The organism is Pseudoalteromonas sp. FUC4, from assembly GCF_008370255.1.
Lineage (GTDB): Bacteria > Pseudomonadota > Gammaproteobacteria > Enterobacterales > Alteromonadaceae > Pseudoalteromonas.
The window spans coordinates 57,672-288,357 of record NZ_SEUI01000003.1 but is presented as its reverse complement, the minus strand read 5'-3'; the positions used below and the strand labels follow the sequence as shown (position 1 = coordinate 288,357).

General features: G+C 38.8%; 221 protein-coding genes, 4 tRNA genes, 1 other RNA gene, 1 pseudogene and 1 riboswitch (2 of these 228 only partly in view). Of the genes and pseudogenes, 72 read left to right on the top strand and 155 right to left on the bottom strand.

Translation table 11 applies throughout. From position 1 onward, the window contains the following. From EU510_RS10840 to EU510_RS10830, 3 genes are all read left to right on the top strand, one after another. Positions 1–884, top strand: partial view of a putative porin gene (locus EU510_RS10840; RefSeq protein ID WP_149593504.1) — the 3' portion only. Its footprint begins 178 nt before the window's first position; 884 of the gene's 1,062 nt are visible here — the last part of the coding sequence; the start codon falls outside the window, past its left edge; it ends in the stop codon at positions 882–884. A gap of 274 nt (positions 885–1,158) precedes the next feature. Further along, entirely contained in the window at positions 1,159–2,880 is a 1,722-nt protein-coding gene (locus EU510_RS10835; protein ID WP_149593503.1) for a transporter substrate-binding domain-containing protein, read from the top strand. Continuing rightward, entirely contained in the window at positions 2,877–4,280 is a 1,404-nt protein-coding gene (locus EU510_RS10830; protein ID WP_149593502.1) for a sigma-54-dependent transcriptional regulator, read from the top strand. Before EU510_RS10835 ends, EU510_RS10830 begins: the two co-directional genes overlap by 4 nt. A gap of 63 nt (positions 4,281–4,343) precedes the next feature. Here EU510_RS10830 and rnpB read toward each other — a convergent pair. After that, positions 4,344–4,707, bottom strand: an RNA gene (rnpB, locus tag EU510_RS10825) — RNase P RNA component class A. Between the two features lie 41 nt (positions 4,708–4,748). Then, positions 4,749–5,606 (bottom strand): 16S rRNA (cytidine(1402)-2'-O)-methyltransferase, encoded by an 858-nt coding sequence (rsmI, locus tag EU510_RS10820; protein ID WP_149593501.1) that lies wholly within the window; start codon positions 5,604–5,606, stop codon positions 4,749–4,751. A gap of 61 nt (positions 5,607–5,667) precedes the next feature. On the opposite strand from rsmI, the gene EU510_RS10815 reads away from it, so the two are divergent. Genes EU510_RS10815 through dolP form a run of 4 tightly spaced genes read left to right on the top strand, consistent with a single transcriptional unit; the run spans position 5,668 to position 9,126 of the window. After that, the gene (locus EU510_RS10815; protein ID WP_149593500.1) at positions 5,668–7,545 is read left to right on the top strand and encodes a penicillin-binding protein activator; all 1,878 of its coding nucleotides are present in this window, start codon (positions 5,668–5,670) and stop codon (positions 7,543–7,545) included. A gap of 24 nt (positions 7,546–7,569) precedes the next feature. Beyond that, positions 7,570–7,941, top strand: a complete 372-nt coding sequence (locus EU510_RS10810; RefSeq protein WP_149593499.1) for a YraN family protein — start codon at positions 7,570–7,572, stop codon at positions 7,939–7,941. A 32-nt stretch (positions 7,942–7,973) separates the two neighbouring features. Further along, positions 7,974–8,567, top strand: coding sequence for an SIS domain-containing protein (locus EU510_RS10805; RefSeq protein WP_002957968.1), 594 nt, complete (start codon positions 7,974–7,976; stop codon positions 8,565–8,567). After that, a complete protein-coding gene (gene dolP / locus EU510_RS10800) occupies positions 8,560–9,126 on the top strand; it encodes a division/outer membrane stress-associated lipid-binding lipoprotein (RefSeq protein WP_149593498.1) in 567 nt (188 codons plus the stop codon). Before EU510_RS10805 ends, dolP begins: the two co-directional genes overlap by 8 nt. A 59-nt stretch (positions 9,127–9,185) precedes the next feature. On the opposite strand, the gene EU510_RS10795 is transcribed toward dolP, so the two are convergent. The 8 genes from EU510_RS10795 to zapE (EU510_RS10760) form a co-directional block, all read right to left on the bottom strand. Further along, a complete protein-coding gene (locus EU510_RS10795) occupies positions 9,186–9,623 on the bottom strand; it encodes a ClpXP protease specificity-enhancing factor (protein ID WP_149593497.1) in 438 nt (145 codons plus the stop codon). Next, positions 9,623–10,249 (bottom strand): stringent starvation protein SspA, encoded by a 627-nt coding sequence (sspA, locus tag EU510_RS10790; protein WP_149593496.1) that lies wholly within the window; start codon positions 10,247–10,249, stop codon positions 9,623–9,625. Before sspA ends, EU510_RS10795 begins: the two co-directional genes overlap by 1 nt. Positions 10,250–10,329: 80 nt before the next feature. Then, positions 10,330–11,079, bottom strand: a complete 750-nt coding sequence (locus EU510_RS10785; RefSeq protein WP_002957964.1) for a cytochrome c1 — start codon at positions 11,077–11,079, stop codon at positions 10,330–10,332. Next, positions 11,076–12,341: a cytochrome b gene (locus tag EU510_RS10780; RefSeq protein WP_149593495.1), complete on the bottom strand. Its 1,266-nt coding sequence runs from the start codon at positions 12,339–12,341 to the stop codon at positions 11,076–11,078. Before EU510_RS10780 ends, EU510_RS10785 begins: the two co-directional genes overlap by 4 nt. Next, on the bottom strand, positions 12,341–12,931 hold the full coding sequence (gene petA, locus EU510_RS10775; RefSeq protein ID WP_149593494.1) for a ubiquinol-cytochrome c reductase iron-sulfur subunit: 591 nt from the start codon (positions 12,929–12,931) through the stop codon (positions 12,341–12,343). Before petA ends, EU510_RS10780 begins: the two co-directional genes overlap by 1 nt. Positions 12,932–13,512: 581 nt before the next feature. Next, the gene (rpsI, locus tag EU510_RS10770; protein WP_024595789.1) at positions 13,513–13,905 is read right to left on the bottom strand and encodes a 30S ribosomal protein S9; all 393 of its coding nucleotides are present in this window, start codon (positions 13,903–13,905) and stop codon (positions 13,513–13,515) included. Between the two features lie 8 nt (positions 13,906–13,913). Beyond that, positions 13,914–14,342, bottom strand: a complete 429-nt coding sequence (gene rplM, locus EU510_RS10765; RefSeq protein WP_002957960.1) for a 50S ribosomal protein L13 — start codon at positions 14,340–14,342, stop codon at positions 13,914–13,916. Positions 14,343–14,627: 285 nt separating this feature from the next. Beyond that, complete coding sequence (gene zapE, locus EU510_RS10760) at positions 14,628–15,716, bottom strand: cell division protein ZapE (protein WP_149593493.1); 1,089 nt, start codon at positions 15,714–15,716, stop codon at positions 14,628–14,630. Between the two features lie 135 nt (positions 15,717–15,851). On the opposite strand from zapE (EU510_RS10760), the gene EU510_RS10755 reads away from it, so the two are divergent. The 3 genes from EU510_RS10755 (at position 15,852) to EU510_RS10745 (ending at position 18,962) form a co-directional block, all read left to right on the top strand. After that, a complete protein-coding gene (locus tag EU510_RS10755; RefSeq protein ID WP_024595790.1) occupies positions 15,852–16,295 on the top strand; it encodes a YhcB family protein in 444 nt (147 codons plus the stop codon). A gap of 129 nt (positions 16,296–16,424) precedes the next feature. Next, positions 16,425–17,777 (top strand): Do family serine endopeptidase, encoded by a 1,353-nt coding sequence (locus EU510_RS10750; protein ID WP_149593492.1) that lies wholly within the window; start codon positions 16,425–16,427, stop codon positions 17,775–17,777. Positions 17,778–17,879: 102 nt separating this feature from the next. Next, positions 17,880–18,962, top strand: a complete 1,083-nt coding sequence (locus EU510_RS10745; RefSeq protein WP_149593491.1) for a trypsin-like peptidase domain-containing protein — start codon at positions 17,880–17,882, stop codon at positions 18,960–18,962. 86 nt (positions 18,963–19,048) lie between these two features. Here EU510_RS10745 and murA read toward each other — a convergent pair whose 3' ends face one another. The 7 genes from murA to EU510_RS10710 are packed head-to-tail and all read right to left on the bottom strand — an operon-like array spanning position 19,049 to position 23,713. Further along, a complete protein-coding gene (murA, locus tag EU510_RS10740; RefSeq protein ID WP_149593490.1) occupies positions 19,049–20,308 on the bottom strand; it encodes a UDP-N-acetylglucosamine 1-carboxyvinyltransferase in 1,260 nt (419 codons plus the stop codon). Between the two features lie 13 nt (positions 20,309–20,321). Further along, on the bottom strand, positions 20,322–20,579 hold the full coding sequence (locus tag EU510_RS10735) for a BolA family protein (RefSeq protein ID WP_002957953.1): 258 nt from the start codon (positions 20,577–20,579) through the stop codon (positions 20,322–20,324). A gap of 5 nt (positions 20,580–20,584) precedes the next feature. Next, complete coding sequence (locus tag EU510_RS10730; protein WP_149593489.1) at positions 20,585–20,878, bottom strand: lipid asymmetry maintenance protein MlaB; 294 nt, start codon at positions 20,876–20,878, stop codon at positions 20,585–20,587. Next, positions 20,871–21,551, bottom strand: a complete 681-nt coding sequence (locus EU510_RS10725; protein WP_149593488.1) for a phospholipid-binding protein MlaC — start codon at positions 21,549–21,551, stop codon at positions 20,871–20,873. Before EU510_RS10725 ends, EU510_RS10730 begins: the two co-directional genes overlap by 8 nt. 5 nt (positions 21,552–21,556) lie before the next feature. Then, positions 21,557–22,105 (bottom strand): outer membrane lipid asymmetry maintenance protein MlaD, encoded by a 549-nt coding sequence (gene mlaD / locus EU510_RS10720; protein ID WP_002957950.1) that lies wholly within the window; start codon positions 22,103–22,105, stop codon positions 21,557–21,559. Between the two features lie 13 nt (positions 22,106–22,118). Beyond that, a complete protein-coding gene (mlaE, locus tag EU510_RS10715; protein WP_002957949.1) occupies positions 22,119–22,898 on the bottom strand; it encodes a lipid asymmetry maintenance ABC transporter permease subunit MlaE in 780 nt (259 codons plus the stop codon). Next, positions 22,898–23,713 (bottom strand): ATP-binding cassette domain-containing protein, encoded by an 816-nt coding sequence (locus tag EU510_RS10710; protein WP_149593727.1) that lies wholly within the window; start codon positions 23,711–23,713, stop codon positions 22,898–22,900. The genes mlaE and EU510_RS10710 overlap by 1 nt, the downstream gene beginning before the upstream one ends. A gap of 255 nt (positions 23,714–23,968) precedes the next feature. Here EU510_RS10710 and EU510_RS10705 point away from each other — a divergent pair, with 255 nt between their 5' ends. The 13 genes from EU510_RS10705 to EU510_RS10645 all read left to right on the top strand — a co-directional run bounded on the left by EU510_RS10705 (position 23,969) and on the right by EU510_RS10645 (position 33,892). Then, a complete protein-coding gene (locus tag EU510_RS10705) occupies positions 23,969–24,937 on the top strand; it encodes a calcium/sodium antiporter (protein ID WP_149593487.1) in 969 nt (322 codons plus the stop codon). Positions 24,938–24,940: 3 nt separating this feature from the next. Next, the gene (locus EU510_RS10700) at positions 24,941–25,912 is read left to right on the top strand and encodes a KpsF/GutQ family sugar-phosphate isomerase (RefSeq protein WP_149593726.1); all 972 of its coding nucleotides are present in this window, start codon (positions 24,941–24,943) and stop codon (positions 25,910–25,912) included. Continuing rightward, entirely contained in the window at positions 25,913–26,464 is a 552-nt protein-coding gene (kdsC, locus tag EU510_RS10695) for a 3-deoxy-manno-octulosonate-8-phosphatase KdsC (protein WP_149593486.1), read from the top strand. Next, on the top strand, positions 26,461–27,015 hold the full coding sequence (gene lptC / locus EU510_RS10690; RefSeq protein ID WP_149593485.1) for an LPS export ABC transporter periplasmic protein LptC: 555 nt from the start codon (positions 26,461–26,463) through the stop codon (positions 27,013–27,015). The genes kdsC and lptC overlap by 4 nt, the downstream gene beginning before the upstream one ends. After that, positions 27,005–27,550 carry a lipopolysaccharide transport periplasmic protein LptA gene (gene lptA, locus EU510_RS10685; RefSeq protein ID WP_002957943.1) on the top strand — a complete coding sequence of 182 codons (546 nt, stop codon included), beginning with the start codon at positions 27,005–27,007 and terminating at the stop codon, positions 27,548–27,550. Before lptC ends, lptA begins: the two co-directional genes overlap by 11 nt. After that, entirely contained in the window at positions 27,547–28,272 is a 726-nt protein-coding gene (gene lptB / locus EU510_RS10680; protein ID WP_002957942.1) for an LPS export ABC transporter ATP-binding protein, read from the top strand. The genes lptA and lptB overlap by 4 nt, the downstream gene beginning before the upstream one ends. 69 nt (positions 28,273–28,341) lie before the next feature. After that, entirely contained in the window at positions 28,342–29,841 is a 1,500-nt protein-coding gene (locus tag EU510_RS10675; RefSeq protein ID WP_149593484.1) for an RNA polymerase factor sigma-54, read from the top strand. Positions 29,842–29,867: 26 nt separating this feature from the next. After that, the gene (hpf, locus tag EU510_RS10670; RefSeq protein WP_007580301.1) at positions 29,868–30,155 is read left to right on the top strand and encodes a ribosome hibernation promoting factor; all 288 of its coding nucleotides are present in this window, start codon (positions 29,868–29,870) and stop codon (positions 30,153–30,155) included. 4 nt (positions 30,156–30,159) lie between these two features. Beyond that, positions 30,160–30,612: a PTS IIA-like nitrogen regulatory protein PtsN gene (gene ptsN, locus EU510_RS10665; RefSeq protein ID WP_024595797.1), complete on the top strand. Its 453-nt coding sequence runs from the start codon at positions 30,160–30,162 to the stop codon at positions 30,610–30,612. Positions 30,613–30,630: 18 nt separating this feature from the next. Continuing rightward, entirely contained in the window at positions 30,631–31,476 is an 846-nt protein-coding gene (gene rapZ, locus EU510_RS10660; RefSeq protein WP_002957938.1) for an RNase adapter RapZ, read from the top strand. A 42-nt stretch (positions 31,477–31,518) separates the two neighbouring features. After that, positions 31,519–31,791, top strand: coding sequence for an HPr family phosphocarrier protein (locus tag EU510_RS10655; protein ID WP_002957937.1), 273 nt, complete (start codon positions 31,519–31,521; stop codon positions 31,789–31,791). 131 nt (positions 31,792–31,922) lie between these two features. Beyond that, entirely contained in the window at positions 31,923–33,281 is a 1,359-nt protein-coding gene (gene mgtE, locus EU510_RS10650) for a magnesium transporter (protein WP_149593483.1), read from the top strand. A gap of 59 nt (positions 33,282–33,340) precedes the next feature. Continuing rightward, positions 33,341–33,892: a protein disulfide oxidoreductase gene (locus EU510_RS10645; RefSeq protein ID WP_149593482.1), complete on the top strand. Its 552-nt coding sequence runs from the start codon at positions 33,341–33,343 to the stop codon at positions 33,890–33,892. 68 nt (positions 33,893–33,960) lie between these two features. On the opposite strand, the gene EU510_RS10640 is transcribed toward EU510_RS10645, so the two are convergent. After that, positions 33,961–36,138, bottom strand: a complete 2,178-nt coding sequence (locus EU510_RS10640) for a YgiQ family radical SAM protein (protein WP_149593481.1) — start codon at positions 36,136–36,138, stop codon at positions 33,961–33,963. 448 nt (positions 36,139–36,586) lie between these two features. Here EU510_RS10640 and EU510_RS10635 point away from each other — a divergent pair, with 448 nt between their 5' ends. Both EU510_RS10635 and EU510_RS10630 read left to right on the top strand, forming a co-directional pair. Next, the gene (locus tag EU510_RS10635) at positions 36,587–37,168 is read left to right on the top strand and encodes an SRPBCC family protein (RefSeq protein ID WP_149593480.1); all 582 of its coding nucleotides are present in this window, start codon (positions 36,587–36,589) and stop codon (positions 37,166–37,168) included. Further along, the gene (locus EU510_RS10630; protein WP_149593479.1) at positions 37,137–38,024 is read left to right on the top strand and encodes a TIGR03899 family protein; all 888 of its coding nucleotides are present in this window, start codon (positions 37,137–37,139) and stop codon (positions 38,022–38,024) included. The genes EU510_RS10635 and EU510_RS10630 overlap by 32 nt, the downstream gene beginning before the upstream one ends. A 33-nt stretch (positions 38,025–38,057) precedes the next feature. Here the strand turns inward: EU510_RS10630 and EU510_RS10625 are convergent, their stop codons facing one another. The 8 genes from EU510_RS10625 to EU510_RS10590 all read right to left on the bottom strand — a co-directional run bounded on the left by EU510_RS10625 (position 38,058) and on the right by EU510_RS10590 (position 43,735). Continuing rightward, on the bottom strand, positions 38,058–38,828 hold the full coding sequence (locus EU510_RS10625) for a TIGR04219 family outer membrane beta-barrel protein (protein ID WP_149593478.1): 771 nt from the start codon (positions 38,826–38,828) through the stop codon (positions 38,058–38,060). Positions 38,829–38,832: 4 nt separating this feature from the next. Then, on the bottom strand, positions 38,833–39,819 hold the full coding sequence (locus EU510_RS10620; protein ID WP_149593477.1) for a DUF2333 family protein: 987 nt from the start codon (positions 39,817–39,819) through the stop codon (positions 38,833–38,835). 8 nt (positions 39,820–39,827) lie between these two features. After that, complete coding sequence (locus EU510_RS10615) at positions 39,828–40,337, bottom strand: copper chaperone PCu(A)C (protein WP_410477419.1); 510 nt, start codon at positions 40,335–40,337, stop codon at positions 39,828–39,830. A 79-nt stretch (positions 40,338–40,416) separates the two neighbouring features. Then, positions 40,417–40,743, bottom strand: a complete 327-nt coding sequence (locus EU510_RS10610) for a hypothetical protein (RefSeq protein ID WP_149593475.1) — start codon at positions 40,741–40,743, stop codon at positions 40,417–40,419. Between the two features lie 173 nt (positions 40,744–40,916). Beyond that, entirely contained in the window at positions 40,917–41,123 is a 207-nt protein-coding gene (locus EU510_RS10605) for a PspC domain-containing protein (RefSeq protein ID WP_008172691.1), read from the bottom strand. A gap of 10 nt (positions 41,124–41,133) precedes the next feature. Further along, complete coding sequence (locus EU510_RS10600; protein WP_149593474.1) at positions 41,134–41,814, bottom strand: PspA/IM30 family protein; 681 nt, start codon at positions 41,812–41,814, stop codon at positions 41,134–41,136. A gap of 244 nt (positions 41,815–42,058) precedes the next feature. Further along, the gene (dusA, locus tag EU510_RS10595; protein ID WP_262501224.1) at positions 42,059–42,991 is read right to left on the bottom strand and encodes a tRNA dihydrouridine(20/20a) synthase DusA; all 933 of its coding nucleotides are present in this window, start codon (positions 42,989–42,991) and stop codon (positions 42,059–42,061) included. Positions 42,992–43,114: 123 nt separating this feature from the next. Beyond that, complete coding sequence (locus EU510_RS10590) at positions 43,115–43,735, bottom strand: MarC family protein (protein ID WP_007580269.1); 621 nt, start codon at positions 43,733–43,735, stop codon at positions 43,115–43,117. A 95-nt stretch (positions 43,736–43,830) separates the two neighbouring features. Between EU510_RS10590 and EU510_RS10585 the strand changes: the two genes are divergently transcribed. From EU510_RS10585 to EU510_RS10575, 3 genes are all read left to right on the top strand, one after another. Further along, positions 43,831–44,268 carry a transcriptional repressor gene (locus EU510_RS10585; RefSeq protein ID WP_149593725.1) on the top strand — a complete coding sequence of 146 codons (438 nt, stop codon included), beginning with the start codon at positions 43,831–43,833 and terminating at the stop codon, positions 44,266–44,268. Positions 44,269–44,343: 75 nt separating this feature from the next. Further along, on the top strand, positions 44,344–44,811 hold the full coding sequence (locus EU510_RS10580) for a chemotaxis protein CheX (protein ID WP_024595807.1): 468 nt from the start codon (positions 44,344–44,346) through the stop codon (positions 44,809–44,811). After that, positions 44,808–45,236, top strand: coding sequence for a secondary thiamine-phosphate synthase enzyme YjbQ (locus EU510_RS10575; RefSeq protein ID WP_149593472.1), 429 nt, complete (start codon positions 44,808–44,810; stop codon positions 45,234–45,236). The genes EU510_RS10580 and EU510_RS10575 overlap by 4 nt, the downstream gene beginning before the upstream one ends. Positions 45,237–45,468: 232 nt before the next feature. Here EU510_RS10575 and EU510_RS10570 read toward each other — a convergent pair. The 4 genes from EU510_RS10570 to orn form a co-directional block, all read right to left on the bottom strand. Further along, a tRNA-Gly gene (locus EU510_RS10570) sits at positions 45,469–45,544 on the bottom strand. A gap of 120 nt (positions 45,545–45,664) precedes the next feature. Further along, positions 45,665–45,740, bottom strand: a tRNA-Gly gene (locus EU510_RS10565). A 44-nt stretch (positions 45,741–45,784) separates the two neighbouring features. Next, positions 45,785–45,860: transfer RNA gene (locus EU510_RS10560), tRNA-Gly, on the bottom strand. A 105-nt stretch (positions 45,861–45,965) separates the two neighbouring features. Then, a complete protein-coding gene (orn, locus tag EU510_RS10555; RefSeq protein ID WP_004336052.1) occupies positions 45,966–46,511 on the bottom strand; it encodes an oligoribonuclease in 546 nt (181 codons plus the stop codon). 121 nt (positions 46,512–46,632) lie between these two features. On the opposite strand from orn, the gene rsgA reads away from it, so the two are divergent. Then, positions 46,633–47,691 (top strand): small ribosomal subunit biogenesis GTPase RsgA, encoded by a 1,059-nt coding sequence (gene rsgA / locus EU510_RS10550; RefSeq protein WP_096793728.1) that lies wholly within the window; start codon positions 46,633–46,635, stop codon positions 47,689–47,691. A gap of 15 nt (positions 47,692–47,706) precedes the next feature. Continuing rightward, positions 47,707–48,573, top strand: a complete 867-nt coding sequence (gene asd, locus EU510_RS10545; RefSeq protein WP_182736730.1) for an archaetidylserine decarboxylase — start codon at positions 47,707–47,709, stop codon at positions 48,571–48,573. A gap of 400 nt (positions 48,574–48,973) precedes the next feature. Here asd and EU510_RS10540 read toward each other — a convergent pair whose 3' ends face one another. From EU510_RS10540 to EU510_RS10505, 8 genes are all read right to left on the bottom strand, one after another. Beyond that, entirely contained in the window at positions 48,974–49,732 is a 759-nt protein-coding gene (locus tag EU510_RS10540; RefSeq protein ID WP_149593471.1) for a HesA/MoeB/ThiF family protein, read from the bottom strand. Between the two features lie 35 nt (positions 49,733–49,767). Then, a complete protein-coding gene (gene thiE / locus EU510_RS10535; RefSeq protein WP_149593470.1) occupies positions 49,768–51,303 on the bottom strand; it encodes a thiamine phosphate synthase in 1,536 nt (511 codons plus the stop codon). Between the two features lie 10 nt (positions 51,304–51,313). Continuing rightward, positions 51,314–52,105, bottom strand: a complete 792-nt coding sequence (locus tag EU510_RS10530; RefSeq protein WP_149593469.1) for a thiazole synthase — start codon at positions 52,103–52,105, stop codon at positions 51,314–51,316. Between the two features lie 5 nt (positions 52,106–52,110). Then, positions 52,111–52,305 (bottom strand): sulfur carrier protein ThiS, encoded by a 195-nt coding sequence (gene thiS / locus EU510_RS10525; RefSeq protein ID WP_149593468.1) that lies wholly within the window; start codon positions 52,303–52,305, stop codon positions 52,111–52,113. An 18-nt stretch (positions 52,306–52,323) separates the two neighbouring features. Further along, positions 52,324–53,334, bottom strand: coding sequence for an FAD-dependent oxidoreductase (locus tag EU510_RS10520; protein ID WP_149593467.1), 1,011 nt, complete (start codon positions 53,332–53,334; stop codon positions 52,324–52,326). A gap of 106 nt (positions 53,335–53,440) precedes the next feature. Next, the gene (gene thiC, locus EU510_RS10515; protein WP_149593466.1) at positions 53,441–55,393 is read right to left on the bottom strand and encodes a phosphomethylpyrimidine synthase ThiC; all 1,953 of its coding nucleotides are present in this window, start codon (positions 55,391–55,393) and stop codon (positions 53,441–53,443) included. 142 nt (positions 55,394–55,535) lie between these two features. Then, positions 55,536–55,650: riboswitch (TPP riboswitch) on the bottom strand. A gap of 107 nt (positions 55,651–55,757) precedes the next feature. Continuing rightward, positions 55,758–56,156 (bottom strand): META domain-containing protein, encoded by a 399-nt coding sequence (locus EU510_RS10510; RefSeq protein ID WP_032826923.1) that lies wholly within the window; start codon positions 56,154–56,156, stop codon positions 55,758–55,760. A gap of 126 nt (positions 56,157–56,282) precedes the next feature. Next, positions 56,283–56,681, bottom strand: coding sequence for an acyl-CoA thioesterase (locus EU510_RS10505; protein WP_010555268.1), 399 nt, complete (start codon positions 56,679–56,681; stop codon positions 56,283–56,285). Between the two features lie 84 nt (positions 56,682–56,765). On the opposite strand from EU510_RS10505, the gene EU510_RS10500 reads away from it, so the two are divergent. Next, on the top strand, positions 56,766–58,883 hold the full coding sequence (locus EU510_RS10500; protein WP_188085418.1) for a TonB-dependent receptor: 2,118 nt from the start codon (positions 56,766–56,768) through the stop codon (positions 58,881–58,883). A gap of 182 nt (positions 58,884–59,065) precedes the next feature. Here the strand turns inward: EU510_RS10500 and epmA are convergent, their stop codons facing one another. Beyond that, positions 59,066–60,040: an elongation factor P--(R)-beta-lysine ligase gene (gene epmA / locus EU510_RS10495; RefSeq protein WP_149593465.1), complete on the bottom strand. Its 975-nt coding sequence runs from the start codon at positions 60,038–60,040 to the stop codon at positions 59,066–59,068. 56 nt (positions 60,041–60,096) lie between these two features. Further along, a complete protein-coding gene (gene efp / locus EU510_RS10490; protein WP_099297804.1) occupies positions 60,097–60,663 on the bottom strand; it encodes an elongation factor P in 567 nt (188 codons plus the stop codon). Between the two features lie 41 nt (positions 60,664–60,704). Here efp and epmB point away from each other — a divergent pair, with 41 nt between their 5' ends. Beyond that, entirely contained in the window at positions 60,705–61,718 is a 1,014-nt protein-coding gene (gene epmB / locus EU510_RS10485) for an EF-P beta-lysylation protein EpmB (RefSeq protein ID WP_149593722.1), read from the top strand. On the opposite strand, the gene EU510_RS10480 is transcribed toward epmB, so the two are convergent. Beyond that, a complete protein-coding gene (locus EU510_RS10480; RefSeq protein ID WP_149593464.1) occupies positions 61,715–61,924 on the bottom strand; it encodes a hypothetical protein in 210 nt (69 codons plus the stop codon). The two genes, epmB and EU510_RS10480, sit on opposite strands and share 4 nt — an antisense overlap. A gap of 82 nt (positions 61,925–62,006) precedes the next feature. On the opposite strand from EU510_RS10480, the gene EU510_RS10475 reads away from it, so the two are divergent. Further along, positions 62,007–62,297, top strand: coding sequence for a hypothetical protein (locus tag EU510_RS10475; protein ID WP_002960798.1), 291 nt, complete (start codon positions 62,007–62,009; stop codon positions 62,295–62,297). A gap of 48 nt (positions 62,298–62,345) precedes the next feature. Here EU510_RS10475 and EU510_RS10470 read toward each other — a convergent pair whose 3' ends face one another. Continuing rightward, positions 62,346–62,837, bottom strand: a complete 492-nt coding sequence (locus tag EU510_RS10470; RefSeq protein WP_149593463.1) for a DUF3016 domain-containing protein — start codon at positions 62,835–62,837, stop codon at positions 62,346–62,348. Positions 62,838–63,114: 277 nt separating this feature from the next. Between EU510_RS10470 and galE the strand changes: the two genes are divergently transcribed. After that, a complete protein-coding gene (galE, locus tag EU510_RS10465) occupies positions 63,115–64,131 on the top strand; it encodes a UDP-glucose 4-epimerase GalE (RefSeq protein ID WP_149593462.1) in 1,017 nt (338 codons plus the stop codon). Positions 64,132–64,311: 180 nt separating this feature from the next. On the opposite strand, the gene EU510_RS10460 is transcribed toward galE, so the two are convergent. Together EU510_RS10460 and EU510_RS10455 are read right to left on the bottom strand one after the other, a co-directional pair. Next, entirely contained in the window at positions 64,312–64,992 is a 681-nt protein-coding gene (locus EU510_RS10460; protein ID WP_007585050.1) for a Fe2+-dependent dioxygenase, read from the bottom strand. A 77-nt stretch (positions 64,993–65,069) separates the two neighbouring features. After that, the gene (locus tag EU510_RS10455) at positions 65,070–67,250 is read right to left on the bottom strand and encodes a TonB-dependent receptor (protein WP_149593461.1); all 2,181 of its coding nucleotides are present in this window, start codon (positions 67,248–67,250) and stop codon (positions 65,070–65,072) included. Between the two features lie 217 nt (positions 67,251–67,467). Here EU510_RS10455 and EU510_RS10450 point away from each other — a divergent pair, with 217 nt between their 5' ends. Genes EU510_RS10450 through EU510_RS10425 form a run of 6 tightly spaced genes read left to right on the top strand, consistent with a single transcriptional unit; the run spans position 67,468 to position 72,447 of the window. After that, positions 67,468–68,241 (top strand): DUF3450 family protein, encoded by a 774-nt coding sequence (locus EU510_RS10450; RefSeq protein WP_149593460.1) that lies wholly within the window; start codon positions 67,468–67,470, stop codon positions 68,239–68,241. Beyond that, positions 68,241–69,566: a MotA/TolQ/ExbB proton channel family protein gene (locus tag EU510_RS10445; RefSeq protein WP_149593459.1), complete on the top strand. Its 1,326-nt coding sequence runs from the start codon at positions 68,241–68,243 to the stop codon at positions 69,564–69,566. The genes EU510_RS10450 and EU510_RS10445 overlap by 1 nt, the downstream gene beginning before the upstream one ends. Beyond that, positions 69,559–69,939: a MotA/TolQ/ExbB proton channel family protein gene (locus EU510_RS10440; RefSeq protein ID WP_149593458.1), complete on the top strand. Its 381-nt coding sequence runs from the start codon at positions 69,559–69,561 to the stop codon at positions 69,937–69,939. Before EU510_RS10445 ends, EU510_RS10440 begins: the two co-directional genes overlap by 8 nt. 4 nt (positions 69,940–69,943) lie before the next feature. After that, positions 69,944–70,348, top strand: a complete 405-nt coding sequence (locus tag EU510_RS10435; RefSeq protein WP_036981164.1) for an ExbD/TolR family protein — start codon at positions 69,944–69,946, stop codon at positions 70,346–70,348. 1 nt (position 70,349) lies between these two features. Then, complete coding sequence (locus EU510_RS10430; protein ID WP_149593457.1) at positions 70,350–71,006, top strand: energy transducer TonB; 657 nt, start codon at positions 70,350–70,352, stop codon at positions 71,004–71,006. A gap of 19 nt (positions 71,007–71,025) precedes the next feature. Next, positions 71,026–72,447 (top strand): tetratricopeptide repeat protein, encoded by a 1,422-nt coding sequence (locus EU510_RS10425; RefSeq protein ID WP_149593456.1) that lies wholly within the window; start codon positions 71,026–71,028, stop codon positions 72,445–72,447. A 465-nt stretch (positions 72,448–72,912) separates the two neighbouring features. Here EU510_RS10425 and zapE (EU510_RS10420) read toward each other — a convergent pair whose 3' ends face one another. After that, complete coding sequence (gene zapE / locus EU510_RS10420; protein ID WP_149593455.1) at positions 72,913–74,022, bottom strand: cell division protein ZapE; 1,110 nt, start codon at positions 74,020–74,022, stop codon at positions 72,913–72,915. A 59-nt stretch (positions 74,023–74,081) separates the two neighbouring features. On the opposite strand from zapE (EU510_RS10420), the gene rsuA reads away from it, so the two are divergent. The 3 genes from rsuA to EU510_RS10405 all read left to right on the top strand — a co-directional run bounded on the left by rsuA (position 74,082) and on the right by EU510_RS10405 (position 76,585). Continuing rightward, positions 74,082–74,780, top strand: a complete 699-nt coding sequence (gene rsuA / locus EU510_RS10415; protein WP_149593454.1) for a 16S rRNA pseudouridine(516) synthase RsuA — start codon at positions 74,082–74,084, stop codon at positions 74,778–74,780. A gap of 119 nt (positions 74,781–74,899) precedes the next feature. Further along, positions 74,900–75,553 (top strand): bifunctional tRNA pseudouridine(32) synthase/23S rRNA pseudouridine(746) synthase RluA, encoded by a 654-nt coding sequence (gene rluA / locus EU510_RS10410; RefSeq protein WP_149593453.1) that lies wholly within the window; start codon positions 74,900–74,902, stop codon positions 75,551–75,553. Between the two features lie 81 nt (positions 75,554–75,634). Next, positions 75,635–76,585, top strand: a complete 951-nt coding sequence (locus tag EU510_RS10405; RefSeq protein WP_149593452.1) for a DUF3530 family protein — start codon at positions 75,635–75,637, stop codon at positions 76,583–76,585. Here the strand turns inward: EU510_RS10405 and djlA are convergent. Genes djlA through EU510_RS10390 form a run of 3 tightly spaced genes read right to left on the bottom strand, consistent with a single transcriptional unit; the run spans position 76,568 to position 79,120 of the window. Next, complete coding sequence (gene djlA, locus EU510_RS10400; RefSeq protein ID WP_149593451.1) at positions 76,568–77,434, bottom strand: co-chaperone DjlA; 867 nt, start codon at positions 77,432–77,434, stop codon at positions 76,568–76,570. The two genes, EU510_RS10405 and djlA, sit on opposite strands and share 18 nt — an antisense overlap. 31 nt (positions 77,435–77,465) lie before the next feature. After that, positions 77,466–78,122 carry an N-acetylmuramate alpha-1-phosphate uridylyltransferase MurU gene (gene murU / locus EU510_RS10395; protein WP_149593450.1) on the bottom strand — a complete coding sequence of 219 codons (657 nt, stop codon included), beginning with the start codon at positions 78,120–78,122 and terminating at the stop codon, positions 77,466–77,468. Continuing rightward, positions 78,119–79,120 (bottom strand): aminoglycoside phosphotransferase family protein, encoded by a 1,002-nt coding sequence (locus EU510_RS10390; RefSeq protein ID WP_149593449.1) that lies wholly within the window; start codon positions 79,118–79,120, stop codon positions 78,119–78,121. The genes murU and EU510_RS10390 overlap by 4 nt, the downstream gene beginning before the upstream one ends. A 100-nt stretch (positions 79,121–79,220) precedes the next feature. On the opposite strand from EU510_RS10390, the gene lptD reads away from it, so the two are divergent. The 7 genes from lptD to EU510_RS10355 all read left to right on the top strand — a co-directional run bounded on the left by lptD (position 79,221) and on the right by EU510_RS10355 (position 87,949). After that, on the top strand, positions 79,221–81,473 hold the full coding sequence (gene lptD / locus EU510_RS10385) for an LPS assembly protein LptD (RefSeq protein WP_149593448.1): 2,253 nt from the start codon (positions 79,221–79,223) through the stop codon (positions 81,471–81,473). 30 nt (positions 81,474–81,503) lie between these two features. Beyond that, positions 81,504–82,799 (top strand): peptidylprolyl isomerase SurA, encoded by a 1,296-nt coding sequence (surA, locus tag EU510_RS10380; protein ID WP_149593447.1) that lies wholly within the window; start codon positions 81,504–81,506, stop codon positions 82,797–82,799. 2 nt (positions 82,800–82,801) lie between these two features. Continuing rightward, entirely contained in the window at positions 82,802–83,794 is a 993-nt protein-coding gene (gene pdxA / locus EU510_RS10375) for a 4-hydroxythreonine-4-phosphate dehydrogenase PdxA (protein ID WP_149593446.1), read from the top strand. Further along, positions 83,791–84,597, top strand: a complete 807-nt coding sequence (gene rsmA, locus EU510_RS10370; RefSeq protein ID WP_002960838.1) for a 16S rRNA (adenine(1518)-N(6)/adenine(1519)-N(6))-dimethyltransferase RsmA — start codon at positions 83,791–83,793, stop codon at positions 84,595–84,597. The genes pdxA and rsmA overlap by 4 nt, the downstream gene beginning before the upstream one ends. After that, positions 84,581–84,970, top strand: coding sequence for a Co2+/Mg2+ efflux protein ApaG (gene apaG, locus EU510_RS10365; RefSeq protein ID WP_149593445.1), 390 nt, complete (start codon positions 84,581–84,583; stop codon positions 84,968–84,970). Before rsmA ends, apaG begins: the two co-directional genes overlap by 17 nt. Before the next feature lie 8 nt (positions 84,971–84,978). Next, a complete protein-coding gene (locus EU510_RS10360) occupies positions 84,979–85,797 on the top strand; it encodes a symmetrical bis(5'-nucleosyl)-tetraphosphatase (protein ID WP_149593444.1) in 819 nt (272 codons plus the stop codon). A gap of 136 nt (positions 85,798–85,933) precedes the next feature. After that, a complete protein-coding gene (locus tag EU510_RS10355) occupies positions 85,934–87,949 on the top strand; it encodes a methyl-accepting chemotaxis protein (RefSeq protein WP_149593443.1) in 2,016 nt (671 codons plus the stop codon). A gap of 410 nt (positions 87,950–88,359) precedes the next feature. Here the strand turns inward: EU510_RS10355 and rfbC are convergent, their stop codons facing one another. The 6 genes from rfbC to EU510_RS10325 form a co-directional block, all read right to left on the bottom strand. Next, entirely contained in the window at positions 88,360–88,905 is a 546-nt protein-coding gene (gene rfbC, locus EU510_RS10350) for a dTDP-4-dehydrorhamnose 3,5-epimerase (RefSeq protein WP_149593442.1), read from the bottom strand. Positions 88,906–88,918: 13 nt separating this feature from the next. Further along, positions 88,919–89,794 carry a dTDP-4-dehydrorhamnose reductase gene (rfbD, locus tag EU510_RS10345; RefSeq protein ID WP_149593441.1) on the bottom strand — a complete coding sequence of 292 codons (876 nt, stop codon included), beginning with the start codon at positions 89,792–89,794 and terminating at the stop codon, positions 88,919–88,921. 2 nt (positions 89,795–89,796) lie between these two features. Next, positions 89,797–90,666 carry a glucose-1-phosphate thymidylyltransferase RfbA gene (gene rfbA, locus EU510_RS10340; protein WP_149593440.1) on the bottom strand — a complete coding sequence of 290 codons (870 nt, stop codon included), beginning with the start codon at positions 90,664–90,666 and terminating at the stop codon, positions 89,797–89,799. 5 nt (positions 90,667–90,671) lie between these two features. Beyond that, complete coding sequence (gene rfbB / locus EU510_RS10335) at positions 90,672–91,757, bottom strand: dTDP-glucose 4,6-dehydratase (RefSeq protein ID WP_149593439.1); 1,086 nt, start codon at positions 91,755–91,757, stop codon at positions 90,672–90,674. 114 nt (positions 91,758–91,871) lie between these two features. Further along, positions 91,872–92,876 (bottom strand): NAD-dependent epimerase, encoded by a 1,005-nt coding sequence (locus EU510_RS10330; protein ID WP_149593438.1) that lies wholly within the window; start codon positions 92,874–92,876, stop codon positions 91,872–91,874. Between the two features lie 284 nt (positions 92,877–93,160). Next, the gene (locus EU510_RS10325) at positions 93,161–94,327 is read right to left on the bottom strand and encodes a nucleotide sugar dehydrogenase (protein WP_149593437.1); all 1,167 of its coding nucleotides are present in this window, start codon (positions 94,325–94,327) and stop codon (positions 93,161–93,163) included. Positions 94,328–95,151: 824 nt separating this feature from the next. Between EU510_RS10325 and EU510_RS10320 the strand changes: the two genes are divergently transcribed. Next, entirely contained in the window at positions 95,152–95,898 is a 747-nt protein-coding gene (locus EU510_RS10320; protein ID WP_149593436.1) for a hypothetical protein, read from the top strand. A gap of 636 nt (positions 95,899–96,534) precedes the next feature. Continuing rightward, entirely contained in the window at positions 96,535–96,744 is a 210-nt protein-coding gene (locus tag EU510_RS10315) for a hypothetical protein (RefSeq protein ID WP_149593435.1), read from the top strand. Positions 96,745–96,841: 97 nt separating this feature from the next. On the opposite strand, the gene glmM is transcribed toward EU510_RS10315, so the two are convergent. The 21 genes from glmM to rfaH form a co-directional block, all read right to left on the bottom strand. Beyond that, a complete protein-coding gene (gene glmM / locus EU510_RS10310) occupies positions 96,842–98,197 on the bottom strand; it encodes a phosphoglucosamine mutase (RefSeq protein WP_149593434.1) in 1,356 nt (451 codons plus the stop codon). 147 nt (positions 98,198–98,344) lie between these two features. Then, a complete protein-coding gene (wecA, locus tag EU510_RS10305; protein ID WP_149593433.1) occupies positions 98,345–99,427 on the bottom strand; it encodes a UDP-N-acetylglucosamine--undecaprenyl-phosphate N-acetylglucosaminephosphotransferase in 1,083 nt (360 codons plus the stop codon). Positions 99,428–99,520: 93 nt separating this feature from the next. Further along, positions 99,521–100,651 (bottom strand): glycosyltransferase family 4 protein, encoded by a 1,131-nt coding sequence (locus EU510_RS10300; RefSeq protein ID WP_149593432.1) that lies wholly within the window; start codon positions 100,649–100,651, stop codon positions 99,521–99,523. 42 nt (positions 100,652–100,693) lie between these two features. Further along, complete coding sequence (locus EU510_RS19900) at positions 100,694–101,275, bottom strand: glycosyltransferase (protein ID WP_188085417.1); 582 nt, start codon at positions 101,273–101,275, stop codon at positions 100,694–100,696. 464 nt (positions 101,276–101,739) lie between these two features. Next, positions 101,740–102,774 (bottom strand): EpsG family protein, encoded by a 1,035-nt coding sequence (locus EU510_RS10290; protein WP_149593430.1) that lies wholly within the window; start codon positions 102,772–102,774, stop codon positions 101,740–101,742. Positions 102,775–102,787: 13 nt separating this feature from the next. Further along, positions 102,788–103,885 (bottom strand): acyltransferase family protein, encoded by a 1,098-nt coding sequence (locus EU510_RS10285; RefSeq protein ID WP_149593429.1) that lies wholly within the window; start codon positions 103,883–103,885, stop codon positions 102,788–102,790. After that, positions 103,863–105,002, bottom strand: coding sequence for a glycosyltransferase family 4 protein (locus EU510_RS10280; RefSeq protein ID WP_149593428.1), 1,140 nt, complete (start codon positions 105,000–105,002; stop codon positions 103,863–103,865). The genes EU510_RS10285 and EU510_RS10280 overlap by 23 nt, the downstream gene beginning before the upstream one ends. Before the next feature lie 25 nt (positions 105,003–105,027). Continuing rightward, on the bottom strand, positions 105,028–105,981 hold the full coding sequence (locus tag EU510_RS10275) for a glycosyltransferase family 52 (RefSeq protein WP_149593427.1): 954 nt from the start codon (positions 105,979–105,981) through the stop codon (positions 105,028–105,030). Between the two features lie 70 nt (positions 105,982–106,051). Continuing rightward, positions 106,052–107,305 (bottom strand): lipopolysaccharide biosynthesis protein, encoded by a 1,254-nt coding sequence (locus EU510_RS10270; RefSeq protein WP_149593426.1) that lies wholly within the window; start codon positions 107,303–107,305, stop codon positions 106,052–106,054. Continuing rightward, entirely contained in the window at positions 107,289–108,362 is a 1,074-nt protein-coding gene (gene pseI, locus EU510_RS10265) for a pseudaminic acid synthase (RefSeq protein WP_149593425.1), read from the bottom strand. Before pseI ends, EU510_RS10270 begins: the two co-directional genes overlap by 17 nt. Positions 108,363–108,368: 6 nt before the next feature. Next, positions 108,369–109,319, bottom strand: coding sequence for an ATP-grasp domain-containing protein (locus EU510_RS10260; protein WP_149593424.1), 951 nt, complete (start codon positions 109,317–109,319; stop codon positions 108,369–108,371). Further along, positions 109,312–110,025, bottom strand: a complete 714-nt coding sequence (locus EU510_RS10255) for a metallophosphoesterase family protein (protein WP_149593423.1) — start codon at positions 110,023–110,025, stop codon at positions 109,312–109,314. The genes EU510_RS10260 and EU510_RS10255 overlap by 8 nt, the downstream gene beginning before the upstream one ends. A gap of 2 nt (positions 110,026–110,027) precedes the next feature. Next, complete coding sequence (locus tag EU510_RS10250; RefSeq protein WP_188085416.1) at positions 110,028–110,705, bottom strand: SDR family NAD(P)-dependent oxidoreductase; 678 nt, start codon at positions 110,703–110,705, stop codon at positions 110,028–110,030. Then, entirely contained in the window at positions 110,698–111,792 is a 1,095-nt protein-coding gene (pseG, locus tag EU510_RS10245; protein ID WP_149593421.1) for a UDP-2,4-diacetamido-2,4,6-trideoxy-beta-L-altropyranose hydrolase, read from the bottom strand. The genes EU510_RS10250 and pseG overlap by 8 nt, the downstream gene beginning before the upstream one ends. Further along, on the bottom strand, positions 111,789–112,484 hold the full coding sequence (gene pseF / locus EU510_RS10240; protein ID WP_149593420.1) for a pseudaminic acid cytidylyltransferase: 696 nt from the start codon (positions 112,482–112,484) through the stop codon (positions 111,789–111,791). The genes pseG and pseF overlap by 4 nt, the downstream gene beginning before the upstream one ends. Before the next feature lie 2 nt (positions 112,485–112,486). Next, a complete protein-coding gene (pseC, locus tag EU510_RS10235; protein ID WP_149593419.1) occupies positions 112,487–113,647 on the bottom strand; it encodes a UDP-4-amino-4,6-dideoxy-N-acetyl-beta-L-altrosamine transaminase in 1,161 nt (386 codons plus the stop codon). A gap of 10 nt (positions 113,648–113,657) precedes the next feature. Further along, on the bottom strand, positions 113,658–114,671 hold the full coding sequence (gene pseB / locus EU510_RS10230; protein ID WP_024596592.1) for a UDP-N-acetylglucosamine 4,6-dehydratase (inverting): 1,014 nt from the start codon (positions 114,669–114,671) through the stop codon (positions 113,658–113,660). Between the two features lie 42 nt (positions 114,672–114,713). Next, entirely contained in the window at positions 114,714–116,942 is a 2,229-nt protein-coding gene (locus tag EU510_RS10225) for a polysaccharide biosynthesis tyrosine autokinase (RefSeq protein WP_149593418.1), read from the bottom strand. 15 nt (positions 116,943–116,957) lie between these two features. Continuing rightward, positions 116,958–117,392, bottom strand: coding sequence for a low molecular weight protein-tyrosine-phosphatase (locus tag EU510_RS10220; RefSeq protein WP_149593417.1), 435 nt, complete (start codon positions 117,390–117,392; stop codon positions 116,958–116,960). An 11-nt stretch (positions 117,393–117,403) separates the two neighbouring features. Continuing rightward, entirely contained in the window at positions 117,404–118,519 is a 1,116-nt protein-coding gene (locus EU510_RS10215) for a polysaccharide export protein (RefSeq protein ID WP_149593416.1), read from the bottom strand. A 458-nt stretch (positions 118,520–118,977) separates the two neighbouring features. Beyond that, positions 118,978–119,460 carry a transcription/translation regulatory transformer protein RfaH gene (rfaH, locus tag EU510_RS10210; RefSeq protein ID WP_149593415.1) on the bottom strand — a complete coding sequence of 161 codons (483 nt, stop codon included), beginning with the start codon at positions 119,458–119,460 and terminating at the stop codon, positions 118,978–118,980. Between the two features lie 408 nt (positions 119,461–119,868). On the opposite strand from rfaH, the gene EU510_RS10205 reads away from it, so the two are divergent. Both EU510_RS10205 and EU510_RS10200 read left to right on the top strand, forming a co-directional pair. Continuing rightward, complete coding sequence (locus EU510_RS10205) at positions 119,869–121,239, top strand: MBL fold metallo-hydrolase RNA specificity domain-containing protein (RefSeq protein WP_149593414.1); 1,371 nt, start codon at positions 119,869–119,871, stop codon at positions 121,237–121,239. Positions 121,240–121,432: 193 nt separating this feature from the next. After that, positions 121,433–122,569 (top strand): acyltransferase family protein, encoded by a 1,137-nt coding sequence (locus EU510_RS10200; protein ID WP_149593413.1) that lies wholly within the window; start codon positions 121,433–121,435, stop codon positions 122,567–122,569. A 205-nt stretch (positions 122,570–122,774) separates the two neighbouring features. Here the strand turns inward: EU510_RS10200 and EU510_RS10195 are convergent, their stop codons facing one another. From EU510_RS10195 to EU510_RS10125, 15 genes are all read right to left on the bottom strand, one after another. Continuing rightward, positions 122,775–123,704, bottom strand: coding sequence for an SIS domain-containing protein (locus EU510_RS10195; protein WP_149593412.1), 930 nt, complete (start codon positions 123,702–123,704; stop codon positions 122,775–122,777). Next, positions 123,701–124,459, bottom strand: a complete 759-nt coding sequence (gene kdsB / locus EU510_RS10190; protein ID WP_262501219.1) for a 3-deoxy-manno-octulosonate cytidylyltransferase — start codon at positions 124,457–124,459, stop codon at positions 123,701–123,703. Before kdsB ends, EU510_RS10195 begins: the two co-directional genes overlap by 4 nt. 38 nt (positions 124,460–124,497) lie before the next feature. Next, positions 124,498–125,358: a hypothetical protein gene (locus EU510_RS10185; protein ID WP_149593411.1), complete on the bottom strand. Its 861-nt coding sequence runs from the start codon at positions 125,356–125,358 to the stop codon at positions 124,498–124,500. Positions 125,359–125,366: 8 nt separating this feature from the next. Beyond that, a complete protein-coding gene (locus EU510_RS10180; protein ID WP_149593410.1) occupies positions 125,367–126,680 on the bottom strand; it encodes a lipopolysaccharide biosynthesis protein in 1,314 nt (437 codons plus the stop codon). A gap of 78 nt (positions 126,681–126,758) precedes the next feature. Beyond that, entirely contained in the window at positions 126,759–128,693 is a 1,935-nt protein-coding gene (locus tag EU510_RS10175) for a polysaccharide biosynthesis protein (protein WP_149593409.1), read from the bottom strand. Between the two features lie 163 nt (positions 128,694–128,856). Next, complete coding sequence (locus tag EU510_RS10170; protein WP_149593408.1) at positions 128,857–129,405, bottom strand: sugar transferase; 549 nt, start codon at positions 129,403–129,405, stop codon at positions 128,857–128,859. Continuing rightward, entirely contained in the window at positions 129,398–130,309 is a 912-nt protein-coding gene (locus EU510_RS10165; RefSeq protein ID WP_149593407.1) for an NAD-dependent epimerase/dehydratase family protein, read from the bottom strand. The genes EU510_RS10170 and EU510_RS10165 overlap by 8 nt, the downstream gene beginning before the upstream one ends. A 31-nt stretch (positions 130,310–130,340) precedes the next feature. Continuing rightward, on the bottom strand, positions 130,341–131,156 hold the full coding sequence (locus EU510_RS10160) for a glycosyltransferase (protein ID WP_149593406.1): 816 nt from the start codon (positions 131,154–131,156) through the stop codon (positions 130,341–130,343). Between the two features lie 58 nt (positions 131,157–131,214). Continuing rightward, positions 131,215–132,426: a hypothetical protein gene (locus tag EU510_RS10155; protein WP_149593405.1), complete on the bottom strand. Its 1,212-nt coding sequence runs from the start codon at positions 132,424–132,426 to the stop codon at positions 131,215–131,217. An 11-nt stretch (positions 132,427–132,437) separates the two neighbouring features. Then, positions 132,438–133,520, bottom strand: coding sequence for an EpsG family protein (locus tag EU510_RS10150; RefSeq protein ID WP_149593404.1), 1,083 nt, complete (start codon positions 133,518–133,520; stop codon positions 132,438–132,440). Positions 133,521–133,680: 160 nt separating this feature from the next. Further along, positions 133,681–134,532, bottom strand: a complete 852-nt coding sequence (locus tag EU510_RS10145) for a glycosyltransferase family 2 protein (RefSeq protein ID WP_149593403.1) — start codon at positions 134,530–134,532, stop codon at positions 133,681–133,683. 84 nt (positions 134,533–134,616) lie between these two features. Then, positions 134,617–135,570: a Wzz/FepE/Etk N-terminal domain-containing protein gene (locus EU510_RS10140; RefSeq protein WP_149593402.1), complete on the bottom strand. Its 954-nt coding sequence runs from the start codon at positions 135,568–135,570 to the stop codon at positions 134,617–134,619. Between the two features lie 61 nt (positions 135,571–135,631). After that, complete coding sequence (locus EU510_RS10135; protein ID WP_149593401.1) at positions 135,632–138,310, bottom strand: SLBB domain-containing protein; 2,679 nt, start codon at positions 138,308–138,310, stop codon at positions 135,632–135,634. Between the two features lie 122 nt (positions 138,311–138,432). Next, positions 138,433–139,221, bottom strand: coding sequence for a YdiY family protein (locus EU510_RS10130; RefSeq protein ID WP_149593400.1), 789 nt, complete (start codon positions 139,219–139,221; stop codon positions 138,433–138,435). Positions 139,222–139,407: 186 nt separating this feature from the next. After that, entirely contained in the window at positions 139,408–140,226 is an 819-nt protein-coding gene (locus EU510_RS10125) for a mechanosensitive ion channel family protein (RefSeq protein WP_149593399.1), read from the bottom strand. Between the two features lie 285 nt (positions 140,227–140,511). Here EU510_RS10125 and EU510_RS10120 point away from each other — a divergent pair. Next, a tRNA-His gene (locus tag EU510_RS10120) sits at positions 140,512–140,587 on the top strand. Positions 140,588–141,357: 770 nt separating this feature from the next. On the opposite strand, the gene EU510_RS10115 is transcribed toward EU510_RS10120, so the two are convergent. The 13 genes from EU510_RS10115 to EU510_RS10055 form a co-directional block, all read right to left on the bottom strand. Then, the gene (locus tag EU510_RS10115) at positions 141,358–142,785 is read right to left on the bottom strand and encodes an NAD-dependent succinate-semialdehyde dehydrogenase (protein ID WP_149593398.1); all 1,428 of its coding nucleotides are present in this window, start codon (positions 142,783–142,785) and stop codon (positions 141,358–141,360) included. A gap of 253 nt (positions 142,786–143,038) precedes the next feature. Beyond that, positions 143,039–143,377, bottom strand: a complete 339-nt coding sequence (gene fdx, locus EU510_RS10110; RefSeq protein WP_002958430.1) for an ISC system 2Fe-2S type ferredoxin — start codon at positions 143,375–143,377, stop codon at positions 143,039–143,041. Positions 143,378–143,388: 11 nt separating this feature from the next. After that, positions 143,389–145,251 (bottom strand): Fe-S protein assembly chaperone HscA, encoded by a 1,863-nt coding sequence (hscA, locus tag EU510_RS10105; protein ID WP_149593397.1) that lies wholly within the window; start codon positions 145,249–145,251, stop codon positions 143,389–143,391. A 41-nt stretch (positions 145,252–145,292) separates the two neighbouring features. After that, on the bottom strand, positions 145,293–145,820 hold the full coding sequence (gene hscB / locus EU510_RS10100) for a co-chaperone HscB (protein ID WP_149593396.1): 528 nt from the start codon (positions 145,818–145,820) through the stop codon (positions 145,293–145,295). 82 nt (positions 145,821–145,902) lie between these two features. After that, the gene (gene iscA / locus EU510_RS10095; RefSeq protein ID WP_002958427.1) at positions 145,903–146,226 is read right to left on the bottom strand and encodes an iron-sulfur cluster assembly protein IscA; all 324 of its coding nucleotides are present in this window, start codon (positions 146,224–146,226) and stop codon (positions 145,903–145,905) included. Positions 146,227–146,238: 12 nt separating this feature from the next. Beyond that, positions 146,239–146,622 carry a Fe-S cluster assembly scaffold IscU gene (gene iscU, locus EU510_RS10090; RefSeq protein ID WP_055016627.1) on the bottom strand — a complete coding sequence of 128 codons (384 nt, stop codon included), beginning with the start codon at positions 146,620–146,622 and terminating at the stop codon, positions 146,239–146,241. Between the two features lie 41 nt (positions 146,623–146,663). Beyond that, the gene (locus tag EU510_RS10085) at positions 146,664–147,881 is read right to left on the bottom strand and encodes an IscS subfamily cysteine desulfurase (protein WP_002958425.1); all 1,218 of its coding nucleotides are present in this window, start codon (positions 147,879–147,881) and stop codon (positions 146,664–146,666) included. 24 nt (positions 147,882–147,905) lie between these two features. Beyond that, positions 147,906–148,397: a Fe-S cluster assembly transcriptional regulator IscR gene (iscR, locus tag EU510_RS10080; protein ID WP_002958424.1), complete on the bottom strand. Its 492-nt coding sequence runs from the start codon at positions 148,395–148,397 to the stop codon at positions 147,906–147,908. 237 nt (positions 148,398–148,634) lie between these two features. After that, the gene (trmJ, locus tag EU510_RS10075) at positions 148,635–149,360 is read right to left on the bottom strand and encodes a tRNA (cytosine(32)/uridine(32)-2'-O)-methyltransferase TrmJ (RefSeq protein WP_149593395.1); all 726 of its coding nucleotides are present in this window, start codon (positions 149,358–149,360) and stop codon (positions 148,635–148,637) included. Between the two features lie 157 nt (positions 149,361–149,517). Beyond that, positions 149,518–150,273, bottom strand: a complete 756-nt coding sequence (locus tag EU510_RS10070; RefSeq protein ID WP_149593394.1) for a class I SAM-dependent methyltransferase — start codon at positions 150,271–150,273, stop codon at positions 149,518–149,520. A gap of 57 nt (positions 150,274–150,330) precedes the next feature. Continuing rightward, complete coding sequence (locus tag EU510_RS10065; protein ID WP_149593393.1) at positions 150,331–151,509, bottom strand: response regulator transcription factor; 1,179 nt, start codon at positions 151,507–151,509, stop codon at positions 150,331–150,333. A gap of 140 nt (positions 151,510–151,649) precedes the next feature. Then, positions 151,650–153,689: an oligopeptidase A gene (gene prlC / locus EU510_RS10060; RefSeq protein ID WP_149593392.1), complete on the bottom strand. Its 2,040-nt coding sequence runs from the start codon at positions 153,687–153,689 to the stop codon at positions 151,650–151,652. A gap of 63 nt (positions 153,690–153,752) precedes the next feature. Then, entirely contained in the window at positions 153,753–153,908 is a 156-nt protein-coding gene (locus tag EU510_RS10055) for a DUF2461 family protein (RefSeq protein ID WP_262501218.1), read from the bottom strand. Between the two features lie 78 nt (positions 153,909–153,986). On the opposite strand from EU510_RS10055, the gene gorA reads away from it, so the two are divergent. From gorA to EU510_RS10040, 3 genes are all read left to right on the top strand, one after another. Continuing rightward, positions 153,987–155,348: a glutathione-disulfide reductase gene (gene gorA / locus EU510_RS10050; RefSeq protein WP_149593391.1), complete on the top strand. Its 1,362-nt coding sequence runs from the start codon at positions 153,987–153,989 to the stop codon at positions 155,346–155,348. A gap of 254 nt (positions 155,349–155,602) precedes the next feature. Next, positions 155,603–156,235, top strand: coding sequence for a hypothetical protein (locus EU510_RS10045; protein ID WP_149593390.1), 633 nt, complete (start codon positions 155,603–155,605; stop codon positions 156,233–156,235). Between the two features lie 103 nt (positions 156,236–156,338). Continuing rightward, on the top strand, positions 156,339–157,175 hold the full coding sequence (locus EU510_RS10040; protein ID WP_149593389.1) for a mechanosensitive ion channel family protein: 837 nt from the start codon (positions 156,339–156,341) through the stop codon (positions 157,173–157,175). A 54-nt stretch (positions 157,176–157,229) separates the two neighbouring features. On the opposite strand, the gene tldD is transcribed toward EU510_RS10040, so the two are convergent. From tldD to EU510_RS09915, 25 genes are all read right to left on the bottom strand, one after another. Beyond that, positions 157,230–158,669 (bottom strand): metalloprotease TldD, encoded by a 1,440-nt coding sequence (gene tldD / locus EU510_RS10035; protein ID WP_149593388.1) that lies wholly within the window; start codon positions 158,667–158,669, stop codon positions 157,230–157,232. Then, a complete protein-coding gene (locus EU510_RS10030; protein WP_149593387.1) occupies positions 158,666–159,505 on the bottom strand; it encodes a carbon-nitrogen hydrolase family protein in 840 nt (279 codons plus the stop codon). The genes tldD and EU510_RS10030 overlap by 4 nt, the downstream gene beginning before the upstream one ends. Continuing rightward, positions 159,502–163,359 (bottom strand): YhdP family protein, encoded by a 3,858-nt coding sequence (locus tag EU510_RS10025; RefSeq protein ID WP_149593386.1) that lies wholly within the window; start codon positions 163,357–163,359, stop codon positions 159,502–159,504. The genes EU510_RS10030 and EU510_RS10025 overlap by 4 nt, the downstream gene beginning before the upstream one ends. Beyond that, on the bottom strand, positions 163,359–164,831 hold the full coding sequence (gene rng / locus EU510_RS10020; protein WP_002958405.1) for a ribonuclease G: 1,473 nt from the start codon (positions 164,829–164,831) through the stop codon (positions 163,359–163,361). Before rng ends, EU510_RS10025 begins: the two co-directional genes overlap by 1 nt. A 1-nt stretch (position 164,832) precedes the next feature. Continuing rightward, on the bottom strand, positions 164,833–165,402 hold the full coding sequence (locus tag EU510_RS10015) for a Maf family protein (RefSeq protein ID WP_002958404.1): 570 nt from the start codon (positions 165,400–165,402) through the stop codon (positions 164,833–164,835). Continuing rightward, the gene (mreD, locus tag EU510_RS10010; RefSeq protein ID WP_002958403.1) at positions 165,402–165,881 is read right to left on the bottom strand and encodes a rod shape-determining protein MreD; all 480 of its coding nucleotides are present in this window, start codon (positions 165,879–165,881) and stop codon (positions 165,402–165,404) included. The genes EU510_RS10015 and mreD overlap by 1 nt, the downstream gene beginning before the upstream one ends. Beyond that, on the bottom strand, positions 165,874–166,716 hold the full coding sequence (gene mreC / locus EU510_RS10005; protein WP_173400216.1) for a rod shape-determining protein MreC: 843 nt from the start codon (positions 166,714–166,716) through the stop codon (positions 165,874–165,876). Before mreC ends, mreD begins: the two co-directional genes overlap by 8 nt. Continuing rightward, positions 166,716–167,759, bottom strand: a complete 1,044-nt coding sequence (locus EU510_RS10000; RefSeq protein WP_002958401.1) for a rod shape-determining protein — start codon at positions 167,757–167,759, stop codon at positions 166,716–166,718. Before EU510_RS10000 ends, mreC begins: the two co-directional genes overlap by 1 nt. Positions 167,760–167,892: 133 nt before the next feature. Next, positions 167,893–169,941 carry an SUMF1/EgtB/PvdO family nonheme iron enzyme gene (locus EU510_RS09995; RefSeq protein WP_149593385.1) on the bottom strand — a complete coding sequence of 683 codons (2,049 nt, stop codon included), beginning with the start codon at positions 169,939–169,941 and terminating at the stop codon, positions 167,893–167,895. Positions 169,942–170,062: 121 nt separating this feature from the next. Continuing rightward, positions 170,063–173,803: an H-type lectin domain-containing protein gene (locus EU510_RS09990; RefSeq protein ID WP_149593384.1), complete on the bottom strand. Its 3,741-nt coding sequence runs from the start codon at positions 173,801–173,803 to the stop codon at positions 170,063–170,065. Next, on the bottom strand, positions 173,800–174,291 hold the full coding sequence (locus EU510_RS09985; protein ID WP_149593383.1) for an agglutinin biogenesis protein MshP: 492 nt from the start codon (positions 174,289–174,291) through the stop codon (positions 173,800–173,802). Before EU510_RS09985 ends, EU510_RS09990 begins: the two co-directional genes overlap by 4 nt. Next, positions 174,281–175,123, bottom strand: coding sequence for a type II secretion system protein (locus EU510_RS09980; RefSeq protein ID WP_149593382.1), 843 nt, complete (start codon positions 175,121–175,123; stop codon positions 174,281–174,283). Before EU510_RS09980 ends, EU510_RS09985 begins: the two co-directional genes overlap by 11 nt. Continuing rightward, on the bottom strand, positions 175,123–175,662 hold the full coding sequence (locus tag EU510_RS09975; protein ID WP_149593381.1) for a prepilin-type N-terminal cleavage/methylation domain-containing protein: 540 nt from the start codon (positions 175,660–175,662) through the stop codon (positions 175,123–175,125). Before EU510_RS09975 ends, EU510_RS09980 begins: the two co-directional genes overlap by 1 nt. Then, positions 175,649–176,140: a type II secretion system protein gene (locus EU510_RS09970; protein WP_149593380.1), complete on the bottom strand. Its 492-nt coding sequence runs from the start codon at positions 176,138–176,140 to the stop codon at positions 175,649–175,651. Before EU510_RS09970 ends, EU510_RS09975 begins: the two co-directional genes overlap by 14 nt. A gap of 8 nt (positions 176,141–176,148) precedes the next feature. Beyond that, positions 176,149–176,721 (bottom strand): prepilin-type N-terminal cleavage/methylation domain-containing protein, encoded by a 573-nt coding sequence (locus EU510_RS09965; protein WP_149593379.1) that lies wholly within the window; start codon positions 176,719–176,721, stop codon positions 176,149–176,151. 21 nt (positions 176,722–176,742) lie between these two features. Beyond that, positions 176,743–177,327, bottom strand: coding sequence for a Tfp pilus assembly protein FimT/FimU (locus EU510_RS09960; RefSeq protein ID WP_149593378.1), 585 nt, complete (start codon positions 177,325–177,327; stop codon positions 176,743–176,745). 4 nt (positions 177,328–177,331) lie between these two features. Then, positions 177,332–178,552 (bottom strand): type II secretion system F family protein, encoded by a 1,221-nt coding sequence (locus EU510_RS09955; RefSeq protein WP_149593377.1) that lies wholly within the window; start codon positions 178,550–178,552, stop codon positions 177,332–177,334. Next, the gene (locus EU510_RS09950; protein ID WP_149593376.1) at positions 178,539–180,266 is read right to left on the bottom strand and encodes a GspE/PulE family protein; all 1,728 of its coding nucleotides are present in this window, start codon (positions 180,264–180,266) and stop codon (positions 178,539–178,541) included. Before EU510_RS09950 ends, EU510_RS09955 begins: the two co-directional genes overlap by 14 nt. Next, positions 180,263–181,438 (bottom strand): tetratricopeptide repeat protein, encoded by a 1,176-nt coding sequence (locus EU510_RS09945; protein WP_149593375.1) that lies wholly within the window; start codon positions 181,436–181,438, stop codon positions 180,263–180,265. Before EU510_RS09945 ends, EU510_RS09950 begins: the two co-directional genes overlap by 4 nt. Then, positions 181,435–182,337 (bottom strand): ExeA family protein, encoded by a 903-nt coding sequence (locus tag EU510_RS09940; RefSeq protein ID WP_149593374.1) that lies wholly within the window; start codon positions 182,335–182,337, stop codon positions 181,435–181,437. The genes EU510_RS09945 and EU510_RS09940 overlap by 4 nt, the downstream gene beginning before the upstream one ends. 2 nt (positions 182,338–182,339) lie before the next feature. Continuing rightward, positions 182,340–183,998, bottom strand: a complete 1,659-nt coding sequence (gene mshL / locus EU510_RS09935; protein WP_149593373.1) for a pilus (MSHA type) biogenesis protein MshL — start codon at positions 183,996–183,998, stop codon at positions 182,340–182,342. After that, the gene (locus EU510_RS09930; protein ID WP_149593372.1) at positions 183,982–184,308 is read right to left on the bottom strand and encodes a DUF2867 domain-containing protein; all 327 of its coding nucleotides are present in this window, start codon (positions 184,306–184,308) and stop codon (positions 183,982–183,984) included. The genes mshL and EU510_RS09930 overlap by 17 nt, the downstream gene beginning before the upstream one ends. After that, positions 184,286–184,960: an agglutinin biogenesis protein MshJ gene (locus tag EU510_RS09925; protein WP_149593371.1), complete on the bottom strand. Its 675-nt coding sequence runs from the start codon at positions 184,958–184,960 to the stop codon at positions 184,286–184,288. Before EU510_RS09925 ends, EU510_RS09930 begins: the two co-directional genes overlap by 23 nt. Continuing rightward, entirely contained in the window at positions 184,957–185,556 is a 600-nt protein-coding gene (locus tag EU510_RS09920) for a PilN domain-containing protein (protein ID WP_262501217.1), read from the bottom strand. The genes EU510_RS09925 and EU510_RS09920 overlap by 4 nt, the downstream gene beginning before the upstream one ends. After that, on the bottom strand, positions 185,553–186,476 hold the full coding sequence (locus EU510_RS09915; RefSeq protein WP_149593370.1) for an MSHA biogenesis protein MshI: 924 nt from the start codon (positions 186,474–186,476) through the stop codon (positions 185,553–185,555). The genes EU510_RS09920 and EU510_RS09915 overlap by 4 nt, the downstream gene beginning before the upstream one ends. 77 nt (positions 186,477–186,553) lie before the next feature. Here EU510_RS09915 and EU510_RS09910 point away from each other — a divergent pair, with 77 nt between their 5' ends. Next, positions 186,554–187,462, top strand: coding sequence for a 1-aminocyclopropane-1-carboxylate deaminase/D-cysteine desulfhydrase (locus EU510_RS09910; RefSeq protein WP_149593369.1), 909 nt, complete (start codon positions 186,554–186,556; stop codon positions 187,460–187,462). Here the strand turns inward: EU510_RS09910 and EU510_RS09905 are convergent. From EU510_RS09905 to EU510_RS09880, 6 genes and pseudogenes are all read right to left on the bottom strand, one after another. Then, positions 187,459–189,135, bottom strand: a complete 1,677-nt coding sequence (locus EU510_RS09905; RefSeq protein ID WP_149593368.1) for an EAL domain-containing protein — start codon at positions 189,133–189,135, stop codon at positions 187,459–187,461. The genes EU510_RS09910 and EU510_RS09905 overlap by 4 nt on opposite strands. Positions 189,136–189,298: 163 nt before the next feature. Beyond that, complete coding sequence (locus EU510_RS09900) at positions 189,299–189,703, bottom strand: arsenate reductase family protein (RefSeq protein WP_149593367.1); 405 nt, start codon at positions 189,701–189,703, stop codon at positions 189,299–189,301. Positions 189,704–189,718: 15 nt separating this feature from the next. Then, positions 189,719–190,734 (bottom strand): annotated as a pseudogene (gene arsB, locus EU510_RS09895) (ACR3 family arsenite efflux transporter). 9 nt (positions 190,735–190,743) lie between these two features. Next, entirely contained in the window at positions 190,744–191,460 is a 717-nt protein-coding gene (arsH, locus tag EU510_RS09890) for an arsenical resistance protein ArsH (protein WP_149593366.1), read from the bottom strand. Between the two features lie 408 nt (positions 191,461–191,868). Further along, positions 191,869–192,594, bottom strand: a complete 726-nt coding sequence (gene ssb, locus EU510_RS09885; RefSeq protein ID WP_149593365.1) for a single-stranded DNA-binding protein — start codon at positions 192,592–192,594, stop codon at positions 191,869–191,871. Between the two features lie 20 nt (positions 192,595–192,614). Next, positions 192,615–193,982 carry an MFS transporter gene (locus tag EU510_RS09880; RefSeq protein ID WP_149593364.1) on the bottom strand — a complete coding sequence of 456 codons (1,368 nt, stop codon included), beginning with the start codon at positions 193,980–193,982 and terminating at the stop codon, positions 192,615–192,617. A 162-nt stretch (positions 193,983–194,144) separates the two neighbouring features. On the opposite strand from EU510_RS09880, the gene uvrA reads away from it, so the two are divergent. After that, complete coding sequence (gene uvrA, locus EU510_RS09875) at positions 194,145–196,970, top strand: excinuclease ABC subunit UvrA (RefSeq protein WP_149593363.1); 2,826 nt, start codon at positions 194,145–194,147, stop codon at positions 196,968–196,970. A 90-nt stretch (positions 196,971–197,060) separates the two neighbouring features. On the opposite strand, the gene EU510_RS09870 is transcribed toward uvrA, so the two are convergent. From EU510_RS09870 to rpe, 4 genes are all read right to left on the bottom strand, one after another. Further along, positions 197,061–197,303 carry a hypothetical protein gene (locus EU510_RS09870; protein ID WP_033038496.1) on the bottom strand — a complete coding sequence of 81 codons (243 nt, stop codon included), beginning with the start codon at positions 197,301–197,303 and terminating at the stop codon, positions 197,061–197,063. A 100-nt stretch (positions 197,304–197,403) separates the two neighbouring features. Further along, positions 197,404–198,408, bottom strand: coding sequence for a tryptophan--tRNA ligase (gene trpS / locus EU510_RS09865; protein WP_149593362.1), 1,005 nt, complete (start codon positions 198,406–198,408; stop codon positions 197,404–197,406). 32 nt (positions 198,409–198,440) lie between these two features. Next, positions 198,441–199,106, bottom strand: a complete 666-nt coding sequence (locus EU510_RS09860) for a phosphoglycolate phosphatase (RefSeq protein ID WP_149593361.1) — start codon at positions 199,104–199,106, stop codon at positions 198,441–198,443. Next, positions 199,106–199,789, bottom strand: a complete 684-nt coding sequence (gene rpe, locus EU510_RS09855) for a ribulose-phosphate 3-epimerase (RefSeq protein WP_149593360.1) — start codon at positions 199,787–199,789, stop codon at positions 199,106–199,108. The genes EU510_RS09860 and rpe overlap by 1 nt, the downstream gene beginning before the upstream one ends. Before the next feature lie 161 nt (positions 199,790–199,950). Here rpe and EU510_RS09850 point away from each other — a divergent pair, with 161 nt between their 5' ends. Then, positions 199,951–200,247 (top strand): hypothetical protein, encoded by a 297-nt coding sequence (locus EU510_RS09850; protein ID WP_149593359.1) that lies wholly within the window; start codon positions 199,951–199,953, stop codon positions 200,245–200,247. Between the two features lie 3 nt (positions 200,248–200,250). After that, positions 200,251–200,436 (top strand): DUF2970 domain-containing protein, encoded by a 186-nt coding sequence (locus EU510_RS09845; protein WP_149593358.1) that lies wholly within the window; start codon positions 200,251–200,253, stop codon positions 200,434–200,436. Here EU510_RS09845 and EU510_RS09840 read toward each other — a convergent pair. From EU510_RS09840 to EU510_RS09800, 9 genes are all read right to left on the bottom strand, one after another. After that, a complete protein-coding gene (locus EU510_RS09840) occupies positions 200,393–201,250 on the bottom strand; it encodes a Dam family site-specific DNA-(adenine-N6)-methyltransferase (protein WP_149593357.1) in 858 nt (285 codons plus the stop codon). The two genes, EU510_RS09845 and EU510_RS09840, sit on opposite strands and share 44 nt — an antisense overlap. A gap of 53 nt (positions 201,251–201,303) precedes the next feature. After that, entirely contained in the window at positions 201,304–202,656 is a 1,353-nt protein-coding gene (locus tag EU510_RS09835) for an SPOR domain-containing protein (RefSeq protein ID WP_149593356.1), read from the bottom strand. Then, positions 202,657–203,727 carry a 3-dehydroquinate synthase gene (aroB, locus tag EU510_RS09830; RefSeq protein ID WP_149593355.1) on the bottom strand — a complete coding sequence of 357 codons (1,071 nt, stop codon included), beginning with the start codon at positions 203,725–203,727 and terminating at the stop codon, positions 202,657–202,659. Positions 203,728–203,754: 27 nt separating this feature from the next. Further along, positions 203,755–204,273, bottom strand: a complete 519-nt coding sequence (gene aroK / locus EU510_RS09825) for a shikimate kinase AroK (RefSeq protein WP_004589350.1) — start codon at positions 204,271–204,273, stop codon at positions 203,755–203,757. 184 nt (positions 204,274–204,457) lie between these two features. Further along, on the bottom strand, positions 204,458–206,563 hold the full coding sequence (locus EU510_RS09820) for a type IV pilus secretin PilQ (protein WP_149593354.1): 2,106 nt from the start codon (positions 206,561–206,563) through the stop codon (positions 204,458–204,460). After that, positions 206,550–207,089 (bottom strand): pilus assembly protein PilP, encoded by a 540-nt coding sequence (locus EU510_RS09815; protein ID WP_149593353.1) that lies wholly within the window; start codon positions 207,087–207,089, stop codon positions 206,550–206,552. The genes EU510_RS09820 and EU510_RS09815 overlap by 14 nt, the downstream gene beginning before the upstream one ends. Beyond that, positions 207,086–207,691 (bottom strand): type 4a pilus biogenesis protein PilO, encoded by a 606-nt coding sequence (locus EU510_RS09810; RefSeq protein ID WP_149593352.1) that lies wholly within the window; start codon positions 207,689–207,691, stop codon positions 207,086–207,088. Before EU510_RS09810 ends, EU510_RS09815 begins: the two co-directional genes overlap by 4 nt. Then, positions 207,681–208,253, bottom strand: a complete 573-nt coding sequence (locus EU510_RS09805; protein ID WP_149593351.1) for a PilN domain-containing protein — start codon at positions 208,251–208,253, stop codon at positions 207,681–207,683. Before EU510_RS09805 ends, EU510_RS09810 begins: the two co-directional genes overlap by 11 nt. Beyond that, positions 208,241–209,320, bottom strand: a complete 1,080-nt coding sequence (locus EU510_RS09800) for a pilus assembly protein PilM (RefSeq protein ID WP_149593350.1) — start codon at positions 209,318–209,320, stop codon at positions 208,241–208,243. The genes EU510_RS09805 and EU510_RS09800 overlap by 13 nt, the downstream gene beginning before the upstream one ends. 130 nt (positions 209,321–209,450) lie before the next feature. Here EU510_RS09800 and EU510_RS09795 point away from each other — a divergent pair, with 130 nt between their 5' ends. Continuing rightward, complete coding sequence (locus EU510_RS09795) at positions 209,451–211,943, top strand: penicillin-binding protein 1A (protein ID WP_149593349.1); 2,493 nt, start codon at positions 209,451–209,453, stop codon at positions 211,941–211,943. Positions 211,944–212,011: 68 nt separating this feature from the next. Here EU510_RS09795 and metL read toward each other — a convergent pair whose 3' ends face one another. Together metL and metB are read right to left on the bottom strand one after the other, a co-directional pair. Then, positions 212,012–214,357 (bottom strand): bifunctional aspartate kinase/homoserine dehydrogenase II, encoded by a 2,346-nt coding sequence (gene metL / locus EU510_RS09790; protein WP_149593348.1) that lies wholly within the window; start codon positions 214,355–214,357, stop codon positions 212,012–212,014. A 216-nt stretch (positions 214,358–214,573) separates the two neighbouring features. Beyond that, positions 214,574–215,821 carry a cystathionine gamma-synthase gene (metB, locus tag EU510_RS09785; protein WP_149593347.1) on the bottom strand — a complete coding sequence of 416 codons (1,248 nt, stop codon included), beginning with the start codon at positions 215,819–215,821 and terminating at the stop codon, positions 214,574–214,576. Between the two features lie 289 nt (positions 215,822–216,110). Between metB and metJ the strand changes: the two genes are divergently transcribed. After that, the gene (gene metJ / locus EU510_RS09780; RefSeq protein WP_002958371.1) at positions 216,111–216,431 is read left to right on the top strand and encodes a met regulon transcriptional regulator MetJ; all 321 of its coding nucleotides are present in this window, start codon (positions 216,111–216,113) and stop codon (positions 216,429–216,431) included. Between the two features lie 64 nt (positions 216,432–216,495). Here the strand turns inward: metJ and EU510_RS09775 are convergent, their stop codons facing one another. Next, complete coding sequence (locus EU510_RS09775) at positions 216,496–217,737, bottom strand: malic enzyme-like NAD(P)-binding protein (protein WP_149593346.1); 1,242 nt, start codon at positions 217,735–217,737, stop codon at positions 216,496–216,498. A 525-nt stretch (positions 217,738–218,262) separates the two neighbouring features. Beyond that, positions 218,263–218,478 carry a 50S ribosomal protein L31 gene (rpmE, locus tag EU510_RS09770; RefSeq protein ID WP_002958369.1) on the bottom strand — a complete coding sequence of 72 codons (216 nt, stop codon included), beginning with the start codon at positions 218,476–218,478 and terminating at the stop codon, positions 218,263–218,265. Between the two features lie 230 nt (positions 218,479–218,708). Between rpmE and priA the strand changes: the two genes are divergently transcribed. The 5 genes from priA to EU510_RS09745 all read left to right on the top strand — a co-directional run bounded on the left by priA (position 218,709) and on the right by EU510_RS09745 (position 223,814). Then, positions 218,709–220,895 carry a primosomal protein N' gene (priA, locus tag EU510_RS09765; RefSeq protein WP_149593345.1) on the top strand — a complete coding sequence of 729 codons (2,187 nt, stop codon included), beginning with the start codon at positions 218,709–218,711 and terminating at the stop codon, positions 220,893–220,895. Between the two features lie 20 nt (positions 220,896–220,915). Next, positions 220,916–221,443 (top strand): SPOR domain-containing protein, encoded by a 528-nt coding sequence (locus tag EU510_RS09760; RefSeq protein WP_149593344.1) that lies wholly within the window; start codon positions 220,916–220,918, stop codon positions 221,441–221,443. A gap of 79 nt (positions 221,444–221,522) precedes the next feature. Then, entirely contained in the window at positions 221,523–222,041 is a 519-nt protein-coding gene (gene hslV / locus EU510_RS09755) for an ATP-dependent protease subunit HslV (RefSeq protein WP_002958366.1), read from the top strand. An 11-nt stretch (positions 222,042–222,052) separates the two neighbouring features. Continuing rightward, complete coding sequence (hslU, locus tag EU510_RS09750) at positions 222,053–223,381, top strand: HslU--HslV peptidase ATPase subunit (RefSeq protein ID WP_149593343.1); 1,329 nt, start codon at positions 222,053–222,055, stop codon at positions 223,379–223,381. Positions 223,382–223,439: 58 nt separating this feature from the next. After that, positions 223,440–223,814 (top strand): gamma-butyrobetaine hydroxylase-like domain-containing protein, encoded by a 375-nt coding sequence (locus EU510_RS09745; protein ID WP_149593342.1) that lies wholly within the window; start codon positions 223,440–223,442, stop codon positions 223,812–223,814. 60 nt (positions 223,815–223,874) lie between these two features. Here the strand turns inward: EU510_RS09745 and EU510_RS09740 are convergent, their stop codons facing one another. Beyond that, entirely contained in the window at positions 223,875–224,906 is a 1,032-nt protein-coding gene (locus EU510_RS09740; RefSeq protein ID WP_149593341.1) for an MJ1255/VC2487 family glycosyltransferase, read from the bottom strand. After that, positions 224,903–225,442, bottom strand: coding sequence for a phosphatase PAP2 family protein (locus tag EU510_RS09735; protein ID WP_149593340.1), 540 nt, complete (start codon positions 225,440–225,442; stop codon positions 224,903–224,905). The genes EU510_RS09740 and EU510_RS09735 overlap by 4 nt, the downstream gene beginning before the upstream one ends. 201 nt (positions 225,443–225,643) lie before the next feature. Here EU510_RS09735 and rraA point away from each other — a divergent pair, with 201 nt between their 5' ends. Beyond that, positions 225,644–226,141: a ribonuclease E activity regulator RraA gene (gene rraA, locus EU510_RS09730; RefSeq protein WP_002959955.1), complete on the top strand. Its 498-nt coding sequence runs from the start codon at positions 225,644–225,646 to the stop codon at positions 226,139–226,141. Between the two features lies 1 nt (position 226,142). Next, entirely contained in the window at positions 226,143–227,192 is a 1,050-nt protein-coding gene (locus EU510_RS09725; protein ID WP_149593339.1) for a formimidoylglutamase, read from the top strand. Here EU510_RS09725 and EU510_RS09720 read toward each other — a convergent pair. Together EU510_RS09720 and hutI are read right to left on the bottom strand one after the other, a co-directional pair. Next, positions 227,189–228,853, bottom strand: coding sequence for an EAL domain-containing protein (locus EU510_RS09720; RefSeq protein WP_149593719.1), 1,665 nt, complete (start codon positions 228,851–228,853; stop codon positions 227,189–227,191). The genes EU510_RS09725 and EU510_RS09720 overlap by 4 nt on opposite strands. 120 nt (positions 228,854–228,973) lie before the next feature. Next, positions 228,974–230,221, bottom strand: a complete 1,248-nt coding sequence (hutI, locus tag EU510_RS09715) for an imidazolonepropionase (RefSeq protein ID WP_149593338.1) — start codon at positions 230,219–230,221, stop codon at positions 228,974–228,976. Positions 230,222–230,340: 119 nt separating this feature from the next. Between hutI and hutC the strand changes: the two genes are divergently transcribed. Next, positions 230,341–230,686 carry the 5' end (the start) of a histidine utilization repressor gene (gene hutC, locus EU510_RS09710; RefSeq protein ID WP_149593337.1) on the top strand. Its footprint extends 362 nt past the window's final position, so only the first 346 of its 708 coding nucleotides appear in the window; it begins with the start codon at positions 230,341–230,343; its stop codon lies beyond the right edge, outside the window.

The following is a 230,686-nucleotide window of genomic DNA, read 5'->3' as shown; positions in this document are numbered from 1 at the left end:
CCAGATTACGTGCTCGTTTTGGTATTAAATATGCGGCAACGGAGAACTGGTCTGCGCAAATGCGCTTTAGAACCACCTCTAGCCAGCACGATTCAACGCATCAAACATTTGGCATAACAAATACAACCGATAACGACGACTTTGGCTTAGACAGAGCCTTTATGAAGTATACTGGCATTAATAATACTCGTGTATATATTGGTAAAGCCGCCGCTGTTTATATGCATTCATCTGAATTACTATTTCGTGACGATATTGCCCTTGAAGGTGTGCAAGCTAATTGGACAAACAATACATTTAGCGTAAACGCAGGGCATATAATTCTTGAAGAAAACGTAGATAATGGCGAAGGTAAACGCGATGCAAGCTGGCAGCAACTGCAAGGTGTTTATGCAGCGCAGTTTAACGATATAAAGTTTAAAGCGGGTATTGGTAGTATTTTTGTAAGTGCCTCAGATACCGCTTACGCAAGTGCTGAATCGGGGCTTGATGACGACCAAGCTGGTAATGTGATGACTTACAATGCCGATTTAAGAATGGGACCATTTCGCTTAGCTGCCGACTACTATACAAGTGAGGCACAAAGTGACAATATCGCTTACACTGTACACGCCCGCTATCAAATAAATAAAGAGCTTGGTGTGCGCTTTTATATATTACACACAGAAGCTTATGCACTACCTATGAATGGTGCGTTTACACAAACTAATACACCGGGGTCGTATACTAATATAAAAGGTACGCGTGTTCAGCTCGATTATAAAATAGCTGATAACTTAAATGCCGATTTAAGATGGTACAGCGTAGATAACCTCAATAAAGATATTGCGACCAACAACGAAGGCCGCGACAGACTACAAGTAAACTTAAACATGAAGTTTTAATTAATTTTAACTAAGCGATTTAAATTTATTATTTAAATCGCTTTTGTTTCAATAAAAATTAATCCATGCGTTTTTAATGTTTACTTGAAATACACTATGAACATGCAAAAATACGCAGTTAACCAGCTATTTTATCTACTAGTAAATACTCATATCATAAATTTATTTAATACGATTCAAAAATATCTATAAGTTCCCAATTTCTATAAAATGAGAATTGGGATTATAGTTCACCTGCATATAAATTTAGTCTATTTAAACTAGGGTTCACTCATTGCTTTCACTTTTTAAAACACATTATTTTGTATTGACCATACTACTTATCATTTTTGTAAGCTGTAGCGTATCAGAGTGTCTTGCAGAGGGTTACCAGCAATCCGCTGCAGAATCGCAAACCAAGCAAATTATTATTGGTGGCGACTACAACTACCCGCCCTATGAGTTTATTGATAGTAAGGGAAACTACACTGGCTACAACGTTGAGTTAAGCCGAGAAATTGCTGCTGTAATGGGCTTAAATATCAAAATAAAATTAGATACGTGGGAGAGTACACGCGCTTTATTTGATCAAGGCAAAATAGATATTTTACAAGGGATGGCTGCCACACCGGAGCGTACCGATCTTTATAACTTCAGCCCACACACGTACGTAAACCACTCTATATTTGCACGAGACGATAGCCCTAAAATAACTAATTATACAGAGCTTGAAGGCTATCGCGTAATTGTACAGGCCAATGGCTCAGCGTTTGATATGCTAAACGAAGCTAAATTAAATATTGTATTAATTCCAGTTGAAACCCATGCCGATGCACTACGTTTGCTCGCATCAGGTAGATATGACTTTGCGGTGGTATCTAATTTACCGGGTTTATATTTAAGCCAAAAGTTAGGACTCTCTAATATTAAAGCGATATCTAACCTAGAACGAAATCGCTTATATGGCTATGCAACTAAAACAGACGATAAAGCCCTACTCTCGCAATTTACTCAAGGTTTAGCTATTTTAAAAAATACCGGCCGACAGCAAGAAATATACGATAAGTGGTTTGGCCCGTTAAAGGCCTCTATTTGGTCAAAAGCTGGCATAGCTGCGGGTTTATTTGTAATCGTGCTGTTATTGATAAGCACCGTTGTGCTTATTTGGAATAAAGCACTGCGTAAAAAAGTAGAAAGCCGTACAAAAGAGCTTCAAGCACAACAACTACAACTGCTTCATGCAGATAAAATGGCATCTTTAGGGGTACTTGTTTCTGGCGTTGCACATGAAATAAATAACCCGTGTAGTATATTGACGCTCAACTTTCCGTTTGTTAAAGAAGCCTTTGAACAAGCCACAGAGATCCTCGATGAGCATCAAATAGAACACGGCGACTTTTTAATTGCAGGTGTTAGCTATAACCGCCTAAAGCATATGCTCCCAGAAACACTCGACGACATGCACGTTGCAAGTAACAAAGTTAAAGGCATTGTTGAAGATTTAAAAAGCTTTGCAGTAAAGGGCGAAACCGCCCATCAAAAAAATGAACGTCTTGATTTAAACGAATTAACAAAGCGCTCTTTACGTCTTGTTAATAATCAACTTAAAAACTCAACCAGCAATGTAGAAGTTAACCTTGCTAATAAGCTACCTACATTTTATGGCTCGGGTAGTAGAATAGAGCAAGTGATAGTTAACCTAATTTTAAATGCCTGCCAAGCACTTGAAAATAAAAGCCAAAAAATCACCATTACCACTTATTTTTATTCAAAATACGACAGTGTAGTGCTTACAGTAGAAGATCAGGGTATTGGTATTAACGCCAAAGACTTAAGAAAGTTAACCGACCCATTTTATACAACTAAACGCCAATCAGGTGGAACAGGCTTAGGGCTATCTGTATCAGCGGGGATCGTACGTGATCATCAAGGGCAAATAACTTTTAAATCAACCCTTGGCGAAGGCACAAAAGCAAAACTCTCACTGCCACTAATACAAAAAGAGAATGAGTTATGAACACAAATTTATACCCCGGGTTTCAAGTTTTGATTTGTGACGATGACACAAGCTTTTTACGCAGTATTTCTTTTGCTATTGAGCGTTATTGTGGCATTAATAATGTTGTTCAATGTAGCGACAGTAGAGATGTACTGAGCCATTTAGCATCGGGCAATATACGTGTTGTATTGCTTGATTTAAACATGCCGCATATAAGTGGCGATGAACTACTTCCAAAAATAATAGAGCTATATCCGTATATTTCTGTAGTAATTATTAGTGGTATTAACCAGGTTGAGTCGGCAGTGCAATGCATTAAGCTTGGCGCATACGACTACCACGTTAAAACCGAAGAACCAGAAAGACTAAGCAACAGCATAATGCAGGTTATTCGTTACCAAGAGCTAAACTTAGAAAACCAAGCGATGCGCGGCTATATGCTTGATAACCAAAGCGCCTTGCACCCTGCTTTTGCTAAAATTATTAGTGTTAATCATCAGATGCATTCGGCATTTAATTACATAGAATCTATCTCAAATAGCCAACAGCCTATTTTAATTACAGGCGAAAGCGGAGTCGGCAAAGAGCTCATAGCCAGAGCCATACATGAAACGAGCAGTTGTAGTGGCGAACTCGTGTGTGTAAATGTGGCAGGCCTCGATGACAACTTATTCTCCGATACATTATTTGGCCACAAAAAAGGCGCTTTTACAGGCGCCGACCAAGCCCGTAAAGGCATGATAGAGAAAGCCTCTGGCGGTATCTTGTTTTTAGATGAAATTGGCGATTTAAGCCTTGCCTCACAAGTAAAACTTTTACGTTTATTACAAGAAGGTGAGTACTACCCGGTTGGCAGCGATACACCAAAAAGAATAAACGCCCGTATTATTGCTGCAACTCATCAAAACTTACACAGCAAAAAAGAAGATGGCCAATTTAGAAACGACTTGTACTATCGTTTAAAAATCCACCATGTAAATATTCCACCACTTAGAGAACGAAAAGAAGACATAGCACTGTTACTTGAGCACTTTTTAACACTTGCAGCTGATGAGTTTGATAAAGAGCTTGCATCAATTCCTACAGGGTTACTTGTTTTGCTAGAAAACTACAGCTTCCCCGGAAATATTAGGGAACTGCGCGCAATGGCGTTTGATGCAATGAGCACGCATCAATCAGGGGAGCTTTCAATGAAGGCATTTAAAGGCATTATTGACTCTATGCCTGGTGTAAACATACATGCCCAACCAGAAAAGCCTTTATTTGAAGGCTCAACCACCTTACCCACTCTAAAAAAAGCGGCAGACCTACTCGTTAAAGAAGCCATGAAGCGAGCAAATTCAAACCAATCGTTAGCAGCGCAATTACTAGGAATATCTCAGCCAGCGCTAAGTAAACGTTTAAAGAATATGCAGTAACTTTAATGCAAAAATTCAAAACACAAAAAAGCCCGCAGCGTTAACTGCGGGCTTTTAATTGAATGAGTGAGTCAGCCTATAAGCCGGGTTTTGTCCTTTCCGAAGAAAGTGATAATCATTCGTCTAGGCCATAAATCGCTCTATGGCTCAAGCAACCTACCCGGTTCCAACGTGGGCCACGCCATAAGGAACCCTATTTGGTCTTGCTCCGAGTGGAGTTTACCTTGCAACCGACTATTACTAGCGGCCCGGTGCGCTCTTACCGCACCCTTTCACCCTTACCAACCGAGGTTGGCGGTCTCCTCTCTGCTGCACTTGTCGTGGGCTCACGCCCCCCAGCCGTTAGCTGGCACTCTGCCCTATGGAGCCCGGACTTTCCTCCCCCTGATCATTTTCGTCACAGGCAGCGATCATCTTGGCTGACTCGGCGCGCAGTATACATGAGGCTAATACCAAGCGCAGTAAAATTTACTCTTTTTCTTCAATAATTGTTTTGTATAGTGCATTTTTTTTCATTCCAAAGTATTCAGCCACTACACCACAAGCTTTTTTCATTGGCATTTCACTCTCAAGAAGTGCCAACATTTTGCGTGCTTCAGGCGGTATATCGTCTACTAGTTTTGGTTTGCCCGGCAACATTAATACAATTTCGCCGCGTTGCTTAGTGGGATCATCTGTTAAAAACTGCTTTAACTCGCTTACGCTACCATTAAAAAAGGTTTCAAAGGTTTTGGTTAGCTCTTTAGCAAACACAACTTGCTGCTCATCACCAAGAGCTAGTGCTAAATCATCAAGGCTTGCCATAATACGGTGCGTACTTTCGTACATTATGCTGGTAATGCCTGAGTTAACAGCTTCGGTAAAAAAGTCTTGGCGAGCTTTGCTTTTAGCTGGCGTAAAACCAATAAACTGAAAACGATCGGTTGGTAAGCCTGAACAACATACGGCTGTAATTGCAGCACATGCACCTGGAACAGGTGTAACATGAGCGCCTTGTTCACGACATAGATTTACAACCGCGTAGCCTGGGTCACTAATTAGTGGCGTACCAGCGTCAGATACTAAAGCAATATTTAAACCTTGATTAAGTTGATCAATGATTTGTTGTGCTTTTTGCTTTTCATTGTGGTCGTGCAATGCAAACGTTTTTGCCTTAATTCCAAAGTGGCTAAGTAGCTTGCCTGTATGGCGAGTGTCTTCAGCAGCTATTAAGTCAACTTGCGATAATGTTGCAATGGCACGGTGACTTAAGTCGTCATAATTGCCAATTGGGGTGGCAACAATGTAAAGAGTGCCAATTTTCTGTGAATTCTCCTCATTTAACATTGAGGTCTCCTGCGTCAGTCAGTAATATAAGCAAATCGCGTTAACGTATTGGGAAATCATTGTGCGACTTAAACTAGTTAGTCTATTAATTATATTGTCAGGGTTATCGGCGTGTAGCACAACCGAAAAACCAACTAAAAACAGCGATAACGTAAGTAACCGCACTAATGCACTGCAAAATCAGGCAACCAGTGCGCAATCTATCTACCAATTGGCGCAAAACCGCCAAGGTGCCGATAAAATACAGTTATTGTATAGCGCCCGTGATGCTGCAATTAGTGAGCAAAACTGGCCTTTGTTAGAGAAAATCGGTAATGAGCTTGAATTAACCGCAAGTGTTGATCAAATCCAAAACCGTCTCTATATTGCATTTGCACAAAAACAACAGAATAAGAATGATCAAGCTTTGGTGATTTTGCAATCGCTAGACGGACAACTTACTCAACCCGAGCATTTTGCATGGCATCAGTTTTTAACAGCCAGTATTTATGCATCGCAAAATTTTCCAAAAAAAGCTGCCCCCTATTTCTTTAGAGCCTCTGAAACAGCCACAAAAAACAATATAGAAATCCCTCAGCTCAATCAAAATTTGTGGGATAACTTAAAACAGCTCTCTTCATACGCACTTGAACGTTTCAACCGTGGTTCGGTTATCCAGCAAGGCTGGGTAAACCTTGGTCTATATTATCAAGTATATGCAAGTAGCGGCGTGGAACTAGACCAAGCAATTAACAATTGGCGCAGACGCTATATTGGGCATCCGGCTTTTTCTGTATTACCAGAACAAGACGAAATGCTTACTGAACTTGCTCCTATCAATATAGAGCGTTTAGTTGTGTTGTTTCCACAATCAGGCCCTAACGAACGTTTAGGTGATGCCCTTAAAGCTGGCGTATTAGCTGCACTTGATACGCAAACTATCAACGACACTATTTTTATTGATGAAAACCTAAGTACAGAAGAAATCGCAGCACAACTTGAAGAAATAAAGCCTGACTTTGTAATTGGTCCTCTACTTAAAGCAAATATTGATAAACTAGCCAATGCACAAACTCTTATTGATACGCCAGTACTACATTTAAACACCTTTGATGGTGAGCGAATTTCGCTTCAGCACTATTACTTTGCACTAAACCCTGAGCACGAAGTACAACAAGCTCTGGAACACTTTTTAACTAAGGGCTATCAAAAGCCTATGCTGCTTGCGCCAAATAATTCCAATGGCCAACGTTTAGTTGATTATTTTAACCTACAGTGGCAACGCTACAGCGAAACCAAGCCGCAAATAGGTTTTTATAACGATAAAAAAGATATGCCGAACACAATTACCAACTTATTAGAAGTTGATAAGTCAAAAGATCGCATACAAACAGTTAAAGCATTATTTAGGCAAGAAGTAGAAAACGAAACGCGTTCACGCAGTGATATAGACGTTATTTATATTTTGGGTGATGCAATAGAAACTCGCTTAATTAAACCTTACCTTGATGTAAACGTCAGTACATTTGCTGATCGTATCCCACTTTATGCAAGCTCTAAAAGTCATAGTAAGCAAATTGACAGTACAGACAAAGGCGACTTAGACGGCCTATACTTCACTGAATTACCGTGGATGCTCGATTCGCAAATTAAACAACATAATTTACGCCAGCAGTACAACTCTCTATGGCCTGAGCAAATTGATATTAGCCAACGCTTATTTGCAATGGCGTACGATGCAGTATCAATACTACATGACATTAGACAGTTAAGCGTAATGCCAAGCAATCAATATAGTGGTTTAAGTGGTAAGTTATCTGTTAATACCAGCGGCCATATAGAACGTATGCTTGACTGGGCTCAATATACAAACCGTCGCATTAAGCCTGTGCAATTAGAAACACAACGCCCGGTACCATTGTTTATGCAATCAGCGGGTGATATACAAACTATAAATTAAACTTTATTAAGTTAAGGGGGCGGCATGTCGTGGTTTAAAGAGCTGTGGCACAATAGTCGCGAAAAAGGCCAGTATTATGAGCTTGAAGCGCAAAAATACTTAGTTACTCAAGGCTTAACACCCATTGAACGTAATTATTACTGCCCCTTTGGCGAGCTTGATGTCATTATGAAAGAAGGCGACATCCTTGTATTCATTGAGGTCAAGTTTCGCAAAAATAATGCCCGTGGCGGTGCCAACTATGCACTTAGCCCACAAAAACAAGCTCGATTGAAACGTAGTATTTATCATTACTTAGCAGCTAAAAATTTAACTAACCAAGCACTAAGAATTGATTATGTAGCCATTACAGGAGAAGCATCTCCTAATATTAATTGGCTTAAAAATGTATTTTAAACACAAATACAAAGATAAATTATTGGTAGGCTATGCAAGACACAATTAAAGAAATTTTTACAGAAAGCATTCAAGTTCAAATCGCTGCTGGTGAAGTGCTACCTAGTGCGCTTGAGTCGGCTGCATTTACTATTGCACAAAGTCTGATCAACGGAAATAAACTCATTTGCTGCGGTACTGCAAATTGCCACATGCTCGCCCAGCACATGGCGGGTGTATTGGTTAATCACTATGAAACCGAGCGTCCTTGTTTACCGGCAATTGCTCTATCGCAAGAAAACGTTAACCTTGGACAAAGTACTCAAGTAGACGATCACGATACATTTGCTCGTCAGGTCCGCGCTTTTGCTCAGCAAGGCGATTTATTGCTCGTACTGGCTATTAACGGTAACGAAAAACATGTTATTTCTGCCGTTGAAGCTGCACTAACTAAAGATATGAAGGTCATAGTTATGGTTGGTGATGATGGTGGCGAGTTGGTTGGCCTACTTGGCCCTAACGATGTTGAAATTAGATCTCCATCTAAACGCCCTAGCCGCATTATCGAATCCCATTTAGTTAACTTACATTGTTTAAGCGAACTGGTTGATTTAACGCTTTTCCCTCAGGATGAAAATTATGTTTAAACGCTCTCTTATTGTTTTAGGTACTGTTGTATTACTACAAGGCTGCGCAGCTGCTGTTGTAGCAGGTACAGCCAGTGCAGTAACTGCAGCGAACGATCGCCGTACCATTGGCTCTCAGATTGACGATAACAATATTGAAATAAAAGCCAGTATTGCACTTAGCGAAGTAGAACGCCTTGAAAAATTTGCCAATATAAGCGCTGTAAGCGTTAACGGTATTGTTTTACTTGTTGGCCAAGTTGCTAATGAAGAAATGAGAAACGAAGCGCAGCGCACCATTGAGGGCGTTTCAGGTATTCGTAAAATACATAACCAAATTCGTATTGGTTCAAATATTGGCATTACAACACAAACTCACGACTCTTGGCTTACTTCTAAAGTAAAAGGCCAGCTACTAACCGCAAAAGACATTAGCAGTAATAATATTAAAGTTGTTACAGAAAACGCTGAAGTATTTTTAATGGGTTTAGTGTCTGATGCAGAATCTACGCAAGCTGTAAATATTGCTCGAAATGTATCTGGCGTAGAGCGTGTAATTAAAGTATTTGAATATATGTAAACACAAAACACAGACATAAAAAAACCGCTTATTAAGCGGTTTTTTTTGGCATTTACTTATTATTTAATAACGCGTAAATGAGAGCCTTTTTTCTTCTCTGGCTTTTCTGGTGGTGTTTCATCAATAAACTCAGCTGATGAATCAACACTTTCAAGCTCAGGTACAAAATCGTCTTCGTCCTCTAAAAACTCATCTGCAGTAAAGACTGTTCCTTCGCCATTTTCACGCGCGTATATTGCAAGCACAGCACCTAGAGGCACATACACTTGCATTGGCTGACCACCAAAGCGCGCATTGAAGCTAAGTTGGGTTAAGTCTAACGAAAACTGTGTGACTGCTGATGGACTTATGTTTAAAACAATTTGTCCGTCTTGAACAAATTGTGTTGGCACTTGTACATTTGCAAACCCAGCGTCCACCACTAAATGCGGCGTACACTCGTTATCGACTATCCAATCAAAAAAAGCACGTAATAAATAAGGACGATTAGGCGTCATTATAAACGGATCTCACGCTCAGCTTCAGTTAAAGAGGCTTGGAATGACTCACGTTCAAATAAACGGATCATGTACTCTTTAAGCTCTTTAGAACCTGCACCATTAAGCTCAATACCAAACTCTGGTAAACGCCACAGTAGTGGAGCTAAATAACAATCTACTAAACTAAACTCTTCACTCATAAAGTAAGGTGCTTCGCTAAAAATAGGTGCTATAGCAAGTAATGCTTCTGTTAGCTCTTTACGAGCTTGAGCAGCATCTGACGTGTTGTTACTGATTTTGTCAGCTAGGCTGTACCAATCAGTATCAATACGATGCATCATTAAGCGGCTACGACCACGCATTACCGGGTAAACAGGCATTAGTGGAGGATGAGGAAAACGCTCATCAAGGTATTCCATGATGATGTTTGCCTGGTATAAACCAAGCTCACGGTCAATCAGTGTTGGCACTGTGCCGTAAGGGTTAATTTCGTGAAGTGCTTCTGGCAAATTATCTTTTTCAGCCAAATGAATATCTACACTTACACCTTTCTCCGCAAGTACAATACGTACTTGGTGGCTATACATACAGTTAGCACCAGAAAAAAGGGTCATTACAGGGCGCTTATTGGCAGCTACGGCCATGCCTATACCTCCATTAAATAACTAAAACAGCAAAAGGGGCTTAAGCCCCTATTGCAAAATTACCTTTAAAAATGTTCAACTTAATGAACATCTCTCCAGTATTCTTTCTTAAGCATAAATGCCAAGATAAACAGAATTATTAAGAATCCTATTACCTTAATACCTAGCGCTTCCGATTCAAGACGTGAAGGTTCACCCACGTACTCAAGGAAGTTTGTTAAATCACGAGCCGCTTGGTCGTATTCATCTACGCTTAATTCACCCGTACCATCAGTTTCAGTAGCAATAACTTTGGTCACAGTGTGGCCATGTTCTTCTACTTCTTTAGTGATAGGCGTTGGTAAACCTTGTAGTTCTTGAAGAACATGAGGCATACCTACCGATGGAAAAACAATATTGTTAACTCCAAACGGGCGAGATTCATCTTTATAAAACGATTTTAGGTACGTGTAAATATAATCTGGTGATTTTACACGTGCAATTAGAGTTAAATCCGGCGGAGCCGCACCAAACCACTTTGCTGCATCGTCTTTTGTAATTGCGTTGGTGATATGGCTACCTACTTTAGAGCCGTCAAAAATTAACTGCTCTAAACCAACTTCTGTTGGGATACCGATATCACGAAAAGTACGCTCATAACGTTGATACTGCATTTGGTGACAACCAAGACAGTAGTTCATGAACAACTTTGCACCGCGTTGTAAAGATGGTTGATCAGTAAGGTCGTTATTCGCTTCCATTAAAGGAACCGACGGACCTGCAGCCATAACCATGTTAGGCAACAAGTTTACTGATAAAGCAAATAAACCAATAATAAGCTTCTTCATCATTTCGTTAACCTCTCTGGCAATGGCTTAGTTTTTTCGTTCTTACTGTATACAAACAACAGTACGAAGAACATAAAGTAAGTCACAGTACAGATTTGAGAAATAATCGTTTTCATATCAGTTTGTGGAGTTGCACCCACCCAACCAAGAAGAACGAAAGTTACAACAAAGCCTGCAATGTTCCATTTATGGAAACCACAACGGTAACGAACCGATTTAACTCTACCACGGTCTACCCAAGGTAGTAATGCAAGTACTACAATCGATGCACCCATCGCCGCAACGCCGATTAACTTATCAGGGATTGCACGTAAGATTGCATAGAATGGCGTAAAGTACCAAACCGGGAAAATATGCTCAGGTGTTTTAAGTGGGTTAGCTGCCTCGAAGTTTGGACCTTCTAAGAAGAAGCCATTCATCGCCGGCATAAAGAACACAACCCAACAAAACAGTATTAAGAAACCAACCACACCCACAATATCTTTAACTGTGTAGTAAGGGTGGAACGGTATCGCATCAACAATATCTTTTTTGTTAGTGTAATACTCATGGAATTTAAATTTAGACTTATCTTCTTCAGCTACAGAGCCTTTCTTACGTTTAATCTCAACACCATCAGGGTTATTTGAACCCACTTCGTGTAGAGCAACAATGTGTAAGAAAACTAAGATTACAATAACCAGTGGTAGTGCAATTACATGTAATGCAAAGAAGCGGTTAAGCGTTGCACCTGATATTACGTAGTCACCACGGATCCAAAGTGTTAAGTCATCACCAATAACCGGAATAGCACCGAATAATGAAATGATTACCTGTGCGCCCCAGAACGACATTTGGCCCCATGGTAATAAGTACCCCATGAATGCTTCAGCCATTAGCGCTAAGAAAATAAACATACCGAATAACCACAGTAATTCACGCGGTTTTTGGTAAGAACCGTAGATCATGCCACGGAACATATGCATGTATACAACGATGAAAAACGCTGATGCACCTGTTGAGTGCAAATAACGTAGTAACCAGCCATATTCTACATCACGCATGATGTACTCTACCGAGGCAAAAGCACCTTCAGCAGATGGAACAAAGTTCATCGTTAACCAAATACCTGTAAGTATCTGGTTTACTAGTACTAACATGGCTAGTGAGCCAAAAAAGTACCAGAAGTTAAAGTTTTTAGGTGCTGGATACTGTGCAATGTGCATGTTCCAAGTACGTGTCATTGGGATTCGGTCGTCTATCCAACCAATAAGCTTACCAAACATTAGGCTACCCCTTTTTCTTCGCCCACTAAAATAGTGGTGTCATCTAGAAAAGTATAAGGTGGTATTTCTAAGTTTAATGGGGCAGGTACCGATTGAAATACTCGACCAGCCATATCAAATTTAGAACCGTGGCACGGGCAGTAGAAACCGTCATCAGTCCCTTCTACTTTCTCACCAAAATTACCTTGTAAAAAGCCTGGTGAACATCCTAAATGCGTACAGATACCTACAGCCAAAAATATTTCTGGACGTAATGAACGGTAATCATTTGTTGATGATTCTAATTGTTGTGGCTCTTGCGATTGCGGATCACGAAGTTGACCTTCATGTTCTTTCATCTGCTCAAGCATTTTTGGGGTACGTGATACAACCCATACAGGTTTACCACGCCACTCGACACGTATTAATTGTCCAGGCTCAAGTTTGCTGATATCTACTTCTACAGGCGCACCCGCAGATTTAGCTCGCTCACTTGGATTCCAAGACGCAATAAAAGGAACAGCAGCCCCAGCCGCACCAACACCACCTACAACAGAGGTAGCTATGGTTAAAAAGCGACGTCGGCCATTGTCTACAGGCGCATTGCTCATCCACTTATCTCCACTATGATTCTCAACACTTGCTATATTGAGAACATCAGTTACAGCAGGTTAATTATTCGAAATTTTTAAAATAGAAGCGATCATAATTAAAACCCTTGATTAAAACAAGGTTATTCAAAGCCCCATGCTCGAATAAACCTGACTTGATCAAAAATTTGATTAAGCTAGCTCGAGAATAAAGCCGAACGACTATAATAACGCTTCTGTAAAAACAATATACTGACCGAGATCWACACCACTAAGAGGAAACAGTAAAAACTGTACATAGTTTAGTTAAACTCACTCATTTTACTTCCACGCCAATTGTAGCAAAAAATTCCACCAATTAACTGATGGATTTAAACTAATTACGATAATTATTTAACTTTTTTGCAGCTATCTGAGTGTTTTTTAACTTTCGTTCGATTAATACGCAGTTATTAATGAATTTGATCATCATTAATTACAGCAATACCAAGTATGGCAGCCGCTATAAACAAATTTAAATTAAGTAGTAAATGTAAACTTTTTGATTTGAAAACAAAAAACCCAGCATAAGCTGGGTTTTTGAATTCTTGATAACGTATAGATTAACGTTTTGAGAACTGTGGACGCTTACGCGCTTTCTTAAGACCCACTTTCTTACGTTCAACTTTACGTGCATCACGTGTAACAAAACCTGCTTTACGAAGTTGTGGACGTAGTGACTCGTCAAACTCCATAAGTGCACGAGTGATACCGTGACGGATAGCACCAGCTTGACCAGTTGTACCACCACCAGAAACGGTGATGTAAAGGTCAAATTTTTCAGTCATATCAACTAGCTCAAGAGCTTGATGAACAACCATGCGTGCTGTTTCGCGACCAAAATACTCTTCTAGAGAGCGTTTGTTGATTACGATGTTACCAGTGCCTGGGCGTAAGAATACGCGAGCACTTGAACTTTTACGACGACCTGTACCGTAGTATTGATTTGCCATGATGGTGCTCCTTAAATGTCTAGAACCTGAGGCTGTTGTGCAGCATGGTTATGCTCAGTACCTGCGTAAACTTTAAGTTTACGGTACATAGCGCGGCCTAAAGGACCACGTGGCAACATGCCTTTTACAGCTTTCTCGATGATCATTTCAGGCTTTGCAGCTTGAAGTTTATCAAAAGTAGTAGACTTAAGGCCACCTGGAAAACCAGAGTGAGCGTAGTACACTTTATCTTTGAATTTGTTACCAGTTACAGTAACTTTTTCAGCGTTGATAACGATGATGTAATCACCAGTATCTACGTGAGGAGTGTATTCAGCTTTATGCTTACCGCGTAGGCGGTGAGCGATTTCAGTAGCGATGCGACCTAAAGTTTTACCTTCAGCGTCAACTACGTACCAGTCACGTTTTACTGTTTCTGGTTTAGCAACAAACGTTTTCATTTATAAAAATCCAATGTTTTTCAATTAAAACCACAAGTAGTTAATATTAACTACTGCTCTAAGTTTGCTATAACCCCTTCGAGTTTTAGACTTTTGCGCCGCTCACAAGTGGCTAGACTATATGAGGACATAGAACGCAACGTGGCAGACGCGGGAGTATACCAGCACTTAAAACACATTGCTACTCGCCGGTTGTTTTTTCCACAAGAAATTTCAGAAATAAGAGATACTATATATGTACCTCTTATTTTTTGCAGTAGGCCCATTACACATTTACTTACTTATTTAAACTAAATGCTCTCTAGCTAAATATTCTAAGGATTGCATTTCTTGTAAACGACTAATACAACGCTTAAATTCAAAGTTTAAATTACCTTGGGTATAAAGTTCGGTAATAGGCTTCTCAGCCGATATTATTAAAGTTACGTGGCGCTCGTAAAATTCATCCACTAAAGCAATAAATCGTCTAGCAGCATCATCATTAGTTTGCCCGAGCTGTTTTACGTTAGAAATAATCACTGTGTTGTATAAGCGGCTAATCTCCATGTAATCGACCTGGCTACGCGCTGTTTCGCACAATTCACTAAACTCAAACATCACAACACTTTTAGCTACTTTTCGCGTTTTGATTAAACGGCCTTCTATTTCTATCGGTTCATCTAATTGCCCTGGCTCTGGCGATAACTTATCGAAGTACTCAAATAGGTTTTTATCTGCATCTTCATCTAACGGACTATGAAAAATTTCGGCTTGCTCTAAAGTACGTAATCGGTAATCGATACCTGAATCTACATTAACTATCTCGGTATTTTTTTTAACAAGCTCAATAGCTGGCATAAAACGCGCTCGCTGTAAGCCATTTCTGTAAAGTTCATCAGGCACTATATTAGAGGTTGCTACAAGTACTATGCCTCGTGCAAATAGTGCTTCCATTAAGCCACCTAATAGCATTGCATCAGTAATGTCTTGTACAAAAAACTCATCAAAGCAAATAATGTCTGTTTCAGCTTTAAAAGTGTCAGCAATTTTTTCTAATGGATTAGCCGTGTTATTTAATTTTTTAAGCTCGTTATGTACTCGATGCATAAATCGATGAAAATGCACTCGCATTTTACGTGTGCCCGGCAGTGATTCGTAAAAAGTATCAACTAAATAGGTTTTACCACGCCCTACTCCGCCCCAAAAGTACAAACCTTTAATAGGCGTTGGCTCATCATTGTTAAATAACTTAGCAAAAAAACCTTTTGGTGCTGGCTTTGCCTGAGTTAAGTCATCGTATAGGCGTTGTAAATGGCGCACAGCATTTTCTTGCGCTGCGTCATGTACAAAGTCATCTCGCTTCAAATCTTGTTGGTATGTTTGCCAAGGAGTCATATCTATTTACAGTTAAAACACAGTTTAATTTGCAAAGTATATTAACACGCATCATAACTCGGGGTATATTACACTTAATATGATTTATAATTGAATCAAGCATTCGTTAGTTATTTTCCCAAAGGGGTAGTTTTTATGGGCACAGTTATGTGGGTAGGTTTGATTGTTATTGTTGCTGTTGTAGCATTTTTTATTGGTGCATTTGTAACTAAAAAACAATTCAAACAAGATGAACTAAAAGAGCAAGCGGAACAAGCACAAAGTGCGCTTGAGCAGTATCGCCAAGATGTCGCTGATCATTTAGCGAATACTGGTAAGCTCGTAAATAAAATGAAAGAAAACTATGATCAACTACTTAGTCACGTTGAAGAAACAAACCAGCTTCTTCTAGAAGATAGAAATAAAGCACCAGCTGAACCTTATTTCTCTAAAGAAACAACCGAACAATTACAAGCATCTTTAAAAGAGCGTCGTTCAGACCGCTCTTCTGCAGAAGCGCAACCAGCTGATTATGTATCAGGTGAATCCGGTTTATTTGCTGGTCAAAATAAAGTTTCAGAACATTCTAAAGCATCTTGATGAACTTTTTTTTGACCCCATAGTCTTTAGATATAACAGCTTTGTTGTTTTATCTTAATAAACCGAAAAGGGCTGCTGTAAAGTAGCCCTTTTTGTTTTGCTTTATCTTAAGTGGAGTTACCCCTGACTATGAAAATGAAATTATCACTTATCAGCGCAGCTATTCTATCTACAAGCTTATTAATGAGCCCTGTAGCGTCTTATGCAAAAATGCCAATTGCAGTAAATGGTCAACAACTACCAACTCTTGCCCCCATGCTAGAGAAAATATCTCCAGGTGTTGTAAGTATCCAAGTTTCAGGCTCAAAAGAAGTACGCCGCCGTGCAGATCCGCTTGAATACTTTTTTGGACAGCAACAGCCTCGCAGTCAAAAGCGTCAATTCAGTGGGTTAGGCTCTGGGGTAATTATTGATGCTGATGAGGGTTATGTAGTCACTAATAATCACGTAATCCAAGATGCCGAAAAAATGGTAGTAACTCTCGAAGATGGCCGTGAATTTGAAGCAACTAAAATTGGTACTGATACAGAATCAGACATCGCTCTTTTACAAATAGACGCTGATGACTTAACTGAAATAAAACTCGCAAACTCCGATAGCTTACGAGTGGGCGACTTTGCTGTCGCTATTGGTAACCCATTTGGGCTTAGCCACACAGTTACATCTGGTATTGTTAGTGCGCTTGGCCGTAGTGGTTTAAATATTGAGGGCTACGAAGATTTCATTCAAACCGATGCAGCTATTAACCAAGGTAATTCTGGCGGTGCATTAGTTAACTTAAACGGTGAATTGATCGGTATCAACACTGCTATTTTAGGTGCTTCTGGCGGTAACGTGGGTATTGGTTTTGCCATTCCATCAAACATGATGAAAAACTTAGTTGATCAAATTGTTGAACACGGTGAAGTACGCCGTGGCTCGCTAGGTATTTCTGGCCGACCACTTGATGCAGGCCTTGCTAAAGCGCAGCAACTTGACGTTAAACAAGGTGCTTATGTAATGCAAGTAATGGACGACACTGCTGCAAGTAAAGCAGGTATAAAAGCAGGTGACGTAATTGTTAGCATTAATGGCGGTGATATTAGTGGTTTCCACGAACTACGCAGCAAAATAGCGACCTTGGGTGAAGGCCGGGAGATAAAATTAGGCATTTACCGCGATGGTAAAATTAAAACAGTGAAAGTAACTCTTGATGGTGCATCAGGTATTACAGCGACCGGTGAAGAGCTCCATCCTGCGTTCCAAGGCGCAGAGCTCGAAAACGTGCAAAAAAATAGTAATAAAGGTGTTGAGGTTACTTCTGTAGACCCTCGCTCACCTTCTGCACGTGTTGGCCTTGAAGAAGGTGATATTATTATGCAAGTGAATCGCCAACGAGTAGAAACTATTCGTGATATGAATAAGATTATCGAAAACACCAAAGGTAATATCGTACTTGGCGTGCAACGTGGCCGTGAGTCTATATTTATTTTAATTCAGTAATAAATAGCACTATTAATGTAATAAAAATAACAGTGGCACTTGCCGCTGTTATTTTTTTTATGTCATCATAAAGAGATTGCTCACTTACATAATAAGAAAACTGTGCTGAAATTAATAAAATTTATTCTTCCCCCTTTATTTGCAGGTCTAAGTATTGCTTTTTTAGTGGTTTTTTTCAGCCCTAATATGCGAGCCGCCTTACTTCCTAATGTTCCCCTCCCAAGTGCGATGAGTGCGAGTCACCTGAGTTTTTCTGATGCAGTTAAACGAGCAGCTCCTTCAGTAGTTACTATTTTTTCAGAAAGCATTTCCAAAGAACCTCGTTATAAAAGAAAAAACACGGTACAAGAGCTAGGCTCTGGCGTCATTATGTCGCAAGACGGGTATATTCTTACTAACTACCATGTTGTGAATAATGCAGACCAAATTATGGTTATTCTTACCGATGGTCGGCGCTTTTTTGACGTGCAGTTAATTGGTTTTGATACTATTACTGATTTAGCACTATTAAAAATAAACGCTGATCATTTACCTGTTATCCCTGTTGATGATGACTATTCATCAAGTGTTGGCGACGTCGTGCTTGCAATTGGTAACCCACTTAATTTAGGCCAGACCATTACGCAAGGAATTATCAGCGCGACGGGTAAACAAAAAATTACCGACAGCCCTTATAACAACTTATTGCAAATGGATGCAGCTATTAACGTGGGTAACTCTGGTGGGGCGTTGGTGAACTCAAATGGTGACTTAGTGGGCATCACTTCGGCACAATTTAAAACGCGTGAGAACCTGAATATTCAAGGAATATTTTTTGCGGTTCCTTACTCACTTGCTAAAAAAGTGATGGGTAAACTCATTCGTCACGGTCGAGTTGTACGCGGCTATTTAGGCTTTGAAGGCACTGCAGTAGATAGTACAGGTAAAGAAGTAAACGACAGCCTAACGCCGGTTACCGGCATGCGCATTACTAATTTAGACCCTTTGGGGCCAGCATGGCAAGCGGGTATTGAAGAGCAAGATATTGTCATAAAAATTGCAGGGCTTTCGGTAGCAAACCCACAAAAAGTGCTTGAAAAAATAGGTAATACGGAGCCAGGTAAAGAAATAGAATTTGAGCTTTACAGAGATGGGAAAATAGAAAAAATAATGGTGGTGGTAGCTGAGCTTGAAACAAAGCTCTAAAAAAGAGTAATACTAATCGTCAATAAAAAGGTCGGATAGCAATTTGCGTATCCGACCTTTTTTAAATAGCTTAACTAGTTATCTACTTAGCTACTTCTACGTTTAATGTTTGCGCCTAATGCACTTAGTTTATCTTCAATGCGCTGATAACCTCTATCAACGTGGTAAATACGGTCAACAACCGTTTCACCTTGTGCCACTATACCTGTTAAAATTAAACTAGCTGAAGCGCGTAAATCGGTTGCCATTACTTGCGCACCCGTTAAGCTTTCAGTCTCACCACAAATTGCGGTATGCCCTTCTAAACGAATATTAGCGCCCATACGCTGCAACTCTGGTACATGCATAAAACGGTTTTCAAAAATCGTTTCTGTGATCGTTGCACTACCATTTGCTACTACATTCAATGCTGTAAACTGAGCTTGCATATCCGTAGGAAAACCTGGGTGCGGAGCTGTTTTAATATTCACGGCTCTAAGTTCACGGCCGCGCATATCAAGATAAATACTATCGTTATGTACTTCTAGGTGTGCATTCGTAGCACGTAGCTTTTCAATAACAGGTTCAAGAGAATGAAAGTCTGTATTTTTACAAAGTACTTCACCGCCCGCCATTGCTGCTGCGACTAAAAACGTCCCCGTTTCAATTCGGTCAGGTAAAATACTGTGCTCACAGCCAGCTAAACGCTCAACGCCCTCAACTTCAATGCGGCTGGTACCTGCACCCGTAATTTTAGCGCCCATAGCAATTAGGCAGTTAGCTAAATCAATTATTTCAGGCTCGCGTGCCGCATTATCAAGTATGGTTTTACCATCAGCCAGGGCCGCTGCCATTAATAGGTTTTCGGTAGCGCCTACGCTTACCATTTCCATAAAAATTTCAGCGCCTTTTAAGCGACCATTTACCTTGGCATTAATATAACCATTTTCAACGTTTATTTGTGCGCCCATGCGCTCCAAGCCTTGAATATGAATATCAACCGGACGAGCACCAATGGCGCACCCACCAGGTAAAGACACTTGAGCCTCACCAAAACGAGCCACTAGAGGGCCTAATGCAAGCACAGATGCGCGCATTTGCTTTACTAAGTCGTAAGGCGCTAATGTTTTATCAACCGTTGCACCGTCAATCACTAGCGTATCGCCATGCCAATTAACATCAGCACCTAAAGTTTTTAACAAGGCTTCAGTGGTCACTATGTCGCGAAGACGCGGCACATTAGTAAAGATACTTTTACCATCAGCTAATAGCGAAGCAAATAAAATAGGAAGTGCGGCATTTTTAGCGCCCGAAATAGTCACTTCACCAGCAAGTGAAGTGCCACCTTGAATTACAAATTGATCCATTAGGAGGCCCTAGTTATTGCGGTAAAATAAATTTTTGTTCACGCTTCCACTCTACAGGAGTAAATGCACGAATAGATACTGCGTGAATTGTCCCATCTGAAATTGTATTCATTAATGGACCATAAACTAGCTGCTGCTTTTTAACTCGGCTTAAACCGTCAAAGCATTCGCCTACTGCAACAACTTCATAATGACTACCATTGGCTTTTACATGTACTTCGGCTAATTGAAGTTCTTCGCGTAATAATGTTTCGACTTGGCTAGTTTCCATAACTCTCACTCAAATAGGGTTGTAACCTGACCCAATTGCATTAAATTTTGCAACTGCTCAGGTAGGTTTTGCAATTCAAGGCGAATGCCTTGCTGCTTTAATTCTGCAAAAGAGTGAATTAACCAAGCTAAGCCTGCTGTGTCAACCCTTGATACCCCACTTAGGTCGAAATAGATGGTTTTATGCTTAGTTAATAACTTATTGTTCAGAAGCTGTTCATCGCCAATTGAATTTCGAGTAAGCTCACCGCTTACTCCAAAATGTTGTCCATCAACTTGGCTTATTGCCAATTTAGTCATTCGAGTTACTGCCTCTAAACTGAACTGGTAGCTGACTCTTTTGCTCTAAAAGGTTACTTACATTATCAATACCTTGCTGACGCAAAATACCTTGCAGCTCACTTTGCTTTGCATCTAGTAAGCTAATACCTTCGGCAATCATATCGTACGCGCGCCATTCACCGTCGCGGTCTTCGCGTACTTTAAAATCGATTCTGATATCAGGTTTACCGCCTTCAATAATTTTAGTCTTAACAACAACGACGTCTTTACCTTTAAACGCTTGCTCTGGACCAAACTCAACTTTCTGGTTTGTGTATTGAGTAAATACACCTGCATAAGTAGCAACTAAGTACTCTCTAAATACACCAATAAAGCGTTGAATTTCTTTAATTGCTTTGGCCTTTTCAGCCTCGTCGGTAATTGCACGAACTTTAGATACTTCACTACCAAGTACACGAAGTGCTGCATATTTATAGTCGATGTAAGGCATTAATTCTTCTTCGACTATTACGCGAAGGTACTCTTGATCTTTAACAATTAATGGCTGATCTTTTTTGATGCGCGCAAATGTATTGTCGGCAACTTGGCGTACCATTTTATTTGGATCTGTTAATTTCACATCTGCTGCACTTACGCTTTGAGTTAGCGTCATTGTGCCAATTGCTACAATAGCTAAAAACTTTTTCAACATAATAATTACTCACTACCTTGGTTGAATAAAAACTGCCCGATTAATTCTTCAAGTACAATGGCAGACTTAGTATCAGTGATTGAATCGCCATCACCTAGTGCTTTGCTTTCCACACCAAATAAATCGTCAATTGCTTCATCTTGCTTGTTTTCTGTCACTGTTTCGCCTAGACAACGTTGCTTAGCAGAATCTGGAGAAATTACAGGGTGAATACCTAAGTACTGCTCACCTAAAATACCCGACGTTAAAATAGAGATTGAGCTTGTGTCTGAAAAACGGCATAAGTACTGTGCATCAATGGTCATATTAACGACTGGTAAAAACTCTTGTGGGTGAACATAAATTGATTCAACACGACCAATTACAACACCACCTACTTTTACCGGCGCACGCGCTTTTAACGAGCCGATGTTTTCAAACTTGGCATTAAGCGTATATGTTTCGCCAGAGCCACTAATACCTGAATTGGCAACTTTAAGTGCAAGCATCGCAAAAGCTAAAATGCCAAGTGCTACAAAAAAACCAACTAAAATTTCTAATTTCCGTGAATTCATTATCTATACCCTATTAGCTGGTAAACATTACCGCTGTCAAAATAAAGTCAAAACCTAAAACTGCTAATGACGAATGAACAACCGTTTCGGTGGTTGCTTTGCTGATCCCTTCTGAGGTCGGCACACAGTCATATCCTTTATAAAGCGCAATCCAGGTCACCACTATGGCAAATACAAAACTCTTAATAATACCGTTTAGTATGTCTTGCTGAAACGACACTTGCGATTGCATGATTGACCAAAAACTACCTGTATCAACCCCCAGCCAATCTACACCCACTAAATGAGCGCCTATGATTGCTACGGCTGAAAATATCAATGCAAGCAATGGCATGCTTATAAAACCCGCCCAAAAGCGTGGTGCAATAATACGTTTTAGCGGATCGATTGCCATCATCTCAAGTGATGAAAGTTGCTCTGTTGCTTTCATTAAGCCAATTTCAGCAGTCAATGCGCTACCTGCGCGTCCTGCAAACAGTAATGCAGTAACAACCGGGCCCAGTTCTCGCAATAAACTCAGTGCCACTAACGGCCCTAAACTATCCTCAGCGCCATAACCAACTAATACGGTGTAACCTTGTAAAGCCAACACCATGCCGATAAACAAACCCGACACCATAATAATGAGTAACGATTGCGAACCGACCATATAAAGTTGGCGAACAAGTAACGGTGTGCCTTTTTTAAAATTAGGAACATGCGCTAGCGCACTAAACAGCATATAAGCCGAACGGCCAAGAGCCGCAAAACGTCCTAGCGTTTTATGCCCTAGCTTTTGAAATAAATCCAACATTATGCTTTTTCTCCAAGTAGTTCGTCTGTATAAGCTTGAGCCGGAAAATGAAATGGTACTGGACCATCCGACAAGCCTTTTAAAAACTGTTGAACTAAAGGAGATTCATGACTGCGCATTTCATCTGGAGTACCACAACCAATTACCCCTTGATCGGCGATAATTATAACGTGATCGGCAATGCTCATGACCTCTGTTACATCGTGTGTCACAATTAAAGACGATAAACCCAATACTTCGTTAAGCGACTTAATTAGCTTAACCAATACGCCCATCGAAATAGGGTCTTGCCCTGCAAATGGTTCATCGTACATGATTAGTTCTGGATCAAGTGCAATAGCGCGTGCAAGTGCAGCACGCCTTGCCATACCACCAGACAACTCTGATGGCATTAAATCTTTAGCGCCACGTAGTCCAACTGCTTGCAGTTTCATTAGCACAACTAATCGAATCAGGTCTTCACTTAGCTTTGTGTGCTCTCTTATAGGAAACGCGATATTGTCAAATACTGACATATCAGTAAACAACGCACCACTTTGAAAAAGCATACTCATTTTAGTACGTGCTTCGTATAACTCTTTACGAGACATTTTAGGAATGCTGCCACCTTCAAATAAAATATCACCTGAATCTGGTTTAAGCTGACCACCAATTAAACGCAACATAGTGGTTTTGCCAATTCCGCTTGGCCCCATAATCGCAGTAATTTTACCTTTAGGAACGCTAAAACTCATATTTTTATATATGGTTCTATTGCCTCTCGAAAAGCTAACATCCTTGACTTCTACTATTGATTGCGACAAGTCGCTCTCCATAAAAATGTTCACTAGTGCCCCTATTTTAAAGCTTTTTTGTAAAAGATGGAAAAAACAATTCGTAAGATTTTGTAATACCCCCCTGAAAAGGATTATAAGACTCGCTTAAAACAGCTTAACCCCGGCTTAAATTTCTAAATTAGCTGTTTAAAAGCAACATTGTTACCTAGTTGACCTTACTCTTTTATTTATACTTTCATCTTAGCTTTTGTTACTATTCGCGCCATCCGTATTTTGTATGACTGGCTTAACACAATGGTTACCTCGTTTGTTATTTTAATTCTTGGTTTTGCAGCTCTTGTTTGGAGTGCCGATAGGTTTGTTTATGGGGCTGCGGCTCTTGCTAAAAACTTTGGTGTACCTACACTTATTGTTGGTTTGACCGTTGTAGCCATGGGCTCTTCAGCCCCTGAAATGATGGTTTCAGCCTCTGCCGCTCTGGCTAACAAAACCGACACAGCGGTTGGCAATGCCGTTGGCTCAAATATTACAAACATTTTACTTGTGTTAGGTATCACAGCTCTATTTCGCCCTCTTTCAGTTTCATCTAGTACATTAAAACGCGAAATGCCATTAGTGATGCTCGTATCTTTGGCTACTTGGTATGTGTTCTCAGATAACTATTTTTCATTTAGTGAAGGTGTTGCACTTTTAGTTGGCTTTATCGTATTCATCGGTGGGTTAATCATTGTATCTATGCGTGCAAAAAACCAGGATGACCCATTTGTTTCAGAAGCCTGCGACGATGTACCAAACGATGTACCTACTAAAAAAGCAGTCTTTTGGTTAATTGTCGGCATGATACTCCTGCCGGTTAGTTCTCATTTTTTAATCGGCTCAGCTGTCGATATTGCTAAATACTTCGGCTTAAGCGACTTAGTAATCGGTTTAACAATTATTGCCATTGGTACTAGTTTGCCTGAACTTGCAGCTTCGGTTGCAGGTGTACTTAAAAATGAAGATGATTTAGCACTAGGTAATATTGTTGGCTCAAACATATTTAATATTCTAGCGGTATTACCACTTGCCGGTATTATTAATCCTTCAGCAATTGACCCATCATTAGTAAGCCGAGACGTATTAATTATGATTGGTGCAACACTTGCTCTTATTATTATGTCATTGAACTTTAGAGGCACCCAACGTATCAATAGAGTAGAAGGCGGCTTATTGCTAATAGCGTTTTTGGGTTACCAAGGGTATATTTTTAGTCAAGTAGGGTAAATGATGGCAACGCTAAACTTTATTGAACAAGGCCTTCGCGTTTTAGATGTTGAGCGCCAAGCACTGAGTGATATTGCACAATATGTAGATGAAAACTTTCATAACGCGTGCCAATTAATGTACGACTGCGAAGGCCGTATTATTGTCATTGGCATGGGAAAATCAGGTCATATTGGCAATAAAATAGCGGCAACCCTTGCAAGTACTGGCAGTCCTGCGTTTTTTGTTCACCCTGGTGAAGCAAGTCATGGTGATTTAGGTATGATCACTAAAAATGACGTGGTTATGCTTATTTCTAATTCAGGGGAGACCAGCGAAGTTTTAAATATCATTCCGGTTTTAAAACGACTTGGTGCCAAAATGATAGCGATGACTGGCAATACGCAATCAACCATGGCGACTCTTGCTAATGTACATGTGTGCATTAAAGTAGAAAAAGAAGCCTGTTCATTAGGTCTAGCTCCTACATCAAGTACCACAGCAACACTTGCGATGGGCGATGCCATGGCGGTTGCATTATTAGAAGCTCGCGGCTTTACAGCAGATGACTTCGCGCTATCTCACCCAGGTGGTAGTTTAGGCAAGCGCTTATTACTTACTTTAAAAGATGTTATGCACAGCGGCGCAAATACACCTATTATTGGTGTTTCACAAACAGTTAAAGACGCCCTTATTGAAATGTCAGCTAAAGGGTTAGGTATGACAGCCATTGTTGATGAAAATCAGCAACTCGTAGGGTTATTTACCGATGGCGATTTGCGTCGTATTTTAGAACAAAAAATTGATATTCATACAACACAAATAGATGTTGTTATGACCAAGTCATGTACTACGGCTACCCAAGATATTTTAGCCGCTGAAGCGCTCAATATTATGGAACGTAAACGTATAAATGGCCTAATCGTCGTCAATGAGAAAAACCAACCTATTGGCGCATTAAATATGCAAGATCTATTAAAAGCAGGAGTATTATAAATGCAATTTGAAGAACTCTATCAACCGCTGAGCAATGATGCAAAAGCACGCGCTAAAAAAGTAAAACTACTTATATGCGATATTGATGGTGTATTTTCTGATGGCCGTATTTACCTTGGCAATCAAGGTGAAGAGCTAAAAGCATTTAATACAAAAGATGGTTTTGGCATTAAAGCACTTATAAACAGTGGCTTTGAAGTGGCTGTAATTACTGGTCGTCATTCACAAATAGTGCAACAACGTATGAGCAGCTTAACCGTACAGCATATTTATCAAGGCCAAGAAAATAAGCTCATTGCCTATCAAGAATTAAAAGATAAACTCAACCTTAGCGATGAACAAATTGCTTATATTGGTGATGACGGTCCTGACATGCCTGTTATGGAGTTAGTAGGCTTTGCAGTTGCAGTAAATGATGCCCATCCACTTATCAAGCGTTTGTCACATTATGTAACGCAAATGCCTGGTGGTTTTGGTGCTGTCAGAGAACTCACCGATTTGCTCATGCTTGAAAATGGTAAAGCATTGACTACACAAGGCACTAGTTCATGAATGCAGCGCGCATAATATTAAGCGTTTTATTCATTAGCTGTATGGTTTGGCTTTGGTACCCTTATTTTACACAAACAAATGTTGCGCCTCAGGCTGAGCCAGAAGTTATTGCCAAGCCTGATTACATAGCCATTGAACTCAAACAAACAGCCTATGACGAACAAGGTAAGATTAGCCACAAAGTCACTGCGGCTAAAATGGAGCTATATCAACAATTAGGTTTTACGTTTTTCGAAAAACCCATTTTTACTTTATATAACGAAAAGCAAACGTGGCAAATAAATGCAGACGAAGCAACATTATACGAAGATAAACAATTAATTTTAGAAGGTAATGTGGTTGCCAAAAACTTAACCGATAACGCCATGATAGACAAAATCAATGCTGATAATATTCAGGTAGATATAAAGCTATTAACTATGCGTTCGGAGCAACCCGTTATCATCACTGGACCCAATTTAAAAATCACCGGTAAAGGCCTAGAAGCCGACTTAAAAACCGAAGTGATAAAACTAATTAACCATACGCGAACCATATACTATGACCAATAAAATATTAAAATCACTTATAATTCCTACACTTATACTAGCGTTTAATAGTAGTGCTGCAGAACAAAACACGCAACCTGCTGCCAATCAAATTTCAATAAGTGCCGACAAGCAAGAAGGTCAATTGAAAGCTAATGTGGGTATTTTTGAGAAAAACGTTGAGATTATTCACGGTAATCGCCGCATTACAGCCGATCGCCTAGAAGTACACAAACGTGATGAACTTGGTGATAATAAACAATTATTAATTGCCACAGGTAGCCCTGCGCACTTTGAAGAAAAGCAATCAGACGGCACGACTATGAGCGCCAGTGCTGACGAAGTACGTTATGATGTATCTAAGCGTTTTTTAACGCTTGTTGGTAATGCACAAGTATCGCAAGCCGGACAAAAAATAAATGCTAAAAGCATTACCTACGACATAGAGCAGCAGCTCATCAGTGCCGAAAAAGATGAAAACTCAACTGACCGCGTTCACACAATTTTAGTACCGATCGAAACTAAAAAAAGTAAAAAAGGCGATAAAGGTCAACCATGAGCACATTAAAAGCAGAACTATTGGCAAAAAGCTATAAAGGTCGTGAAGTTGTAAAAAACGTCGGCCTTGAAGTACAAGCTGGCAGTATTGTTGGCTTACTTGGCCCTAACGGTGCCGGTAAAACAACGACTTTTTATATGATTGTAGGGCTTGTTCCTAGCGACAAAGGTAAAATATCGATTGATGATAACGATATTACTCTTTTACCTATGCATAGTCGTGCTAGATTAGGCATAGGCTACTTACCACAAGAGTCATCAATTTTTAGAAAGCTGACTGTTTATCAAAACTTAATGGCCATTTTAGAAACGCGCAAAGAACTAAATAAACAAGCCAGAGAAGACACGCTCAATAACTTATTAGATGAATTTAGCATACAACACATTCGTGATAGCCAAGGTATGGCATTATCGGGTGGCGAACGTCGTCGCGTGGAAATAGCACGAGCGCTGGCAGCAGATCCTAAATTTATACTACTGGATGAACCGTTTGCCGGTGTTGACCCTATTTCGGTATTAGATATAAAGAAAATAATAGAACATCTTAAAAATCGTGGGATTGGTGTATTAATTACCGACCATAACGTAAGAGAGACCCTTGATGTTTGTGAAAAAGCCTACATTGTTTCTCATGGGGAGCTGATTGCATCAGGTACTCCAGAACACGTATTAAATGATAAAACAGTACGCGATGTTTACTTAGGCGAGCAATTTAGGCTGTAACATTTACGCCATGTCTTTAAGCATCTGCTAGTATTAATTATAACAACATAAAAGGATTGTTAGAGATACATGAGGCAATCACTACAGCTGCGCATGGGCCAGCAACTTACAATGACTCCACAGTTGCAACAAGCTATTCGTTTGTTGCAACTCAGTACATTGGATCTCCAGCAAGAAATACAAGAAGCTCTCGACAGTAATCCACTATTAGAGGTTGAAGAGGCAGACTATTCCGAAGACGCTGCTGGTAAAAATGAGCAAAAAGCTGATACCGATGACATAACTGTTAGCGCATCGGCTGATGATGCTCCGAGCGAATACGAACAAGATACTGGTGAAGCACTTGCAAAAGACACGCTAAGTGACGACATGCCTATGGATGTTAGCTGGGATGAGTACATGAGTGCCGCTCCTGCAGCCTCATCAGGTCCAATGCCTGAAGATGAATCAATATACCAAGGTGCCTCTACTGAAACGCTTCATGAATATTTGATGTGGCAATTACAACTAACGCCATTTAGCCCTACCGATGAAGCTATTGCTATTGCGATTGTAGAGGCCGTCGATGATTCAGGTATTTTAACACTAAGCTGCGAAGAAATTTTAGAAAGCTTTAATCAAGAAAACGAAGATGATAACGAAGTCGAACTTGATGAAATTGAAGCCGTATTAAAACGCATCCAACTGTTTGATCCTGTTGGTATTGCTGCACGTAGCTTACAAGAGTGTTTGTGTATTCAGCTTAATCAATTTGATAAAGAAACACCTTACATTAATGAAACTAAAATGATTTTAACCGAGCATATTGATCTATTAGCAGCTCGCGACTATCGTACATTAATGAAAAAAACTAAGCTCAAAGAAGAAGAGCTTAAAGAAGTAATGACACTGATACATACTCTCAACCCAAAACCTGCAGATACGATTGTAAGGGAAGAGTCTGAGTACGTTATTCCTGATGTGTCAGTTAAAAAAATTAAAGGCCGCTGGGTTGTCGAATTAAACCCAGATAGCATGCCTAAAATTCGTGTTAATAGCCAATACGCGGCAATGTCTCGTACTGTAAAATCAAGTGGCGACAGTCAATTTATTCGCTCACATTTACAAGAAGCTAAATGGTTTATTAAAAGCTTAGAAAGTAGAAACGACACGCTATTAAAAGTTACTAATTGTATTGTTAAGCAACAACAAGGCTTTTTTGAACATGGCCCTGAAGCCATGAAACCAATGGTTTTAAATGATGTTGCTGAAATGGTAGAAATGCACGAATCAACAATTTCGCGCGTAACTACTCAAAAGTACATGCATACACCCCGTGGTATATTTGAGCTTAAATACTTTTTCTCAAGCCATGTAAGCACTGAAAACGGTGGTGAATGTTCATCTACAGCAATACGTGCGCTTATTCGCAAATTAATCGCAGCAGAAAACTCAGCAAAACCATTGAGTGATAGCAAAATAGCGGATATATTGGCTGAGCAAGGAATTAAAGTAGCAAGACGTACAATCGCAAAATACCGTGAATCTCTTGCTATTCCACCGTCAAATCAGCGTAAAAGTCTGATTTAAGACGCTAAACTAAGAGGGTAATGCTTATGCAACTAAACTTAACTGGTCGTCACGTAGAATTAACCGATTCATTAAGAGACTATATTAATACTAAATTTGCGAAGCTTGAAAGACACTCTGATCATATTAATAATGTTCATGTCATTCTCGATGTAGAAAAATTAAATCAAAAAGCAGAAGCCACAATACACGTGAGCGGTGCTGAGCTATTTGCCTCTACAGAACATCAAGATATGTATGCCGCTATTGACTCGTTGATCGACAAGCTCGATCGTCAAGTAATCAAACACAAAGAGAAGCTTGCTCGACACTAATATGATGAAATTAAGTTCACTTATATGCCAGGACTGCAGCAAAGCTGCGGTCCTTTTTAATAGCAAAAAAAGAATTTTAGAGTTCATTAGCGAACTTGCTCATGACAAACTTCCGTATTTACCGCAACAAGATATTCTTAATGCTTTAATGAGCAGAGAGAAATTAGGTAGTACAGGTATAGGGCGTGGCATTGCTATTCCTCATGGAAGAATGAGCGGTGCAGAAGAGCCCTTGGCTTTAGTGCTCGTTAGCGAAACTCCAATAAACTTTGATGCAATCGATAATCGCCCTGTTGATATTTTTGTCGCACTCATCGTACCAGATGGCGATAACCAGCAGCACTTAAAGACTCTAGCAACCATTGCTGATAAACTAAACAACAAAGATTTTTGTAAACAGTTACGCAGTGCAAAATCTGATACTGAGCTTTACCAAGTTATTGTCGATCAATCATAGTTTTATAAAGGGTGTTAAATGGAGTTAATTATCATAAGCGGCCGTTCTGGTTCTGGAAAGTCGGTTGCTTTGCGCGTTGTAGAAGATTTAGGTTATTATTGCGTAGATAATATTCCAGTAAACCTACTACCTTCACTAGTTCGCAGTGTATCTGATAGCTACGATAAAATTGCTGTTAGCATTGATGTGCGCAATATCCCTAAAGAACAAGATGAATTTAACGATATTCTTGAATACTTGCCAGGCTTTGCAAACCCTACGTTATTTTATTTAGATAGTGACGATCAGACATTGATCAAACGCTTTTCTGAAACACGCAGATTACACCCACTATCAATTGACTCGTTGCCTCTTGATTTAGCCATCAAAAAAGAAAAAGAATTACTTGATGTGTTAACCACTCGCGCCGACTTTATGATAGATACGACTGATTTAAGTGTTCATCAACTCGCTGAATCTATTCGAGAAAAGATTTTAGGTAAAAAAGATAAGCAACTGATTGTCACATTTGAATCATTTGGTTTTAAACACGGTATACCAAAAGAAGCAGACTACGTATTTGATGCACGCTTTTTACCAAATCCACACTGGGAACCAGAGTTGAAGCCTTTAAATGGGTTAGATCAACCCGTTAAAGACTATTTGGCTAATCACAGCATAGTGCAAAAATTCACATGGCAAATTCAAACATTTGTCCAAACGTGGTTACCGCATTTAGAACGAAATAACCGCAGTTATTTAACCATTGCTATTGGGTGTACAGGCGGGCAACATCGCTCTGTGTATTTAGCGCAAACTATCGGTGAAAGTTTTGCAATGACACATCCCAATGTAAAAATTCGCCATCGCGAGCAAGAAAAATAATATAGCTGAATAATCATCTGTTCAGCTTAGGTAGAGTAAGTTATGCATTGTGAAGATACCTTTTTAATAAAAAACAAATTAGGCTTACACGCCAGAGCAGCTACTGTGCTTGCGCAATTAGCAGTACAATTTGATGCTACAATCACATTATTCCAAGATGACAAAGAAGCAGCAGGCGATAGCGTACTTGCATTAATGTTACTTGAAAGTAGCCAAGGAAAAGAAGTTAAAGTTGTTTGTAAAGGTCCTGATTCTGAGCAAGCTTTACACGCTGTTGGAGAATTAATAGCACAACGCTTTAATGAACAAGAATAACCTGTTTTATAAAAACAATATTCGCATTACTAATGCTTCAATTAAAACAGATATATAAAATAAATAGGTTAGTAACGCCAGTTAACTCACCTCCCCCCATAAAGTAATATAACAATTTATAAAGGACGCCAATGCCTGAAGCTTTTGAACAAGATTACCCACTACAGCAACTAAAACAGGTGACCAAGTCACTCAATAGTGGTCAATTTGTTCAAGTTAGGCGCATGCTCGCAAAAACGGCTCCTTGTGATACCGCATTATTATTAGAATCATCACCGCATAAAATTCGCCGACTGCTTTGGCAATTGGTTGATCCTGATGTGCAGGGTGATGTTCTTGAAGAATTATCTGAGGATGTTCGTTTAGGCATTATTGCCCAAATGGAACCTAAGCACATTGCCGCCGCAACTGAAGATATGGGCCACGATGACTTAGGTGAAGTATTACGTAGCCTGCCAGATACCGTCTATAAAGACGTTGTTAGCGCGATGGACATTCAAGACCGTGAACGTGCAACGCAAGCACTGTCATATCAAGAGCGTTCAGCTGGTGCGCTAATGAACACCGATACGGTGACCATCCGCCCTGATGTTACGCTTGATGTTGTACTTCGTTATATTAGACTTCGTGGTGAGTTACCAGAGGGTACAGATGATCTATATGTTGTTGATAAGCATAACTGCTTTATAGGCGCTTTATCGCTAAGTACATTATTAACTAATCCGCCAGAAAGAATTGTCCTTGATTTAATGGATGAAGATTGTGAGTCTATACCAATCTCAATGGATGAAAGTGAAGTAGCGCAATTATTTGAGCGTCATAATTGGATATCGGCCCCTGTGGTGGATGATAACGACCAACTCCTCGGTCGTGTTACTATCGATGACATCGTTGACGTAATCCGAGAAGATGCCGAGCATAGCTTATTAAGTTTGGCCGGTCTTGATGATGAAGAAGATACCTTTGCTCCTGTACTAAAAAGCTCTAAAAAACGCTCAGTTTGGCTAGGAGTTAATTTACTAACCGCACTTGCAGCTGCTTTTGTAGCTAGCTTTTTTGAAGGCACTTTAGATGTGCTCCCTATTTTGGCTGTGCTTAACGGTATTGTCCCTTCTATGGGTGGTGTTGCTGGTAGCCAATCATTAACGCTTGTTATCCGTGGTATTGCAGTAGGTCATATAAATCAAACAAACCAACGCTTTTTAATGATGAAAGAACTGGCCATTGGCGCGCTAAACGGCATTTTGTGGTCACTATTAATTGCGGGTGTTATTGCGCTATGGCAGTGGGACTTTATGCTTGGTGGCGTACTCGCCTTCGCTATGTTTATGAACTTAGTGGTGGCAGGTGTTGCTGGTGCAAGTATTCCAATAATACTTAAAAGAATGAATATAGACCCTGCTCTTGCTGGGAGTGTGGTGCTAACCACGGTGACTGACATTGTTGGTATATTCGCCTTTTTAGGGACTGCTACATGGTTACTGATATAAATTAAACGCTTTAAATTTAAAGAACTAAAGCAAAAAACACTTAGGGTAAATCAGTAGCTATGGCAACGGATACCAAACATAAAAATGGCATATCTAAAAAAACGCTAAAACAAAAAAGCGTATCCATATTAAAAAGTGTATTGGTATATGGCTCTATATTTTTTGTCATTTATACCGCCGTCAATTGGTGGCGGCAACCTGTCATGCCAGTAAATCCTCAATTACAATTAATCGACTATAAAGGGCAAAACATTGATTTAGCAGTAATGAGCCAAGATAAACCCACCCTTGTGTATTTTTGGGGAACTTGGTGCCCTATTTGTAGCGTGACATCCCCTGTAATAAATGAACTCTCCGCAGAAAACAATTATCCCGTAGTCACCATCGCAATAAAACCTGGTTCAGATCAAGAACTACATAATTATCTAAATGATCATGGCTACAGTTTTACCACTGTAAACGATCAACAAGGTGAGATATTTACCGATTGGCGAGGACAAGTTACGCCATCCTACATTATCTTAAAAGATAGCAAAATGACGCAAGGGCTAACAGGCATTCAGCCATTATGGTCACTTAAATTACGTTTGTGGTTATCTGAAGTTTTTTAGTAAAAACTCTTTATTGCCCATTCTAATATGACAATAAAGAGGTTATAAATTTTAGACTTGTGTTGCTATTACCTTGCTCGCTGACGATTACCGCCCACTTTTGGCTTAGTGTTTGCCTTTTTAAATTGGCTAAAACCGGTATGTCGCGTTAGCGCCGGACGCCCACCTTTTTTACCACCTTTACCTGCTTTTTCATCGCGCCCTTCTTCTGGCACTAAACAGTTAGGTCCTTTACCAATTAAATTAGCTTTACCCATTTTACGTAGAGCTTCACGTATCATCGGCCAACCAGCGGCATCATGGTAGCGTAAAATAGCTTTATGTAATCTACGTTGGCGTGCGCCTTTAGGTACTGGAACAGCTTCTGAGTTGTTTTTTATATTACGTAAAGAATTCATCTCTGTATGGTAAATAGTCGTCGCATTAGCCATAGGTGATGGGTAAAAATTTTGTACCTGATCAAGCTTAAAGTCGTTTGATTTAAGCCATAAAGCCATGTTTACCATGTCTTCATCTTTTGTGCCTGGGTGAGCAGATATAAAGTAAGGAATTAAATACTGCTTTTTACCGGCTTCTTTAGAATACTTATCAAATAGTTCTTTAAATTGATCGTACGCTCCCATACCTGGTTTCATCATTTTTGATAATGGACCATCCTCTGTATGCTCTGGCGCTATTTTTAAGTAACCGCCTACATGGTGCGTTACTAATTCTTTAACGTAACGCGGGTCGCGTACAGCTAAATCGTAACGTACACCTGAAGCAATCAATACCTTTTTAATACCCTTAACTTCACGTGCTTTTTTATACAAATCTATTGTTGGCGTATGATCTGTATCCATGTGTTTACAAATATCAGGATATACACATGATAAGCGTCTACAGGTACTCTCAGCCTTTTTACTAGTACAGCGCAGCTTATACATATTCGCCGTTGGGCCACCTAAATCAGAAATAACACCAGTAAAGCCGGGAACTTTATCTCTAATCTGTTCAATTTCTTCAATAATAGATTCTTGCGAACGACTTTGAATAATGCGCCCTTCATGCTCTGTAATTGAACAAAACGAACAACCACCAAAACAGCCACGCATAATATTAACTGATGTTTTAATCATATCGTAAGCAGGTATTTTGGCATCACCATAACTTGGGTGAGGAATACGCTGATACGGCAAACCAAATACAGCATCCATCTCATGCGTTTCTAATGGATATGCTGGCGGGTTTACCCAAATAGAGCGATCGCCATGTCGTTGGTAAAGCGCTCTTGCACAACCAGGATTTGTTTCTTGGTGTAAAATTCGCGAGGCATGGGCGTATAAAGGTTTGTTAACACTTACTTGCTCATAGGCAGGTAACTTAACATAGGTTTTTTCCCACGGCTTAGGACGTGCAGGCTGAACCATGATTGGTTTTGCCGCTTCTGCTTTTAAATCAATACCCGCTTGTTTAAATTCTGATTTACTACAGCCAACATCATCCGCGCCATATGGGTTTGGAATAGGGTCGATTTTACCAATTTTATCAATAGCGGTAGAATCACTGCCACGCCAACCAGGTAGAGGCTCTTTTCGAATAACAGCCGTGCCGCGAATATCCTGAATCGTATCCATCGTTTCACCCGCCGCAATACGGTGTGCAACTTCAACTAGTGGGCGCTCTGCGTTACCGTAAATTAAAATATCGGCTTTTGCATCAAACAAAATACTACGACGTACTTTTTCCTGCCAATAGTCGTAATGAGCAATACGGCGAAGGCTGGCTTCAATACCGCCAATAACAATTGGGATACCTTTGTATGCTTCACGGCATTTTTGCGAGTAAATCATCACGGCGCGATCTGGGCGCTTACCGCCTACATTATTAGGCGTGTAAGCATCATCGTGGCGCATGCGTTTTTCCGCTGTATAGCGGTTAATCATCGAATCCATGTTGCCGGCTGTTACACCAAAAAATAAATTCGGTCTGCCAAGCTCCATAAATGCATCTTTAGAGTCCCATGCAGGTTGGGCAATAATCCCCACCCTAAAGCCTTGCGCTTCAAGCACACGGCCAATTACCGCCATCCCAAAGCTAGGATGATCAACATACGCATCACCACTAATTATTATTATGTCGCAACTATCCCAGCCAAGTGCATCCATTTCTTCACGTGTAGTTGGTAAAAATGGTGCGGTGCCATAACATTCAGCCCAGTATTTAGGGTATGAAAATAAGGCGCGCTTAGCTTTGAGTGTGCTCATAATTGTGGCCGTAGAATAACAAAAGGCGCGAATTATACCCTACTAAATTCTTTATATATACAAAGTAGTCAAAGCATATCGCGCTTTAAATTCTAAATCGTTCATTATCTTAAATAATAATAAGTTAATCTTTTTTAGCGTTTATTTATAAGTTCGATTTTTAAAATAAGTATGCATACATAAAGCACTCTCCACTTTCCCAAATCTTTGAGCAATTTTACTGATTCTATGCTTCAACATCTTATTGGTTCATTTTACAAAACCAAGAAATGTAGAATCAAAACTTTCAACAAGTGTATTTATTTCATAGCTTCATTAAAAATATAGCCCTAACGGTATTCATGCAACTAAGTAACAATTAATAAATTATTTTTGGTTTATAATCTAATTCATACTATAGTCCATTAATAAAAGTTGTTGTATTTCAGCTCAAAAAACGAATAAGGGTGTGCTTATTAAGCTATTAAAAATATTAATTAAAGGCGTACTGTTATTACTATTAGTACTCGTACTGATAGGGCTGATACTCCCTCAAAGCTATAATGTGAATAAAACAATTGAAATCAATGCAAATATTGACGTAGTAAAGCCGCTTGTCACCGACTTTAGTCAATGGAAAAAATGGTCTCCATGGGAAAAAGTAGACTCCAGTATACGCTTTACTTTAGGCGAGCCTAGTTCTGGTTTAGGGGCTCATCAGTCTTGGAAGAGCAAGTGGGGTTATGGTGAAATGATCATAACGTCAGTAAGCCAAAATAAGGTCAGCTTTAACATACTTCTAAATGCTGAACATATTATTAGAGGAACATTTAGATTTAGCGAACAAAACGGTATCGTTACTTTAATATGTAATATTAAAGGGCAAACTACCGCCCCTTTAATATCTGGCTACACCGCCATTTTGAGCGAGTATGTGCTGCGCAATACAGTTTCTCTGGGGTTAAATAATCTTCAAACCGTAGCGCAGCTTAGTGATCCACAAAGAGTAATACAAAGCCATGAAAGTCAAAACAGCACAAGCGAGAATTAATCTTGCGAACATCATTGAATCCTTACTTGGCTATCCTATAACTAAAGTAGGAAGTAACGGCGTGCTACCTACTAACGAGCAAAGTTACAATATTAAAGGTCAAGTTAAACCGCTTTATCATATCAACAGTGAAAACTCTGTTTTAGCTCGCGCCCAAAAGCGCCAAGATTTGCTACTAATTAAACAGCAACAAAATATAGAGTCAATTTTAGCAATGGCTATGGGGTTTTGCCCTGATGTAGCAAGTAGAAAACAACCTGATGTAGATTGGGTAGAGCATTTTATAGCGCTGTGTGAAGATACTTCAAATGAGTCAATGCAAACTTTATGGGCTAAAATTTTAACGGGAGAAACGCTTAACCCGGGGACATTTTCAATTAAAAGCCTGCAAACGTTAAAGCATATGACACAGCGAGAAGCAGATTCTTTACAAAAGTGTGTTTCGCTTTCAGGTTACAACGAAAAAGACGACAGTCACTTTATTCTACTCGGCTTTTATAAAAAACCATCTTTGTTCGATTTACTACGAAAAGGCAATAAAGTATCTCTAAATTTAGGAAAAACAGGCATTAGCTTTCCAGAAATTTTAACGCTCATGGATCTTAATTTACTGTATAGAAAAGAGATTGAATCTGCAGTACTTAAAGCGGGACAAGAGCTTACGCTTTCATTTTTATCACAAAAAGTAACATTAAAAGCAAAAAGTAGCGATTTGGTATTAAGCTATTACAAATTTACTCAAACAGGTGATGAGCTATCTAAACTTATTAACTTCCCAGTAAATAAGGTCTATAAGCAACTGATTAATAATGCGTTGGAAGGAGAGTTTGATTTAGCGTGGCACGCTATAAGATAATATGCCACGCTTTATTTAATTAGAAGGTACTAATTAAAAGTGAACCTGAATACCCGCAAATGGGCCAGATGCATCAATATCAGTCGTAATATCATCTACATCATCAAGTTCTAATATCATAGAGCGGTAGCCTGCTTTAACAGCAACATCTACTGCCAAATTATCAATCAGTTCCCACGCTACGCCTACTTGATAATCTTGTACTTTGCTATCGTCAATAGCCAAAAAGCTACCTTCAAAAAATACACTTAAACCAGTGAATGGCAAACCTGCTTCGGCGCGACCATATGCAAGAGGAACAAAGCCCGAAAAATCCACAGTTTCAGTTTGGGAAACATCTCGTTCATCTTTATCATACTGTACAGTAATTTCTCCATCGAACTGCTTAGCGTTTAAACCTAAGTCAATTGAGATTAAATCGTTATCAAAAATTTCATAATAAAGAATATAATCAATGTGCGATAAATCACTAACAGTATTGACTTTTCTGTTTGTATCGAAGGTACTGCCATTAAAGCTAAACGTATCACCAATAACCGCATCACCATTAAGTTCAAGCTCTGTATACTTTAATTTAATATTTGGAACTAGCGGCACTGGGTGCTCAAGTGCAGCGTAGTAACTTATAAATGTTTCATCTTCAAAATCAAAATTTTGAGATTGTTTATCCTTATAAGAAAATTGACCATCATTATCTGACTTCCACCCATCAACACCTACGTATAAACCTAATAGAGTGTCAGCTTGCGCTGCGGGTGCTAAACATGCCATTGAAAGGGCTGCTGCTAAACAATACTTTTTCATTTTTTTATCCTTGAGCTAATAGCTCGCTAAGTTCGATTAAAGCCGCATTGGCTCTAGAAATATAATTTGCCATAACTAAAGAATGGTTAGCCACATAGCCAAAACCATTCCCGTTTAAAATAAGTGGGCTCCACACTGTTTCTTGGGTTGCCTCAAGCTCACGTATAATTTGCTGAACACTTACGCGTGCATTTTTCTTTTCAAGCACATCATTAAAGTCATACTCTATCGCTTGTAAAAAATGTAGTAACGCCCAAGTAGCACCGCGCGATTCGTAAAACACGTCGTCAATTTCTAACCACGGTGTTCTAACTTGCTGCTGTAGTGGCGCAAGCGTTGCTTGTTTATTTGATGAGTTACCCGCTAAGTCTGTATTCACTTTTTCTTGACCAACACTGGCACTTAAACGCTGGCTTAAGCTACCTAAACGCTTTTCGGCTTCTTTAAGCCAACTACGTAAATTATCTGCTCGTGCGTAAAATTGGCTATCGCGTTCATGCTCATTGGCAATTTGTGCACGATATACCATTAAATAATCAATACCTTTTTGGTACTCACCTTCAGCACTTGGCCACGCCCATGCTTCAGAGCTTATATTAAACTGTGGCTGCGCCTTTTTAAGTGCTTCATGCTCAGTTGATTGTGATTGCGAACGACTAAAATCTTTTCGCATTGAAAGCGATAAATCACGCACCATTTCAAGTGCGCCATATTCCCATGCAGGCATATCGTCCATTATAATGCTTGGTGGCATTACATCATTTGATAAGTAGCCACCTGGTTTATCAAGCAAAGTGCTAGCAACTGTAATAAGCGTTGATGTGGTTACATAACCCGTTACTATTTTTTCACTTCGCAGTGCAGCTTGTTCTTTTGCATTACTTACTACATCAAAACGTGCAGGCTCTGTGCTCCAATAAACAGCAATTGCGTAAAATATGATAAGCAGTAAAACAATTATTCCTGCTATTTTTCCTTTATGTTGCGACATGTGTACTCCTAATGATGAGCGTGTTGAGTAGATGGTTTTGACTGCTTAGCTTGCACTTCAAGCGACACGACTTGAGCATTAGTAAATAAGCGATTACCGTCACTAAAATATAGTGTGAGTTTACGATCTTGTCCTACTTTTAATGGCTCTTGTGGTTCAAATGCCATTAAATGATAACCGCCTGGCTGAAAGCTGACACTTTCGTGCGCCTTAATTTCAACCGATTCAACTTGTTGCATTTTCATCATGCCGTTTACATGTGAATGCTCGTGTATTTCAACACGCCCTAAGCCATCAATAGTTGCCTTAGTTAAAGTTGCTGCGGCTCCACTGTGATTAATAAGGGTTAAATAACCTACAGTTGAAGTACTGCCAGGTAAAAACTCTCTAACTTGCGCGTTAGTTACTTCGAGCACAGCCACATCAGAACCATGATCGTGCCCTGAGTGCGCCGCCAACGATGACGAAAAAAAACTAAATATTAATGCAGAAGCCATCGAAAAACATAGTTTCGTCATCATTCTTATCCTTATGAAAACTTTAAATTACAGGCTAAATTTAACATAGTTAACCTATAATAGTCAGTCAAATTAAGGATTAAGAGGCTACTTTTTTGTTATCGGCCACAAGCCAACACAACACTGCAACAAATAGTAACGGCCATGCAATCATTATAGATCCGAATAAAAGCGCTAAAACAGTCCCTGCTAATGCCACCACACCCGCACCAACTAATCCCATCGTAATTAAAGCCACTACCGCCACTACAGTAACAATTGCGGCCAAAGCACCTACAAGCTCAAGCCCTGCCCAGCTAATATCAGCAACCCATAGCGGCAACTGCCAAGAATCAATCTGCACAAACGTTATTAAATCAGTAAACAGTAATAAATAGATAATTACACATACTGCCAAAGCTTTCATAGTAATTCTCCTTATACCAACCGGCTTATATATGAGGCCTATTTAACGATAAGAAAATTGCGCTATAACTAGGCAAAAATTTTTATATCTAGTGGTTCTAAATAAAAAATTTTTAACAACGTTATAGAGTGATTTAATTCGTTAAATTGTTCAAATATTTATGCCTGTTGGTATTAATACTCTTTATTTTCAAGGCAGCAATGCGCTATAAAATAACCAAGCGCAATTGCAAACGGAAAACTCAAAAATAATAAAATAGTAACTACACGTGTTGCCCATACTGGAAAATCTAATCGATGAGCTAAACCACTACAAACACCCGATATTTTTTTATTCAGAGTATCTTTATACCAACCTCGTTGACGATTAAAGCTATTCATAATATTCCCCTTAAGCAGTCTGTTTTAAATCAGTTTTTAAATTTGTTTTTAACTGGGCTAACTCAGCATCTATTTTTTCATTTTTAACTAAAGCTTCAATTTGTGAAGCCGTCGTATTTGCAGAGTCAGTTAACTCATATGCTTCTATTTGCGCTTCAATACTTTCTACACGCTGCTCTACTTGATCAAATCGAGATAATGCATGAGCTACTTTATCGCTTTGTAGTTGTGTACTGATTCGCCCTCTAGCAATAGCAACATTATGGCGTTGCATTAACTGAGCTTGCTTAGTTTTAGCCATAGCCATTTTTTGCTGCAAGCGCTCACAATCAGACTCAATTTTTGCGATAGACTCTTGCAAAGTTTCTAATTGCGTTTGCTTATTTTCAATGCTTTCGTTAACGCGTTGCTTCTCAAGTAAAGCTGATTTAGCAAGGTCATCACTGCCCTTCTCAACCGCACGTTCTGCTTTCATTTGCCAAGCTGTTAATTCTGTTTTTTTAGTATCAATTTGGCGATTAATTACTTTCTCTTCACACAATAAAGCGGCTGCTGTACTACGACACTCATTCAATGCATCTTGCATCTCGGTAAGCATTAGGTTTAAAAGTTTTTCTGGATCTTCTGCTTTATCAAGCATGGCGACAATGTTTGATTGAATTACATCATTTACGCGGTTAAATATTCCCATGGTATTCTCCTGTTAATTTTTAATTAATTTCAACAAGGAGATTCCAAGAGTTGTGCCAAGTTCATAAAAACAAAAATAAATCTTTTAAAATCATAATGGTAAACAACAAACACTCTAAATTCTAGTGACTTTAAGCTGAACAACATAGAGTGTAATTGGCCAATAAATTATGATTTTGACTAATTTTTAGGATCAAAAAAGCCACTCGAAAGTGGCTTAAATTTAGAATTTTTAAAGCTTAGTTTTATTCTGGTACAAAGCTTAATGCTTTATCCATTACCGATAAATCAGCTTGCTTACCGTGACCACTTTCAGAAAGGTGGCGTCTAAAACCTCGCGCACCAGGCTGCCCCTGAAAAATACCGAGCATGTGACGTGCAATATGCCAAAAATTAGCACCCAAACGCATTTCTTCTTCAATGTAGTCGTACATTGAACGCACTACATCGTGGCGTGATTGTGTGTTTGCAGCATCACCATAAATTTTCTCATCAACGTCATTGAGCATAAATGGGTTACTGTAAGCTTCACGACCAATCATTACACCATCAATATGTTGTAGATGTTCTAGGCTCTGCTCAATTGTTTTAACGCCGCCATTTAGGCTTAAGTCTAGCTGCGGATAATCTTTTTTAAGTTGATAAACACGTGGGTAATCAAGTGGTGGAACCTCACGATTTTCTTTTGGGCTCAAACCATTAAGCCATGCTTTACGAGCATGAATAATAAAATCGTCACACCCTACTTTATGAGACGCTTCAATAAGCGCACATAAAAACTCATACGAATCTTGCTCATCAATACCAATACGCGTTTTAACGGTAACAGGAATGTTTACTTCGTTTTTCATTGCTGCAATACACTCAGCAACTAATTGAGGTTCAGCCATTAAACATGCGCCAAATCGACCATTTTGAACTCGGTCTGACGGGCAACCTACATTTAAATTTATTTCGTCATAACCACGCTCACCTGCGAGCTTTGCACATTGCGCTAGCGCTTTAGGATCAGAGCCACCAAGTTGCAGCGCAACTGGGCCTTCGTGTTTATTAAAATGTAAGTAGTCGCCTCGACCAAATAAAATAGCCCCTGTGGTTATCATTTCAGTATAAAGCACAGTATGTTTAGTCATTTTGCGATGAAAAGTACGACAATGGCGATCAGTCCAATCAAGCATTGGGGCCACAGAAAAGCGTCTATCCAAAGTACATTTATTCAAAGCAAACCTCAGGGTATTAAAGTTATTAAGCACAGCTTAAAAGGCGCTGCATTTTACACAAAAGCCTAACGGGCATCAATGTTAAGAGAACACCTGCAAGCCAAAATAGTGGGCTATACCGTTTAAAATATTAGTAACCGCAACCGAACTTAAAATAAGCCCCATAATTCTACTTATTATACTTGCGCCACTGTCACCAATTAATCTATGTACGTGCGTTGCAAGCAGCAATAAAACCAGTACAACCGCTAATACAGCGAGCATCATTGAAGACGTTAATAACTGTTCAACCCATGTATACTCCTCATTACGAGTCATTAATACCGCACCTAACATAGCGCCAGGACTTGCAATAGAAGGAATAGCTAGAGGAAAAATAGCAGTTTCAGTGCTATCACGTACACTTTTAATTTCGGCTTCTGGTTTGCTTTCACCAAATATCATTGAAAGTGCAAAAATAAGTAATATGATACCGCCGGCTATTTGAAAAGCAGAAAGTGGAATTTCAATTGCGTTAAGTAATTGCTCCCCTGCGAGTACAAAAAATAAGAGCACTAATGCAGATACGCCTACCGCTTTAAATATAACTTTACGTTTAAACTTCTCATCATCACCACGTGTGACTGCAATAAATACAGGTACAGTGCCAATAGGGTCAATAACCGCAAAAAAGAAAATAAATATAGCCAATAGTTCGTGCATTACTGGGTTTCCTAGGTAAAAAGCGCTTAATAAAAACGCTGCAACTACAACACAGTATGTTAGTATATCACGGTAGCATAAGGATAAGAGTAATGATGAATATAGAATCACTCGTAAGTAAAGCAAAACAAGTTTGTGACAACCGTGGTGCGCGTTTTACGCCTATCCGCGAGAAAGTATTTCGCCTATTAGCCAGCGCACAAGGTGGTGTTGGTGCATACGATTTGCTTGAGCAATTAAAAATAACTGAAACGGGTGCTAAACCTGCAACTATTTATCGTGCATTAGACTTTTTAGCTGAGCTAGGTTTTATTCATAAAATTGAAAGCACAAATGCATTTATGCTGTGTCATCATTTTGATCATATACACCCAGTACAATTATTAATTTGCGATACCTGTGGTTTTGTCAAAGAATTACACTCGAGTATAATTTCGCATGAGCTAAATAATTTAGCTGCCGAAGGTGGCTTTGTTGTATCAGGGCAAACAATAGAAGCACATGGTAAATGTGAATCTTGCAGAACATCATAATCCTTCAAAGTTATCCTTAATGACTATACTTAAACTATATAGTCATTTCACAGAACAAATTTAAGAGTAGCCACTATGAATGTAGAATTCATCAATCCTTTTTTATCTTCTTTAATTAATGTTTTGAGCACTATGGCTCAAACTCAATTGAAGCCAGGTAAACCTCGCATTAAAACTGATGAAATAGCCTGTGGTGATGTATCAGGTTTGATTGGCATGGTTGGCCCGCAAACTCGTGGATCGTTTTCAATTACGTTTGATGAAGAGTTAGCGTTGACCATTATGGAACGTATGCTTGGCGAACGCCCTGATGCTATAGATGAAGAAGTTACCGATATGGTTGGTGAAATAACTAACATGGTAACCGGTGGTGCTAAAAATTTACTTGGCGAGAAAGGCTTCGACTTTGATATGGCAACGCCTATTGTGGTATCGGGTAAGGGCCATACAATTACTCATAAAAGCCAAGGTAAAAAAATCATCATGCCATTTAGCTGTGACGCTGGTAATGCAAACATTGAGGTTAGTTTCGATAAACTATGAGTTGGCAGCAAAAGCAAATTACATTAAAGCCTCGCCCGCGAGGTTTTCATATAATCGATGACGAATTATTGTCTCAGCTTCCTGAACTGGCGAGTTATAAAGTTGGTTTGTTACATTTATTTATTCAGCATACCTCAGCGAGCCTTTCAATAAACGAAAATGCAGACCCCACTGTTCGTATGGACATGGAGAGCCATTTCAATAAATTCGTTCCTGAGCGTCAGCCTTATTATCGCCACGATTATGAAGGTGACGACGACATGCCTGCACACATAAAAACCAGTACGTTAGGCTGCGAGTTAAGTATTCCTATTTCAAATGGTTATTTAGCGTTAGGTACATGGCAAGGTATTTATTTAGGTGAGCATCGCGATTCTGGTGGCTCTAGACGAGTTATAGCAACTATTCAGGGAGAGCTGTTTTAGCAACCGTTTAAAAGTATTAACCCCTACTCCACTCCAGCTATTTACCCATAACTTTAAAGTACAACACCTTTCTTATAGGCGCAGAGCTTGCTCGCGCGCGAAGCGATAGCTTCTAACAACCAAAACTTCAATGCTGAATATTGCACAAAGAATAAAGTAAATAAGAGAGATTTTTAATTATAATTTTATTTATGATTTTAATATAGGAAATTTTGAAAGGATATAAAAAGATTGGAGCGGTACACGAGGCTCGAACTCGTGACCTCGACCTTGGCAAGGTCGCGCTCTACCAACTGAGCTAGTACCGCATTTTGACTTCTTTAGTTATTTTACGCTTAAGCGCGACGGGTCGCGTTCAAAATTCTAGCAACTGAGCTAGTACCGCATTACACTTTTATTCAACACTGCAATTTCTTTTGGTTAGAAATTGGAGCGGTACACGAGGCTCGAACTCGTGACCTCGACCTTGGCAAGGTCGCGCTCTACCAACTGAGCTAGTACCGCATTATATTTTACACTCAACACTACAATTTCTTTTGGTTAGAAATTGGAGCGGTACACGAGGCTCGAACTCGTGACCTCGACCTTGGCAAGGTCGCGCTCTACCAACTGAGCTAGTACCGCATTTATTGATGGTAATTCAATCACTCAAACACACTAACCCCGCGTAGGTTATCGTCTTGAGCGGGGCAGGATTCTACAATAATCCGATGTGTTTGCAAGTGTTTTTTACAAATTAAAGAAATTTTCTCTATAGACTTTTAATTCCATAATCGAATCCTTAATGTCATCCAAAGCAAGGTGCGAACCTTTTTTGTTCACTTTTGCAAGAACTTCAGGTTTCCAGCGACGTGCTAATTCTTTAATGGTACTCACGTCAAGATTGCGGTAATGAAAAAAATCTTCAAGTTCACGCATATATTTATTCATAAAGCGGCGGTCTTGCCCAATTGAATTACCACACATTGGTGATACACCTGCAGGCACCCACTGTTTTAAAAAATCTAACGTTTGTGCCACTGCATACTCTTCATCGAATGTACTTGCTTTACAGCGCGCTGTTAAACCCGACTTACCATGCTGCGTAGTACACCACTCGTCCATGCCATTTAGTAATTCATCACTTTGATGAATAGCTATAGTTGGCCCTTCGGCTAATATATTCAGGTCTGCGTCAGTGACAACCGTCGCAATTTCGAGTATTTTATCGGTCTCTGGTTCGAGTCCGGTCATTTCAAGATCGAGCCAAATTAAATTTGATTTATTAATAGTCATAATTACCTAAGCGGTGCTTTCCTTTAGATCCAACGCATTTCGATATATCATATTAGCATCAACCGTCGAGCTAAAGCTTTTTTTAGGAAAAGCGACATTTAACTAAGGTTATAGGCCTCCAGTGGCAAAACAGAAAAAATTAAGTAAAGGCCAATCGCGTCAGATCAAGGCCAATCACCAAAAGCGCATTAATAGCGCAGACTCAAGACCAGCTAAAAAAGGCGCGCAAGAGTGGCAAACCGATAATTTAGGTCAGGTCGAGAGCGCAATTGTGATCAGTCGCTTTGGCCAACACGCCGATGTCGAAACACAGAATGGCGATGTACTTCGTTGTAATATACGCCGTACCGTGTCAAATTTAGTGTGTGGTGATGAGGTATTGTTTCGCCGTGCCAAAGTAAGTGAAGGTGATTTAGCCGGAGTAATTGAAGCCACGCAAGAGCGTCGTTCGCAACTTACCCGTCCTGACTTTTACGACGGCGTGAAAGTTATTGCAGCTAACATTGATCAAATACTCATGGTATCAGCGGTACTACCTGAGTTTACCCCAAGTATTATCGACCGCTATTTAATAGCCTGTGAAGATATGGGTATTGAGCCAATTTTAGTACTCAATAAAATAGATTTAATTGATGATGCTGGTCTTAGTGAAATACAAAAAGTTCTCGATATCTACCGTAAACTTGATTACCAAGTACTCCTTGTTAGTAATATATCGGGCAATGGTATTGATGAATTAAAAGAAGTACTTGTTGGTAAAAATAACATTTTTGTTGGTCAAAGTGGTGTGGGTAAATCAACCCTCGTTAACACTGTATTACCTAACGCTGAAATATTAACTAAAGAAGTATCTGAAAACAGCGGCCTAGGCCAGCATACAACAACTGTTTCACGCCTTCACCATTTACCAAGTGGCGGTAACCTAATCGATTCACCAGGAATTCGCGAATTTGGTTTATGGCATTTAGATGTTGAGCGTGTAACGTGGTGTTTTAAAGAGTTTAGAGAATTTATAGGCGGGTGCCGCTTTAGAGACTGTAAACATTTAAACGATCCTGGCTGTATAGTTAAAGAAGCTGTAGCAGATGGCAAAATTTCTCAATTGCGCTTTGACAGCTACCACCGAATTTTAGAAACAATGGCCGATGGCCGTGCAGGCGCCCGTGCGCCTCGCGTATAATTTAGGAAAAATACTGTGAGTTTAGACAAATTTAAAATCGCAATGCAGTACGCAATGCCAAAACATTTTATTTCACGCGTAGTAGGTAAATTAGCCGCAGCTAAAGCAGGTGCTTTAACAACGACTTTAATTAAACTATTTATTAAGCAATATAAAGTAGATATGAGCGAAGCCCAATACCCAGATCCGGCTCATTATAAAAGCTTTAATGAATTTTTTACTCGCCCTTTAAAAGACGGCATGCGCCCAATGGTAGAAGATAGCAATATCATCATTCATCCAGTGGATGGCGCAATCAGCCAGCTAGGCGATATTGTTGACGGACAGCTAATACAAGCTAAAGGTCACGATTACAGCTTACAAGCGCTACTAGGCGGCTCACAAGATGATACAACACCATTTTTAGGCGGTAAGTTTGCCACCATTTATTTAGCACCTAAAGATTACCACCGTATTCATATGCCAATTGATGGCACACTAAGCAAAATGATTTACGTGCCAGGTGATTTATTTTCAGTAAATCCACTTACAGCGCAAAACGTGCCTAACTTGTTTGCACGCAACGAACGTGTGGTAGCAATTTTTGAAACTGAAATTGGTCCGCTTGCAATGGTACTTGTTGGCGCAACAATTGTAGCCAGCATAGAAACTATTTGGGCTGGTACTGTCACGCCACCAGCTGGTAGCGATGTATTTAGTTGGAAATACCCAACCACTGGCGATAACGCTATCACGCTTAAAAAGGGTGAAGAAATGGGTCGCTTTAAATTAGGCTCTACCGTGGTACTTGCATGGGGTGCTGATAAAGCTGAAATACTGGAAGATCAACTACCAGAAGTAGTTACACGCTTAGGTACTGCGTTTGCAAAAATTAACGACTAAAATCGATCGTTAATTAGAAATCAAAAAAACCGCGTTATTTAAACGCGGTTTTTTTATTTTTGTAGGCGTGAAGCTTGCTCACGCGAGAAGCGCCACTTTTAATATTTATAACTAATACTTTACTTACTTATTGGCTTCTCTAAAGCGCAGCGCCCTCTTAACCTCTTCGTGAATAAATTACTTAAGATCTTATTGCACAAAGAGAAACAAAAGAGGAGTAAATGAGAAGACACAAAACATAGAAATTACGAGCTTTGCTCGTCACGCCAGCAAGCTGTGCGTATACAAGTTTGGTGTAAGAATTTTGATGTACTGTAGGCGTGAAGCTTGCTCACGCGAAAAGCGCAGCTTTTAATTCTTTAACGCCACATGTAGTAACAGGCACAACTCCCTCAAAAACCTATTTTCCACACTCTTTACACTCTTTACACTCTAAATCTTTAATCACTTTAAAATGCTGCTGCTTTAAAGTAAGCGCATCAAAGGTTATAAACACACACCCCTCTGCATGCACCAGCAACAAGTTAAGCGTAAGTTGCGCCTGCATAGAGCCTATTACACCAAGTAGCGGGCTAATTACTCCTGCGTTACTGCAATTGATAACTGGTGTAGCTTCACTTTGTGGAAAAACACAGCCATAGCACGGGCTATCACTTTGCCTAAAATCAAAGCCCATTAACTGCCCTTTGGTTGCGAGTGCAGCACCAGAAATTAACGGTGTTTTATTAGCAATACAATAACGATTAACACTATAGCGAGTAGTAAAGTTATCAGAGCAATCAAGTATGATGTCAGCACCTTTTAGCAAGTTAGCTGCATTACTCTCATCAAACTTTTGACAATGCGTTACTATGTTTATTTGATTATTAAGACTCGCTAATACTTTACCCGCTGCAGCGACCTTGCTTTGTCCTAGGTGATTTATTTTATAAAGCACTTGGCGCTGTAAGTTTGAAAGCTCAACCTCATCATCGTCAATTAAAATAAGCGTTCCAACACCCGCAGCGGCTAAATATAAAAGTGCGGGGCTACCTAAACCACCAGCCCCCACAACTGCAACCGTTGAGGATTTAAGCGTTAACTGCCCTTCAAGCCCTACTTCTTCAAGTAATAAATGGCGACTGTAACGCAGGGTTTCTTTATCGCTTAGCTCATTCACTTTTACCGGCCTTGTTAGTATTACCCTTGTTAATATTAATGTGCACTGCTTATGGCCACTTGCAGAGCGCTTATAGCCTCTGCGTAATTATCAGCCTCGGTAATCGCACGCACCACGGCAACACTGCCTACGCCGGTTTTAGCTACCGGCTCAGCACGGCTTAAATCAATACCGCCTATTGCTACAGTTGGATAGCTTTGCATAAGCGGTACAAATTTAATCAGCTTTTCAAGACCTTGTATTTGCCCTGTCATGTCTTTTGTTGTGGTTGGGAAAATAGCGCCAAATGCCATATAACTAGGGCGATAATTATGCGCACGTAGCATTTCATAAAAACCATGAGTAGAAAGCCCAAGCCTTAACCCAGCGTCTTTAATGGCCGCTAAATTAGCAATGTCTAAATCCTCTTGCCCTAAATGCACACCATATGCACCGTGCTTAATAGCTAACTGCCAGTAATCGTTTATAAATACCTGTGCGTTGTATTGCTTGCCCAGCTCAACAGCTTGCTTAATAAGCGCATCCAGCTCGTCTTGCGTTTTATTTTTAACGCGTAACTGCGCTGTTTTAATGCCTTGTTGCAGGCACTTTTCTAACCAATCGGTACTATCTACAACTGCATATAAGCCAAGCGATTTACTTTCGCAAGGTGCAAAATCAGCAGCCATATTAAAATCAAGCGGTACATCAAAATCAAGCTCATCACCCAGCCAGCTCCCCGGCTCAATCACTTGTGGGTAGTCAGCTAAATTAGTGGGAAACGATGTATGAGCAACCGGTCCAATCCCTTCGCCGTAGCGTACAGACTGTTTTAGCCCTTGGTTTATATATGCTTTAGCTAAAATAAAGGCATCTTTTAATGGGTAGTCTTTCGCTAAACACGCAGCAATTACCGAAGCCATACTACAACCGGTGCCGTGGTTATGCGGGGTTTGTATTTTTTGATTGCCTAACCAATATTCTTCGCCATTTTGTGTATTACTATCAATGCAATAATCAATGCAGTAGCCGCTTGGGTAATCCCAATGTCCGCCTTTAATAACAACGGCTTTTGCACCCCAGCTTAATAGCTTATTAGCCGCTTCTTTTATTGCAGCTGGGCCAATTAAATACACACCGGTTAATAACTGTGTTTCGTGGGTGTTTGGGGTTATTACATCCACCAGCGGCAGTAAACATTCTTTTATTGCACTTACCGTGTCCTCTTCTGTTAGTAAGTCACCGCTTGAGGCAATAGCAACAGGGTCATATACAATAACGGGAGGCACCGGCCACTTAGCTTTATAGTGACTTATATGTTCGCTGATCAACTGAATTTGCTGCACATTGGCTAACATGCCAATTTTTATCACTTTGGCTTTCATGTCTTTTTCAAGCGCTAGTAACTGCGATTCAATAATATCGGTAGACACTGCATTAATAGCTTCTACGCCTAAACTATTTTGTGCAGTAAGCGCCGTAATTGCCGTGCAGCCATGTACACCAAAACTTTGCATTGCTTTTATGTCAGCTTGAATACCGGCACCGCCGCCCGAATCAGATCCGGCAATTGTCCACACTACGTTATTCATATTCTTTCCTTCACTGCTGATGCCAAAATGGCATACCCATTGTTGGGGTTGATGGGGCTGCAACGTCTTTTTCAGGCATTGCTTTTGCTTGATATGCAAAGCGCCCTACTTCAACTGCGCCTTTAAATGCGCGGCTCATAGTAATTGGGCAACCCGCCCCTGCAATGGCTGAATTTAATAATACCGCATCATACCCCATTTCGAGTGCTTGGCAGGCATGCGATGGCAAACCTAAACCTGCATCTACTATTAATGTAGTATCGGGTAAACGCTCTCGAATAGTTTTTAAGTTATAACTATTTAACAAGCCTTTACCGGTGCCTATTGGCGCCCCCCACGGCATAAGCACCTCACACCCTAGCTCATTTAAGCGCTGACAAAGTACTAAGTCATCGGTGCAATAAGGCAGTACTTTAAAGCCATCATTAATTAATATTTTTGTCGCTTCAAGTAGCGCAAAAGGGTCAGGCTGTAAATTATAATCATCGCCAATCAGCTCCAGCTTAATCCAATCGGTGGCAAATACCTCACGGCACATTTTTGCAAGCGTAATCGCCTCTTTAACACTGTGGCACCCTGCGGTGTTAGGCAGTATTTTTAAGCCTGTATTTTTTATTAACTGCCAAAAATCATCACCGGCTGAAGCACTTTGTTGGCGTCTTAATGACACCGTTACTATTTCAGCACCTGACGCAGTAATTGATTGAGTCATAATATCGGGCGACGGATAAAGCGCGGAGCCGATTAATAAACGACTATTTATTTGCTCTCCATAAATAGTTAAACAGTCTTTAGTTTGCATAAGCTTTATCCGCCTTGAATAGGTGACAGCAACTCAACACTGTCGCCCTCATTAAGTACATAGTTACCGTGCTGACTTTGTGGAATAAATTCACTATTAACAGCCACAGCAAAAGGCGCAACTGCGCCAAAACGTTGAAGTACCTCAACGAGTGCTTTGCTATTAACATTAAGTAGCTCGCCATTAATTGTAATGTTCATTTTATTCTCACTCTATTCTTACTGTATTTGCGAAACTGCTTGCGCCACTAATGCCGGCGCCAACATATAACCATGTCGATACAATCCGTTAATGCTAATTACATTACCTACTTGTGTTACTTCTGGGCGGTTGTCGCTAAATGCGGGCCGTAATCCGGTTTGAATATTAAGAAGCCGTGCTTCGGCAAATCCGCTGTGTACGGTATAAGCCGCTGAAAGTAACTCAAGGGTTGAGCGTACGGTTGCTGCGCCGATGTCTTGCGATTCTATTTCGGTCGCACCAATTACGTATTCATGATTAGGTTTAGGCGCTATATAAATTGGGTAACGCGGGTGCATTAAACGCACTGGCCTGATTAAATTTACCTCTGGTGCATATAGCCTTGCTACTTCGCCGCGCACACCTCTGAGCGGTTTATCACTTTGAGCTGTTTTAGCGCCAAGCCCACGGCAATCAATAATGTAATCGAAAGGTCGATTGTTTATTTCACCGTTTTTAATGGTTACGCGCTGATTAAACACAAATTTAACTTTGCGCTTATTGAGCATGGTAAAACTTGCTTTATAAAAGGCTTGGTTATCTATTTGCCCCTCACAGGGTAAAAGTAGACCTTGGTTAAACCGATTAGCAAGCTCGGGCTCTAACTGCGCTATTTGCTGAGCATTCAATGCCTGAGCGCTGTGCCCTGCTATGGGCTTTATCCTCTGGGTAAAGCTTTGTAGATCGCCTTTATCTTGCTGATGCGCAACGACCAATGTGCCTTGCTGCTGAAAAAACACATCCCCCTCAAGTTCGCTCACTATTTCTGGCCAGCGCTTCATTGAGTCAAGCCCCATTAAAGCTAAATCAGCCTCGCATAACACCGACTCTGCAAGTGGAGCCAGCATAGCTGCTGCCACTTTACCGGCGCTATTTTGTGTATGCTCGTCGTCTGCTTCAAACACAGTTACATGATGCAACTTACTTAGCTCAAGGGCAGCTAAGCGCCCTGCTAAACCAAACCCCACCACAGCAATGTTATAAAACATAAAACCTCCAAAAGCAGTTATTAGTAGGTGCAAATTCACTCGCACTTCTTCAATATTTAAAGAAGCGAGGTATAAAACCTCACCTACATCTGCATCTAAATTCTTGCTATACCGCTTTGTGGTAAATTTCTGAGCCTGTTTGCTTAAACTCAACAGACTTAGCTTTCATTTCTGCTTCTACATCAATCATTTTGATTTCAATAGCCTCGCCAGCGTCATTTGGATCAATACCGCGTGTTTCTAAATCTTTAGCGTAATCGCGCACTTCTTGGCTAATTTTCATTGAGCAAAATTTAGGGCCACACATAGAGCAAAAGTGAGCCACTTTGCCTGACTCTTGCGGAAGGGTTTCGTCGTGATACTCACGAGCTCGGTCTGGATCTAAACCAATATTAAATTGATCATGCCATCTAAACTCAAAACGTGCTTTTGATAGTGCGTTATCGCGCTCTTGCGCGCCTGGATGCCCCTTTGCTAAATCGGCGGCATGCGCTGCAATTTTGTAAGTAATTAAGCCTTCTTTAACATCTTCTTTATTTGGCAGACCTAAATGCTCTTTAGGTGTTACATAACAAAGCATTGCACAGCCGTACCATGCTATTTGAGCAGCCCCAATACCCGAGGTAATATGGTCGTACCCTGGTGCAATATCGGTCGTTAACGGACCTAAAGTATAAAATGGCGCTTCGTCGCAATGCTTTAATTGCTCGTCCATATTGGCTTTAATCATGTGCATTGGCACATGCCCTGGGCCTTCAATAAATACTTGTACATCGTGCTTCCACGCAATTTTTGTCAGTTCACCTAATGTGCGTAGCTCACTAAACTGTGCTTCATCGTTGGCATCAGCAATCGAACCAGGGCGAAGTCCATCACCGAGTGAAAAACACACATCATATTGTTTTAAAATTTCGCAAATGTCTTCAAAGTGCGTGTATAAAAAGTTTTCTTTATGATGCGCTAAACACCACTTAGCCATAATTGAGCCACCGCGCGACACAATACCGGTTACACGTTTAGCGGTCATTGGTACATAACGAAGTAATACACCAGCATGAATAGTAAAGTAATCAACGCCCTGCTCGGCTTGCTCTATAAGCGTATCGCGGAAAATCTCCCACGTTAAATCCTCAGCCACACCGTTTACTTTTTCAAGCGCTTGATAAATCGGTACTGTGCCAATAGGTACAGGCGAGTTACGTACAACCCATTCACGCGTTTCGTGAATGTAACGACCCGTTGATAAGTCCATCACGGTGTCTGCGCCCCAGCGGGTAGACCACACCATTTTTTCTACTTCTTCTTCAATAGATGAGCTGACCGACGAGTTACCAATATTGGCGTTAACTTTAACTAAGAAGTTACGACCTACAATCATAGGTTCTGTTTCTGGATGGTTTATATTATTTGGTAAAATAGCGCGACCACGGGCTATTTCGTCTCGTACAAATTCTGGGGTAATAAATTCAGGAATACTCGCGCCAAACGACTCGCCTTTATGCTGCGCGGCTAGTAATTCTTTACGAATTTCTGCACGTCCCATATTTTCACGAACAGCTACGTATTCCATTTCAGGGGTAATAATTCCTTGGCGTGCGTAGTGCATTTGCGTTACGTTTTTACCAGCCACACCACGGCGAATTTTTGGAAGGTGATCAAAGCGAATATGATCTAACCCTTCATCTGCCATGCGCTGCTGCGAAAACTGCGACGTCACTGATTCTAAAATTTCAGTGTCATCACGGTTTTCAATCCATTGTTCACGAAATTTTGGTAAGCCCTTACGCACGTCTAGTTCAAAATTAGGATCGGTATACGGGCCCGACGTATCGTAAACACGTAGCGGATCGTTTGACTCATAAACAGGGTTTTCATCTGTGCCGCCAATAAACGTATCACTTAACATGATTTCACGCATACCAACGCGCACGCCTGGTTGAGTACCTTCAACGTATACTTTATGAGAATTTGGGAACGGTTGACCCGTTAAATTATAAATATATTCAGACGCGGCAGCACGAGTTTCTCGGCGTGACGCTTTATTTGTAGTATTTGACATGACTTGCCTCATTGCTTAAGGGTTGTCTTGTCAGATATTCCGAGGAATAGAGAAAGATCGTAAAGTAGCGTACATGCTACTTTGCAGCCTAAAAAAACAAAATCACTTTATTGTGCGCATAAAAAAAGACGCACAAGCGTCCTATTTTAGGCAGCTTGTTCCCTACGCAGGTATTAGCCTGATCAGGTTCACGGATCCCGCTTTCGCGATCTCAGCCAAAAACTAATTACTTAGCTTTGGCACTCCGACAAGTATTGATATATAAATTTTGTTCGTCGATTCGAAGATATTATTCAACAAATCTGCGCTGAGTGTACGTCAGTTAAAAACTGCCCGCAAGGGGCTGTTTTTCAAAAACTTAAAATTATTTAGGGATAAACACAAATGTTTGCTCGCCTTGCATGACTAATTGCTGGTCTTGCATTTTAAGTTCTGCACCTTGCTTTAAGGCTTGTAATAACTGCTGCTCAAACTCATCAAGCTCTTCGCCACACGACTTGCGCGTCATTCCTAATTTACTTACAGTAAGGTTACTTTCTTCAAGCGAGCCCTCACCAAAAAATTTGTTACAGCCAGCAAAACCGTTTACTTGCAGCGCTTCAATAAAGCTCATTGATGCATTAAACGAAGGTGGAATTGCTAAACCATCAACACGTGATAATTGCCATTGGGTGTATTTAAGCTGCTCACTGGTAACCGTCCCTGTTGATGCGCAACCAACACATAAACCGACTATAAGCATCGGTATTGCTGCTAATTTCATGCTACTACTAACTAATTGTCTAATTAATGTAATAGTAACAATATTTATGCCCTTTATCCGTTAAAAATGCATGTTTTAAATGTAAATTTTTGTTCTATGATAGTTTAAAAGTTGTCCGATTAAGTACTAAGTTGTAGTTTTGAATACGTTATCTATCTGCTCTGGTAAAAATGGCCTACCTTTTTCATTAACAGACGTCCCTATAACCAGCGCATTGAGCATTACTTTTTCATCGCTTTTACGTATAACTGTTTGCTTAAAGGCAAATTTTAAACGACTGATACGCTGCGGCTCTACAGCTACATAAAATTCATCACCTGGTAGTAGTGAATGTTTATAGTCCATTTCGCTACGCATCACGACTAGGTTAATTTTATCTTTTGCTAATTGAGCAAAATCAATACCGTGTGCGTACAAAAATTCATGTCGAGCATGCTCTAAATAATTAAAATAGACGCTGTTGTTTACAATACCTTGTAAGTCACATTCGTAATCACGTACCTTGAAGTCAACTTTAAAGGTCATATTAGTAATCCTGATTATTTAACGTATAATTGCCGCGTTTATAGCACATGTGTTTAAATAATTGCTACCATACGAGTCCCTAAAATGGAGTTAAGTAACCCAATGAACTTACGTTTGTCTTTAATTACTGCCGCACTTTTACCGCTGCTTGGTGCACCAATTGCAGCTAACGCTGATGATAGCGACCTAGAAAGAATTGTTGTAACCGGCGATTTTCAGCGCGAAAGCATTCAAACTTTAAGCGCGAGTGCGAGCTTATTTAGCGAAGATGAAATTAATCAACGTGGTGCAAGTTACTTAGACGAAATGTTAGGCAGTACCGCCAATGTAAATTTTGCATCTGGTGCGTCGCGCGGTCGTTATATTCAAATTCGTGGCGTGGGACTTCGTTCACAATTTGTAGACCCTATTAATCCATCTGTAGGCTTAGTTATTGATGGTATTAACTATTCTGGCCTTGGTGGCAGTTCATTATTATTTGATATAGACCAAGTAGAAATTTACCGTGGTCCACAAGGTACACGCTTTGGCGCAGACGGTATGGCCGGTATGATCCAAATGGGTTCAGCTAAAGCCACAAGCGATCCAAGCTTAAAATTACAAGTAGGTGCTGGCACATACAACACCCGCGAAGCAGGCATTGCAGCAAGCACAGGCTTAACAGATGAAAGTAGCGCACGCGTTAGCTACTTTCGCAGAAAGTCAGACGGCTACGTAGATAACCTGTACTTAAATGACGAAACACAAAATCAAGACGAACAAGTAGCGCGTTTTAAAATAAACAGCCAGCTTACAGAGCATTTAAATACTGAGCTAAACCTTCACTATATTGACATAGACAACGGCTACGATGCGTTTACGCTTGATAACAGCCGCAATAGTGTTGCCGATGAGCCAGGGCAAGATAATCAAGAAAGCTACGCTATAGGTATTAATAATACTTACACGGGTTTTGATTTATTTGATGTCAACCTAAATCTATCGGCTATTGATACCGAGCTGCTTTATAGTTTTGATGAAGACTGGGTTTGTAACGATCCGAGCGAGCCACAGCTATGTGCTGCAGGCTTACATCCTGATGGATACAGTTCAACCGATCTTTATAGCCGCGATCGCGACGACCAATCTGTAGATTTACAATTTAATTCTAAAACAGGTAACTGGGTTGCGGGTATTTATTACCAAAACCGTGACGTTGATTTAGAGCGCCAATACACGTGGTTAGCAAGCCCATTCTCTTCAACTTACGAAACGAGTAACGTTGCAGTATACGGACAAGTAGCGACTCCAATTGGCCCTAAAACAACATTAATTACAGGTTTACGTGTAGAGCAATACCAAGGTGACTACACCGATAGTAATGGCTTTATACAAGACACTGACGACGTAATGGTTGGCGGTAAAGTTGCACTTGAGTATCAAGTAATTGATCGTACGATGATCTATGCGAGTATCACTCGTGGTTATAAAGCCGGCGGTATTAACTCAGAAGCACTGGCTAAAGCGAAAGATGAAGGCTTAAACCTAAGCGCTGATTTTTTCCAGCAGCATACCAGTTTCGACCCTGAATATTTATGGAGCGGTGAATTTGGTGTTAAAGGTTCATCACTTGATGACAAATTTACACTTCGCTTAGCTGCATTTTACATGCACCGCGACGATATTCAGTTAAAAGCATGGCAAGTAGAAGGCCAGCAATTTACCGGTTATGTTGATAACGCAAGTTCTGGTAGCAACTACGGACTTGAAATTGAGGGTAGTTACCAACTAACTGATAATCTATTTTTAACAGGTAGTGCTGGTTACTTAAACACTGAAATAGACGATTTTGTAACGCAGTCTGGCTTAAATCAAGACGGTCGCGAGCAAGCACAATCGCCTAAATATCAATATGCTTTTACTGCTCGCTATAACTTTACAAGTGAGCTTTACGGCATGATTGGTGTTGAAGGTAAGGACGATTACTACTTTTCTGATAGCCACAACTCACAAGCACCAAGCAGCAACTTAGTTAATTTAAGCTTTGGCTACGAAGCTGACATGTGGGCAGTACGCGCATGGGCTCGTAATGTGTTTGACGAAACAGTCCCTACTCGTGGCTTTGAGTTTGGTAATGACCCGCAAGATGGTTACGCAACGCATACCTATACACAATTAGGTGAGCCTCGCGTAGCAGGTGTTACGTTTACACTTAATCTGTAAAGCATAGCCGTTGGCTTTCAAATAAAAGCTACAGCAGCAATAAAAACACCGCGTTTAAATTAAACGCGGTGTTTTTATTTGTAAGTGAGGTTTTATACCTCGCTTATTTATAAAGTTAAATTACATGAGCGCGAAATAAATTCGCATCTACAAATTTGCTACCTAAGCCTATAGGCCAAGCATCACGCTCTTTGCACATCAAACGCGATTACGTCTTTAATTTTCTCTTTATTTGTTGCGAGCATTACCAACCTATCAATCCCCAAAGCCACCCCTGCGCACTGTGGTAATCCATGCTCCAGCGCTTTAATTAAACGCGTATCCATTGGCACTTGGTTTAAACCGTTTTCAGCGCGATATGCGTTATCTTCATTAAAACGTTTAGCTTGCTCGCTGGCATTTGTGAGTTCGTTAAAGCCGTTAGCCAATTCCATATTTTTGTAATAAAGCTCAAAGCGCCCTGCTACTCGCTTATCGTGTTCACAAATTTGTGCAAGTGCCGCTTGGGATGCCGGAAAGTGATATACAAAACACGGTTTAGTTTGCCCAATGGTTGGCTCTACTTTCATACAAAATAACAGCTGCAATAAGGTGTCTTTATTTGTTTCGTTTTTGGCTATATCAGCAAAGCCGTGTTTGCTGGCAAGTGCTTGTAATTGCGCGAGCGTAGCTGTTAATGGGTCAAGCGCTAACACTTGCTCAAACGCTTGCTGGTAAGTCAATCGCTCTGCTGGCTCTACACCTAAAACAAGTTGCATTAGCTCGTCCATTTCATCCATAAGTGCAAATTCGTCAAAGCCTGGGCGATACCATTCGAGCATTGTAAATTCAGGATTGTGATGGCTACCCGCTTCTTCGTTCCTAAATGCTTTACAAAGCTGAAAAATAGCGCCTGAGCCTGCTGCTAACAAACGTTTCATTGCAAACTCTGGAGATGTTTGTAAAAATAGAGGAAGCCCACCAGCATGCCCTGGGCCTACAAATTTAGTATTAAAACTGGCTAAGTGCACATCAGTTACACTGGCAGCACTTAAGCTCGGCGTTTCTACTTCCATTACATTACGCGTATAAAAAAACTCACGAATACTACGTAATATCGCTGCACGTTGTTTTAGTGTTTCAATGCTTGCGCTTGGGGCCCAAAGATCTGCTGACATATTTTCTCCAAAAAAAATCCCAGCTTAAGCTGGGATTTTATAAACAATGTTAAAGCTTACTTAACACGGCCTACGTATTCACCGCTACGAGTGTCTACTTTAATTACTTCGCCAATTTGTACGAATAATGGAACTCGTACCACAGCGCCTGTGCTAAGCGTTGCTGGTTTACCACCAGTACCCGCTGTATCGCCTTTAAGGCCAGGATCTGTTTCAGTGATCTCAAGCTCAACAAAGTTAGGTGGTGTAACAGCAATAGGGCTGCCGTTCCATAATGTAATTGTACATAAATCATTTTCAACTAACCATTTAACTGCATCGCCTAGTGCTTTTTCGTCAGCAGCAATTTGCTCAAATGTTTCGTTGTTCATGAAATGCCAAAATTCGCCGTCTGTGTATAGATACGCTAAATCTGTATCCATTACATCAGCACCTTCAACTGATTCACCCGATTTAAAGGTTTTTTCAAGCACCTTACCAGAGATAAGTTTACGGATACGCACACGGTTGAACGCCTGGCCTTTACCAGGTTTTACCATTTCATTTTCTAAGATACTGCAAGGCTCGCCGTCCATCATAATTTTTAGGCCGCCCTTGAACTCGTTGGTGCTATAATTCGCCATCGTTTCCTCTATTTATATTTTTTCGAGTAATCTACATGCCAATGATACAAAGAAATGAAGCAAATTTGCATAAAAACTGGCAAAAAGAATTAGCAAATGTAGTTACCTGCCCAAAAACCTTGCTTGAAATGGTCGGTTTATCGAGCCAAGTCCATGAAAACGACCTAAAAGCCCGTAGTTTATTTCCGGTACGCGTGCCTATCCCTTTTATAAAAAAAATACGCAAGGGCGATCCAAACGATCCTCTTTTACTGCAAGTCATGCCACGCCATCAAGAATTTTTAATTAAGTCAGGTTTTAATAAAGACCCCCTACTTGAGCAAGACAACTCCCAACCTGGGCTTTTACATAAATATAAATCGCGTGTTTTAGTGATGTTTAAAACCGGCTGCGCGGTCAATTGTCGTTACTGCTTTAGAAGGCACTTTCCGTATCAAGAAAACCAACTTAATAAAAAAAGTCTGCTTGAAACACTAAGCTACATAAAATCAGATGCCAATATAAACGAGGTGATTTTAAGTGGTGGCGATCCGCTCATGGCCAAAGACGATGCAATAAGTTGGTTTTTAGATGAGCTTGAGCAATTACCACAAATTAAGCGAATGCGGATTCATAGCCGTTTGCCTGTTGTTATTCCTGCACGAGTGACCGATGAGTTATGTGAGCGATTAGCAAAATCACCATTAAAAATTATTTTTATTAATCACATAAACCACGCCAACGAAATAGACGCTGATTTTAAAGCCGCTATGCAAAAGCTTAAACAAGCAAACGTAACGCTTTTAAACCAAGCTGTAATTTTAAAAGACGTGAACGATACGCTCGATGCGCAAATAAATTTAAGCGAAGCGTTATTTGACGCAGACGTACTGCCGTATTATTTGTATTTGCTAGATAAGGTTGAAGGGGCCAGCCACTTTGATATTAACGAAGAAGACGCAATAAAAATAATGGCAGAGCTATTAAAAGCCCTGCCCGGATTTTTAGTGCCTAAATTAGTGAGAGAAATAGGTGGTCAAAAAAGTAAAACACCTATCGACCTTAAGCTAATTTAAACGTATATATTAACGTTATTACCCAGTGTCGCAGTTGCCGATTTAGCCGGCGTTTGCGCACTTGACGATTGTGCTGCACCTTCAATAAGTGCAAGCGCTGCTGCGCCATCAGCTAGTTGCTGCTTTTTAGATAAAGCAGCGCTATAAAGCTCACTGCCTTGGCCTGAACCAGACATAGCTGGTAAATTTCCACCTGATATATTCATAATTATAAGCCTTAATCAACCTGACTTTTAAATGTAATCCACGTATTATGTCGGCCATGCAGCACAAAGCTTTAGGAAAACCATGGATTCTATAATTGAACAACTCAACACTAACTTAAAAATTGTTTATCGTCAGGCACTTGATGCCGATAAAAAATTAGACGAATTACAACAACAAGGCCATGGCAAATTTAAAGCCTTATTTGCACAAGATGCTGGTTTTAGCTTTGAAGCCAAACGCTTTAAGCCGTATGTTCTTGACGTAGCCGCTGACGTTGAAAGCTTATCTAACGATGGCTTTGATGAAGAAAAACTTAAAACAACTGTTATTAAGTTACAGCAAATACTCACGCTGTTAGCTACTTTTAAGTAAAGCTTAAAAAGCAAAAATGCCGCTATTTAGCGGCATTTTTATTTTAAGTTAATCTAAACTTGGTAATATTTGCTCACCAAACCACTGCGTTAATAAGCGTTTTTCGTAATAAAATGATTCTTCGCGGCCCATTTTAATTTTATCCATAAAGCCCATATCTTTGAGCTCCACATCAGTATCTTTACTAAGCACTGTACCGTCGTTATCGGTTAACGAGTAATTAAGCTTAATGCGTGGAAAATATATTGGTTTTACTACACGAATTTCGTCAATACCACCATAACGCACATCACCTGCTAAATCTAAATCAGTAAACTCTACATTTAATTTATAATCTTTTGGCAATTGCTCAGCTAATTTAGCCATATGTTTTTCAAAACTTGCCGCAATATTTTTGTGATATGAGCTCTTAGTTTGGTTTGACGCTCGCACATCACGATAATCATTAAAGTCATGCCATTTAACAACAGACTCACCCGCATGGGCAAGTGCAGGCAATGCAATACACATTGTTGCTGCTATTTTTTTAACTAAATTCATATCTTTCTCCAAAGAGGTAACCAATCACACAAATGTGGATTGGAGTAAACCTAGTATTAGCTATTACCAGACTCATTTTAGCACTTGTTTATTAACTATAACTTAATCTTACGAATCAAGTGTTACTTGTTTTGCGCAAAATGTAATCAAAAGTATTTAATGTGCTGATATCAAAAAAAATACGATTAAAATCATATAAATTAAAGATAAAACATGTAAATCACATCTATTTATGGTGAAATTAACTTAATTGATAAAAGGTACCCACGGAGCTTTCATGACTATTTTAGTAACCGGTGGCGCAGGCTATATTGGCTCGCACACTGTTTTAGAACTTTTACAGCAAGGTAATGACGTTGTTGTTATTGATAATTTAAGTAACTCATCACAAGAATCACTTGCGCGCGTAAAGAATATTACAGGCAAAGAAGCTACTTTTTACCAAGGCGATATTCTCGATAAACCCTTTTTAGATTCAGTATTTGCAAAACACACGGTTGATAGTGTTATACATTTTGCAGGTTTAAAATCAGTGGGCGAGTCGGTTGCAAAGCCTGTTGAGTACTATCAAAACAACGTTCAAGGTACGCTTACGCTTGTTGATGCGATGCGTGATGCAGGTGTATTTAAATTGGTATTTAGCTCATCAGCTACGGTATACGGCGACCCTGCAAGCTTACCAATTAAAGAAGACTTCCCTGTAGGCGGTACTACTAACCCTTACGGCACATCTAAGTTAATGGTTGAGATGATGCTACAAGACATCGCTAAATCAGATGAGCGCTTTGCGTTTGCTATTTTGCGTTACTTTAACCCAGTAGGTGCACATGAGTCGGGCTTAATTGGTGAAGACCCTAATGGTATTCCAAACAACCTTTTACCGTTTATCGCACAAGTAGCGGTAGGTAAATTAAAGCAACTCGCTGTATTTGGTGACGACTACGACACAGTTGATGGCACCGGTGTGCGCGACTATATACACGTTGTAGATTTAGCTATTGGTCATTTAAAAGCGCTTGATAAAATTGCCAGCAGCACGGGAGCATTAGTTTATAACCTAGGTACTGGTAATGGTTACTCTGTACTACAAATGGTTAATGCCTTTATTAAAGCAAGCGATCAGGCTGTGCCTTATCAGGTTTCACCTCGTCGCCCTGGTGATATTGCAGCGTGTTATGCCGCACCAGAAAAAGCACTTAATGAACTTGGCTGGGAAGCAGTACGCGGTATTGATGAAATGATGCGAGATACCTGGCGTTGGCAGTCAAATAACCCAAATGGTTATAAGGGTTAAGTAAAAATGGCAAGTCAGAAAACATAGAAATTACGAGCTTCGCTCATCACGCCAGCAAGCTGGGCGTCTACACGTAATTTAACCACAGCGTTAAACTTTGACTGTAGGCGTGAAGCTTGCTCACGCGAAAAGCGCAGCTTTTAATTACTTATAACTAATATTTAATAACGAGTATCTTCGTTATGTCTGTGCCCACTGTCTTAGCAAGTTATGATAAACCCCTGTTAATTGAATAATCTCTGGGCTATCTTCTACTTTGCTGCGCAAACTTTGAATCGACATATCTAAATCAAATAACAAACCACGTTTTTCGTCGCTGTTTACCATGCTCTGTAACCAAAAAAATGAGGCTAATCTACGCCCACTCGTTACTGGCATTACACGATGTAAACTCGTTGAAGGGTACAACACCATACTGCCTGCTGGCAGCTTTACGCTATGTGAGCCATAAGTATCTTCAATAACAAGTTCACCGCCCTCATAGTCTTCGGGGTCGTTAATAAACAACGTCATTGATACATCTGTACGAATTTTTACTGGTGTACCCGGCACTTGTCTAATTGCATTATCTACATGCACACCAAACGATTGCCCGCCTTGGTAACAATTAAATAACGGAGGAAAAATTTTTGCAGGAAGCGCTGCCGACATAAACAAATTACTACGCGCAAGTGCTGCCATAATAATGTCGCCAAGCTCTTGGCATTCAGGGCTATTTTCAGGTAGCTGTAAGTTATTTTTTGCTTTGGTTGATTGATGCCCTGCGGTAATACTGCCATCGGCCCACTGCGCTTTAAGCAAAACCTCATGGCAATAAGCCACTTCTTCTTTCGTTAATAGCTCTGGAATTTTAACTAGCATGTGCGCCCTCTCACATTTTCATCAAATAATTAAGGGCAGAGTTAACTCTGCCCTTTTATGCCGTACTTATTTTACTCTTAGAAAGAGTAGCTCGCTGTTAAGCTAAACTTACGACCATCACCTGGTACAAAGTGTCCACCACCTAACTGATCAACGTAATCTTTATCACCTAAGTTTTCACCATTAAACTGCAGGCTCAAATCTTTTGATATGTCATACGCAACCATCAGGTCAAAAATAGTATAACCTGGCGCACGAGAACGTGTTGAAGTAGTCCCGTTGTAACGCTCACCTACATATTGCGCACCTAAACCAAACGATAACTTATCCGACATATCGTACGTAGTCCAAACACTCGCGCTATTTTTAGGCGTACGTGCAAGCTCGTTACCAATTTGAGTTGCGTCGTCGCCTAATGCTTTAGTTACTTCGCTATCTTGGTAAGTGTATGAAGCAATTACAGTCCACTCTTTAGTAATTAGGCCCGTTGCTGAAAGCTCTAAACCTTGTACACGCTGTTCACCACCGAGTATTTCGTCACTTGAGCTATCTGCAAATGGGTCATCAGTACGGGCATTGGTTTTTTCAGTACGGAAAAGTGCAGCATTAGTTTGCAGGCGACCATCCATTAGGCTCCATTTAGTTCCTAATTCATAACTGCGGCTTTCTTCTGCGTCTAAATCAGCTGCATTTGAACGCGTAGATACCGTTAGGCTTTCAGCCGATGGATTAAATGAATTACCTGCGCCTAAATATACACTGCCGTTTTCTGTAGGTTTATAAACTACAGCTGCATTCCAGCTAAATAAGTCGTCACTTGTAGAAATTAAAGCGCTTGGGTCATTGTAATCATTGTGATAATCCGTAGTGAAGCTATCAAAGCGAATTCCGCCTGTAACTTCCCATTGCTTGTTAAGTGTCACTGTATCAAATGCATAAATAGCTTGGTTTTTAGCTTTAGCTTCAATGCTTGTACCGTCACGGCCGTACACACCCGTAAATGCAATTGTTGCATCAGGATTGTATAAGTCGTTACGTATTCCATCTTCAATTAGGTTATCAGGTGTAGTTGCAACAAAGTTATGGCGTGTAAACGTTTCGTTTGCAAGTTCAACACCCACTACTACGTCGTGAGTAAAGCCAGCAAACTCATAGTTACCAATTAAATCAACTTGAAGTGCAGCAAGTGAATTTTCAGTATCACGTGTTTTTTCATCTGCAAAGGTAATGTCAGTGTCTGTTGTAACCGAGAAATAACGCGGTGCAGTTGTTACTGATTCACGTTTTACTTTACCTAAACGACCTTGCACACGTAATGTAGTATTTTGAGAAAAATCATACTCATAACGAGCTGTTGTTGAGTAAGCTTCAATATCTTCGTAATCACGATAAATATTACCGTAAAAGTTATCAAAGTCGACAGGTGAAGGTGAGCGCGCACTATCTGCAAGTTCAGCTACTGGCGTATCACTGTAAACCCAAGGAATACCATAATCTGGTAAATTGTCTTGGCGTTGATACTCTAGGTTTAAATCAAAACGGCTGTTTGTACCAAGCCCTGTTGCAAACGCAAACGCAACAGCATTTGTTTCGTTTTCAACATGATCGCGACCTGCAACATCACCTTTATCAGTAAGGAGGTTTATACGTAGTGCGCTTGTGTCGTTTACTTGAATGTTAGTATCAAAACGACCACGGTAATCGTTTTCTGTGCCTAAACGTAGCGAAACGTCGTTAAAGCTGTCTAACTTCGCCTTTTTACTTTCTAAATTAACACTACCACCTGTTGCGCCACGACCAGAAACTGCTGAGCCTGGGCCTTTTGCAACTTCAACGGCTTCAATGTTGTAAATATCACGTGTATAACCTGCAACATCGCGAATACCATCAACAAAAATATCATTTGTTGCACTAAAACCACGAATCGACATGCTATCGCCAGTAGGTGAGCCACCCTCACCTGCTGCTAAAGAAATACCTGAAACATTACGCAAAGCATCACGTAGGCTATCTACGTTTCTGTCTTTCATTACCGCTTGGTTGATTACTGTTACCGTTTTAGCTGTATCGAGTAGCGGTTGAGTGTATTTATGCGACGTTGATTTTTCTACAACATAACTAGACTCAGTTTTAGTTTCTGCTTTGGTTACCGATAGTTCTTGAACATCCTGTGCACTTGCCCAAGTTGAAAGCGTAGCTGTAACAACCGCTGCAATTGGCTTCACGTACGCATTTCCTTTATTCGATGGCTTACTCATGGTTACTCCGTAGTTTTTATTAAGCACTTAACTATTGTTAATTTAAGGTACATATTTAATTTCGGCGAAATCCTACCACTCAAACAGCGCAATGTAAACGATAACTGTTATCAATTGCATTGTTATGTGAATTCCTATATTGTATACACACTCAAAAATTAACAGTAATTACGTCCTTGTAATTGCTTGTCGTAACTTTCAGGATTGTTGTTAAGTAATGCGAAGCTTAATTAAACCAATTAGCGTAGTTATCGCGCTTTGTAGCACTATGGCAGTAAAAGCCGACACTGTTAGTGAGCTAGAACAACTCGTTAATAAATGGCTACAAATAGAAAATCAAAACACAGAATTAAATACTCATTGGCTTGAACAAAAAAGCAGTATGGAGCAAACCTTAACGCTTCTAAATGCCGAGCAGCAGCAACTTAGCGAGCTTAATCAGCGTAGAAAAAAAAGCACCAGTGAGCTTGCCCAAAAACGCGAACAGCTTGTTACTAAGCAATCAGAACTTGAAAATGATCAACAGCAATTAAATGATCAACTAGCACGTATTTCTCAGCAATTACTTTCATTACAAGTGAAACTCCCCCCGCCACTTTTGAGTAGTTGGAAAAACGCCGGTGATTTAAGCGACTCACAACTCAGTACAACTGACAAATTACAAACAGCACTAAAAATGCTGACCCTACTTAATGATTTTCAACAACGTATTTCAATTCACGAAATGGCTATTAAACACCCTGACGGGCAAGAAGTATGGGTTAAGCAGCTTTATTTAGGTGCAGCTCAAGCATGGTTTGTAAGTGAAGACTTAAGTTACGTAGGTATTGGTTTTCCAAGTGACTTAGGTTGGCAGTGGGAATTTGACCCAAGCATTAATGCAGAACAAGTTGCACTGGGTATTGCTGTACAGCAAAAAAAGCGCGCTGCTGATTGGGTAACACTCCCAATATTAAGTTATGTAAATAAAAACCAGCAAGGGGCTAAATAATGGCTATTAACAGCATAATTAAAGTATTTAGCGCCACAGTGTTACTTTTTAGTGCAAACATATCTTTTGCAGCTAGCAGTGATGATGCTAAACAAAGTATTTTAAGTGATATTAAAACAGCGCAACGTACTCTAAGTAAAACTCAAAATAGTATTTCAAAAGAGCAAGCAACCCTTGCAAAGCAAATTTTTACCAAGCAGCAATCGCTCAGTAAATTACGCGAACAAGCCGCAGTTAATCGCCGCCTAGCTGACGAAAACACATTAAGCCTCGATCAGTTACAAACCCGATTAGACACTTGGCAACAGCAACAGCAATATCAATTAAACTTACTTAGCCATTTTGTACGGCAAAATACCAGCAATAGTGCGAGCAGTAACGAGTCGACTAATAACCAAAACGAGTTATTAAACCGTGTTGTATCGCAAATTAATAATCAAGAGCAGACACTTTATCCTCAGTTTAAAAAACAATCGGTTGTGCTAAGTAATGGCGAATTAAGCCAAGCTAATACCCTTCAAGTAGGGCCTGTTGCATGGTTTAGTACGCAAACACCTAAACTTATGGGTTTATTAAATTTAGATGATGAATCTAATGCATTAAAAGTAGCGTTAGTGCAATCAACAAGTGACGACAACCCACTCGATAATACTTTAAAGCAAAACGGTGTAGGTTCTACATTACTTACTTTTGACCCTAGTTTAACGCACTTAATAACTAGCCAAGCCCAACAAGAAAGTCCGCTTGAACACCTAGAAAAAGGCGGTTTATGGGCTATCCCTATTATTTTATTTGCCTGCTTTGCACTAACCATTGCGCTATTAAAAGCCGCGCAACTACTGCGTTTAAGTAAAATTAAAATGCACTCTCAAATGCAATTACAGCAATTTTTTAAAGCTGAAAACAGCAGTGAATTTGCAGGCATGCAGCAGCAGTTATTTAACTTAACACTGCAAAGCGAAAAAGGCCAAGTACGAGACGATCAATTATTTAATCAGTTAATTCACGATAAGCATAAACTCGATAACTTTATTGGCGCTATTGCTGTTACTGCAGCAGTAGCCCCATTACTCGGGTTATTAGGCACGGTTAGCGGCATGATCGAAACATTTAAAATGATGACCTTGTTTGGCTCAGGTGACCCAGAAGTTGTATCGGGCGGTATTGCACAAGCACTAATAACAACTGAATTAGGTTTAGTCGTTGCCATACCTGCATTGGTATTAAATGCCCTACTATCACGTAAAGCAAAAGCGTACTACAGCCAACTAGAAGGCTTTGCATTACAGCTTAGTCAACTAGAAAAAGGAGAAACCAATGTTTGAAAAAATCGTTAGTAACCCTATTTGCTGGTGTATTCTTTTACTCGCTTTATTTGTATACCAGTTAATTTTTCATGACTTACTGCACCTTAAACAATACAAAGCGCAGCGTAAAGGTTACTGGCAAGAGGTAAGCTCTATTTTAACTGCCGCTCTTCCGCTACTTGGTTTATTAGGTACCATTGTTGGTTTGCTTGATACATTTAAAGTAATGGCGCTGGGCCATAACGAGTTAATGAGTGACGCCATTGGTGATGCATTGCTAACAACTCAATTGGGCCTTGTGTGCGCTATTCCCGCGTGGTTAATGCAAGCTTATTTAGCGTATTCGCAGCGTAATCCTAAATTACATACGTTAAGTAAACAGTTAGGGTAACACTATGCAATCACGTTTAAAGCACAAGCTAGAGCAAGAAGCGGGGCAACATATTGATATGTCGCCGCTACTTGATGTGGTATTTATATTGCTAATATTTTTTATTGTTACAACCGTATTTGTACGCGAAAGCGGCGTTGAAGTTGATAAACCACAAGCCGTATCGGCCAGTCGTCTTGAGCAGCAAGTTATATTTTTAGCAATAACCGACAACCAACAAGTATTTTTTGATGGCAGCCAAATTGGTGTTGCTGGTGTACGTAGTAGTGTCGAGCAAATGTTAAAACAGCAACAACGCCCTGTGGTTATTCAAGCTGATAAAACAGTACCTACTGAGTTACTTGTTCAAGTAATTGACGAAGCAAAGCTGGCAGGCGCGGCGCAAGTTAACTTAGCTACGAAGCAATAATATGCACACGATTAACCCGCTTCAAAAAACAAAAAACAATCGCCATCCGCTGTTTGCATTTGGCCTTAGCCTCATTGTGCTTAGTGTTGCATTACTACTTTTATGGCTTGGGCAACTTGCCGAGCATCATATACAAGACAAAGTGGTTGTACGTGAGATTGCCATGGTGGCACTGCCACCACCCCCTCCTCCATCAATATCGCAACAGCAAACAAGTGAGCCAATGCAAAGCTTAGCGGTAGAAGGTGCAGGCGCGTCTATTCAAGCCGTAAAAATTAAGATCAACAGTGATTTAAGTATTGTAAAACCCGATACACCCAATGTAAAAGTAAGCGCGCCACAATGGCAATCAATGAGTGTAAATTGGGATGCATTTAGCTTAAATCAACTCGATGGCCTCCCCACTTTACTTACTCCCGTCAAGGCCGTTTTACMAAAAAGCTTAACCCGCCGAGGTGTTGATGTATTTACTGTAAAACTCGATGTATTTATTGATGAAAGTGGCAAGCTAAGTTTAGTTGAGGTAGTACAAAACCCATACCCTGAACTTAAACCAGCTATCGACAAAATTATTAAACAAAGCCGCTTTAGTGCACCTAAAAAAGAAGGTGAAACCGTACGCGCTCGCTTTATTTGGCCAATCGAATTTAAACCTTAAGCCTATTAAAATGAAAAACATGAATATATTTAAAACGCTAAAACCATTAACTTCCGCACTGTTGACGACTGTAATGTGCTCATTGCCTTTATTAGGTGTAACTAGCGTACAAGCAAGCGCTGCCAGTGATACTAATGCGCCACTAAAAGTAACTTTATCGCCTAGCGATCCAACATGGCAGTTGGCTATAAATAATAAATTACTAGGTCCTACAGAGGTCCTTATTGAGCCGACCGAGCGCGGTTTTGCTCGCCAAGTACAACCACTTTTACAAGCAGGTAATTACAGTGAAGTCGCTGCGCTATTTAAAGGCCGAGATATAAACCAAGATAGCACTGCTTTAAACTTATTACGTGCACAAGTACTGCTTTCAACAAAAGACTTTAATAACGCTGAACTAGCTTACCTCGCGTGTTTGAAAGCCTCACCTGATTTAGTAAAAGCACACCAAGGTTTGAGCCTTTTATACATGCAACAAGCAAAGTATGACAAAGCGCAAACACACCTAGTACACAGTATTGAACTTGGCCAAGCTGATGCACAAAGTTATGCGCAACTTGCTTATATACATGTGCAGCACAGCCAACCTTGGAGCGCAGTAGCGGCGTACCGCCAAGCGCTTATGCTAGCGCCAGAAACAAGCCAATACCAACAAGGGCTATTGTTTGCGTTAATTGAATCGGGTGATTTAAGTCAGGCAAATGCATTATTAAAAGAATTACTTAATAAAAGCCCTGATAAAGCTGAACTTTGGCTGCAACGTGCACAAATAGCATTACAGCTTGATCACAAAAAGCAGGCGCTAGCTGCTATTGAAGTGGCCTTAAAACTCAACCCTAAAGATACCAGTAACCAGCTTTTAGCAGCCCAGCTGCATTTAAGTGAAGGCAGCACTGAACGCGCTGTGAGCTTATTAAAGCAAGGTTTAAAACACGCCACTAAACAGCAGCAAGTTGAGGTTATTAATACCACGGTGCAAACTTTAGGCTGGCTTGTATCTCAACAAAAATGGGATTTAGCGAAAAATCTAATAGGCAGCGCAAAAAGATTAACTAAGCAGCTACCCCGTGATGAACAAGCCCAGTTTTCTGTATACAGCGCACAAATTGCTATGCAACAAGGTAATACTAAACGTGCTCTTAAAAGCTTAAATAATGCACTTAAAATAAACCCGAATTTAGGTGATGCCCTACTTAGTTTAGCGAGTATTTATCGCAGTAAAAGCCAACTTACCCAAGCTAAACTTATGTACGTTCGTGCACAAGCTCTACCTGATTACCAACTATCGGCATGGCTTGGATTATCGCAAATAGCGATTGATTCTAAAGACTACCCGAGCGCGCTAAAGCATCTTAGAAAAGCATTACAAGCTAACCCACAACGCCAGGACTTAATTACTAATATTCGCGCCCTTGAGAATATAGTTCGTCAAGAAGGATAAGTTTAACACCGTGATTAAATTTACTTGTAGACGCCCAGCTTGCTGGCTGTGACGAGCAAAACTCGTAATTTCTATATGCAATAAGATCTTAAGTGATTTGTTCACAAAGAGGTTTAGAGGGCGCTGCGCTTTAGAGAAGTAATAATACATAATTACTATTGTTTTATGTCTTCTCATTTACTCCTCTTTTACTTCTCTTTGTGAAATAAGATCTTAAGTGATTTATTCACAAAGAGGTTTAGAGCGCGCTGCGCTTTAGAGAAGCCTGTAAGTAAGCAAAGTAATCAGTTATAAATATTAAAAGCTGCGCTTTTCGCGTGAGCAAGCTTCACGCCTACAACATATCAAACTTCTGCACCAAACTTGTAGACGCACAGCTTGCTGGCGTGACGAGCAAAGCTCGTAATTTCTATGTTTTGGTGTCTTCTCACGTGAGCAAGCTCGTTTACAATATATATTAAAGCGTTACCAATTTTGCATTTCAACTATGCGTGATTGTGTGCGTGCATATTCAAAGCTCAACTTTTTACCTTTATATAAATGTTCAATGTCGGTTTGAGCATTTATTACCAGCAATTTATGGCAATCGTAAAATTCATCGACTAAGGCAATAAATCGCCGTGCTTCGTCGTCAAAAGTGTGCTCATCAAGCGTTTGTTTTTCGCGCTGATAACTATCTTCTATACCGTGAACAATCACTTTACCCGTTGCTTTAGCACCCATTTGCGGTACGTTCGACACATATAACACATCAAATTGCGTTGCTAAAAACATATAATCGTTAGCACTACGAGGGCCTGAACATAGCGCCATAAAATCAATCATCAAGGCGTTATCGGCTCTTAATAAATAAGGTAAATCGCGCCCATGCACACTAACTGTATTGCTACATGTTACTACTGGATACGAAGCTAAAAACTCATTTTTAAAATCGTGATTTGATAAATTAATAAAATAGTGACGACTGTTTTTACCATATCTAAAGCGGTGATCGTCCTCCCCTGCCACATTAATTATATGGCAATGGTTATTAATTAAATCGATAGTAGGTAAAAATCGCGCTCGTTGCAGGCCGTTGTAATAAAGCTGCTCTGGCTTTGCGTTCGATGTGGCCACCAGCACAACACCTTGTTCAAACAACGCATTGAACAATCTGGCCATAATCATGGCATCGCCAATGTCGCTCACAAAAAACTCGTCAAAACACAATACACGAATATTTTTAGCCCACTGTTTTGCAATTAGAATAAGTGGATTTTTTTGACCTTGTAGCTGCGAAAGCTGGGCATGCACTTGTGCTATAAAATGATGAAAATGCAGCCGCTGCTTTTGCTCAATAGGTAGGTTTTTATAAAATAAATCCATTAACATGGATTTACCGCGCCCTACGGGTCCATATAAATAAATGCCTTTTATTAAGGGCGCTTTTTGCCACCATGATGTGTGAGCTTGAAGTTGCTCGCTTAGCGTATTTAAAGCTTCTACCGCATTTTGCTGCGCAGCATCAAAACACAGTTCTCCCACGTCTATTTTTGCTTGGTAAAGGCTTAAAATTTGTGTGCTGTGCACTGTCATGGTATTTCACTATCGGCTATAATCGCGCCCATTGTAGCCGACTAAAAATGTGAACCAAAATGAAATTCCCTTGCCGCTTAGATAAATTTATTAGCCACTTAGCTGAAATACCGCGCACGCAAGCTCGCGCTAGCATTAAGCGAAAAGAAGTAAGCGTTAATGGCGAAGTAATCACATCACATAATTTTCAGCTAGCCCAGCAAGATGAAGTATTGCACCAAGGTGCACCTTTGGTATTTTTAGGTAAGCGCTATTACATGCTAAATAAACCGGTTGGCTATGTATGCGCTAACAGTGACGAACTACATAAAACCGTTTTTGACTTACTTGATGAACCAAATATGAGCGACTTTCACGTGGCAGGCCGCCTTGATATAGATACCACAGGGTTAGTTATTATTACTAATGATGGCGACTGGTCACATAAAATTACGTCGCCTAAAAGCAATAAATTTAAAACCTACCTCGTCGAAACTCAAGAGCCGATTACCGATGAAGCCCTTGAGCAATTACGTACAGGTGTCATGCTGCATAACGAAAAAGATTTAACCCGCCCAGCTATAGCTGAGAGACTTGCTAATTACGGACTGCGTTTATCAATAAGTGAAGGTAAGTATCATCAAGTTAAGCGTATGCTTTACGCGGTAGATAACAAAGTAGTTGAGTTACATCGCGAGCAGATTGCGGGGATTACCCTAGATGAAAACTTGGCCAGTGGTGAATATCGATTATTAACACCCGAAGAAATTAAGTTATAAAAGCGCTTCAAAGGAGCCTAAGTTTGGATTATTAGTTAAAACAATATAGCCAAACTTTTACTTGAGCCTGTTGGCTTGCTCCACTAAAATAGCGCCCTTCAAAATTACTAAGGTCGGCCGTGTTAGTTAACTACAATCCCCCTATGAGTCCGTATTTAACGATACTTTTTCAGGATGACGACTTACTGATAGTTAATAAACCAAGTGAGTTATTAACTGTCCCAGGTAAAGATCCTAAACATGCCGACAGCTTAATTAATCGCGTTAATCGTGTTTTTCCAACCGCAAGAATAGTGCACCGCTTAGATATGGCGACTTCTGGCATACTGTGCCTTGCCATGAATAAAGCAGCGCACAGACATTTAAGTATGCAGTTTCAAGAGCGCGAAACAGCGAAACGTTATATCGCGCGTATATACGGACACCTTGAGGCTGAAACAGGATCAGTAGATTTACCCCTTATTTGTGATTGGCCTAATCGCCCTAAACAAATGGTTGATCACGACAGAGGTAAACCTTCGCTTACACATTTTAAAATACTTGAGCGTGAAGACAATGCAACCCGTGTAGAGCTAACCCCCATCACTGGTCGCTCGCATCAACTACGTGTGCATATGTTAAGCCTGGGTCATCCTATTTTAGGTGATAGACTTTACGCCCACAAAGAGGCACTTGCTGCCGCTCCTCGCTTACAATTACATGCACAAATGCTGCAATTAAAGCACCCCGTAACTGAGCAAGTACTCACTTTTGAGGCCGAATTAGAGTTTTAACCGGCGCAAATACTTCGTAAACTATTAAACTTTTAGATAACCTTGCCGATACCTAATTAATTGTCATTCGTTAGGTGTGTTATGCTATTTTCACGGTTTTTAAAGGCAGCTTTTTATATACAGCTCAGCTGTGCGCTACTTTTAGCTAACTGCGCCTGCGCGGCTGAACATATTGCCCCACCTAGTTTATCAAGTATTGAAAATAGCGATATTGAGCGACTACTGCCAAGTGATGAAATAAAGCCAATATTAGCGGGTGAAACTGAATTTTTAAGCCTTTACAGCGAATATATGAGTAGTAATTTTAGAGGTATCGTAATACTTATACCCGATTGGCACTCTTCACCGACCAATAACTCCGGTATGAGCTACTTGCGTAAAGAGCTTAATAATTTAGGTTACAGCACCTACGCAATGACAGTACCCGACATTGATTGGCAAGCTGGTAAAATGGCAAAAACAACGCCTAACGAGACTGAAGCTGCGCCTAATAAAACCGAAGAGCCCGCATCACCCGACGCCGCAACAGACACACAACCACAGCCTGCAACAACCAAAGAAGAACCTCATTACGTTAATGCTATTGAAAAAGTAACTGACGACATACTTGATAACTATAAAATAAATCTCATTTCTCGGTTTAATGCGCTGTATCAAACCGCTATGGAAGATTCGAGTAATATAGTGGTTATTGCACAAGGTACAAGTGCGGGTGTGTTGTTGGAGTACTATGCAGATTTTCCAGATGAGAGACTGGATGCGTTTATAAGTTTAAGCAGTTACTTACCTAATACCAAGCGTAACGAAAGCTTGAGCCAAACAGCGTCACTTGTTACACCCGCCTTGCTTGATATTTACTATGCTAATGACAGCACAGACATTTTAATGAGTCTTAAAAATCGTCAGCGCTGGGTTAACCGAAATGCAAAATTTGATTACCGCCAACGCCAATTGTTTGGCCTGCGCGATCAACCTGGTCAACACGCACGCCTAACAAAAGAAATAGACGGGTTTTTACGCCGACTTTTTTAAATACTCATAAGCGGCTTGAATATCTTGGCTCTTTTTAACAGCCAATTCCATCATGTGCTTTGGTAAACCTTGCGACACTAATTTATCTGGATGATGTTGCGACATAAGCTTACGGTACGCTACCTTTATATCACGCTGCGTTGCATCACTATTTAAGCCTAATAACGCCAATGCTTGCGCACGGTCCATATTATTATTTGGCGGTACATGATGGCCAGACCCCTCACGGTAGCTACTGCTTTGACCTTGGTTTTGTTGCTGCTGATTAAAGCGCTGTTGTTGCTTTCTAAAGTTAAACTCAGCTTGGTAACGTTTTAATACAAATGCAAAGTGTGTTTTAGAAATCCCTAACTGCTTACTTACCTCTGCTAATAATTGCTTTTCTTGCTCGGCTAACACGCCATCAGAAAACGCCATTTGAATTTGTATTTCTAAAAACAACTGTATTAAATCGTTTCGTTTAGCAAAGCGTTCTTTAAAGTCGTGTACGGTTTCTTTAAGTGAAAAGTCACTCTCTTTACCTGACTGAAATGCATGTTGTGCTTCGCGGCGCTCTTCGCCCTTTAAGCCCATTTCATCCATAAACAAGTTAGCCGCTTTTATATGTATTTCGCTGACTCGACCGTTCGACTTGGCAATGTGCCCCATAACAGCAAAGCAGCTTGAAAAGAATAAAGCTTGGCGCTCGTTAACATCGTCACCACTAAATAAACTAGAAAAGCCGCCTGCTTTATCAAAGTTATTTTTTAAGCTTTTATCAAATAAATGTCCTAGGTATAAACCTAAAATAGCACCAAATATTTTGCCAAACATAAAGCCAAAACAAAAACCGAGAATTTTTCCCCACATCTATAATACTGCCTTCTTAAAAATTGAGTTGTTACGCCTCAAGGCGCCTGTTTAATTGGTTTAAACGCTCTGGTGTACCAATGTCATCCCACTGCCCTATGTAGAGCTCAGTAGAGACTAAATGTTCATTTAGCTTTTCACGTAAAATAGGCCCTAAAGGGCGAATACCTTGCGTTAATCCTTTAAAAAAATCAGCCTGATAGCGGCCAATCCCTGAAAATGTATATTTTTGACTATCGGGCGACAAATGGCTCAACGCAAAGTCGCCATCTGGATTGTGTGGCGGGTTTTCTATAAGCACTATGTGCGCCTCACCAGGTTGTAGGTGCAGCTGCGTTAGCGCACTTACATCATAATCTGTGTATACATCGCCATTTATTACAATGAACGAGTCGCCCAACAGCGGTAACGCTTCAATAATACCGCCGGCCGTTTCAAGGCCACCTTCAACTTCTTGGCTATAAAGTATATTTACGCCAAATTGACTGCCATCTTTAAAGTAGCCTTTTATTTTATCACCCTGCCACGCAAGGTTTATTACAATATCGGTAATGCCGGCTGCTTTAAGGTTATTTATATGGTGCTCAATAAGTGGTTTTTCTGCCACTTTTAACATTGGCTTTGGCATATTTTGCGTTAGCGGCATCATACGTTGTCCGCGCCCTGCAGCTAAAATCATTGCTTTCATGAGCGCTCCGTTGCTAACTTTTTAATCACTTTTGGCACTATGGTATTTTTTGTCCACTCACTTAATGCTTTAAGCTCTGGGTAATTTGCCGCTACTTCAATAATGTAATCAAGCGTCGGTAAAATATTATCTAAATAACCTGTTTTACCATCGCGTAAATATAATCGGCAAAATATACCTGCAGCCTTTAAGTGGCGTTGTATCCCGGTTAAATCAAACCAGTATTTAAATTCATCTAATGAAGTGTTAACCAGTAAGTTTTGAGCTGTAAATTCTTGATAAGCAAAATCAAGCAAGCTTGTTAATTCTTGCTCTGGCAATTTAAAGTAGCAATCGCGTAGCAGCGATACTAAATCGTAGCAAAGTGGCCCGCGAACAGCATCTTGATAATCTATAATGGCCCACTGGCCGTCACTATTCATAATATTACGGCTATGGTAATCACGATGAACGGTAACCGTTGGTTGCTCAAGCATGGCCTTTATTAATAGCGCTGAACTTGCTTGCCACATTATTTTTTGTTCTGCACTGAGTGGCTCATTAATAAAGTCGCTTACTAACCACTGGCTAAATATATCAAGCTCTAGCTTTATAAAATCTTCGTTATACGCATGCATAGCAGAAGCTGCCGGCGTTTTTGCCCACTGAGCACTTAAACTAATTAATGCTTGGTAATGCTCGGTGCGGTTTGCATCATCGAGCATGTCGGCTAGGTGCGTACTGCCTAAGTCACTGAGAATAAAAAAGCCCTGTTTCTCATCACTTGCAATAATAGTGGGAAGTAAAAAACCTTGCTCAACAAACACCTGATTTAGCGAAATGTAAGGTTCGTTATTCACTTTTTTTGGATCTGAGTCCATCACTATTAAATGTTTATTATCGTGATTTAAACGATAATAACGGCGAAAGCTCGCATCACCCGTGATCGCATTTAAAGTATGCGACTTGGCATTAAGGTGTGTGTTTAAAAATTGTTGTAAATTCTCAAAGCGTGTCATTTTATTAGATATCTATTTTTATAGGTCAATTACTGTAATTGCCATTATTTTCCTTTATTATGTGTATATTATATTAAACACAAAGTATTAAGGTCGATAAATGAGCAAAACCTGGGGCATATTGATGCTAAGCGTAGTTAGCGCACCATCGCTTGCCGAAACTGAACTGGCACACAACCTTTGTGGCATTTCAATGCAAACCAGAGCTTGGCAACCACTTGAAGGCCTTAACCTTGGTGAAGTTGATATCCAAGCTGATGATGTTGAGCTGCTTGGCACTCAAAGCGCTGAATTTACCGGCAATGTTGATATTAACACCCTTAAGATGAGTTTGTCCGCACAAACTGCGTTGATAGACAAACAGCGTGGTTTATTAAATGCAACAGGGCCAATTACTTATCAAGACTACGTAAGTAAAGTAAACAGCACCGGATTAAATGCCGATTTAAATAATTCAGAAGTCAGTTTGTTAGGCGCCGACTACAGCCTAACCGAACAACAAGGTAAAGGCGGCGCTGAAAAGCTCACTGTTAATCAGTCTGGCTTATTACTCATGAATGCAAGCTTTACTACTTGCCCAAGTGACACCCCAGCATGGGAAATTGAAGCTGACGAAATAAACCTTTCACGCGAAGAAGGCTGGGGCGAAACATATAACGCCGTATTACGTATTTTAGATACACCGGTTTTATATTTACCTTATTTTACATTCCCGCTGGATGAGCGCCGTAAATCGGGCTTACTTACCCCGACTATTTCAAGCTCTGACAAATACGGCCTTGAAACTATTACGCCGTATTATTTAAATATTGCACCTAATTTTGATGCCACGATTACGCCGCGTTATATGTCTAACAAAGGGCTGCAATTACAAACAGAATTTAGATACCTAACAGAGCAACACGAAGGCTTAGTAGGGATTGAGTATTTAAATAGTGATGATTCTGAGCCAGATTTGAATGAACGCTACATGTTTCATTGGCAACAGCAAAGCTACTTAGGTGAAAACTGGCGCGCAAACGTTGATATAACCAATGTGAGCGATGATAACTACATCACCGACTTAACTTCAAACTACGCAAGTAAAACCGATACTCAGTTATATCGCACCGGCTCACTTACGCATTTAGGTGATACATGGCGAACCGATATAAAAGTGCAAAACTTTGAAGTACTCGGCGATCACTTAGAGTCATACACTGCTTTGCCGCAAATTAACTTTACGCAAACCGCCCCATGGCGTTTTGATAATTTTGACTTTAGTGTCTCAGGCGAAATCAGTCATTTTACTAATGATTCATCAGAAGTAGCTATAGATAGCGCAACCCGTGTACACGTAGAGCCAAAAGCACGTTACAACTATGCTACTCATGCATGGTCTTTTTTATCTGAAGTGAGCTTATTACAAACTAACTATAAGCAAAGCGGAAATTTAACAGGCACACAATACAGCGATACCGTATCGCGTACTATCCCTAAAGTACGTTTGTACTCTCAGCTTAATTTTGAGCGTGATGCCTCTTACTTTTTTGAAGATGCTATACAAACACTAGAGCCGCAAATTCAATATTTATATACACCAAATAAAGATCAGTCAGACATTGGCTTGTTTGATACAACCAAGCTGCAAGATGATTATTATGGTTTATTTAGAGACGTGCGCTTTTCGGGTGTTGACCGTATAGCCGCTGCTAATCAATTTACTTTAGGTGCGACAACGCGCTTATTTGATAAAAAACAAGAAGAAGTGTTTAACTTTAGTGCCGGCCAAATATTTTATTTAAGTGACGATGCAAAGCCAACAGAGCAAGGCTTAAACTCAGACACTAATTATAATGCACTATTTGCAGCTCAAACCATGTTACATTGGCACCGCCGTTGGTACCTCGCAGGAGGTATTCAATACGATACAGATGGCAAGCAAATGGTACAGTCAAATGTAACGCTTGATTATAAAGGTGATAATAATCAGCTAGTACAATTGAACCATCGCTATGCAAATGATGTCTCAGGAAATACAATCGAGCAAGCAGGTGTATTTACAAGTATTCCTATTAGCGACGAATGGCAATTTATTGCGAGTTACCATCGAGATCTTGAAAACAACAGAAGTATCGAAGTATTGAGCGGATTACAGTATGAATCATGCTGTTGGGCTATCCAAATTACTGGGCACCGCCAAATTGAAACTGACTTAAATCAGTCAATAGGCCAAGAACAAGCAACTTTTGATTCAGGTATTAGTTTGAATTTTGTATTAAAAGGACTTGGCAGTAAAAGCCGTTATGATGCACAAAAATTATTACAACAAGGTATTTTTGGCTATCGTAGACCGTATTTTCTTAGTAACTAGAGTACTATCAGCAAGAGTAGTAAACAGAATATGAATTTAAAAAAATTATTAACATCAGCAGTTTTAAGTGTCAGCCTTTGTCAAAGTGCAATGGCTGCACCAGTCGAAATAGATAAAGTTATTGGCGTTGTAAACGAAGGCGTCATTTTAAAAAGCGAAGTAGACACCATTATTAATCGTGTTAAAAAGCAAGCCGAAGAACAAGGCCAGCAATTACCAAAAGATGAAACACTTCGTGTACAAGCTGTAGAGCGTTTAGTTAATCAAGCGCTTATGATGCAAATGGCTGAGCGTATGGGGTTACAAATCTCAGACAGCCAACTCGATCAAACTCTCGCTAACATGGCAAAAGAGCAAGGCGGAACAATTGCCGACTTACGCCGCACTATTGAAGGTTCGGGCGAAAGCTTTCAAGCTTACCGTGAAGAAATTCGTAAAGAAATCACAACGCAGCAAGTAACACGTGCAAGCGTTGATCGTCGTATTTATATTAGCGAACAAGAAGTTGATAACCTTTTAAAAATTATGGAAACCCAAGGTCAAAGTGCTGAAGAGTACGACATTGGTCATATTTTAATAGATATCCCTAACGATGCGACAGCTGAGGAAATTTCTAACGCAAAAACACGTGCAGATAAAGTTATTGAGCTATTAAACGATGGCCAAGAATTTAAGCGTATTGCTATTTCATCATCAAGCGGCTCTAAAGCTCTTGAAGGTGGACAACTTGGTTACATGGGCATTAACGAAATGCCATCGCTTTTTGCTGAAGCAGTAAAAGGCCAAAAGAAAGGCGCTATTGTTGGCCCACTTCGTTCTGGTGCTGGTTTTCATATCATTAAAGTACAAGACGTTCGTGGTCTACAAGTTGTAGAAACAACTGAAGTACGTTCACGCCATATACTTATTAAACCTTCAATTATTTTAAGTGAAGAAAAAGCACGCTCAATGCTTGCAGGCTTTGCAAAAGACTTACGCGCAGGAACAGCCGACTTTGGTGAACTTGCTAAAGAGTACTCAGAAGACCCAGGCTCTGCACTTAAAGGTGGCGAGTACGATTGGACAGATCCAACTACCTACGTACCTGCGTTTAAAGATACATTACTTTCTCTTAAAGAAAATGAAATAAGCGAACCGTTTAGAACACAGTTTGGTTGGCATATTGTGCAATTACTTGGTAAACGTGTAGCTGATAAAACTGAACTAGCTAAACGTAACCGTGCTCACGGTATGTTGTTTAACCGTAAATTTAAGGAAGAAAGTTTTAACTGGCAGCAAGAAATGCGCGAGCAAGCTCACGTTGAAATTTTCCCTATAGACCAATAAATATGACTCTAAGAATTGCTATTACACCGGGTGAACCAGCCGGTATTGGCCCAGATTTGCTACTCACGCTTGCTCAGCAAGCGTGGGAAGCTCAACTTATAGCGATTGCTGATGGCAAACTATTAAAAGAGCGTGCAAAGCATTTAGGCTTAACAATAAACTTAATTGAATTTGATGATAATGCCCCTGCCACAGCAGCACCTGCAGGCAGTTTGTATATTCATCAGGTTGATTTAGGTGCAGATGTAGATCTTGGCGTACTAAACGACGGTAACGGCCAATACGTGTTAGATACCTTGCGTATAGCAAGTGAAAAAAACATGGATGGCACGTTCGATGCGGTTGTTACAGGCCCTGTTCACAAAGGCATTATTAACAAAGCGGGCATTTCATTTAGCGGACACACTGAGTATTTTGCGCAGCAATCAAATACTGCAGATGTAGTTATGATGCTTGCAACTGAAGGTTTACGCGTTGCACTTGTAACCACGCATATTCCACTTGCGTATGTGTCCCGTGCCATTACTCCTGAGCGCTTAACTAAAGTAGCGGGTATTTTAAATCACGACCTACAAACTAAGTTTGGGATAGAAAAACCACGTATTTTAGTGTGTGGCTTAAACCCACATGCAGGTGAAGATGGCCATTTAGGCCGTGAAGAAATAGAAACAATCACCCCAACGCTTGAAATACTTAGAAGCGAAGGGATGAATTTAATTGGCCCGCTCCCGGCCGATACCTTATTTCAACATAAATACCTATCTGAAGCAGATGCAGTACTTGCTATGTATCACGATCAGGGGTTACCTGTGCTAAAATACAAAGGATTTGGTAAATCGGTAAATATTACCCTTGGCTTACCATTTATCCGCACCTCAGTTGACCACGGTACTGCACTTGATTTAGCTGGTACTGGTACAGCTGACGTTGGCAGTTTTGAATTAGCGATCCGCGAAGCAATTAAGCTCGCCCAAGAAAAAGCACAAAATCAATGACCGATAAAGTACATTTAGGACACCGCGCTCGTAAGCGTTTTGGGCAAAACTTTTTATTTGATGAATCTATCATCGATAAAATAGTCTCTGCGATTGATCCTAAACCAGAAGACAACTTAGTAGAAATTGGCCCCGGCCTTGGCGCAATTACTGAGCCAGTAGCCGACTTAAGCGGCCATTTAACGGTTGTTGAATTAGATAAAGACTTAGCACAACGATTAATTGAACACCCATTTTTGGGTCCTAAATTAACCGTTAACCAAGGCGATGCAATGACGTTTGACTTTGCAAGCTTGGTTCGCGATGACAAAAAATTAAAAGTGTTTGGTAACTTACCTTACAATATTTCGACACCGTTATTGTTTCATCTTTTTGAATTTTCAGATCATATTGAGCACATGCATTTTATGCTTCAAAAAGAAGTAGTAAAACGCATGGTTGCAGGCCCAGGTAGTAAAACATTTGGCCGCTTAAGCGTAATGACTCAATACTACTGTAATGCAATGCCGGTTGTTGAAGTACCTCCTGAGTGCTTTAAACCAGCGCCAAAAGTTGACTCTGCTGTTATTCGTTTAATACCTAAAAAGCCAGAGCAACGTACAGCAAAAAGCGTTAAAATTTTAAACACCGTGTGTTTAGAAGCATTTAACCAGCGCCGTAAAACGCTACGTAATAGTTTAGGTAACTTACTTACCGCAGAAGAGCTAACTAGCATTGGCATTGATATAACGCTGCGTGCTGAGCGCTTATCTTTACAACAATTTATTGATATAGCTAACTGGATTTATGACAACAAGCAGTAACATTGGATCGCCTGTAAAGGTATCTGTAGAAACATTTTACGTAGAAGGTCAATCTCAACCGGAGCTTGAAAAATACGTATTTGCTTACTCGGTAACAATTAAAAACCATAGTTTATGCAGTGCAAAATTACTGAGCCGCTATTGGTTAATTACCGACGCAAATGGCAAACAAGTAGAAGTTGAAGGCGAAGGCGTTGTTGGCGAAATGCCAGATATTGGCCCAGGCGAAAGCTATAAATACACCAGCGGTGCAATTTTAGATACACCTGTAGGCACTATGCAAGGCCACTACACGTTACGCAACGAGTTTGGCTCTGAGTTTCAGGCGCCTATTAATGTGTTTCGTTTGGCTTGCCTTAACATTTTGCATTAAGCACTTAGATGGCAGATTATGCGATAGGTGATTTACAAGGGTGTTTTAGTGAATTTAACACCCTTTTACAACGGGTTGATTTTAACCCAAGTAAAGATCACCTATATTTAGTTGGCGATATAGTTGCTCGCGGGCCAGACTCCCTAGCCTGCTTAGACTATATTTACCAACATCAAAATAGCATGACCATCACTTTAGGCAATCACGACCTTCACATGATTGCCTGCTACTTTCTTAGCAAACCCACTAATCCAAAAGATAAATTAAACCCACTATTTGAAAGCCCTAAAATGGCTAACTACATCGCTTTTTTACAAACCCAGCCATTGGCTTTAGAGCTTATAAAACATAACTGCTTTATATCTCACGCGGGATTAAACCCCGATTGGTCTGTTGAAGATGCGCTAACACAAGCCCAATTTGCACAAAGCTGTTATCAATCAAGTAGCGCTAAAGCATTTTTTGAACACATGTATCAGCCTCACCCCGCTAGGTGGTCTAACACCCTTGATGACTTTGCAAAGTTTAGATACATAGTTAACTATTTTACCCGTATGCGTTTTTTAACGAGTGACAACAAACTTGAGCTTAATGCAAAGGGCGCAGTAACCGATAGCCAAACATTAACGCCTTGGTTTAACCATCCTAATATTGCAAAAACTAAACACGATATTATTTTTGGCCACTGGGCAGCACTTGAAGGTAAAACGGGTAATCCACGGGTGCATGCCTTAGATACAGGCTGCGTATGGGGTAACACCATGACTCTAATGGAGCTAAGTACTAAAAAAGTAATTACAGAAAAATCCCACCTTTCGTCTAAATAAACTGAAAAAAACTAATACATCTGTTAGATTTATCAATTAATAGTTAAAATTAGTTAAAGTAATTGATTTTAATTACTTAACTTATCTGAATTAAAGCCGATAAGTCTTAATTGAAGTACTTTTGAGTGGAAATCTTATGAACCTGACAGTAAGCCAACGTATTTGGGGTGGTTTTATATTTATCACCTTATTATTATTAATAATTGGTGGTAACTCCTTAATAAAAATAGCAAACATCGATCGTTCTACTCAAAAGGTGAACCAACTATCACTTCCTGCATTAAATAAAAGCTCTGAGCTGCAAGCCGAATTTATTTTAATGAGTAAAGCAGCCCAAGCGAGCTTTTACACCACATCGGCCAATGAGCTTGCTCCGATAAAAGCACAAGTCCTTGAGCAAAAACAGTTATTCAACACTTTGCACCGTGAGCTTCAAGACGTAGTAAAAAACGATACAGCGCTTAATCAAAGTAGCCAAAACGTTGAAAAAACCTATTTAAGCTTTTTAAGTACTGTTGAAAGCTTACTAACAGATAAAAGCAAACAACTTGCGCTTAATAAATCTTTGAATGCACAACTCGAAAGCATTGAGCTTACAGCTGAGGATGCCAATTCAGTTGTACTTGATATTATTGATATAGATGGGTTTGAGCAAAACTATCCACGTGCTTATCAAGCTGCAAATAATTTAGAAAACAACTTTATGTCGGTAGTTAGTAACAGCACCGACATGCTAACTGTTAAAACACTTAATACACTCGACATCGTTAAAAACGAGCAAACGTATTACTTAGAAGAAGTAATACGTACCGTTGCGTTAATTCAACCTGCTATTGAGCAAACACATACCGACCTATATTCAAGTCTAAAAGAGTATGTTGATATTTTAGAAAGTAATATCAAGGGGAGCAATGGCTTAGCTGCAAACAAAAAGCGTTTAATTAATTCTATTACGCTTACGCAAACAGAGCTTGCCCAGTCGGAGCAAGCAACCAAAATGGCACTTAACCAAATTGATGAGTTAGTTAATCAAGCAAGTGACGTTGCGTTCAAATTACAGCAAGGTGTACGTAGCGACGTAGATTCAGCTAATTTATGGACCTGGGTTGGTATGATCATAGCCACTTTATTAGCTATCGCGATTGCTATTATTACCGTTAGCCGCATTACTAAGCCCCTTGCTGAAGTTAACCGTATTTTAGATATTGTTGCCAGTGGTGACATGACACAACGATTAGACGACAGCGCTAAAGACGAATTTGGCGAACTATCTAAAAGTTGTAATACGCTAATTGATAGCTTACGCAGCTTAATTAAAGGCATTATTTCCCGCTCTACTCAGCTTGCAGCAGCATCAGAGGAAACATCTGCCATTACCGCTGAATCAAGCCAAGCAATCCGTAATCAACAAGCACAAGTTGAACAAGCGGCTACTGCAACAACCGAAATGAGCAGTACATCGCAAACAGTTAGCAACAGCGCTCAACAAGCACTTAGCGAAATTAAAAATGCTGACAAAGAAGCTGAGCGTGTTAAAGGTATTTCGAACAACAATAAAGCAACTATTGAACAGCTTGCTCGTGAAGTAGATGACGCTTCACAAGTTATTAATAAACTACATCAAGATAGCGCATCAATTGGCAGTATTTTAGATGTAATACGAGGAATAGCGGATCAAACTAACTTACTTGCACTAAATGCCGCAATTGAAGCCGCACGTGCTGGTGAATATGGCCGAGGCTTTGCTGTTGTAGCAGACGAAGTACGCTCACTAGCGAGTAAAACTCAAGAGTCGACCCAAGAGATACAAGCGATGATTGAATCGCTACAAACAGGCGCAGAAGCCGCAGTAACGGCAATGAGCAAAGGTAAGCAACGCGCTGTATCGTGTGTTGAGCAAACCGACCTAGCAAGTAGCGCACTTGATTCGATTACATTTGCCGTTTCGCAAGCACACGATGTAAGTGAAGAGATTTCGACAGCCGCGCTTGAGCAACAACAAGTAGCACAAGAAATTAGCGAACGTCTTGAGTCGATTGTAGCCATAGCAGAGCAAACAGCCGAAGGTGCTAATCAAACCAACATCTCAAGTTCAGAAGTAGCAAAACTTGCCGAAGAACTTCGCTTGTCGGTAGACGAATTCAAAGTTTAACTTTACTAAAGCGATTAAAAAACCCCGATGATACGGTGTATCATCGGGGTTTTTGTTTATAGTTAAAAACTAAATCAGCAACAAAAATAACTACTTTGATGATCAAACCAATCAGAATAGGTTTTTGAACTATTTAACCTTATTATTCTCTAGTTAAATATTTTAGTAAATTCAAAGTAGTTAGCACTAAAAATAGCTGCTTAATACCAATCGGCTTATATATGGGGTCTATTTAACGTTAAGAAAATTACGCTAGAACTAGGCGAAAATTTTTGTATCTAGTTCTTCTAAATAAAAAATTTTTAACGACGTTATAGTGCAGTTTAATCCGTTAAATTGATCAAAGATTTATGTAGGTTGGTATAAGATAGATTTATTATCCAGTATTCACATTACTTATATATCAATTACTATAATTTAGGCGCTTTAGTAAAAGTAATACCATTTATATCTTTACTCGAAAGGTGCGGCCCCACATTCAATGGCCAATCTATCTTTAAATCCGCATCATCCCAACTAATACTTACTTCTGCACTTGGGTTATAGTAATCAGTGCATTTATAGACAAATTCAGCTTCTTCACTGGTTACGTAAAAACCATGTGCAAATCCTTCAGGCACCCAAAGCTGGCGCTGGTTTTGAGCTGATAAATACACACCAACCCATTGTCCAAGCGTTGGAGAATTTTTTCGTATATCTACTGCAACATCAAAAACTTCACCCGACACTACGCGTACAAGTTTACCTTGTGTGTTTTGTGTTTGAAAATGCAAACCACGTAAAATACCTTGCTTTGATTTTGAATGATTGTCCTGTACAAACTGTGTTGGCTTTTTAGCAACCATTTCTTCAAACTTTTGTTGGTTCCATGTTTCCATAAAAAAACCACGTTCATCACCAAATACAGCTGGCTCAATGATTTTTACATCCGGAATTTTTGTATCAATAACATTCATCTTACTTACCTATTTATTGGTATTGCTTGATATTTTTTAGTGCTGCTTGCCAATCACTTGGCTGTACTGCAAATATATTAGCTATTTTGCGTGTATCTAACATCGAATTAAACGGACGCTTCGCAGGGGTTGGATATTCTTGTGTTGTTATGGCATTTACCTTTACGGGTATTTTAATTAAATCTTGTGCCAATGCAGTATCAAATATTGCAGCAGCAAACTGCTGCCAACTCACCTGGGGAAATCCTGAATAATGATAAACACCAAACTCGGTGTTACCATTATGAACAGCCTGAGCAATAGTAATAAGCGTTTTTGCTATATCGCCAGCATAAGTAGGCCCACCAAACTGATCGCTAACAACACTTAACGTCTCATGTGTTTTTGCTAAACGGAGCATTGTTTTTACAAAATTATTACCATGCTCACTAAATACCCATGCAGTTCTTAAAATAATATGCGAGGGGCATTCTGCCGCCACAGCGTTTTCGCCCAAAAGCTTAGTTTTACCATATATACTTTGTGGGTTAACTGGCTCAGCTTCGTTATATAACCCCTGCTTATCACCAGAAAAAACATAATCAGTTGAAATATGCAATAAACACGCATTTACATTATTTGCAGCTATCGCTAAGTTACGCGGGCCATTATAGTTTATAGCACTCGCTTGCTTTTCATCAGTTTCGGCTTTATCTACCGCTGTATATGCCGCAGCGTTAATAACTATATTTGGTTTAAAATTATTAATAACGTAGTTAACTTGCTCTGCATTAGTTATATCTAACTCTGCTCTATTAAGAGCTAAAAAAGTAACGTCAGGTAAGTTATTCAATAGAGTTACTAGGCTGGTGCCTACTTGGCCGTCTTTACCGGTGATAAGTACTTTCATCACTAAGCCTCAGTAACTAAACGTGTTAAGTATTGCCCATATTCATTTTTCATCATTGGCTTTGCTATTTCAAGAAGCTGCTTAGAGCTTAACCAACCGTTTCGCCAAGCAATTTCTTCTAAACAAGCTACTTTTAAGCCTTGTACATTTTCGATCGTTTGTACAAATGATGATGCCTCATGAAGGCTTTCGTGTGTGCCCGTATCTAACCAAGCAAAGCCACGGCCAAGTAGCTCTACATTCAATGTGCCATCAGTTAGGTACATTTCGTTAAGGGTTGTAATTTCAAGCTCGCCACGATTCGATGGCTTTACTTGCTTAGCAAGTTCAACAACGCGGTTATCGTAAAAATAAAGCCCTGTTACTGCATAATTCGATTTTGGCTTAATTGGCTTTTCTTCTATTGATATTGCTTTCATATTTTCGTCGAATTCAACAACACCAAAACGTTCAGGATCTTTTACTTGGTATCCAAAAATAGTCGCGCCAGTCTCTCTTTCAGCCGCATTTTTTAATGTTCGGCTAAACGATTGCCCGTAGTAAATATTATCGCCAAGCACCAGGCAAACGTTATCGTTGCCAATAAACTCCTCACCAATTATAAATGCTTGCGCTAAACCATCCGGCGAAGGTTGTACGGCATACGTTAAATTAATACCGTAATCTGAGCCATCACCTAATAAACGTTTAAAGCTCTCGTTATCTTCAGGAGTGGTAATAATTAAAACATCACGAATACCAGCCAGCATCAATGTTGATAACGGATAATAAACCATTGGTTTATCGTAAACAGGCAATAACTGTTTTGATACGCCACGGGTGAGTGGGTAAAGGCGAGTGCCTGAGCCACCTGCTAAAATAATTCCTTTCATGTTTTTTACTCCTTTAGTTGCGAATTTATTTCGCCAAGACGCTCACGCTGGTAAGAGCCATTTTGCACGTTTTCACACCATTTTTTATTAGTTAAATACCACTCAATCGTTTTACGCAAACCTGTTTCAAACGTTTCTATTGGAGTCCAATTAAGCTCAGCACTCATTTTAGTTGAGTCAATTGCGTAGCGTCTATCATGCCCTGGACGATCGGTTACATAAGTAATTTGCTCTGCATATTTTGTATTTTTAGGTACTAAAGTATCTAAAATACTACAAATAGTTTGCACTACTTCTATGTTTTGCTTTTCATTGTGGCCGCCAATATTATAAGTTTCACCAACCACGCCTTTAGTCACAACTTTATATAATGCTCGAGCATGGTCTTCAACAAATAGCCAGTCACGAATCTGGTCGCCTTTACCGTATATAGGTAATGCCTTACCCTCTAAAGCATTTAATATGACAAGTGGTATTAGTTTTTCAGGAAAATGAAACGGCCCGTAATTATTTGAGCAGTTAGTAACAATAGTAGGAAAACCATATGTTCGAAGCCAAGCACGTACTAAATGATCACTCGATGCTTTACTCGCTGAATACGGGCTACTAGGGGCGTATGATGTTTGCTCTGTAAATAAAGGAAGTTCACCCTCTTGTTCGTCAGGATGAGGTAAATCGCCGTACACTTCGTCTGTAGAAATATGGTGAAACCTAAATTCTTCTTTAGCATCATCAGCCAAGGCATTCCAATACTCTCGAGCAGCTTCTAGTAAGTTATATGTACCAACAATATTAGTTTGAATAAAATCGCTTGGCCCTGTAATCGATCTATCAACATGGCTTTCTGCAGCTAAATGCATTACCGCATCCGGTTTATGCATGAAAAACACACGATCAAGCTCTGTTCGATTACAAATATCAACATGTTCAAATGCATATCGATCGCTTTGCTCAACTGATTGCAGAGACTCTAAGTTACCGGCATAAGTAAGCTTATCAAGGTTAATTACTGAGTCTTCTGTATTGTCAATAATATAACGTATTACTGCAGAGCCTATAAAACCTGCACCACCTGTTACGAGTATTTTCACGTTAATCCTTTATATTAATTTTCAATCGTTTTATGTAAAACTTTTTAATATTTAGTTATGTGTATAAAGTCAGAGCTAACACTCCTAACTAATTACTAAATAATTATTAAATTGTCATTTATAAAAACCTTTATACCACTTAACTAATTCGTTAACACCTTGCTTAACGTCAACCTGCGCTTTATAACCTGTCGCATTAAATAAATCTGTGGTGTGAGCAAAGGTTTTATAAACATCACCGGCTTGCATTTCACGGAAGTTCTTTTTAGCTTCAGTACCTAACTCTGCCTCAATAGCTTCAATAAACTTCATTAAATTTATTGGGCTCCCGTGACCAATGTTATAAACGGCATAAGGAGCAGAGCTAGATGCTGGCGAACCAGTTTCTACTCGCCAATTCGGGTTCGCAACAGGTATAACATCGGCAGCACGAACAACACCTTCTACTATGTCATCTATGTAAGTAAAGTCACGCCACATATCGCCGTTGTTGTTTATATCAATCGTTTCACCGGCAAGTATTTTTTTAGTAAAAATATACGGCGCCATATCTGGGCGACCCCATGGGCCATAAACAGTAAAAAAGCGTAAGCCTGTTGTAGGTAAACTATATAAATGAGAATAGCTATGTGCCATTAGCTCATTCGCTTTTTTAGTAGCAGCATAAAAAGATACTGGGTGGTCAACACTGTCAGTTGTTTCAAACGGTGTTTTTTCGTTTAAGCCATATACAGAGCTAGATGAAGCATAAACTAAGTGCTTAACTTTATTATTACGACACCCTTCAAGCACATTTAAGTGCCCTACTAAGTTAGAATCTGCATAAGCATCAGGATTTTCTATTGAATACCTAACACCGGCTTGCGCCGCTAAATGGATTACTTTATCAAACTGCTGTGCTTTAAATAATTCGCTCATTGCTGGGCGTTCACTTATATCAAGCTTAATAAATGAAAACGCTTCATGGCTTTCAAACTGCGCTAAACGAGCTAGTTTTAAATTTACATCGTAATAGTCGTTAAGATTATCAATACCGACTACTACATGGCCGGCCGCTAACAATTTTTGGCATGTTGCCGCGCCAATAAAACCAGCAGCACCCGTTACTAAATATTTCATAAACACCTTAATTTCTTTAGGTCAAAGGTCAAAAGTCCTAATCCCAAGTTTCAATAGTTTTCATTAAGGCAGGTATCATTTTTGATAACTGCCTAGACTCTTCTACCCAGGTCCGTACTTTTACCTCAATGCCTTTAACTTTTAAAGCTCTGCTTATTTTCTAACGCGCCAGCAAGCAAGGCGCCTACAATAATAACACCACAATTATACGGCTGAGTCGTAGGCGTGAAGCTTGCTCACGCACAAAAAACTAATTTCAACTATAAGCCTTTAACCTTTGTTTATTAATCACTACCAAACAAATCACGAGTATAAACTTTTTCAGCAATATCACTGAGCTCTTCAACCATACGGTTAGATACAACAACGTCAGATATTTGCTTAAACTCATTTAGGTCTTTAATTACACGAGAGTGATAAAACTCATTTTCTTCAAGTACGGGTTCGTAAACTACAACCTCAATGCCTTTAGCTTTAATACGCTTCATAATACCTTGTATAGCAGAGGCTCTAAAGTTATCAGACCCAGTTTTCATTACTAAACGATACACACCAACCACTTTAGGGTTATGTTTAATTATTGAGTCTGCAATAAAGTCTTTACGCGTGGTATTAGCATCAACAATTGCACCAATAATGTTGTTTGGTACATTTACGTAATTTGCTCTTAACTGCTTAGTATCTTTTGGTAAGCAGTAACCACCATACCCAAACGACGGGTTGTTATAGTGATTTCCTATACGTGGGTCTAAACTAACACCTTGAATAATCTGTTTAGAGTTTAAGCCATGTGCTTCAGCGTAGCTATCAAGCTCATTAAAATAAGCTACACGCATTGCTAAATAAGTGTTTGAGAACAACTTAATAGCTTCGGCTTCTGTTGAGTCAGTAAAAAGAATTTCAATATCTTCTTTAATAGCGCCTTGCTTAAGTAAGTTGGCAAAAACACTTGCACGCTCGCTTTGCTCACCAACAACAATACGCGATGGGTATAAGTTATCGTGCAGCGCTTTACCTTCACGTAAAAACTCTGGCGAAAATATTAAGTTATTAATGCCAAGTTTTTCTTTAATACTTTGCGTAAAACCAACAGGTACCGTCGATTTAATGACCATAACTGCATTTTGATTATGCGCTATCGCATCTTTAATTACCGCTTCTACAGAACTTGTATTAAAGTAATTGTTTTCTACATCGTAATCAGTGGGTGTAGCTATAATGACAAAATCAGCATTTTTATAGGCTGCCATTTTGTCTGCAGTGGCTGTAAAGTTTAAGTCGCTCCGTGTTAAAAACTCACTAATTTCGATATCAACAATAGGTGACTTTTTATCATTTAAAAGTGCTATTTTTTGCTCATCTATATCTAATGCAACTACTTCATTATTCTGCGCCAAAAGCATTGCGTTAGAAAGGCCTACATAGCCCGTACCGACCACAGCAATTTTCATATTAATCCTTTATATTTAAAAATATTTTTATTATTTTACCAGAGCGAGCAGAGAAAACGAACAAGCAAAAAGTTTATTATTTTCGTAAACATCCGAGCAAACACACCTAGCAGAGTGAATTCAATCAAGTGAAAATGCTCTTAGTTTTTTACTGTAGGTATTATGCACACAAAGACCCCTTAATGACTGGCAAAAATTGATTGGGCAGTAACAAGCTAGTAGCTTATTTATTGACGTGTTTTGTAGGGAAAACAAGTTACCAACTTCAAAATTTTATAAATATCGGTCTAAATATAAGAAGCTGTAAAAGCACCTAAATTAGTCAAAGTGAAAAACAAAGCCATTCCTCATGAAGTCAATACCTCAATCTCGTTATGTAAGTTCTTTATCTAATAGTTCCCGCTATTAGAAGAATACACCACTCTCCCCGACAGTCCTTATACAGCAAGGCCTTTTGCGCGATTTAACTTTACATATGAGACATAAAAACGTCTGAATTTGGCTATTTGAGACACTTTCACCTCGCAAATGGCTGAGATAAAAACGTGTAAAAATACACTTTTAACTTACTCAAGCTTTTCGTAAATGGAAGTATTTTGCATGTAGTTTGATGTTCATTACGCGTTAGGGCCTTCACAGCTCACCTATAGGCCATTGCAGCATCCACCATTTTTCTGGCTTTTACTAAGAAAAATTCACTTTATCTATTGATGAGGTAGTCAAATATTATTAGAATATATTTTAAACCTAATAACTTGTACCTTTATTGCACAAACTACAGGGCACAGGAAGTGCAAGTTTTTTATTACTACAAAGGACGAAGTATGTTTAAAAAAGTAATGACCGTTGCAATGTTGGCTTCTACATTAACAGCGTGTAAATCAACCCCGCCTCCTACTGAGGTTCAGCTCACAAACATCCCTAGCGTTAGCTATAGGATGCCACTCGATCAATCAATTGATATTAGTTTTAACGCATACAATACATGTGTTTCCTCTGGTGACAGCGGTTGCGTGAAGTATGACAGCATAAAAACGGCTGAAGCGTCTGGTGATTTTTTAGTAGAAAAGCGTGTCCATAATGGAACTATCGGATCCGGTGCCGTATACACAATTAAACAAAGCACCGAGCGTACAGCAGATGCTAATATAGTTACCTATCAGCCGGTAAAAATGACGCCTTATCAGCAAGGGTTTATACTCCCTTTTGCTGTGCCGAGTATCGATATAGCTGCTTATCTAAAAAATTCACAGTTTAAAACAAAGTTTGAAATCAACTCTGAATATCCTTCTCAGTCAGTAAAAGCTAACTTTGATCGCCTAATGAAAAAAGCACATGGCAGATTCCGCATTTATGGTAGTAACTCTAAACTGGGTTTAGAGGATTACTATATGACGACAGTCGACGGTGCTAAAGTTGTTATGCTCGTGGAGTCTTTCCCTTATAGAAACGGCTCTAAAGTTGTCGTCAATGCTGTAATTGAAACCAAAAAGTCAGATAAAAACGTGATTGATGTCGCTGAAATTTTGAAAAGCGTAAAAGAAAAAGTCGCTGAAGTAACGAATGCTTAATAATGTGAACGCTCCATCGTCGCCACTACGTGACGATCAATAGGGTTCGACAGCCTAGCTTTTTAAGCTAGGCTGCTTTGTTTTATCAGTCTGTACAGCCACTAATATCGCTTGGATAACGATTTCCGCTCCATTATTAGCTGTAACGCCAGCCAATTCCCTTACAAAAGAACACGCCGACAGCCACTGCAAGATACAGCCAACTTTCACAGGGTTTATTGATATACGTGCTGTCAATGAACCACGCATTCTCTGATTCAGCCACTCCAAACTTCTCCTGTATATGCTTTTCAGAAATGGCCGACGGAACTCACGATTTAAAGTAACGACGCTTACAGCCTAAATAAGCTTTGACCTTTTTAGTTTGTTTTTTCACCCAAATTTGTATGCTTATTAGCATAACATTTCTTTTTTAATGGGTGACCAAATTAACTATGCCACTACAATGTGAGTCTGTTCATATGCAGAACGAATTTTCTATATCATTCATATCCGCACTTATGAAAAAGCTAATTGACGAGGTAACAGGCGTAGATCTTTCTCATTATGCATATGAAGATTTTTTGAACACGCTATTGACGAATCTGATATTGAAATGTTTTCGTACCAAATTGAAGCAGCGATGAATGACTCTTTATGGGAAGTAAAACGTCATTTTTTTTACTGGGTGATGACTCTTTATCTGACGGTAGGATCTGGGAATCAATTCTCAATGATATGATATTAATACTTACCATCCCTAAGCGACTTGTTCATATTGAAAATATAAATCTTAATAGTCCTGCGGCAAAGTTTATTAAAGCAGCCCTCATTAGCTCTTTTAGCGAGGCTCAACGTGGCTTTTAGTATTATTGGGTAGTTAATTATATTACTGCCTCATATATATTGTGAGGCAGTTTCAATACATATCAATACTCACGCACTTTATAAGAATGAGATTATTTTATAATAACGCTTTTATAGCCGCGGCTATATGCTCAGCCTGCGCTTGCGAGGCCACCGAATCTGTAGACTCAACCATAACGCGGATGAGCGGCTCAGTCCCCGATTTACGCAATAAAACACGCCCCGTATCTGCCAATATACTTTCGGCATCAAGTACAGCTTGCTTTACTGAGTCAGTATTGAGTATTTCATCCGCATTATTTTGTGTTAAACGCACATTTAAAAGTACTTGCGGTAGTTTTTGCATACCTGCTACATAGTCTTTTAATGATTGCTTTTGCTGTATAAGCGCGGTTAGTACTAAAAGTGATGCAACAATACCGTCGCCCGTGGTCGCGTAGTCTAAATGTAAAATATGGCCAGAGCCTTCACCACCAAGTTTCCAACCGGTATTTTTAAGTTGCTCTACAACATAGCGATCGCCTACTTTTGCGCGCTTAAATGGAATATTCATGTCTTTCAGCGCAAGCTCTAAGCCCAGGTTCGACATAAGCGTACCTACAACACCGCCATTCATATTACCTTGTAGCTTTACAGCTTTTGCCAGAATATATAAAATTTGGTCGCCATCAACAACATTGCCCGCATCATCAACAAGCATTAGCCTGTCGGCATCACCATCAAGCGCAATCCCAAGGTCTGCATTATTACCTACTACGGCAGATTGCAAGCTATCTAAATGGGTAGCACCGCACTGTTCATTAATATTTAAACCATCAGGTTTATCATTAATGCTGATCACCTCAGCACCTAGCTCGGAATAAACATTAGGTGCTATGTGATACGCAGCCCCATTTGCACTATCAACAACAATTTTTAAACCTTCAAGTGTTAACTCTTTAGCAAATATGCCTTTGCAAAATTCAATGTAGCGGCCGGGGGCATCGTTAATACGTCTTGCTTTACCTAAACGCTCTGAGCTTACACACTGCATTGCATCATTTTTTAATGCTTGCTCAAGCAAGGCTTCAATTTCAAGTTCCTGCTCGTCGTTAAGCTTAGTGCCAAAGTTATTAAAAAATTTAATCCCGTTATCGCAGTAAGGGTTGTGTGAGGCACTAATTACTACGCCAGCATCGGCTCTAAAAGTTGATGCTAAATACGCAACCGCGGGGGTAGGCATTGGCCCAACAAAGGCAACATTTACACCTGCAGCAGAAAGGCCAGCTTCCATTGCTGATTCAAACATATAACCGCTATTACGTGTATCTTTACCGATTAAAATCTCTTTAGTACCGCTTGAGGCTAATACCGTGCCAGCAGCCCAGCCTAACTTCATTGCAAAATCAGGTGTGATAGGAAACGTGCCTACCTTGCCTCTTACACCATCGGTACCAAAATACTTACGTGACATGATTATTCCTTTAAATGTTAAATTATCTGAAAATAAAACAACTTTATAAATGAAAAAGCGCGATTAAGCCTAGAAAATATTGTTTGTAAAATTATTGCTTTCTCAACAATAGTTTTTATTACTTAACCCGTGGCTATTTTTAGTCTTTTACTTATCCGAAGCATAGGCTTTTTCAGGTAAGTCTAATTTACGTCTAAAAAAGTTTATAATTTTACAGTAGTTAATTAGTACAATAAAATACGCTGCAAAAATAATTATAAAACTATAAAACATTAAAAATTCTGGTATTACAAAAATCTCTCCAATTATACCTACACCAGCAAATACAGATGCAATTGAGCATATTAAAATAAGTGTTTGTGTAGGCGTGCAACCTAAGCGTTGGCATATATGGTGTAAATGTTCACGGTCTGGCTTAAATGGAGATTTACCTTGTTTAATTCGGCGTATCATAATTGCAGCCATATCCATTAATGGTAATGCAATTAGCCACAATGCGGTTACTGGGCGTATCATAGGGTTCCCTGAAGTTTGACTTGCACCAATTAATAGCCAAATAACAGTAAAGCCAATCATCATACTGCCGGCATCGCCCATAAACACTTTACGCTCACGACCTATAAGGCCTAGGTTCATAACAATATAAGGGATCATACATACAACCAATAATAAGCATAAATAACTTAAGCTTTGCTCATTAGCCATACTCAATAAAATACCAATAGCGCCAAATGTAACTACCGACAGCCCACCTAATAGTCCATCAATACCATCAACCATATTAAAGGCATTAATACAGCCTATTACGGCTAAAATAGTAATTAAACCACCTACGTAACCATCACCCAAGCTAATATCACCAAAGCCTAATATATCACCAAGCGTAACCAACTCTGCTTTAGCAAAATAAATCATCGCTATAGATATAAGAGTTTGTACCAGCATGCGTATTTTTACACTTAAGTCATACCTGTCATCTAATGCACCAACAGTAGTCAAACCTACAATACAACACATGTATAAGTTCGCGTGGTTAATCATATTAGGGTGTGAATAAATATATTGTACAATAGTAATACATATAGCAACTCCTCCAACTAGCGGGATGTTGCCAGTATGCGCCTTTCTGCCCGAAGGCTTGTCGACCAATCCTACTTTACGTGCAACTTTTCGCATCAAAAACAATATTGCAAACGCAATAAAAAAGGTAAGAAGTAAATCTATAAACATGTTTCATCCTGAGCAGATAGTACTTACGCCATTCCGTTAAGTATTTTATTGTATTGACTATTTACACACTAAAAAGTGTATAACCAAATAATCTTAAGCCTCGTTTAAAAGCTGCTTAACAGCCGCAAGGTATTTATTTATAACAATCTTTTCGTCAAATTCATTTTCAATTTTGTGGCGACTGTTAATACCAAACTTAAGGCGTTCAGAGTGAGGCATGTTTATTATTTTATCTAAGGCATTAGTTAAACTTTCTATGCTGCGAGGCTCGCAAATAAAACCGTTAAAGCCATTATCAACAGTTTCTCTACAACCTACGTTATCGGTTGTCACTATGGGTTTACCCATAGCGCCAGCTTCAAGCAGAGACTTTGGAACGCCTTCGCGGTAATACGATGGCAAAACCATGCAATCAACCTGCGCTATCTCAGCTTCAACATTGTCAGAAGTACCTAAATAATTAACTACACCTTCATTTACCCAAGTATTCATTTGTGCTTTTGAAACTGCGGAAGGATTATCAACATCTAAAAAGCCTAATAACCTAAACTCAACGCTATTACCGTATTTGCTTTTAAGTACTCGCGCAGCTTCTACGTATTGCCCTATGCCTTTATCAAAAAGCATACGAGCAATAAGTAAAAAGCGAGTAACACCATCATCGGGAGCAGGAGATACAATAAAACGGGATAAATCTGCGCCTGAACCAGGTAGTCTATCCGACTTAACGTTCTGAGCTATTCGATGAGACTTAAATAATGCTCTGTCATCTTCATTTTGAAAAAAAATAAAGTGAGCTTTGCTTTGGCTATATTTGTATAAAACCCTCGCTATTTTTGATGCAAGACTTTCACTTATAAATAAAGTACCTAAACCTGCAATATTATTAAGTGTTTTAACACCAGTAAGCTTTGCCACTAACGTGCTATAAATATTATTTTTAGGAGTAAAGTTTAAAGTAATGCATGGTTTATGCTTTTTATATACTTTATAAAAAGCATAAACCGTTGCTAAGTCGTTTACTGGATTAGTACCGCCACTATCAATACTTATTGGAATATAGGTTGCGCCTAGCTCTATTAACTTTTGTGAGTAATCATCATATGGAGCAATTGCAACTACGCTATAACCTTTCTGTAGAAGCGCTAAAATTGTGTTTTTTCTAAAGTTATATAAATACCAACTAGTATTTGCTGTTATTGCACAACTGTGTGTAATACTCATATGTAACCTCTAATAGTAGGTGGTGATAATGATGCGTTTTTACTATTCAAAATTAATACCTTTCAAAGTAGAAAAAAACAATTCATCAAACTGCGGATAGTCTTTCTTATTGACTAGCAATCCAACCTTTAATAAGTCATTATTTTTTTGTGAAACCACATCTAAAAATTTCTGAGTCGTTTCCTGTATATTATCTACATCAACATAGCATGCATTCTGGTAATCCCGAGTATAATTTTTAATTTCCCCTACGGGTGTTACAACAGCAAACAAACCATTTTTTATTGACTGAAAAACAGATATAGCCATTCCCTCAACTAAACTCGTTTGAAGGTAAAAGTTATACTTTTGCATTTCAATTTCGATTTCAGTTGGTAACAAGGAGCCGCGGAAGGTAACAACATCAGATATATTAAGCTCAATAACATACTCTTTTAAATCAGCTAACGAGCCATCATCTCGCCCATATAAATCAAAACTTACTTGCTTGCCAAGCTTTTTAAGCTCGTAAATAAAATCAAGTGACTTAAAAATATTTTTTTGTGGTGTAAATCTACCTACAAAAACAAAACTTAAAGGTAAAAATGCGGTGGGTTTTTCGTTACTAGTAAAGCTAATATTCATTGGTAAAGTGAATGATTTGTTATAGTTTAATGTGTTTTTAAGCCACAGTTGTGTTTGTTTAGAGTCACAAAATACATGTGTTGCCATGAAAATTGATAACCTAGTTATTACCTCATCAACTCTGTGTGCAAATCGACCACTATGCAMAAAGTGTATTCGTTTGTGCATTGGGGCTATAAATTTATATAAAATACTTACAAAGTGAGCCCGCCATAATGAGCTAATTACTAAGCTAGGCTTAATTTTTATTAACTTTCTGAGCGCATTAAAATACCCATTGCAAACATGTAGCCTACATTTTTCGCTTTCCGAAAGTGAATTATATATCACCTCATCACACCCTTTTACAGTAACAACATGGTACCCATTACTTAAGTGACTTTTTAGTAAGCTTAAAACACCAACTTCTACACCACCTATTTCCATTGCATTAATTATGTGTACTATTTTTTTCATTATATAATTCAACTTAACCAATAGTTAAAATAAGAGTCGAACTCATATTGTTTTATGTATTTTGTATATAAAGCCCATACAACAAAAGCAAACATGGCTGTTATAAACAAAATAAAATTACCGTAAGGTTTTAAAAACCTAGCGTTAATATTTGTATTGCGTGCACTAACTAACATCCAACAAAGCGTACTTAATAATATAAAGTAATATGCAAACCGGTCAGCAATTGTTGACGACAACACCGAAAACAGCACAACAAGCGGAAACGAGCAGATAACAATAGATACCAATCTTTGCTCAATTAACGAAAATGTTTTAACTGTGTTTATGTGTAGTAATAACAGCACTGTTGGGACGAGTAAAAATACCGATCTTAAATAAACCCCTGAGCTTTCCATTGTAGAGTCAATGTATTGGCTATACTCCATTAACATAGAGTAAACAATAGGCGGTATAATCAAAGCAAACAAAAGAACGACATAACGTTTTTTATGCTCAATAAAATATAGAGGAGCAAAGCACAAAGCTGATGTATGAAAAGACCCTGCTAAAATAATAAAGAGTAAAAATTGATTTTTTTTGTTGTTTATTAAGCAAGCAACCGCATAAATAAATATACTTAACGCCACCCCTTGGCGAGTATAATTAACGCCTGACATAACCAAATGATATGGCGCGACTATAGCAAAAAAATAAAAAGGATTAACACCTGCTTTTTTAGCCCCTAGCAGGGTAAACGTAATAAAAAATACAGTTGATAAAAATATAACCGTAACAATGCCTATATCCATATAGTAAGCTATAACATTAAGGGCTTTGTATCCAACTTCAATAGTGTTCAAAGACCATATATCAGCGACTTGTCGTTCGTAAACTTTTACATAATTGAACCAATCAACTCCAACTTCAAACCTAAAGCCGTAGGCAATTGAAAAAACTAATACTATAAACGCTATAATCTTAGCATTATTCTCTCGCCCAACTCGCTCATAAATATAACCAAAAATTATAAATATAATAATTGTGAAGTAGTATATAGCCATGGACTCACTCCTATTATATTTTATTTAAGGGACTAGCCCTAAAAGCCACTCTTTTTTTATGTAGATAAACATTGCAGTTTCTTTCAACCAAATACCACATAACCATGGAAAACATGATGCAAAATGGAATAATCAAAATCCACAAATAATAACTATTCATATCATTTCTAGCAACATTAAAGTAATAGTATAAAACATTCTCTGCGAACACTATAACCACAAAATGATTTAAGTATAAAGAGTAACTAATCTCCCCTAAAAAAATTAAACCTTTGCTTTTTACATCTAGATTATTCACATTAACAATAATAAAAATAGAACTAACAGCAACTAAAAGTGAAGTCAACTTAGGATCAAAAGCTAGAATTTTTTTCATAACTAAAATAATCATGAAAAGTAAAATGCATATCATATAAAAATACGTTTTATTTTTACACTTGAGCTTACCTAGCTTAGAGAAGTTATTATATGTATATATCCCAATCATAAAATAGATAAAAATATCAGAGAAAAAACTCAAAATAATATTTTTAGATGTAATAAAACCACTACCATAAAAATAGCTCAGAGAATAGAATACAATAGAAAAAAACATTGAAAAAACGAATAACCTACTTCTTATTAATAACAAAGGTGCTAGAAGATAAAAAATCACTTCATAAACTAAAGACCAATACTGAGCGGTAAATGATCCATCCGATTTAGCATAAAGCAAATATTTAGTTATATTATTAGAAGACAAGTAATTAACACTGCCATCCCAATTACTAAATACTTGAGCTAAAAAGATAACAAATAGTAAAGAAAAAAAGTATGGTGGGTAAATTCTTATAAAGCGGTTTTTAATAAAATTAGCTACACTACCATTACGGTTCAAACTATGTGCAATACTAAAGCCACTAAGAACAAAAAATAAGATAACTGCTTCTTGACCTAGTGATGTTAATTGCAAAAGTGCTAAATTAGCTTTATCAAACCAATCTAACTCTTTGATTGAAGATAAATAATTACCTCCTGCAAACAAGTGCCCCCTAGCATGATTAAATACTACATACAAAGCAGCCAGCCCTCTGATGACAGATAGATCATTAAAGTTGATTTTTACGTTCATTATTTTGCCTATTTAATACTTTATTAATCAGAGAATCCCACTCATCAAAAATTTTATTTTTAGAAAATTGCTGAGAACTAATAACTGCTTTCTCTGAAAGGACTCTTCTTTTATTTTCATCCGATAACAAGCAATTTAGCTTTTCACTCATTTGCTCTACATTTTGATCGTCAACTAATACGCCATCAATGTTATTTGTAATTATATCAGATGGACCAGTTTTACAGTCAAAAGCAATACAAGTACATCCTTGAGACATGGCTTCGATTAATGCCATTGGCAAGCCTTCATTTCGGGAGGTGAGAATAAAAACGCTAGAGTTCTGCAATAATTTTTTTACATCACTGACGGCCCCAAGAAATTGGACATTATTTTCAACACCTTTATTGCGCGCTAATTCGAGTAACTTGCTCTTGCCCAGCTCACCAGAACCAGCAAGCTGCAGCACCCACCCAGGATGTTGAGTGGAAACCTGTGAAAATATTTCAATTAAATTATCCCAACCTTTCACGTGAATACGGTTTAAATCACCTACGGCCAAAACAACTTTACGCCTTTGTTCTTGAGTAATTAATATTTCGGATTCAAAAGTCCCAGGGTTTTTCATGACAGAAGTATTTTTTAAATACTTGCCGTAAAAGCCATCGATATCTGAAGTTGTTAATACAGTTATTTTATTAGCTAATTTATATATAAAGCGCCTATCGATATATGCAAATTTTCCTTTAAGCCCATAAGGCATATTAAAACTTGTATGTTCACACGCTATAATAGGGATATTCAAAAACCAACAACTTAAAATAGCCTCCCGATTAGTAGATTGGATATGGGAAATAACTAAATCTGGTTTTATTTTTTTTAATTTACTTACAAGATAGAAAGGAGCTAATAGTTTTCGTTTTACTTTACTTGTGATATTAGAAAGCTCTAAATTTTCTGCAGGCAAGGCGTACTCGACTTTAACTTTTTCTGAGATTATGTAAGGGAACTGTAAAGCGCCAACTACTAGCAATAAAGTAACTTCATATCCTCTTTCAGCCAATTCATTGGCTTGTATACAAGCTACTCTATGAGCTCCGCCATGAATCATGGTGCCTAAAACTACTGTTATTTTCATTTGAATAATTCACTTCCAATACAATTTAAAGCTTGTTTTTTTTAAATTTAGATTTTATAAAATAAGTTTTCTCTGCCAGTTTTGGGAATGGTTCAGTACCCAAATAATCCACATCTAAATCATAGTTAAAACTAAATACCGACGTAGATGTTAGTGTGACTGCTTTTCTAAATTTAATACCGTGCAATGAAATTAATTCAAAAGGGAAGGGATCGTCAATTACAGATATATTGGGAAATATGTTTTTGTAATTTGTTTTTTCTCTTGGATGAGTTTTAATTAAAATATCGTCTTCATTATATTTCGATACAATGCTTTCATAAATCGCTATCTTTTCACTTTCGGATATAAAGCCATCTTCACTAAAGCATTGTGTTAAAATCAAAATCTTTTTTGCATTCAGTTTATTTAAATATTCTATATCAATACAAAAAACATCTAATATATCATCTCTCTCTGGCTGGCTTAAATTCTGCCATTTATCATGTATATTAATTTCAACTACATCTTTTAAGTACCTCTTAGGTATATCATCAGACATAGTTAAGATATATTTTTTTACTTTGTTTTTTAAAAAGCCTCTTTTAAGGTTTAAAAAATCTGAGATACTTTGCTTTAAACTATTATTACCTTGTAAGTGTTTATATGTACCAAGCCCGTCTTCTATTTCAAATCTATTTATTTTTCTAAACGGTAAGTATAAATTAGTACAAACATTCCCATAAAATTCAGTATACTTTTTGAACTTTAAATATTCTTTACGCTTTTCTGAAAAAAATTTAAACGAGTGATTTTTATACGAAAACATAAAGCTTTCTAGGATATCAAAATGCGAAACTTTTTCACGCATTTTATTAATATACTTTGAACTAATCCTATTACCAAATATAAAGTAATCCTTACTTTTCCAATCTCGGTCATAAAGGAAGTACAGCAACAGGCTATAACAAGTATTTTCTACTACAGCTCTTTTTTTCAACTATTTCAATCCTTACTTTCATTATGAAACATCGTAGCACTCTGTTAAAGCCGCACTCATAAATTGGTTTTTATACTAATAACCAAGGCATTTTTACTTTTTTGCTCGCAATTAACCAGGTTAGTAAAAACCTTATTAGCATTGATGCACAAAAAGAGTATGCGGCTCCTTTTAACCCAAACATTGGTATTAACATATATAGTAATAAAACGTTTAGCGCACCTGTAAAAATAGTTACAAGTGATAATAACTTTGTTTCTTTTGAATAAAATATATAGTTAGTTACCATTAAGTACATGCCACTAAATACTTGGCCAAGTAACAACCAGCCAACAATTGTCGCTGCCTCGCTAAAGTTATCACCAGCCACAAATGTAACTACCCACGGGCCAAGAACAAATCCAAATACGGCAACCACACCTAATACTACAAAATACTTATAGGTATTTTTTACAATATTAAGCTTTGTTAGCTCGTCATCTTTAGTTAAGCTTTCGAACAACCAAGGTACATATGCTTTATTAATAGCATCAAATATTATAGATAGAGCACTACTTAGTTGAACAGCAAGTAAATAAACACCAGCCGCGCCTAGGCCTAAACTATCGTTAATAACGTATCTGTCAGCACTCGATAGTAAAAAAACTCCAAATATATGTGGTACTAAAGGAGCACCAAAATTGAGTGCCTCATAGATACTTTTTTTATTAGGAAAAGAAAATGTAATTAACTTATGCTTTACTAGAAAATAAAAAGAAATAATAGCAGTAATAATACCCGTTATAAATAAAGCATCAATTCTACCTTGTGCCCCCATTGAAAGCACAACAACAAATATTAAAGAGCCACATAAATTAAATAAACTATTACTAACTTGTAACACACCGTACTTTTTAGCTTCTCCTCTTATTTGCCATTGGCTCAACCTAAATTGAAGGATAAAAGAACTAAAAGATATCGTTATAGCCAAATAAATCCAGTGACTAGGTATTGATAACCATAAAGCAACCTCTTTACTGAATAGCAAGGTAAGTAGAGTAATTGCTACAGCAGTAAAGACAAGTATCCATAGGCAGTTCATATTATAAATAGCTAATTCTGATTTACTTATATTTTTATCGTAAAACTTGCGTCCCGCAGCTCCAACAGTGTTCAAACCAACTAAACCTGCAAGCCCTGTAATTAATAGTTGAAACATAGCTATTTGACCATACTCTTCAACCGATAGGTAACGAGTTAATATCGGTAAAAGTAAAAAGGGTATTACTGCATTTAGTATATTAGCTAAAAAATATACTGAAGTATTTTTAAAAAAGCTGCTCATTAAGATCACTATCTATCATTGAGAACTTTAAAGCAGTACCAGGTGCAATACTTGAATTAGCTTTTTGTCCAATTACGTCATACAAGTATTTTGGTTCTAGCCCATAACCAGGTCTAATACTCTTTACATTTTCATGCGTAAATAATTGACCTTCCGCAATATCCTTCACCACATAAAGTGAACGCCTGAATTTCGCACTACCTTTTTCACTTTCTTTTCGCTCATAATTAACTTTGCCAACCGCTTCCCATGCTATTTTAGAATCTCTACACAATTGTAGTAACTCTGGCTTTTCTAATGAGAAACTATCATCTGGCCCACCACCATTTCTATCAAGCGTTACATGCTTTTCTATTAAGCACGCGCCTAATGCTACTGATGTAATTGCTGTTGTGTTATCTATTGTATGGTCTGATAGACCAGTTAGCACATCAAAACGAGTTGCCATGTCTGCCACAGTCGCTAAGTTATAATCTCCAGAAGGCGCAGGGTAACCACTTACACAATGCAGTACAACAAGCTCTTCACAACCTGCATTTCTGGCAGTTTCCACTGCTTGACGTATTTCTTCTTCGCTAGCCATACCTGTTGAAATAATCATTGGCTTACCTGTTTTAGCAACATATTCAATCAACGGTAAATCAATGGCTTCAAATGAAGCTATTTTATAAGCAGGAGCACCTAACTCTTCGAGCAAATCAACAGCCGTAAAGTCAAAAGGCGAGCTAAAAATAGTGATACCTAGCTCTTTAGCTTTTTCAAATAGCAGTTTATGCCATTCCCACGGCATATGTGCTTCTTCATATAAATCATAGAGTGAACGACCATCCCATAAGCCACCTTCAATCAAGAACTCCGGATTATTGCTCTTCATCGTAATAGTGTCTGCTTTATAGGTTTGCAATTTTATTGCATCAGCACCACACTCTTTTGCCATTTCTATTATTTTATAAGCCTTTTCTATATCACCGTTATGATTTGCTGACATTTCAGCAATTATATAAGGCGAGTAATCAGGACCAATCTTTCGTTTCGCAATCTCAATATAGTTTCTCATAATTTCCTACTTAATATACTCTTGGATCCCACGATAAAACTTAGTTCCATTTTTAGGGGGATTGTAATCACTTAAAGGGAGCAATAATATTTCTTCAATAGCCCAAACTAAATCTGCAAAACCTAATTTATGTCTAAACATAACAGTACTTGATAATCGTGGGTTTATTTCGAAAAGAAAAGGCCCTCTCTTTGTTAATCTAAGCTGAAAGTTGACAGCGCCTTGAATATTGAGGCTTTGTGCAATATTTAAGATATACCGCTCAATTTCTAAGTTCTCTACTACTTCACCTTTATCAGTAAAGCCACCACTCAACGTTCTTCTCATTATTATAGAGCGGCACTCGCCGCTAGTATGTCTGTACACACCACAGGTAAATTCTTGTTCATCTGGTAATAGGAGCTCTTGCCAAATGTAGTCACCTGTATTAATTAGGCTCTCAGCTTCCGAAAGTGACTCTACAACCTTTAAACCTTTACTCCCCTGACCACTACGTGGTTTAAAAATACAAGGTACTTCATTAGGTAAAAAATTAGCTGGGTGTGTCCAAGGAGAATTCAAGCCAATTTCTTTTAGTACATTAGCTGTTTCAAGTTTATCCAAAGCTATTAAAGCCGCTTTTTCACTCGCGATTAAAACAGAAACACCAAACAACTTACTATCGGCCAAACCAAAGTCAAAAATTGCTTTAATCTCAGCTTCACTAGTTGGTATAAAAAGCTCAACTTTGTATCTTTCGAATGTAGACTTTAGAAAAGTAAAATAATCATCATCTCTTGCCAAAGGTGATTGAATAAACCTATCAAAAACACACTCACCAACGTGTCCTATTTTTGCATCACAACCTATAACACTAGTAATTTTTTGCTCTTGAAGGATTCGCCCAATTGCAATACCGATGTCTCCTCCAGCCCCGCTTACCATTACAACGTTTAAGTGTTGGTTAATATTATACATATGGATTGTTTCTCTTTAAAATCTCGACTAAATAATCATAATGAGGATCATGCTCAAGCACTTTCGCCCGTACCGTTTCACTATTGAAAGGTACCCTTTTAAAGCTGAGTGAATTATTTCTTGTGTTTAAAATAATATAGCTAGAAAGAGAGCCCACATCTCTTGGCTGCCCAACAGATCCTGGGTTGGCGATTAAAGTATTATTTTTAGTAAATATAACGGGGTAATGGGTGTGCCCAAAGAATATGAAATCAAACTTTTTCACCTGAATATCTTTAATTCGTGAGTTTGGTGAATCAGGGTAAATATACTCATCAGTTTCTCTTTCACTACCGTGAAAAAGACCTATGCGAATATCATCTATGCAAACCTCTGCACTTTTTGGCAATGACTCTAGCCATAACAGTTGTTCATTTGACAAGCTTTCCATACATATATTGAGTCCACTTCCATACTTTTTATAACACTCAGATTTAAAACTACTATCGAGAATAGAGCTTTTTAATAAATCCTCATGATTTCCACGAATAACTGTAAACTTTGGATTGTTCATCAATTGTTCAACAATATATTTTGGCCAATGGTAATAACCAACTAAATCGCCAAGCACACAAATATGTGCACATTTATTTTTCTCAATATCCTCTATTACGGCATCAAAGGCTGGTTTATTTGCGTGTATATCGGCAATAATCGCTATTTTCATAATCAAAGTTTACACATATCAATTAGTTTTAAAGCAACATCTGTGGGAGATTTTAATTGCCCATTAACTTTAAAGTCTTTGAAATTATCAACCAATGGCATCTCATCTGCAGTTGCCTGCCTAATTTTTGCTTGCATACCTGTGTCGATAACCCCTGGGTCAAAATGTATAACTTCAATATGTTCACTCTCTTTTGACATGACATCTAAAAACATTTTAATGCCTGCTTTAGTCATACAATAGGCCCCCCAGCCTGCGATAGGGCTATTTGCAGCCCCGCTGGTAATATTAATAATTTTTATTAATACTGAGTTCGCCTCGGCCCAACGAGCTAAACTACTAAAAATTTCTATAGGCGAAAGTATGTTTACATTCAAGCTCTGCTTCAGAGTATCAAAGTTATCTGGTGTTATCTTTCCTAGGGGATCAATTATACTAGCGTTAGAGATCAGAGTAATTAGTTTTGGGAAAGGGTAACCGTATATTAAATCCCAATTGATATAGCCACTTTGAGAAAGATCAAGCTCAAGGTATTTTTGATTGTCACTTTTGGTTAACCTACTTAGATCCCTACCTAAATATAAAACATTATAATTATCTAGCAATTCACCTGAATTAACTATTTCATGAAAAGCTAAGCCAACGCCGCTTGTACAGCCCGTAATAATTATTTCATTCATATTTTTCGCCATATAGGTATTTTATAAAAACATCTAAGCTGTTACCAATATCTAACTGTAAGCTTGCTTTCGACACAGGTTCAAAATTATTTTCTAGCTTATCTAATGCATTAGCTAACGAAGATTCACAATCAAGATCACCGATATAACCAATTGCAGCGTTACATGAAATAACCCTATTAATGACATCAGCTTGATTTTCTGCGGTCTTAACTAATAATGTTGGAAGACCTAGAAAGCAGCGTTCCCAAGTACTTGCTCCTGCGGCACCAATACACAGGTCAGAATCTAGTATTAACTCACCAACAGAGTTAGTATCGATATATAGCTTTATCTTATAATGAAGACTTTTTAGAGTACTTTTAATTTGCTCTAGAGAAGGGCACCCGCTACCTATAACAAGTAGTACTTCAACATTTTTTTGTTTGGCATAACTCTCAATTCCTTTTAGCGCCAATAATGTTTGACCTGTTGGGTCGGTACTACCAAAATTTATCAGAACCTTTTGGACACTCGAAAAACTATTTCTTTTTTCTATGGCCCTAACTCTCAAAGAAAAAAATTCATCTCTTAGTAAGCAGAACTTCTCTCCCAAAAATAACTCTGCTGTGGAGGGAACTAGCTCTTTATATTCTTTTTTATCTCTGCCACAAGTTTGATCAAGTAAGAAATTGGAATTGTGACAACGATTTACTAAATCATCTATTACTCCAACTTTTATACCTTTATTGGTAAATTCATTTTCCCAGCGACTATCCAAGCCATAATGATCAACTATCAGCCAGTCTATTTGACTGTTAAAGTACTTATTTATAGCTCTTAGCGATTGAGCTGAATCAGTTTGCCACGAGGCCCCGACCCAGCTTTCATAGTACCCATATTCTTCATTCTTTTCTAACTGTAAAGGTAGAAGCTCTAATTTATGACCTGCTCTTGTTACCAAATCACTAAGGCTGCCTTGATGTTCTCTAAGAACAAAAAGGCAATTTCCACCTCTTTTCTTGATCAAGTTAGCTATGGTTAAGCATCGGCTTAAATGCCCACCACCTATATGAGGAGATCCATCAACACGGAAAGCTATATTCATTTTTTATACTTATTCAATACTGAAAATAACAACTCAGCATATTCCCAATCTTCTTCTGTATCTATATCTTGTACGCAAGCTCTTGGAAGTAACACCGCTTTAGAATGAGAAGTAAACATAGCCTTGCCTTTTGAAAAAGCATCAGCTGTACCCCAGTAAAACTGACCTGCATCATGGTAGGCCTCTTCTAAATCTTGAGAACGAGTATTTAAATGTTCTGGCTGAAACATTTCAACACAATGTGCATTATTAAGCTTTAAAGCTCTTTGAATTGGAAAAGGAAAACTTGTTGCACTGAAGGCGTAATCTATATTACTCGATGTCAGCTCTATAAATCCGCGCTGGATAAACTCAGGTATTAAAAAAGGAGCGGTTGCATATATACAACATACATTTTCAACGCCCCATTCCTGTAACTCGGTATACTCAACAGCATGCTTTATTACATCGAGCGTGGTTGCATAATCATCCGCAATATTAGCAGGGCGCATAAATGGCACTTCTGCCCCATATTGTATTGCAACTTCGGCTATTTCAGCATCATCAGTTGATACAATTACTTTATCAAAACAATTACTCTTTAAAGCCGCCGCAATCGAATAAGCAATCATTGGCTTACCGTGAAACTCTTTGATATTTTTGCGAGGTATGCGCTTACTTCCACCACGTGCAGGGATGATTGCTATATTCATGATTAGGCTTCTAATATTTGTGTTAGCTTACTGATAACTTCGTCTTGCTGCTCATGGGTCATGCCATGAAACATCGGTAATGAAATAGCATTGCTGTAATAACTTTCTGCATTTGGAAAGTCACCTTGTTTAAAGCCCATTTTTTGGTAATAAGGCTGTAGGTGCACAGGAATATAATGCAGGTTTACACCAATACCGTTTTCTCTTAGCTCGTCAAACACTTCTTTATGCGTTTTGCTGATTTCATTTAGGTTTAGACGAATAACATATAAATGTAAGCCAGAATAAGTATTAGGTAACTGATAAGGCAGTATAATCGATAAACTAGCTAGCTTGTCATAATAACGTACTGCTAATTCATGACGTGCAGTAACAAACTCACTTAAGCGGCTCATTTGCGACACACCGAGTGCAGCTTGCAGCTCCGTCATGCGGTAGTTAAAACCTAAATCCACTTGCTCATAGTACCAACCACCATGCGATGCATTTTCCATTAATACTTCGTCACGTGTTATTCCATGGCTTCGGTAAAGTGCCATTTTTTCTGCAAGTGCTTTGCTATTCGTTAATGCCGCACCACCTTCTGCGGTGGTAACAATTTTAACAGGGTGGAAACTAAACACGGTAATATCGCTGTATTCACATGATCCAATTGGTTGTTCTAAATAACGCCCACCTATTGCATGTGAAGCATCTTCAATGACTTTAAAGCCATATTCTATAGATAACGCATGGATTGCTTTCATGTCACATGGCTGACCACATAAATGCACTGCAACTAAAACTTTAGGCAAAGCACCTTCTTTTTTAGCGCGGATAAGCTTTTCTTTTAATGCTACAGGGCAAAGATTATAAGTTGCGGGATCTATATCAACAAAATCTACTGATGCGCCACAATACAAACCACAATTAGCTGAGGCTACAAAAGTGACTGGTGTTGTCCATAATCTATCACCTACCCCTAGCTCAAGCGCTAAACAAGCAATATGCAAAGCCGACGTTGCACTATTAACAGCCAAGGCATGATTGGCGCCGGTTGAATCCATCAATGCTCTTTCAAACGCAGGGACTTGCGGCCCTTGCGTCAAAAAATCCGACTTTAGAACATTAACCACTGCATCAATATCTGCTTGAATTATATCTTGCTTTCCATACGGTATCATTTAGTTATCTCTATACTTCAAACGATGGGTCAACATGTTCAACAATAAGCTCACGCAAGCCTTCAATTGTTTCCCACTCAGTATTTGTTCCTGAGTTGTATTTAAAGCCAAATGGTACTTTTTCAGCTTTATGGTGAGCGAGGTATTCTTCTTCGGTATATGTATACGATACAGAGGGTAAAATTGCGTAGTATGGACCCAAATCAATCGTATTTAATGAGTCAGTATCTGTAATCATTTCTTCATGTAGTTTTTCACCTGGGCGAATACCTACATCACGCGTTTCACATTCAGGTGCTACGGCTTCTGCAATGTCTAAAATTTTGTATGATGGGATTTTAGGGATGAATATCTCACCACCAAGATGGTTACCCAAGGCAAACATAACTAGATTAACGCCGTCTTGAAGCGATATATTAAAACGAGTCATTTCATTATGTGTTATTGGTAAAATACCTTCTTTTCGCTTTTCTAAAAAGAAAGGAATAACAGATCCACGAGAACCCATTACATTGCCGTAACGAACAACACTAAATTTAATGTCTTTCGAGCCGCGAATATTGTTAGCAGCAGCAAATAATTTATCTGATGCAAGTTTAGTGGCACCGTATAAGTTAATTGGTGCGCACGCTTTATCTGTCGATAGTGCAACAACATCTTTTACACCACATGCTAGTGCAGCATGAATAACATTTTCAGCACCATCTATGTTTGTACGAATACATTCTGTTGGATTGTATTCAGCAGTATCAACCTGCTTAATAGCTGCTGCGTGAATAATTACATCAACACCTTCACACGCTTGCGTTAAACGCTCTTTGTCACGCACGTCACCAATAAAAAAACGTAATTGCGGGTAATCGTATGCTGGGTATTTTTGTTTTATTACAGATTGCTTTAATTCGTCACGCGAATAGATGATTATTTTTTTTACATCTGGGTAGCGCGCTAAAATAGTTTCTATAAATTTTTTACCAAATGACCCAGTGCCACCAGTAATTAACACTGTTTTTTTGTTTAACATATTAGTTCCATAAAAATTTAAATTAACCTAAGTACATTGGACTTACTTATCTGATTTATACTCATAATTGTAATAGCCGTAATACCCATACGCATTACTGGCTTTTTTAATAACACCGTTAAATACCAAGCCCCTTACATCTGTACCATTTTGCTCAAAACGATTGCGGGTTAGCTCTATCTCGCGCAAATGGTTTTGCCCAAAGCGCGCAACTAATAACGTTGTACCAACATGAGCACTTACTATTGCAGGGTCGGTTACTGCAAGTATTGGAGGGGTATCAATAATTATAATGTCGTAAGCTGCACTTACTTCTTCAACTAGTTTACTAAAATTAGAGTGCATTAATAGCTCAGATGGGTTTGGCGGTATTTGTCCACGCGTAATAACACTTAAACCTTCAACTTTGGTTGCTTTAGTAACTTGCTCTAGGTTTAAACGGCCCGACAAGTAATCACTTAAGCCATTGTCCCATTTAAGGCCAAACTGCGTTTGCAAGTAACCTTTGCGCATATCGGCATCAATAATCAGTACTTTTTTACCGCTTTGCGCAAGAACCGAGGCTAAGTTAACCGATATAAACGACTTACCTACACCGGGACTTGGGCCTGATATAGCAATAATATTGTTTTTAGCTTCCATCATCGCAAAGTGTAAACTAGTGCGTAAGCTCCGCAAAGCCTCAATCGCAAGATCTGCTGGGTTATCAACAGCGAGTATGCTTTGAGCTTTAGCCGTTTTATTTTTACGCACTTTAACAAAACCAGCTAGCTTGTCTTGATACTCTGAATGCGGAACGCTTGCATATACAGGCAACCCAAGCGCTTCTATTTCACTAGGATCTTCCACTCCTTTATTAAGTGCTTTTTGTACAATAACAATAGCTATAGATAGTAACGCACCTAATATTGTCGCAATAACAACTATTAATGGTTTTTTAGGCTTTATTGGTCCGGTTGAGTTTAACTCTGCTGAGTCTATTATACGCACATTACCTACTGTACCTGCGCGTACCACATCAAGCTCTTGAGCTTTGCTTAAAAGCAGCATGTAAATTTGGTTATTTACTTCTACATCGCGCCTAAGGCTTAATAACTGCTGCTGAGTAGCAGGTAGGTTACCAACTTCTTGTACAAGCTCTTCTTTTTGTTTTTTCATCTCATTAATTTTTTCAACTAAGCCTTGATAAAGTGGGTGCTCACTTTTAAATTTTCGGCTTAATTCTAAACGCTGTAAATCTAAGTCTTGTAGTTTTGTGTCTAAGGTTACAACACGATCGAGTACTGATTGCGTCTCCAAGCTTATATCTACAGACTGTTGTTCTATTTTATAATTGTTGTACTTAGCCTCTGCAGCTTCTAATTGTTTTTTTATCTCTGGTAGTTGTACTTTTAAAAAGTCGAGTGAATTTTGTGCTTCGGCGCTATTACGCTCAACATTTCGGCGCACATATATTTGTGCAATTTCATTTATCACTTTTTGTGCGTGGCTTGGCGAGCTATGCTGCATTTCAAGGGCAATTATACCGGTTCCCTTACCTAACTCACTTGCCATTAAACTATTTTGCAAACCTAAAACAGTACCAAGTCGATTTTTTCGTGTAATTAAAAACTCAGTACCTGGGCGTGCATTAAGACTCTTTACTGTTAGCGTAAAGCTCCCATTGGTGAGTTCCTCTCCTACATTACCCTTTAATATTTGCTCTTCATTACTGTTGAGTAAAAGCAGTGTCTTTTTAGCCGCAACTCTTAGAATAAAAGTTTTACCAATTGACGAGTTAGGGACTTTAAATCTAAAAACATCTATACTTTCTCCTCCCCAAGCATAACTATCAGCTCCAAATTGAGGCTCTGCAAATTGGTTTGGCTTAACAGGTGAAAACGCATTGTATGCGTGCTCTCCAATGTAAGGAAAAAGTTTTGGGGTAGCAATTACATCAAGTTTAAGTGTATCGACAGCCTCACCAATTATGCTACGCGATTTTAATAGTTCTATTTCTGCTGTTGAGTTACTTGACGATTCAAACATGCCACCAACATCATCTAAACCTGGCACATTTGAGCCTGAGCTCTCTACTTGTAAAATTGAGTTTACCTGATAGATTGGTGTTGAGTATCTTGCGTAAACAATACCCATCAGCATAAATACTATTGTAATAGTTAGTACCCAAAATTTACGATCAATTATGGCGCCAACAAACACCATTAAATCTATATCTTGTGAATTTTCGTTTTGTTTATTAGTTTGGGTTGCACTTGGCTGAGAATTCATTAAATTAGCCATTCCTTATAAATACTTTTGCCAAGCGCTACAGGCGCTATCGATTAATGTGTAAACGTGTTCAAAAGCTTCTCGGCTTTGGCGGTATGGGTCTGGTATTTCGGCGTTATTAATCCACTTACCAAGTAAAAACGTTTTACCGCGCGCTTCTGGGTAACGAGCATGTACGTCGTTTAAATGGCGCTCTTCCATTACGAGTATTACGCTGTTTTGCGCAACTAAGCTTGATGTAAGCTGCTGACCTTGGTGAGCATCCATACTAACTCCATGTGCGAGCGCTATTTGTTTTGCTTTTTCATCTGCAGGCTTCCCTTCAAGCGCGGTTAACCCAGCTGATGCTACTTTAATATTTTTGCCTTCAAGCTTTTGCTTTAAAATATATTCGCCTGTTGGGCTGCGGCAAATATTACCTGCACACACCACTAAAACTGAATCAAACATTTTAAAAAACCTTAGTTTGCAGTTAAATCGTCAACACTATCTACAGTAGCGATTGACGGTAATAGTAAGCTAATTACACGGTTCCAGCGCGCAAGCGGTGCCGATGTTACATACACAATATCGCGCGGTTGTAGCTCAAACTGCTCAGCTAATACCATTGCCGCTATATTTTTAGCGTGTAATTGGTATACGTTTGCGATAACCCCAGTTTGCTCTACGTTACTTTTACGCAATACAAATACGCCATTAGCGTCGGCTGTTGCTTCGTTTAAGCCGCCTGAGTCGCTTAGCGCTTCGGCTAAGTTTAAACCATAACGGTTAAGCGTTACTGAACCCGCTTTTTTAACATCACCTAATACAAATATTTTTTGTGCATCGTTACGGTTTACGTGCACTATGTCGCCGTGTTGCAGTAAACGGTTTTGCGAAATGTCACCATGGGCATAAAAGTCATCAAGTTTAATAACTTCTGTTTTGTTGCCACGGGTAAATGTCACTGTGCGCCAATCAGCCTCAGCAGTTAAACCGCCAGCTTGGTTTAAGGCATCAATTAAAGTAAGCGGGTTATCTGTGACTGGATATATTCCAGGTTGCTTTACTTCACCCGTTATGTAGGTTTTTTGGCTTCTAAAGCCAACTACTTTTACATCTACTTGAGGGTCTTCAATTACTCGGCTGAGGCGCTTTACAAGCTCATTACGTACTTGGCTTATAGTTTTACCCGCTGCTGGTATATTTGGTGCGTAGGCATAAGTTATTGTGCCGTCTTGTTGCACACGGAAGCCATCAAATTCAGCGGTACGCTGGGTACCCGCCGGTATTGTTAGCTCTGGGTGATCCCACACGCCTATTGTAAGTACGTCGCCCACGCCTATTTTATATTCGTAATTATTTAGGTTTAAACCTGCAGTACTTGAAAGTGGTTTAGCTGCTATACGCGCTTTATTTTTCTTATTTATTAATAGCGAATCGATTATTTGAATGTTTACTTTTTCGAGATCTTGTTCGAGATTTTGTGTTTGCTCGCCTGAGTCTATGCCTTCAAAGTGGCTGCCTGGAACTATTGTACAGCCGGTCATGCTTAATATTGCGAGTATTGATACGAGTGATTTACAGCTTAACGCCATTGCAGAATCCCAAAATTATTTTAAATATTGCACTTGCCCACCAACTTTGGTGAACACTTGTATTTTAGCTGGCTAATTAAAGCATGAGCCCTATTGTGAAGCAATAGGCTATGGTTTGTAAAAGCTTTGTTACTTAGTTTTAATTAGCACTGAAATTGTATCAGCATTTTCATAAGGTATTTATGAATAAATCCAATTGGATGTGGTTTTTAGTAAAACACTAGGGCCATTCATTACCCATTGCACAAAAAAGGTGAATTAGAGTAGATGAGATGCCACTTAGATATAAAAATTATGCACTTTGCTCGTCATACCAGCAAGCTGTGCGTTTACAAGTAGTTTTATTAACCACGGAGCTTTTAGTGTTTCTGGCACGCTTCCGCCCTTAGGTTACAGTTCCTACTTACTGATATAAAGCTATTTTACGCGGCATAAAGCCGCTGCTACGCTTTTAGTTATTATTGCTTAATATCTTTATTATCTACACTTACTTCAATTTTTTGATTAAGTAAGTTAATTAATAAAATACTACGCATGTCGCCATCTGGCTCTTTGTATATTGCTTGTATATTATTAAATGACTCGTTATTAACGCTTACTACATCACCTATTTTTGGTATTTTCGATTCTGTGGTCTGCGAACGTTCATTTTTTAGTAGGTTTATTATGTATTCGGAAACTAATTGATAACTTGCGCCATAAGACACAAAGCCACCTATTCCACGTGTATTTTTTACAGCAGAAAAGTTACCATTTTTTGAATCAAGGCATGCAAATAAATAATTAGGGAATAAAGCAGTTTGTTTGACGGTACGACGACCTTTAACTAACCTTTCGGTAGTTAATTTAGGGTAAAACGCTTCAATCCCTTGATTTTGCAAGTTAGTTTTAGCTCGTTCTTCTTGCTTAGGTTTGCATACGACTAAATACCAACTTTCCATAGTAGTCCTTACCTAATACATCACTAAAATTGCAATAAATACAACACTAAACTATAAAGCAGCTGCATTATAACCAGCATAGAGCGTCTATGTAAATAAGCCTTAGTGGTTAATAGCTACTCACTTGAGTAATTATTTTTATTCAGTTTAAGAGGAGTAAAGTCTTTAGCAATAACTTAATGCTTATAAAACTATATTTAGAGTGATGACGGTAACCCTGTTAAACCTGTGGCTAATATAGTTAAAAGTTAATATCTAAGTAACAGCACGTAATAAATTTTCACTTGTCGATTGATACAAGTTTATAAATAAAGCTGATAAATTTAGCTTAGTACTAGCAACTTGAATATTTATAGTTTTACTTCTACCTTAAAATGCAGTGTAGCAAATTAGCAACAAGGACAGTTAATGCAAATACATCATCATGGGGCTGTTAACGGGGTTACTGGCTCGTGTCACGAGCTAGTAGTTAACGAGCAAACAAGTGTGCTTATTGATTGCGGGTTGTTTCAAGGCGAAGACTCTAAAGTCGACCTATCTATTGAGTTTAATATTGCCTGTGTTACTGCGCTCATAGTTACCCATTGCCATATTGATCATGTTGGTCGTATTCCTTACTTATTAGCTGCAGGGTTTAAAGACCCTATTTTTACAAGTATTGCGTCAGCTAGTTTATTACCTTTGGTAATTGAAGATGCTTTAAAAGTGGGTGTTACTCGCGACCCTAAAATTATAGCTGCCTGCTTAAGCTTATTGAATAAACGAATAGTTGCTGTTGACTATAAAGCATGGTTTGAACTTCCAAGTAAAGGTAAGCAAACTGCCAAAGCGCGGTTTCAGCGTGCGGGGCATATATTGGGCTCAGCCTATGTTGAAATTGATGTTACAAATAGTGATAACAACAAACACCGCGTTGTATTTTCAGGAGACTTAGGCGCGCCATATACCCCGTTACTCCCTTCGCCTAAGCCACCTTATAAAGCCGACACTTTGGTTATAGAATCAACTTATGGCGATAAAAACCATCAAGGTAGAAAAGAGCGTACTCAAACTTTAAAAAATGTAATTGAACGCGCAGTTGCCGACAATGGCGTTGTTTTAGTTCCCGCTTTTAGTATTGGCCGCACGCAAGAGTTACTGTATGAGCTAGAGCAACTCATACATAGCTCATCTAAAAAGTCTAAGTGGCGAGACATTCACGTAATACTCGATTCCCCCATGGCAGCTAACTTTACCGAGCAATACAAAAATTTTAAGCACCTTTGGGATAGCGAGGCCAAACGCAAAGTTGCAAAAGGTAGGCACCCGCTCGATTTTAAAAACCTAACAACGGTTGATTCACACAAAGAACATATGGCCATTATTAATTATTTGAGCTCTCGCCAAACGCCAGCCATTATATTAGCTGCGAGTGGTATGTGCACAGGTGGCCGCATAGTTAATTACTTAGAGCGATTTTTAGGTGATAAAACCACCGATGTATTGTTTGTAGGTTATCAAGGGGCTAAAACATTAGGCCGCGAGATCCAAAAATATGGCCCACGTAACGGGTATATTTTTATAAACAATACACGCATTACCATAAACGCAAAAGTACATACAATTAGCGGGTACAGCGCCCATGCAGATCAAAACGGATTAATTAAGTTTGTAACGGGTATGCATAAAAAGCCAAGCCATATAAAAATTGTACATGGGGATGACGAGGCAAAAAGTGCATTGGCTAATAAGTATAGAGAAGTGCTAGTTGATGGGGAACTAGTTGAGGTTGCTAAGTAACTTTAATTATAAAAGTTTAATATACTCTAATCAGTCATTAAACAAAACCAAGTGATTTTTGTCACTAATCTTATCTCAAAAACTACGTTATTGAACATTTAGGCGAATTGCGTAATAAAATTACACTCTATACCCCTACCGCTGTTGTACAATGTTGCACTGTAGCTCCAATATATAAACTAGGAAGTAAGCTTTGCAAACTGTATTAAACGTAACAATGCCTATATTATCATTTTTAATTTGTATTTTAGTGGCTTACATCTTAGGTAAAACACCAGCATTTAATTTTCTGAATGCAAGGGAAAACCGCTTTAAAAGCCTTGATGGTATAAGGGGATTTTTAGCATTATCAGTTTTTTTTCATCATTTTGTAATTACCTATTATTGGAAAGATACTAATATCTGGGCATCGCCTCCCGAAAAGATGTTTGATAACTTTGGCAGTGTAGGTGTCGCTATCTTTTTTATTATAACTGGCTTCCTATTCATATCTAAAATAACAAAAAAAAGTACAACTAATTGGGTATCCCTTTATAAATCTAGGTTTTTTAGGATCGTTCCTTTGTATATATTTGCTTTGGTAGTCATTTCACTCATTGTATTTGCTAGCTCTGAATTTAATTTACATGTATCACCCCAGGTGCTCTTGAAAGATTATATTAAGTGGGGATTATTTCACGGTGGCAGTTTAAATGGATTCTCAGATACTAGAAGAATAATTGCAGGTGTAGATTGGACCCTTAAATATGAGTGGTTTTTTTATTTCTGTTTACCTTTAATATCACTATGCATAAGCAAGCTTAAAAAAGTTGGTATGTTTTTTTTAGTAGTAACTGCTCTAATATTATTTATTCAACCGCTCTATATTTTTTCATTTAAAACAAATTATTTAATTTTATTTTGTATTGGTGGCCTCGCTTCATATTTAGTAAAATATTATAAACCTAGCTTTAAAATAACAGGAAAAACAGCTTCAACATTTAATCTTTTGTTTATAATTACTGCAATGCTTTACCCAAATACATTAGATATTTTTCACGTTTTTACTATAGCGATTGTTTTTTTGCTAACACTATTAGGCAACGATCTTTTTGGAGTGTTTACATTACGTTCTTCTGTTATTTTAGGTGAAATTAGCTATAGTATTTACTTACTCCATGGAATTATTTTATATCTATTATTCACGGTAGCATTTCCTCTTGAAGCTTCAAGCAGCCTGTTAAGTGACTTTTTACTACTCATGCCTGTGACTTCAGTAGTCGTAGTTTTAATATCAGCAACTACTTTTTTATTGATTGAAAAGCCTTGTATGAGTATTGGTAAAAAATAAAATCATTACCGTCAACATTTAAAAAAATGTATTTCGCAGTACTAATTTTCATCCCGAAAGTGAATAGCCCGATGAGGCTATTAAGCAGAGGCGATAAGACAAAGCCTGAATATTAGAGGTTATTTAACTAAAGACAGTAAAACATTGCTGCCTTTAGTTCTAATAGCAAGTAAGCAATAAAGTATAATAATAAATGCAGTGGGTTTTACTTTTTTAAAATACCGATTACCTTTTTATTATCACAAACGATTAAGCTATTTATTTTATTGTGTTGCATTGCTTCATAAGCCATTGCTATTGAAACATCCGGTGCTATTGAAACTGGGCTACTATTAGCAATGTGCTTAGCCTTTAAGTCAAATAAGTCTTTACCATGCTTTTCAATTGCTCGACGCAAGTCACCATCTGTTATAAGTGCTCTAGCTTCGTTATCACTCACGACTAATGTGAGCCCCAACGATCCCTTAGACATAACGTTTATAACCTCAGCTAAAGGTGTTTCCTCACCAACTAGGGGCAAGTTTTGAGCAACCATTTCATCGCTGACTTTACTCAATAGTTTACGACCTAAGCTACCACCTGGGTGAAAGCGCGCGAAGTTTTCTGGTTGAAATGAGCGTGCTTCCATAAGTGCGACAGTTAACGCATCTCCCATTACAAGCGTTGCCGTTGTAGAAGATGTTGGTGCCAACTGTAAAGGGCAAGCTTCTTCAGGAACTGCTATGTTGAGATGATAATGTGCATTATTAGCCAAGGTTGAGTTAATATTGCCCGTAATGGCAATAATTTTATTGTTATTATCTTTTAAAAAAGGCAGTAGTTTGAGCACCTCGATGGTTTCACCTGAGTTTGATATAGCGATAAAAACATCATCAGGAGTAACCATCCCTAAATCACCATGAAAAGCCTCACCAGGGTGCATAAAAAAGCTAGGAGTTCCTGTACTCGCAAAAGAAGCAGCTATTTTTTTACCTATGATGCCTGACTTCCCCATGCCACAAATAATAGTTCGTCCAGTTGTATTTAAAATTAATTGCACAGCATAATTAAATTGCTCATCAAGCTGTTGTTCAATAGCCTTTAACGCTTCTATTTCTATCTTTATTACCCGCTGAGCTACTTCATAACTGCTCATATATACTCCATTATAGCTTTTACATTCAAGTAATCACTTTCGGTGTCAATACCATGAGGGATATCACCCAAATATTTCATTACACCAATTGTTAACCCGTTACTTAGTGCGCGTAACTGCTCTAGTTTTTCACTTTTTTCTAGTGCTGATTCAGTCAAACCACATAGCTTTTGCAATACTTTAACACTATACAAGTAAATACCTATATGACGATTTGCATGGGATAAGCTTTCAGGGGCATCTCGGTCTATTGGTGCAGGACTTCGGGTAAAATATAAAGCCTGATTGTTTTCTGTAACAATTGCTTTAACTACATTTAGATTAGTGAAGTCTTCGTAATCATTTATCGCAACAGACGCTGTACACATGTCAAATTGGGGGTTCATTTTACTGAAGCTTATTAGCTTTTTTATTAAAGCGGATGGGATTAATGGCTCATCACCCTGCACATTAACAACTAAAGTATTTTCGCTCCAGCCTAATTTTGTAGCAACTTCGTTGACCCTATCGGTACCACTTATATGCGCACTTTGGGTCATAACCACTGGCAGTTGTAGTTGGTTTGCCTTGGTCTCGATACGGCTATCATCTGTAGCTATAACTATGTTGTTAATACTAACACCAGCCTCTAAAACACGCTGAGCAACATGCCAAAATATAGGTTTTTTATTTATTTCTAATAGTGGCTTAGCCGGTAGCCTTGTTGAACCATATCTTGTCGGAATTACTACTTTAAAATCCAGAGGAATACTCATTGTTACTGTCCCATACTGTTACATTACATTACCTACTATTATTTAGTGATTCGATAATGACGCCCTAAACAATATGCTTTTAATACAAAATGAATATCTAGCGGCCCTTTTTTTAGCCCTGCGAACCTTTGTAAGTTAATAAGAGCAAGGCGTAACAGGCGATAAATTGATTTGTAAAAAGGTGAATAATAACGCCACTGTAAGCCTACATCGTAACCCCTTTCTTTAGCCCTAAAGGCAGTAATCGCTTCAGGCTCACTTTCCAAGCGTGATAGCGAGTGATTAAGGCCACTTAGTAATTTTAGGTTTTTATTTTGTTTAAGGCCGTTTAATCTATAACAAAAAGTAGTATCAACGCCATATAGGTAAAATTTACTATCGAAAACATCTTTGTATACCGACTTTAATGCTTCCGCGACTTCGCACCCAATGACTAAACCACTGCCTATGGCTAAAATATCGTCATTATTCTTACATTCATCACTAGTAGATTGGACTACTTTATAATTAATTTTTGGACCTTCTACCTTCCCATTAAATAATATGAGCGGAATGCCAACTTGACTTTCATCTAAGGAAAATGCATCACCTAAATAAGAGTCATTTAGTTGGGTATCATCATCTAAAACAATATATTTTTGAGCTACATTTGTGTTTATAAAACGATTATAGATTTTAGCAAGAGACTCATTCTCAATAGTTTCGATAACTTCAACCTCAAATCCCTTCAGTATAAATGGTTCTAGGTTTTTATTACTCAGCTCATCGGGTCCATTATTCCAAACTGTTAATTTACAATTTTGAAAGTTTAAATTGGACGCAAGTAATGTTGATAGTGTTTTGGAATCCGATATTTCTTTTTTAAAAAGAAGTACAACGATAGCAAGCTTACTTTGCATTTTTATACCTATGCTTTGAGTGTAAATATTGACATTGTTACACTTGCTGCAAAAACAGGCAGCATTTTTATAAAAAAGGCAATGGGAGATTTGTTAAAAACCTTTATATATAGTAACAAATAAGCTTGGATAAAGTTTATATGCATTGCTATAACCAAGTACCATGAAATTAGTAACATATCTTTTTTTACTACCCCCATAATTATAGCTAAAATCATTACCACAGCAGACAAACAGCCACTTAAAAAAAGTACACCAGTCTTATCCATAGCTTGAAAAAAGCTCCCACTAGTAGAGGCAACCACCTGTATAGGTATTGAAATAGCTAATATTTGGATAATAGGGGCAACAGAATCCCACTGTTTTCCTAGCATAATAAGAACTATCCAATCAGACAAAAAGAACATTCCAACACCAGCAAAAATAGCAATCATCGAAAGCTTAAAGGTGAATGCTGAGTGTATTTTTTCTACCTTTCTTTTATCGCCTTTATTTTTACGAATAACAGGCTGAATTGCAGGTGTCATGGCAAAAGTTAATAACATTAGCGGATACTTCATAAGTTGGTATGATTTATCATATATACCTAAAGATGAGGCACCAATAAATTTACCTATAAGAATATTATCAAGATTCCTAGAAAAGAAGTTTATAAAATTAAACCCAAATTGATACAAGGAAAATGATAGTAATGGTTTTATTGCCGAAAATTTTCTTCCTAGCTTAGGTCGACCAAACTCAGTTTGACTTGAGTAATAGTATTGGACTAAAAAAGACATTCCTGCACTGGTTAAATATTTAGCCGATAAAGCATAAATTGGTTCAACCATAAAAGTTAAACTATATGCAATAGAAGTAGAAATAACTTCTGAGCATGTACCGGCAACTGCAATTTTATAAAATGCCTGCTCTCGAAGTAAAAATGCATTGGGGACTATGGTTAAAGCAAAAAAGACTAATGATATGGATACAAAAGGTACGACTTTATCAACCCCCTGTATTTCGTAAAATGAAACTAAAAAAACACTGAATGCACTAAAAATAATAGCTAATATAAGACCAACTAATAATGTTAACGAAAATATTCCATTTTTATCATTATCAGACAACGCTGTTAAATTAATAATAGCAGGCCCTAAACCGGCCTCTGCCATTAACTGAAAAAACAAATAAAACACCATAATAGCGGCAACAATACCAAATATTTCAGGTGTAAAAACGCGAGCTAAAAGCATCATAGATAAAAGATTAACAACATAGACTGAATATCTACCTAATACACTTTTGCCGATCGCTTTGTATAATACTTTACTTTCTTTCATTTATTTTGCCCAGCGGTCAGTACTAGCTAATCCTGACTGCATAATACGCTTCATGTTAGGTAAGAAACTTGTTAATAATTACAAACTCTTTGTTGTGGGTAGCAAAGTGATTATTGAACTGCCCATATTTTTTTCTTTCCAATTCAGGTCGCATATACCATCTGTTGGAGAAAATGCGGTAGGCGCTTGCAGTAACAGCTTACGTATTTGAGTATGATCAGACTCATCACATGCTGTTTTAAGTTTACCTAAAAATGGCTCTAGTTCTGCCCACGGCATTTTAATTTCTTGAGCGCTTAGAATTCTTGGGTGTTCGGTGCCAATAACGTTATCGCCAATTAAAAGCTCTTCAAAGAGTTTTTCACCTGGTCGCAGGCCAGTGCATTTTATTTCTATATCGCCATTAGGACGTTTTTCGTGTTTAACTTCAAGCCCAGACAAGTGCACCATTTTAGTAGCTAAGTCTTTTATTTTTACAGGCTCGCCCATATCGAGTACAAACACGTCGCTACCAACTCCCATTGCTCCGGCTTGAATAACTAACTGAGCAGCCTCGGGAATAGTCATAAAATAGCGAGTTATATCTTGGTGGGTTAGCGTTATAGGGCCACCCGCTTTAATTTGCTTTCTAAATAATGGAACAACAGAACCCRACGACCCCAAAACATTGCCAAATCTCACCATAGTGAAACGAGTGGTGTTTTGAACTTCAGATAGTCCCTGCAGTACAAGCTCTGCCATACGCTTTGTAGTGCCCATAATATTAGTTGGGCGAACAGCTTTATCTGTAGAGATTAATACAAATGTTTCGACATTTGTATTAATCGCAGCGGTCGCTAAATTATAAGTGCCATAAATATTATTACGCACACCTTCTACAACATTATGCTCTACTAATGGAACATGTTTATATGCAGCAGCATGATAAACAGTTTCAACATTAAAAGTAGAGAACGTTGACTCAACTAGTTTTTTATTCTGTATTGAACCTAAAATTGGCAGCACTTCAATATTTAAATCATTAGTAAGGCAGTGCTCTGTTAACTCTTTTTCAATTGCATAAAGGGCAAACTCAGAAAGCTCGAATAGTACTAATTTGGTAGGGCTATTTTTTATAATTTGCCTACATAACTCAGAGCCAATTGAACCACCTGCGCCAGTAACCATAACGACTTTGTCAGCTATATTTGCCGACATAAGATCTTGTCGCGGTTGAACTGAATCACGACCTAACAAATCATCAATCTCAACATCTTTTACTTCATCAAGGTTAGTTGTTCCCGATACAATGTCGGCCATTCCAGGTATGGTCATAACTTGTAACTTGAATTTTTCTATCGCGTTTAAAACTTCTTTTCGGCGACTTCGTGAAGCACTAGGAAGCGCTAACAAAATTTTACTTGCGCACTTTTGCTTTGCAACTTCAGCAATTTGTGACGGTGCGTGTACGCAAACACCTTGTATAAAAGATAAGTGTTTTTTTGGATCGTCATCTATAAAGGCGACAGGAGAATATTCAGGACCATTTGCTAAAGCTGTTGCTAACTGACGCCCCGCAGAACCTGCTCCATATATAATTACACCTTCTTTACGGCGCATAGTTACTTGCCCAACAATAGCCCGTACTGTGAGCCTCGCACCACCAACAAATAAAATACAAAAACTAGCATAAATAAACGGAACTGTTCTGGGTACTGGGGCACTAAGAAAGAAGGATAAAACGGTTAAATAAACAGTTGAAAGTACTACCCCTCCAATAATAGCCCACATAGCTTGTGTGTTCATGTAACGTAATACAGCTCTATAAAGGCCAAGTTTTACAAAGCTTAATAAGCTTAGAGGCAATACAGCAGTAAGCAGTATCCAGGTGTGTGTATTTTTTAGCACTGCAGCACTATCTAGTCTTAGTAAAAAAGCGAGCCAAAAAGCGGTCATAATGAAAATACTATCTATAACAAGAGAGATGACTCTTTTTTGAGGGCGAGGTAAATTAACTAAAAACTTTAAAAACACGGTACAATTCCCTGAAGTTAGCAGCAAGGCTACTATTCTATAGGTTACAATTTTACTACAAGATGAACAACTAATGCACTTAATAGTTAAAGACTATATGCAAATATTTATATAGTCTTTATGTATTTGGTTATTTTTTGTAAATTTATGTATGAGAGTATAGCTATTTAACTCTATCCCCACTTCCACTCCCTGTGACTGTTTGTAATATGTAAGTGAAGTAGTGCTTTAAGCTAAGTGTAGCTATCATTTTTTCATCTGTCTGAGCCAGTAACTCAGGTGTAGACATATCAATCTCATTAACTTGGGCTAAACCTGTAATACCCGGGCGAACATTGTATATATTTTTAGCCTCACGTGCTTGGGTAAGCTCTTCTTGATTAAATAATCCTGGACGAGGACCAACTAAACTCATTTCACCTTTAAGTACATTCCAAAGCTGCGGTAGCTCGTCTAATTTAGTTTTACGCAAAAAACCACCAAAAGGAGTTATAGATGATGTACTTGCTAAGTGACTTGCTACCGATGCGGTATCAACCGACATTGTCCTAAACTTAATTAAAGTAAAAGGTTTTTTGTATCTCCCTACTCGTTCTTGCACAAAGATTGGAGAGCCGGTATCAAATAAACCTATTACGTATAAAATTATTAAAAATGGCATTGCTAATGTTAAACCGAATAATGCAAAAATAAAATCGAGTGTTCTAATCATGTGTTTCTCTAGTTAGTTGACGCATAGATGCATTCATTGTATTGGGCGGTGTCCAATTTAGTAATTGAAACATATTGCTAGAATCTACTTCTAAATCGTCAAATAATTGTTTACTTAAAGTTGGTTTTCCCAACAAATTAATAGTTAATTTCATTAAAGATACAGGGACAGGAAGATGCCAAAGCGTTTTATTAATACCTTTTGCAATTGAATTCGTAAACGCTTTAGTCGATGTAACTTGACCATCTGATGCTAAAAATATTTGTCCCGCAGCCTTTTCGTGCTTTAAACACAAAATAATAAAATCAACTAAGTTTTGCACTGCAATAAAGCTTCGCTTATTTTTCACAAAGCCAAAAGGTAACACACCAAATTTACTGATCATTTTTAATAACAAGCTGAAGCTACCCGGAGCTTCCTTTCCGTATACTAAAACTGGTCTAATTATTACAACTTCTAAGCCTGTCTTTTTAGCAATACTCCGTAACTCTTGTTCAGCATTGTACTTTGATAAAGCATAATCATTATGTGGATTTGCTAAGTCTGAAGGTTTAAAAGGCTCTTCGCCAGAATTTAAGCCATTTACGCCTATAGTACTAATAAATATAAAACGCTTTATATTTGCTTTAACGGCTTCATTAGCTAAATACGACACTAACTCAGTATTATATTGAGTATACGTTTCAGGATCTGCAACGGCAGTGTGGGCTACACCAGCTAAATGAACGAATGATTCACACCCGACTAAGTGCTCAGCCTTAACATCAAACAAGTCATCATATTTAATGTATTTTTTTGCTGTTATGCTTTTTCTTGTTAGTGCTAATAGCTCAATGTCATTAGGGCAATCTATAAGTAGCTCTTTCCCTATAAAACCAGTTGCACCTGTAATTGCTACTTTCATATTAATTCTCTATTTTTAATAACATTAATCACTACTTTATTTTTCGAGAAAAAAGATAAACCAAGTAAAGTAGTTTTTGCGGTAGCAACCTTGGTAATGAGCGTAGTATAAAATAAAAATACGACTTTAAAGCGTACTGAGGAAATAATTTAGCTTTTTGCTTAGCAAGCTTAGCCTCGTAAGTCACATACTTAAAGCCAGTACGACGCGCAACCATTTCTTTGCCTGCACGTGCCCTCACCAGTGTTTGTTGAATATTGTATCCCTGGTATCCGCTACTAAGTAGACGTAACCATAAATACCAATCTTCCATCGATATCATATGTTTATAACTACCGACAGACATAACAGCGCTTTTTTTAAACATAACGCTCATGTGGTTAAAAGGATTTCGTGAGATTCCGCTTTTAATAATGTCATCATTAAACTCTTTTACATAGCGAGTCGCTATATAATTTGTGCTTTCACATTCTATTTCATCAATAAACGATCCGCAAAAAGCAAGTAATGGCTTTGCTTTAAATACAGCTAATTGTTTTTCAAAACGTTCTGGCAAACATAAGTCATCAGTATCCATTCTTGCAACGAGCTCGTGAGAGCACGCCTTTAACCCTTCGTTTAAAGCACTCCCAAGTCCCACGTTTACTTGTAAAGGAACTAATACTATATTAAGTTTTAGTTTCCATTTATTTATTACATCCATCAAGCTTTGCTTAATAGGCCCGTCGAGTACAAGTATAACCTCTGATGATCTGGCAGTTTGACTATTTAAACTTTCAAGACATGCATTTAAATATGTAGGGTTTTCTTTGTCATAAATTGACATTAAAACCGAAAAGTCAGTCATTCATTTTTCCTATTAATACACAGTTGGCAGAATACAATAAAGAGCGCACTGTGAACTTTTACTTACTAGTTAACGCCAACAGTTTATCGAATTCTTTTTCGCTAATTAACTCATCTGAAAAGTAATCAAAATCTACGAGATAATTATGTATATAGCTAAGTACCCTTGAAAAATCGAAGTCACTATAAATTGCTCGGCCGTAAACTTTAAGCTCTTTATTGTATATAAGAGCCTCAAGCCCAACCGTTGAATTTATAGTCACTACTACTTTGGCCTTTTTTATTAACTCAGTAGTATTACTATTGACGATTAAAAAATTATATTTATCTTTAAGAAGTATATAATCTTTTAAAATTTCGGGATCAGTTTCCGCAGGATGTATTTTAACATATAGTTTGTAATTTCGCTCTTTAGCTAACTTAACTGCTTTTTCGATAGCTTGCTGGTTGCTTATATCACTATTTAAAATTAACTGTGAGTCGTATCTTACTTGCGTAGGGAAAAAAATATAATCACAGCTCAAATCTGCATCATCGAAAATAAGCTCTGAACTAGATTTAGATTTAAATAGCTGTAAAACAGAGATGATTTTTTTGATTAGCGATACCTTATCTTCTTCTCTAGTTCCTTTACCTAGCAGGCTACTAAAATAATCTAATACATAAGCTTTAATAAACTTGGATTCTAACTTGCCTTGCGGGATAGGATTATTTTTATAATTTTCGTATACTTTAATCCAACGCTTATGCTCTTCTATATCTACAGGATCAAATGTATCTAGCTTTTTCGCATTAAAAAATAAGCTTGATTTTGCATTTACACCTAACCGGTCAAAAATGACTTTTCCTGGTAAATTACTTATTTCACAAAACAGAGTTTTTACACTTTTATCAGTAAAATGATCTATAAATGCTTTTTGTGAGGCTGAATTACCATTAAATACAATAGCAACTTCGACCTTTTGATAGTTTAATTGAGTCGAAGCAAGGTTGTCTCTTACCATCGTATAAACTTTCTTTGCTTTCTCTACTGATTGACTACCACGGTAAACATAAGTCAAATTCAAAAAATCAGTTTCTGGAGGAATATCATTGTAATTACTTGCATGATTTTTGCTTGCATTAAATAAAATTACTTTAAAGTCTTTTTTTAAAAAGCGGTAAACAGAGTACTTTGTTGTATAAAAAAGAAACTGCTTCTCTTTTATTCCTTTTGCTAATCGATAGAAAAATGTAGCCCTATCGAAGTTATCAACATAAATAACTATCATTTCAGATCCTTTTAAAGCCTACCAACAGGTGGTGGAGCTTTTTTATATTCTTCATACAATAACTCGTACATATTATTGGACAAAGATTCTTGCGTGGTTGACTTAGTAACGAGCACGCCAAATACAATTACATTTTGTGGCAACAAAAATATTGTGAATACCATTGAGTAAACAAAAAATCGATTAACGAAAATTCTCATATGCTCAGCTGCAAGTATTACTATTGGTAAAAAGAAGAACATACCAAAATAGATGTAGCGTTCTGCTAACGTTCTTGAAAAAATAGCCAAAAATAATACAGGAAACATATACAAACTTACGTTATATAACATTTTTATTGCATATTCTTTTTTGTCTGTAAGTTCTTTATTATTGTATTTAAGTTTAAATTTACGTATAAAAACTTGTCTTACTCTATACATTGAAAAAATAAAAACGACTAGCTTAATAAGTGCGATTAAAATAAATTCGAAATCCCTTCGCTCTATGTACTCACTCCAAGGGCCTGTTAAAAATGTAATTAGCTTTCTTTGAATATGATCTAAAAAGGGTAAAATACTAGCCAAAGGAAGTAATAAAAAGCCGATAATACCAAAAACCAACAATACAGAGAGCAATACTTTATATTTATAAAAACGTTTTTTAAATAAAAACACAGGAATAAACATAATAGAAAAAAGTATGGCTGCGGGATGTATCAGGGGAGCTAAAATTACAAACACCAATGAAGACTTTCTTCTTTGTGTGCATAATAAGTATAAAGCTATATAACTGAAAGAAAAAGACAGCATAGACTCAAAATTACCAATAGCAGTACTTGGTAAAGTTACTATGGTAAGAAGAAAGAACAGTAGTAATTTTTTGTTTGTATTAAATGAAAATAAAATAGCAAACTTTAGACTTACAACTAACATAATAAAATAATTTAAAAAAAGAGATAAGCCTGTATAAAACTGCGGCCCCATTTCAAAGTATTTCAATACGCTAAATACGCTGTAGCGATATAACTTACCTGTTGCCAAAATATAAATATCTGGTTTATAAAAAGATAAGTAGTACCTGGAGTAATCGCCAATATACGAAACGGGGTCCATTGCCATTCCATAAAAAATAAAAAATAATGAAAATATAAATGAAACTAATAAATAGTTTTTCTTATTTATTAAAAAAGGGATCGTACAAGAAACTACGATAAAAGAGAAAACTGGGTAATAAAAGCTTCCTAGTAGAAATAACACATACAGAAAAAAGCTTTTAACGTTTGAATTTAGCATAGATACCTGCCAAAAATAACAAGATACTTTCATACCATGAATATGAAATATCATTTTCAGCTAACATTTTTTTATCGCATTTACTTAAAAGGTAAATCTTATTTTTAAGTAAATATAAATATTCTGAGAGTGAAAGCGTGTATATGCTTTTCATATATATCTCAAGAGTGGTAAAAGCCTTTAAGCCCTTAATGTGTTGCTTTGTAGTTTTTAGATCTGTTATTTGGCCTTCACCATGATCTTTATTCCAAAAAGCGACTGGATGATTAAAATATTTCACTTTTTGAGACTTAATCATTTCCATATGCAACTGAGTATCTTGATATTTTGCTAGTGATTCTAAAAACTTTACTTTATCAAATTCTTCTTTTTTTATTAATGAACCATTAGTATGTAGTCCACCAATTGCATCAAAACTCGTAATAAATGTATTGTCTTGTAACAGATTAGGCTTTAGCCCACTCCCTTTTACATGACCAAAAGCAGCTATCAGTTCAGGCTGCTCTAATAGCTTATGCATTAAAAAATCAATTTTATCTTCCAAGTAGTAATCATCATCATCTAAAAAAGAGATGTAAGTTCCATTGGCTAATTCTGCCCCCCGGTTACGGGAAGCCGCACCACCGAGTCTTTCTTTATTTCTCGAAATAGTCAGTGAGCAACTAGCATTGTAGTCATCTAGTTGAACAGGGGTATCTGAGTAATCATCTATAACTATAATTTCTATATTTTTATAAGTTTGCTGGCAAACAGACTCTATAGCTCGTGTAAGCATTTTACTTCTATTCAACGTTGGAATTACTACACTTACTAATGGCTCTTTAGTGTTCATAACTTTTACCCACAATAATACATAATGTTGTAAGCGCTTTATCTAAACACTCATAAAATATAGTTTTAAGCTTTGATTAACTCTTTAATTTCGCTTTAAAAAGAAACGTAAAACTAAAAAGAAAAAACTTAAAATAATTCCTAAAAATGTACCTGCAATACAAATAATTGCTCTTCTTGGTTTAAATTTTTCTTCTGGGATTATTGCAGGATCAATAGTCTTAAATACATATTCATCACGCACATTAGCAAACATGATAGTTTTAGTTTGCTCCTCAACTAAGTTATAAAGGATACTTCTAATATCTGATACTTTTGTTTTTTCTAGTTGTTCAGTTAAAAATTGAGTACTTTTAATGGCCTCAGTTACATCACGTTGCTTCACTTCAATATTTATATCTTCTATTAGCCATTTAACCCATTGCTGGGCTATTACAGGTGAAATATGCTCAACAGAAAATGTAATAGTGGAGCTTTCTGCTTCCGAAGTGGCTATAACTATTTTAGAAAATACTTTATAGGCTTCTTGCATTGATGGTTTAGCACGCTTTGGAGCCTTTACTTCTCGAATCCACTTATCTTCAGAAGGTAGATATAAATCTTCGTTATATGATATTGAATTATTCGATATATCCCAACTTTCAGCTGCCATTAAATCAGGTAATATTTCGTGTTTTTCTATAAAGTTACTAGTGAATTTACGTGATTTAAGTATCTCAAGTGCTAATTGAGTTTTATCATCACTGCCACCACCAATATCAACCCCAGCTAACCCAGCTAAACCACCAAATTGACTAGCTAAACCAGCCAAGCCATTTGACTCTTTTGATTCTGATGCGACCAGTACTGCTTCAGCCTTATATATATTAGGTAGATTAAGTGCATAAATTACAGAAGCTACAGCAAAACAACTGGTCACTATAAATATAAGTAGCTTCCCAGCCCATATGCTCGCTATTAGCTCACGTATGTCCAACTCATCATCTTGGTTGTACGAGACATCCGTCTCATTTCCAGCCTTACCACTTTGTTTAGTCATTTCGCATTTTTCACTTAATCTATTACTGAATAAAAATATGGTTAATTTTGATCGTGTTAGCCTATATACCACTAATAGCGGCAACTGCTACACCTAGCTGATAAAGGATCTGAGTTGCGGTGCTCCAAAGTGTGAGTCTATCCATGTGGTCTGCATTCATAGGAATAACAATAGTGTCACCAGGTTCTAGCTGTTCAGCATTATTAGCTGCAAACCAGCCACCTGTATTTGGTATTTTTACCGAGCCATTCGCTTTAATTATATATATACGATCTTCTGCTGCACGCTCTTTAAGCCCGCCACTTAAGTCAATATAATCATCAACACTTACACCAGCTTTATATAAGTGCGATGTTGAATAGTTAACTTCACCAATTACGCTAATAGAGTCTCGCTTACTCGGTACATAAAGCACATCACCATCTTGTAGAACTAAATTCTGTTGATTATTTACAATTAATGGTAAATCAATGACTAAACGCCCTACGGCCTCCACACTAGCAAGATCATTTAACAGTTTATTCATCTCTTCATAAGAAAGTGTGTTGCTACTTACAGAGTTTTGGAAACTTTTCGATGCAATATCACGACGAAGCTCTGTTGAAAGACGAGCCAATTGCTGCTCTTCCTGCTTTTTAATTGAAGCACGGGTAAATACTGCAGCTTTTTTCTCTGCAAACTCAGAAAAACCACCGGCACGCTTAAGTAGTTCAGTAAGCGTTTCACCTCGGCGTATTGTGTAAGTACCCGGGAATCTAAGCTCGCCTTTTAATTCTACTTTTACGTTTTCTTGCCAGTTTGGTATTGCGAATACGTTTATGCTGTCTTTGCTTTGTAGTCTGATGTTACTTTGTAAATCACCTTTCATTGCACTTTCAAGGTCAAGTCTTAAGTGCTCAATTTTAGATGCATCACTTGCTACTATGCGTGTGATTTCAGCTTGTTTTACATAAGCAGATTCAAGCAATCCACCCGCTGCTGTTATTAAGTGTTTTACCTCGCCACCAACCATTAATGGGTAAACACCTGGGAAAGTTACATTGCCATTAATCTCGACTAACTGCATCGCTTGCTTCACTGATGCTTGCTGCTTAAATTTAGCGATAATTGGTGCAAGTAAGTTATGACGACTAAATAGTGCGTAGTCTTCAGCTTTTAATTCTTGTTCTGTAGCTTCTTTGGCTTTGCGTTTAGAAATTTCAGCAATCGTTAGTATTTTGTTGTCTTCAAGAGCAAGTTCTTCCTCTTCTTGATTAATACCAATATATTTTTCGAACTCTTTTTGCTCAAATTTATGCCACTGCTCAGCTTTTTGTTGCTGTTCTTGCTGCTCTTGGCTAAGAGCCATATTTGCTAATGCAGATAACTCAGCTTCTTTTTCTTCAAAACGACTAAATATGACTATTTTGTCGTTGCTTTGAAGCTGTAAGTTATTTTCTGGATTTTTGATAATAGCTTGGGCTACATCAAACTGATGCGCTTCAATATCGCCATTAATATTGATTTCACGGATTACTAGTCCGTAGCTTAAATCGGCTTGCGGAAGTAAATCACCTCGCACTGATTTAAGGATATCTGAAATACGCTTACCTTCATGCCATTGATAATTACCAGGGCGAGCAGCAGCACCGATTAAGCTAACTGAATTTTGATATTGAGAGCTAACTGAATTAAAACGAATGCGATCGCCATCTTGCGGAATATAGTTAATTTGAGGTTTTGAAAAATCTACTGAGAGTACTTCTTTACGGTCGAAGTTAAAGCGCTCTACAATTGCGCTCTTAGCGTACGCATTTGGTTTAAGACCTCCAGCCATAGCTAGTAATTGTTTGGCAGACTCACCTTTTTTAAGTTCAAATATAGCAGGGCGTTTAACCGCGCCTTCAACTCTGACTTGAGCACCAACCGATGGTATAAATACAGCATCACCAGGTTTTAGTACTATGTCATTGCTGCTATCGCCATTAATAAGTAGGTCATATAGATCGAAGTTTGCAACTACTTTGCCTGCTCGCTTAACTTTAATATTACGAAGAGAAGCAATATCAGAAACACCACCACTTACAAATAGTGCGTGCGATACAGTTGTTAAAGAGGACACGCTATAACTACCAGGTTTGTATGCTTCACCTAATACCAATATACGCATACTACGAAGTTGACCAAGCGATACAAAGGCTTTTACCCCTATCACTTCTTGTTCTACTTTTGCTTTCACTAACTCTTTAATTTCTGCAAAAGTTAAACCCGCGATCTCAACAGGGCTTAAATCAGGGATACTTAAGCGCCCTTCACGATCAACTATGACTTCATAGCTATTACTTTCTTTCCCATATAAGTTGATTTTTAATTGATCGCCAGGACCTACAATATATGTGTCGGGAACTGCCGCGTTTTCATTTGGCATAAATGTTGTTGGCTCACCAGCAAACAGCTCGTAACCATATGGTTTTAATTCATCTGTCTTAGGCTTAAAACGTTCTTCGTCTGTAAGCTCTTCTTTTTCTGGCTCTGTGCGCTCACCAATACTCTTTTGTTGCTCTGTACTATTTTGATTATTAGATTGGTTTGTACCAGTGATAGTTGAAATATCAACACCGTACTGCTCAGCTAGAGCTTCTTGCTGGGCTTTGGGTAATTTTTTAAATTGCTCTATTTGAGACGCTGTTGGCGTAAAAGCCAAAGTACTAAAACTACAAAGTAGAATAAAAGCACTAATAAATTGTGTAAAAACTTTCACGAGTAGGTATATCCCTAGGTCTACAACCAAAATTGGCCGTTATAATACCTTAATTTTAAGCAAATAAAAAAGGGACTTTCGTCCCTTTTGTCACTTTAGTGTAATTAACTTAACTACATTGGTTAAAAACTATAAACCAACGTGAATGACGTTTCAGTGTCAGTGCTTTCTTTGTCGTCAGCAACGTCTGAGTTGTTGGTAACATTAAAAGCAACTTTCATTTGTAGCGATCCGTTTATTTTTGCAAGTAATGCAGTTTCTGAACGAGTTTTAGTGTTTGTATCACCATATTCAACAGCGACTAATTGAGTAAAACGTGCATTCTCAGAAATTTGCCAGTTGTAATCTAATTTACCTAAGGCAATTACTTCACCTTCAAATTCACCAGCTAATGAATTACCGTTGTCATCAATTTCAGAGCTGTCATCTGGGTATTCAAAGTATTTATAACCAGGACCGACTTCAGCACTTAGCCACATGGTTTTTTCGTTTAGTAAACGTAAACCGTAACCAGCAGAAACTACTGACTCACTTCTATACGCTCCAAAATAATCTGAAACATGTGAACCATAAATGAATAAATGAGAATGATCTTCATTTAATTTATAATTACCTTGCGCAGAAATAGAGTACTTTTCATTTGTACGCTGTTTGTTTTTGTCACCGTTAGCATCTTCAACTTCATCTTCTTTATAGATGCCATCTAGCTTGTATTCATTGTTCCAGTTTTCAAGATTGTGCTGAACTTTAATACCACCTTTAAGCGTGGTCGTTTCTGTATTACCACTAGTGACAATAGCACCAAGCTCACTGGTAACTTCCCACGTTTTTTGTTCTGTGTCTAAGTCTGCAGCAAATGCGTTAGTTGCAGCAGAGGCTGCAACTAAAATTGATAAAAGCTTTAATTTCATTAAAAAATAACCTTTGTATAAATGTGTATCTATTTTATTAAACCGCTACTTGTTAGAGCAAGCAAAACAACTCATTAATTACATTAAAATTTTCATGCAGAAAATTCCACATGAAAATTTTATATTTTTGAGTTGCTTTACTACTGCAACAATTAAGACGAGCTTTAATTAAATAGGTATTTAAAATTAGTCTTGCTTGTGAAAATGAACATCCATTTGTGGAAACGGGATATTAATATTAGCTTCGTCTAATGCAATTTTAATGTTTTCCATTAGAGACCAGTATGTTGGCCAGTAATCAGCAGCGTTAACCCAAGGGCGAACAACAAAGTTTACGCTAGAATCACCTAACTCATTTACAGCTACAGTATAAGCTGGATCTTTAAGTATGCGTGTTTCTGCATCTAATACAGACTTCAATACTTCTTTAGCTTGACGTAAATCAGCATCATAACCAACACCAATAACTAAGTCGATACGACGAGTAGACTCTCGCGAGAAGTTTGTAATAGCACCTGACATTATTTGAGAGTTAGGTACGATGATTACTTTGTTATCAGGAGTACGTAGTTCAGTTGAGAAAATTTCGATTTTTTTAACAGTACCCATTTTATTACCTGCTTCAACAAAGTCACCAGACTTGAATGGGCGCAGTAAAATAATAAGTACGCCTGACGCAAAGTTAGATAATGAACCTTGTAATGCTAAACCAACAGCTAAGCCTGCAGCACCTAAAATAGCAATGAATGACGTTGTTTCAATGCCAATTTGCGAAAGCGCCATTAAAATGGTTACTGCGAACACAAGAGTAAACACGATACTAGCAACAAAAGATCCAACTGCCTTATCTACTTTCTTCTTAGCAAAACCTTTTTCGGTTAAGTTAGAACAAAACTTAGCAACACGACTACCAATTAAAAAGATAACAAGCGCAATAGCAGCTTGTATACCGTAGTGTAAGATTAGGCCTGAGTTATCGTTAAGCCAATTAAGTACTGAATCCATATTTACTCCAAATGTTTTTTATTAAGCGTTTTCGGACATTATTATACATTAATTTACAATTTATTCTCATGAAATAATGAATTAATACTATTAAGCATAACTTAATTCGATTTTTTAGATGTGATTCTGTGCCAAATATACAGCTTGGTATGGATAAATATTAATTGCCCAACGCTGATTACATTTGCATAGTTAAAATTATTTTAATTTATTTCACTTTTGGGCTTCACAACATTTAATATTTTATGTATTATGCGCGCCACACCAAACAAGGTGTGTGTAGTGGCGGTTGTAGCTCAGTTGGTAGAGCCCCGGATTGTGATTCCGGTTGTCGCGGGTTCAAGCCCCGTCAATCGCCCCACTTTTTCTTAAAAAATATTATTTTAATATTTTCAAAAAACATACCTAGCAAACTTCTTAATATTTTACTTCTTTCTAGTAATTCTTTAGCGATTTAAACTTCCTTTAAATACTTTTATACCCTTTGTTCAGAATAAATTATTTGTTTCCGTATACTCTATATCCATTAAAATTAATAAGAGCCTCTACACTTCATTTTATATCAATTACATTGCTATGTTAGCGCATAAGCCAAAGCCTTCTAAAATAAAAATTGCGTAGTTCAAACCCATTCTAAACAAGCTCTAGTCTTGATGATCCCAAGATCGAATTCGCTATATTAAGCTCTATAGAAGTTGCTTTAAACTTTTTTACTTTTTTCTTAATTAGCCCTATGAACAAAGCTACAATCGTGAGTGCCCACAAGTTGAGCCTTTACGAAGTAATACGATAAGACCAGCGTTTTATTTGTGGGCGGGGCTTTATGCCGCGCTTTTATGTTTGAGCTTATGTTTTATTTGCGCGAGGTAAACCTTCGCATATGATTTATAATAGATTATAAAAAATGCCACCTTAAATAAGGTGGCATTTACACACGGGGTTATTTCTACTTATAGAAATACTTTTACTTTTTATTTGTTTTTTTATGTTGTTTTATTAACAAAAAATATGTTCCCAAAGGTAGCATTTAGCGCTTTGGGTAGCAACAGTAAAAGGTAAAGTTCATATATCTGCCATATTAGCGTCATAAAAAAGCGCGAAGTAAATTCGCGCTCGTATACTTAACTGCCGTTATATTTTAATACACACATATTTTTCTTCTAGGTATTCATCCAGACCCTGGTGCCCACCTTCGCGCCCTAAGCCTGATTGCTTAACACCACCAAATGGCGCTACTGGATTTGATATAACACCTTCATTTACGCCCACCATACCAAATTCAAGCCCTTCACTAATTCGGTAGACTTGTTTAATGTTTTGGCTGTAAAAATAAGCCGCTAGACCAAATGGTACATCGTTAGCAAGTGCAAGCACTTCACTTTCTTCATCAAAAGGAATAACCGTTAACACTGGACCAAATACCTCTTCGTGGTAAATATCCATTTCTGTGGTTACATTGTTTACTATTAATGGATTTTGAAAGCTGCCACCTAAGTCACTATTATCGCCAATCAGCGTCGCGCCTTTATCGAGTGCATCTTGTACTAACTGTTGTACTTTTTCTTTGGCTTTAGGGTAAATAAGCGGACCAATATCAACATCGTCTTCAAAACCATTTGCCACTTTTAATGCTGCAACCTTAGGCGTGATTTTTGACAGTACTTTATCGAGAATATTACGTTGTATAAAAATACGGTTTGCAGCAACACATGCCTGCCCACTATTTCTAAATTTAGCCGCCATTAGCCCTTCAACAGCTTCATCTAAATCGGCATTATCAAAAATAATAAAAGGTGCATTACCGCCAAGTTCCATCGAGGTGCGTTTAATTGTGTCTGCACATTGCGATAACAACTGCTTACCTACACCGGTAGAACCGGTAAATGTAAACTTACGCACGACTTCTGAGTCAGTCAGCATTTTACCTACTGTTTTGGCATCTTGAGAAACCAATACATTAAATGCACCTTTAACAAAACCAGCTTGGTCGGCTAGATGAGCAAGTGCGATAGCGCATAGTGGCGTATGTTCAGAAGGTTTAAGTACAAAGCTACAGCCCGCGGCGTAGGCTGGAGCTACTTTTCGAGTAACCATAGCAACAGGAAAGTTCCACGGCGTAATACCAGCTACAACACCGACAGGCTGCTTAAAGCTAGTTAAACGATGCGAGTCATCTGTTGGCGGAATAACATCTCCGTAACTACGCTTTGCTTCTTCTGCAAACCATTTGATAAAACCTGCACCGTAATCAATCTCACCAAGGGATTCTTTGAGTGGTTTACCTTGCTCTTTGGTCATTAGCTCTGCAAGTGTTTGCTTGTGCTTTATAACTAGGTCATACCAGCGCATCAACGTTTCGCTTCGCTCAGTGGCATTTGTCGTTTTTAACTTAACAAAAGCCCCTTGAGCCGCGGTTATTGCGCTATTTACACCCTGCTCGTCAATATCGCTTACTTCAACAATACTTTTTTCGGTAGCGGGATCGTTAACGCTAAAGCGCGTATCAGTTTTATAAAATTCGCCGTTAATAAATGAGTCAGAAAAAATAAGATTACTCAAAATAAACCTCCAAAATTACGTTTTAAGGTGTTAGCTTTTAATGCGTGGCATAGAGCCAAGGCTAACATTTTAGGATCTTTGCTTACGTGAGAAGCGCAGCTTCTATATTTATAACCTAGAGTTAAAACACATAACGCCAGCAAGCTTTGCTTGCCTACAAAATAACTTACGAGCTTTGCTCGTCACGCCTACAATTCACAAACAAAAAAGCCGCTGTATCAAACAGCGGCTTTTAAAAGTATATCGTTAAAAACTAATGCTCTTCATTAACGATATTGAGATTGTACTTAGGTATTTCAACCACTAGGTCTTCATCTCTTATAATTGCTTGGCAACCAAGGCGTGACTCAGGCTCTAAGCCCCATGCTTTATCTAGCATGTCGTCTTCTAGCTCATCACTCTCTTCAAGTGAGTCAAATCCTTCACGAATTACTAAATGACACGTAGTACATGCACACGATTTTTCACAAGCATGCGCAATGCTAATACCATTTTTAAGCGCAGCGTCGAGTACCGTTTGACCTGTAGGAGCTTCAATTGCAGCGCCGTCAGGACATAATTCAGGATGTGGAAGAAAAACAATTTGTGGCATTCTAATCTCTCTTAAATGTTGTCTACTGACTGCCCTGTAAGGGCCTTTTTAATTGATGCATCCATTCTACGCGATGCAAAGTCGCTACTCGCATTATCGACTTTTTCGATAGCTGCTTTAATTTCGCCAGGCTCTTGTGCATTTTCGCGCACTTTTACCAGTTCTGCAATTTCAGCGCGTAAGTTAGCTAGTTGCATATCATCAAGTAATGCACCATCGGCTTCAAGTGATGCATTAAGCGCTTCTATAACACGCAACGCTTCTACTTGTTGCTCTTTAAGCATACGTGCTTGCATGTCGCCTTTAGCATTGCTCATCGACTCTTTTAGCATGTTAGCTACTTGGTCATCAGATAAACCAAACGAAGGCTTAACCTGAATTTCAGCTTGTACACCTGTTGATTTTTCCATAGCTGAAACACTTAATAGACCATCAGCATCAACTTTAAAGGTTACACGAATATGTGCAGCGCCTGCCGCCATTGGTGGAATACCTTTTAAGCTAAACTTAGCAAGCGATCGACAATCATCAACAAGCTCACGCTCACCTTGTAGCACATGTAATGACATGGCTGTTTGACCGTCTTTAAACGTCGTAAATTCTTGTGCGCGTGCTACCGGAATCGTTGTATTGCGCGGAATGATTTTTTCAACCAAACCGCCCATCGTTTCAAGGCCTAGCGATAACGGTAATACATCAAGCAACAGCATGTCAGAATCGGGCTTATTGCCAATTAATACGTCGGCTTGAAGTGCAGCACCCAAGGCTACAACACGATCAGGATCGATTGAAGTTAGCGGCTCTTTATCAAAAAAGCTTTGTACTTGGCTACGTACCAGTGGCATACGGGTTGAACCGCCTACCATAATAACTTGCAGCACTTCTTCGTTTTCAATGCCTGCATCTTTTACAGCACGGCGACACGAGCGCAGCGTCTTTTTAATTAATGGCATAGCCATTTCATCAAACGTTTCGCGCGTTACTTCAACGGTATATTTTTGATCGTCAAACTCAAGACCTACGTTTACTTTAGCGTATTGGCTTAATGCTTCTTTACACGCTTTTGCTTTATTGATGAATAAACGTAAAACTGAAGGTGATAATGCTGACACACCTGTTTGCTGCTTAAAGTAATCAACAAGTAGTGAGTCAAAGTCATCGCCGCCAAGGCTTGAGTCGCCGCCCGTTGCCATTACTTCAAACACACCTTGGTGTAATCTAAGTACTGATATATCGAACGTACCACCGCCTAAATCGTAAACAGCAATAATACCTTCTTGACCTGAATCTAAACCATAAGCAACCGCTGCTGCTGTTGGCTCATTTAATAAACGTAGTACGTTAATACCTGCAAGTTCTGCGGCATCTTTAGTACTTTGGCGCTGAGCGTCATCAAAGTACGCAGGTACTGTGATTACAGCCCCTAAAATTTCTTGGTTGCCAAAACTTTGCTCAGCTCGCGCTTTTAATGCAGCTAAAATATGGCTTGATGCTTTAATTGGACTAATTTTACCTGCCGCAGTTTCTATTGCTAGTGCACCATCGTGCTCACAAAATTCATACGGTAGCTGACCATAACTTTGCTCTATTTCAGCCTGAGTTTTACCTAAAAAACGCTTAACCGAAATAAGTGTGTTAGCAGGGTCTTGCGTTGCTGCTTGTGCAGCCTCTGCGCCAACAGTAATACCGCCAGCTTGATAACGAACAACCGACGGTAACATAGCCGCGCCAAGATCATCAGTTAACGTGCGGGCTTCGCCACTTTGCACTGTTGCAACTAATGAATTGGTTGTACCAAGATCAATACCTATCGCTAGTTTATGTTCATGTGGTGCCGCGCTTTGCCCCGGCTCAGCAATTTGCAATAATGCCATAATGCTCTTTAAACTCGTGTTGCTCGCTTTGCAGCAAGTAATTAATCGTCAAATAAACTGTCTTCAATACGTTCTAGTTCTTCACGTAACTTATAAACAAACTTCAGTTTACGAATATTATCCGCGGCAAGTTGATATTGCTGCTCATCGTTACTTGCTAATTGCTCAGCAAGTTGTGCACTGTATTGCGTGTTTAATTGCTTAATTTGTTTTTCAAAATTTGCAATGGCGGTATCAGGATCGCTAGCTGATGTTAGCTCTTCAAGCTCTTCGCGAAGTTCCATTTGCTGCATTAAAAACATTGGATCTTGCAAGGTTTGCTGCTCTGCACGAATATCAACGCCTAGCTCGCTCAACATATATTCGGCACGTTTTACTGGGTGCTTTAATGTTTGTAGCGCATCGTTAATTTCGGCGGTGCTTTGCACAGCCATTAACTTATCGCGGCTGCTCGCATTAGCGTGGCGATCGGGATGTACAGTACGCTGTAATTCCAAGTAGTGCTTGTTAACCGTTGCTAAATCAATATTGTAATCAACGGGGACTGCAAATAATTCAAAGTAACGCATAACTTCAACCAATAATATTCAGAAATAACAAAGCCCTACATTTACTGGCAGGGCTTATTTATACTACAAAGATATTTAAAGCTTAAACGGTAAAGCTTTCGCCACAACCACACTCATCTGCTTGATTCGGGTTATTAAATTTAAACCCTTCATTTAAGCCTTCTTTAGTGTAGTCGAGCTCTGTGCCGTCGATGTAAACTAAGCTTTTAGCGTCAACAATTAATGTGACGCCTTTAGCCGCAAAAGTTTCATCGTCTTCGTTTAAATCGTCAACAAACTCAAGTACATAAGCAAGACCTGAACAGCCCGTCGTTTTAATGCCAACGCGCAGGCCTAAACCTTTACCGCGGTTTGCTAAAAATGATTGTACGCGGTTTGCTGCCGCATCTGTCAATGTCACTGCCATGAGTTTCTCTTCTTACTTCGCTTGTTTGCTTTTGTAGTCTGCAATTGCTGCTTGAATTGCGTCTTCGGCTAAAATTGAACAGTGAATTTTCACTGGTGGCAACTCAAGCTCTGCACTGATATCAGTGTTTTTAATGGTCGCTGCTTCGTCTAGCGTTTTGCCTTTAACCCACTCTGTTACAAGTGAAGAAGAAGCAATTGCACTACCACAACCGTATGTTTTGAATTTTGCATCTTCAATAACGCCTTCAGACGATACTTTGATTTGCAATTTCATTACGTCACCACATGCTGGTGCGCCTACCATACCCGTTGCCACTGACGGATCATTTTTATCTAAAACACCTACATTACGTGGGTTTTCTACGTGGTCGATTACTTTATCACTATAAGCCATTATTCTATCCTCATTACCTGCTAGGGTATGTGCTCACACTATTAGTGGTGAGCCCATTCAACTGAATCTAAATCAATACCTTCTTGATGCATCTCCCAAAGTGGAGACATCTCACGTAGGCGACCGATAGAGTTTTTCATTAATTCGACGGTGTAATCAATCTCTTCTTCGGTAGTAAAGCGACCAATACTAAAACGAATTGAGCTATGTGCTAATTCGTCGTTACGGCCAAGTGCACGTAATACATAAGAAGGCTCTAAGCTTGCAGATGTACAGGCTGAACCTGACGATACTGCAATGTCTTTTACTGCCATAAGTAACGACTCACCTTCAACAAAGTTAAAGCTGATATTTACAATGCCAGGTACTGATTGGTCTTGTGTGCCGTTAAAGTATACTTCGTCCATATCAGCCATAATGCCGTCAATTAAACGATTACGTAAGGCGCTGATGTGTGCGTGATCTTTTTCGAAATCTTGCTTAGCAATTTTAAACGCAGTACCCATACCCACTAATTGGTGAGTTGCTAGTGTACCAGAGCGCATGCCGCGTTCATGTCCGCCACCGTGCATTTGCGCTTCAAGGCGAGCACGTGGTTTACGACGAACGTAAAGTGCACCAACACCTTTAGGGCCATACACTTTATGTGCAGAGAACGACATAAAATCAACTTTAAGCTGTTGCACGTCGATTAATACTTTGCCCGCGCTTTGCGCTGCATCTACGTGGAACATAATTTTACGTTCGCGACACATTTCGCCAATAGTCGCGATATCTTGAATTACACCTAGCTCGTTATTAACGTGCATGATGCTTACAAGTACTGTGTCGTCACGCATTGTGTCGGCAAGTTTTTGTAAATCAAGTAGGCCGTTTTCTTCAACGTCCATGTAAGTTACTTCAAAACCTTGGCGCTCAAGCTCACGACATGTGTCGATTACAGCTTTATGCTCAGTTTTAGCGGTAATAACGTGCTTACCTTTTTTCTTGTAAAACTGTGCTGCACCTTTAATAGCAAGGTTATTTGATTCTGTTGCACCCGATGTGAAAACAATTTCACGTGGGTCTGCATTAATTAAATCAGCAATATCTGTACGCGCTTGGTCAACAGCTTCTTCTGCTTGCCAACCAAAACGGTGTGAGCGTGACGCAGGATTACCAAACTTACCGTCCATTGTCAGGCACTGCATCATTTCTTTAGCAACACGTTCATCAACAGGCGTGGTCGCTGCGTAATCTAAATAAATCGGTAACTTCATTTCTCTCTCCGCTGCAGGTCAACCTTAAAGTTGACAGCTTACTTGAATGTTTTCCAACTGCTTAATTGCATTATTGATACTGTTATCTTGGCGAGATGCTATTTCTTTCACATCTGATTTTTCCACCAATTCAGCAAGGGTAATATTATTCAAAAATTCTTCTATGCGTGCGCTTAAGTCTGACCACAAATTATGTGTTAAACAACGCATACCACTCTGACAGCCGGTATCGGCACCTTGGCAACGTGTTGCATCGACCGATTCGTCTACGGCGCTAATAATATCGCCAACAGAGATAACGCCCGCTTCACGCCCTAGTAAATAACCACCACCAGGTCCACGAACAGAACTTACTAGGCCATTTTTACGTAAACGAGCAAATAATTGTTCAAGGTAAGACAAAGAAATTTCTTGTCTTTGTGAAATATCAGCAAGGGCTACAGGACCTACACCTGTGTGTAGTGCAACATCCAGCATAGCTGTAACGGCATATCTGCCTTTTGATGTTAACTTCATAACGCCCCCTGCACAAAAGAGTGCAAATTTTAATTACCAGAGTAAATTAGTCAAGTATTATCACTTGATAAAAATTTGATTTATAAACTCTTACTTTTTAAATAGTAGAGTTAACAAACTTTCAATACTTGACCTCTTTGGTCAAGTATTACAGCCATTGTAATTACCTGAGTATTTTAGTCAAGTATTAGCTGGTTATTTACCTATTGGTTTTTATAACTAATAGCTATACCTAAGTTACTTAGGGATAGACTTATTAATTGAAGTGAGAATACCGCGTAAAATATTCATTTCGGCCTCTTCAGGGTGAGCTCGGTTAAACAAACGGCGCAATTTAGTCATAACTAAACCAGGGTGTTGCTTAATGATAAAACCGGTTTTGAAAAGCGTCTCTTCAAGGTGATCATAAAACAGCTCTGTTTGCTTTGAGCTTGGGTAAACAGCATCGTCTTCTTCAACCTTTTTAGGTTGTTGATTTAAAAACGCCATACGTGTTTCGTAACTAAGTGTTTGTACGGCCATAGCTAAATTAAGCGAGCTGTACTCTGGATTAGCAGGAATACATACATGGTAATTACAAAGTTGTAATTCTTCATTAGTTAAACCACTGTTTTCACGACCAAATACTAGCGCTACAGGACCATTTACGGCTTCAGCAACAAGCTTTTCACCACATTCACGTGGTTCAACCATTGGCCACGAAAGCGTACGAGAACGCGCACTTGTGCCAATTGTTAATGTACAGTCAGCGATAGCTTCTTCAACAGTACCTACAATAACTGCATTGCCTAAAATATCAGTTGCGCCTGCAGCTAATGCACTTGCTTGGCTATCTATTTCACAAGCAGGATCAACTAAATAAAGTTTTGATAAACCCATGGTTTTCATGGCGCGAGCCGCCGAACCAATATTGCCCGAATGTGACGTGTTAACTAAAACAATGCGAATATCATCTAAGATCATTACTGTGCTACTTTGCTATGCCAAAAAATTGCGCAAATTCTAACATGAAAATGTAATAAGATCCTAGATTCAAAAGGCTAGATCCTATGATCAAACCCAATATAACGATTCTTACATGGGGAAATTCTAGGGATACGCCACCAATTTGTTTTGTTGCTTAAACCATTGCCGCTTTTACATAAACATCAAAACGGTTCTTTTTGGTTTTAATCTGCATACTTGGGGTTTTTTCATTTAAGAAAGGGGCGTAATCAGGGCGTTTTACAACGACACGCTTACTGGCCAGTGGATAGGCAAAATCAAGTAAGTCGTCAGCATCGTTATCTGCACCAACTAGCTCTTGAAACACGCGCATTTCTTTTTTAACTAATGCTGATTTTTCACGATGCGGGAACATAGGATCTAAATAAACAACATCAGGCATACTTTCACATTGCTCAAGTAGAGTGTGGCTTGAACCAAATATTAGGCTCATGTTTTCTTTCATCCACACACCGATTTCAATATCGCTGTAGGCTCGTTTTAAACCATCGTATAAAAGGGCTGCAACAACCGGATGACGTTCATGTAATATGACTTTACACCCTAGCGAGGCAAGTACAAAGCCGTCTCGCCCTAAGCCTGCGGTAGCATCAAGTACAACAGGCGTTGCACCTTTGTTTAAGCCAACCGCTTTGGCAATAGCTTGCCCTTTACCACCACCAAACTTGCGCCTATGGGCGGCAGCACCGGTTACAAAATCAACATTAATTGCACCTAGTTTAGGCTCGTCGGTTTTAAATAGGCTTAACCCTTTATCATCGTAATGTAAGCTAAAGCCACTGCAATTTTGCGCCCATTGGGCTAAACCAAAGCGTGTTTCTAATTCATTTAAATAAGGACGTAACTCTTTAAAAGCACACTGAATAACCACAATAAACTCCGACGATAAAATACGCCTGTAGTATATCAACCGCTTTACTTTAAAGCACTAAAATAGCTCTATATCACTGTGATGATTCGTATTAACTTTTGCGGCTTCTGATTTAGTGCGTAAATTAGATATAAGTTCATTGCGGCTTTCGGCAACTTGTTTAAGCTGATATTTGATAAAGGCTAAATCGCTATTAGCCGATACAAATAACTGCATTGTTTGATCTAATTGAGATATATATAAGGTGAGATCTGCAGAATTTGCCTGTGTTTGCTGTTGCTTAACAGCGCAGTCAAGTTCATGTAACTGCTCTATAAATACTTTAGTACTTTTGTTTTGCTCTACATTTTGAGTAGTTAACTGCTTAACAATATCTTGAAGGGCTGTACTTATTTGAGCTGCCTGCTCATAACTGCTTTCGCTTCTTTCCATGGTAACAACCTTCTCGTTGGTTACTTCTAGTATATGCGGGAACAGATCTTTGTAGCGCCCGTACAAAGCATCATTATCAACCGGCATATTTTTTATCAAAAGGGATACTTTGGGGTAATTAATAATAGTACTACTACCAATATCAACAAATCGTTGAGCTTGTCTGTGTTGCTCAAGCAGCTCTTGCTCTAACGGGCACACACCGCTTTGCTGACTATAAAAAACACCTTTTCCTTGATACCAAAACACCACCACAACATCTAAATTTAAAGGCGCAAAAAAGGTAAAAAAGTGTTCACTCAACGATTGAAAGTTATTAGCGTGATAACTTTGCCCAACGTAGCGCATTATACGCCCCATATCGCCCGACTCTGTCATTGCTATTTCTGCTGTTTTATTCGCTTTTACTATATCCAGTTTTAGTTTTGTGCATTTTTGCCTATATTCGTAAAGTACCTTTATTCGCGCTATTAACTCTTCTGCATTAAAAGGTTTTGTAATGTAATCGGATGCGCCAACGCTATAACCTTTTACACGATCGCTTAGCTCTATTTTAGATGAGAGAAACATAACGGGAATATCTTGAGTATTTTGACTCTGCTTTATCGTTTTACATACGTCATAACCTGACATACCTGGCATTTCAATATCGAGTAAAATAATATCTGGGTTGTATTTATTGGTTAGCCTTAATCCTTCATCGCCATCTTTTGCATGAATTATTTTACAAAACCCTGCTAAAGACTCTTCAATTATATGATGAACATACTTGTCGTCATCAATTGCCAATACCAACTTTGCCATGCCTTAATCCATTTTAATAGGTGTGCTAAAAGCATAGTACGGTAGGATGAAATTACTAAAAATTATTAGATAATAATTTACAAATAATAAAAAAGCGCCATTTAGGCGCTTTAATTTGGTTTGTGCTAAATATTAGCTTTTTAAGCTGCAATACCGCTGTGGCGTAGTAACGCGTCAACATTAGGCTCACGACCACGGAACTTTTTAAATAATTCCATTGGCTCTTCACTGCCGCCTTTTTCTAAAATATTTTGCATGAAGGCTTGTCCGGTTTGTGGGTTAAAAATACCTTCTTCTTCAAATTTAGAATAAGCATCAGCAGAGAGAACTTCAGCCCATTTATATGAGTAATAACCAGCGCTGTAACCGCCTGCAAAAATGTGGCTAAAGCCATGCTGAAAACGGTTAAAATCAGGTGGATTAACGACTGAGGTACGGCTGCGCACGTCGTTTAGTACTGCTTGAATTTGACACTCTTCACCCGCTTTATAATCATTGTGGATTTTAAAGTCGAATAATGAGAACTCAATCTGACGTAGCATTTGCATGCCTGAGTTATAGTTTTTAGCCGCTAGTAGCTTATCAAGTAGCTCTTTAGGTAACGGCTCGCCCGTTTCATAATGACCTGAAATAAAGCTCAGAGCTTCTTCTTCATAACACCAGTTTTCTAAAAACTGACTAGGAAGCTCTACCGCATCCCACGCTACACCATTAATGCCCGCAACAGGGGCAGCATCAACTTGTGTAAGCATATGGTGAATACCATGACCAAACTCATGAAATAACGTAGTTACTTCGTCATGAGTAAACAATGCCGGTTTATCGCCAACCGCTTTATTAAAGTTACACACTAAATAAGCCACTGGAGTTTGTAGTTCGCCGTTAGCACGTACTTTACGACCCATACAGTCGTCCATCCACGCTCCACCGCGTTTACGGTCGCGTGCATATAAATCGAGATAAAAACGTCCGCGTAGAGTATTGCTACTATCTACAATTTCAAAAAAACGTACATCTTTGTGATAAGTATCAAAGTCAGTAACTTCTTTTACGCTAATACCAAATAAGCGGTTAACGGTTTCAAATAAGCCACTTAATACTTTATTTGCTGGGAAGTAAGGACGCAGTACTTCATCTGAAATAGCGTACTTTTCTTGCTTAAGTTTTTCGCTGTAGTAACCAAAATCCCATGCCTGTAATTCAGAAATACCATGTTTTTGCTCAGCATAGGCTTTTAACTCTGCCACCTCTTGCTCTGCTTGTGGTTTTGATTTAGCCGCTAGGTCTTCTAAAAACGAGAATACTTGCGCCGGTGTTTCGGCCATTTTAGTTGCCAGTGACTTTTCAGCGTAGCTGTTGAATCCTAGTAATTGTGCAAGTTCATGGCGAAGCGCAAGCTCCTCACTCATGATGTCAGAGTTATCAAATTCACCGGCGTTAGGGCCTTGATCTGATGCGCGCGTAGAAAACGCGGTGTAAGTTTCTCTGCGTAATTCGCGGTTATCTGCATAAGTCATAATTGGTAAATACGATGGGAAATCAAGTGTAAATACCCAACCGTCTAACTCTTTACTTTTTGCCGTATCGGCTGCAAGTGCAAGAGCCGATTCTGGCAAGCCAGCTAAGTCGCTTTTATCAGTAATATGTTTGTGCCAAGCAAGTGTGGCATCCATTACGTTGTTGCCAAATTTTGAGGCAAGTTCTGATAAACGCGCGCTAATCTCACCGTAGCGTTTTTGATCTTCTGCTGATAATGCAATACCCGATAATTTAAAATCACGTAGCGCATTAGTAATTGTTTTTTGCTGTGCTGTAGTCAGCGTTTTAAATTCGTCACTGTTATAAAGCGTATTATACGCGTTGTATAAACCTTGGTGCTGACCTATGAATGTTGAATATTCAGATATTAACGGTAAGCACTGCTCGTAAGCTTCGCGTAATTCGTCGTTATTCATTACTGAATTTAAATGCGATACAGGGGAGAACATGCGTGATAATTTATCGTCAGCTTCTTCAAGGGGTAATACTAAGTCATCCCACGTATACGAGCCTTTAGCTAACACGTCATCAATGGCTTTACGACAAAGCTCGATACCGTCTTTTAATGCTGGTACTACGTACTCAGGCTTTATTTTTGAAAATGGTGGTAAGCCTTCAAGGCCAATTAATGGGTTGCTCATAAATACTCTCTTTGCGTTAATGCATTACGTTTTAAATTGGGTCTAAAAGTAAAAAAACAACTCTTATCTAATCGGTAAATGGCGCTTACTTTGCCTAATGAAATCTAAAGCGGGCTCTCTTACGTATTCCTCAAACTGTGATTTATGGTCGTTAAACCAGTCTCTATTATTGTTTTTATCAAGCTGAGCAAGAAATTCGAATGTTTTTTTACTAAACATAGGTCACCTAAACACTCTTTATTTTTAAAACTTAATGTTATGCTAATACGCATAAAACTCAACGCCTAAGGACATAAAATGACACAACACTTTGATTATATTGCAATCGGTGGTGGCAGTGGTGGTATTGCCTCTGCAAATAGAGCGGCAATGCGTGGCGCTAAAGTAGCACTTATAGAAGCAAAACACATGGGCGGCACGTGTGTAAACGTAGGCTGCGTACCTAAAAAAGTAATGTGGCACGGTGCTCAGGTTGCTGAAGCAATTAATTTATATGCCCCAGATTACGGCTTTAATGTTGAAGTTAAAGACTTTGATTGGAGCAAGTTAGTAGAAAGCCGTGAAGCCTACATAGGCCGAATTCATAAAGGTTACGACAGTGGCCTTGCTAGCAATGGCGTTACTGTAATTAAAGGTTTTGCAAAATTTGTAGATAATAAAACAGTTGAAGTAAACGGCGAGCACTACACAGCCGACCACATATTAATTGCAGTAGGTGGTCGCCCAAGCATTCCGCATATTGAAGGTGCTGAACACGGTATCGATTCAAATGGCTTTTTTGAATTAAAAGAGCAACCTAAACGCGTTGCAGTAATAGGCGCGGGCTACATAGCTGTAGAACTTGCTGGTGTATTACATGGTTTAGGTACTGAGACACATTTATTTGTACGTAAGCATTCTCCACTTCGTAACTTTGACCCATACATAGTTGAAACACTTGTTGATGTTATGGCTGCTGAAGGCCCTACTCTTCATACAGAATCTGTACCTCATAAATTGGTAAAAGAAGATGACGGCTCTGTAACGCTACATTTAGATAACGGCAAAACTCATAATGTTGACCAAGTAATTTGGGCAATTGGCCGCCAGCCAACAACAGACGCAATTAATGTAGCCGCTGCCGGCGTAGAAGTTAACAGCGATGGTTTTGTTAAAGTTGATGAGTTTCAAAATACCACAGCTAAAAACGTTTATGCTGTTGGTGATATTATCGAAAACGGTATTGAACTTACGCCTGTAGCAGTTAAAGCAGGGCGTACTTTATCAGAGCGTTTATTTAATAAAGAACTACCTGATGATTTAAAAATGGATTACAGCCTAGTTCCTACTGTTGTATTTAGTCACCCACCAATTGGTACTATTGGTCTTACTGAGCAAGAAGCAATTTCTCAGTATGGCGAAGAAAACGTTAAGATTTACCAATCTGGTTTTACGGCTATGTACACAGCGGTGACTAAGCATCGCCAGCCTTGTAAAATGAAGCTTGTATGTGCCGGCCCAGACGAAAAAGTAGTTGGCCTACATGGTATTGGTTTTGCGGTTGATGAAATGATTCAAGGTTTTGCAGTTGCCATGAAAATGGGCGCTACTAAAGCTGATTTTGATGCCGTTGTAGCTCTTCACCCGACTGGCTCGGAAGAATTTGTAACGATGCGCTAGGCTTTAAACTCTAAGAGCTCAATTATAAAAGCCCTTGCTAAGTAAACAGTAAGGGCTTTTTTAATATTTATTATATTGTTCACAGCCAACGTTACATCAAAAACCTTTATTAAACATTAAATTAAATTTATAGGCCTTATTTTTAACACGAAGGTCATTAGACAGATAAAAACATTAAAAGTTTAAATTTTGTTTTGGCTTTAAAGCATTTTAACGATTAGAATCCGCGCATTTATAGTTTCTCTTGGTTATTTATGTTTTTACTGCGATCTTTTATTTATTTATTATGCTTAGCGGGTGTTGCTTATTTAATTCAACTTGAAGGCTTTGAGTTAAAACAGGATGCACTCTACAGTGAAGAAACGCTCACTGAACATATGCAAGATGTTTTAACTTTTTTAAGCTGTATTTTATTTTTTTATGCTTCGCGAATTAATCTTCAACTTAAAATACCGGCTGTATTACTAGCTGCGTTATCGGCAATGATGTTTGTAAGAGAGTTTGATACCTACCTCGACTTATACTTTTTTGATGGCGCTTGGCAAAGTATTGTCTATTCAATTTTAGCTGGCGTGTTTGTTTATTTAATAACGAACAGAGGAAGTATTTTTAACTCTTTAAAAGCCTATAGCCTCACTCCCAGTTATGGCATTTGCCTATCAGGCATGGTTACTTTACTCGCATTTTCGCGAATGATGGGCAAAGGCGCATTTTGGCATTCAGTAATGGGTGATGATTATGTACGTGCAGTAAAAAACATTGTTGAAGAGGGTATAGAAACGCTTGGCTATACTTTGATTTTTATTTCAGCCATTGAGCTTGTACTCATATGCCGAAAAAGAATGGCTAAAAATCACAACCATTGCACTGATGAAGTAACTCAATAGCGTCGCTCCATTTTTATTGGTTATTTTTTCACTAAATTTGCTAATTGGTTTAATAAATCAATATACTGAGCCTGTTTTTATCACTCGCGTTTAATTGGATACTATGACTAAAGATATATTGCTGCATCCGTTTCTTCTTTCAATTGTAATGATCACAATTGCTTTTGTACTGAAAGTGCTTGTTGATAAGCTAGCTAAAAGTCGCGCAGAAAAAAAAGAAAAAGACATTCGTTACATCGCACACAATATTAAGCACTTTATTAATTTTGTAATGATAATATCGCTGCTATTTGTGTGGTCTACTGAAATTCAAAACTTTGCACTTTCTATTGCTGCTTTTGCTGTGGCCATTGTGCTTGCAACGCGTGAGTTTATTCAGTGTGTAATAGGCTTTTTTTATCTCGTAACAACTCGCCCGTTTAGAGTCGGTGATTGGATACAAGTAGGTGATTACTTTGGTGAAGTAGCTGAAACGGATTGGATAAAAACAACCATGCATGAAATTGATATACATACTTATCAATTTTCTAGAAAAACGATATACATACCTAATAATAAGCTGATTACCAGCTCTATTAAAAACTTAAACTTTGTAAAACGCTTTGTTACGCATCATTTTATTATTGTCCGAAGAGAGAGCCTTAACCCTTACCCTATTCACGACACACTCACTGAGCAAGCTAAACTGTACTGCGAAGAGTTTCAAGAAGTAGCTAGCCGTTATAATTCGATGATTGAGCGCAAACTCGATGCAAAAATATCTGGCCCAGAACCGGTAATTCACTTTGGTACAACAGAGCTAGGTGAGTTTAAAGCAAGCTTTACGCTATTTTGCCCTACAGAAAAAGCGCTTGAAATAGAGCATAAATTAACAGAGTGCTTTTTTGCGTTATGGTACAAAGAGGCTGAAAAAAATAAAGAGGATGAAGGAGAAGTATAAACCTCACCTTCATTAAAACAAAAAGCGCGAACTCACTTCGCGCTTGAGTAATGTTTAAGCTGTACCACCTACTGTTAACTGATCTATTTTAAGGCTTGGTTGGCCTACGCCTACCGGTACGCTTTGACCATCTTTACCACAAACACCCACGCCTTTATCAAGTGCTAAGTCGTTACCAACCATAGATATTTGCTGCATTACTTCTGGGCCATTACCAATAAGCGTTGCGCCTTTAATTGGTCGGGTAATTTTACCATTTTCGATTAAATACGCTTCTGATGCACTAAATACAAACTTACCTGAGGTTATATCAACTTGTCCGCCGCCAAAATTAGGCGCGAATACCCCTTTTTTAACTGAGCTGATAATATCGGCTTGGCTGTGCTCACCACCTAACATGTAAGTATTAGTCATGCGAGGCATTGGTAAATGTGCATACGACTCACGACGTGCGTTACCGGTAGGATTTACACCCATTAAACGCGCGTTTAGCTTATCTTGCATATAGCCTTTTAAAATACCGTTTTCGATGAGCACGTTGTAAGCGGCTGGTGTGCCTTCGTCATCTACGTTAAGTGACCCACGGCGGTCAGCCATGGTGCCATCATCAACAACTGTACACAGCTCAGATGCTACTTTTTGGCCCACTTTACCACTAAACGCAGACGCGCCTTTGCGGTTAAAGTCGCCTTCAAGTCCGTGCCCTACCGCTTCGTGTAAAAGCACGCCAGGCCAACCATTACCAAGTACCACTTCCATCGTGCCTGCAGGTGCATCAATAGCCTCAAGATTTACTTTAGCTTGGCGTACCGCTTCTTCAGCAAATTCCATCCAACGTGGTTTACCATCAACAAGCTCTTTAAAGTAACCATAATCTAAACGTGCACCACCACCTGCGCCACCGCGTTCACGGCGACCATTTTTTTCAAGCAGTACTGAGCAGTTTAAACGAATAAGCGGGCGAATATCGGTGGCAAACGTACCATCACTTGCTGCGATTAATACTTCTTCGTAAACCGCTGACATTGAACTAATTACTTGCTCTGCATCGGGTGCTAGCTCACGAATATAGTTTTCAAGTTCGCGTAATAAGCTCACCTTGTCGGTATCACTCATACTCGAAATTGGCTGGTGCGGTGCAAACTGCTCTTTAGCTTTAACATCACTAAATACTTTAATCGCTCTATCTTCGCCAGCATCTGCGATACTACGAGCCGCTGTAGCCGCTTTATTAAGTGCTTCGAGGTTTATTGCATCAGAGTAAGAAAAACCTGTTTTTTCGCCACTTACAGCACGTACACCAACACCACGTTCAACGTTATAAGAACCTTCTTTAACTAAGCCGTCTTCAAGCACCCAAGATTCGTGGTGGCTTGATTGAAAATATAAGTCAGCGTAATCCACTTTATGCTGGTGTATGTAAGCGAGCGTTTTTTCGAGCTCTTCTCTATTTAGCAGGCTGTCATGTAGTAAATGCTGTTCAACCGAATTCATAATAAATGCTCTCTAAATCGTTGATGAGACTGCACGGGCATATCTCGTCTAATTTTTTGTAACTGGTCTAAATCTGCATAGCAGCTTATAAAACCGGTGCCTGTTGGCAATTCACTCAGGGTATTGCCCCAAGGTGAAATAATAATACTGTGGCCATATGTTTGTCGGCCATTTTCATGTGTACCGTACTGAGCTGCTGCAACTACATAACATTGTGTTTCTATTGCTCGAGCTGCTAATAGCGGTTGCCAATGCGCTTGCCCTGTAGGGACTGTAAATGCACTGGGTACTAAAATAATATCGGCGCCTTGGCGTACTAGTTCATTGAATAAGCCACTAAAGCGCAGATCATAACATACTGTTAAGCCAATTTTACCAAAGGGAGAATCAACAACCACTACATCGCTACCTGCTTGGGTAAAATCTGACTCTCGATAGCTACCTGTTTTATCATCAACGGTTACATCAAATAAATGTATTTTGTTATACGTTGCAACCAGCTCACCTTGATTATTAAATAAGTGCGATGCTGCGTAATATTTATGCTCGTTAAATGGCTCAGGTATTGTGCCTGCATTTAACCAAATATTATGGTGTTGGCACAATTCACTAAGTTGTAATTTGTATTGCTCAACCTGCTTAGCAACACGTAACGTATCGTTACCGCTTTTACTAAACACTAAAAAAGCCTCTGGTAAGCAAACAAGTAATGGCCTCATTGTTGGGAGGGTTTTAAGTGCGCACTTTAAGCTTGCTATGTTGTCATCTGGGCTTAGCCCTGAACACATTTGTAGGGCAACTATTGTGGGTGTGCTTACATTTACTGTTTTGTTCATTGCGCTACTGTTACTTGTGCATCTTTAAGTTTTAAATCGACTGATGCTTGTGGCTGATTTTGCGCAGCTTGAGGTAGCGTAACTTCACGACTTTTTCTGTCGAGCTCTTGAACAATAGGATCGTTCATTTTACCCGTTACTTTAAAATTGATCTCTGAGATGACGCGCGCAGAATGAATAACTTTATCAAGTGCCAGCGCTGCAAGCCCTGTTACTGGATTAACCATCCATGCCACTATAACCGGAATGCTTGAGGTTACTTGTGGCGCTACAGCAAGGTCGTAATCTATATCTAGCGTATTTAAGTTTGCGTAGCCTTTAATTGTTAAATCGGCAGGCACACCGTCCATTTTAGTATCTTTAGTGTAAGCGATACCGTTTTCTAACTGCATAGAGCCTTGCATGCTGTTATAAAAAAAGCCCTTTGAAAATACATCTCTAAAATCAAGTTTCAGTTTGCGTACGAGTGAATCAAGGCTCAACAGCGAAAATACGCGTGCACCACCATCACTGATTTCAGTTAAGTGACCTTCCCCTAAATCCCAAGTAACTTCACCACTTAAACTTTTTACGTCAAAATCATAAGGTGCAGCTTGCCAAGTAAGATCATAATTTAGATCAGCTTTTGAATCTTTAATCGCGGAGGTTATATCAAACTCGCCAAACAATGCGCCTATATCATCACTTTTAAGCTCACCACTTAGGGTTGTTAAGCCATTTTGCCATTGCCCTTTAGTGCGCAGTACATGATCTCCTTTATCGATTACAAGTTCTGATATCGATAAGCGCTCGCCATCACCTAATAATGACGCACTCACTTTATCAAGCTGGTAGCGATCAATTTTACAGTCACTACATTCAAACTCAATGGCAGGTATTTTGGTAAGCCAGCTCAAGTCTTCCTCAGGAAGCACATCTGTTATTTCAATTAATTGCTCGCTAGGCTGTGCAAAATTAAGCCTTAAGTAATCGGCATTAATTCGTATAGGCATGCTCGGTTGTGATGTAGGAATAAAAACGCCAGCTCTAAGTTCTTTAGCATTTAGCTTTAGGTATAAATCGTCTTTTGATGGTGCTAAACGCATTTCAAAATCATTAAAGATGATGTTACTCGCATCAAGCATACCTATATTTGCGACCACCTCATTAAGCGGTGGCATAATCCCTTTTGATTTTTTATCTGGGTTTGATTTACCTGCTTTAATTATTTGATCAATCAGATCAAACCAAGGCACTAATTCACTCTGCTCAAGATTTATATTTACGCTTAAGTCTTTTTGGTTTAATCCTAAGTCTTGTTTTCCGAGCACAAAATGGACATTACTAAACTGTGATTTTCCATTTTCTAAAATAGCATTAAAGTAAAACTGTTGATTAGCGTTTGCTGTAATGAGATTAGAAATATCATCACCTTGTACTACAGCATCAAGCGCCCACACTTGTTCGCTATTTTTATTATAAGGTGCGGGTAAGTTACTCGTTAAGCCAAGTAGTTCTGAGTTTACCTGTGCACGATAATTAAAGCCTTGTTCGGTAAAATTAAGTACTAAACCAATATCAACATCGCTTTGCCCGCTTAAATAATTTTTTAATATACCTTGTCCACTATCTATTAGTGTATCAGCATCAATTTTGGCGTTTATATCTATGTCTGCTTGGTAATTTTTAGCATCACTTTTACTGCTGTAATTAATAGTTAGCGGCATGCCCAACCACTTCGCAGTCGCATTTTTAAGTGTGATGTTGTCGTTTGTAAAGTTAAGTTCGCCAGTTAAATTTTTAAGCTCAATACCTGGCGTTGCTATAAATACTGGCAAGTCATTTAAATTAACTTTGCCGCTAACACTGGCTCCGCCTTTAAACTTAGAGCCTACTAAAAGCTCAATACTGGCATCGGCTTCGCCTTTGCCCTGTATAACTTTAAAAATTTCAGCAAGAGGTTTGGCAATAGGTGTCGCTGCAAAAAAGTCATGTAACTTTTCCATCTCTGCTTTTTTATCAATTTGCACAATAAGTTCATCAGCATTCATTAAATCTGCAATGCTCACCTGTACACTATTACCAATATCTAAATTAACCAACTTGCCTTGCTGGCTATATATGTCCATTCGCTCATTAGCAAAATGTAACTGTACATTAGCATTAGTGACCGCAGGCCAACCAGGATCAAACTGATACGCTGCGTTATCTATTTGCGCTAATACATCAAACTGACCACCACCATCAGTAAATGGGAAACCAGACAAAGGCCCTGCAAATAATATTTGTGCTTTAGATACTTCTCCGCCTTTAATTGCACCATTTAAATAGCTAACAAGCTCAGGGCTCATCGCTTTTAATGGGAAGTAATGACCTGCAATGCTAGCATCTGGGGCGAATGCTTCTGCGTAAAGATCTAATCGAGGATCATCTGTTAGACTAATTTGTAATTCTGCAGCAAGAGTAACTTCATCATTATCAAACCAGATATTGTCACTACTTATATGCCAGCCATCATCTCGCTTAGTTAAATCTAGCTCTACATTTAGCTGGTTATAATTTATGTCGTTACTAAAGCTTTCGCCTGTAACTAATGTGCCACTTTCACCAAATAAATTTATTCGACCAGTACTTTGGGTAAGTAAACCATTTACTCTAAGTCCTTGCGCTGCTGGTACCGATCTTAATTCTTGCCAGCCAATATTGTTAGCCTCAAACCATAATTGCCATTGCTGTGCATTAGAAAAACTTAAATAAGCTTGATCTATTTGCCCACTAGGTTGGCGTTCTAAAAATGGTTCAAGTGCATTAAAATTACTTAGCCCGGCTAGGTTACTCAGTAATTCAAAATCAACTTGATGCAGCCACACTTTATTTTGCAGCCCTAGTTGGGCTTCAAACTCTAAACTTGGCCATGCTTTATCGTTACTATTAAATGTTAAACCGGTGCTTTTTAAGTGCCAGCTATTTTGTTCTGGATATAGATGGAATCCACCTTCACTCAAACTAACTTGTTGGCTTTGCTCTTCTCGCTGCCAGCGTACAAAGCTTGGTAACCACTGCATTTTCACATCGCTTACAAAACCTTTATCTAGTTTTAGCCATGCTTGTAAATTAATATCACTATGCAGTTGTTGTTTTTGCGTATTTATATATTGCGCTAACCAATTAGATACATCGACCTTATTAGCCTGCACGTAGATGTCGCCCGCTACTTGCTCTAGAGTATCCCCAGTAAGTGCTATGCGCGCGTCAAAGTCTCCGACCGAAATACCCGGTAATGCTAAGCTTCCACTCCCAAGATGCTGCTCATCTTCATTTTGCCAAACAATGTTTTGAAGAAGTAATTTACGTTCTTTACCGTCTTCTAAAATAAAGTTGATGCTGGAATTTTCTATTGCAAAATGCCCAGTTTTACCCAAAAACAGTTCTTCAATTAGCTCTTTTTGCTCAAAAGAAACTTCGTCGTTGTCACCGGGTTTAAATAAGTTAGCGATATTTACACTGGTATGAAAACCATTAATAACAAAATAATTAGATCTAAGTTGCAGTGCTTTTAAGCTTTCCCATAGGTTTAGCTCTAAACTAGTTTTAGCAATAGTGAGTGATATTGGCGCGGTTTCGTTATCTTTAAACGATAAGTTTTCTAGCACTAATGCAGGACCACTGCCCTGCCAACTAGCTGATATTTCACCGATAGATAAGCTTATTTCAAATTTTTCGTGTAAATAGCTTTCTATGTCACCTTTGTATTCGTTTGCATACGGGAGGGTATATTTTAAAATTGAAACAATAACGGCCAGTAATACCAAAATTATGGCGCAGGTCTGCCATAACTTTCTAAAACAAAAAAAACAGACCGCTTTTGCTTTCATTACATCATTACCACATCAAACTGTTCTTGGCTGTATAAGCTCTCTGTTTGAATATTGACTTGCTTACCAATGAATAGTTCAAGCTCAGCAAGGTTATGATACTCATCGTTTAGTAGGGCCTCACTTACCGCAGGCGCTGCATACACCATAAACTTGTCCGCTGCGTATGCTCGGTTAACACGCACTATTTCACGTAGTATTTCGTAGCAAACCGTCTCAACTGTTTTTTGCGAACCACGACCGGAACATGCAGGGCACACATCACATAAAATATGCTCTAAGCTTTCGCGTGTACGTTTACGCGTCATCTCAACAAGACCAAGCGCTGAAAGCCCATTAATATTTGTTTTAGTGCGATCTTTTGCAAGGGCTGATTCAAGTGAATGTAATACTCGGCGCTTATGATCCTCACTTACCATATCGATAAAGTCGATAATGATAATACCGCCTAAGTTACGCAACCTAAGCTGGCGGGCAATTGCAGAGGTTGCTTCTACGTTGGTATTAAAAATTGTTTCTTCTAAATTACGATGCCCTACAAATGCGCCAGTATTAACATCAACAGTCGTCATTGCTTCTGTTTGGTCAATAATTATATAACCACCCGATTTTAGTGTAACTTTACGATGTAGTGCTTTTTGAATTTCGTTTTCAACATCAAACAAATCAAATATAGGTCGCTCGCCCGGGTAGTATTCAAGCACTTGAGAAAGCTGTGGAACAAATTCTTCTGTAAATAATTTTAGTTCTTCATAACTGAGTTTAGAGTCAACGCGAATGCGCTCCATATCTTCGCCTACGTAGTCACGCAGGGTTCTAAAGGCAAGCGTTAAATCTTCGTGTAGGATACTGGCTTTACTCGTTTTTCTACGACGTGATGTTATTTTTTCCCATAATTTTCTTAAAAAGCCAGCATCGTGTCGTAATTCAGCTTCGCTAGCACCTTCAGCAGCTGTACGTACGATAAAGCTGCCATTTTCATCGCCATATTCTGCGACTATTTTTTTAAGACGTGAGCGCTCTTCTTCAGTTTCTATACGCTGACTAACCCCTACATGGGTCGCATCAGGCATAAACACTAAATAGCGAGAAGGAATAGTTATATCAGTGGTGAGCCTTGCGCCTTTAGTGCCGAGCGGATCTTTTACCACTTGCACCATAATATATTGGCCTTGACGAACTAACTCTCTAATATCTTGTACTTTTTTTATTGGTACGTCGTCTACGCCTTCAACAATAGAGGCGCTATTTACAATATCGGATGCATGCAAAAATGCAGCCTTTTCAAGGCCGATATCAACAAAAGCAGCCTGCATACCTGGAAGTACGCGGCTTATTTTTCCTAAGTAAATATTGCCTACAATACCTAGGTTACCAATTCGCTCTAACTGTATTTCTTGCAGTACACCGTTTTCTATTAGGGCAACACGGCTTTCGCTCGGTGTGACATTGATCAGTAATTCTGTACTCATGTTACCTTCTTAAGAATGTTTTTAATAATTGTTCGGTTTCATATAAAGGTAAGCCTACAACAGAAAAATAGCTACCCGCAATGTGAGTTACAAAGCGGCCGCCTAAACCTTGGATACCGTAGCCACCGGCTTTATCTTGTGGCTCACCTGACTCCCAATAAGCATTAATTTCTTCATCTGTTAAGGTTTTAAAAGTAACATCTGTGCTTACAACACAGCTAAGCACATCATTTTGCGTCGCAAATGCAACTGCGGTAAGAACTTGATGCGTGTTACCCGATAGGCGTTTTAACGTGTGTGTAAAATCATTCTTATCGCGAGGTTTACCCAATGACTCGTTGTCTATAACAACCACGGTATCACTACCAAGTACAGGGCGATCGGTATATCCAAGCTCTACACCGCTTTGGGCTTTCAAGCGCGCTAAACGCTCAACAAGTGCTCTAGGTTGCTCGTTTGGAAGTGGGCTTTCATCTGCATCAACACTAAATTGTGTAAATTCGACACCTAATTGGCTTAATAACTCTTTACGACGGGGAGAGGCTGATGCCAAATATACTGCGGTAGTCATTACCTGATCCTAAAATGTCTGCGATATTTACGAAGTAGTAAAAAGACCCAAAACCAGCTAACCATTCCGGTTGCTACTGGCCATAAGTACTGTGGATTAAAATAAACCCCTAACAAAAAGTGATTTAGCCAAAACTGCATTAAGTGATACAGCGTTAAAAATAAACCAATTAGTAGGCTTTGTTGCCAAAGCGAAAAGTTACGAATTTTTTGAAAGTTGCTCGCGGTTACAAAAATACATACCGAGAATGTAAGCGAGTTCACGCCCAGCGGTGAGCCAGACGCTAAATCTATTAATAAACCAACGACCCAAGCAGTACCAATATTTAAACGATGCGGTACTGCTAGCGACCAATACATAAGTACAAGTAAAACCCAGTCAGGTCTAAATGGCTCAAACGAAAATGGAAGTGGCATTAGTGCCATTATTAACGCAAAAAAGATGCTTAGCGCAATTAACAATGAATAACGGTTAATCATCGCTGATTTGCTCCTGTTGATTACGCCATAAAATAACCAGCAAACGAATGCGATCTAGTTGCGCAATAGGTTCTGCAAAAACTTGTGCAAACGGTCGCCCTTCATCACGATTTATTTCAGTTACTACTGCCACCGGGTATCCTTCAGGGAATGTACCCCCTAAACCCGATGTAACAAGTACATCGCCAATTCGCACATCTAAACTGTGTGGAACGTGAGAGAGCTTAACGACGTTAATTTTACCTATGCCTTCAACAACCGTTCGTACATCGTTACGAAGTATACGCACAGGTGTGGCATGTGTGGTGTCGGTCATTAGTAGCACGCGTGAAGTTGTTGAACCAACCTTTGTAAGCTGCCCTACTACACCCATTTCATCAATTACAGCTTGGCCTTCACTAAGCCCGTCAGTAGTACCACGGTTAATAACAACCTGATGACTATACGGGTTTGAATGTACAGAAAGTACTTGAGCAATAATTTTACGATTTGATTGCTTTGCAGATGAGCCTAGTAAGGCGCGCAATTTTTGATTTTCTCTGGCTAGAAATTGATACTGCTGAAGTTGCTCGCTTTGTAGCATTTGCTTTTTTTTCAGCGCTTCGTTTTCAGTAAGAAGTTGATCCCGCGTATGCAGGCTTTTAGCACTTAAGCTAAATAATTCGTAGGGTAAATTAGCAACATAGATTAGTGGGCTAACTAGAGTATTAAGGCTGGTACGAACAACGGTACCACCTTGCGTATATCTGTCTCCAACTATGAGTACGATACTCAAAAGCACTGCGACAAAAAGTCGCAGTTGCAAAGAGACTGTGCGTCCAAACATTAATTTCATTAGTCGTAACTAAAAACGTCACCACCATGAACATCGATCATTTCTAATGCTTTACCACCACCACGCGCAACACACGTAAGTGGATCATCAGCTACAACAACCGGAATACCCGTTTCTTCCATTAATAAACGGTCTAAATCTTTTAATAATGCACCACCGCCAGTAAGTACCATACCGTGCGCAGAGATATCTGATGCAAGCTCTGGTGGTGATTGCTCAAGCGCAACCATTACTGCACTCACAATACCCATTAACGGCTCTTGTAGAGCTTCTAGGATTTCGTGTGAGTTAAGTGTGAATGAACGCGGAACACCTTCGGCAAGGTTACGACCGCGCACTTCAATTTCGATTGGCTCATCAGTTTTGAACGCAGAGCCAATTTGATGCTTAATATTTTCAGCTGTCGCTTCACCGATTAAGCTACCAAAGTTACGACGTACATAATTAATAATAGCTTCGTCAAACTTATCACCACCAATACGAACAGATGATGAGTAAACAACGCCGTTAAGTGAAATAATAGCCACTTCAGTTGTACCACCACCAATGTCAACAACCATAGAACCTGTTGCTTCTGATACTGGTAAACCTGCGCCAATAGCTGCTGCCATTGGTTCTTCAATTAAGTAAACTTCACGAGCACCAGCACCCATTGCAGATTCACGTATTGCACGTTTTTCTACTTGAGTAGCACCACACGGTACACAAATTAGTACACGCGGACTTGGGCGCATAAAGTTATTGTTATGCACTTGCTTAATGAAGTGTTGTAACATTTTTTCAGTTACATAAAAATCAGCAATTACACCGTCTTTCATTGGACGGATTGCTTTAATATTTCCCGGTGTACGACCTAGCATTTGTTTTGCTTCTGTACCTACAGATGCAACACTTTTAGGTCCACCAGCGCGTTCTTGGCGAATAGCAACAACAGAAGGTTCGTTTAATACAATACCTTCTTCTTTTACATAAATTAGGGTATTGGCTGTACCCAAGTCGATCGATAGATCGTTAGAAAAAATACCACGGAGTTTTTTAAACATGAGGCTGGATGACCTTTGAAATACGTTCTTATATTAGCTGCCTCACTTTAACATGCTTAACTATATGAGCAATATAAAGCGCAGCGCCTTTGTGAATTTATGAAAAAAGGAAGCAAAGCTTCCTTAATTGAGTTTATCGTTCGCGAACTAAGCGAAAACCAATGTAGTTAGATCTAAAATCAGGCGCTAAAATTAAACGCGTAGATGCACGAGCAAGGCTTGGTGCAAAATTCCACGCTCCGCCTCTTACTGCTACATCAGACTCACCTGATTCTTTATCGGTCCATTCCCATACATTGCCTACGGTATCGTATAATCCAAATGCATTTGGAGAAAAAGAACCTACTGGTGATGCACGTCTATTTGACCATTCACTACCACACCAACCACAGTTAGCTAGGTTTTTACCAATTTCGTTACCCCAAGGGTATTCTGTTTCGGTTCCTGCACGTGCCGCGTACTCCCACTCAACTTCGTTAGGTAAACGAAATTGCTGCCCTGTTTGACCCGATAACCACTCTGCATAAGCTTTTGCATCGTTATAAGTTAAACATACAGCAGGGAAGTCACTGCCTTGCTCAAAACCAGGATTACGCCAATTTAAATTTGCTTCCCATACTGGCTCGCCATTTAAATAATACGCACACCCTTTATTTTTTTCCGCTTGAGTTTTATAACCTGTATTTGCTACAAACTTCTCGTAGGCACCTACGGTTACCTCTTTACTTTGCATAGCGAAAGAATTTGCTATTACTTTTTCAATTACTGGACGTTCATTAGCTAAACCATTGCCATTAATATCGCCCATTTTAAATTTGCCTGCAGGAATAACGACAACCGGCGTTTCAACGTTTGCATTTAATACATTAACGTTTTCACTAACCTGACGCGTTGTTACTTCTGGTTGCTCTCGAGTATAGGTCGGTGCAGCAATCGACTTAGGCTTTTTTACCAAATTTGCATTAATTGTTTGTGCTTTATTCAAATCAACACGAACTTGATAAGGCTTATAGCCAAGCTTACGTATTTCAATGTTGTGAATACCCGGAGGTAAACGCGTGATCAAGCGTGTTGAGCCAAAGCTTACACCATCAATAAACACTTCATCGTCGTATACGTTTGAGCGTAATGTCAACTCTATTGATTGATCCTTCTTCTTATTAAGGATAGAAGGGTAATCTTTTTTCACCGATGCAGGTTTAACTGAATAATCACGTACTGGCTGCTTTTCTAAACGAGAAACCGACACCGTGTTGCTATTATCCGCGCTATTACTGAATGTTAACTGACTATCAGTAAATGTTGTGCCATAAGCGGGTTGATAAGCAGCAGTAAGTGGCGTGCCGTACTCAGAACAATAACGGTTATCAATGCTTAATAAGCTACATAAACGGCTGCTGTTTACTTCGCCGCGCATGGTTACACTTAAGTTAACGTTGTAGTTACCTTGGCCGCTAAATGCACTGTTAACTACATGGCTACTTAATATTTGTACTTGAGCGCCAGCCAAATTACGTTTTGGCTCAACAATGCGCTCTTCTGTTAAGTTGGCAAATATTTGATCTACAAAGCGTTTAGTTGCTTTTTGTAGACCCATTTGCTGACCGCGTTGCTCACACGCTGCTAGCGTTTCTGTTCGCTTACAGTTAATAGTATGGTTAACTTCAAGCGTGCCTTCACGTGTAAACTCGTTACGTAAACGCTCTACTCTGGCTGTAGTTAACTGCTCTTTTAAACTTTCTAAAGTATTTAAAAGCGTATGCTTAGCAACACGAATTTGCTCTATATCTTTACGGTGGGATGCAATTGCCGCCAACTGCATAGAAATATCATCTTTATTTTGCTTATGATCAATCACCGCTTTTTGATAGCGTGATTGAGCCGCACTAATATTAATAGTGGGATCGTCAATTAAACGACGGTACATTTCGTTCATCGCATCGAGCGCTTGGTTTTTTTCTTTATCTAGCTCTGTAGAACGAGAACGAAGTAGCTCTAGTTGATTTTGTAACTGACTTTCTTCTTTAAGATGTTTTTCAAGTATTCTTGTCGAGTTATCGTATTCTGTCTGTTTAACACTAATCTCTGACTCAATTCCAGTTACTGTAGCTGTGTCTTGTGCAAATGCACTACTAGCTAACAAACTAGCTGAAATTAACAGAGATAAAGGAGTAATTCGCATATATTCCAGTCCCAAAAAGCGGCAATTATTTGGTCGTTATTATTTATTATAATTAAAGCCTTATGCTATGTACTTGCAGCACAAAACACAAGCTTTGTTCAATTATTATCTTAGTTTACAACTATTCGCGTGTTTCACGCCAGTAAATAACCCGATCATTTCCTCTAAAGCGTCCAAATTGTAAAATAGTACGAGGATCAAGCTGTGTTTCATCCCCCTGCCAATCCCACTTTAACCAATCATAAGTATTATATTCTAGGATAAATTCACCCAAACCATTTGGCTGTGCATAAATACCATTGTTTGCAGGATACACTCCCGCCTCTAACTGGCCAGATACACCTGTTCCATATTCATAGGCTAATTGCGGGCTGCTAGGTGATATTTGAGTAATCTGGGTATGATCAAATACACTACAGTTATCTTCTGCGTTATTTACAAATCCACTGCCGTTGTAATACTGAGCCTGCATAGGAATAAGTAAAGGGTCGAGATCGGAGCCTGCGTTATTACCAAGTACTAAACGTCCAAATCTAAACTCTATTGGCAATGTATTTAGTCGTACACTATTACAGCCACCCGAACATGCTGTTTGTGTATTAGGTTTATCATTTGCATCAATAAGTGTTGCCCCTTCTATGTTAGAAAGCGTTGCCATTAAACTCACCATAGCGAACGGTCCATCTGCTTGCCCTACACCTAATCTTTGAAGTGTGGTGTTTATTTCACTCATTTGCCATTGGCCGTCGCTTATATCTCCCCAGTTATTATTCCCTAGGTTTACTAAACGGCTAGCAAAATTAGTTGCGGGTACATAGTTAGCTGCTTCATTATTTTCGGCATTAATGGCTACACTGGACTTATCAAAGCCCTTTTTATAATTAGCCATTAGCTCACCATTTTGATTTTGTGCCTGTACTGTAAAGCCAAGTTCAAAAGGTTGATCGAGGTAAGTTAAATTACTGCCGTATTGCATGCATTGCGCGGCAGCTTGAACACCTAATATTTGAAACTGTGAAGGTGCAAAACGGCCAATGTTATATAATTCACCTTTAACATCCCCCGCACCAAAGTAATCAGCATCTTGAAGACCTGCTGTTAAATCAATTATGCCAACTTGGTCGTAATTATACTGCGATATAGATTCACTCAAACTGCCTGTATCACTAAAGGCAACAGTGCTCATCGCTTCAAGCGTACCTTGAACGCCTGGCGTAGGCGCTTTAAGTAATGCCTCTAAAAGAGGTTGCTCTGCAATAAAGTGCTTGGCAATGGTGTTATTTGTTATATTGCTGTAGTTGTCTGGGTAACCATCGTTGTTAGTGTCTTGTCCTGTTTGCCATTGCACCGCATTCATTTTTAAATCAAATGCTTCGCCCGTTAATCTAAATAAAGTTCCATCAGCGTCTGCTGCATAACCATCACTTGCAACTTCCATCGCCAATCCAAATGGCTTTACAACATATTCATTTGAACTACCCGTTAAATTGACTGATAAGTTAGTAATTGGATCTAAAATTAAGTTGGTTTTTACATTTAAGCTCAATTTTCCTGCATCGGGATAATTTATAACAATTGGGGCTTTAGACTCACTATCAAAGTTAAGTATGAATGATTTAGAGGCTTGCTCGACCGCAAAGGTATTATTGTTGTTACTAAGTGAAACCGTATCGGAGCAACTTGCACCCGCGCTGCATGTATACGATAAATCTAAGCTTACATCGCCACCAGCGGGAAATGCAGCTTCGCATACGCCCGTAGTGGTATTTGTTTTTACTGCCTGAATAGATAGCGCTTTTGCATTAAATCCAGTATTTGAAGGCTTTGCTGATAACTGAGTAGGAATTGTAGTATTACCATCGGTTTCGTTATTAAAAATAAACCCTGCATCAGAAAATGTAACTTTACAGCCACTCAAACCAACATTGTTACCACCGATATAACAACGAAGAGGTGCGGAAGGCTCTGCAGTGTTATATCCAAATGTAACACTGCCTGTGGTGCGTTTCGCAAACTCAACAGTTGTTGAGCCTGTAAAATTAATATTCTCCCCCGTAACCCAGCTTTGTTGCCCACTATTATCTGGAGAAAGATTTAAACTAGACGGCTCTGCAAATAATAAATCGCAGGCATCATTTGCACAGGCTGTGAGTGTCATCTCTTTAGCTTCACACGTTAGAGCATTGTTATCGCTTATTGTTAAACGATAATGATCCAGTGTTTCTGGTGTATAAATACCACAAAAACCAGGGATACTTTCGGGTACTGGTAGAGCGTCAAACGTTGAGCTCCCTTCGGTAATAATTTGAGTAGCCGATGTAATTGATCCCTGATACGTTACATTTTGAGCGATTCTTACCTCACCAGTGGCAACAATATAGCCCGTAATATTGGCATCAGCTGCAATAGCAACCGCACCATCCACATAAATAGCCAAGTACGCGCCAGTTTCTACTACTATATTTGTTTTACCGATATTCAAAAATGAAGTTGATAGAAGTGAGGTTGTGTCTTTTAAAAAAATACGTGTAGGCGCTGTTACTCTGTACTCTGTTTCCAGCATACTTAACTGCAACTCATCGTAATAATAGTCGCCAGCTAAAGAAGTAGGTACGGGCCCCGTTGAGCTGCCATCGTTTGTAACCGTTGGCACCTGCGCCGCTTGATTTGGCTCTAACGAGTTATAGCCACCAGCAACACACGCCTGACCATTACACAAAGGAGGGCTCGTCAGCGCTGTAGAAATCAAGTTTGTGGTGGTAACAAACTGCGCATTACCATCGGTTATTTCTACCCCCTGAACCAACTGTACCTCACCGTTATTATAAGTAGAAATAGCACCTGGGAATAACGTATCACAATCTAAAATATCACCATTAAATACAAAGGTACTGGTCATGGCGAGTATTGATGCTTCCTCGTTTACGTGACGGCGCTCGTTATCGCCATCACGATCTTCGTCAACAACAAGCCCTAGCCTGTCGGTCCTTAGATTACAGCTGCGTAACCACCCACCATCATCTTCTTGGCGTGAGTTTTTACTTGCTACAACTAGCGGAGCCACACTAAAATTATTAGTAAAACTAAAGTAATTACAGCCATTGCTCCAACCGTCAACTTCAAAGCCAGTGAAAAAAGTTTCCCACGATACCTCAACGCCATTATCGTCAGAAAATATGCGATTACTTCCAGGCTCTACAGCCATATAAGCAACAGTTTCCGTTTCTATTAGCCCAAGTGCTGTTTCAGATGCTTCTAAAGCAATATTAACGCTGCTGGCAGATAGAGAACCACTTTCTACTGCAACGGTTAAAAACGGGATTAACGCCTGCGAAGGTGGATTGCTGTCTATGCTATTGAGTGTTTGTAATGAATGGAAAAAGTTTGGCCTTTGAGTGAACGGTTCAGCAAATGTCAGTGATTTATATCCCTTAGGTGTTAGTGGAGCAAAGCCAGATTTAGAGCCGTACTGTAATTCGAGTAATAAGTCTGTACTGCCAACTTCCATAATTGTTCCATCAGAAAACTCATGCACGCCATATTCAACGGCTAAGTAGTGCGCCCCCATACTAATATGTCCGCCGTCCTCTCCTGAAGGTTCAAGCGGTAAGGCCTCAAAGCTAGTTGTGGTTATATTACGTATTCTTATTATTGCAGGGTTTCCGCCTTGGTTTGTTGAGAGCATAAAGACAGCAGGAGGTGTAATATATTGCTGCTGAAAATTAACTTTTGTCCAAACAGGCGATGTATATGTATCTTGCAGTTCTATATAACGGCCTTCGATTTTTGGAGGCACTGCATTTGCGTAATTACAAAGTAACACGCAGCTAAAAAATATAATGACTAATACATTTTTCATCATGGTAAGGTTTTAGCCTCCACACTGAGCGTTCTTTGTGTTTGCCAATAATCTTTTCTGCAGCTACTCCCTGCAGGGCAATCAATTGCGGCGCACGTTGCACTGCTTTGTAAGTAATATATATTCACAAGCCCGTTTGTTGTACTGCTATCTGGTAGGTCTATATATTCATCGCAACTTACCACTACTTTACAGTTAGCTAAATATGCAGCTTGGAAAGTTAAATCAGTAGTAACTGATGCACAGCTTTGAACTGAGCTATTTATTGGAAATAGTTGTGTTAAACCACTTTCAAGGCCGCTTTGTGCTGCCATATAAGCGCGAGCCCCATAATACTCAATGGTATTTTGTTGAGATGCACCAGAAAGCACTTTAACTAATGCTAATCCTAGTGCTAATAAAGCAACAATAATTACCAAAGAAACAATTATTAAGTTTCCTTTTTGTTTACTGGGTAAAGCTTTTCCGTGGGGATTTTTTTTAAGGTACATTAGGAATATGCACCTCATGGTTAAAGCTCATAACTTCAGTATCGTTAAATTGCATTTGCGCATTAACATTAAGCACAGCGTTTCTTTGTAGGGAGAGCGCATCAAGAGTAAAAAACAAATCGCTCGCTAAATTGTTAGCAATATAAATACCTAATAAATCACGTTTAACACCACTGCTTATTTGTAAGCTCACGGCATCTAATTGATTAACAGTAAAACCGTAATTGGTATATCTATATAAATACAGCCCTTCAACGCAAAAGCTTACAGGTTGAGAGAGTAAATAAAGGCGCTTACTCGGCGACTCTTGGGCAAATGCTTTGCTAAATTGCCACTCATCAATTGCACTAGTGGTGGAGCTATTAAATGCTGATATTATTAAACGTTTATTATTATTCTCATCGTATATATCAGCGCTGCTTAATGGGTATATCGTTGCCCAATCTCCAGCTTGCGGCTCAATTAAATTATTAAGTTCAAAATCAACAGCGCTAACATTAAAAGGCGCTACAGTTGGTAAATAATTTGTATAGTGAGTGGCCGATAAAAACGGCGTAAATTCTAAACACTGCTGCGCACTACACGCTCCGCTAGTATTATTATCGCAAGAGAGCCTTAAGGAATTTGGCGTAGCATGGCGCAACTCTTTACTGAGTCGCGTTATTAAAAAACGAGCTTGGGCTACAGCTTCTTGGCGTTCAACCCCTTGCGAATAAATACTGACTCCAGCACCAATAAACGAAAACGCACTTACGGCTAAAATACCAATAATAACCATAACAAGTAATAGCTCTATAAGGGTAAATGCATTTTGATATTTGGCTCTTTGCATTAGTAATTCCCCTTATAAGCACTAAATCCGTAAACTTCGCCTAAGGGTGATGTTACTTTTATAGTAATACGCTTAAAGGTTGTGCCATCGTTGATGGTCAATTCGTTAAAGTCGCTATCGTACTGGACTGTAATAACTAAGTTAAAGTCACTGTACTCGCTTAACACCTCACCTAGGCTATTTGTAATCGGTTGATTAGAAAGTGCAATATAGTCATCTACATCGTTATAACTGGTTCTGGTTTCTGAGTTATCTACTCCTAAGTCAGCAGGTGCGGTACAAGCCTCAGCACCCAAGGTTGTTTCGCCGCAACGCCTAAAAGGAGCGCTTCTATCGCTGTGCTCATCAAACGATTTACTTTGAATTTCGTTCATTAGTGATTGACCAAATTCAGAGGCCCTTAAAGCAATAATTGGCTCTGCACTTTTTTTGGCTTGTGGGGCTATTAAAGCGGTAATAATACTAAGCGCGATAGCAAACATTACTATGCCAATAATAAGCTCTATTAGAGTAAAACCCTTCACACTAAGGGCACGCATAGATAAGCCCTTCACCACTGATGCATACGCCAGCTAATCCAACATCTATTCGACACTGCGAAGTACAGGTTTGATTTGATTTACCTAAAGGATCAAAGCTAATTTGGGTAAATATATTCGCGTTACTATCTAAAGCGTTAAATGTTATGTCACTTCTTTGCGTGTTTATTTGTACCACTAAATGATCGGTATTATTAGCATCAGCTCCTCCGATACATGTATCGGGTGTGGGGGGAGCAATAAGTGTGGAGGTTATATAAAGGGTATAACAACTTGCCATTGCTGTATTTTGCATGGCACGTAGCTGCACTGTTCTCAGTGCATTTAAAGTACGATCTCGATACGAATAGGCGTCTTCTGTTGAGCTGCCCAGAAATTTGGGAACTGCCGTTACCGACAGTATTCCCAATATTACTAGAGTAATAATTAACTCAATGAGTGTGAAGCCACGCAATCGTTGCTTACTACTGCTTTTCATTTATGTAATTAACAGCCTTCTATAAAAAGCTCAACTTTAGGCGGCGTCACTATCACTGGCCCAGTAGTCGCCGTTGCTTGAGTATACTCAATACGACATTTGTCATCTGTAGCTGAGTCCCCTGTTGCAGTATAGCTGTTTGGGTAAATAGTAACTTTTGGTACGGCACCAGCATCAGTAGTACCATTAGTACCATTAGTCGTTTCTACAAAATTAAAGTCTGCTATATCAGCTCCAGTACCATCGAAATCCACATCCAAAAATGCTTCAAACGCAGCCTCTTTTGCAGCTGGATAACCATACACAATAGCAACATTTCCTGTATCAACTGCAACAGTTTCTGTTTTTTCCTTTTGCGTGCTAGCAATTATAGCCTTCCCATTCACAATATTCATACCACTGCGAATAGAGCCCTGTAATCCTTCAAGTGTTGAAGCATTCGCGTCACCCTGTAAATTTAAAAAACGAGGTGCTGCGGTAACAGCCAAAATGCCCAAAATAACAATTACGATGATCAATTCAACAAGTGTAAAACCTGCTTGTTTATTCATTGGTAAACTTTTTAACGATTGCGTTTTCATAAGTAAGCCTCTTTTAATTACTTAATTTTTAAATATTTTTACTTTGCCTGTTTTAGCAAAGTATGAAAAACCTGTTAACCCTAATATTTCACCCGTATTGGTAGGTATACTTTTAATATCAAAGGTATGAGCTAAATAGTAGACGCATTGCGTACTTTCTGCATTGTACCTAACTAAAAAACTTACACTTTTTATTTTTGATATATCACTACTCAAGGTACTACTGGGTGCGTCTTGTAAAATTACATTTAAAACTTGGCGACATTTATTGGCATTTATAGCTTCAGCACGAGTATCTTTTTTTTCTGTTTCATCGCTTGTTGGTGTACCTAACATTCCATCAACACCAACGATTACTCCTCCATAATTAACAAATGTTTTGTTTGACCTACTGCTTGGTCTCCCTTCTAATTCCCACTGACCCCTAACCATGTCAACGGCCGATGAGAAACCACCTGCAATAGCATCCACGCTTGCATTATGCGCTTGATTTTTAATACCTATATATTGAGGTATAGCAAAACTCATAATTACGGCCAATAAAATAACAACAATAACTAACTCAAATAATGAGAAACCTTTTGAGTAAGCCTTTGATGCTATCACTTGGTTAATTACCTTTAATCGCTGACATCATGTTCCACATCGGCATAAAAATACCTAATGCTAAAATCAGCACCATAATGGCAACAAACACTGTTAAAATAGGTTCTATTTTTGCGGTTAAACTACGTAGATCGTAATCAACTTCACGCTCATAATAATCAGCAGCCTCTTGAAGTAACTCATCAACCCGGCCTGTTTCTTCACCCACCGCAACCATCTGTAATACAAGCTGAGAAAACAGCTCAGAGCTTTTTGACGCTCTAAGTAAACTATCGCCCTTCTCTATATCTTGGCGCATAGTTATAATCGCTTTTTCCATATAGCTATTATCTACAGCATGCGCTGTTAACGATAATCCAGTGGTCATAGGTACACCAGACCGTAATACCATAGCTAAACTTTGACTGTAACGTGCAAGCAACGTACGTTTTAAAATATCGCCAATAAAGGGAATTTTTAATTTATATTGATCCCACTTGAACCGCCCAGCATCTGTATTTAAATAACGTTTCCACGCGAGGACAGAACCAATACCCATCACCAACAATAACCACCAGTAGTTAACAAAAAAGCTGCTAGTGCCAATTAATATTTGAGTCATTAACGGCAATTCGGCATCAAATTTTTCGAACATACTCGCAAAGGTAGGGATCACAAAAATATTCAAAATAATCATGGCTCCTACTAAAGCCAAAATGACAAAAGTGGGATAGCGCATTGCTGCTTTTATACGTTTTCGGGTTTCCTGTTCTTTTTCAAAATAAATAGCGAGTTGGTAAAATGCATCCTCTAATCGACCAGAACCTTCACCAACCATTACCATTGACACAGTTAATCGGCTAAACACTTCGCTATGTATTGCCATAGCACTGGACAAGTCACGGCCTTGCTCAAGCTGCCTAGTCACTTCTATTAGTACATTTTTAAATTCTTTATTTTGCGTGGTATCTGCCAACCCAACCATTGCTCGTATGATTGGGATACCTGCTTTTAATAGTGAGTACATTTGCCTAGAAAACATAATCATGTCGTCTAGCGTTATTTTTTCGGCAAACAAGTTATCGAAAATTTTAATATTATTTTTTGTTTCAACTAAAGAAATTGATATGGGTATAAATTGACGCTTTATTAAACTATCAGCTACGCCAGCTTGGTTACTTGCTTCTAATTGGCCTTTAACCAATACACCCTTGCTGTCTTTCGCCTTATAGCTATATAGCTGCATCAATATCCCCTACTATTTCTGGGATATACTCAGCCACTTTAAATACTTCATCTAACGAGGTGATACCTTGTTTAGCGTAATTTAATGCCATTATTGAAAGTGGTGAAAAATTCGCGCTATTTTTAGCTGCTTTTGCAAAGCCTTGTGTGTCGTTAACTCGTAATGCATCCATCATTGCATCATCCATTTCAAGCAACTCAAAAATACCTACACGTCCTTTATAACCACTGTGATTACATGCTGTGCAACCTTGCCCTTTAGAAAATTGAGCGTCAGTAACATTTTCGCCTAAGTATTTTAACCAGCTTATTTCTTGGCGATCTGGCAGGTAAGGTACTTTACAGTCATTACATACTCGCCTTACTAATCGCTGGGCAATAATTGCGCGCAGGGAGCTTGCCACTAAGTAAGCAGGTGCGCCCATGTCTATTAAGCGCATAGCGCTGGTAATTGCATCATTGGTATGTAACGTTGATAGTACGAGATGACCTGTTAAAGCGGCCCTTAATCCAATATCGACCGTTTCTTGGTCCCGCATTTCGCCGACCATTATAATGTCAGGATCTTGCCTTAGAGCGGTCCGTAAAATACTTGCAAAGCTCAGCCCTATTTTATTATTAATTTGTACTTGGTTAATACGCCCAATACGATATTCAACCGGATCCTCTACTGTAATAATTTTACTTTCTTGTTGATTCAGTTCACTTAGTGCACCGTATAGTGTGGTTGTTTTACCCGAACCTGTTGGCCCGGTAACTAAAACCATGCCATGTGGACGTTTTATAATGCTGCGCACACGTTTTAATATGTGTGCAGGCATACCCGTTTCATCTAACGATAGTAATCCTGCGGATTGATCAAGCAGGCGCATTACAACTGATTCACCATGCTGGACCGGCATGGTAGATAAGCGAACATCAATACTATGACTGCGCACTTTTATATTAAACCGGCCATCTTGAGGAAGACGTTTTTCAGATATATCTAATCCCGACATAAGCTTTAAACGAAGCACCAATGCCGATGCTATTTTTACTTGGTTAAGAGTGTGCTCTTGTAATATGCCATCTACACGCTGGCGAATACGTAATAAGCCTTCATCTGGCTCTATGTGAATATCGGATGCGCGAACTTGCACAGCATCCTCAAAGATTGATTGCAGTAACTTTACAACAGTTGCATCTGATGTCTCATCACCTAAAGAATTTAAATCAAATTCTTCTACGTCTTGATATTCTTCCTGAAGCTGTGCCGCAAAGTTGGTAATTTCATCTGTGCGGCGATATACGTTGTCAAACGCAGCCATGACTTGGCTTTCTTGAACAACGGCTAAATCAATTCGTTTAGGAGCGAGCATAGTCGCAAGTTGATCAAGGCTCCTTAAATCAGCAGGATCGCTCATCCCGAGCAAAACAGAGTCACCATTGTCTTCAATTACTAATGCTCTGTAACGACGCGCATATACTTCAGATAAAAGCTTAGATACATCGTGTGATATTTTTCGCTGTGATATATCTAAAAAAGGTACCTGTAATTGCTGCGCTAAAAAGCGTAATAGTTGTGGCTCACTAATAAACTCAAGGGTAATAAGTGTCGAACCTAATTTACGACCCGTCGCTGCTTGAACATTTAATGCTTCACTTAGTTGCGCTTCGGTGATCATGTGTTCATGAACAAGTAAATCGCCTAAGCGCATTTTTAAACTAGGTCTCATACGGCCTCCTTTAGCGCAACTAAACGCTGTAATGCATGCTGAGTCATAGCTGTATTTAATCCACCTAAATCTAGGGCTACTTTGTAAAGCTGTTTAGCATCCAAATATTCTCCCAGTGCATCTTTTGAGGTTGCAAGTGCAAGCCACCACTTGGCTTGACTAGGCTGAAGCTTTGTAAGATGTTTAAAACTTTCAAGTGCTTTATGGTGCTTACTTGCACTTTGCGCGGCAGTACCTTGCAGCACCCAAAAATCAAGATTCGCTTGAGGCTCAAATTCATCACTTAAAAGCAGCAATACCCCTTCATACTGTTGTTGCATAATAAGTATTTTGCTTAGCATTACACGCCATTCAAGTACGTTAGGACTTTGGCGAATACCCGCTTGTAAAACCTGCTCTGCCGAATTTATATCTTGTTGTTTAAAGTAAGTTGCGGCCAGTAAATTTCGAGCCTCAACATGTAAAGGCGATTGCGCTAAAATCACGTTTAAATCACTTATAGCTTCGTTGTATAAGCCAAACTGTATTGCTTGCTTAGCTGCAGCTAACTGCTCAAGCAATAAAGCCTGTGGCGACTTAGCTTCTGCCACACTTTTAATCATAGTATTTTGGGGCTTAGCTTTAGTCACTGGCTTAGCTTTAGTCACTGGCTTCGCTTTAGTCTCTGCCGTAATTTTTGGCTTACTCACAGTAACTTCGTTAGCGGTTAACTCTTTATTAGCTAATGCAGAACTTTGTTTAACCTCGGCAATTACAACCGGCTCAACTATTGGCTGAGAAACCAATAATGTAGCTTCACTCAACTTAGGTTCAGCTAAATAATTAACTTTTGGTATTACCTGCTCAATTGGCATAACCGTCTTCACAGCTTCTTGCTCAACCAAAGGTTCTGCAGGGCTTTTTTCATCTTGGGAGTCAGGTAAATTAGAGGTTATAACCGCGACCATTTTTTGCTTTGGTAACACAGGCTCACGCTGGGTCTCTTTTTTGTCGGCGGTAGGTAAATACAGGTATGCTAAAAAAATGACACTTAACATAATAAGTAAAATTACGGCTTTAAATACAATGTTTCTTACATCATATATTGGCTTTATGCTTACACCTTCTTTAATACTTACTTGCTTAGCTTCACGTTGCTCAATATTTTTAAGCATATTATTTATAACGCTCATAACCACTGCCTCCAAACCCATATGGCAGCAATAGCTAAAACACTAAACATTAACGCGCTGTAACTCCAATATTGGCCTGTCCGGTATTTTGCGCAGTCTTCGGTATCTTTTATGGCAAGCTGAATATGGCGATTTGTTATTGTATTTAATCCTTCACCGTACGCTTGTAATAGTGCTTTGTGGCATAAAACATTAACTAATCTAGGAATTCCACGGCTAGCTCTGGCAATCTTAAGCCCCATACTATTATTAAATAAAGGAGGCCGATTAAACCCTGCAACTTGTAAGCGATGATTAATATAATAAACAACCTCTGCACCAGTCATCGCCCTTAATTTATACGAAAAACTGATACGTTGGCGTAACTGCCTTACTTTATTATTTGCCAGTTTTTCATCAAGTTCTGGTTGTCCAAATAGCACTACTTGAATCAGCTTTTCGCTTTCTGTTTCTAAGTTTGTAAATAACCTAAGCGCCTCTAGAGTCTCCCAGCTCAAGCATTGCGCTTCATCTATCAAAAGTACTACGCGCTCATTGTCTTCTTGTAAGTCGAGTAAATGATGATTTATAAGCTGTCCTAGTGCTTGTTGATCCAATGCTTTATCTACATCCATGCCCAGCTCAACTGCAATCGCCCATCTAAGCTCTTCTGGGCTTAAATAAGAGTTAGGTAAATAAGCCACAATGTAATCTGGCTCAAGTTGATTTAATAACTTTCTACAAAGCAATGTTTTACCAGTTCCAACTTCACCAGTAACCTTAATAAACCCCTCCCCCATTTCAATGGCAGTTGTTAGCACTTGCATCGCTTCGTGGTGCGGCTCAAGTGCACAAAAAAATTGCGTGTTAGGGGTTAACGTGAAAGGCATTTCACTTAAATTAAAAAAGCTTAAATACATAGTTAATTTTCATACCATGTTTTTAAAAGCTGACGACTTTCACCTTGTTGTTTTTTCCATGTGTCGGGCATAACAACGGTTGGTTTGATTAAGATAATCAACTCTTTTTTCTCTTGGCGTTTACGAATACTTTTAAATAAGTTGCCAAACATGGGGATATCACCCAGTACGGGGGTTTTGGATTCTTCATCCTGAGTTGACGTTTGCATCAAACCACCAATAACCACTATTTCGCCACTTTGAGCGCGAATAACGGTATCTGACTCTCGAATGTTGCTTTGCGCTAGCGGTAATTCGAAGCGCTGATCGTCTAAGGTAATTACTTTTAATTGCTCCTCAGTCTCTGTAACCGAAGGGTGAACATGTAAAATTACTGAGCCGTACTTATCAATCTGCGGCGTTACATCTAATGCAATCCCTGAAAAAAACGGCGTTAAGTCAATTTCTGGAGATGTTGTAGTCGATGTGCCCGTAACAGTAGTACTCGATACGTTGGTAACAAAGTATTCGTCTTGCCCTACTTTTATAACTGCTTTTTGATTATTTGTAGCGGTAACCCGTGGGTTAGATAACATTTGCACATCACCTTGCGTTTCGAGCAAGTTAATTACTCCGTTAAAATCACCTTTTTGAATCGTTAACGATGATGCTCCACCAATGGCTGCAGAAATACTATTACTTATAGTAGAACCCGCTGTTGTAGCAAACGAAATACCGCCTTCTAAACCACTTGAAATACGCTCCCAATTAACACCTTGTTGGTACTCGTCTTTTAAAGTTACTTCTATTATTTTGGCTTCTAAAATAACTTGGCGTTGGAGGTTTTCTTGGCTTTGGCGTAAGAATTCTTTTAACTGACTAATTTCACTTGGCAGTGCATTCACTGTAACCAAACTTGCTTGTGGGCTAGCAATAACGTAGCGGCCATCATTTGCGCCAATAAAAGACTTAAGAGCAACTTCTAATTCTTTCCAAAAGTCGTTTTTATTGATAGTTTGAATTCGAGAACCATTTAAATCTAAGTTTTGGCTGTCACCTCCGAATTCACTATTTTGCTGATTGCTATTACCTGAACTAGAACCATTTGAGCCACTGCCGCTTTGCGCAAACTGACTAACACCACCAGCAACAACACTTACGGTGGACTGGCCATGTCGTTGCATCATTAAATAATTTACAGGTATTGTTTCTGTGCGCATTTTGGCTGGTAGCACCTGCACAATTCGTCCTTCATTAACAATATCTAGTGGATACATTCGCTTAATAACAGCAATAACTTCGTTAAATGTCACGCTTTTAAGGTTTAAACTAATGGTGCCATTTACCTCTGGGTGTACAGCCACACTGAAAGGCGTATCGTCTGTTAAACCTGCAAAAAAAGCACCTATTTCAATGTCATTTGCAGCTACATCAAAACGCTTGATTGATAAATCATCACTTATTGTTTGGTCATTGTTTATAGATGACAACAAGCTTTGTGTAAGTTCACTTGGCATTTGTAGAGGCGCAATTACTTTAGCCTCTGCTGGTTTTGCTGCTAACTCTTGCTCTATATGCGTTTTAACCTCTTTACCTGGTTTAAAGCTATGGCACGCAGTTAAAAATGTAGGCAATAATAAAATAACGAGCCACGGGTAAGATAAATTATTTTTTAATTTCATAGTCATATAATTCTAATTTTATTTGTTTATCGTCATTTGCTAACACAACCTGCTTTGAGTCAATGCTTAGCACCCGAAAATCGTCTACAGCATCACCAACTCGATAAATATGGCCAGAAATAATAGCCTTAAACGCTGTACTGTTTTTAATAATAGATTGCAATTTAAGTTCTGTGTTTTGAGGTATATTCTTGTTGTTATTTACATACATATTTGGTTGAGTAGGATCACGTAATTGCGCTAATGCACTAGGTGCGAAAGTAAACAAAAGTAATAAAAAACATAAATTATAACGCGATGAATTTTTCATTAGCGCTCACTGTAGCAATTTGTAAAGTTAGCTCAGCTTGTGGGTACGTTATTACCTGATAACTGAACTCTTGTATTAACAATTTTTCTTGGTTATTTTTTAATGCTGCTAAATATTTTTGTAAGCTAAAATAACTACCTTCTAAAGTAACCACCATCTGATGCTCAAAAAATAGTGTTTGCGTATCATGCTCACCCAATTTTTCAACATCTATAGCCTGTGCAGGCTTTACATTAAAGTTACTAACTCTCACATCGTTACTATCTACGAGTAAATCTTTTAAAACAGTAGGTACATTTTTAGCAGCAACAAAGCCTTGGCTAAAACTATTAAGCTGATTATTTATTTCCTCTAGCTTATTTCTTGTCTGTGCTATTTGACCGCGTAATACTTTAGTGTAATCGTGATTAAGTGCTTGATTTAACATAGAGAGTTGAGCATTTATTTGCTGCAACTCCTGTAGCGCAATATTTTGTTCAGAACGAATATGAGCAACTTCGTCTTGCTGTGGAAAAATAACAAACCACAGGCCTAGGTAAATCACCATGAATAAACCAACAAATACAGTAGAGTACTTCTCACGCTTTTGAAGCGATGCAAATTGTGCTCGATACTTTGCCCAAATAGGCCAACCTTTGTCTTTTTTGCTCATTGCTTAACGCTCTTATCACTAAGGTCTGTCGCCACATTAAATTTACTTACACCGTCTTGTGTCGATAGCTCTAAAACTGAAAATTCTTTATTGATAAAAAATGATGACAGTTTTAAATTATCAAACCATATAGGCAAAGATTTTGACTGAGACGTTTGTCCTTGAAGAGTTACACTTTGCCCTACAAATTTGATATGTGTAAGCCAAATACTAGGTTCGTGATACTTTGCTAAATCTTGCATTACTTGAGAGTAATCGGTGGCAGATTGATCTGAGCTTTGCTCTAAATAGCTAAATATTTGCTGTTTGTGTAAAACCTCTTGCTGGAGTGCTTTTAGCTCATTAATGAATAGTGTTTTATTTTGTTTCTCTGCTAGCTGTTGTTTTACAGCTTCTAACTGAGCTTTCCCTTGCTTGAGGTATTGCCTATTTTGTTCTAAATCAAGCTCACTTGAATAGGCTTTATAACTATAAAAAGCCCACGTGATTGCAATAATTAATAGCGCACCTAACCACAGTGTAATCATTCCCGACAAAGGGACTGGATCTCGCCGTACTCGTAAGGTTTTTTGATAAAAATTAATCCGGGTTTTCATAGCACAGACTCCGGATCGGTTAATTGATAGGCTGCACCAAGTGCGTAATAGAAGTTAGGTTCTAATTGCTTTGCTAATTCTAAATTGGGCGCAAAATCTACAACCTTTACTTGTAAAAACTCTGCAAGACCGGCCCTAAGAGTTAATGACGATAAATCATCGCACTGTAGCTGAATACTTCGAATTGGCGGTTGCTTGAGCTGGCTTTCAAAAAAGTCCATTGAACGTTGAATTTCTAATCCTAACGCTTCTACTAATTCTTGATTTTGATCTATATCAGAAATACCTAAAAAACCGTTTAATCGTCTAGCTAATACTAATTGTCCATTACGAATAATTAAGATTCGAGGCTCAAGATTAACATGTTGCACAATCAACATATGAGCTTCTTTATATGCGCCAAACAAGGTAACTAAAATCATCTCTTCGGAGGTCATTGCACGCAAAACTGGCTTGGTTTGCTCAAAACTATCTATAAACGGAAGTAGCTGAAGCTTATTAGTAATAAATACATTCATTTTGCTGCTTTGCATTGGTAACGTTATTGGGTAATCAATAAAGTCAGCAACTATGTTTTCAGGTGCTATATCAACTAAATCTTTTGTAGTCCAAGGGAGTGACTGGATGATTTCTTCATCACTAAGGTTTGGTTTATCCATTTGCACTATTTGATAAAAATAGTGTGGCACAACTAAATTTACTGCACACACGTCAGTAGAAACTTGATTTGTGCAAGCAACAATAGCAGCGGTATAATCGGTTTGCTCAGATACATTTACACTATGTGAACTATGCACCATCCATTGGTCGCGTTGTTTTTTTAAACATACTGCGTTTACAGTATCTGCATACGTTGCAACACCAATAGCTGTATTAGGATCTAAACTACGATTTAACCAAGAAAACAGCTTTTCTTTCATATAGCTACTATTGTTAATTATGTATTAACCAAGTGTCGTACATTTTAATTATTTTGCCAAGTTGAAAACTAATAAATATGCATAAATCATTCAAAATAAACGAAAATAACCATATTCAACAAATAGATACAACGTTTCTAAAAAAGAGAAATATTTATTTAGGTGTAAAACGTGACGATCTACTACATCCGCTAATAAGTGGTAACAAATGGCGTAAATTAAAATATAATTTAGCGCATATGCAAAAGATAAATAAAACAGAACTACTTACTTTTGGTGGCGCGTTCTCAAACCATATTCACGCCTGCGCAGCAGCAGGAAAAGAATTTGGCATTAAAACACATGCAATTATTCGCGGGCCAAAACTTGATAACAACAATCCGACAATTCAGTTTGCAAAACATTGTGGTATGCACCTACATGTTGTTAACCGTATAGAATATCGAAAACGCCACGACACCGATTACCTTAATGCTTTACAAGAGCGCTTCCCCAATGCTTATATAATTCCTGAAGGTGGTACAAATGAGCACGCCTTATTAGGGTGTAAAGAGTTAGTACAAAGCCTACCTGAGCATAACTACTTAGTTTGCCCCACAGGCAGTGGTGGCACGCTTGCTGGATTGATCGAAGGTAGCTCATCAACAACTCAAATAATAGGCATTGCTGTATTAAAACAAGCTGATTATTTAAATGAAGAAATTAAAAAACTAAGTAGCAAAGCCAAAAGCCAAAACAACTGGCAGTTACTTACAGAGTTTCATGGTGGTGGCTATGGTAAGTTTTCACCTGAGTTATGGCAGTTTTGCCAAGATATGGGCCGCACTTATAATTTACCGCTTGAGCCTATTTATAGTGGAAAAATGATGTATGCATTATGGCAGCTTATTGAACAAGATTATTTCCTATCCGGGAGTCAAATTATAGCTATTCATACTGGCGGGCTTCAGGGGCTAAATGGTCTTAAATACAGAGGGTTAATTTAATTAAATACCGCTTGCGTAAACTCTTGAAGGGGTTCTGAAAAGTAAAAGCCTTGAGCCCCTGCCACTCCCAATTTATCAAGGGTAAATAGCTCTTTTTGAGTCTCTACACCAACCGCATACACGGGTAGATTTAAAAGATTCGCCGCTTCTACTATTTTTTTTATTTTCTTTTGATTTTGAGTGTTTTCATTTAATAAATGAACAAGTTCGTATGATAATTTAAGCCCACACACTTGGCTGTAACCAACTAACATGGCTACTTTTTCACTACTTTTAATATTATCAATTATAATGTGTGAATGGACTTTTTTGATTACATTAAGCGCATTAGTTAGCAACTTTCTATGAGTAAAAAATTCTATTTCACTTATTTCAAATTGTAATTTAGCATTTAATTTAAGCTCTGCCATTTGATTAGTTACCCATTCCCAAAATGCATTATTAAACCAATTTTTAGGATGTAGATTTATACTAACGGTCAAAGCTGAAGGCTCACTCAGTATAAGCTTTTTAACTTGTGTTATTACAGCTTTATCTAATATTAAAGCGTCTTGATTACTATAAACTTGCTTAATAAAATAACGAGCAGCCAGTAAACCAAGTTGGCTATGCCTAACCCTAATAAGAGCCTCATGCTGTAAAATATCTCCACTAGAGAGTTCGAATAAAGGTTGAAAGAATAATATAAACTTATTTTTTTTAATTTTTTCGATAGCTTGCTTACTAGGGAGTAGTTTTTCTTGGCAATGATTTAACGCTAAGCGATGACAGTGCTGTAATAAATTGCTTTGCGATAACACGAGTGCTGATTTTGCTAACTGATAAACTGTAACTTGGTCAGCGCCTATTTGATAATCACACGCACCTATTTTAATATCTTTATGGGTAATATTTTTTTGATGATTTTGACATATTAAAAACAAATTTTTATGGAGTTTTTCTATATAGCTATCTAATTCATTAATAGGGATATTTGGTAAGGTGACAGCTAAGTAACTAGAATTTAGTTCTTTTACTGACGCACCTTTAAGTTCGGTCAATTTTTTAGTAATTAATACTTTAAAACTGGCTTTTTTATCAACGTTACAATCACACTCAATAAGTAAAAATAAACTATGTGATACTGCATTAGCCCCATATAAAGAGCTTAGCTCGCAGCTTTTCACTTGTTTAATTAGCTGAGTTTTTTTCTGTTTTTTTTGAGTTGTTTTAGTGGGTTGTATAACTTGATTTTTAAGTGCTACTTTATGGTTTACTGTTAGTAACCTCCACCAGCGATATGACCAGTTAACAGCACCTAATATGATCAAGTTTAATAGTAAAAATAAGTAACTTTGTGTTACCCAGGCTGGATAATGATAGAGGTTCAAACTTAGTGTTTTATAAGTAAAAACTTCACGTTCTAAACTTATTAACGGTCTAAAGTCCTCTGTATATCTTTGCACTTCCAACATAAAACCTTCACTTTTAGCTAATGCGATCAGCACATCATTATTTATAGAAGGAGATAAATTTAATTCAAAAACCTGTTTAACAAACTGCTGCCCAGAAACATGTACTTTTTGATGTAATGCATCATTCAAAATGAAATTAAAACTAATAAGCATCATCAAAAATAAAACAAAAGAGATGCCTTTGAAGTGCTTTAAAAGCCAGAGTTTAATCTTTTGCATAGCCTGCCACTCGTTAAATTATTGACTAAAGTGTTGTTCAATATCTATAGAAGCACAAGGCTCTAAACTAAGTTTAAACGCTTATTAATAGTACAAAACAAAAAAGTCCAAAATAAACGAGAACTTACAAAGTAATAACAACTCCTTATATTATCTAAATAGATCAACTCAAATTGGAGAGCGCCTGACCATCCTCTTTGTAAAACTCGCCTACTGGGTGCCTTTCTAATAAGTCCAGAACGGTTTCGCTAGGCCGACAAAGCTTTATACCTTTTATAGTACAAACAATCGGTCTATTAACTAATATCGGATGCTCAAGCATAGCCTCTAAAATAGTATCATCCGTTACACTCTCCTCTAATAAACCTAGTTCTTTAGCTGGAGACTTTGTTACTCGAAGTGCCGCCTTAACGGTAAGGTTTGCAGCTGAAAACAGTCCTAATAACTGAGGTTTTGTCCAACCTTCTTTGAGATATTCTATTACGACAGGCTCATAGCCTGAGGCTTTAATAATGTTTAATACATTACGAGAAGTTCCACAATCTGGGTTATGATGTATAACAATCACAGCTAATTTCTCCCTTTATTTAAACCAATGACGCGTTCTATTTGCAAACCACACTAAGCTAAGCATTACAGGTACTTCAACTAACACACCTACAACAGTTGCAAGAGCAGCTCCTGAATGTAATCCAAACAATGATATAGCAACGGCAACCGCTAACTCAAAAAGTTAGATGTTGCAATCATGCATGCCGGCGCAGCGATATTGTGCTCTAACTTCATTTTTTTTGCGGCAAAATAAGCAATAGCAAAAATACCGTAAGTCTGAATGAGCAGCGGAATAGCTATAAGTATAATCGCTTCGGGATTAGCTAAAATTGTTTGTGACTGAAAACCAAATAATAAAGCGACAGTTGCTAATAAGCCCACAATAGAATAGGGTTTCATAATGCTTAAAAAGCGATTGAGTTTAGAATGATCACTGACTTTATCTAGCTTTTTACGCGTAATCGCACCTAAAATTAACGGTATAAGTACATATAACACCACAGATAAAAATAACGTATCCCATGGTACTGTTATATCGGTTACACCCAGCAATAAACCCGCTATAGGTGCAAATGCAAATATCATAATAATATCGTTAATAGATACCTGCACTAGCGTATAGTTAGCATCGCCTTTAGTCAGTTGGCTCCATATAAATACCATTGCAGTACATGGCGCAACGCCCAGTAAAATCATGCCTGCAATATACTCAGTTGCAGTTTTTGGGTCGACCCAGTCTGCAAATATACCCTTAAAAAATAGCCAACCTAAAAACGCCATTGTAAATGGTTTAATAAGCCAATTAAGTACAACGGTTAGTAATAATCCTTTTGGTTTTTTACCCACGTCTTTAATTGACGAAAAATCTATTTGTACCATCATTGGGTAAATCATTAACCAAATAAGTACAGCAATAACTAAGTTAACGTGAGCGTATTCTAAACCTGCTATAACGTTAAAAAGCTCCGGCACTATTGAGCCAGCAACAACCCCTACAGTAATCGCCAACGCAGCCCAAACTGATAAATATCGTTCAAATAATCCCATTACATTCCTCTAAATAGAACGCTGATTAACGCGTTGGCTAAGCTCTTCTGCAGATTCCACACGTTCAGAATAGCGATCTATAAAGTAATCTTTTTGATCTCGTAATAATAAAGTAAACTTCATTAGCTCCTCCATAACATCAACAATCCGATTATAGAGCGCGGAAGGTTTCATACGTCCATTTTCCTCAAATTCTAAATGGGCTTGTGGCACTGACGACTGATTAGGTATTGTGACCATACGCATCCAACGCCCTAATACTCGTAGTTGGTTCACCACATTGAATGATTGCGAGCCGCCACAAACTTGTAACACAGCTAATGTTTTACCTTGCGTTGGCCTTACACCACCTAAATTAAGAGGGATCCAATCTATTTGGTTTTTGAATATACTCGTCATTGAGCCATGTCGTTCTGGCGAGCACCACACCTGCCCTTCTGACCAGAGCATCAAATCTCGCAACTCTTGTACTTTAGGGTGCGACTCATCTTCACTATCGGTTTGAGGTAAACCTTCAGGGTTAAAAATTTTAACCTCAGCACCAAAATACGTTAATAAACGAGCGCTCTCCTCTATAACTAACTTGCTATAAGAACGCGATCTTAATGAGCCATATAACAATAAAATTTTAGGTTTATGCTCAGAAAAACTAACGTTAAAATTTGATGTGAGTGGAACAACACTGTGTGCTTTATTTGTATTTGGTAACCCATTAACTTCTGACATTGATAACTCAACTTTTGGTAAAAACAAACATATGAAATAACGCATATATGAAATTTCACACGTAAAGACCTATGAGTCAAACTCTTTTTTATAAAATTTACTTTTAAGTTATTTAAAATTAGCTCAAGACAATGGGAGGATTATGGTAGATATTTGATATAACTAATTTTAATAGCTCAACTATTTACTCAAGCAGAGGACTATAGTTTCACGTAGATTTTACACTTAATAAGCTTTGCAACATGGGTATTCATGCCAATAGATAAATTAAAAAATAAAAATTACTATTTCTACTATTTCTACTATTTCATTCACGTTTTAGTGCGCACAAAAAACCCAGCAATTACGCTGGGTTTGTAAGTTACTTCTTTAAAAGCATTTAGCTTAACACTAATAACTTTATATCATTTAAAACGGGATATCGTCGTCAAAATCAATGGTTGGTTCCATTGGGTTTGATGCACCGCCTTGCGGAGCATTTTGTGGTTTAGGAGCGAAACCACCTTGCTGCTGCGGTGCACTGTTTTGTTGTGGTGCAAAGCCGCTTTGCGGTTGTTGGTATTGATTATTTTGCTGTGGCGCAGGCGCTGATTGAGGCTGCGCTGCAGGTGCTGCTTGCTGCTGTGGAGTATAACCACCTTGCTGTTGGTTACTTTGGCCTTGATTATTTTGACCGTAACCACCACTTTGCTGACCACCTTGTGATTGATTATTTTGATAACCACCACTTTGTTGTCCACCTTGTGATTGATTACCTTGGTAACCACCACTTTGTTGATCGCCACCACGTGCGCCTAACATTTGCATTTGACCAGTAAAGCCATCTACAACTATTTCTGTAGTGTATTTTTCTTGGCCTTGTTGATCGGTCCACTTACGAGTTTGAAGTTTACCTTCAACATAAATTTGTGAACCTTTACGACAATATTCACCAACAATTTCAGCTAACTTGCCAAAAAATACAACACGGTGCCACTCAGTTTTATCAACCATTTGGCCAGTGTTCTTATCTTTATAGCTATCCGAAGTTGCTAGGGTAATATTTGCTACACCATTGCCGTTAGGCATATAACGAACTTCAGGATCTTGCCCTAAATTACCAACCAAAATTACTTTGTTCACACCGCGTGCCATGGAACCATCTCCTATAAATGTTAGATTAAACCAGCAACTTTACGCGCTTGGTCTAGGTCAAATTCTTTATCATTAATCTTTAAATAGCTGCGACTTTCATCGCGAACTACAGTTGCTTCTATTACACCTGGTAAAGCAACTAACTGAGAAGCAAGTACTTGAGCATGCTCTTCAGAATCTAATTTGGTCATTAAACTAATAACTTTACTTTTGGGTGGGACTTGCATTTTCCACGCAATAATAAGCCATATTAACCCAACAAGTGCTGCTGCCGCAAACACAGCTTGCGTCGTTGTAGTTTGCGCGACATAGCCGCCTAACATACCGCCTAAAAAGGCGCCTAAAAACTGACTAGATGAGTAGCCACCCATTGCTGAACCTTTTTGGCTTGCGGGTGCTATTCGCGATACAAGCGCAGGCATAGTGGCTTCTAAAAAGTTAAACGCCACAAAATAAAGCAGCATACACACAGCAATACCTACTACACTATTAACCCATACAGACATTGCTAACATACTAATAGTTAACAAGGCTACTGAGCCAATAAACGCTTGTTTTTCTTTCTCTTTTTTAATGGCCACAATCATTATTGGTACCATTAATAAAAATGCTAAAAATAGCACTGGAATATATAAATACCAGTGATGATCGGCAACTAAGCCATCTTTAATTAATTGACTCGGCAGTACCACAAAAATTGTGGTTAGCGTTAAATGCAATAACAATACACCTGCATTTAATCGTGCTAACTGAGGGTGTTTAATTAATTTTTTAATGTCGCTAAAGCTTGCTAATGTATCGCCTTTGGGCGCTTTATTAACAGCATTAGGAACTAAAAACAGAATAATACCAATACCAAACACAGCGAGTATTGCTGTTAACCAAAATACGCCTGCTACGCCCCAAGATGCGGCAACAATTGGTCCAAGTAACATAGCAAAAGCAAAGCTCATTCCTATACTCATGCCAATAACGGCCATTACCTTTGGTCGTTGCTCATCGCGGCTTAAATCTGAAGCAAACGCGAGTAGCGCACTGGCTATTGCGCCCATACCTTGTAAAGCGCGCCCTACAGTAACCATTTGAATAGAATCAGCTAATGCAGCAACTACAGAGCCAATAGCAAATACAACTAAGCCACCCACAATAACTTTTTTACGACCAATTTTATCGGATAATCGGCCCATAGGTATTTGCAGTACGGCTTGCGTTAAACCATACGCACCAATGGCAAAACCAATCCAAATAGGCGAAAAACCTTCAAGCGATTGTCCATAAATAGCCAATACAGGCATCAGCATAAACAAGCCGAGCATTCTAAATGCAAACACACTCGCCAGCGATACTGCGGCGCGTTTTTCTCGTGAATTAAGTGAAGATGCGGTCATTATCTGCGTGATCTTACTCTATGAAAAATTGAGGTTGGGATTCTACCATAAGCTTGGCAATAATTAATCGCCTATAAGTAAGGATTTTTCATTGATCAAGGATTAATATTACTTCGTATTATGCGATACTGAGTAAATAATTTTGGCAATAAACGAGATAGCATGGAAAACATTGAAGTCCGAGGCGCCCGCACGCACAATTTAAAAGACATCAGCCTAACCATTCCACGTGATAAATTAATAGTTATTACTGGTCTATCTGGTTCGGGGAAGTCATCACTTGCATTTGATACACTTTATGCAGAAGGGCAACGCCGGTATGTTGAATCACTCTCTGCGTATGCAAGACAATTTTTATCGCTCATGGAAAAGCCTGATGTAGATCACATCGAAGGCCTCTCTCCTGCTATTTCTATTGAGCAAAAGTCAACGTCTCATAACCCGCGTTCAACCGTAGGTACTATTACCGAAATTTACGATTATTTACGACTTATGTTTGCCCGCGTTGGCGAACCACGATGTCCTACACATGATTTACCACTTGCTGCGCAAACCGTTAGCCAAATGGTAGATACTGTTTTGGCACTGCCTGAGGGCAGTAAATTAATGCTGCTTGCGCCAATAGTAAAAGAGCGTAAAGGTGAGCATGTCAAGTTATTAGAACAGCTATCCAGCCAAGGTTATATTCGCGCCCGTATAGATGGTGAAGTATGTGACTTGTCTGATCCTCCAACACTTGAGCTTCATAAAAAACATACAATAGAAGTTGTTGTAGACAGATTTAAAGTAAAAGATGGCTTACAACAACGCTTAGCAGAATCGTTCGAAACCGCACTTGAAATGTCTAATGGCGTTGCACATGTAGCATACATGGATGATAGCAGCGCTGAAGAAATTCTATTCTCAGCAAACTTTGCCTGCCCTACTTGTGGCTATGCAATGACTGAGCTAGAACCGCGTTTGTTTTCGTTTAATAACCCTGCTGGTGCGTGCCAAACCTGTGATGGTTTAGGTATACGTCAATATTTTGATCCTAATCGCGTAGTGCATAACCCAGAGTTAAGCCTTGCTGGCGGTGCAATTAAAGGCTGGGATAAACGCAGCTTTTATTACTATCAAATGCTGCAAGCGGTTGCGGATCATTACAACTTTGATTTAGACGTGCCTTATCAAGATTTAGATAGCGAATCGAAAAAAATTATTTTAGATGGCTCTGGCAGCACTAAAATTGCGTTTAATTACCGTAACGACCGTGGCGATTTAATTACGCGTAACCATGAGTTTGAAGGCGTTTTAAACAACATGAATCGCCGCTACCGCGAGACCGAGTCAAACTCTGTACGCGAAGAACTTGCTAAATACCAAACAAGCCAAGCGTGTCCTAGCTGTCATGGCTCGCGCTTACGCGAAGAGTCTCGAAATGTATTTATTGGACAAACCAACTTACCTGCAATCACATGCATGAGTATTGGTGAAGCCATGGAATTTTTTGAAGGTTTAGAGTTAACCGGACAAAAAGGCCAAATAGCTGAAAAAATATTAAAAGAAATTCGCGACCGTTTATCGTTTTTAATTAACGTTGGCCTAAATTACTTATCACTTGAGCGCAGCGCCGATACATTATCAGGTGGTGAAGCTCAGCGTATCCGCTTAGCCAGTCAAATTGGTGCCGGTCTTGTAGGTGTAATGTACGTACTAGATGAGCCATCTATTGGATTACATCAACGCGATAACGACCGCTTACTACAAACACTAATCCATTTACGCGACTTAGGTAACACCGTTATTGTGGTAGAGCACGATGAAGATGCTATTCGTGCTGCAGATCATATTATTGATATTGGTCCAGGTGCGGGTGTTCATGGTGGGCATATTATTGCACAAGGCACACGCGACGATATTTTAGCAAGCAAAGAGTCTGTTACGGGCCAATTTTTATCAGGCGTACGTAAAATAGAAATACCAAAAGAGCGCCACCCAACGAACGACAAATGGCTAGAGCTATTTGGCGCAACGGGTAATAATCTTAAAAATGTGGATTTAAAAATCCCATTTGGTTTAATGACCTGTGTGACAGGTGTATCGGGCTCGGGTAAATCAACGCTAATAAACGACACCTTATTTAAACTGGCTCATACAGAGCTAAATGGCGCAACCACTGCCGAAGCGGCACCGTATAAATCAATTAGCGGTTTAGATCATTTTGATAAGGTGATCGATATTGATCAAAGTCCGATTGGTCGTACTCCACGTTCAAACCCGGCAACCTACACAGGTATATTTACCGGTATTCGTGAATTATTTGCAGGTACACAAGAAGCGCGCTCACGTGGCTACAAAGTAGGTCGCTTTAGCTTTAACGTTAAAGGCGGGCGCTGTGAAGCGTGCCAAGGTGACGGCTTAATTAAAGTTGAAATGCACTTTTTACCTGATGTGTATGTACCGTGTGATGTATGTAAGAGCAAACGCTATAATCGCGAAACGCTAGAAGTACAATATAAAGGTAAAAACATACACCAAGTGCTTGAGATGACTGTTGAAGACGCGCATGAGTATTTTGACAAAATACCGGCTATTGCCCGTAAGCTTAAAACCCTAATGGACGTTGGTTTATCGTATGTCCGCTTAGGTCAAGCCGCTACCACACTTTCAGGTGGTGAGGCGCAACGTGTAAAATTAGCGCGCGAGCTATCAAAGCGGGATACAGGTAAAACGCTCTACATATTAGATGAGCCAACAACAGGCTTACACTTTGCCGATATTGAACAGCTGCTTGTTGTATTACACAGGCTTCGCGATCACGGCAATACCATTGTTGTTATTGAGCATAATCTCGATGTTATTAAAACAGCAGACTGGGTTATCGATTTAGGACCTGAAGGTGGTGCTGGCGGTGGTGAAATACTCATTGCAGGCACACCAGAAGAAGTTGCTGAATGTGAGCGTTCACATACTGGGCATTACTTAAAACCTCTATTAAATAAATAGAGGTTCGGTTGTTACAAACCAATCGGCATTAAGGTTATTTAACTGTCGAGGCTACACTTAATTAAAAATGGCGAGAAGACTCACTTCCCGCTATTTTTTTTGCTCTAACTTTTCTTTTATCAACATAACAATCGAAAATGTTATTAAAGAAAAACAACATACTGCAATAAATAAATTAGCGACAAAAATGAGTAACACACTCGCCTTAAAACCAAGATAAGCAAATACGCTGCACAATAAGCCAATAACTAATTCAGTGAGTAGCATTTCCCACTCCATTGCATAGCTAGTCTTAATCGTTTTTGCAGCATAGTGCTTAACTTTAAAGCTCATGTAAATTCCTTTCAATACTGTAATGTTGCATAAAATGAATGTACTACAACATAAAATACCGCTAAGTAGCGGTATTTTATGGGGGTTCAATATTTATAATTTAACCACGAGGTATAAAACCAAGCGCATCGTATACCGATTTCAATGTTTTCTCAGCACGTACACTTGCTTTTTCAGCACCTGACTTCATTATGCCATCAAGTAGGTTTTGATCTTCTCTGATCTCTTTAAAGCGTGCTTGAATAGGCTCAATCATATTTACAACTGCATCTGCTGTATCTTTCTTTAAATGGCCATACATTTTATCTTCATATTCAGGAACTAGGTCTTCAATTGAGCGCTTAGTTGCAACACTCAATAAAGTAAGCAAGTTTGATACGCCAGGCTTTTCTGTGCGATCAAAATAAATACGTGCTTGTTCATCTGAATCAGTTACTGCTTTTTTAAGCTTTTTCACAATTTGCTTAGGCTCATCTAATAACATGATGTAACCATTTGGGTTTTCGTCAGACTTAGACATTTTTTTAAGTGGATCTTGCAAGCTCATTACGCGTGCACCAAACTCAGGGATATACGGCTCTGGTAATTTAAATACGTCGCCATATAAATTATTAAAGCGTGTGGCTATATCGCGAGTCAGCTCTAAATGCTGCTTTTGGTCATCCCCTACTGGTACTTGATCAGCTTGGTATAATAAAATATCCGCAGCCTGTAATACCGGATATGAAAATAAGCCCACGTTTACGTTATTTGCATGCTTAGATGACTTGTCTTTAAACTGAGTCATTCGATTAAGCTCACCCATTTGCGCGTAACAATTTAATACCCATGCTAACTGTGCGTGCTCAGGTACTTGTGATTGTACAAATAACGCAGATTTTTCAGGTTCAATGCCACATGCCGCGTAAAGAGCAATACCATCTAACACGCGAGAGCGCAGTAATTCAGGCTCTTGGCGAACAGTAATAGCGTGTAAGTCTACTAACATAAAGAAACTTTCGTGGTCTTCCTGTAACTTTAGCCACTGGTTAATAGCGCCAACATAGTTGCCTATTGTCATACCACCGGTTGGCTGAATGCCGCTTAAAACTACTGGTTTAGTCATGATTTTCCTTTATTTTGCTTAATGAATAATATTTAACGCTGCGTTAGAACAGGTATTATATCTAAGAAGTTATCGCATAGGTACTGTGGATTATAACCCTCAAGATTTTCACCTTGGTTATAGCCATAACTAAGTGCAATTACGTCTATATTAGCGGCTTTAGCTGCAAGTATATCGCTTTTAGAATCACCTATCATTATTGCTTTATTAGGCTCCGCATTAAGTTTTTTGCAAGCAAATAGCAATGGCTCTGGCGATGGTTTTTTTGCCATGTCGTCACCGCATACTATCACATCAAAATGACTCGTTAGTGCCAATTTTTCGAGTAGTTTCTCTGTAAAAATTCGAGACTTATTAGTGATTAATGCTTTAGGCATACCGCGAAGTGCTGCAAGCCCTGTTTCTACATGTTGGTACAAAACACTATACTCACCAACTTGTTGTTCATAATACTTATAGAACTGTAATATTGCTTTGCCACTAAGTGACTCATCTAGATTTTCACTCACTTGCATATCGCCACTCAAAGCGCGTTTAACAAGGACTTCAACACCATTACCAACCCAACTTTCAACCAGGCGTTGGCTAACAATAGGAAAAGCAAAGTCGCTCAAGGTTAAATTAATAGCGATATACAAGTCGTAAACGCTATCAACCAAAGTACCATCTAAATCAAATAAGGCGACATCGTACTTCATTACTTAACACTTCCAAGCTGCTCACGCATTTGATCAATCACCACTTTGTAATCAGGTTGATTAAAAATAGCTGAGCCTGCAACAAACATATCAGCACCCGCTCGAGCCGCTGCTGCAATATTATCGACTTTAATACCACCATCTACCTCTAAGCGAATATCTCGGCCTGATTCAATAATACGCTTTTTGGCTTGGCGTAATTTTTCAAGCGTATGAGGGATAAAGCTTTGCCCGCCAAACCCAGGATTTACCGACATTAGTAAAATGGTATCTAGCTTATCAATAACATGGTCTAAATAACTTAGGCTTGTTGCTGGGTTAAACACTAATCCTGCTTTACAGCCGTGATCTTTAATTAACTCTATTGTACGATCGACGTGCTCACTGGCTTCAGGATGAAAAGTAATAATTGATGCGCCAGCCTCACCAAATAAAGGTATTATACTATCTACAGGCTTAACCATTAAATGTACGTCGATAGGTGCTGTAATACCGTAATCTCTGAGTGCCTTACACACCATAGGACCAATTGTGAGATTAGGTACATAGTGATTATCCATTACATCAAAGTGAACCACATCAGCACCCGCTTCGAGAACTTTATCAACATCTTCGCCTAGCTTTGCAAAATCAGCAGACAAAATAGAAGGGGCTATTAAATATTTTTGCTCTGGGTTAAACATGATTAACTCCATCAATAAATAGTGTATTGCGTTAATGTAACTTAATTGAAGATGTTACCCAAGTAATATGGCGTAATAGCCCCCATTTTAGGTAACTTTAAGTTTGATATTTAACCAATATTTGCTATGATTAAAAAAGTAACAAATTATTGGATTTCATCATGCGTGCTTTTAAAATTGGGATATTAATTGCGTCGGCATTACTGCTTATCGGGGCGTTTAGCTTTGGTTCAAGCTCTGAGCAAGAATTAAGCTCAGTGAGTAATTGTCATAGTACACAAGTGGTAAGTGCTCAAAACACTTTAACTACGTGTATTAAAATTGAAGAAGAGTCATCGTGGTTTTCGTGGTTAACTGGCGATAGCCGCAGTGCTCAGTTTCATTACCTTGATTTATTGGAACTACTTACTAGTTCTGAAGATTCTAAAAACGCTCCTTCTTTAAAACCTTTATTTTAAATAATGCTACAATTTTTTAGCGCGTTGCAAAGTGTGCTAGCTGCATTTTTTGGTGTTCAGTCTGAAAATAAACGCCAAGTCGATTTTAAACAACACTCTCCTATCTCTATCATTTTAATTGCGATTGTACTATTTTTTGCTTTTGTTATCGCAATTTACGCAGTGGTTGCTTGGGTGCTAAATACATAGCCATCAACTCGTCAACTTTATTTCTAGAGCCACCTTTGGGGCTAATAGTGCGCTTTACTTGAATTTTATCAAGTGATGCTTGGCTATAAATTTTTCGAGTCCATACAGTATCGTGATTAGATATAAGCACTGGCGTATTGTTTTCAAACGCCGCCTTCTCAGCCAAATTAGCCAGATTAGCCTGATCATCTAAATTAAACCCGCCCTTAGCGTAAGAGGTAAACGAAGCCGTTTTACTTAATGGTACATAAGGTGGGTCGCAATAAATAACAGCATTGTTAGGTACTAACTTAAAAACGTCATCATAATCTAAACAGGTAAAGGTAGCTTTTTGTGCTTTTTCAGCAAAAAAATACATTTCTTTTTCAGGAAAGTAAGGCTTTTTATACTTACCAAAAGGCACGTTAAAAATGCCTTTTAAATTGTACCTACAGAGTCCATTGTAGCCATGACGGTTCATGTATAAAAACAAGATTGAACGCTCATATACATCACGACTTTGATTAAACTGCACACGATATTCGTAATAAGCATCTGCGTGATTATTCAAATCAACAAATAGTTTTTTAGCATCACTAATCAGCTCATCTGGAGAGCTTTTAAGCTCTTTGTATAAGTTAATTAAGTCTGCATTTATATCGTTAAGAATATAGTGTTTAAAGTCACTATTTAAAAACACAGAACCTGCACCAACAAAAGGTTCGACCAACGTATCAGCATGCTTGCTAGCTTGGTTTAATCGCGCATTAATGTTTTCAACTAGGCTGTATTTTCCGCCGGCCCATTTAAGGAAGGCTCTACTCTTTTGCTGCATTGGCTCTTTACTTCAATCTGGTGTTGCGCGATTTTACACTAAAGCAGTGTGTTTTACTGATCAACGAGTGCTATTTCTTGCTTTATTTTACTAATTTTTTTATAGAAAGGTTTATTTTTTCTAACCCCAGCAGATAAAGTATCCATTGCTGATTTTGCTTCTTTTATACTTTCAAAACTGCCAAATGTGACAACCCACCACATTTTATTATTTCGTTTGGTTTGATACGTATGAGTTTGCTGCTGTAGATTAAATTGAGCAATAAAACTATCGCTAACTTCCTGCTGAGTTACAGCTAATAATTGAATAACACTATTTGTATCTGGCTGCTGCATATACCATATATTATTCTGATTAACCTGAGTTTGCTCTGCGGTATCTACTTTTTTTATTTTAAGAGCTTTAGATTTAACGTCACTTACTATACTGCTTTTGTTTTTAGCACTATCATCAACATCATGGTCTAATACATTAACAGTGTTGGTAGGCTCAGTAAGGCTTTGCATTATAGCGGGCACATCATTGGCATGTACACGTTCTGACTCAATAGGTGGCTCAACTACCTTTGGTTCATTTAAGCTAATTATTGAGTCATTTTTCTTTATAAACGGCTCACTTACTTGCTCTATTGGTATTGCTGTATTAATTACCTGCGTCTCTTCTTGCTGATAGTACTGTTGCCACCACTGTGTCATATCAGATTTATAAAGTAGCCCAATAATTAATAGCATAATCAGCAACATCAAAATCACTAAATGCAACCGCCAAGACACTTTGTCTTTAACGATAATATCGGCTATGTGCTCACTAGGTTGCCAAGCAAGCAATAAACTAGGATTGCCGTGAGCTTCAGCTAAAAAAGTGCTGAAGACAGGGTCTTCATCATAAGGTAAATCAGTAAAATACCACTGCAATAACATCTTGCTTTCTTGAAGCGTTAGCGGTTCCAAGTAAATTTCAACAGCATTATTTAAAGCTAATTTTGACTGTGAAGCTACTATGATATATAGCGTATTTGGGCTGTTTTTTGAAAGTAACTCAAGCTCAATCAACATCTCTTCAGATAACTGCCTACCGCCATCAAGTACCCACAAGCATGGCCCACATGGTTGTTGCTGCAGTAATTGGTAATAGTTTTCAGGTAAACTTAAGTTATGATCAACCAGGGGGGAGTTAAAGCTTTGCTCTAATAGCTCACTCATGAGCTGAGCGTCAGTCATTTGTGCGCTTACTTGCACAAAGGCTTTATTAAAGTCGTTATATTTATCTGTAATGAAGGTTTCGAGCATATAGCTTTTACCTAGCCCAGAAGTGCCAAGTAAAACAATTAAATTTTGCCCGTACTCAAATTGCAGTGCGATTCTATCCACCAAAGCCGCACGGCTTGGTAAAATTTGTGACTGCATTTACTGCTCGATTAAGTCTCTAACTTGATCATCAGATACATTATCAACTAATGCACACTGGCCAAATTGGGTAGGTAGAATAAAGCGGATAGTGCCTTTTTTATTCTTTTTGTCTTTACGCATATGCGTTAAAAACTGCTCGCTAGTCATTTGCTTTGGAATTTCTGTTGGTAAATTATATAGCTCAAGTAGCTTAATAATTCTCTCAACTTCATCTGCGCTTAAATCTTGGCGTGTCTGCGCAAGTTTAGCTGCTAATACCATTCCCGTTGCAACAGCTTCACCATGTAACCAAACGCCATAACCCATCTGCGCCTCAATTGCATGGGCAAATGTATGACCTAAGTTTAACAAAGCTCGCAGGCCATGTTCTTTTTCATCTTGAGCAACTATAAGCGCTTTTATTTCACAACATCTAAAAATAATATGCTGTAAACATGCTTCATCGAGTTGCTGTAAATTAGCTACATTTTGCTCTAAATAAGCAAATAGTTCGGTATCGTAAATCAGACCATACTTAATTACTTCAGCCATACCTGCTGCAAATTCTCGTTTAGGTAAGGTGTGTAATGTCTGCGTATCAATAAAAACAGCTTGAGGTTGATAAAATGCCCCTATCATATTTTTACCCAAAGGATGATTTACTGCCGTTTTACCACCTACCGACGAATCAACCTGTGAAAGCACTGTCGTTGGTATTTGAATAAACGGTACGCCGCGCTGATAACAAGCCGCAACAAAACCAGTTAGATCACCTACAACACCGCCACCTAATGCAATTAAGCATGTATCTCGGCCACAGTTATTTTGTAGTAAAAATGCTGATATTTTTTCAAACCATTCAAGTGATTTATATTGCTCACCGTCAGGAATAATAAAAGATAGCGGATTTAAATCAGCTAATGAATCAAGTAACCTTTGTAAATATAAAGGCGCTATTGTGTCATTAGTAATGATGATAGGCCGACAATCACTAATATGGTGAACTAGGCGGCCATTATCTTGAAGTGCAGATTCTCCAATATAAATAGGATAACTTCGCTCGTCCAAATTAACAGTTAATTTAAGCATGCTTGGTTATTCCCTTATTATTGGTTTTTAAAAATCTAATTTCTCGATGATTTGGTTAGCAACAACTTTAGCGCTTTGCTCATCGGTACGTACAACAAAATCAGCAACTTCTTTGTATAGTGGCTCGCGTTCTTCTGCTAAGCGCTCTAATACGTTACGAGGTGCTTCTTCAGTTTGCAGTAATGGACGACGCTTGTCGCGTTGCGTGCGTGCAACTTGCTTTTCTATAGGTGTCTCTAGGTATACAACGATACCTCGAGCCGAAAGCTTGTTTCGAACTTCTTTGCTCATTACTGAACCACCACCGGTAGCAAGTACAATACCTTGCATCTCGGTTAAATCGCCAATAACAGACTCTTCTCGAAGTCTAAAGCCTTCTTCACCTTCAAGATCGAATACCCATGCAATATCTGCACCTGTGCGGCGTTCGATTTCTTGATCAGAATCAACAAATTCAAGGTGTAATTGGTCAGCGATGTGACGACCAATCGTGCTTTTGCCAGCCCCCATGGGGCCAACTAGAAATATATTACGTTTCTCAGCCATATCTTTTAGTACAAACAAACTCTAAAATTTGAAATAAAACCCCGCCTAACGACCTGGCCCCAAAATTAAGGAGGGGATTATCTCAGTAATTGCAGGGGTATTTCAAGTCAATTAGAATAAAAAGCCATATAACGAGCAATTAATCTAAATAATCACCCGTTGGTTAACATAAAACCACTGTATTTTAATCAATTTGTATTTTCGGTGTCACAAAAATAAGTAATTCACGCTTTTCATTAAACTCACTTGTGCTTTTAAATAGTCTTCCTACGTAAGGAATGTCACCTAAAATTGGTACTTTACTTGTAGTATTAATGATTTGCTGCTGGAAAATACCGCCGAGTACGACGGTTTGGCCATTTTCAACTAACACTTGTGTTTGGATCTCTTGGGTATCAATAGACACAGCTTCACCTGTACCCGTTTGTACGGTATCACCACGTGTATCTTGAGTAATCACTAAGTCTAGTATTACTTTATTATCCGGAGTTATATGAGGCGTTACTTCTAAACTCAGTACCGCTTTTTTAAAGCTTACGGTAGTAGCACCACTTGAAGCTGACTCAGTGTAAGGAATTTCAGTACCTTGCTCTATTCGCGCTTTTTGCTGGTTTGCTGCAATAATCCGCGGGCTTGCAATAATCTCACCTTTGTTCTCTTTTTCAAGCGCACTTAGCTCTAAATCAATTAACGTACCGTTAGCCAGTTTTGCTATGTGTAAGCCAATACTTGCTGCTGGGTTTGATGTAGGTAAATTTACATTTAATCGTTCTGAAATACTTGGCGCATTTGAAGTTGATGTCGCATTATAAATGCCTTCTGCGCCTTCAAGTGAGCCTGAAATACCAACACTACTACCTTGGTCACTAAAGCCCCAGCGTACGCCTAAGTCCTCAGTAACGTTATCACGCACAGTTACCATACGAGATTCTATTACAACCTGCTGTACTGGAATATCGAGTGTTTCAATCATGCGGCGGATATTTTCTATACTCTTTACCGTATCCTTTACTAATAAGGTATTTGTACGCTGATCAACCGATACACTACCACGGGCTGTTATAATGCTGTTTCTATCTGTTTTTAATAAATCAGCAAAATCTTCCGCTTTAGCATAGTTTAATCGAATGTATTCACTGTATAGAGGCTCTAAGTCTTCAACTTGCTGTTTAGCTTTTAAATCTTTAGCTTCACGTGCAGCTAGCTCTTCTGCAGGTGCTACCATTAAAATAGAGCCATCCATGCGCTTATCTAGCCCTTTAATACGCAATACTACATCAAGCGCTTGATCCCACGGTACGCCATCTAAGCGCAGCGTTATGTTACCCGTTACTGAATCGCTGGTTACTAAGTTAAAGTCGTTGTAACCCGCAATAATTTGTAGTGCTGCGCGTACAGAAATATCTTGAAAATTTAAGGTCATAGGGCGACCTTGATACTCAACACCACCATCTAAATAAGCGTTTTGTGTTTCATCTTTTTCTACTGTTAACGTTAAAATATTATCTATTTGCTGATAGGTAAATGTAAATTGAGCGTTTGGCTCAATAACAACACGACTTAATCCGTCTTCTTTAAAAGTCTCGATATTACTTACAACAGTACCAAAATCTAAAACATCCAGCTCATAAAGTAAGTCATCTAAAATATCAGTATGATGGAAGTCTGCATAAATTTTACCGCCGCTCTCATGTACTTCAATTGCAGCTTGCGTATCTTGTAAGAATACCAGTACTTTCGCTTCGCCCTTTTCACCACGTCTAAAGTCAATTGACTGAATACGATTAATATAATTTCCGCTAACATCACCTGAATCCATCACTACATCTTCGTTTTCAGATTCTGTAAGTGGGTTGTCCGATACGCGTATTGATACTAAATTATTATGAACTTCGGTTTCATAAATTTTTAATCTATCTAGGTTTACTGTTACTTTTAAACCACTATCAGTTAGAACATTGTTTACATTGCTAATCCCAGCTTGATTAACTGCAACATCATTTAAACCAACTTCTAATTCAGCAGTATCAAAAAACATTTCGATTCTGGCTGGGCTATTAAACACCTGAACTTTTGGCTCAAGCGTTAACTCCTCATCAAAAACAAGCTGTAATTCAGTCTCGCCTTTAAGTAATGGGTTATAACGAACATCATATAGTAATGGCCCTGCAACGGCTGTATTTACAGTGACTAAAGCAACAGCAACCAATAATACTCGTGAAATACGATGAAGCCAAAGTACGTCCTTATACATGCTATTTTTACCTTTTTTATTATTAATTTGCGCCATCTGTTGCCGCCTCTAACATTTCTAATTTAGTCAGGCGCTCTTTCCAACAGCCAGACCCATCAGGGATTAGTTCCACTAATTCTATATAATCATTGCTTACTGTTTTTACTTTTCCATCATAACTACCAAGGTAATTCCCTACCGTTACGCGGTGTAAAGTATCATCTGTTGCTGTTATTAATGCCCATATTTGTCCACTAGAACCAATTGTGCCTTTCATTGCTAAGTTATCTAGCGGGTATTTCTCTAATGGTTCGCGACGACGCTCTTGATCTGGGTGCAAACAGTTTTTTACTTGCGTTAATTTATTTTGAATTATTTCAGGCTGAGGCGCTACAAACGGACTACGTAGCTGCCCTGCACTATATTCAAATATTTCAAACTTTGTAAGCTCAGGAATTGAGTCTACTTTTGGTGTTGTACTTGCCTTAACTTGATCAATAAATTCTTTTTGTTCAGAAGTATCATCATTACAACCAGCTAAAACAAAGGCTATCGCTAAAGGTACTATGCGAAGGAGTTTCATTTTTTAACCCCTTCTTCATAACGATATGTTTTTGCAACAACACTGAATGTTAACTGTTTATCGCCCGATGATAAAATAGAAAAATCATGTAGGCTTACAATTCGTGGTAACTGAGCCACTTTACCTACAAACTCACCAAACTCATGATAGGTACCGATCACTTCAATTTTAATCGGCAGCTCGGTATAAAATTCTTTTTCAACCTCTGGCAACCAGCCTATTTTTAAAAAAGTCAGGCCACTCGTTGTCCCAACATACGACAAGTCATCAAGTAAGCCAGGAGTTTCGTTCGAAGTAGGTAGACGTTTTAATAGCTGTGAAAACTTATCTTCCATTTCAACCATTTGTTGACGATAGATTTCAAGCTTACTCGCTACTGCGTACTTAGTACGATAAGTAGTACGTAATTCAACTTCTTTAGCAACCGCACTATGGTAGCTATCAATTTCATCAGAAACTAATAGGCTGTAACTAAAAAACAATACAAGCCCAGCAACAAACGCACAACAAATTGCTTTAACAGCAATAGGCCAATCGCCAATGTTATCGAGCTCTATTTCATTCCAATCAATTTCACTCAGTGCTTTAAAATCAAGGTTCATCGCTAACCTCACCAATTTTATCAAATGGTTTTACATAAAATTCCATATTAAAATCACTAAGTAAACGCGACGATTGATCGCCTGCAACAATACCTTGCATTGAAGGATTCTCTAGTAAATATGAACTTTGTACTTCGCGCAGCATTGCCGATAAACGGTTATTAGACTCACTACGTCCCAACACATGTATTTGGCTGCCTCTGCGCTCTAGTTTTGTTAAATAAACGCCACCGGGGACTATTTTGGCAACTTCATCCATTATTTGCGTACCCAGGTTACGACTACTCTGTAATTCTTCAATAAGCCTCATACGCTGCTGTAAGTTTTCTTTTCTTTTATCTAAGCTTCTTATTTCACTTATTTTTTTATCTAACATGCTAATTTCTGAGCTTAAATAGTTATTCTTTAAGTTTTGCCCATCTTTTAAAGCACCATAAAAAGAGCTCAATAAATACATACTCGCAAAACAAATTATAACGACACCAACAAGTATAGTTACAAATTTCTTTTTCGATTCTTCGCGTTGTAATTCGCGCCAAGGCAGTAGATTTATATATGGCATGTTGAAAAACTCCTTAATGCCAACCCAGTCGCAATTGCAAACTGTGTTTTGTGACGCTGCATCACATTACGATCTACTTTAGGTGAAATTTCCATATTCTCAAAAGGCTCAGCAACGACAGAGTGAATACCGAGTTCTTCGATGAGCAATCGGTCAATACCTTTTATCATCGACGTCCCACCCGTTAATACAATATAGTCAATTTGTTCTTTACCACTGGTTGTTAAAAACATTTGTACTGCACGTCGCACCTGTTGAAGTAACGATGTTTGAAAAGGGGCCAATACTTCAAAAGTATAGTTTGGTGGTAAATCACCTGATGTTTTACCAATTTCGGCTTCATCAAAGCCTTTATTATAATAAGCGACAATACTATTTGTATATTGATCGCCGCCAAAAACCTGGTCTCGTGTATAGATTGTTTCCCCTGCTTGTACTACGCTTACAAGCATTAAAACTGCACCAATATCAACCACCGCTACACATTTATTAAACGCATCGCTAGGTAATTGTTGATAGTAAACATCCATTGCACGACTTAATGCATAGCTTTCTACATCAACTATTTTGGCTTCTAAATTTGCAGCTTCTAAAGCGCCAACGCGCGCTTCAACACTTTCTGTCCGAGCAGCAGAAAGCAAAACATTCATTTTGCTAGGATCTGCCTCATTCGTCGAAAGCCTCTCAAAATCAAGGCTTACCTCATCAAGTGGGTATGGGATTAAACTATCGGCTTCAATTTCAATTTGTGATTCAAGTTCAGCATCAGTTAACGATACATCCATGAAGATCACTTTAGTAATAACTGTTTGACCAGAAACAGCAACCGCAGCAGATTTTAACGATTTTGGTAACTTTCTTCTTAATTTTGAAATTACATTACCAATTGCTTCAATATCTTGAATTGTACGCTCACTCATGGCGCCTTTTGGCATTGGCTCAATTGCAAGTGCTTCTAGTCGAAATCCTGTTTCAATTTCACGTAAAAGCACAGCCTTAATAGAGTGCGATCCAATATCAATTCCTACCATCATCGGGGACGGTTTTTGAAATAGTTGACTTAGCATGTTTCAACTTGGCCTTTGTTTTAATAATAAACAAGTTATAATTTTTATATGAAAAAATATTATTCATTTTTTAATCAATATATACTAACAGTCAAAACTCGCAATTGGGAGTCCATTTAGGGAAATATAAGTGATTTTATTAAAACGAACTTTACAATTTTTTATCATTTGTGTGTTAATTGGTCTGATCACTTTGGTCAGCCTTTATTACTACGTTAAACCTGATATCCCCAGTGTGCAAGTTTTAAAAGACGTGCAATTACAAACTCCTATGCAAGTTTTCACTAAAGATGGGCTTTTAATCAATCAATTTGGTGAAAAACGCCGTATTCCTGTGACTATTGATGATATCCCTCAAACGTTAATTAATGCGTTCTTAGCGACGGAAGATAATCGTTTTTACGACCACATAGGCATAGACCCTATAGGTATTGTACGCTCAGCCCTTGTTCTTATATCTACCGGCGAGAAAAAACAAGGCGCAAGTACTATTACCATGCAGCTTGCTCGTAATTTCTTTTTGACACGCGAAAAAGCCTATATTCGTAAAGTTAAAGAAATATTTATAGCACTGCATATCGAAAATGTATTAACAAAAGACGAAATTTTAGAGCTTTATCTTAATAAAATAGAATTAGGTAATCGTGCTTTTGGCATTGGTGCGGCAGCGCAAGTATATTACGGCAAAGAGTTAAAAGATTTAACACTTGCCCAAATGGCGATGATTGCAGGTTTGCCTAAGGCACCTTCTGCCTTAAATCCGATTCGTAACCCGACTCGTGCAAAAGCACGTCGAAATGTTGTTTTAGGCCGCTTACTAACCGAAAATTACATAACACAAGAACAATATAACGAAGCAACCAACCAACCTATAACTGCTTATTTTCATGGTGCAGAAATAAATTTATACGCCCCGTATATTTCTGAAATGGTACGCGCCGAAATGGTCTCTCGTTATGGAATTGATAAAGCATATAACTCAGGTTTTAAAATATTCACCTCAGTAGAGTCAAAAGTTCAAAAAGCAGCGCAAAACGCACTTGTAAACAACTTACATAATTACGATATGCGCCATGGTTTTAGAGGACCAACAGATGTTTTATGGGACCCTGAAACGCAACCTGCTTTAACTGAGCAACAAATACTCAATAAATTACAGAGCGTAAATGAGTTAGGTACTTTAAAAGCAGCAGCCGTGCTTAGTGTTAATGATAAAACAGCGTCGGTATTACTTAAAAGTGGCGAGCGCACAACTCTTACTTGGGATAACTTAAAATGGGCGCGTAAATATATTACTCGTTACCGCCAAAGTTTTGCTCCAAAAGCTGCGACTGATATTTTAACGCCAGGAATGCAAATATGGGTGCGTAAAAACGAAGATAACAGCTACTTACTAAGCCAGATACCTGAGGCATCAAGTGCTATTGTGTCACTAGACCCACAAGACGGTAGAATTAAAGCCATAGTAGGTGGTTACAGCTTTGAACAAAGTCAATATAACCGCGCAGTACAAGCTAAGCGTCAAGTTGGTTCTAATATAAAACCGTTTATATACTCAGCAGCGCTTGAAAAAGGTTATACACTTGCGTCTATATTAAACGATGCTCCTATAAATCAATGGGATAAGAGCCAAGGCGTAGCATGGCGCCCTAAAAACAGCCCTGCTGTTTATAACGGTCCTATTCGAATTCGCCGTGCCTTAGCACAGTCTAAAAACGTTATTTCGGTGCGCTTACTTCGCGGCGTTGGATTACAACGTACAGCTGATCATTTATTAAAGTTTGGCTTTAAAGATTCAGACATTAATCGCAGTGAATCACTAGCGCTTGGTAGTGCTTCTATCACCCCTCTTGAACTTGCCAGGGGTATGAGTACATTTGCCAATGGTGGTCACTTAATTGAACCTTACTTTATTTCAGAGATTCAAGATGCCTACGGCAATGTATTATTTGAAGCAAACCCTGCTCTTGCCTGTGACGAAGAGTCTTTACCAACATACAATGAACTCTCAATGCACAATAGTAACGTTGAAATAGATCAACCAAAAAAGTGTGCACCGAGAATTATATCTAAGCAGAATGCATTTTTAATAGCTGATGCAATGCACAGTGGTATTTGGGGCGGCGGAAGCTGGGCTCATAAAACAGGTTGGAGTGGTACAGGTTGGCGCGCGCAAGCCTTGGAACGTCGTGATCTTTCGGGAAAAACAGGCACAACAAACGATTCTGTAGATACTTGGTTTAGTGGTTTTAACAGTAAAGTGATGACTTCTGTATGGGTTGGGTTTGATAACCCTGGCAACTCTCTTGGTCGCTCAACTTACAATAACAACCTTGATAGTAGCCAAATATCTGGAGCTGAATCGGGTGCTAAAACAGCACAACCTGCATGGATTGAGTTTATGAAAGCCGCACTTGAGGGAACACCTGAAGCTCCAATTGAACCACCTGAAGGGCTTGTTTCGATCCGTATTGATTTAGCTACTGGCTTGTTGAGTCATAAAAACGACTACACAAGTCGCTTTGAATATTTTGAAAAAGGCACCGCCCCCACAAAGTATGTGCTATCTCAGCCTAACGATATATTTGAAGAAGACACAAAAACTGAAGAAGAGCTATTTTAATAATATGTATGTAATACAAAAACGGCCGCTTATTTAAGCGGCCGTTTTATTTCGTGTAAATATAAAACCTATTTTAACTTTTGAACAAGCCAATATAAATCTGAATGGATACCCGCTGCGGTTACTTCTTGGCCTGCCCCAGGTCCTTGAATCACTAATGCGTTGTCGTTGTACCACCTACTATTAATTACAAAAATATTATCGCCCGGTTTTAAATTCACTAACGCATCGCCATTGGGCACATACGTAATTCCTACTTTAGCGATTACTTCAGTTTTTGTTATATCTAATAGGCCCGTGTATCTCAGTACTGAGTTATTAGCTTTTGCTGTATCAGCATGCTCTTTAATGAACGCATCTAGCTGAGCTTTATTGTTTAGAAAGTCATCCCAGCTTCCTAGCGCAAGCTCGCCGGGCATTAATGCCGATAAGCTAATATCATCAAGCTCAAGCTCTATACCTAACTCTCGGGCTAAAATAAGTAACTTACGCTGCATATCTCGTCCAGATAGATCCTCGCGAGGGTCAGGCTCTGTGAACCCCATTTTCTGTGCTTCTAATACCAACTCAGAAAAAGCAGTGGTACCATCATACTTACTACATAACCACGAAAGCGTACCCGAGAACACGCCTTCAATACGCGTAATTTTATCACCACTATTCTGCAAATCAGCCAAAGCAAAATTGATAGGTAAGCCTGCGCCTACACTTGTATTATATCGCCAATGTAAATTACGTTCGCCAAGGTTACTACGAAGTGCTTTATACCAAGAAGTAGGTGCTGTACCTGCATATTTGTTAGCACTAATTAAATGACAATCTCTGTCTACAAAATCTGTATATAAAAAGCTAAACTGCTCACTTGCAGTAATATCAATTAAAACTTTATGTTCGTAGTCAAGCTCGCTTATCGCATTAAGTAAATCCGCAGCTTCATAGCTATTCGCCTCATGCTGCCATTGAGTTTTCCATTGCGATATATTTATGCCACTTGCATTAAATAACATATGTTTAGAGCGAATCAGCCCTACCAATTTAATACTAAAGTCGCCTGATAAACGCTCAAACTGTGCCGATAACTGCTCAATAAAAGCATCGCCTACATTACCAAGCCCCGCAACTATAACGGCTATTTCTTGGCCTTTATTGATTAGTTTATCGTGTAAGGCGCTTTGTATATCGCTATCTATAAATTGGTCTGTTAATAATAAAACATAACCATTATCTTGATGCACAAAACGCGGCTTTATAGTCTGCTCAGCTAATACTTCTAAAGCTTGCAGTTTTAGTACGCTAATGTCTTGCTCAGGGGCAACAATTGCACAGCCATTTAAATTTGACTCACTAATATTAGCTCTACCAGCAAAGTAATTAATAACTTGATATGTTTGTGCAGCCGGTACTACTAAATACACTTCACCATTATGGTTAAAGTGATGAAGGCTATGTTGAATAAGCTGACTAACGCTTGCGACCTCACCTTCACTTAATCCTTCAACCATTAACAAGTCAACATTTTGCAGCGTGGTTATAAAGCGCTTTTTCTTTGCTGAACCTTCTTTTACTATATTTGTTGGGCTTGCTTGCACATCAAAACTACTACGAACAGCTAGCTTAATATCTGTGTTTTTAAGTGGCGATAGTGTTTTTGCATGTAATACAGGGTTACCCAAACGAGCTAATAAATTAGCTTGCCCGCGACAAATTTTACTATATTTAATCGCTTTTTTTACCTTACGAGGATCAGTGCTAAACACTCCCTGTGTATCGGTCCAAATACATACTTGCTTAGCATTACAGTAATTTGCAAGTAGTGTTGCACTATAATCGCTACCGTTGCGCCCAAGTGTTACGGTCTCACCTTTCGTATCTGCGGCAATAAACCCAGTAACAACATTTATCTTATTGGGTAAAATTAACTGCCCACATTGCTGCGCATTTTGCGCATGCATTAATTCACCATCGTTTAAGGTAAAAAGACTACGGGCATCTTGAGCACACGCCTCAATATTTAGCTGCTGTAAATAAGTAGCGAGTAAACGTGCTGACCACAGTTCGCCATGCGCAAGTAACGCAGCCTCTTTTAGCTGCTCAGCTTGAGCAAGTTCTGCAATATTACTAAGTTCGGTATTTAGTATTTTAAGTGCGCTGCGCTTTAAATCAGCTTGTAATAACTGCTCAATTAAATCGCTTTGGTGGTTATTTAACTGCAGTAAAATATCAGCGACAGCTTGCGTGTCTTGCTGCTGATAACTTTGCCACAACGACACAAGTGTATCTGTAGTTTTACCTGCAGCAGATACCACAACACAGTCGCCCGGCTGAGTATGCCCAATAATTATTTTAGCTACGCTTTGATAGCGCTCACTAGAGCTTAAGCTTGAACCACCAAATTTATGTACACAATTGACCATATTTATACCAATTCGCTTAATTAAGTTGTCTATTTTGAGGTAAGAAAACCGTATCGATAACAAGGCAAAAATTTCGTTATTTAGTTGTTCCTGGCAATTGCTCCTGCATTGCTCTACCTCCTGCATCCATGCAGTCGTATATCAGAAACTTTTAACGATGTTAGCGTGCGGTTTAATCCCTCAAATTGATTAGGTATTATTGCGGATTGGTATTATTTACCAAAGCGCTGGACGGGCTGCACTTAATTTAACGTTTCCACCAGAAGTGCCAGCACCTTTGCCTACACGGCCAACATTTTTATTTTGCCCTGGTTTTACAAGGTCAAATACTCGTTCAAAGTCAGCTATTAAATCGTGTATATCTTCAATCCCAACCGAAATACGAATAAGCGTATCGCCCACACCTGCTTCTAAACGTGCTGTTGCCTCCATGCCTGCGTGCGTCATAGTTGCGGGGTGACAAATTAAACTCTCTACGCCACCTAATGACTCAGCTAAACTAAACGTTTTAAGGCTAGTTAAAAATGCTGCGGCGTCGTTTATATCGCCTTTAATATCAAAACTAACCATGCCACCAAAGCCAAGTTGTTGTGCTTTAGCAAGCTTATGCTGAGGATGCGACTCAAGCCCTGGATAGTAAACTTGGCTTACAAATTCAGAGCTTTCAAGGTACTTAGCTATTGCTAGCGCATTTTCTTGGTGCTGCCTTAAGCGTACATTTAAAGTACGTAGACCACGAAGCGTTAAATAACTATCAAAAGGGGCGCCCGTAATACCAATATTATTTGCCCACCAAGCAAGCTCATCACCAAGCTCTTGTGTTGCAGCAATAACAGCGCCGCCCACTACATCTGAGTGCCCGTTGATATATTTAGTAGTTGAATGCACCACAATATCTACACCAAACTTAATAGGGTTTTGCAGCGCAGGAGACAAAAACGTGTTATCTGCGGCAACCAATGCACCGCATTGCTTAGCAACATTGGTAACCGCTTTAATATCGGTTAAACGAAGTACTGGGTTACTTGGAGTCTCTATCCAAATAAGCTTAGGTTTAATTGCTAAAATTTGTTGAAGGCTTTCTTCTTTTGTTAAATCTAATACTTCAAGCTTCAATAGTCCGCGTTTTTGTAACGATGTAAATAAACGATAGCTACCACCATAACAATCATGTGGAATTACTAACGTGTCGTCACTGTTAAGTAGCTGAGTAGCTAAATGCACGGCAGCCATACCAGTAGCCGTAATTATGCCACGAGCGCCACCTTCAAGCTTAGCAAGCGTCTCTGCTAAAATATCACGATTAGGGTTACCACTGCGGCCATAATCATACTCACGCTTAGTATCAAAGTCGGCAAGCGAATAAGTCGTTGATAAATAAATTGGCGGCACCACTGCACCATGATGTTTATCAGCATCAACGCCGTTACGTACAGCAATGGTCGCTTTGTTTTTTTCGCTCATATTCGTCACCTGATTAATTTGGATGTTTAGACGTCTAAAAGAGTAAGTTATCCGTTTTAATAAGTCAAAGTATTTTAAAGCTCTAGATGGCTAAAATTGGTAAAGGCGTTTACTACTATCGCATTTCAGCTCACAAAAGTGAGCTTATCTTTACATCCCAAATAGGCTTATTAAGATAGATTGGTATCTATTATTTGACTATCTTTTTTAAATCGATAGAATTTCACGCATATTTACACGCTTTTTATACCGTGTGAGAAATTAATAATCTGAGGCAACGATACATCTTATGGCTAAATGGAATGGTGAGTATATTCACCCATACGCAGAACACGGGAAAAAATCAGAGCAAGTTAAAAAGATCACCGTTTCGATCCCGCTAAATGTATTAAAAGTTTTAACGGATGAGCGTACGCGTCGTCAAATCAATAACCTTCGCCATGCAACAAATAGTGAATTGCTATGTGAGGCGTTTTTGCATGCGTTTACTGGTCAACCTTTACCAAATGACGATGATCTACGTAAAGACAATGCAGAAAAAGTACCAGAAGAAGTTAAAAAGATAATGCAAGAAATGGGTTTAGAAGTGCCTATTTTAAACGAAGAATAAATCGTTACCTTTTTAATCAAAAAAACCTCAGCATTGCTGAGGTTTTTTGTTTAAGCGTTATATATTACGCCATATAATTTTCAGGTAAGTCAATTTGCGCAACACCCGACTCTACCGCAGCAAGTGCTACAGCTTTAGCTATACGCGGTAGTAAACGCGGATCCATTGGTTTTGGAATAATGTACTGCGCACCAAACTCTAGTTTATCTACGCCTGCGGCTTTTAAAACTTCTGCAGGTACAGGCTCTTTGGCAATACTACGAATAGCCTCAACTGCAGCAATTTTCATTTCATCGTTAATCGCGCTTGCACGTACATCAAGCGCACCACGGAAAATAAACGGAAAACATAAAACATTATTTACTTGATTAGGGTAATCAGATCGCCCTGTTGCCATAATTAAATCGTTGCGTGCGCCATGTGCAAGTGCAGGATCAATCTCTGGATCTGGGTTTGAACATGCAAACACGACCGGCTTTTCTGCCATTAGTTTTAAATCCTCGGCAGCTAACAAGTTAGGACCCGAAACACCAACAAACACATCAGCATCTGCAATTACATCTTGCAATGTGCGTTTATCGGTATTGTTAGCAAAAAGCTGTTTATATTCATTTAAATCATCACGACGAGTATGAATAACACCTTTGCGGTCAAGCATATAAATGTGTTCACGCAGTGCCCCACACTTAATTAACAGTTCCATACACGCAACTGCAGCAGCGCCTGCACCTAAACATACAATTATTGCATCTTCAATTGATTTACCTTGTACTTCTAGCGCGTTGAGCATACCAGCAGCCGTTACAATTGCAGTACCGTGTTGATCATCATGAAAAACCGGAATACTACAACGTTCAATCAATGCCTTTTCAATTTCGAAACACTCTGGGGCTTTAATATCTTCAAGGTTGATACCGCCGAATGTGTCGGCAATGTTGGCAACCGTATTAATAAAGTCTTCTGTTGTTTTGTGCTTAACTTCAATATCAATAGAATCAAGCCCTGCAAAACGTTTAAACAATAACGCTTTACCTTCCATCACAGGTTTAGACGCTAAAGGACCTAAATTACCAAGTCCTAAAATTGCAGTACCGTTAGTGATAACCGCAACCATATTACCTTTACCGGTATATTTATATGCATTTGTAGGATCTGCAGCAATTTCACGTACAGGTTCGGCGACACCTGGGCTATAAGCTAGGGCTAAATCTTGAACTGTTTCAGCGGGCTTTGTTAGCTCAATGCTAATTTTACCTGGTACGGGATGTGAGTGATAATGTAGTGCTTGTTCACGAAAGTCAGACATAACGCGATGGTATCCTGCAATTTAAGTTAAAGTGAGAGGTAGTGTGTTGGGGTACGATACCCTTATTATTTTTAAATTCCAAGCAATATCAGGTCTATCCTGTTATATGCTATATCCTTTGATTTTAAGAGGTTTTTCAGTAACTTTGTAGGATTATAGCGACATTTAATAAATAAAAACTCACCTAAAAAGTAAGTTTTGAGGTGCTTTTATGTCTCTAATTTTTTTACAAAATGTACGTTTAAAGTATTATTATAAATTTAAAATAATAGCCTTTTACTCTACTTTAAAAACAGATATCCCCACGTTAGCTACTTTTATCAACCTAGTTAACAATTATACTATTTAAAATATAGAGAATATCTATCGATTTGTCTGTAAAGGTTTATGCATACTCAGAATAAGAATAGGAAATAGTTATGCAAGGAGTGGTGTAGCTCGAGCAAGCTAAATAAGATAAAAAGAGGTAAATTTTAGGCACAAAAAAAGCACCCTAAGGTGCTTTTTTTAACTAAACAGCAATGATTACTTCTTGCTGCTAAGTGCACCGAAGCGCTTGTTGAAGCGATCAACACGGCCGCCAGTGTCTAAAATCTTTTGCTTACCAGTGTAAAACGGGTGACACGCAGAACATACGTCTAAGTGAATATCTTTACAAAGAGTTGAGCTAGTTTCGAATTTGTTTCCGCATGAACATGTTGCAGAAATTACTTCGTACTTAGGGTGAATACCTTCTTTCATAGGAACCTCTAGTTAAGGCCGCATCGCTCTCCAAACCCGAAGTCTGGCACCATACGTCGTTAAAACAAATTTGTTGGTGGCGAATTTTATCCAACAACAACCTCCTACACAAGTATTTATTTCTGTTTTTGCCAAAAAAGTGAACAATCTCGCTCTCAAGTACTATTGCTAGTAGGTTTTTAGCGTTATTTTTAGTACATTACAGCATTAATTTTACGGGTTGAGTTGTTATGAGTTTTGTTGAAGTTGCTATTAAAGTTCCGCTTCCACGCACCTTTGATTATAAAATAGAAGAACAGCTCAGTGGCTTATCAAGCCCTTTACTACCTGGCATGCGGGTTTTGGTACCTTTTGGTAATCAAAAAAAAGTAGCCGTAATTCTCAGTATCAAAAATAGTACTGATGTCCCAGAAAATAAAATAAAAAGTATTATAGAAGTCATCGACGATACCCCTATTTTAAGTTCCCAACATTTAGACTTACTTAGCTTTACTGCTCGCTACTACTGCTACCCTTTAGGCGAAACTATTCACATAGCGCTACCGGCTGTACTTCGCCAAGGTGAATCACCAGATAAAACCAGTATTAACATGGTTGCTCTGACAGAAAAAGGCGCTAAAGTACCGTCATTAAAAGCCAAAACACAACTCAATTTATTAAAGCAGTTATCGCAATCGGGGAAATCATCGTTAACCGAATTAAAAGCACTTGGCTTTAGTAAAAAAACAATAGATAGCCTAATAGATAAAGAACTTATTACGCAAACTATTGAACACGATAACCAGTGGCAAAGCGTTGCACCAACTGTCGGTAGTAAACCTGTACTTAATAAAGAACAAGCAGTTGCCTGTACAGCAATAAATCAAAGTAGTGGATTTAGCAGCTTTTTATTAGAAGGCGTAACTGGCAGTGGTAAAACAGAAGTGTATTTACAGTGCCTAGAAGAAGTATTAAAACGTGGCGAGCAAGCATTAGTATTAGTGCCAGAAATAGGCTTAACGCCACAAACTGTAAACCGTTTTCGTCGCCGCTTTCCTGATACACCCATTATGCTTTGGCATTCAGCACTTACCGACAACGAACGTTTACAAACATGGCGCTTTTGCGAAAAAGGCAGTTGTGCGATAGTTATTGGCACACGTTCGAGTATTTTTCTGCCATTTTTAAAACTCGGTATGATAGTTGTTGATGAAGAACACGATTCGTCATTTAAACAACAAGATACGCTTCGCTATCATGCCCGCGATTTAGCCGCTTACAGAGCTTTTCAGCATAAAATCCCGCTTATATTAGGCAGCGCAACGCCCGCGCTTGAAACGCTTCATAAAGCAATTAATAACAAGTACCAGCTACTAAGCTTAACCGAGCGCGCACAAACTGCGACCGACAATCAATTTAAGTTACTCGATATGAAAGGCCAACCCGACCAAGCAGGTATTGCACATGCAAGCCTTGCAACTATGCGTCAGCATTTAAATCGCGGTAAACAGGTTATGGTATTTTTAAATCGTCGTGGTTTTTCGCCTACCCTTATTTGTCATGAATGTGGCTGGCTTAGCGAGTGTAAACGATGCAGTACCAGCGCCACTTTCCATAAAACGATTGGGCAAATGATCTGTCACCACTGTGGCGATCAATACCCTGTCCCTCACCAATGTCCTGATTGCGGAAGTACACAAATATTTCCTAACGGTAAAGGCACAGAGCAAATTGAAGAGTTTTTATTAACCGAATTTCCTGATACACCCGTTACTCGCATAGACCGCGATTCAACCCGTCGTAAAGGTAGCCTTGAAAAAGCACTTGATGAAATAAACCTCGGTGGCGCACGTATTTTAGTAGGTACACAAATGCTTGCCAAAGGTCATCACTTTGCAGATGTAAGCTTGGTACTTATTTTAGATGTAGATAGCGGCTTATACTCTTGCGATTTTAGAGCAACAGAACATTTAGCGCAATTAGTTACCCAAGTAGCGGGTCGTGCTGGACGTTCAGGAGAGCCCGGGCAAGTGTTATTACAAACACACTTTCCAGAACATCCTCTTTTACAAGATTTAGTTAATAACGGTTATCAAGACTTTGCTCGATTTGCTCTAAGCGAGCGAGATGATGCTGATTTACCGCCAATCACTAATATGGCAATTGTTAGGGCGCAGGGGCACAGTATTAAGCTAGTTGTCGATTTTTTGACGGATTTGGTTCCTGTGAATGGGGTATCTGGTATACAATTGCTCGGGCCGATCCCTGCTCCACTTGAAAAAGTTGCAGGTATGTATCGTTTTCAATTACATATTCAAGCGCAAGATCGCCGCGTATTACACCAGTATCTTGCGCAAATGGTTGATTATTTAAGTACTAGCAAACTAGCACAAAAAGTTCGCTGGAGCTTAGACGTAGACCCTATAGACATGATTTAGGTTAAGGCCAAAATAACACCATGGCACAGCACGATTATATAAATAAAAAGCCTGCAGGCAGAAACAGTAAAAAAAACGCACCGGCTAAAAAGCCCTTTCCTATCCTATTAGTTATTGTAGCTCTCATACTCGTTGCCAGTTTTGCTTACGGATTATGGTTTATAAAAAGTAATGCCGATCCAAAACTGGTAGAAAAACAAGCTAATCCAACTGCGCCTGCAAAAGTAGACGTTGTTATTCCTCGTACACCGGAATTTATTAAAGAAATAAGAGAACACGAAATTCAAGTTGAAGTAAGAGAGCTTGAGCAAAAAGGTCCTTATGTTATGCAGTGCGGTTCGTTCAGAACTCATGCACAAGCTGAATCGTTAAAAGCTAAAATCGCATTTGCAGGGCTTATTTCTGAGATAAAACAAGCTAAAGGCAGCAATGGCACTTGGTATAAAGTACGTTTAGGCCCTTATAAAACCAAACGCCAGGCCGAAAGCGATAAAAACAAACTTAAACGTGTAAAAATAGTCGGCTGCGGAATTTGGGGCTGGACTTGAAAATAAACCATTCACCCATATAACCTCATCATAATCGTTTTTTACGAGTTGCCTCTGCAGCTCGATGATGAGGAATAACATGACTACTATCGTAAGTGTTCGCCGCGGCGACAAAGTTGTAATTGGCGGCGATGGCCAAGTTTCGCTTGGTAACACCGTAATGAAGGGCAACGCCCGTAAAGTTCGACGTCTTTATAATGGCAAAGTAATCGCTGGTTTTGCCGGTGGTACTGCTGATGCCTTCACTCTTTTCGAGCGTTTTGAAAGCAAATTAGAAATGCATCAAGGTAACCTAACTAAAGCCGCAGTAGAAATGGCTAAAGATTGGCGCAGCGACCGTGCACTTCGAAAGCTCGAAGCTCTGCTCGCTGTAGCAGACGAAACAGCCTCTTTAATTATTACCGGTAATGGCGATGTGGTTCAACCTGAAAACGACCTAATTGCAATTGGCAGTGGTGGTAACTTTGCACAATCAGCTGCAACTGCCCTTTTAGAAAATACAGATTTAAGCGCTCGTGAAATAGTAGAGAAAAGCTTAACTATTGCAGGCAACATCTGCGTATTTACTAATAACTTCCAAACAATCGAAGAATTATAATAGGAACTATCATGTCTGATATGACCCCAAGAGAAATTGTTCACGAGCTAGATCAGCACATTATAGGTCAGGCTAAAGCAAAAAAAGCAGTGGCTATCGCACTTCGTAATCGCTGGCGTCGCATGCAATTAAATGATGACTTACGCAGCGAAGTAACACCAAAAAATATTTTAATGATTGGTCCAACAGGTGTAGGTAAAACTGAAATTGCCCGCCGTTTAGCAAAACTTGCTAACGCCCCTTTTATTAAAGTAGAAGCAACTAAGTTCACTGAAGTTGGCTATGTTGGTAAAGAAGTTGAGACTATCATCCGCGATTTAGTTGATGTATCAATTAAAATGACACGTGAGCAACAAACTAAAAAGTTTAAACATCGCGCCGAAGAAGCAGCAGAAGAGCGTATTTTAGATGCACTTTTACCACCTGTTAAAGATCAATATGGTGAAAGCCAACGCGACGATACTTCATCTACTCGCCAAACATTCCGTAAAAAATTACGTGAAGGTCAATTAGACGATAAAGAAATCGAAATAGACTTAGCACAAGCTCAACCAAACGTAGAAATTATGGCCCCTCCTGGTATGGAAGATATGACCAACCAGTTACAAAGCATGTTTCAAAACATGGGCGGCGATAAACGTACTAAGCGTAAACTAAAAATCAAAGAAGCCTTCAAACTATTAACGGAAGAAGAAGCCGCTAAATTAGTAAACCCTGAAGAGCTAAAAGAGCAAGCTATTTTTGCAGTAGAGCAAAACGGTATTGTGTTTATTGATGAAATAGACAAAATTTGTAAGCGCGGCGATTCGTCAGGCCCAGATGTGAGCCGAGAAGGTGTTCAGCGCGACTTACTACCGCTAATTGAAGGCTCAACAGTAAACACTAAACACGGAATGGTTAAAACTGACCATATGCTGTTTATTGCCTCTGGTGCATTTCAGATGGCGAAGCCATCAGATATGATCCCAGAGCTACAGGGCCGCTTACCGATTCGAGTAGAACTTGAAGCACTTACTGCAGATGACTTTAAACGCATCCTTACAGAACCTCATGCATCGCTTACCGAGCAACAACGAGAACTGCTTAAAACTGAAAAAGTTAATGTTGAGTTTAGCGACGATGCAATTGAGCGTATTGCCAAAGCAGCTTGGCAGGTCAACGAGAAAACCGAAAACATCGGTGCTCGTCGTCTACACACTGTGATGGAAAGATTGATGGAAGAAATTTCATACGATGCTTCTGAAAAAGCAGGTTCGTCATTAGTAATCGACGCCGCTTATGTTGAAAAACATCTTGGTGCACTTGTTGAAGATGAAGATTTAAGTCGCTTCATTCTTTAATTGATACCCTTTATACTAAAAGCCTCCAGATTGGGGGCTTTTTAATGGGATATATTAAATGAAACACGTAACAAAAGTGCATTACCACAGTGTGAGTAAAAATCTAGATGTTTACTTTGATGATGACAGTAAAGCTGTATTTAGATGTGAGTTTTTACGTGTACACTCCCCTTCAGCTGAAGTGCAAGGCCATGGCTCTGGCCCAATGAAGCTAGTACTTAATAAGCAAGCTGTAGGAATAAAAAGTATTATACCGGTTGGGCATTACGCACTTCGTTTAGATTTTGACGATGGCCATAACAGCGGACTATTTAGTTGGCGCTACTTTGAAAAACTACAACAGCAACAAGATACGTTATGGAGTGAATATTTAGCGCGGGTAACTGAACACGAAAAAAGTAAAGATAGCGTGCCTATAAAGTTTGTTCCTTAACCTTATGGGTAATTTTAAGCGAGCCTACTAAGCTGAAAAATCATTAATAATACCAGGCCTTTAATTTTTCACGCTTTTCCATAAGCCTTTGTGTAACGACTCTGTATTATTCCATTGTTTTTTAATCAACCAATTAATTAATGGTGCAGGATCGCTGGGGTAATTTATTTGCTTGTTTTGCGGCGCGCTATTCCAATCGTCAAGGGCTTGTGGGTTTAAATTGTTCATAACATGTGCCATGCCCATGGCAAATAAAGTTTGTGCGTTTGCTGCTTGCTCAAACTGACCATCTAAAGGCTTTAATAGTAACTTTTTACCTAACTTAAGCGCTTCACTGGCAAGCTCAAATCCCGCATTACCAATAACGCCACTTGTGTTTGCTAAGTCGTTTAAAAAACCAGAGCGTGAAGGGGCTCGTAAATGAATATGCCCAAAAGACTGATTGCTGGCATTTGGGTGATAACAATAAAATTCTTTTTCGGGAAAATCTTTTAAATAATCAACAACGCTATCTAAATTTTCAAAAGGTAAATATACCAATACCTTGTTCATTACTGCTACAGGGTTGTCATGATTATGATGAGCAATAAAAGGCGGTATTATATTATTTGCAAATGGTTGCCAGTGCACGCCTAAGTAGGTAGTCGCTGGTGCATAATGCTTGATAAGTGATTTTCTCAGTACACCACGACCAAACATAGGTACGTTATCTGACAAAAATGCGGCTTGATGACTAATGCCAATAACGGGGATACCTGCCCATTTTGCAGCCCATGCTGTAACAGGCTCAAAGTCGTTAAGTACAAAATCGTACTGTTTCATCTCAAGCGCTTTTATATCACGCATCAATTTACAAACTCGCATGTTTTTAAGTGTTTTTAAATTTTTAACTTGCCCATTTTCAGTACTAAACGATAAACCACGATACGCTTTATAATCTGAGAATTGGTGCATATCAAAGTAATCTTTATTTGCGCGCCCTGAAAACACATAATCAACATCAATACCGAACTCATTAAAGCAGCTTGCCATAACCCTAGCCCGTGTTATATGACCATTACCGGTACCTTGTACTCCATACAATATTTTCATGCAGGCACCACAAGTGCTAACGCAAATAAACCACAAAAACTACCAATTGTTGCGCCTATTATAATATCTGCAGGAAAGTGCACACCTAATACCACACGAGACATAGCAACGCCGGTAGCCCAACTAAATAGTAGTAATGCATATTCTGGAAAAAAATGGCTTAATATAATTGCCACTAAAAAAGCAGCAGCACTGTGACCCGAAGGTAAACTAAATTTATCGCTTGGTACTATATAGGCGTTTGTAACCAAACAGTCGCATGGACGGATTCTGGCAAATCTATTTTTCGCTAATAAGTAAATAGGTCTCTCTATAACAAAACCAATTAATATAGTGACAGGCAATAACTGATGCTGCTCATTATTACTAAGCCACCATACAGCTAAGCACACCAATACATACAATCCACCATCACCACTTTTAGATAATCCAAACGCTATTGCTTTAAACCACCTTGGTGAATTGCAATTAAACAAAGTTAAAAATAATTGCTCATCTATATGAGTTACCTTTTTAAGCATATTATTATTCATCACCATCCCTCATTGCATAATATATGAACACCGATTTAGCTTATGTGCTGTAAATAACAATTGAGTGACGCTTTTAATACACTATTATTGCGATTAATGATTTAGCGCTTGTTTTGCCTAAATTTACTGCGATTAAGTCGTTGTTATTGCTTATAAGGAGGGTATACTGAGATATAAATTAATGTACCTTTTGAGGATAAAATAATGGATTACAGCACTTCTGATTTATGCGACCACTTTGCTGACGTGGTTGACGTGCTAGAGCCTATGTTCATCAACTTTGGTGGTCGACACAGCTTTGGTGGCCGCATTAAAACGGTTAAATGTTTTGAAAATAATGAACTCATCCGCGAATTACTTTCTCAAGATGGTACAGACCTAGTACTTCTTATTGACGGTGGCGGCTCAACTCGTCGCGCACTAATCGATATTGAACTGGCTGAGCTAGCACTTGAAAACAACTGGAATGGTATTGTTGTTTACGGCGCTGTACGCCATGTTGATGAGCTTGAAGAACTTGATTTAGGCATTCAGGCAATTGCTTCTATTCCTGTTGCAGCCGACAGCGAAGGTGCTGGCGAAGATGCCATAGGTGTTAACTTTGCTGGGGTATCATTTTTTGATGATGATTTTATTTATGCCGACAGCACAGGCATTGTTTTATCTGCAGAAGAATTAGAGTTGGAAGTTGTAGAAGTATAACGTGACCTCCCACTTAAAAGTATATGATGAAAGCGCGGTTAGAACACTTTGCTCTACCCGCGCAAATGAGAAAAAAGCATGGCAAGCAATGGCCTTGCTCGACACTCAAGTAAATCTGCAACAAGCACTCATTGACGCTGCTCAATTTGGTATTCGCTACGTACTCCTCGGTATTTGCGAAGATATTGGCCCCAAGGCAAATTTAGGAAATGGCGGTGCAAACGAAGCATGGCCGGCTTTTTTAAAGCGCTTTTTAAACCAACCTCACAATCAATTTATTGCCACTCAAAAAGTACTTTTATTGGGTGAAGTAAATACTGATGATTTAATGGCGCAAAGTAACCAACTTAATAACCGACAAGCCCAGCAGTTAACTCAATTGCGAGATTTATGCCAACAACTTGATGAACGCGTAGAGTCAGTATTAAGCCTTATTTTTAAAGCGGGGCTTGAGCCTATAGTGATTGGCGGAGGTCATAATAATTGCTTGGGAATTATTCGTGCGCTAAGTAAGTCAAAAAACACGCCTATTAATGCTATTAACTTTGACCCTCATGCAGACTTTAGAGAATGTGAAGGTCGCCATAGTGGTAATGGATTTCGCTACGCTTATAACGAGCAGCATCTAAGTAATTACCATGTTATTGGCTTGCATGAATTAAAAAACAATCAAGCAATTATAGATGCAATGAAAGACGCTAACTTTAAGTTTGATAGCTATCAATCAATACACGTTAAGCGAAAAGTAACGCTTACGCAGGCAATTGAAAACGCACTGAATAGTTTTAACGATTTACCACTGGGTATTGAAGTTGACTTAGATAGTATTACTTACATGCCTGTTAGTGCGTACACATGCTGTGGATTTAGTGTAAGCGACACCGAGCACTTTGTACATTTAGCTGCAAGTAACCGCCACGCTAAGTATTTACACTTGTGTGAAGCCGCTCCCAGCCAGCATCCTAATGGAGTAGAAACGGGTATTACGCATGTAGGGCAAGTAATAAGTGCGCTTGTAAATAGTTACCTACAAGCCAAAGAAAACACCTAACGCTGCTGCGCTTGTCGCCACTCTTTTAGCCAGCTCATCAAACCAATGCTACTTAGCGGGTGACCAAAGTAATAACCTTGGGCAGCATAACCTTTTAAGCTTTTTACAAACTTAAGTTGCTCAAGTGTTTCTACCCCTTCAAAAATCACTTTTGTTTTTTGTTGGTTATGCATTTCAACCATTCCGCTAACTAAACTGCGTATATTGTTTTGATTACTAAAGTCAGCGGTAAGTGAAGGTGAGACCTTAATATACTCTACCGCTAAACTTGGTAACTTAGAAAGCAGTACCGGGTTATCACCAAGTCCATCAACACATACTTTTAAGCCTATGTTATTAAGCCTTGCGATCATGCCTCTGCCTTTGTCATCTAGTCCCGCAAAAATATGCAAAGGGCACTCAACAATTAAATCGCCAGCTTCCAAGTGATGCTCACTTAAAACAACATCAACAAACTCAATAAACTCTTCGTTAAGCATTTCAGGACCAAATACGTTAATGCTAAGCGGTATAGAAATACCTTCTATTCTAAGCGCCATTGCAAGCTCAGCGGCTCTCTCTATTACAAATTTAGCAAGCGGATAGCCAAGCCCTGCAATTCTTATATCGTCGATAAATCTGTTAGCGGATAAAATCCCTTGCTTAGGGTGCTGCCAACGCAGTAGTAATTCTAAAAACTCAATCTGACCATTTTCGTTACAAATAATAGGCTGAAAATAAAGCTCTAACTCGCTCGAAAAATCAATATTTGCTAATTCTTTTAGTCGCGCTTGTTGCTCTCGCAATTCAATCATCATTTGTTGATGATAAGGCACAACCTTGCGGTCTGGGTGGCTATCGAGTGCCAGATATGCGTACGATATTAAATTATCAAAGTTGTTATCTTGCTCAATACAATCAACATAACTCGCTCTCGCTTTTACTTCTACAGTGCAGTTAGCAACATTAAATGGCTTAAGCGTTGCACCCAGTATTTGGTCAATAATTAATTCATGTAAGTGTTTTTGATTCGCGAAGCTACAAATAAATGCAAAGTTAAGCCCCCCTAAGTGGGCTAGCTTTTCTTGCCCAGTTAAAATCACTATTTCGTCACTTGAAAGTAGCTCTTTTATTCGATTAGCCGATTGCGCTAACAGTATATCGCCAAAGTCGCGTCCAATATGCTGGTTAACTTGCTCAAAGCCTTCAAGGCGAATAACTATTAATGCTGCGCTTATTTGTTTGTTGCCGCACCATTCATAGTAGCCTTGGCGTAACTGTTTTCTATCTGCAAAAACTGAAAGCGGAGACTCTTCAACAAATGCATCACCTTCAGGTTCTGGCTCTATAACGACTTCTATTTCACTGTTTTCATCATTTAAAAAGCCAACAATAGCTAATAATAATATTGCTAACACAACCCAAAATAGCGGAACTTCCAATAATAAATGAGCTGAAAATAGAACAACAAATAAAAGACCAGCCATTGAGCTGGTAATTATCATACTCCAATTATTGCGCTCAAATGCTTGCCATAAGTGAAAACAAAACCCAAAGGCTAGTAAAATAGCAAGCCAAGCCGCACCGCTGCTTAAAATAGCTAAACCAACAGCTGCTGTGCATAAATAGCTAAATTTAATACTGGTATTTTTAACAGCAAATAAAGTGGCGATCATCGCCATTAATAGTGCACCACTAAAAAATATTGGGAAATTACTGTCGGTTAGTATGTTCAAATTAACGGCATCCGTATTCGCTAAAAAAGTTTAAACCAAGTTATATGTGGGTAAAAATAATACAAACTAATTAATTCTACCCAAAATCCATAAATTTAACAGTTTATTTACGCCAAATTGGTAACTTAATTGTGATGGGTGACTTATTTGCCAATGCGCAATATCAGCTCTTGCGCCAACCTTTAAAATACCACGGTCGTCTAACCCTAGTGCTTTAGCAGCATTTCGAGTGACACCAGCTAATGCTTGCTCAGGTGTTAATCTAAACAATGTGCATGCCATATTCATCATCAAGTGCACTGAACATAGGGGAGATGTACCTGGGTTAAAATCACTCGCAATAGCTATCGGTACTTTATATTGATTAAGTAATTCAATAGGTGGGATTTTAGTTTCTCTTAAAAAATAAAATGCACCTGGCAATAACACCGCTACCGTCCCAGCGTCTGCCATGGCTTTTACACCCTCTTCATCTAGATGCTCAATATGATCTGCCGAAAGGCCATTAAACTGCGCCACCAGCTCAGCACCATGTTGATTAGATAACTGCTCAGCATGGCATTTTACTGGGAGATTATGCTTTTTAGCCGCCTGGAAAACACGTTTGGTTTGCGAATAACTAAACCCTACATTTTCACAAAATACATCGACTGCATCAGCAAGATTATTAGCCACTACCTGATCAAGCATGTCGGTACACACTAAATCAATATATTCATCAGCACGGCCTTTGTATTCAGGCGGTAGAGCATGCGCCCCTAAAAAAGTAGTTTTAATATCAATAGGATGATGCTCACCTAATAAACGAGCGACTTCTAATATTTTTATCTCGTTTTCAGTATCTAGCCCATAGCCCGACTTTATTTCAGCGGTGGTTACACCTTCTTTTAACAACGTATTTAAGCGATCTTTTGCATCAACAAACAATTGTTCACGGTCGGCTGCTCTCGTCGCTTTAACCGTACTTGCTATGCCACCACCTTGTGCTGCGATTTCCTCATAGCTTACGCCTTGCAAGCGCTGCTCAAACTCTTGCGATCTTGAACCTGCAAATACTAAGTGCGTATGACAGTCTATTAGGCCCGGCGTTAACCATTGCCCTTTTACACTCAATGTTGGCGTTGCAAACACATCAAAACTAGGCAATGTTGATTGCTCTCCAATCCACGCAATTTTACCATTTTTAATGGCTATCGCAGCATTTTCAATTGCGCCATAAGGGGCATTTATATTGCTATCCATAGTGGCAATATTGGCGTCAGTTAAAAGTAAGTCGATTTCTTCTAACTCATAATTTTGTGTTGTGCTTTGCATTTTACAGCCCTTTTTACGCCCAGAGTGATGAAAATATAGTCTAACAACCCATCTTGTATATACAAGGTAATTATGTCATCTTATTTATATAGTTTATTTTTAATGTAACCATAAATTTAATGACGACACCTAAATTTGCGCAAATCAAACAATTCATTGTTGATAAAATTCGCAGCGGTACGTGGCAAGAAAACCAACGTGTTCCCTCTGAAAACGAACTAAGTAGTCAATTTAATGTAAGCAGGATGACGGCCCGCAGAGCACTAAGCGAATTAACCGAGGCAGGTATTTTAACCCGCAGCCAAGGGTTAGGTACATTTGTAGCTACATTTAAATCTCAGTCATCGTTACTTGAAATAAAAAATATTGCTGATGAAGTAAAAGAGCGTAACGGCAACTACACCTGTAGTGTACTCATACTCGAATCAATGAATGCAGTCGCACCTATTGCCATTGCACTTGGTG

Coding starts and splice junctions, on each gene's coding strand:
- djlA (WP_149593451.1), bottom strand. CDS start 77,434: ATGTGGGGAAAAATTCTCGGTTTTTGTTTTGGCTTTATGTTTGGCAAA.
- petA (WP_149593494.1), bottom strand. CDS start 12,931: ATGAGCAATGCGCCTGTAGACAATGGCCGACGTCGCTTTTTAACCATA.
- EU510_RS09820 (WP_149593354.1), bottom strand. CDS start 206,563: ATGGCGCAAATTAATAATAAAAAAGGTAAAAATAGCATGTATAAGGAC.
- galE (WP_149593462.1), top strand. CDS start 63,115: ATGACTATTTTAGTAACCGGTGGCGCAGGCTATATTGGCTCGCACACT.
- EU510_RS09850 (WP_149593359.1), top strand. CDS start 199,951: ATGCGTGCTTTTAAAATTGGGATATTAATTGCGTCGGCATTACTGCTT.
- EU510_RS10040 (WP_149593389.1), top strand. CDS start 156,339: ATGACTAAAGATATATTGCTGCATCCGTTTCTTCTTTCAATTGTAATG.
- hscB (WP_149593396.1), bottom strand. CDS start 145,820: ATGCGTTACTTTGAATTATTTGCAGTCCCCGTTGATTACAATATTGAT.
- glmM (WP_149593434.1), bottom strand. CDS start 98,197: ATGTCACGTAAGTATTTTGGTACCGATGGTGTAAGAGGCAAGGTAGGC.
- EU510_RS09975 (WP_149593381.1), bottom strand. CDS start 175,662: ATGCGTGCCCTTAGTGTGAAGGGTTTTACTCTAATAGAGCTTATTATT.
- epmA (WP_149593465.1), bottom strand. CDS start 60,040: ATGTCAGCAGATCTTTGGGCCCCAAGCGCAAGCATTGAAACACTAAAA.
- priA (WP_149593345.1), top strand. CDS start 218,709: ATGAGTTTTGTTGAAGTTGCTATTAAAGTTCCGCTTCCACGCACCTTT.
- EU510_RS10630 (WP_149593479.1), top strand. CDS start 37,137: ATGAAAGTCAAAACAGCACAAGCGAGAATTAATCTTGCGAACATCATT.
- EU510_RS10470 (WP_149593463.1), bottom strand. CDS start 62,837: ATGAATTTAGTTAAAAAAATAGCAGCAACAATGTGTATTGCATTGCCT.
- EU510_RS09905 (WP_149593368.1), bottom strand. CDS start 189,135: ATGCAAAAGATTAAACTCTGGCTTTTAAAGCACTTCAAAGGCATCTCT.
- trmJ (WP_149593395.1), bottom strand. CDS start 149,360: ATGATCTTAGATGATATTCGCATTGTTTTAGTTAACACGTCACATTCG.
- EU510_RS10225 (WP_149593418.1), bottom strand. CDS start 116,942: ATGAATTCTCAGCCAAGTGCAACCCAAACTAATAAACAAAACGAAAAT.
- EU510_RS10505 (WP_010555268.1), bottom strand. CDS start 56,681: ATGACCTTTAAAGTTGACTTCAAGGTACGTGATTACGAATGTGACTTA.
- pseB (WP_024596592.1), bottom strand. CDS start 114,671: ATGTTAAACAAAAAAACAGTGTTAATTACTGGTGGCACTGGGTCATTT.
- mgtE (WP_149593483.1), top strand. CDS start 31,923: ATGCCTGAAGCTTTTGAACAAGATTACCCACTACAGCAACTAAAACAG.
- pseG (WP_149593421.1), bottom strand. CDS start 111,792: ATGAATATAGCTTTCCGTGTTGATGGATCTCCTCATATAGGTGGTGGG.
- EU510_RS09940 (WP_149593374.1), bottom strand. CDS start 182,337: ATGTATTTAAGCTTTTTTAATTTAAGTGAAATGCCTTTCACGTTAACC.
- EU510_RS10220 (WP_149593417.1), bottom strand. CDS start 117,392: ATGTTTGATTCAGTTTTAGTGGTGTGTGCAGGTAATATTTGCCGCAGC.
- iscR (WP_002958424.1), bottom strand. CDS start 148,397: ATGAAGTTAACATCAAAAGGCAGATATGCCGTTACAGCTATGCTGGAT.
- aroK (WP_004589350.1), bottom strand. CDS start 204,273: ATGGCTGAGAAACGTAATATATTTCTAGTTGGCCCCATGGGGGCTGGC.
- EU510_RS09845 (WP_149593358.1), top strand. CDS start 200,251: ATGCTACAATTTTTTAGCGCGTTGCAAAGTGTGCTAGCTGCATTTTTT.
- mreC (WP_173400216.1), bottom strand. CDS start 166,716: ATGAAATTAATGTTTGGACGCACAGTCTCTTTGCAACTGCGACTTTTT.
- rapZ (WP_002957938.1), top strand. CDS start 30,631: ATGGAGTTAATTATCATAAGCGGCCGTTCTGGTTCTGGAAAGTCGGTT.
- EU510_RS10425 (WP_149593456.1), top strand. CDS start 71,026: ATGAATATATTTAAAACGCTAAAACCATTAACTTCCGCACTGTTGACG.
- murA (WP_149593490.1), bottom strand. CDS start 20,308: ATGGATCAATTTGTAATTCAAGGTGGCACTTCACTTGCTGGTGAAGTG.
- fdx (WP_002958430.1), bottom strand. CDS start 143,377: ATGCCACAAATTGTTTTTCTTCCACATCCTGAATTATGTCCTGACGGC.
- EU510_RS09835 (WP_149593356.1), bottom strand. CDS start 202,656: ATGCAGTCACAAATTTTACCAAGCCGTGCGGCTTTGGTGGATAGAATC.
- EU510_RS10390 (WP_149593449.1), bottom strand. CDS start 79,120: ATGACACGCTTTGAGAATTTACAACAATTTTTAAACACACACCTTAAT.
- rsuA (WP_149593454.1), top strand. CDS start 74,082: ATGAAATTCCCTTGCCGCTTAGATAAATTTATTAGCCACTTAGCTGAA.
- EU510_RS09980 (WP_149593382.1), bottom strand. CDS start 175,123: ATGCAAAGAGCCAAATATCAAAATGCATTTACCCTTATAGAGCTATTA.
- lptD (WP_149593448.1), top strand. CDS start 79,221: ATGAGCAAAACCTGGGGCATATTGATGCTAAGCGTAGTTAGCGCACCA.
- EU510_RS09945 (WP_149593375.1), bottom strand. CDS start 181,438: ATGAGCGTTATAAATAATATGCTTAAAAATATTGAGCAACGTGAAGCT.
- EU510_RS10455 (WP_149593461.1), bottom strand. CDS start 67,250: ATGAGTAAGCCATCGAATAAAGGAAATGCGTACGTGAAGCCAATTGCA.
- EU510_RS10215 (WP_149593416.1), bottom strand. CDS start 118,519: ATGGCGTTAAGCTGTAAATCACTCGTATCAATACTCGCAATATTAAGC.
- rng (WP_002958405.1), bottom strand. CDS start 164,831: ATGAGTACAGAATTACTGATCAATGTCACACCGAGCGAAAGCCGTGTT.
- tldD (WP_149593388.1), bottom strand. CDS start 158,669: ATGAATTCGGTTGAACAGCATTTACTACATGACAGCCTGCTAAATAGA.
- mshL (WP_149593373.1), bottom strand. CDS start 183,998: ATGAAATTAAAAAATAATTTATCTTACCCGTGGCTCGTTATTTTATTA.
- EU510_RS09860 (WP_149593361.1), bottom strand. CDS start 199,106: ATGAAGTACGATGTCGCCTTATTTGATTTAGATGGTACTTTGGTTGAT.
- EU510_RS10655 (WP_002957937.1), top strand. CDS start 31,519: ATGCATTGTGAAGATACCTTTTTAATAAAAAACAAATTAGGCTTACAC.
- EU510_RS10585 (WP_149593725.1), top strand. CDS start 43,831: ATGAATATAGAATCACTCGTAAGTAAAGCAAAACAAGTTTGTGACAAC.
- EU510_RS10290 (WP_149593430.1), bottom strand. CDS start 102,774: ATGGCTATATACTACTTCACAATTATTATATTTATAATTTTTGGTTAT.
- EU510_RS09805 (WP_149593351.1), bottom strand. CDS start 208,253: ATGCCATATATAAATCTACTGCCTTGGCGCGAATTACAACGCGAAGAA.
- EU510_RS10575 (WP_149593472.1), top strand. CDS start 44,808: ATGAGTTGGCAGCAAAAGCAAATTACATTAAAGCCTCGCCCGCGAGGT.
- EU510_RS09880 (WP_149593364.1), bottom strand. CDS start 193,982: ATGACCGCATCTTCACTTAATTCACGAGAAAAACGCGCCGCAGTATCG.
- EU510_RS10750 (WP_149593492.1), top strand. CDS start 16,425: ATGAAAATGAAATTATCACTTATCAGCGCAGCTATTCTATCTACAAGC.
- EU510_RS10360 (WP_149593444.1), top strand. CDS start 84,979: ATGGCAGATTATGCGATAGGTGATTTACAAGGGTGTTTTAGTGAATTT.
- EU510_RS19900 (WP_188085417.1), bottom strand. CDS start 101,275: ATGAATATTAGCTTTACTAGTAACGAAAAACCCACCGCATTTTTACCT.
- EU510_RS10510 (WP_032826923.1), bottom strand. CDS start 56,156: ATGAAATTAGCAGCAATACCGATGCTTATAGTCGGTTTATGTGTTGGT.
- EU510_RS10325 (WP_149593437.1), bottom strand. CDS start 94,327: ATGAAAATTGCTGTGGTCGGTACGGGCTATGTAGGCCTTTCTAACGCA.
- orn (WP_004336052.1), bottom strand. CDS start 46,511: ATGACTATTAATAAATCAAATTTAATTTGGCTCGATCTTGAAATGACC.
- hscA (WP_149593397.1), bottom strand. CDS start 145,251: ATGGCATTATTGCAAATTGCTGAGCCGGGGCAAAGCGCGGCACCACAT.
- EU510_RS10530 (WP_149593469.1), bottom strand. CDS start 52,105: ATGCAAACTAAAGACTGTTTAACTATTTATGGAGAGCAAATAAATAGT.
- ssb (WP_149593365.1), bottom strand. CDS start 192,594: ATGGCACGCGGTGTGAACAAAGTAATTTTGGTTGGTAATTTAGGGCAA.
- rplM (WP_002957960.1), bottom strand. CDS start 14,342: ATGAAAACGTTTGTTGCTAAACCAGAAACAGTAAAACGTGACTGGTAC.
- EU510_RS09810 (WP_149593352.1), bottom strand. CDS start 207,691: ATGAACCTTGATTTTAAAGCACTGAGTGAAATTGATTGGAATGAAATA.
- EU510_RS10730 (WP_149593489.1), bottom strand. CDS start 20,878: ATGACTAAATTGGCAATAAGCCAAGTTGATGGACAACATTTTGGAGTA.
- EU510_RS10055 (WP_262501218.1), bottom strand. CDS start 153,908: ATGTTTAGTAAAAAAACATTCGAATTTCTTGCTCAGCTTGATAAAAAC.
- EU510_RS10130 (WP_149593400.1), bottom strand. CDS start 139,221: ATGAAATTAAAGCTTTTATCAATTTTAGTTGCAGCCTCTGCTGCAACT.
- EU510_RS10500 (WP_188085418.1), top strand. CDS start 56,766: ATGGAGTTAAGTAACCCAATGAACTTACGTTTGTCTTTAATTACTGCC.
- rfbC (WP_149593442.1), bottom strand. CDS start 88,905: ATGAATGTTATTGATACAAAAATTCCGGATGTAAAAATCATTGAGCCA.
- EU510_RS10645 (WP_149593482.1), top strand. CDS start 33,341: ATGGCAACGGATACCAAACATAAAAATGGCATATCTAAAAAAACGCTA.
- rfbA (WP_149593440.1), bottom strand. CDS start 90,666: ATGAAAGGAATTATTTTAGCAGGTGGCTCAGGCACTCGCCTTTACCCA.
- EU510_RS10140 (WP_149593402.1), bottom strand. CDS start 135,570: ATGACTAAACAAAGTGGTAAGGCTGGAAATGAGACGGATGTCTCGTAC.
- EU510_RS10260 (WP_149593424.1), bottom strand. CDS start 109,319: ATGTATAATATTAACCAACACTTAAACGTTGTAATGGTAAGCGGGGCT.
- EU510_RS10475 (WP_002960798.1), top strand. CDS start 62,007: ATGGATTCTATAATTGAACAACTCAACACTAACTTAAAAATTGTTTAT.
- mlaE (WP_002957949.1), bottom strand. CDS start 22,898: ATGTTGGATTTATTTCAAAAGCTAGGGCATAAAACGCTAGGACGTTTT.
- iscU (WP_055016627.1), bottom strand. CDS start 146,622: ATGGCTTATAGTGATAAAGTAATCGACCACGTAGAAAACCCACGTAAT.
- dolP (WP_149593498.1), top strand. CDS start 8,560: ATGTTTAAACGCTCTCTTATTGTTTTAGGTACTGTTGTATTACTACAA.
- EU510_RS10250 (WP_188085416.1), bottom strand. CDS start 110,705: ATGAATGAAATAATTATTACGGGCTGTACAAGCGGCGTTGGCTTAGCT.
- ptsN (WP_024595797.1), top strand. CDS start 30,160: ATGAAATTAAGTTCACTTATATGCCAGGACTGCAGCAAAGCTGCGGTC.
- EU510_RS10145 (WP_149593403.1), bottom strand. CDS start 134,532: ATGAACACTAAAGAGCCATTAGTAAGTGTAGTAATTCCAACGTTGAAT.
- pseC (WP_149593419.1), bottom strand. CDS start 113,647: ATGATACCGTATGGAAAGCAAGATATAATTCAAGCAGATATTGATGCA.
- EU510_RS09800 (WP_149593350.1), bottom strand. CDS start 209,320: ATGCTAAGTCAACTATTTCAAAAACCGTCCCCGATGATGGTAGGAATT.
- trpS (WP_149593362.1), bottom strand. CDS start 198,408: ATGACTAAACCAGTAGTTTTAAGCGGCATTCAGCCAACCGGTGGTATG.
- thiC (WP_149593466.1), bottom strand. CDS start 55,393: ATGTCAAATACTACAAATAAAGCGTCACGCCGAGAAACTCGTGCTGCC.
- EU510_RS10445 (WP_149593459.1), top strand. CDS start 68,241: ATGGCTATTAACAGCATAATTAAAGTATTTAGCGCCACAGTGTTACTT.
- lptB (WP_002957942.1), top strand. CDS start 27,547: ATGAGCACATTAAAAGCAGAACTATTGGCAAAAAGCTATAAAGGTCGT.
- EU510_RS10255 (WP_149593423.1), bottom strand. CDS start 110,025: ATGAAAATAGCGATTATTGCCGATATACACGCAAATAAACCAGCCTTT.
- EU510_RS10150 (WP_149593404.1), bottom strand. CDS start 133,520: ATGGACCCCGTTTCGTATATTGGCGATTACTCCAGGTACTACTTATCT.
- EU510_RS10185 (WP_149593411.1), bottom strand. CDS start 125,358: ATGCAAAGTAAGCTTGCTATCGTTGTACTTCTTTTTAAAAAAGAAATA.
- EU510_RS09970 (WP_149593380.1), bottom strand. CDS start 176,140: ATGAAAAGCAGTAGTAAGCAACGATTGCGTGGCTTCACACTCATTGAG.
- EU510_RS10405 (WP_149593452.1), top strand. CDS start 75,635: ATGCTATTTTCACGGTTTTTAAAGGCAGCTTTTTATATACAGCTCAGC.
- rpmE (WP_002958369.1), bottom strand. CDS start 218,478: ATGAAAGAAGGTATTCACCCTAAGTACGAAGTAATTTCTGCAACATGT.
- EU510_RS09950 (WP_149593376.1), bottom strand. CDS start 180,266: ATGAGACCTAGTTTAAAAATGCGCTTAGGCGATTTACTTGTTCATGAA.
- hutI (WP_149593338.1), bottom strand. CDS start 230,221: ATGCAAAGCACAACACAAAATTATGAGTTAGAAGAAATCGACTTACTT.
- prlC (WP_149593392.1), bottom strand. CDS start 153,689: ATGAGCAACCCATTAATTGGCCTTGAAGGCTTACCACCATTTTCAAAA.
- epmB (WP_149593722.1), top strand. CDS start 60,705: ATGATACAAAGAAATGAAGCAAATTTGCATAAAAACTGGCAAAAAGAA.
- surA (WP_149593447.1), top strand. CDS start 81,504: ATGAATTTAAAAAAATTATTAACATCAGCAGTTTTAAGTGTCAGCCTT.
- EU510_RS10030 (WP_149593387.1), bottom strand. CDS start 159,505: ATGAACAAAACAGTAAATGTAAGCACACCCACAATAGTTGCCCTACAA.
- EU510_RS09910 (WP_149593369.1), top strand. CDS start 186,554: ATGCATAAATCATTCAAAATAAACGAAAATAACCATATTCAACAAATA.
- EU510_RS10605 (WP_008172691.1), bottom strand. CDS start 41,123: ATGAATAGCTTTAATCGTCAACGAGGTTGGTATAAAGATACTCTGAAT.
- EU510_RS09915 (WP_149593370.1), bottom strand. CDS start 186,476: ATGAAAGAAAAGCTGTTTTCTTGGTTAAATCGTAGTTTAGATCCTAAT.
- pseI (WP_149593425.1), bottom strand. CDS start 108,362: ATGAGAAACTATATTGAGATTGCGAAACGAAAGATTGGTCCTGATTAC.
- EU510_RS09930 (WP_149593372.1), bottom strand. CDS start 184,308: ATGAAAAATTCATCGCGTTATAATTTATGTTTTTTATTACTTTTGTTT.
- EU510_RS10330 (WP_149593438.1), bottom strand. CDS start 92,876: ATGAAATATTTAGTAACGGGTGCTGCTGGTTTTATTGGCGCGGCAACA.
- EU510_RS09815 (WP_149593353.1), bottom strand. CDS start 207,089: ATGAAACTCCTTCGCATAGTACCTTTAGCGATAGCCTTTGTTTTAGCT.
- EU510_RS10615 (WP_410477419.1), bottom strand. CDS start 40,337: ATGACGAAACTATGTTTTTCGATGGCTTCTGCATTAATATTTAGTTTT.
- metL (WP_149593348.1), bottom strand. CDS start 214,357: ATGGTCAATTGTGTACATAAATTTGGTGGTTCAAGCTTAAGCTCTAGT.
- metB (WP_149593347.1), bottom strand. CDS start 215,821: ATGAGCGAAAAAAACAAAGCGACCATTGCTGTACGTAACGGCGTTGAT.
- EU510_RS10015 (WP_002958404.1), bottom strand. CDS start 165,402: ATGACTACCGCAGTATATTTGGCATCAGCCTCTCCCCGTCGTAAAGAG.
- EU510_RS10795 (WP_149593497.1), bottom strand. CDS start 9,623: ATGACGCCTAATCGTCCTTATTTATTACGTGCTTTTTTTGATTGGATA.
- EU510_RS10705 (WP_149593487.1), top strand. CDS start 23,969: ATGGTTACCTCGTTTGTTATTTTAATTCTTGGTTTTGCAGCTCTTGTT.
- iscA (WP_002958427.1), bottom strand. CDS start 146,226: ATGGCAGTGACATTGACAGATGCGGCAGCAAACCGCGTACAATCATTT.
- EU510_RS10355 (WP_149593443.1), top strand. CDS start 85,934: ATGAACCTGACAGTAAGCCAACGTATTTGGGGTGGTTTTATATTTATC.
- metJ (WP_002958371.1), top strand. CDS start 216,111: ATGGCTAAATGGAATGGTGAGTATATTCACCCATACGCAGAACACGGG.
- EU510_RS09995 (WP_149593385.1), bottom strand. CDS start 169,941: ATGCGAATTACTCCTTTATCTCTGTTAATTTCAGCTAGTTTGTTAGCT.
- EU510_RS10085 (WP_002958425.1), bottom strand. CDS start 147,881: ATGAAGTTACCGATTTATTTAGATTACGCAGCGACCACGCCTGTTGAT.
- gorA (WP_149593391.1), top strand. CDS start 153,987: ATGACACAACACTTTGATTATATTGCAATCGGTGGTGGCAGTGGTGGT.
- pdxA (WP_149593446.1), top strand. CDS start 82,802: ATGACTCTAAGAATTGCTATTACACCGGGTGAACCAGCCGGTATTGGC.
- EU510_RS10580 (WP_024595807.1), top strand. CDS start 44,344: ATGAATGTAGAATTCATCAATCCTTTTTTATCTTCTTTAATTAATGTT.
- hslU (WP_149593343.1), top strand. CDS start 222,053: ATGTCTGATATGACCCCAAGAGAAATTGTTCACGAGCTAGATCAGCAC.
- dusA (WP_262501224.1), bottom strand. CDS start 42,991: ATGCTTGATTGGACTGATCGCCATTGTCGTACTTTTCATCGCAAAATG.
- EU510_RS10165 (WP_149593407.1), bottom strand. CDS start 130,309: ATGAAAGTAGCAATTACAGGTGCAACTGGTTTTATAGGGAAAGAGCTA.
- EU510_RS10460 (WP_007585050.1), bottom strand. CDS start 64,992: ATGCTAGTTAAAATTCCAGAGCTATTAACGAAAGAAGAAGTGGCTTAT.
- zapE (WP_149593493.1), bottom strand. CDS start 15,716: ATGACTCCTTGGCAAACATACCAACAAGATTTGAAGCGAGATGACTTT.
- EU510_RS10640 (WP_149593481.1), bottom strand. CDS start 36,138: ATGAGCACACTCAAAGCTAAGCGCGCCTTATTTTCATACCCTAAATAC.
- lptC (WP_149593485.1), top strand. CDS start 26,461: ATGAATGCAGCGCGCATAATATTAAGCGTTTTATTCATTAGCTGTATG.
- efp (WP_099297804.1), bottom strand. CDS start 60,663: ATGGCGAATTATAGCACCAACGAGTTCAAGGGCGGCCTAAAAATTATG.
- EU510_RS10320 (WP_149593436.1), top strand. CDS start 95,152: ATGTTTAAAAAAGTAATGACCGTTGCAATGTTGGCTTCTACATTAACA.
- EU510_RS10170 (WP_149593408.1), bottom strand. CDS start 129,405: ATGATTAGAACACTCGATTTTATTTTTGCATTATTCGGTTTAACATTA.
- EU510_RS10725 (WP_149593488.1), bottom strand. CDS start 21,551: ATGTTGAAAAAGTTTTTAGCTATTGTAGCAATTGGCACAATGACGCTA.
- aroB (WP_149593355.1), bottom strand. CDS start 203,727: ATGCTTAAATTAACTGTTAATTTGGACGAGCGAAGTTATCCTATTTAT.
- murU (WP_149593450.1), bottom strand. CDS start 78,122: ATGAAAGCAATGATTTTAGCTGCAGGGCGCGGACAACGTATGATGCCG.
- rfbD (WP_149593441.1), bottom strand. CDS start 89,794: ATGAAAGTACTTATCACCGGTAAAGACGGCCAAGTAGGCACCAGCCTA.
- EU510_RS10830 (WP_149593502.1), top strand. CDS start 2,877: ATGAACACAAATTTATACCCCGGGTTTCAAGTTTTGATTTGTGACGAT.
- EU510_RS10780 (WP_149593495.1), bottom strand. CDS start 12,341: ATGTTTGGTAAGCTTATTGGTTGGATAGACGACCGAATCCCAATGACA.
- EU510_RS10000 (WP_002958401.1), bottom strand. CDS start 167,759: ATGTTTAAAAAACTCCGTGGTATTTTTTCTAACGATCTATCGATCGAC.
- EU510_RS09955 (WP_149593377.1), bottom strand. CDS start 178,552: ATGCAGCTATATAGCTATAAGGCGAAAGACAGCAAGGGTGTATTGGTT.
- EU510_RS10300 (WP_149593432.1), bottom strand. CDS start 100,651: ATGAGTATTACACACAGTTGTGCAATAACAGCAAATACTAGTTGGTAT.
- EU510_RS10675 (WP_149593484.1), top strand. CDS start 28,342: ATGAGGCAATCACTACAGCTGCGCATGGGCCAGCAACTTACAATGACT.
- EU510_RS10610 (WP_149593475.1), bottom strand. CDS start 40,743: ATGAAAGCTTTGGCAGTATGTGTAATTATCTATTTATTACTGTTTACT.
- EU510_RS10315 (WP_149593435.1), top strand. CDS start 96,535: ATGGGAAGTAAAACGTCATTTTTTTTACTGGGTGATGACTCTTTATCT.
- EU510_RS09760 (WP_149593344.1), top strand. CDS start 220,916: ATGGCACAGCACGATTATATAAATAAAAAGCCTGCAGGCAGAAACAGT.
- EU510_RS09965 (WP_149593379.1), bottom strand. CDS start 176,721: ATGAAAACGCAATCGTTAAAAAGTTTACCAATGAATAAACAAGCAGGT.
- EU510_RS09745 (WP_149593342.1), top strand. CDS start 223,440: ATGAAACACGTAACAAAAGTGCATTACCACAGTGTGAGTAAAAATCTA.
- EU510_RS10435 (WP_036981164.1), top strand. CDS start 69,944: ATGCAATCACGTTTAAAGCACAAGCTAGAGCAAGAAGCGGGGCAACAT.
- EU510_RS10160 (WP_149593406.1), bottom strand. CDS start 131,156: ATGACTGACTTTTCGGTTTTAATGTCAATTTATGACAAAGAAAACCCT.
- EU510_RS10270 (WP_149593426.1), bottom strand. CDS start 107,305: ATGAGCAGCTTTTTTAAAAATACTTCAGTATATTTTTTAGCTAATATA.
- rsmI (WP_149593501.1), bottom strand. CDS start 5,606: ATGTTAAATGAGGAGAATTCACAGAAAATTGGCACTCTTTACATTGTT.
- arsH (WP_149593366.1), bottom strand. CDS start 191,460: ATGTCAGAAGTTAATGGGTTACCAAATACAAATAAAGCACACAGTGTT.
- hpf (WP_007580301.1), top strand. CDS start 29,868: ATGCAACTAAACTTAACTGGTCGTCACGTAGAATTAACCGATTCATTA.
- EU510_RS10125 (WP_149593399.1), bottom strand. CDS start 140,226: ATGGATTCAGTACTTAATTGGCTTAACGATAACTCAGGCCTAATCTTA.
- EU510_RS10590 (WP_007580269.1), bottom strand. CDS start 43,735: ATGCACGAACTATTGGCTATATTTATTTTCTTTTTTGCGGTTATTGAC.
- EU510_RS09925 (WP_149593371.1), bottom strand. CDS start 184,960: ATGAGCAAAAAAGACAAAGGTTGGCCTATTTGGGCAAAGTATCGAGCA.
- sspA (WP_149593496.1), bottom strand. CDS start 10,249: ATGGCCGTAGCTGCCAATAAGCGCCCTGTAATGACCCTTTTTTCTGGT.
- EU510_RS10280 (WP_149593428.1), bottom strand. CDS start 105,002: ATGAAAATAACAGTAGTTTTAGGCACCATGATTCATGGCGGAGCTCAT.
- EU510_RS09840 (WP_149593357.1), bottom strand. CDS start 201,250: ATGCAGCAAAAGAGTAGAGCCTTCCTTAAATGGGCCGGCGGAAAATAC.
- pseF (WP_149593420.1), bottom strand. CDS start 112,484: ATGAATATAGCAATCATCCCTGCACGTGGTGGAAGTAAGCGCATACCT.
- EU510_RS09985 (WP_149593383.1), bottom strand. CDS start 174,291: ATGTACCTTAAAAAAAATCCCCACGGAAAAGCTTTACCCAGTAAACAA.
- EU510_RS10785 (WP_002957964.1), bottom strand. CDS start 11,079: ATGATGAAGAAGCTTATTATTGGTTTATTTGCTTTATCAGTAAACTTG.
- thiS (WP_149593468.1), bottom strand. CDS start 52,305: ATGAACATTACAATTAATGGCGAGCTACTTAATGTTAATAGCAAAGCA.
- rsmA (WP_002960838.1), top strand. CDS start 83,791: ATGACCGATAAAGTACATTTAGGACACCGCGCTCGTAAGCGTTTTGGG.
- apaG (WP_149593445.1), top strand. CDS start 84,581: ATGACAACAAGCAGTAACATTGGATCGCCTGTAAAGGTATCTGTAGAA.
- uvrA (WP_149593363.1), top strand. CDS start 194,145: ATGGAAAACATTGAAGTCCGAGGCGCCCGCACGCACAATTTAAAAGAC.
- EU510_RS09740 (WP_149593341.1), bottom strand. CDS start 224,906: ATGAAAATATTGTATGGAGTACAAGGTACCGGTAATGGTCATATAACA.
- EU510_RS09720 (WP_149593719.1), bottom strand. CDS start 228,853: ATGGCGATGATCGCCACTTTATTTGCTGTTAAAAATACCAGTATTAAA.
- EU510_RS10520 (WP_149593467.1), bottom strand. CDS start 53,334: ATGTTTTATAACATTGCTGTGGTGGGGTTTGGTTTAGCAGGGCGCTTA.
- EU510_RS10285 (WP_149593429.1), bottom strand. CDS start 103,885: ATGAACGTAAAAATCAACTTTAATGATCTATCTGTCATCAGAGGGCTG.
- kdsC (WP_149593486.1), top strand. CDS start 25,913: ATGCAATTTGAAGAACTCTATCAACCGCTGAGCAATGATGCAAAAGCA.
- EU510_RS09775 (WP_149593346.1), bottom strand. CDS start 217,737: ATGTCTGACTTTCGTGAACAAGCACTACATTATCACTCACATCCCGTA.
- mreD (WP_002958403.1), bottom strand. CDS start 165,881: ATGATTAACCGTTATTCATTGTTAATTGCGCTAAGCATCTTTTTTGCG.
- EU510_RS09920 (WP_262501217.1), bottom strand. CDS start 185,556: ATGAAAACCCGGATTAATTTTTATCAAAAAACCTTACGAGTACGGCGA.
- zapE (WP_149593455.1), bottom strand. CDS start 74,022: ATGACAGTGCACAGCACACAAATTTTAAGCCTTTACCAAGCAAAAATA.
- EU510_RS09870 (WP_033038496.1), bottom strand. CDS start 197,303: ATGAGCTTTAAAGTTAAGCACTATGCTGCAAAAACGATTAAGACTAGC.
- EU510_RS10155 (WP_149593405.1), bottom strand. CDS start 132,426: ATGATAGTTATTTATGTTGATAACTTCGATAGGGCTACATTTTTCTAT.
- EU510_RS10025 (WP_149593386.1), bottom strand. CDS start 163,359: ATGAAAGCAAAAGCGGTCTGTTTTTTTTGTTTTAGAAAGTTATGGCAG.
- EU510_RS10710 (WP_149593727.1), bottom strand. CDS start 23,713: ATGGAGAGCGACTTGTCGCAATCAATAGTAGAAGTCAAGGATGTTAGC.
- mlaD (WP_002957950.1), bottom strand. CDS start 22,105: ATGAATTCACGGAAATTAGAAATTTTAGTTGGTTTTTTTGTAGCACTT.
- EU510_RS10700 (WP_149593726.1), top strand. CDS start 24,941: ATGGCAACGCTAAACTTTATTGAACAAGGCCTTCGCGTTTTAGATGTT.
- EU510_RS10450 (WP_149593460.1), top strand. CDS start 67,468: ATGCGAAGCTTAATTAAACCAATTAGCGTAGTTATCGCGCTTTGTAGC.
- EU510_RS10755 (WP_024595790.1), top strand. CDS start 15,852: ATGGGCACAGTTATGTGGGTAGGTTTGATTGTTATTGTTGCTGTTGTA.
- wecA (WP_149593433.1), bottom strand. CDS start 99,427: ATGTTTATAGATTTACTTCTTACCTTTTTTATTGCGTTTGCAATATTG.
- EU510_RS10620 (WP_149593477.1), bottom strand. CDS start 39,819: ATGTCGCAACATAAAGGAAAAATAGCAGGAATAATTGTTTTACTGCTT.
- thiE (WP_149593470.1), bottom strand. CDS start 51,303: ATGAATAACGTAGTGTGGACAATTGCCGGATCTGATTCGGGCGGCGGT.
- rraA (WP_002959955.1), top strand. CDS start 225,644: ATGGATTACAGCACTTCTGATTTATGCGACCACTTTGCTGACGTGGTT.
- EU510_RS10195 (WP_149593412.1), bottom strand. CDS start 123,704: ATGAGCAGTTATGAAGTAGCTCAGCGGGTAATAAAGATAGAAATAGAA.
- EU510_RS10805 (WP_002957968.1), top strand. CDS start 7,974: ATGCAAGACACAATTAAAGAAATTTTTACAGAAAGCATTCAAGTTCAA.
- rpe (WP_149593360.1), bottom strand. CDS start 199,789: ATGTTTAACCCAGAGCAAAAATATTTAATAGCCCCTTCTATTTTGTCT.
- EU510_RS10180 (WP_149593410.1), bottom strand. CDS start 126,680: ATGAAAGAAAGTAAAGTATTATACAAAGCGATCGGCAAAAGTGTATTA.
- EU510_RS10440 (WP_149593458.1), top strand. CDS start 69,559: ATGTTTGAAAAAATCGTTAGTAACCCTATTTGCTGGTGTATTCTTTTA.
- kdsB (WP_262501219.1), bottom strand. CDS start 124,459: ATGAGTATTCCTCTGGATTTTAAAGTAGTAATTCCGACAAGATATGGT.
- hslV (WP_002958366.1), top strand. CDS start 221,523: ATGACTACTATCGTAAGTGTTCGCCGCGGCGACAAAGTTGTAATTGGC.
- EU510_RS10810 (WP_149593499.1), top strand. CDS start 7,570: ATGTCGTGGTTTAAAGAGCTGTGGCACAATAGTCGCGAAAAAGGCCAG.
- EU510_RS10735 (WP_002957953.1), bottom strand. CDS start 20,579: ATGGAAACTAGCCAAGTCGAAACATTATTACGCGAAGAACTTCAATTA.
- EU510_RS10600 (WP_149593474.1), bottom strand. CDS start 41,814: ATGGGAATATTTAACCGCGTAAATGATGTAATTCAATCAAACATTGTC.
- EU510_RS10205 (WP_149593414.1), top strand. CDS start 119,869: ATGCAAATACATCATCATGGGGCTGTTAACGGGGTTACTGGCTCGTGT.
- EU510_RS10480 (WP_149593464.1), bottom strand. CDS start 61,924: ATGAATATATCAGGTGGAAATTTACCAGCTATGTCTGGTTCAGGCCAA.
- lptA (WP_002957943.1), top strand. CDS start 27,005: ATGACCAATAAAATATTAAAATCACTTATAATTCCTACACTTATACTA.
- EU510_RS10625 (WP_149593478.1), bottom strand. CDS start 38,828: ATGAAAAAGTATTGTTTAGCAGCAGCCCTTTCAATGGCATGTTTAGCA.
- EU510_RS10045 (WP_149593390.1), top strand. CDS start 155,603: ATGTTTTTACTGCGATCTTTTATTTATTTATTATGCTTAGCGGGTGTT.
- rfaH (WP_149593415.1), bottom strand. CDS start 119,460: ATGGAAAGTTGGTATTTAGTCGTATGCAAACCTAAGCAAGAAGAACGA.
- EU510_RS09990 (WP_149593384.1), bottom strand. CDS start 173,803: ATGATGAAAAATGTATTAGTCATTATATTTTTTAGCTGCGTGTTACTT.
- EU510_RS10065 (WP_149593393.1), bottom strand. CDS start 151,509: ATGGCAAAGTTGGTATTGGCAATTGATGACGACAAGTATGTTCATCAT.